General features: G+C 56.7%; 213 protein-coding genes, 5 tRNA genes, 3 rRNA genes and 1 pseudogene (1 of these 222 cut by a window edge). 119 read left to right on the plus strand and 103 right to left on the minus strand.

Features of this window, described 5'->3' with window-relative positions; translation table 11 throughout:
• The first annotated feature begins 28 nt into the window (after nt 1-28).
• The 9 genes from livH to ugpQ all read left to right on the plus strand — a co-directional run bounded on the left by livH (nt 29) and on the right by ugpQ (nt 9,047).
• Complete coding sequence (gene livH, locus ACMGGX_RS11175) at nt 29-955, plus strand: high-affinity branched-chain amino acid ABC transporter permease LivH (RefSeq protein ID WP_008500099.1); 927 nt, start codon at nt 29-31, stop codon at nt 953-955.
• On the plus strand, nt 952-2,229 hold the full coding sequence (locus tag ACMGGX_RS11180) for a high-affinity branched-chain amino acid ABC transporter permease LivM (protein WP_420298368.1): 1,278 nt from the start codon (nt 952-954) through the stop codon (nt 2,227-2,229). Before livH ends, ACMGGX_RS11180 begins: the two co-directional genes overlap by 4 nt.
• Complete coding sequence (gene livG / locus ACMGGX_RS11185; RefSeq protein WP_023310024.1) at nt 2,226-2,993, plus strand: high-affinity branched-chain amino acid ABC transporter ATP-binding protein LivG; 768 nt, start codon at nt 2,226-2,228, stop codon at nt 2,991-2,993. The genes ACMGGX_RS11180 and livG overlap by 4 nt, the downstream gene beginning before the upstream one ends.
• A 1-nt stretch (nt 2,994) precedes the next feature.
• Nucleotides 2,995-3,708 (plus strand): high-affinity branched-chain amino acid ABC transporter ATP-binding protein LivF, encoded by a 714-nt coding sequence (livF, locus tag ACMGGX_RS11190; RefSeq protein WP_008500102.1) that lies wholly within the window; start codon nt 2,995-2,997, stop codon nt 3,706-3,708.
• Between the two features lie 351 nt (nt 3,709-4,059).
• On the plus strand, nt 4,060-5,376 hold the full coding sequence (ugpB, locus tag ACMGGX_RS11195; RefSeq protein WP_023310025.1) for a sn-glycerol-3-phosphate ABC transporter substrate-binding protein UgpB: 1,317 nt from the start codon (nt 4,060-4,062) through the stop codon (nt 5,374-5,376).
• Between the two features lie 126 nt (nt 5,377-5,502).
• Nucleotides 5,503-6,390, plus strand: a complete 888-nt coding sequence (gene ugpA / locus ACMGGX_RS11200; RefSeq protein ID WP_033144396.1) for a sn-glycerol-3-phosphate ABC transporter permease UgpA — start codon at nt 5,503-5,505, stop codon at nt 6,388-6,390.
• A complete protein-coding gene (gene ugpE / locus ACMGGX_RS11205; protein WP_126797429.1) occupies nt 6,387-7,232 on the plus strand; it encodes a sn-glycerol-3-phosphate ABC transporter permease UgpE in 846 nt (281 codons plus the stop codon). The genes ugpA and ugpE overlap by 4 nt, the downstream gene beginning before the upstream one ends.
• Before the next feature lies 1 nt (nt 7,233).
• A complete protein-coding gene (locus ACMGGX_RS11210; protein WP_348562224.1) occupies nt 7,234-8,304 on the plus strand; it encodes a sn-glycerol-3-phosphate import ATP-binding protein UgpC in 1,071 nt (356 codons plus the stop codon).
• Nucleotides 8,301-9,047, plus strand: a complete 747-nt coding sequence (gene ugpQ / locus ACMGGX_RS11215; protein ID WP_029742186.1) for a glycerophosphodiester phosphodiesterase — start codon at nt 8,301-8,303, stop codon at nt 9,045-9,047. The genes ACMGGX_RS11210 and ugpQ overlap by 4 nt, the downstream gene beginning before the upstream one ends.
• On the opposite strand, the gene ACMGGX_RS11220 is transcribed toward ugpQ, so the two are convergent.
• A complete protein-coding gene (locus ACMGGX_RS11220; protein WP_033144399.1) occupies nt 9,031-9,408 on the minus strand; it encodes a DUF2756 family protein in 378 nt (125 codons plus the stop codon). The genes ugpQ and ACMGGX_RS11220 overlap by 17 nt on opposite strands.
• Before the next feature lie 123 nt (nt 9,409-9,531).
• Here ACMGGX_RS11220 and ggt point away from each other — a divergent pair, with 123 nt between their 5' ends.
• Nucleotides 9,532-11,277, plus strand: a complete 1,746-nt coding sequence (gene ggt, locus ACMGGX_RS11225; RefSeq protein WP_073001667.1) for a gamma-glutamyltransferase — start codon at nt 9,532-9,534, stop codon at nt 11,275-11,277.
• An 88-nt stretch (nt 11,278-11,365) separates the two neighbouring features.
• Here ggt and yhhY read toward each other — a convergent pair whose 3' ends face one another.
• The gene (yhhY, locus tag ACMGGX_RS11230) at nt 11,366-11,854 is read right to left on the minus strand and encodes an N-acetyltransferase (RefSeq protein WP_181594199.1); all 489 of its coding nucleotides are present in this window, start codon (nt 11,852-11,854) and stop codon (nt 11,366-11,368) included.
• 256 nt (nt 11,855-12,110) lie between these two features.
• Between yhhY and ACMGGX_RS11235 the strand changes: the two genes are divergently transcribed.
• The 5 genes from ACMGGX_RS11235 (at nt 12,111) to gntU (ending at nt 17,062) form a co-directional block, all read left to right on the plus strand.
• Nucleotides 12,111-13,148 (plus strand): oxidoreductase, encoded by a 1,038-nt coding sequence (locus tag ACMGGX_RS11235; protein WP_348562227.1) that lies wholly within the window; start codon nt 12,111-12,113, stop codon nt 13,146-13,148.
• 123 nt (nt 13,149-13,271) lie between these two features.
• Entirely contained in the window at nt 13,272-13,967 is a 696-nt protein-coding gene (locus ACMGGX_RS11240) for a pirin family protein (protein ID WP_003861565.1), read from the plus strand.
• Nucleotides 13,968-14,068: 101 nt separating this feature from the next.
• Nucleotides 14,069-15,064 (plus strand): gluconate operon transcriptional repressor GntR, encoded by a 996-nt coding sequence (gene gntR / locus ACMGGX_RS11245; RefSeq protein WP_021242747.1) that lies wholly within the window; start codon nt 14,069-14,071, stop codon nt 15,062-15,064.
• A 126-nt stretch (nt 15,065-15,190) separates the two neighbouring features.
• A complete protein-coding gene (gntK, locus tag ACMGGX_RS11250; protein ID WP_008503362.1) occupies nt 15,191-15,718 on the plus strand; it encodes a gluconokinase in 528 nt (175 codons plus the stop codon).
• Nucleotides 15,719-15,721: 3 nt separating this feature from the next.
• Nucleotides 15,722-17,062 carry a gluconate transporter gene (gene gntU / locus ACMGGX_RS11255; protein ID WP_181594201.1) on the plus strand — a complete coding sequence of 447 codons (1,341 nt, stop codon included), beginning with the start codon at nt 15,722-15,724 and terminating at the stop codon, nt 17,060-17,062.
• Between the two features lie 118 nt (nt 17,063-17,180).
• Here the strand turns inward: gntU and plsB are convergent, their stop codons facing one another.
• Nucleotides 17,181-19,601: a glycerol-3-phosphate 1-O-acyltransferase PlsB gene (plsB, locus tag ACMGGX_RS11260; RefSeq protein WP_029741579.1), complete on the minus strand. Its 2,421-nt coding sequence runs from the start codon at nt 19,599-19,601 to the stop codon at nt 17,181-17,183.
• A gap of 154 nt (nt 19,602-19,755) precedes the next feature.
• Between plsB and ACMGGX_RS11265 the strand changes: the two genes are divergently transcribed.
• From ACMGGX_RS11265 to ACMGGX_RS11280, 4 genes are all read left to right on the plus strand, one after another.
• Nucleotides 19,756-20,124 (plus strand): diacylglycerol kinase, encoded by a 369-nt coding sequence (locus ACMGGX_RS11265; RefSeq protein WP_420298369.1) that lies wholly within the window; start codon nt 19,756-19,758, stop codon nt 20,122-20,124.
• A gap of 108 nt (nt 20,125-20,232) precedes the next feature.
• Nucleotides 20,233-20,841 carry a transcriptional repressor LexA gene (gene lexA / locus ACMGGX_RS11270; protein WP_023310039.1) on the plus strand — a complete coding sequence of 203 codons (609 nt, stop codon included), beginning with the start codon at nt 20,233-20,235 and terminating at the stop codon, nt 20,839-20,841.
• Between the two features lie 63 nt (nt 20,842-20,904).
• Nucleotides 20,905-22,242 carry an MATE family efflux transporter DinF gene (gene dinF, locus ACMGGX_RS11275; RefSeq protein WP_420298370.1) on the plus strand — a complete coding sequence of 446 codons (1,338 nt, stop codon included), beginning with the start codon at nt 20,905-20,907 and terminating at the stop codon, nt 22,240-22,242.
• Nucleotides 22,243-22,362: 120 nt separating this feature from the next.
• A complete protein-coding gene (locus ACMGGX_RS11280; RefSeq protein ID WP_014830284.1) occupies nt 22,363-22,572 on the plus strand; it encodes a CsbD family protein in 210 nt (69 codons plus the stop codon).
• A 69-nt stretch (nt 22,573-22,641) separates the two neighbouring features.
• Here the strand turns inward: ACMGGX_RS11280 and zur are convergent, their stop codons facing one another.
• The gene (gene zur, locus ACMGGX_RS11285; protein ID WP_008503369.1) at nt 22,642-23,154 is read right to left on the minus strand and encodes a zinc uptake transcriptional repressor Zur; all 513 of its coding nucleotides are present in this window, start codon (nt 23,152-23,154) and stop codon (nt 22,642-22,644) included.
• A gap of 114 nt (nt 23,155-23,268) precedes the next feature.
• Here zur and ACMGGX_RS11290 point away from each other — a divergent pair, with 114 nt between their 5' ends.
• From ACMGGX_RS11290 to pspG, 4 genes are all read left to right on the plus strand, one after another.
• A complete protein-coding gene (locus tag ACMGGX_RS11290) occupies nt 23,269-23,757 on the plus strand; it encodes a cupin domain-containing protein (RefSeq protein WP_181594203.1) in 489 nt (162 codons plus the stop codon).
• Between the two features lie 172 nt (nt 23,758-23,929).
• Complete coding sequence (locus ACMGGX_RS11295; protein WP_348562233.1) at nt 23,930-25,240, plus strand: conjugal transfer protein TraF; 1,311 nt, start codon at nt 23,930-23,932, stop codon at nt 25,238-25,240.
• Between the two features lie 82 nt (nt 25,241-25,322).
• The gene (gene dusA / locus ACMGGX_RS11300; protein ID WP_063440741.1) at nt 25,323-26,318 is read left to right on the plus strand and encodes a tRNA dihydrouridine(20/20a) synthase DusA; all 996 of its coding nucleotides are present in this window, start codon (nt 25,323-25,325) and stop codon (nt 26,316-26,318) included.
• A gap of 136 nt (nt 26,319-26,454) precedes the next feature.
• Nucleotides 26,455-26,697 carry an envelope stress response protein PspG gene (gene pspG, locus ACMGGX_RS11305; protein WP_023310044.1) on the plus strand — a complete coding sequence of 81 codons (243 nt, stop codon included), beginning with the start codon at nt 26,455-26,457 and terminating at the stop codon, nt 26,695-26,697.
• Nucleotides 26,698-26,880: 183 nt separating this feature from the next.
• Here pspG and ACMGGX_RS11310 read toward each other — a convergent pair whose 3' ends face one another.
• Nucleotides 26,881-27,864 (minus strand): quinone oxidoreductase, encoded by a 984-nt coding sequence (locus ACMGGX_RS11310; protein ID WP_420298371.1) that lies wholly within the window; start codon nt 27,862-27,864, stop codon nt 26,881-26,883.
• Between the two features lie 66 nt (nt 27,865-27,930).
• Here ACMGGX_RS11310 and dnaB point away from each other — a divergent pair, with 66 nt between their 5' ends.
• Both dnaB and alr read left to right on the plus strand, forming a co-directional pair.
• Nucleotides 27,931-29,343, plus strand: a complete 1,413-nt coding sequence (gene dnaB, locus ACMGGX_RS11315; RefSeq protein ID WP_023310046.1) for a replicative DNA helicase — start codon at nt 27,931-27,933, stop codon at nt 29,341-29,343.
• Between the two features lie 16 nt (nt 29,344-29,359).
• Complete coding sequence (alr, locus tag ACMGGX_RS11320; RefSeq protein ID WP_420298372.1) at nt 29,360-30,439, plus strand: alanine racemase; 1,080 nt, start codon at nt 29,360-29,362, stop codon at nt 30,437-30,439.
• A gap of 51 nt (nt 30,440-30,490) precedes the next feature.
• On the opposite strand, the gene ACMGGX_RS11325 is transcribed toward alr, so the two are convergent.
• Nucleotides 30,491-31,621 (minus strand): hypothetical protein, encoded by a 1,131-nt coding sequence (locus ACMGGX_RS11325; protein WP_063440744.1) that lies wholly within the window; start codon nt 31,619-31,621, stop codon nt 30,491-30,493.
• Nucleotides 31,622-31,938: 317 nt separating this feature from the next.
• On the opposite strand from ACMGGX_RS11325, the gene ACMGGX_RS11330 reads away from it, so the two are divergent.
• On the plus strand, nt 31,939-32,532 hold the full coding sequence (locus ACMGGX_RS11330; protein WP_223862650.1) for a response regulator transcription factor: 594 nt from the start codon (nt 31,939-31,941) through the stop codon (nt 32,530-32,532).
• An 84-nt stretch (nt 32,533-32,616) separates the two neighbouring features.
• Here the strand turns inward: ACMGGX_RS11330 and ACMGGX_RS11335 are convergent, their stop codons facing one another.
• The 6 genes from ACMGGX_RS11335 to ACMGGX_RS11360 all read right to left on the minus strand — a co-directional run bounded on the left by ACMGGX_RS11335 (nt 32,617) and on the right by ACMGGX_RS11360 (nt 35,566).
• The gene (locus ACMGGX_RS11335) at nt 32,617-32,907 is read right to left on the minus strand and encodes a hypothetical protein (protein WP_032662594.1); all 291 of its coding nucleotides are present in this window, start codon (nt 32,905-32,907) and stop codon (nt 32,617-32,619) included.
• Entirely contained in the window at nt 32,908-33,315 is a 408-nt protein-coding gene (locus ACMGGX_RS11340) for a hypothetical protein (RefSeq protein ID WP_033144411.1), read from the minus strand.
• A gap of 65 nt (nt 33,316-33,380) precedes the next feature.
• Entirely contained in the window at nt 33,381-33,863 is a 483-nt protein-coding gene (locus ACMGGX_RS11345) for a ribonuclease (protein ID WP_420298373.1), read from the minus strand.
• An 18-nt stretch (nt 33,864-33,881) separates the two neighbouring features.
• Nucleotides 33,882-34,331, minus strand: a complete 450-nt coding sequence (locus ACMGGX_RS11350; RefSeq protein ID WP_047059578.1) for a lysozyme — start codon at nt 34,329-34,331, stop codon at nt 33,882-33,884.
• Nucleotides 34,331-34,933, minus strand: coding sequence for a DUF2589 domain-containing protein (locus ACMGGX_RS11355; RefSeq protein ID WP_126797420.1), 603 nt, complete (start codon nt 34,931-34,933; stop codon nt 34,331-34,333). The genes ACMGGX_RS11350 and ACMGGX_RS11355 overlap by 1 nt, the downstream gene beginning before the upstream one ends.
• Before the next feature lie 75 nt (nt 34,934-35,008).
• Complete coding sequence (locus ACMGGX_RS11360; RefSeq protein WP_029740216.1) at nt 35,009-35,566, minus strand: DUF2589 domain-containing protein; 558 nt, start codon at nt 35,564-35,566, stop codon at nt 35,009-35,011.
• Between the two features lie 206 nt (nt 35,567-35,772).
• Between ACMGGX_RS11360 and tyrB the strand changes: the two genes are divergently transcribed.
• From tyrB to ACMGGX_RS11380, 4 genes are all read left to right on the plus strand, one after another.
• Entirely contained in the window at nt 35,773-36,966 is a 1,194-nt protein-coding gene (tyrB, locus tag ACMGGX_RS11365) for an aromatic amino acid transaminase (protein WP_420298374.1), read from the plus strand.
• Nucleotides 36,967-37,284: 318 nt separating this feature from the next.
• Nucleotides 37,285-37,998: an acid phosphatase AphA gene (aphA, locus tag ACMGGX_RS11370; RefSeq protein ID WP_063440753.1), complete on the plus strand. Its 714-nt coding sequence runs from the start codon at nt 37,285-37,287 to the stop codon at nt 37,996-37,998.
• A gap of 113 nt (nt 37,999-38,111) precedes the next feature.
• The gene (locus ACMGGX_RS11375) at nt 38,112-38,528 is read left to right on the plus strand and encodes a secondary thiamine-phosphate synthase enzyme YjbQ (RefSeq protein WP_024906721.1); all 417 of its coding nucleotides are present in this window, start codon (nt 38,112-38,114) and stop codon (nt 38,526-38,528) included.
• A gap of 2 nt (nt 38,529-38,530) precedes the next feature.
• Entirely contained in the window at nt 38,531-38,884 is a 354-nt protein-coding gene (locus tag ACMGGX_RS11380) for an MmcQ/YjbR family DNA-binding protein (RefSeq protein ID WP_023310053.1), read from the plus strand.
• A gap of 3 nt (nt 38,885-38,887) precedes the next feature.
• Here the strand turns inward: ACMGGX_RS11380 and uvrA are convergent, their stop codons facing one another.
• Nucleotides 38,888-41,710, minus strand: coding sequence for an excinuclease ABC subunit UvrA (gene uvrA / locus ACMGGX_RS11385; protein WP_029740212.1), 2,823 nt, complete (start codon nt 41,708-41,710; stop codon nt 38,888-38,890).
• Between the two features lie 251 nt (nt 41,711-41,961).
• On the opposite strand from uvrA, the gene ssb1 reads away from it, so the two are divergent.
• Entirely contained in the window at nt 41,962-42,492 is a 531-nt protein-coding gene (gene ssb1 / locus ACMGGX_RS11390) for a single-stranded DNA-binding protein SSB1 (RefSeq protein WP_023310055.1), read from the plus strand.
• Between the two features lie 62 nt (nt 42,493-42,554).
• Here ssb1 and ACMGGX_RS11395 read toward each other — a convergent pair whose 3' ends face one another.
• On the minus strand, nt 42,555-42,836 hold the full coding sequence (locus ACMGGX_RS11395) for a YjcB family protein (protein ID WP_008503385.1): 282 nt from the start codon (nt 42,834-42,836) through the stop codon (nt 42,555-42,557).
• A gap of 646 nt (nt 42,837-43,482) precedes the next feature.
• Here ACMGGX_RS11395 and ACMGGX_RS11400 point away from each other — a divergent pair.
• Nucleotides 43,483-45,048: an EAL domain-containing protein gene (locus ACMGGX_RS11400; RefSeq protein WP_032662576.1), complete on the plus strand. Its 1,566-nt coding sequence runs from the start codon at nt 43,483-43,485 to the stop codon at nt 45,046-45,048.
• Nucleotides 45,049-45,054: 6 nt separating this feature from the next.
• Here the strand turns inward: ACMGGX_RS11400 and soxS are convergent, their stop codons facing one another.
• Nucleotides 45,055-45,381: a superoxide response transcriptional regulator SoxS gene (soxS, locus tag ACMGGX_RS11405; protein WP_013095071.1), complete on the minus strand. Its 327-nt coding sequence runs from the start codon at nt 45,379-45,381 to the stop codon at nt 45,055-45,057.
• A 98-nt stretch (nt 45,382-45,479) separates the two neighbouring features.
• Here soxS and soxR point away from each other — a divergent pair, with 98 nt between their 5' ends.
• The 4 genes from soxR (at nt 45,480) to ACMGGX_RS11425 (ending at nt 50,344) form a co-directional block, all read left to right on the plus strand.
• A complete protein-coding gene (gene soxR, locus ACMGGX_RS11410; protein WP_023310057.1) occupies nt 45,480-45,938 on the plus strand; it encodes a redox-sensitive transcriptional activator SoxR in 459 nt (152 codons plus the stop codon).
• Between the two features lie 293 nt (nt 45,939-46,231).
• The gene (locus tag ACMGGX_RS11415) at nt 46,232-46,903 is read left to right on the plus strand and encodes a glutathione S-transferase family protein (protein WP_126797417.1); all 672 of its coding nucleotides are present in this window, start codon (nt 46,232-46,234) and stop codon (nt 46,901-46,903) included.
• Between the two features lie 294 nt (nt 46,904-47,197).
• The gene (gene ghxP / locus ACMGGX_RS11420) at nt 47,198-48,547 is read left to right on the plus strand and encodes a guanine/hypoxanthine transporter GhxP (protein ID WP_029740208.1); all 1,350 of its coding nucleotides are present in this window, start codon (nt 47,198-47,200) and stop codon (nt 48,545-48,547) included.
• A 150-nt stretch (nt 48,548-48,697) separates the two neighbouring features.
• Nucleotides 48,698-50,344 carry a Na+/H+ antiporter gene (locus ACMGGX_RS11425; protein ID WP_023310060.1) on the plus strand — a complete coding sequence of 549 codons (1,647 nt, stop codon included), beginning with the start codon at nt 48,698-48,700 and terminating at the stop codon, nt 50,342-50,344.
• Between the two features lie 82 nt (nt 50,345-50,426).
• On the opposite strand, the gene ACMGGX_RS11430 is transcribed toward ACMGGX_RS11425, so the two are convergent.
• Complete coding sequence (locus ACMGGX_RS11430; protein WP_182382920.1) at nt 50,427-51,314, minus strand: LysR family transcriptional regulator; 888 nt, start codon at nt 51,312-51,314, stop codon at nt 50,427-50,429.
• A 102-nt stretch (nt 51,315-51,416) separates the two neighbouring features.
• Between ACMGGX_RS11430 and ACMGGX_RS11435 the strand changes: the two genes are divergently transcribed.
• Both ACMGGX_RS11435 and ACMGGX_RS11440 read left to right on the plus strand, forming a co-directional pair.
• The gene (locus ACMGGX_RS11435) at nt 51,417-51,827 is read left to right on the plus strand and encodes a CidA/LrgA family protein (protein WP_021242769.1); all 411 of its coding nucleotides are present in this window, start codon (nt 51,417-51,419) and stop codon (nt 51,825-51,827) included.
• Nucleotides 51,820-52,509: an LrgB family protein gene (locus ACMGGX_RS11440; RefSeq protein ID WP_023310063.1), complete on the plus strand. Its 690-nt coding sequence runs from the start codon at nt 51,820-51,822 to the stop codon at nt 52,507-52,509. Before ACMGGX_RS11435 ends, ACMGGX_RS11440 begins: the two co-directional genes overlap by 8 nt.
• A gap of 32 nt (nt 52,510-52,541) precedes the next feature.
• On the opposite strand, the gene actP is transcribed toward ACMGGX_RS11440, so the two are convergent.
• From actP to acs, 3 genes are all read right to left on the minus strand, one after another.
• Complete coding sequence (gene actP, locus ACMGGX_RS11445; protein ID WP_032662568.1) at nt 52,542-54,191, minus strand: cation/acetate symporter ActP; 1,650 nt, start codon at nt 54,189-54,191, stop codon at nt 52,542-52,544.
• The gene (locus ACMGGX_RS11450; protein ID WP_023310065.1) at nt 54,188-54,502 is read right to left on the minus strand and encodes a DUF485 domain-containing protein; all 315 of its coding nucleotides are present in this window, start codon (nt 54,500-54,502) and stop codon (nt 54,188-54,190) included. Before ACMGGX_RS11450 ends, actP begins: the two co-directional genes overlap by 4 nt.
• A gap of 135 nt (nt 54,503-54,637) precedes the next feature.
• Nucleotides 54,638-56,596, minus strand: coding sequence for an acetate--CoA ligase (gene acs / locus ACMGGX_RS11455; protein ID WP_023310066.1), 1,959 nt, complete (start codon nt 56,594-56,596; stop codon nt 54,638-54,640).
• 423 nt (nt 56,597-57,019) lie between these two features.
• Here acs and gltP point away from each other — a divergent pair, with 423 nt between their 5' ends.
• The gene (gltP, locus tag ACMGGX_RS11460; RefSeq protein ID WP_023310067.1) at nt 57,020-58,333 is read left to right on the plus strand and encodes a glutamate/aspartate:proton symporter GltP; all 1,314 of its coding nucleotides are present in this window, start codon (nt 57,020-57,022) and stop codon (nt 58,331-58,333) included.
• Nucleotides 58,334-58,413: 80 nt separating this feature from the next.
• On the opposite strand, the gene ACMGGX_RS11465 is transcribed toward gltP, so the two are convergent.
• From ACMGGX_RS11465 to fdhF, 3 genes are all read right to left on the minus strand, one after another.
• Nucleotides 58,414-59,088 (minus strand): tetratricopeptide repeat protein, encoded by a 675-nt coding sequence (locus ACMGGX_RS11465; RefSeq protein WP_029740746.1) that lies wholly within the window; start codon nt 59,086-59,088, stop codon nt 58,414-58,416.
• 121 nt (nt 59,089-59,209) lie between these two features.
• Nucleotides 59,210-59,362: a Hok/Gef family protein gene (locus tag ACMGGX_RS11470; protein ID WP_032644722.1), complete on the minus strand. Its 153-nt coding sequence runs from the start codon at nt 59,360-59,362 to the stop codon at nt 59,210-59,212.
• A gap of 321 nt (nt 59,363-59,683) precedes the next feature.
• Nucleotides 59,684-61,831: a formate dehydrogenase subunit alpha gene (fdhF, locus tag ACMGGX_RS11475; protein ID WP_420298375.1), complete on the minus strand. Its 2,148-nt coding sequence runs from the start codon at nt 61,829-61,831 to the stop codon at nt 59,684-59,686.
• A 256-nt stretch (nt 61,832-62,087) separates the two neighbouring features.
• Here fdhF and ACMGGX_RS11480 point away from each other — a divergent pair, with 256 nt between their 5' ends.
• Nucleotides 62,088-62,819, plus strand: coding sequence for a response regulator (locus ACMGGX_RS11480; RefSeq protein WP_420298376.1), 732 nt, complete (start codon nt 62,088-62,090; stop codon nt 62,817-62,819).
• Between the two features lie 2 nt (nt 62,820-62,821).
• Here the strand turns inward: ACMGGX_RS11480 and ACMGGX_RS11485 are convergent, their stop codons facing one another.
• The 9 genes from ACMGGX_RS11485 to ACMGGX_RS11525 form a co-directional block, all read right to left on the minus strand.
• Complete coding sequence (locus ACMGGX_RS11485) at nt 62,822-63,349, minus strand: C39 family peptidase (RefSeq protein ID WP_181594218.1); 528 nt, start codon at nt 63,347-63,349, stop codon at nt 62,822-62,824.
• A complete protein-coding gene (locus ACMGGX_RS11490) occupies nt 63,349-64,551 on the minus strand; it encodes a transporter (RefSeq protein WP_420298377.1) in 1,203 nt (400 codons plus the stop codon). Before ACMGGX_RS11490 ends, ACMGGX_RS11485 begins: the two co-directional genes overlap by 1 nt.
• 17 nt (nt 64,552-64,568) lie before the next feature.
• On the minus strand, nt 64,569-65,147 hold the full coding sequence (locus tag ACMGGX_RS11495) for a hypothetical protein (protein ID WP_202772721.1): 579 nt from the start codon (nt 65,145-65,147) through the stop codon (nt 64,569-64,571).
• A 240-nt stretch (nt 65,148-65,387) separates the two neighbouring features.
• On the minus strand, nt 65,388-66,401 hold the full coding sequence (locus ACMGGX_RS11500; protein ID WP_420298378.1) for a carbohydrate kinase family protein: 1,014 nt from the start codon (nt 66,399-66,401) through the stop codon (nt 65,388-65,390).
• A complete protein-coding gene (locus ACMGGX_RS11505; RefSeq protein WP_023310075.1) occupies nt 66,401-67,261 on the minus strand; it encodes a ketose 1,6-bisphosphate aldolase in 861 nt (286 codons plus the stop codon). The genes ACMGGX_RS11500 and ACMGGX_RS11505 overlap by 1 nt, the downstream gene beginning before the upstream one ends.
• 10 nt (nt 67,262-67,271) lie before the next feature.
• Nucleotides 67,272-67,958, minus strand: a complete 687-nt coding sequence (locus ACMGGX_RS11510; protein WP_047653084.1) for a D-lyxose/D-mannose family sugar isomerase — start codon at nt 67,956-67,958, stop codon at nt 67,272-67,274.
• Nucleotides 67,959-68,007: 49 nt separating this feature from the next.
• Nucleotides 68,008-68,949 carry an ABC transporter substrate-binding protein gene (locus ACMGGX_RS11515; RefSeq protein ID WP_045143063.1) on the minus strand — a complete coding sequence of 314 codons (942 nt, stop codon included), beginning with the start codon at nt 68,947-68,949 and terminating at the stop codon, nt 68,008-68,010.
• A gap of 32 nt (nt 68,950-68,981) precedes the next feature.
• On the minus strand, nt 68,982-69,977 hold the full coding sequence (locus tag ACMGGX_RS11520; RefSeq protein ID WP_032662554.1) for an ABC transporter permease subunit: 996 nt from the start codon (nt 69,975-69,977) through the stop codon (nt 68,982-68,984).
• Nucleotides 69,974-71,494 carry a sugar ABC transporter ATP-binding protein gene (locus tag ACMGGX_RS11525; RefSeq protein WP_023310078.1) on the minus strand — a complete coding sequence of 507 codons (1,521 nt, stop codon included), beginning with the start codon at nt 71,492-71,494 and terminating at the stop codon, nt 69,974-69,976. The genes ACMGGX_RS11520 and ACMGGX_RS11525 overlap by 4 nt, the downstream gene beginning before the upstream one ends.
• Nucleotides 71,495-71,725: 231 nt before the next feature.
• On the opposite strand from ACMGGX_RS11525, the gene ACMGGX_RS11530 reads away from it, so the two are divergent.
• Together ACMGGX_RS11530 and yjdP are read left to right on the plus strand one after the other, a co-directional pair.
• Entirely contained in the window at nt 71,726-74,008 is a 2,283-nt protein-coding gene (locus ACMGGX_RS11530) for an ATP-binding protein (RefSeq protein WP_420298379.1), read from the plus strand.
• Between the two features lie 69 nt (nt 74,009-74,077).
• Nucleotides 74,078-74,401: a DDRRRQL repeat protein YjdP gene (gene yjdP, locus ACMGGX_RS11535; protein ID WP_033144428.1), complete on the plus strand. Its 324-nt coding sequence runs from the start codon at nt 74,078-74,080 to the stop codon at nt 74,399-74,401.
• 52 nt (nt 74,402-74,453) lie between these two features.
• On the opposite strand, the gene phnP is transcribed toward yjdP, so the two are convergent.
• From phnP to ACMGGX_RS11615, 16 genes are all read right to left on the minus strand, one after another.
• Nucleotides 74,454-75,212, minus strand: coding sequence for a phosphonate metabolism protein PhnP (gene phnP, locus ACMGGX_RS11540; protein ID WP_420298380.1), 759 nt, complete (start codon nt 75,210-75,212; stop codon nt 74,454-74,456).
• 9 nt (nt 75,213-75,221) lie between these two features.
• Complete coding sequence (phnO, locus tag ACMGGX_RS11545) at nt 75,222-75,656, minus strand: aminoalkylphosphonate N-acetyltransferase (protein ID WP_126797479.1); 435 nt, start codon at nt 75,654-75,656, stop codon at nt 75,222-75,224.
• Nucleotides 75,649-76,200 (minus strand): ribose 1,5-bisphosphokinase, encoded by a 552-nt coding sequence (gene phnN / locus ACMGGX_RS11550; protein ID WP_181595140.1) that lies wholly within the window; start codon nt 76,198-76,200, stop codon nt 75,649-75,651. Before phnN ends, phnO begins: the two co-directional genes overlap by 8 nt.
• Complete coding sequence (gene phnM, locus ACMGGX_RS11555) at nt 76,197-77,333, minus strand: alpha-D-ribose 1-methylphosphonate 5-triphosphate diphosphatase (protein WP_420298381.1); 1,137 nt, start codon at nt 77,331-77,333, stop codon at nt 76,197-76,199. The genes phnN and phnM overlap by 4 nt, the downstream gene beginning before the upstream one ends.
• On the minus strand, nt 77,330-78,010 hold the full coding sequence (phnL, locus tag ACMGGX_RS11560) for a phosphonate C-P lyase system protein PhnL (protein WP_420298382.1): 681 nt from the start codon (nt 78,008-78,010) through the stop codon (nt 77,330-77,332). The genes phnM and phnL overlap by 4 nt, the downstream gene beginning before the upstream one ends.
• A gap of 9 nt (nt 78,011-78,019) precedes the next feature.
• Complete coding sequence (gene phnK, locus ACMGGX_RS11565; RefSeq protein ID WP_420298383.1) at nt 78,020-78,775, minus strand: phosphonate C-P lyase system protein PhnK; 756 nt, start codon at nt 78,773-78,775, stop codon at nt 78,020-78,022.
• Nucleotides 78,772-79,617, minus strand: a complete 846-nt coding sequence (gene phnJ, locus ACMGGX_RS11570) for an alpha-D-ribose 1-methylphosphonate 5-phosphate C-P-lyase PhnJ (protein WP_023310087.1) — start codon at nt 79,615-79,617, stop codon at nt 78,772-78,774. Before phnJ ends, phnK begins: the two co-directional genes overlap by 4 nt.
• Complete coding sequence (locus ACMGGX_RS11575; protein ID WP_420298384.1) at nt 79,610-80,674, minus strand: carbon-phosphorus lyase complex subunit PhnI; 1,065 nt, start codon at nt 80,672-80,674, stop codon at nt 79,610-79,612. Before ACMGGX_RS11575 ends, phnJ begins: the two co-directional genes overlap by 8 nt.
• The gene (phnH, locus tag ACMGGX_RS11580) at nt 80,674-81,258 is read right to left on the minus strand and encodes a phosphonate C-P lyase system protein PhnH (protein ID WP_047653070.1); all 585 of its coding nucleotides are present in this window, start codon (nt 81,256-81,258) and stop codon (nt 80,674-80,676) included. The genes ACMGGX_RS11575 and phnH overlap by 1 nt, the downstream gene beginning before the upstream one ends.
• Nucleotides 81,255-81,707, minus strand: a complete 453-nt coding sequence (gene phnG / locus ACMGGX_RS11585) for a phosphonate C-P lyase system protein PhnG (RefSeq protein WP_348562275.1) — start codon at nt 81,705-81,707, stop codon at nt 81,255-81,257. The genes phnH and phnG overlap by 4 nt, the downstream gene beginning before the upstream one ends.
• The gene (gene phnF / locus ACMGGX_RS11590; protein ID WP_023310091.1) at nt 81,708-82,433 is read right to left on the minus strand and encodes a phosphonate metabolism transcriptional regulator PhnF; all 726 of its coding nucleotides are present in this window, start codon (nt 82,431-82,433) and stop codon (nt 81,708-81,710) included.
• A 20-nt stretch (nt 82,434-82,453) separates the two neighbouring features.
• Nucleotides 82,454-83,233: a phosphonate ABC transporter, permease protein PhnE gene (gene phnE, locus ACMGGX_RS11595; protein WP_023310092.1), complete on the minus strand. Its 780-nt coding sequence runs from the start codon at nt 83,231-83,233 to the stop codon at nt 82,454-82,456.
• 117 nt (nt 83,234-83,350) lie between these two features.
• Nucleotides 83,351-84,367: a phosphonate ABC transporter substrate-binding protein gene (gene phnD, locus ACMGGX_RS11600; RefSeq protein ID WP_420298385.1), complete on the minus strand. Its 1,017-nt coding sequence runs from the start codon at nt 84,365-84,367 to the stop codon at nt 83,351-83,353.
• A gap of 24 nt (nt 84,368-84,391) precedes the next feature.
• Nucleotides 84,392-85,180, minus strand: a complete 789-nt coding sequence (gene phnC, locus ACMGGX_RS11605; RefSeq protein WP_023334215.1) for a phosphonate ABC transporter ATP-binding protein — start codon at nt 85,178-85,180, stop codon at nt 84,392-84,394.
• A 173-nt stretch (nt 85,181-85,353) separates the two neighbouring features.
• Nucleotides 85,354-85,797, minus strand: a complete 444-nt coding sequence (gene yjdN / locus ACMGGX_RS11610) for a VOC family metalloprotein YjdN (protein ID WP_045355279.1) — start codon at nt 85,795-85,797, stop codon at nt 85,354-85,356.
• Between the two features lie 80 nt (nt 85,798-85,877).
• Nucleotides 85,878-86,213 (minus strand): zinc ribbon domain-containing protein YjdM, encoded by a 336-nt coding sequence (locus ACMGGX_RS11615; protein WP_023310096.1) that lies wholly within the window; start codon nt 86,211-86,213, stop codon nt 85,878-85,880.
• A 596-nt stretch (nt 86,214-86,809) separates the two neighbouring features.
• On the opposite strand from ACMGGX_RS11615, the gene crfC reads away from it, so the two are divergent.
• Together crfC and ACMGGX_RS11625 are read left to right on the plus strand one after the other, a co-directional pair.
• On the plus strand, nt 86,810-89,155 hold the full coding sequence (gene crfC / locus ACMGGX_RS11620; protein ID WP_420298386.1) for a clamp-binding protein CrfC: 2,346 nt from the start codon (nt 86,810-86,812) through the stop codon (nt 89,153-89,155).
• On the plus strand, nt 89,152-90,027 hold the full coding sequence (locus ACMGGX_RS11625) for a diguanylate cyclase regulator RdcB family protein (protein ID WP_181594234.1): 876 nt from the start codon (nt 89,152-89,154) through the stop codon (nt 90,025-90,027). Before crfC ends, ACMGGX_RS11625 begins: the two co-directional genes overlap by 4 nt.
• 63 nt (nt 90,028-90,090) lie before the next feature.
• Here the strand turns inward: ACMGGX_RS11625 and kdgT are convergent, their stop codons facing one another.
• On the minus strand, nt 90,091-91,083 hold the full coding sequence (kdgT, locus tag ACMGGX_RS11630) for a 2-keto-3-deoxygluconate transporter (protein WP_420298387.1): 993 nt from the start codon (nt 91,081-91,083) through the stop codon (nt 90,091-90,093).
• A gap of 648 nt (nt 91,084-91,731) precedes the next feature.
• Between kdgT and proP the strand changes: the two genes are divergently transcribed.
• Complete coding sequence (proP, locus tag ACMGGX_RS11635; protein ID WP_047653062.1) at nt 91,732-93,234, plus strand: glycine betaine/L-proline transporter ProP; 1,503 nt, start codon at nt 91,732-91,734, stop codon at nt 93,232-93,234.
• Nucleotides 93,235-93,266: 32 nt separating this feature from the next.
• Here the strand turns inward: proP and ACMGGX_RS11640 are convergent, their stop codons facing one another.
• On the minus strand, nt 93,267-94,220 hold the full coding sequence (locus ACMGGX_RS11640) for a nickel/cobalt transporter (protein WP_181594235.1): 954 nt from the start codon (nt 94,218-94,220) through the stop codon (nt 93,267-93,269).
• 495 nt (nt 94,221-94,715) lie between these two features.
• On the opposite strand from ACMGGX_RS11640, the gene ACMGGX_RS11645 reads away from it, so the two are divergent.
• The 4 genes from ACMGGX_RS11645 to rrf all read left to right on the plus strand — a co-directional run bounded on the left by ACMGGX_RS11645 (nt 94,716) and on the right by rrf (nt 99,704).
• Nucleotides 94,716-96,257: ribosomal RNA gene (locus ACMGGX_RS11645) — 16S ribosomal RNA — on the plus strand.
• An 85-nt stretch (nt 96,258-96,342) separates the two neighbouring features.
• A tRNA-Glu gene (locus ACMGGX_RS11650) sits at nt 96,343-96,418 on the plus strand.
• A gap of 193 nt (nt 96,419-96,611) precedes the next feature.
• Nucleotides 96,612-99,517, plus strand: a 23S ribosomal RNA gene (locus ACMGGX_RS11655).
• Nucleotides 99,518-99,588: 71 nt separating this feature from the next.
• Nucleotides 99,589-99,704 (plus strand): 5S ribosomal RNA (gene rrf / locus ACMGGX_RS11660).
• The 16S, 23S and 5S rRNA genes sit together here with 1 tRNA gene alongside, the layout of an rRNA operon.
• A 225-nt stretch (nt 99,705-99,929) precedes the next feature.
• On the opposite strand, the gene ACMGGX_RS11665 is transcribed toward rrf, so the two are convergent.
• A tRNA-Phe gene (locus tag ACMGGX_RS11665) sits at nt 99,930-100,005 on the minus strand.
• A gap of 169 nt (nt 100,006-100,174) precedes the next feature.
• Between ACMGGX_RS11665 and ACMGGX_RS11670 the strand changes: the two genes are divergently transcribed.
• On the plus strand, nt 100,175-101,020 hold the full coding sequence (locus tag ACMGGX_RS11670) for an AraC family transcriptional regulator (RefSeq protein WP_059445176.1): 846 nt from the start codon (nt 100,175-100,177) through the stop codon (nt 101,018-101,020).
• 36 nt (nt 101,021-101,056) lie between these two features.
• Nucleotides 101,057-101,647, plus strand: coding sequence for a LysE family translocator (locus tag ACMGGX_RS11675; protein ID WP_420298388.1), 591 nt, complete (start codon nt 101,057-101,059; stop codon nt 101,645-101,647).
• Here the strand turns inward: ACMGGX_RS11675 and ACMGGX_RS11680 are convergent.
• From ACMGGX_RS11680 to aspA, 5 genes are all read right to left on the minus strand, one after another.
• Complete coding sequence (locus ACMGGX_RS11680) at nt 101,644-102,219, minus strand: transcriptional regulator (protein ID WP_023310110.1); 576 nt, start codon at nt 102,217-102,219, stop codon at nt 101,644-101,646. The genes ACMGGX_RS11675 and ACMGGX_RS11680 overlap by 4 nt on opposite strands.
• A 49-nt stretch (nt 102,220-102,268) precedes the next feature.
• Complete coding sequence (locus tag ACMGGX_RS11685; RefSeq protein WP_325760274.1) at nt 102,269-103,960, minus strand: protein-disulfide reductase DsbD; 1,692 nt, start codon at nt 103,958-103,960, stop codon at nt 102,269-102,271.
• Entirely contained in the window at nt 103,936-104,259 is a 324-nt protein-coding gene (gene cutA, locus ACMGGX_RS11690) for a divalent cation tolerance protein CutA (RefSeq protein WP_014168278.1), read from the minus strand. Before cutA ends, ACMGGX_RS11685 begins: the two co-directional genes overlap by 25 nt.
• A 113-nt stretch (nt 104,260-104,372) precedes the next feature.
• Nucleotides 104,373-105,674: an anaerobic C4-dicarboxylate transporter gene (locus ACMGGX_RS11695; protein WP_023334226.1), complete on the minus strand. Its 1,302-nt coding sequence runs from the start codon at nt 105,672-105,674 to the stop codon at nt 104,373-104,375.
• A gap of 115 nt (nt 105,675-105,789) precedes the next feature.
• The gene (gene aspA, locus ACMGGX_RS11700) at nt 105,790-107,226 is read right to left on the minus strand and encodes an aspartate ammonia-lyase (protein ID WP_003855923.1); all 1,437 of its coding nucleotides are present in this window, start codon (nt 107,224-107,226) and stop codon (nt 105,790-105,792) included.
• Nucleotides 107,227-107,561: 335 nt separating this feature from the next.
• On the opposite strand from aspA, the gene ACMGGX_RS11705 reads away from it, so the two are divergent.
• Complete coding sequence (locus ACMGGX_RS11705; RefSeq protein ID WP_023616652.1) at nt 107,562-108,026, plus strand: FxsA family protein; 465 nt, start codon at nt 107,562-107,564, stop codon at nt 108,024-108,026.
• A 24-nt stretch (nt 108,027-108,050) separates the two neighbouring features.
• On the opposite strand, the gene yjeH is transcribed toward ACMGGX_RS11705, so the two are convergent.
• Entirely contained in the window at nt 108,051-109,301 is a 1,251-nt protein-coding gene (gene yjeH, locus ACMGGX_RS11710) for an L-methionine/branched-chain amino acid transporter (RefSeq protein WP_420298389.1), read from the minus strand.
• A 178-nt stretch (nt 109,302-109,479) separates the two neighbouring features.
• On the opposite strand from yjeH, the gene ACMGGX_RS11715 reads away from it, so the two are divergent.
• The 3 genes from ACMGGX_RS11715 to ACMGGX_RS11725 all read left to right on the plus strand — a co-directional run bounded on the left by ACMGGX_RS11715 (nt 109,480) and on the right by ACMGGX_RS11725 (nt 111,936).
• Nucleotides 109,480-109,773 carry a co-chaperone GroES gene (locus ACMGGX_RS11715; RefSeq protein WP_003855929.1) on the plus strand — a complete coding sequence of 98 codons (294 nt, stop codon included), beginning with the start codon at nt 109,480-109,482 and terminating at the stop codon, nt 109,771-109,773.
• A gap of 31 nt (nt 109,774-109,804) precedes the next feature.
• Complete coding sequence (gene groL / locus ACMGGX_RS11720; RefSeq protein ID WP_014882201.1) at nt 109,805-111,448, plus strand: chaperonin GroEL; 1,644 nt, start codon at nt 109,805-109,807, stop codon at nt 111,446-111,448.
• A gap of 134 nt (nt 111,449-111,582) precedes the next feature.
• Nucleotides 111,583-111,936 (plus strand): DUF4156 domain-containing protein, encoded by a 354-nt coding sequence (locus ACMGGX_RS11725; protein WP_023310115.1) that lies wholly within the window; start codon nt 111,583-111,585, stop codon nt 111,934-111,936.
• A 47-nt stretch (nt 111,937-111,983) separates the two neighbouring features.
• On the opposite strand, the gene epmB is transcribed toward ACMGGX_RS11725, so the two are convergent.
• Complete coding sequence (gene epmB, locus ACMGGX_RS11730) at nt 111,984-113,012, minus strand: EF-P beta-lysylation protein EpmB (RefSeq protein WP_420298390.1); 1,029 nt, start codon at nt 113,010-113,012, stop codon at nt 111,984-111,986.
• A gap of 40 nt (nt 113,013-113,052) precedes the next feature.
• Here epmB and efp point away from each other — a divergent pair, with 40 nt between their 5' ends.
• The 3 genes from efp (at nt 113,053) to ecnB (ending at nt 114,064) form a co-directional block, all read left to right on the plus strand.
• On the plus strand, nt 113,053-113,619 hold the full coding sequence (gene efp, locus ACMGGX_RS11735) for an elongation factor P (protein WP_010427766.1): 567 nt from the start codon (nt 113,053-113,055) through the stop codon (nt 113,617-113,619).
• A gap of 58 nt (nt 113,620-113,677) precedes the next feature.
• Nucleotides 113,678-113,809 (plus strand): entericidin A/B family lipoprotein, encoded by a 132-nt coding sequence (locus tag ACMGGX_RS11740; RefSeq protein ID WP_024907352.1) that lies wholly within the window; start codon nt 113,678-113,680, stop codon nt 113,807-113,809.
• Nucleotides 113,810-113,917: 108 nt separating this feature from the next.
• On the plus strand, nt 113,918-114,064 hold the full coding sequence (ecnB, locus tag ACMGGX_RS11745; protein ID WP_003025482.1) for a lipoprotein toxin entericidin B: 147 nt from the start codon (nt 113,918-113,920) through the stop codon (nt 114,062-114,064).
• A 36-nt stretch (nt 114,065-114,100) separates the two neighbouring features.
• On the opposite strand, the gene ACMGGX_RS11750 is transcribed toward ecnB, so the two are convergent.
• Nucleotides 114,101-114,700: a helix-turn-helix transcriptional regulator gene (locus ACMGGX_RS11750; protein WP_023310118.1), complete on the minus strand. Its 600-nt coding sequence runs from the start codon at nt 114,698-114,700 to the stop codon at nt 114,101-114,103.
• A 261-nt stretch (nt 114,701-114,961) separates the two neighbouring features.
• Between ACMGGX_RS11750 and sugE the strand changes: the two genes are divergently transcribed.
• Nucleotides 114,962-115,279: a quaternary ammonium compound efflux SMR transporter SugE gene (gene sugE / locus ACMGGX_RS11755; protein ID WP_008502938.1), complete on the plus strand. Its 318-nt coding sequence runs from the start codon at nt 114,962-114,964 to the stop codon at nt 115,277-115,279.
• Here sugE and ACMGGX_RS11760 read toward each other — a convergent pair.
• Both ACMGGX_RS11760 and blaACT read right to left on the minus strand, forming a co-directional pair.
• Nucleotides 115,276-115,806 carry a lipocalin family protein gene (locus ACMGGX_RS11760; protein ID WP_023310119.1) on the minus strand — a complete coding sequence of 177 codons (531 nt, stop codon included), beginning with the start codon at nt 115,804-115,806 and terminating at the stop codon, nt 115,276-115,278. The genes sugE and ACMGGX_RS11760 overlap by 4 nt on opposite strands.
• Before the next feature lie 135 nt (nt 115,807-115,941).
• Nucleotides 115,942-117,087, minus strand: a complete 1,146-nt coding sequence (gene blaACT / locus ACMGGX_RS11765) for an ACT family cephalosporin-hydrolyzing class C beta-lactamase (protein ID WP_420298758.1) — start codon at nt 117,085-117,087, stop codon at nt 115,942-115,944.
• A gap of 132 nt (nt 117,088-117,219) precedes the next feature.
• Here blaACT and ampR point away from each other — a divergent pair, with 132 nt between their 5' ends.
• Complete coding sequence (ampR, locus tag ACMGGX_RS11770) at nt 117,220-118,095, plus strand: LysR family transcriptional regulator AmpR (RefSeq protein WP_252047119.1); 876 nt, start codon at nt 117,220-117,222, stop codon at nt 118,093-118,095.
• Between the two features lie 29 nt (nt 118,096-118,124).
• On the opposite strand, the gene frdD is transcribed toward ampR, so the two are convergent.
• The 4 genes from frdD to frdA are packed head-to-tail and all read right to left on the minus strand — an operon-like array spanning nt 118,125 to nt 121,418.
• Complete coding sequence (frdD, locus tag ACMGGX_RS11775; protein ID WP_000609653.1) at nt 118,125-118,484, minus strand: fumarate reductase subunit FrdD; 360 nt, start codon at nt 118,482-118,484, stop codon at nt 118,125-118,127.
• Between the two features lie 10 nt (nt 118,485-118,494).
• On the minus strand, nt 118,495-118,890 hold the full coding sequence (gene frdC / locus ACMGGX_RS11780; RefSeq protein ID WP_032662400.1) for a fumarate reductase subunit FrdC: 396 nt from the start codon (nt 118,888-118,890) through the stop codon (nt 118,495-118,497).
• Nucleotides 118,891-118,900: 10 nt separating this feature from the next.
• The gene (locus ACMGGX_RS11785; RefSeq protein WP_023310124.1) at nt 118,901-119,635 is read right to left on the minus strand and encodes a succinate dehydrogenase/fumarate reductase iron-sulfur subunit; all 735 of its coding nucleotides are present in this window, start codon (nt 119,633-119,635) and stop codon (nt 118,901-118,903) included.
• Nucleotides 119,628-121,418 carry a fumarate reductase (quinol) flavoprotein subunit gene (gene frdA, locus ACMGGX_RS11790; RefSeq protein WP_420298391.1) on the minus strand — a complete coding sequence of 597 codons (1,791 nt, stop codon included), beginning with the start codon at nt 121,416-121,418 and terminating at the stop codon, nt 119,628-119,630. Before frdA ends, ACMGGX_RS11785 begins: the two co-directional genes overlap by 8 nt.
• A gap of 310 nt (nt 121,419-121,728) precedes the next feature.
• Here frdA and epmA point away from each other — a divergent pair, with 310 nt between their 5' ends.
• Nucleotides 121,729-122,706 carry an elongation factor P--(R)-beta-lysine ligase gene (epmA, locus tag ACMGGX_RS11795; protein ID WP_045404820.1) on the plus strand — a complete coding sequence of 326 codons (978 nt, stop codon included), beginning with the start codon at nt 121,729-121,731 and terminating at the stop codon, nt 122,704-122,706.
• Nucleotides 122,707-122,750: 44 nt separating this feature from the next.
• Here the strand turns inward: epmA and mscM are convergent, their stop codons facing one another.
• From mscM to rsgA, 3 genes are all read right to left on the minus strand, one after another.
• Nucleotides 122,751-126,074, minus strand: a complete 3,324-nt coding sequence (gene mscM / locus ACMGGX_RS11800) for a miniconductance mechanosensitive channel MscM (protein ID WP_039261016.1) — start codon at nt 126,072-126,074, stop codon at nt 122,751-122,753.
• A 19-nt stretch (nt 126,075-126,093) separates the two neighbouring features.
• Entirely contained in the window at nt 126,094-127,062 is a 969-nt protein-coding gene (asd, locus tag ACMGGX_RS11805) for an archaetidylserine decarboxylase (protein WP_033144458.1), read from the minus strand.
• A 97-nt stretch (nt 127,063-127,159) separates the two neighbouring features.
• Nucleotides 127,160-128,212 (minus strand): small ribosomal subunit biogenesis GTPase RsgA, encoded by a 1,053-nt coding sequence (rsgA, locus tag ACMGGX_RS11810; protein WP_023334242.1) that lies wholly within the window; start codon nt 128,210-128,212, stop codon nt 127,160-127,162.
• 107 nt (nt 128,213-128,319) lie between these two features.
• Between rsgA and orn the strand changes: the two genes are divergently transcribed.
• From orn to ACMGGX_RS11830, 4 genes are all read left to right on the plus strand, one after another.
• The gene (orn, locus tag ACMGGX_RS11815) at nt 128,320-128,865 is read left to right on the plus strand and encodes an oligoribonuclease (RefSeq protein WP_023310130.1); all 546 of its coding nucleotides are present in this window, start codon (nt 128,320-128,322) and stop codon (nt 128,863-128,865) included.
• A 196-nt stretch (nt 128,866-129,061) separates the two neighbouring features.
• A tRNA-Gly gene (locus tag ACMGGX_RS11820) sits at nt 129,062-129,137 on the plus strand.
• Nucleotides 129,138-129,173: 36 nt separating this feature from the next.
• A tRNA-Gly gene (locus ACMGGX_RS11825) sits at nt 129,174-129,249 on the plus strand.
• A 36-nt stretch (nt 129,250-129,285) separates the two neighbouring features.
• Nucleotides 129,286-129,361: transfer RNA gene (locus ACMGGX_RS11830), tRNA-Gly, on the plus strand.
• 270 nt (nt 129,362-129,631) lie between these two features.
• On the opposite strand, the gene queG is transcribed toward ACMGGX_RS11830, so the two are convergent.
• On the minus strand, nt 129,632-130,771 hold the full coding sequence (gene queG, locus ACMGGX_RS11835; protein ID WP_121932348.1) for a tRNA epoxyqueuosine(34) reductase QueG: 1,140 nt from the start codon (nt 130,769-130,771) through the stop codon (nt 129,632-129,634).
• On the opposite strand from queG, the gene nnr reads away from it, so the two are divergent.
• From nnr to rlmB, 14 genes are all read left to right on the plus strand, one after another.
• Nucleotides 130,770-132,293, plus strand: a complete 1,524-nt coding sequence (nnr, locus tag ACMGGX_RS11840; RefSeq protein ID WP_420298392.1) for a bifunctional ADP-dependent NAD(P)H-hydrate dehydratase/NAD(P)H-hydrate epimerase — start codon at nt 130,770-130,772, stop codon at nt 132,291-132,293. The two genes, queG and nnr, sit on opposite strands and share 2 nt — an antisense overlap.
• The gene (gene tsaE, locus ACMGGX_RS11845) at nt 132,286-132,747 is read left to right on the plus strand and encodes a tRNA (adenosine(37)-N6)-threonylcarbamoyltransferase complex ATPase subunit type 1 TsaE (RefSeq protein WP_013095283.1); all 462 of its coding nucleotides are present in this window, start codon (nt 132,286-132,288) and stop codon (nt 132,745-132,747) included. Before nnr ends, tsaE begins: the two co-directional genes overlap by 8 nt.
• A 16-nt stretch (nt 132,748-132,763) precedes the next feature.
• Nucleotides 132,764-134,104: an N-acetylmuramoyl-L-alanine amidase AmiB gene (gene amiB, locus ACMGGX_RS11850; RefSeq protein WP_420298393.1), complete on the plus strand. Its 1,341-nt coding sequence runs from the start codon at nt 132,764-132,766 to the stop codon at nt 134,102-134,104.
• A 9-nt stretch (nt 134,105-134,113) separates the two neighbouring features.
• Nucleotides 134,114-135,958, plus strand: coding sequence for a DNA mismatch repair endonuclease MutL (mutL, locus tag ACMGGX_RS11855; protein WP_420298394.1), 1,845 nt, complete (start codon nt 134,114-134,116; stop codon nt 135,956-135,958).
• Nucleotides 135,951-136,901: a tRNA (adenosine(37)-N6)-dimethylallyltransferase MiaA gene (gene miaA, locus ACMGGX_RS11860; protein ID WP_023310135.1), complete on the plus strand. Its 951-nt coding sequence runs from the start codon at nt 135,951-135,953 to the stop codon at nt 136,899-136,901. Before mutL ends, miaA begins: the two co-directional genes overlap by 8 nt.
• Before the next feature lie 85 nt (nt 136,902-136,986).
• Nucleotides 136,987-137,298, plus strand: coding sequence for an RNA chaperone Hfq (gene hfq, locus ACMGGX_RS11865; RefSeq protein ID WP_023334248.1), 312 nt, complete (start codon nt 136,987-136,989; stop codon nt 137,296-137,298).
• Between the two features lie 74 nt (nt 137,299-137,372).
• Nucleotides 137,373-138,653 (plus strand): ribosome rescue GTPase HflX, encoded by a 1,281-nt coding sequence (hflX, locus tag ACMGGX_RS11870; RefSeq protein WP_023310136.1) that lies wholly within the window; start codon nt 137,373-137,375, stop codon nt 138,651-138,653.
• A gap of 56 nt (nt 138,654-138,709) precedes the next feature.
• A complete protein-coding gene (gene hflK, locus ACMGGX_RS11875) occupies nt 138,710-139,969 on the plus strand; it encodes an FtsH protease activity modulator HflK (protein ID WP_023310137.1) in 1,260 nt (419 codons plus the stop codon).
• A gap of 2 nt (nt 139,970-139,971) precedes the next feature.
• Nucleotides 139,972-140,976 carry a protease modulator HflC gene (gene hflC / locus ACMGGX_RS11880; RefSeq protein ID WP_029740370.1) on the plus strand — a complete coding sequence of 335 codons (1,005 nt, stop codon included), beginning with the start codon at nt 139,972-139,974 and terminating at the stop codon, nt 140,974-140,976.
• A gap of 71 nt (nt 140,977-141,047) precedes the next feature.
• Entirely contained in the window at nt 141,048-141,245 is a 198-nt protein-coding gene (locus tag ACMGGX_RS11885; protein WP_003855996.1) for a DUF2065 domain-containing protein, read from the plus strand.
• A 104-nt stretch (nt 141,246-141,349) separates the two neighbouring features.
• Nucleotides 141,350-142,648, plus strand: a complete 1,299-nt coding sequence (locus ACMGGX_RS11890; protein ID WP_024907332.1) for an adenylosuccinate synthase — start codon at nt 141,350-141,352, stop codon at nt 142,646-142,648.
• 192 nt (nt 142,649-142,840) lie between these two features.
• Nucleotides 142,841-143,266, plus strand: a complete 426-nt coding sequence (gene nsrR, locus ACMGGX_RS11895; RefSeq protein ID WP_023310139.1) for a nitric oxide-sensing transcriptional repressor NsrR — start codon at nt 142,841-142,843, stop codon at nt 143,264-143,266.
• Nucleotides 143,267-143,304: 38 nt separating this feature from the next.
• Nucleotides 143,305-145,749 (plus strand): ribonuclease R, encoded by a 2,445-nt coding sequence (rnr, locus tag ACMGGX_RS11900; RefSeq protein WP_087823502.1) that lies wholly within the window; start codon nt 143,305-143,307, stop codon nt 145,747-145,749.
• A gap of 66 nt (nt 145,750-145,815) precedes the next feature.
• Nucleotides 145,816-146,550 carry a 23S rRNA (guanosine(2251)-2'-O)-methyltransferase RlmB gene (rlmB, locus tag ACMGGX_RS11905; RefSeq protein WP_010427468.1) on the plus strand — a complete coding sequence of 245 codons (735 nt, stop codon included), beginning with the start codon at nt 145,816-145,818 and terminating at the stop codon, nt 146,548-146,550.
• 78 nt (nt 146,551-146,628) lie between these two features.
• Here the strand turns inward: rlmB and ACMGGX_RS11910 are convergent, their stop codons facing one another.
• Nucleotides 146,629-147,903 (minus strand): MFS transporter, encoded by a 1,275-nt coding sequence (locus tag ACMGGX_RS11910; RefSeq protein WP_420298395.1) that lies wholly within the window; start codon nt 147,901-147,903, stop codon nt 146,629-146,631.
• Between the two features lie 193 nt (nt 147,904-148,096).
• On the opposite strand from ACMGGX_RS11910, the gene ACMGGX_RS11915 reads away from it, so the two are divergent.
• Nucleotides 148,097-149,719 carry an isovaleryl-CoA dehydrogenase gene (locus ACMGGX_RS11915; RefSeq protein ID WP_348561910.1) on the plus strand — a complete coding sequence of 541 codons (1,623 nt, stop codon included), beginning with the start codon at nt 148,097-148,099 and terminating at the stop codon, nt 149,717-149,719.
• Here the strand turns inward: ACMGGX_RS11915 and ACMGGX_RS11920 are convergent.
• The 3 genes from ACMGGX_RS11920 to bsmA form a co-directional block, all read right to left on the minus strand.
• Nucleotides 149,716-151,647, minus strand: coding sequence for a methyl-accepting chemotaxis protein (locus tag ACMGGX_RS11920; RefSeq protein ID WP_420298396.1), 1,932 nt, complete (start codon nt 151,645-151,647; stop codon nt 149,716-149,718). The genes ACMGGX_RS11915 and ACMGGX_RS11920 overlap by 4 nt on opposite strands.
• A 172-nt stretch (nt 151,648-151,819) precedes the next feature.
• Nucleotides 151,820-152,107, minus strand: coding sequence for a DUF1471 family protease activator YjfN (gene yjfN, locus ACMGGX_RS11925; RefSeq protein ID WP_032665074.1), 288 nt, complete (start codon nt 152,105-152,107; stop codon nt 151,820-151,822).
• Between the two features lie 136 nt (nt 152,108-152,243).
• On the minus strand, nt 152,244-152,573 hold the full coding sequence (gene bsmA / locus ACMGGX_RS11930) for a biofilm peroxide resistance protein BsmA (protein WP_029740376.1): 330 nt from the start codon (nt 152,571-152,573) through the stop codon (nt 152,244-152,246).
• 137 nt (nt 152,574-152,710) lie between these two features.
• On the opposite strand from bsmA, the gene yjfP reads away from it, so the two are divergent.
• Nucleotides 152,711-153,433 carry an esterase gene (yjfP, locus tag ACMGGX_RS11935; RefSeq protein ID WP_420298397.1) on the plus strand — a complete coding sequence of 241 codons (723 nt, stop codon included), beginning with the start codon at nt 152,711-152,713 and terminating at the stop codon, nt 153,431-153,433.
• Between the two features lie 168 nt (nt 153,434-153,601).
• Here yjfP and yjfY read toward each other — a convergent pair whose 3' ends face one another.
• Nucleotides 153,602-153,877: a DUF1471 family protein YjfY gene (yjfY, locus tag ACMGGX_RS11940; RefSeq protein ID WP_420298398.1), complete on the minus strand. Its 276-nt coding sequence runs from the start codon at nt 153,875-153,877 to the stop codon at nt 153,602-153,604.
• 341 nt (nt 153,878-154,218) lie between these two features.
• Here yjfY and rpsF point away from each other — a divergent pair, with 341 nt between their 5' ends.
• From rpsF to rplI, 4 genes are read left to right on the plus strand one after another with little or no spacing between them, the layout of a single operon-like run.
• Nucleotides 154,219-154,614 carry a 30S ribosomal protein S6 gene (gene rpsF / locus ACMGGX_RS11945; RefSeq protein ID WP_014068637.1) on the plus strand — a complete coding sequence of 132 codons (396 nt, stop codon included), beginning with the start codon at nt 154,219-154,221 and terminating at the stop codon, nt 154,612-154,614.
• A 6-nt stretch (nt 154,615-154,620) separates the two neighbouring features.
• Nucleotides 154,621-154,935, plus strand: coding sequence for a primosomal replication protein N (gene priB / locus ACMGGX_RS11950; RefSeq protein ID WP_008502895.1), 315 nt, complete (start codon nt 154,621-154,623; stop codon nt 154,933-154,935).
• A 4-nt stretch (nt 154,936-154,939) separates the two neighbouring features.
• On the plus strand, nt 154,940-155,167 hold the full coding sequence (gene rpsR, locus ACMGGX_RS11955; RefSeq protein ID WP_000135199.1) for a 30S ribosomal protein S18: 228 nt from the start codon (nt 154,940-154,942) through the stop codon (nt 155,165-155,167).
• Between the two features lie 41 nt (nt 155,168-155,208).
• A complete protein-coding gene (rplI, locus tag ACMGGX_RS11960) occupies nt 155,209-155,658 on the plus strand; it encodes a 50S ribosomal protein L9 (RefSeq protein ID WP_023310148.1) in 450 nt (149 codons plus the stop codon).
• Nucleotides 155,659-155,725: 67 nt separating this feature from the next.
• Here the strand turns inward: rplI and ACMGGX_RS11965 are convergent, their stop codons facing one another.
• The gene (locus ACMGGX_RS11965) at nt 155,726-156,370 is read right to left on the minus strand and encodes an OapA family protein (RefSeq protein WP_048977315.1); all 645 of its coding nucleotides are present in this window, start codon (nt 156,368-156,370) and stop codon (nt 155,726-155,728) included.
• Between the two features lie 233 nt (nt 156,371-156,603).
• Between ACMGGX_RS11965 and fklB the strand changes: the two genes are divergently transcribed.
• Nucleotides 156,604-157,224: an FKBP-type peptidyl-prolyl cis-trans isomerase gene (gene fklB, locus ACMGGX_RS11970; RefSeq protein ID WP_008502892.1), complete on the plus strand. Its 621-nt coding sequence runs from the start codon at nt 156,604-156,606 to the stop codon at nt 157,222-157,224.
• A 310-nt stretch (nt 157,225-157,534) separates the two neighbouring features.
• The gene (gene cycA / locus ACMGGX_RS11975; RefSeq protein WP_063440647.1) at nt 157,535-158,944 is read left to right on the plus strand and encodes a D-serine/D-alanine/glycine transporter; all 1,410 of its coding nucleotides are present in this window, start codon (nt 157,535-157,537) and stop codon (nt 158,942-158,944) included.
• A gap of 96 nt (nt 158,945-159,040) precedes the next feature.
• Here the strand turns inward: cycA and ytfE are convergent, their stop codons facing one another.
• A complete protein-coding gene (gene ytfE, locus ACMGGX_RS11980; RefSeq protein ID WP_420298399.1) occupies nt 159,041-159,703 on the minus strand; it encodes an iron-sulfur cluster repair protein YtfE in 663 nt (220 codons plus the stop codon).
• Between the two features lie 243 nt (nt 159,704-159,946).
• Between ytfE and ACMGGX_RS11985 the strand changes: the two genes are divergently transcribed.
• On the plus strand, nt 159,947-161,596 hold the full coding sequence (locus ACMGGX_RS11985; RefSeq protein WP_126797363.1) for a methyl-accepting chemotaxis protein: 1,650 nt from the start codon (nt 159,947-159,949) through the stop codon (nt 161,594-161,596).
• Nucleotides 161,597-161,675: 79 nt separating this feature from the next.
• Here the strand turns inward: ACMGGX_RS11985 and ACMGGX_RS11990 are convergent, their stop codons facing one another.
• The 3 genes from ACMGGX_RS11990 to ACMGGX_RS12000 all read right to left on the minus strand — a co-directional run bounded on the left by ACMGGX_RS11990 (nt 161,676) and on the right by ACMGGX_RS12000 (nt 164,633).
• Nucleotides 161,676-162,641, minus strand: coding sequence for a DMT family transporter (locus ACMGGX_RS11990; RefSeq protein ID WP_420298400.1), 966 nt, complete (start codon nt 162,639-162,641; stop codon nt 161,676-161,678).
• A gap of 75 nt (nt 162,642-162,716) precedes the next feature.
• Entirely contained in the window at nt 162,717-163,541 is an 825-nt protein-coding gene (locus ACMGGX_RS11995; RefSeq protein ID WP_348561916.1) for an AraC family transcriptional regulator, read from the minus strand.
• Between the two features lie 48 nt (nt 163,542-163,589).
• Complete coding sequence (locus tag ACMGGX_RS12000; protein ID WP_420298401.1) at nt 163,590-164,633, minus strand: GlxA family transcriptional regulator; 1,044 nt, start codon at nt 164,631-164,633, stop codon at nt 163,590-163,592.
• 620 nt (nt 164,634-165,253) lie between these two features.
• On the opposite strand from ACMGGX_RS12000, the gene ACMGGX_RS12005 reads away from it, so the two are divergent.
• Nucleotides 165,254-166,708, plus strand: a complete 1,455-nt coding sequence (locus tag ACMGGX_RS12005) for a beta-ketoacyl synthase (protein WP_275943078.1) — start codon at nt 165,254-165,256, stop codon at nt 166,706-166,708.
• Nucleotides 166,709-166,793: 85 nt separating this feature from the next.
• On the opposite strand, the gene ACMGGX_RS12010 is transcribed toward ACMGGX_RS12005, so the two are convergent.
• Complete coding sequence (locus ACMGGX_RS12010) at nt 166,794-167,642, minus strand: SDR family oxidoreductase (protein WP_047743012.1); 849 nt, start codon at nt 167,640-167,642, stop codon at nt 166,794-166,796.
• Nucleotides 167,643-167,726: 84 nt separating this feature from the next.
• On the opposite strand from ACMGGX_RS12010, the gene ACMGGX_RS12015 reads away from it, so the two are divergent.
• On the plus strand, nt 167,727-168,113 hold the full coding sequence (locus ACMGGX_RS12015) for a helix-turn-helix domain-containing protein (RefSeq protein WP_325760287.1): 387 nt from the start codon (nt 167,727-167,729) through the stop codon (nt 168,111-168,113).
• Nucleotides 168,114-168,591: 478 nt separating this feature from the next.
• Here the strand turns inward: ACMGGX_RS12015 and ACMGGX_RS12020 are convergent, their stop codons facing one another.
• The gene (locus tag ACMGGX_RS12020) at nt 168,592-170,535 is read right to left on the minus strand and encodes a bifunctional 2',3'-cyclic-nucleotide 2'-phosphodiesterase/3'-nucleotidase (protein ID WP_420298402.1); all 1,944 of its coding nucleotides are present in this window, start codon (nt 170,533-170,535) and stop codon (nt 168,592-168,594) included.
• Nucleotides 170,536-170,725: 190 nt separating this feature from the next.
• On the opposite strand from ACMGGX_RS12020, the gene cysQ reads away from it, so the two are divergent.
• Nucleotides 170,726-171,466 carry a 3'(2'),5'-bisphosphate nucleotidase CysQ gene (gene cysQ, locus ACMGGX_RS12025; protein WP_202770978.1) on the plus strand — a complete coding sequence of 247 codons (741 nt, stop codon included), beginning with the start codon at nt 170,726-170,728 and terminating at the stop codon, nt 171,464-171,466.
• On the opposite strand, the gene ACMGGX_RS12030 is transcribed toward cysQ, so the two are convergent.
• Nucleotides 171,460-172,017: a YtfJ family protein gene (locus ACMGGX_RS12030; RefSeq protein ID WP_063440659.1), complete on the minus strand. Its 558-nt coding sequence runs from the start codon at nt 172,015-172,017 to the stop codon at nt 171,460-171,462. The genes cysQ and ACMGGX_RS12030 overlap by 7 nt on opposite strands.
• A 323-nt stretch (nt 172,018-172,340) precedes the next feature.
• Between ACMGGX_RS12030 and ACMGGX_RS12035 the strand changes: the two genes are divergently transcribed.
• Nucleotides 172,341-172,547 carry a DUF1107 domain-containing protein gene (locus ACMGGX_RS12035; RefSeq protein ID WP_008501430.1) on the plus strand — a complete coding sequence of 69 codons (207 nt, stop codon included), beginning with the start codon at nt 172,341-172,343 and terminating at the stop codon, nt 172,545-172,547.
• A gap of 71 nt (nt 172,548-172,618) precedes the next feature.
• On the opposite strand, the gene ACMGGX_RS12040 is transcribed toward ACMGGX_RS12035, so the two are convergent.
• Together ACMGGX_RS12040 and msrA are read right to left on the minus strand one after the other, a co-directional pair.
• Nucleotides 172,619-173,956, minus strand: coding sequence for a hemolysin family protein (locus tag ACMGGX_RS12040; protein WP_420298403.1), 1,338 nt, complete (start codon nt 173,954-173,956; stop codon nt 172,619-172,621).
• Between the two features lie 253 nt (nt 173,957-174,209).
• Entirely contained in the window at nt 174,210-174,851 is a 642-nt protein-coding gene (gene msrA, locus ACMGGX_RS12045; RefSeq protein WP_023310171.1) for a peptide-methionine (S)-S-oxide reductase MsrA, read from the minus strand.
• A 223-nt stretch (nt 174,852-175,074) separates the two neighbouring features.
• On the opposite strand from msrA, the gene tamA reads away from it, so the two are divergent.
• From tamA to ACMGGX_RS12060, 3 genes are read left to right on the plus strand one after another with little or no spacing between them, the layout of a single operon-like run.
• Nucleotides 175,075-176,808, plus strand: coding sequence for an autotransporter assembly complex protein TamA (gene tamA / locus ACMGGX_RS12050; protein ID WP_063440661.1), 1,734 nt, complete (start codon nt 175,075-175,077; stop codon nt 176,806-176,808).
• Nucleotides 176,805-180,581 (plus strand): autotransporter assembly complex protein TamB, encoded by a 3,777-nt coding sequence (gene tamB / locus ACMGGX_RS12055; RefSeq protein WP_420298404.1) that lies wholly within the window; start codon nt 176,805-176,807, stop codon nt 180,579-180,581. The genes tamA and tamB overlap by 4 nt, the downstream gene beginning before the upstream one ends.
• A 2-nt stretch (nt 180,582-180,583) precedes the next feature.
• Nucleotides 180,584-180,928 carry a gamma-glutamylcyclotransferase family protein gene (locus tag ACMGGX_RS12060; protein WP_014830431.1) on the plus strand — a complete coding sequence of 115 codons (345 nt, stop codon included), beginning with the start codon at nt 180,584-180,586 and terminating at the stop codon, nt 180,926-180,928.
• A gap of 314 nt (nt 180,929-181,242) precedes the next feature.
• On the opposite strand, the gene ACMGGX_RS12065 is transcribed toward ACMGGX_RS12060, so the two are convergent.
• The 3 genes from ACMGGX_RS12065 to ppa form a co-directional block, all read right to left on the minus strand.
• Complete coding sequence (locus ACMGGX_RS12065; RefSeq protein WP_032662462.1) at nt 181,243-181,713, minus strand: hypothetical protein; 471 nt, start codon at nt 181,711-181,713, stop codon at nt 181,243-181,245.
• Nucleotides 181,710-182,294 (minus strand): hypothetical protein, encoded by a 585-nt coding sequence (locus tag ACMGGX_RS12070; protein WP_023616970.1) that lies wholly within the window; start codon nt 182,292-182,294, stop codon nt 181,710-181,712. Before ACMGGX_RS12070 ends, ACMGGX_RS12065 begins: the two co-directional genes overlap by 4 nt.
• A gap of 221 nt (nt 182,295-182,515) precedes the next feature.
• Nucleotides 182,516-183,046, minus strand: coding sequence for an inorganic diphosphatase (gene ppa / locus ACMGGX_RS12075; RefSeq protein ID WP_010427397.1), 531 nt, complete (start codon nt 183,044-183,046; stop codon nt 182,516-182,518).
• A 309-nt stretch (nt 183,047-183,355) separates the two neighbouring features.
• Here ppa and ytfQ point away from each other — a divergent pair, with 309 nt between their 5' ends.
• The 5 genes from ytfQ (at nt 183,356) to ACMGGX_RS12100 (ending at nt 189,636) form a co-directional block, all read left to right on the plus strand.
• Complete coding sequence (gene ytfQ / locus ACMGGX_RS12080) at nt 183,356-184,312, plus strand: galactofuranose ABC transporter substrate-binding protein YtfQ (protein WP_014882271.1); 957 nt, start codon at nt 183,356-183,358, stop codon at nt 184,310-184,312.
• A 132-nt stretch (nt 184,313-184,444) separates the two neighbouring features.
• Nucleotides 184,445-185,947 carry a galactofuranose ABC transporter, ATP-binding protein YtfR gene (gene ytfR / locus ACMGGX_RS12085; protein ID WP_420298405.1) on the plus strand — a complete coding sequence of 501 codons (1,503 nt, stop codon included), beginning with the start codon at nt 184,445-184,447 and terminating at the stop codon, nt 185,945-185,947.
• Between the two features lie 10 nt (nt 185,948-185,957).
• Nucleotides 185,958-186,983 carry a galactofuranose ABC transporter, ATP-binding protein YtfT gene (gene ytfT / locus ACMGGX_RS12090; RefSeq protein WP_029741734.1) on the plus strand — a complete coding sequence of 342 codons (1,026 nt, stop codon included), beginning with the start codon at nt 185,958-185,960 and terminating at the stop codon, nt 186,981-186,983.
• A complete protein-coding gene (gene yjfF, locus ACMGGX_RS12095) occupies nt 186,970-187,971 on the plus strand; it encodes a galactofuranose ABC transporter, permease protein YjfF (RefSeq protein WP_023293434.1) in 1,002 nt (333 codons plus the stop codon). The genes ytfT and yjfF overlap by 14 nt, the downstream gene beginning before the upstream one ends.
• 93 nt (nt 187,972-188,064) lie before the next feature.
• Nucleotides 188,065-189,636 (plus strand): methyl-accepting chemotaxis protein, encoded by a 1,572-nt coding sequence (locus ACMGGX_RS12100; RefSeq protein WP_033144491.1) that lies wholly within the window; start codon nt 188,065-188,067, stop codon nt 189,634-189,636.
• On the opposite strand, the gene ACMGGX_RS12105 is transcribed toward ACMGGX_RS12100, so the two are convergent.
• Together ACMGGX_RS12105 and fbp are read right to left on the minus strand one after the other, a co-directional pair.
• Nucleotides 189,608-189,964, minus strand: a complete 357-nt coding sequence (locus ACMGGX_RS12105; protein WP_126786239.1) for a helix-turn-helix domain-containing protein — start codon at nt 189,962-189,964, stop codon at nt 189,608-189,610. The genes ACMGGX_RS12100 and ACMGGX_RS12105 overlap by 29 nt on opposite strands.
• A 150-nt stretch (nt 189,965-190,114) precedes the next feature.
• Nucleotides 190,115-191,113, minus strand: a complete 999-nt coding sequence (fbp, locus tag ACMGGX_RS12110) for a class 1 fructose-bisphosphatase (RefSeq protein ID WP_023310178.1) — start codon at nt 191,111-191,113, stop codon at nt 190,115-190,117.
• A 197-nt stretch (nt 191,114-191,310) separates the two neighbouring features.
• On the opposite strand from fbp, the gene mpl reads away from it, so the two are divergent.
• Nucleotides 191,311-192,690, plus strand: a complete 1,380-nt coding sequence (gene mpl / locus ACMGGX_RS12115; protein ID WP_029739256.1) for a UDP-N-acetylmuramate:L-alanyl-gamma-D-glutamyl-meso-diaminopimelate ligase — start codon at nt 191,311-191,313, stop codon at nt 192,688-192,690.
• Nucleotides 192,691-192,767: 77 nt separating this feature from the next.
• On the opposite strand, the gene yjgA is transcribed toward mpl, so the two are convergent.
• Nucleotides 192,768-193,319 (minus strand): ribosome biogenesis factor YjgA, encoded by a 552-nt coding sequence (yjgA, locus tag ACMGGX_RS12120; RefSeq protein WP_029739257.1) that lies wholly within the window; start codon nt 193,317-193,319, stop codon nt 192,768-192,770.
• Nucleotides 193,320-193,414: 95 nt separating this feature from the next.
• On the opposite strand from yjgA, the gene pmbA reads away from it, so the two are divergent.
• The 12 genes from pmbA to ACMGGX_RS12180 all read left to right on the plus strand — a co-directional run bounded on the left by pmbA (nt 193,415) and on the right by ACMGGX_RS12180 (nt 204,143).
• The gene (pmbA, locus tag ACMGGX_RS12125; RefSeq protein ID WP_420298406.1) at nt 193,415-194,767 is read left to right on the plus strand and encodes a metalloprotease PmbA; all 1,353 of its coding nucleotides are present in this window, start codon (nt 193,415-193,417) and stop codon (nt 194,765-194,767) included.
• A gap of 41 nt (nt 194,768-194,808) precedes the next feature.
• Nucleotides 194,809-195,195, plus strand: a complete 387-nt coding sequence (cybC, locus tag ACMGGX_RS12130; protein ID WP_008501412.1) for a cytochrome b562 — start codon at nt 194,809-194,811, stop codon at nt 195,193-195,195.
• A gap of 315 nt (nt 195,196-195,510) precedes the next feature.
• A complete protein-coding gene (locus ACMGGX_RS12135; protein ID WP_025911967.1) occupies nt 195,511-195,849 on the plus strand; it encodes a glycine dehydrogenase in 339 nt (112 codons plus the stop codon).
• A 10-nt stretch (nt 195,850-195,859) separates the two neighbouring features.
• On the plus strand, nt 195,860-196,222 hold the full coding sequence (locus ACMGGX_RS12140; protein ID WP_010427372.1) for an SFCGS family glycine-rich protein: 363 nt from the start codon (nt 195,860-195,862) through the stop codon (nt 196,220-196,222).
• 2 nt (nt 196,223-196,224) lie between these two features.
• Nucleotides 196,225-196,524 (plus strand): DUF4312 family protein, encoded by a 300-nt coding sequence (locus ACMGGX_RS12145; RefSeq protein ID WP_006810338.1) that lies wholly within the window; start codon nt 196,225-196,227, stop codon nt 196,522-196,524.
• A 22-nt stretch (nt 196,525-196,546) separates the two neighbouring features.
• Complete coding sequence (locus ACMGGX_RS12150) at nt 196,547-197,323, plus strand: DUF4311 domain-containing protein (protein ID WP_023310182.1); 777 nt, start codon at nt 196,547-196,549, stop codon at nt 197,321-197,323.
• A 13-nt stretch (nt 197,324-197,336) separates the two neighbouring features.
• Nucleotides 197,337-197,978, plus strand: coding sequence for a DUF4310 family protein (locus tag ACMGGX_RS12155; protein WP_023310183.1), 642 nt, complete (start codon nt 197,337-197,339; stop codon nt 197,976-197,978).
• Nucleotides 197,979-198,020: 42 nt separating this feature from the next.
• Nucleotides 198,021-199,154 carry an amidohydrolase/deacetylase family metallohydrolase gene (locus tag ACMGGX_RS12160; protein WP_348561926.1) on the plus strand — a complete coding sequence of 378 codons (1,134 nt, stop codon included), beginning with the start codon at nt 198,021-198,023 and terminating at the stop codon, nt 199,152-199,154.
• On the plus strand, nt 199,138-200,256 hold the full coding sequence (locus tag ACMGGX_RS12165; protein WP_420298407.1) for a DgaE family pyridoxal phosphate-dependent ammonia lyase: 1,119 nt from the start codon (nt 199,138-199,140) through the stop codon (nt 200,254-200,256). Before ACMGGX_RS12160 ends, ACMGGX_RS12165 begins: the two co-directional genes overlap by 17 nt.
• Complete coding sequence (gene dagF, locus ACMGGX_RS12170) at nt 200,253-200,993, plus strand: 2-dehydro-3-deoxy-phosphogluconate aldolase (protein WP_029739262.1); 741 nt, start codon at nt 200,253-200,255, stop codon at nt 200,991-200,993. Before ACMGGX_RS12165 ends, dagF begins: the two co-directional genes overlap by 4 nt.
• 83 nt (nt 200,994-201,076) lie before the next feature.
• Nucleotides 201,077-202,213, plus strand: a complete 1,137-nt coding sequence (locus ACMGGX_RS12175) for a lactonase family protein (protein ID WP_420298408.1) — start codon at nt 201,077-201,079, stop codon at nt 202,211-202,213.
• A 19-nt stretch (nt 202,214-202,232) separates the two neighbouring features.
• Nucleotides 202,233-204,143, plus strand: coding sequence for a BglG family transcription antiterminator (locus tag ACMGGX_RS12180; RefSeq protein WP_420298409.1), 1,911 nt, complete (start codon nt 202,233-202,235; stop codon nt 204,141-204,143).
• A 32-nt stretch (nt 204,144-204,175) separates the two neighbouring features.
• Here ACMGGX_RS12180 and nrdG read toward each other — a convergent pair whose 3' ends face one another.
• The 5 genes from nrdG to treR all read right to left on the minus strand — a co-directional run bounded on the left by nrdG (nt 204,176) and on the right by treR (nt 211,442).
• Nucleotides 204,176-204,640: an anaerobic ribonucleoside-triphosphate reductase-activating protein gene (gene nrdG, locus ACMGGX_RS12185; RefSeq protein WP_420298410.1), complete on the minus strand. Its 465-nt coding sequence runs from the start codon at nt 204,638-204,640 to the stop codon at nt 204,176-204,178.
• A 97-nt stretch (nt 204,641-204,737) separates the two neighbouring features.
• On the minus strand, nt 204,738-206,876 hold the full coding sequence (nrdD, locus tag ACMGGX_RS12190) for an anaerobic ribonucleoside-triphosphate reductase (RefSeq protein ID WP_023310191.1): 2,139 nt from the start codon (nt 206,874-206,876) through the stop codon (nt 204,738-204,740).
• Nucleotides 206,877-207,252: 376 nt separating this feature from the next.
• Complete coding sequence (gene treC, locus ACMGGX_RS12195) at nt 207,253-208,896, minus strand: alpha,alpha-phosphotrehalase (RefSeq protein WP_420298411.1); 1,644 nt, start codon at nt 208,894-208,896, stop codon at nt 207,253-207,255.
• Between the two features lie 51 nt (nt 208,897-208,947).
• On the minus strand, nt 208,948-210,366 hold the full coding sequence (gene treB / locus ACMGGX_RS12200) for a PTS trehalose transporter subunit IIBC (protein WP_023310193.1): 1,419 nt from the start codon (nt 210,364-210,366) through the stop codon (nt 208,948-208,950).
• A gap of 128 nt (nt 210,367-210,494) precedes the next feature.
• Nucleotides 210,495-211,442: a trehalose operon repressor TreR gene (gene treR / locus ACMGGX_RS12205; RefSeq protein ID WP_348561932.1), complete on the minus strand. Its 948-nt coding sequence runs from the start codon at nt 211,440-211,442 to the stop codon at nt 210,495-210,497.
• A gap of 387 nt (nt 211,443-211,829) precedes the next feature.
• On the opposite strand from treR, the gene mgtA reads away from it, so the two are divergent.
• Together mgtA and ACMGGX_RS12215 are read left to right on the plus strand one after the other, a co-directional pair.
• Nucleotides 211,830-214,538, plus strand: coding sequence for a magnesium-translocating P-type ATPase (gene mgtA, locus ACMGGX_RS12210; RefSeq protein WP_262769169.1), 2,709 nt, complete (start codon nt 211,830-211,832; stop codon nt 214,536-214,538).
• A 210-nt stretch (nt 214,539-214,748) separates the two neighbouring features.
• Nucleotides 214,749-217,133: a beta-N-acetylhexosaminidase gene (locus tag ACMGGX_RS12215; RefSeq protein ID WP_420298412.1), complete on the plus strand. Its 2,385-nt coding sequence runs from the start codon at nt 214,749-214,751 to the stop codon at nt 217,131-217,133.
• Nucleotides 217,134-217,183: 50 nt separating this feature from the next.
• On the opposite strand, the gene ridA is transcribed toward ACMGGX_RS12215, so the two are convergent.
• The 4 genes from ridA to ACMGGX_RS12235 all read right to left on the minus strand — a co-directional run bounded on the left by ridA (nt 217,184) and on the right by ACMGGX_RS12235 (nt 219,189).
• Nucleotides 217,184-217,570 carry a 2-iminobutanoate/2-iminopropanoate deaminase gene (gene ridA / locus ACMGGX_RS12220; RefSeq protein ID WP_008501391.1) on the minus strand — a complete coding sequence of 129 codons (387 nt, stop codon included), beginning with the start codon at nt 217,568-217,570 and terminating at the stop codon, nt 217,184-217,186.
• Between the two features lie 73 nt (nt 217,571-217,643).
• Entirely contained in the window at nt 217,644-218,105 is a 462-nt protein-coding gene (gene pyrI, locus ACMGGX_RS12225; RefSeq protein ID WP_023310197.1) for an aspartate carbamoyltransferase regulatory subunit, read from the minus strand.
• A gap of 12 nt (nt 218,106-218,117) precedes the next feature.
• A complete protein-coding gene (pyrB, locus tag ACMGGX_RS12230; RefSeq protein ID WP_420298413.1) occupies nt 218,118-219,050 on the minus strand; it encodes an aspartate carbamoyltransferase in 933 nt (310 codons plus the stop codon).
• Nucleotides 219,051-219,084: 34 nt separating this feature from the next.
• Entirely contained in the window at nt 219,085-219,189 is a 105-nt protein-coding gene (locus ACMGGX_RS12235; protein ID WP_022646880.1) for a pyrBI operon leader peptide, read from the minus strand.
• Here ACMGGX_RS12235 and ACMGGX_RS12240 point away from each other — a divergent pair.
• Nucleotides 219,169-219,286 (plus strand): annotated as a pseudogene (locus ACMGGX_RS12240) (hypothetical protein). The gene ACMGGX_RS12235 and the pseudogene ACMGGX_RS12240 overlap by 21 nt on opposite strands.
• A gap of 3 nt (nt 219,287-219,289) precedes the next feature.
• Here the strand turns inward: ACMGGX_RS12240 and ACMGGX_RS12245 are convergent.
• The 5 genes from ACMGGX_RS12245 to arcA form a co-directional block, all read right to left on the minus strand.
• Entirely contained in the window at nt 219,290-219,769 is a 480-nt protein-coding gene (locus tag ACMGGX_RS12245) for an arginine repressor (protein WP_029739272.1), read from the minus strand.
• Nucleotides 219,770-219,849: 80 nt separating this feature from the next.
• Nucleotides 219,850-221,253: a YfcC family protein gene (locus ACMGGX_RS12250; protein ID WP_033144505.1), complete on the minus strand. Its 1,404-nt coding sequence runs from the start codon at nt 221,251-221,253 to the stop codon at nt 219,850-219,852.
• A 47-nt stretch (nt 221,254-221,300) separates the two neighbouring features.
• Complete coding sequence (gene argF, locus ACMGGX_RS12255) at nt 221,301-222,305, minus strand: ornithine carbamoyltransferase (RefSeq protein WP_023310201.1); 1,005 nt, start codon at nt 222,303-222,305, stop codon at nt 221,301-221,303.
• A 118-nt stretch (nt 222,306-222,423) separates the two neighbouring features.
• Complete coding sequence (arcC, locus tag ACMGGX_RS12260; RefSeq protein ID WP_047174641.1) at nt 222,424-223,335, minus strand: carbamate kinase; 912 nt, start codon at nt 223,333-223,335, stop codon at nt 222,424-222,426.
• Between the two features lie 10 nt (nt 223,336-223,345).
• A complete protein-coding gene (gene arcA / locus ACMGGX_RS12265) occupies nt 223,346-224,566 on the minus strand; it encodes an arginine deiminase (protein WP_420298414.1) in 1,221 nt (406 codons plus the stop codon).
• Between the two features lie 675 nt (nt 224,567-225,241).
• Between arcA and ACMGGX_RS12270 the strand changes: the two genes are divergently transcribed.
• The 3 genes from ACMGGX_RS12270 to yagF form a co-directional block, all read left to right on the plus strand.
• Nucleotides 225,242-225,694: a YhcH/YjgK/YiaL family protein gene (locus ACMGGX_RS12270; protein WP_420298415.1), complete on the plus strand. Its 453-nt coding sequence runs from the start codon at nt 225,242-225,244 to the stop codon at nt 225,692-225,694.
• Between the two features lie 242 nt (nt 225,695-225,936).
• Entirely contained in the window at nt 225,937-226,845 is a 909-nt protein-coding gene (yagE, locus tag ACMGGX_RS12275; protein WP_420298416.1) for a 2-keto-3-deoxygluconate aldolase, read from the plus strand.
• A gap of 14 nt (nt 226,846-226,859) precedes the next feature.
• A protein-coding gene (gene yagF / locus ACMGGX_RS12280; protein WP_420298417.1) for a xylonate dehydratase YagF crosses the window boundary here: on the plus strand, nt 226,860-227,957 show its 5' portion. Its footprint extends 870 nt past the window's final position; the window shows 1,098 of its 1,968 coding nt (coding positions 1-1,098); its start codon is at nt 226,860-226,862; the stop codon falls past the right edge of the window.

The following is a 227,957-nucleotide window of genomic DNA, read 5'->3' on the forward strand; positions in this document are numbered from 1 at the left end:
TGACGGGCGGGTATAAAAAGGTTTGCATATGTCCGAGCAGTTTCTCTATTTCCTGCAGCAGATGTTTAACGGCGTTACGCTGGGAAGCACCTACGCGCTGATCGCCATCGGCTATACGATGGTTTACGGCATTATCGGCATGATCAACTTCGCCCACGGCGAGGTGTACATGATCGGTAGCTACGTCTCCTTTATGATTATCGCCGCTCTGATGATGATGGGCATCGACAGCAGCTGGCTGCTGGTCGCCGCCGGGTTTGTCGGCGCGATTGTGATTGCCAGCGCCTACGGCTGGAGCATTGAGCGCGTGGCCTACCGGCCGGTGCGCAGCTCCAAGCGTTTGATTGCGCTGATTTCCGCGATCGGGATGTCGATCTTCCTGCAAAACTACGTCAGCCTGACCGAAGGCTCGCGCGACGTGGCGCTGCCAAGCCTGTTTAACGGCCAGTGGATCGTGGGGGCCAGCGAAAACTTCGCGGCCTCTATCACCACCATGCAGCTGGTTATCTGGGTCGTGACCTTTATTGCGATGCTCGCCCTGACGCTGTTCATCCGCTACTCGCGTATGGGACGCGCCTGCCGCGCCTGCGCGGAAGACCTGAAGATGGCGAGCCTGCTCGGCATCAACACCGACCGCGTGATTGCCCTGACCTTCGTGATTGGCGCCGCGATGGCGGCGGTGGCGGGTGTCCTGCTCGGCCAGTTCTACGGCGTGATCAACCCGTACATCGGCTTCATGGCTGGGATGAAAGCCTTCACCGCGGCGGTTCTGGGCGGTATCGGCAGTATTCCGGGCGCGATGATCGGTGGCCTGATCCTGGGCGTGGCGGAAGCGCTCTCCTCGGCGTACCTGAGCACGGAGTATAAAGACGTGGTGTCGTTTGCCCTGCTGATTCTGGTTCTGCTGGTGATGCCTACCGGTATTCTGGGCCGTCCGGAGGTAGAGAAAGTATGAAACCGATGCATTTTGCAATGGCGCTGCTCTCTGCCGCCATGTTCTTCGTGCTGGCCAGCGTCTTTATGGGCGTCCAGCTTGAGCTGAATGGTACCAAACTGGTTGTCGATACCGCAGCTGACATCCGCTGGCAGTGGGTATTTATCGGTACGGCCGTGGTGTTCCTGTTCCAGCTGCTGCGTCCGCTGTTCCAGAAGACGCTGAAAAACGTCTCCGGTCCGAAATTCGTGCTGCCGGCAATCGACGGTTCTACGGTTAAGCAGAAGCTGTTCCTCGTGGCGCTGCTGGTGGCCGCCGTGGCGTGGCCGTTTGTGGTGTCTCGCGGCACCGTGGATATCGCCACGCTGACTATGATCTACGTGATTCTCGGCCTCGGTCTGAACGTGGTCGTGGGGCTCTCGGGCCTGCTGGTGCTGGGCTACGGCGGCTTCTACGCCATCGGCGCCTATACCTTCGCGCTGCTGAACCACTATTACGGCCTCGGCTTCTGGACATGCCTGCCGCTGGCGGGGCTGGTCTCTGCCGCCGCCGGTTTCCTGCTTGGCTTCCCGGTACTGCGCCTGCGCGGTGACTACCTGGCGATTGTGACCTTAGGCTTCGGCGAAATCGTCCGTATCCTGCTGCTTAACAACACCGAAGTGACCGGCGGCCCGAACGGCATCAGCCAGATCCCGAAACCGACCTTCTTCGGCCTGGAGTTCAGCCGTACCGCCCGCGAAGGCGGCTGGGATACCTTCAGCAACTTCTTCGGCGTGAAGTATGACCCGTCCGACCGCGTGATCTGGCTCTATCTGGTGGCGCTGCTGCTGGTGGTGATTACCCTGTTCGTGATCAACCGCCTGCCGCGCATGCCGCTGGGCCGCGCGTGGGAAGCGCTGCGTGAAGATGAGATCGCCTGCCGCTCCCTGGGCCTGAACCCGACCCGCATCAAGCTGACCGCGTTCACCATCAGCGCCGCGTTTGCTGGTTTCGCCGGAACGCTGTTTGCCGCGCGTCAGGGCTTCGTTAGCCCGGAATCGTTCACCTTCGCCGAATCCGCCTTTGTGCTGGCAATTGTGGTGCTCGGCGGGATGGGCTCGCAGTTTGCCGTTATCCTCGCGGCCATCCTGCTGGTGGTCTCGCGCGAGCTGATGCGCGACTTTAACGAATACAGCATGCTGATGCTGGGTGGTTTGATGGTGCTGATGATGATCTGGCGTCCGCAGGGTCTGCTGCCGATGACCCGTCCACAGCTGAAGCTGAAGAACGGGCAAGCGAAAGGAGAGCAGGCATGAGTCAGCCATTATTATCCGTTAACGGCCTGATGATGCGTTTTGGCGGCCTGCTGGCGGTCAACAACGTGAATCTGGATCTGCACAAGAAAGAGATTGTCTCGCTGATTGGTCCGAACGGCGCGGGGAAAACCACGGTCTTTAACTGCCTGACCGGCTTCTACAAGCCAACGGGCGGCACCATCATGCTGCGCGATCAGCACCTGGAAGGGCTGCCGGGCCAGCAGATTGCCCGCATGGGCGTGGTGCGTACCTTCCAGCACGTGCGTCTGTTCCGCGAGATGACGGTGATTGAGAACCTGCTGGTGGCACAGCATCAGCAGCTAAAAACCGGGCTGTTCTCCGGCCTGCTGAAAACCCCGGCCTTCCGCCGCGCGCAGGATGAAGCGCTTGACCGCGCCGCCACCTGGCTCGACCGAATTGGCCTGCTGCAGCACGCCAACCGTCAGGCGAGCAACCTGGCCTACGGTGACCAGCGTCGTCTGGAAATCGTGCGCTGCATGGTGACGCAGCCGGAAATCCTGATGCTCGACGAACCGGCGGCAGGGCTCAACCCGAAAGAGACCAAAGAGCTGGACGAGCTGATTGCCGAGCTGCGCGACAGTCACGACACCACCATCCTGCTGATTGAGCACGACATGAAGCTGGTGATGGGCATTTCGGACCGTATCTACGTGGTAAACCAGGGCACGCCGCTGGCAAACGGCACGCCGGAAGAGATCCGCAACAACCCGGACGTGATCCGCGCATACCTTGGTGAGGCATAAGATGGAAAAAGCGATGTTAACGTTCGACAAGGTCAACGCGCACTACGGCAAGATCCAGGCGCTGCACGACGTCAGCCTGCATATCAATCAGGGGGAAATCGTGACCCTGATTGGCGCCAACGGCGCGGGCAAAACCACGCTGCTCGGCACCCTGTGCGGCGACCCGCGCGCCACCAGCGGGCGGATTGTGTTCGATGGTAAAGACATTACCGACTGGCAGACTGCCAGAATCATGCGCGAGGCGGTGGCGATTGTTCCGGAAGGGCGCCGCGTCTTCTCCCGCATGACGGTGGAAGAGAACCTGGCGATGGGCGGTTTCTTCGCTCACCGCGATGAATACCAGACCCGCATCAAGTGGGTATACGAACTCTTCCCGCGCCTGTGGGAGCGCCGCATCCAGCGTGCCGGCACCATGTCCGGCGGTGAGCAGCAGATGCTGGCGATTGGCCGCGCGCTGATGAGCCAGCCGCGCCTGCTGCTGCTGGACGAACCGTCGCTCGGTCTGGCGCCGATCATCATCCAGCAGATTTTCGACACCATCGAGCAGCTGCGCAAAGAGGGGATGACCATCTTCCTCGTCGAGCAGAACGCCAACCAGGCGCTGAAGCTCGCCGACCGCGGCTACGTGCTGGAGAACGGCCGCGTGGTGCTGGAGGATACCGGCGACGCGCTGCTGGCGAACGAAGCGGTGCGGAGCGCGTATCTGGGCGGCTAGGTAAAAGCAAAAAGGCAACGCAAGTTGCCTTTTTTAATGTTTGCTCCCTCTCCCCGTGGGAGAGGGTCGGGGTGAGGGCACCAGACCGCACGAGGTAAAAGCAAAAAGGCAACGCAAGTTGCCTTTTTTAGTGTTTGCTCCCTCTCCCCGTGGGAGAGGGCTGGGGTGAGGGCACCAGACCGCACCCAAACCACACCCCCATCCCCCTTCACACAACCATCATCCCCCTGACGCCTGGCTGTCACTTATCTGTAAACAAACAGTTATTTTTCTGTAATTCGAGCATGTCATGTTACCTCGCGAGCATAAAACGCGTGATATCGCGCATCCGGCACAATAAGAGAGATGACAATGACATCGTTACGACACACAGCTTTGGGTCTGGCACTGGGTCTGGCTTTTGCGACGAACGCAATGGCTGTGACCACCATTCCGTTCTGGCATTCCATGGAAGGGGAGTTGGGTAAAGAAGTTGACTCCCTGGCGCAGCGTTTCAACGACACCCATCCGGATTACAAAATTGTGCCGGTGTACAAAGGCAACTATGAGCAGAGCCTGAGCGCGGGCATCGCCGCCTTCCGTACGGGTAACGCACCGGCCCTGTTACAGGTTTATGAAGTGGGTACCGCCACCATGATGGCCTCCAAAGCCATCAAACCGGTGTATGAAGTGTTCAAAGAAGCGGGCATCAACTTCGACGAGTCGCAGTTCGTGCCGACCGTAGCGGGTTACTACACCGATTCCAAAACCGGCCATCTGCTGTCTCAGCCGTTTAACAGCTCCACGCCGGTGCTCTACTACAACAAAGACGCCTTCAAAAAAGCAGGTTTAGACCCGGAGCAGCCGCCAAAAACCTGGCAGGACCTGGCGGAGTACACCGCGAAGCTGAAAGCGGCGGGGATGAAGTGCGGCTACGCCAGCGGCTGGCAGGGCTGGATCCAGATTGAAAACTTCAGCGCCTGGCACGGCCTGCCGGTTGCGACCAAAAACAACGGCTTCGACGGCACCGACGCGGTACTGGAGTTCAACAAGCCGGAGCAGGTGAAGCATATCGCGCTGCTTGCCGATCTGAACAAGAAGGGCGACTTCAGCTACTTCGGGCGTAAAGACGAATCCACCGAGAAGTTCTACAACGGCGACTGCGCCATTACCACCGCCTCTTCCGGCTCGCTGGCGGATATCCGCCACTACGCCAAATTCAACTACGGCGTGGGCATGATGCCGTACGACGCTGACGTGAAGGGCGCGCCGCAGAACGCCATCATCGGCGGGGCGAGCCTGTGGGTGATGCAGGGTAAAGACAAAGGCACCTACAAAGGCGTAGCCGAGTTCCTCGATTTCCTGGCGAAGCCTGAAAACGCCGCCGAATGGCATCAGAAGACCGGCTACCTGCCGATCACCAAAGCCGCGTACGACCTGACCCGCGAGCAGGGCTTCTACAGCAAGAACCCGGGCGCGGACATCGCAACGCGTCAGATGCTGAACAAGCCGCCGTTGCCGTTCACCAAGGGCCTGCGTCTGGGCAACATGCCGCAGATCCGCACCATCGTGGATGAAGAGCTGGAAAGCGTGTGGACCGGTAAGAAAACGCCACAGCAGGCGCTGGATTCTGCGGTAGAGCGCGGGAATCAGCTGCTGCGCCGCTTTGAGCAGTCGACCAAATCGTAATTCAAACCTGCCCCTCACCCTAACCCTCTCCCAAAGGGGAGAGGGGACTGCGCGGAGCCGTCTTTTCTCCCTCGCCCCTTTGGGGAGAGGGCCGGGGTGAGGGGTGAATACCTACAGAGCAAACCTATGTCATCATCCCGTCCGGTGTTCCGTTCCCGCTGGCTGCCCTATCTTCTGGTCGCGCCGCAGCTGGTCATCACCGTTATCTTCTTTATCTGGCCTGCGGGCGAAGCGCTGTGGTACTCGGTACAAAGCGTCGACCCGTTCGGGCTTTCCAGCCAGTTTGTCGGCCTGGACAACTTCACCGCGCTGTTCCACGACAGCTACTACCTGGACTCCTTCTGGACGACGATGAAGTTCAGCGCGCTGGTGACCGTCAGCGGTCTGGTTGCCTCGCTGTTTTTCGCCGCGCTGGTGGACTACGTGGTGCGCGGCAGCCGTATTTATCAAACCCTGATGCTGCTGCCTTACGCCGTGGCTCCCGCCGTCGCCGCCGTGCTGTGGATTTTCCTGTTTAACCCCGGTCGCGGGCTGATTACCCACTTCCTGGCAGAGTTCGGCTACGACTGGAACCACGCCCAAAACAGCGGCCAGGCGATGTTCCTGGTGGTGTTCGCCTCGGTGTGGAAGCAGATCAGCTATAACTTCCTGTTCTTCTTTGCCGCGCTGCAGTCCATTCCGCGTTCGCTGGTGGAAGCCGCTGCCATCGACGGGGCTGGGCCCATTCGTCGCTTCTTCAGGCTGTCGCTGCCGCTGATCGCCCCGGTGAGTTTCTTCCTGCTGGTGGTTAACCTCGTGTACGCCTTCTTCGACACCTTCCCGGTGATCGACGCGGCGACCGCAGGCGGCCCGGTGCAGGCGACCACGACGCTTATCTATAAGATCTATCGCGAAGGCTTCGCCGGTCTGGATCTCTCCGCCTCTGCCGCGCAGTCGGTTGTGCTGATGTTCCTCGTCATCATCCTCACGGTGGTGCAGTTCCGCTATGTCGAAAGTAAGGTGCGCTACCAATGATTGAGAACCGTCGCGGGCTGACGATTTTCAGCCATACCATGCTGATTTTAGGGATTATCGTCATCCTCTTCCCGCTGTACGTGGCCTTTGTTGCCGCCACGCTGGACACTAAAGCGGTGTTCGACACGCCGATGACGCTGATCCCCGGCGGGCATCTGTTCGAAAACATGAAGACCATCTGGACCCGGGGCGTGGGCGCCAACAGCGCGCCGTTCTGGCTGATGATGCTCAACAGCTTCATCATGGCGTTTGGCATTACGGTCGGCAAAATTACGGTGTCGATGCTTTCGGCCTTCGCCATCGTCTGGTTCCGCTTTCCGCTGCGTAACCTCTTCTTCTGGATGATTTTTATCACCCTGATGCTGCCGGTAGAGGTGCGTATCTTCCCGACGGTGGAGGTGATCGCCAACCTGAAGATGCTCGACAGCTACGCGGGCTTAACCCTGCCGCTGATGGCCTCGGCGACCGCCACCTTCCTGTTCCGCCAGTTCTTTATGACCCTGCCGGACGAGCTGATTGAAGCGGCGCGCATCGACGGCGCGTCGCCGATGCGCTTCTTCCGCGACATCGTGCTGCCGCTGTCGAAAACCAACCTTGCGGCGCTGTTTGTGATCACCTTTATCTACGGCTGGAACCAGTACCTGTGGCCGCTGCTGATTATTCAGGACGTCAACCTCGGCACCGCCGTGGCGGGCATCAAAGGCATGATCGCCACCGGCGAAGGCACCACCCTCTGGAACCAGGTGATGGCGGCGATGCTGCTCACCCTTATCCCACCCGTAGTCATTGTTTTAGCCATGCAGCGCGCGTTTGTCCGCGGCCTGGTCGATAGCGAGAAATAAGATGGCAGGTTTAAAACTTCAGGCAGTAACCAAAAGCTGGGACGGTAAAACCCAGGTGATCCAGCCGCTGACGCTCGACGTGGCGGACGGAGAATTCATCGTGATGGTCGGCCCGTCCGGCTGTGGCAAATCCACCCTGCTGCGCATGGTGGCTGGGCTGGAGCGCGTGACCTCCGGGGATATCTGGATTGATCGTCAGCGCGTCACCGAAATGGAGCCAAAAGACAGGGGCATCGCGATGGTGTTCCAGAACTACGCCCTCTATCCGCACATGAGCGTGGAAGAGAACATGGCCTGGGGGCTGAAAATCCGCGGCATGGGCAAAGGCCATATCGACGAGCGGGTGAAAGAGGCGGCGCGCATTCTCGAGCTGGACGGCCTGCTGAAGCGCCGCCCGCGCGAGCTCTCCGGCGGCCAGCGCCAGCGCGTGGCAATGGGGCGCGCCATCGTGCGCGATCCGGCGGTATTCCTGTTCGACGAGCCGCTGTCTAACCTCGACGCCAAGCTGCGCGTGCAGATGCGTCTTGAGCTGCAGCAGCTGCACCGTCGTCTGAAAACCACCTCTCTGTACGTCACCCACGATCAGGTCGAAGCCATGACCCTCGCCCAGCGCGTAATGGTGATGAACAAAGGCATCGCCGAGCAGGTTGGCACGCCGGTGGAAGTGTACGAGAAACCGGCCACCCGCTTTGTGGCGAGCTTTATCGGCAGCCCGGCAATGAACCTGCTGGAAGGGCGTATCAGCAACACGGGCACGCATTTTGAGCTGGAAAGCGGGATGGCATTGCCGATCAACTGGTACTATCGTGGCTACGCCGGGCGTAAGATGACGCTCGGTATCCGCCCGGAACATATTGGTTTAACCTCTCAGGCGGACGGCGGCGTGCCGCTGGTGATGGACACGCTGGAGATGTTGGGTGCAGATAACCTGGCGCACGGGCGCTGGGGCGAGCAAAAAATGGTGGTGCGCCTGGCGCATCAGGAGCGTCCGAAAGCAGGCAGCACGCTGTGGCTGCACCTGCCGGAAAACCATCTGCACCTGTTTGACAGTGAAACAGGACAACGAGTATGAGCAACTGGCCTTATCCCCACGTCGTCGCCCACCGGGGCGGCGGTAAGCTGGCGCCGGAAAACACCCTGGCGGCGATTGACGTTGGCGCGCGCTACGGTCACACGATGATCGAGTTCGATGCCAAGCTGTCGAAAGACGGCGAAATTTTCCTGCTGCATGACGATAACCTCGAACGCACCAGCAACGGCTGGGGCGTGGCGGGTGAACTGCCGTGGCGCGATCTGCTGAAGGTGGACGCCGGAAGCTGGTACAGCGGCGAATTCAAAGGCGAACCGCTGCCGCTGCTGGCGGAAGTGGCCGATCGCTGTCGCCAGCACGGCATGATGGCCAATATCGAAATCAAACCGACCACCGGCACCGGGCCGCTGACGGGCAAAGTCATTGCCCTGGCCGCGCGCGAGCTGTGGGAAGGGATGACCGCTCCGCTGCTGTCATCATTTGAAATCGATGCGCTGGAGGCCGCACAGGCGGCCGTGCCGGAGCTGCCGCGCGGGCTGCTGCTTGACGAGTGGCGCGAGGACTGGCGCGAGCTGACGGCACGCTTAGCGTGCGTTTCTATCCATCTCAACCACAGGCTGCTGGATGAGGCGCGGGTGAAGATGCTGAAGGACGCGGGCCTGCATATTCTGGTCTACACGGTTAACAAACCCCAGCGCGCAGCCGAACTGCTGCGCTGGGGCGTGGACAGCATCTGTACCGATGCAATCGACCTGATCGGCCCGGACTTTAGTTCTGCGGATTAAGCATACTGCCATTCGACTGCGGCGGCAGCATGTGCTGCTGTCCGCTGCCTGACGACGTCATTCCTCCTAACATCCCGCCGTTTTTATTCGGCAGCGGCTGCTCGCGCACCTGCCCCTGCTGCACGCGCTGGGTGTTGGCGTTCATCTGATTTTGCAGGCTTTGCTGCTGCATCTGGGTCTGCGTTTTAAGCTGCTGATTAAGCATCCCTTTCTGCTGCTGTTGCTGGCTCATCATCTCCGTCTGCATACGCTGCTGGCTCGGGATGACATAACCCTGCTGGTTTGGGTTGTTCATGGTGTTAAGCGGCTGTGCGAGCGCGGCAAACGGGATCAGCGCCGTAAGGATCCATAAGCGTTTCATTGTCATTTCCTCCTTTTGAGGTCTCTCTTAAGTTTACCCCGATTTCACCATGACGATGATTTTTTAGGAGTTGTGAACCAGGCTTAAGCGGGGAATATGGACCCTATCACCTGGAGAACAATAATGATGAAACCAACGTTTTTGCGCTGGGTCGCCATCGCCGCGCTGATGGCAGGCGGTACATTTAGCGTGGCGGCCAACCCGCCAGCGGCGCCTCCGGTCTCTTACGGCGTGGAGGAAGATGTTTTTCATCCCGTGCGGGCAACCCATGGCATGGTGGCGTCAGTGGATGCCCTGGCAACAAAAGTGGGCGTCGATATTCTCAGGCAGGGCGGTAACGCGGTGGATGCTGCGGTCGCTGTCGGCTATGCGCTGGCGGTGACGCATCCGCAGGCGGGGAACCTGGGCGGCGGCGGTTTTATGATGCTGCGCACCAAAGACGGCAAAACCACCGCCATCGATTTCCGAGAAATGGCGCCTTCTCAGGCGTCCCGCGATATGTTCCTCGACGATCAGGGTAACCCTGACAGCAAAAAATCCCTGACTTCGCACCTCGCCACCGGTACGCCGGGCACCGTTGCGGGCTTCTCGCTGGCGCTGGAAAAATACGGCACGATGCCGCTGAACAAGGTGGTGCAGCCTGCCATCAAGCTGGCGCGCGACGGCTTTGTGGTAAACGATGCGCTGGCGGACGATCTCAAGACCTACGGCAGCGAAGTCATTCCGAATCACGAAAACAGCAAGGCCATCTTCTGGAAAGACGGTGAGCCGCTGAAGAAGGGCGACAGGCTGGTGCAGAAGAACCTCGCCAAAAGCCTGGAGCTGATTGCGGAGCACGGCCCGGACGCCTTCTACAAAGGGGCGATTGCCGACCAGATTGCCGAAGAGATGCAGAAGAACGGCGGGCTCATCACCAAAGCGGATCTGGCGGAATACAAGGCGGTGGAGCGCGAGCCAATTAGCGGCACCTATCGCGGCTACGAGGTCTTCTCCATGCCGCCGCCGTCCTCCGGCGGGATCCACATCGTGCAGATCCTCAATATTCTCGAAAACTTCGATATGCACAAGTTCGGCTTCGGCAGCGCGGACGCCATGCAGGTGATGGCGGAAGCGGAAAAACGCGCCTACGCCGACCGGTCGGAATATCTCGGCGATCCGGACTTCGTGAAGGTGCCATGGCAGGCGCTGACCAACAAGGCGTATGCCAAATCCATTGCCGATCAGATCGACATCAACAAGGCCAAACCGTCGAGCGAGATCCGCCCCGGCAAGCTGGCGCCGTATGAAAGCAACCAGACCACCCACTTCTCGGTGGTGGATAAAGACGGTAACGCGGTGGCGGTGACGTACACGCTCAACACCACCTTCGGCACCGGGATTGTGGCGGGCAACAGCGGCATTCTGCTGAACAACGAGATGGATGACTTCTCTGCCAAACCGGGCGTGCCGAACGTCTACGGGCTGGTGGGCGGCGATGCGAATGCGGTAGGGCCGAAGAAACGTCCGCTGTCGTCTATGTCGCCCACCATTGTCGTGAAAGACGGGAAAACCTGGCTGGTAACCGGCAGCCCTGGCGGCAGCCGTATTATCACCACCGTGCTGCAGATGGTGGTGAACAGCATCGACTTTGGGATGAACGTCGCCGAAGCGACCAACGCCCCGCGTTTCCATCACCAGTGGCTGCCGGACGAGCTGCGCGTGGAGAAGGGCTTTAGCCCGGACACCATCAAGCTGCTTGAACAGCGCGGGCAGAAGGTGGCGGTGAAGGAGGCGATGGGCAGCACCCAGAGCATTATGGTCGGGCCGGACGGGGCGCTGTTTGGCGCGTCGGATCCGCGGTCGGTGGATGATTTGTCGGCGGGGTATTGATGGTTTGCCGGGTGGCGGCTTCGCCTTACCCGGCCTACGTTTTTCATTCCCTCTCCCTGTGGGAGAGGGTTAGGGTGAGGGCAACAAACTACTTCATTCGCGCCATATAATACGCGTCAACATACTCGCCGTTGCGCAGGGCATAGCGTTTGCCGGTGCCTTCAATTTCGAACCCGTGTTTTTTGTACACCGCAATTGCCGGTTCGTTATCGACAAATACCGTCAGCTCAATGCGGTCAACGCGCAGCCAGTTATCGCACATATCAATCATGGTGCGCATCAGAGCGCTGGCAACGCCCCGGTTTTGCCACTGCGCGCCGACACAAATCCCAAAATCAGCCACATGGCTGCGGCGCGGGCGTTGCGCGACGACGATGCACAGATGGCCAGCTACATGACCGTCTATGCAGGCGACGAGCTGCTTGATGCCGGCCTGGTCGGATAGCCGTTCTTGCCACATTTGCTCAGAGGGATGAGGAACCTGTAGCGTGTTGTGGTACACCTCCGGCTGGGCGTGGATCTGACGAATGGCGTCATAATCTTTCGGTTCCGCATGGCGTATCACTATCTCACTCATTCCTTATTCCTCAGTCAGTTAAACGTCCCTTCCAACATCAATGACTTTAAAATTTGAGTCAACCGCTATTTTTTGCAAAAAGTATTGGACAAGTGCGAATGAGAATGATTATTATTGCTCTGCATTCAGGAAGACCGCTACGGGAACCTGAAAGCACGACATTGCTCACATTGCTTCCAGTATTACTTTAGCCAGCTTTTAGCTGGCTTTTTTTTTGTTATGGTTAGACTCAGTAACCTTCCAAAAGGACTGAGCCATGACACTACATTGCGCATTTATTGGATTTGGTAAAAGTACGACCCGCTACCACCTGCCGTATGTTCTCAACCGTAAAGACAGCTGGCACGTGGCCCATATCTACCGCCGCCGCGCGAAGCCGGAAGAGCAATCCCCGCAGTATTCTCATATCCATTTCACCAGCGATCTTGATGAAGTTCTTAACGACCCGCTGGTCAAACTGGTTGTCGTCTGCACCCACGCCGACAGCCATTTTGACTATGCGAAACGCGCGCTGGAAGCGGGCAAAAACGTGCTGGTGGAAAAACCGTTCACCCCGACCATCGCCGAAGCAAAAGAGCTGTTCGCGCTGGCGAAAAGTAAAGGCCTGACCGTTACGCCGTATCAGAACCGTCGCTTTGACAGCTGCTTCCTGACGGCAAAAAAGGCGATTGAAAGCGGCAAGCTGGGCGACATTGTGGAAATCGAAAGCCACTTCGATTACTACCGTCCGGTAGCGGAAACCCAACCCGGCCTGCCGCAGGACGGCTCGTTCTATGGTCTGGGCGTGCATACCATGGACCAGATCATCTCCCTGTTTGGCCGACCGGATCATGTCGCATACGACATCCGCAGCCTGCGTAATAAAGCCAACCCGGACGACACCTTTGAAGCGCAGCTGTTCTACGGCGACCTGAAGGCCATCGTCAAAACCAGCCATCTGGTGAAAATCGACTATCCGAAATTTATCGTTCACGGCACCCGAGGCTCGTTCATCAAGTACGGCATCGACCAGCAGGAGACCAGCCTGAAGGCCAACATCATGCCGGGTGAGCCGGGCTTTGCGGCGGATGATTCCGTGGGCATGCTGGTGTACGTGAACGATGAGGGCGTGACGGTGAGAGAAGAGTTGAAACCGGAAATTGGCGACTATGGCCGCGTCTACGATGCGCTGTATGAAACTCTCACAACCGGCGCGCCGAATTACGTCAAGGAATCTGACGTTCTGACCAACCTGGAAATCCTCGAGCGAGCCTTCGAGCAGGCTTCTCCTGCCACGGTAACCCTCGCGAAATAAGCAAAAACGGCTCCTCTGCGCTTGTTCATAATTTTTGAACAGAGGAGTCAATTTTCACCCTCTATGATCCCAGGCGGTTTGCGTCCACACTTACTCCATCGAAACGAACTGAGGGTGAAAACAATGATCTACTTACGCAAAGCAAACGAACGTGGTCACGCGAATCATGGCTGGCTGGACTCATGGCATTCATTCTCGTTTGCCGACTACTACGACCCGAACTTCATGGGCTTCTCCGCACTGCGCGTGATTAACGACGACGTGATTGATGCAGGCCAGGGCTTCGGTACCCACCCGCACAAAGACATGGAAATCCTGACCTATGTGCTGGAAGGGGCGGTGGAACACCAGGACAGCATGGGTAACAAAGAGCAGGTTCCGGCGGGCGAGTTCCAGATTATGAGCGCGGGTACCGGGGTGCGTCACTCCGAGTACAACCCGAGCAAAACGGAAAAACTGCACCTGTATCAAATCTGGATCATTCCAGAAGAGACCGGCATCACGCCGCGCTACGAGCAGCGCCGCTTCGACGCGAAACAGGGCAAACAGCTGGTGCTGTCCCCGGATGCGCGTGAAGGTTCTCTGAAGGTTCATCAGGATATGGAGCTGTACCGCTGGGCGCTGGCGAAAGACGAACAGTCTGTGCACCAGATTGCCGCCAACCGCCGCGTCTGGATCCAGGTGGTGAAAGGTGAAGTGTCCATCAACGGCACCAAAGCGACAACCGCCGATGGCCTGGCCGTCTGGGATGAGCAGGCGCTCTCCGTGCATGCCGACAGCGAAAGTGAAATTCTGCTGTTTGACCTGCCGCCGGTGTAATAAATCATAAATAAATGCCCATCCTTCCCTTTGACAGGGGAAGGATGGGCTTTGTCCGTGATAAACTGAGCAAATCTCTCACTTCAAGATTTCTCAGGACGATGAAAAAGAAACGCCCCGTACTTCAGGATGTCGCCGATCGCGTCGGTGTGACCAAAATGACGGTCAGCCGTTTTTTACGTAACCCGGAACAGGTTTCCGTGGCGTTACGTGGCAAGATTGCCGCTGCCCTTGATGAACTGGGTTATATCCCCAACCGCGCGCCCGATATTCTCTCCAATGCGACCAGCCGTGCGGTGGGCGTCCTGCTTCCTTCCCTGACCAACCAGGTTTTCGCCGAAGTTTTGCGCGGTATTGAAAGCGTCACCGATGCTTTTGGCTATCAGACCATGCTCGCCCACTACGGGTACAAGCCGGAGCTGGAAGAGGAACGTCTTGAATCGATGCTTTCCTGGAACATCGACGGCCTGATTTTAACGGAACGTACCCACACTGCCCGCACGCTTAAAATGATCGAAGTGGCCGGTATCCCGGTGGTGGAGCTGATGGACAGCCAGTCTCCGTGCCTCGACATCGCCGTGGGGTTCGATAACTTCGAAGCGGCGCGCCAGATGACGGCGGCCATCATCGCCCGTGGGCATCGTCATATCGCCTATCTGGGTGCGCGTCTTGATGAACGTACTATCATCAAACAGAAGGGATACGAGCAGGCGATGCTCGACGCGAACTTAACCCCCTACAGCGTGATGGTGGAGCAGTCCTCTTCCTATACGTCGGGTATTGAGCTGATGCGTCAGGCACGACGCGAGTATCCGCAACTGGACGGTATTTTCTGTACCAACGATGACCTTGCGGTTGGCGCGGCGTTTGAGTGTCAGCGTCTGGGGCTCAAGATCCCTGATGATATGGCAATTGCCGGTTTCCACGGCCACGACATCGGCCAGGTGATGGAGCCGCGGCTGGCGAGCGTCCTGACCCCGCGTGAACGTATGGGCCGCATTGGCGCAGAACGCCTGCTGGCGCGTATTCGTGGCGAGACGGTTACCCCAAAAATGTTAGATTTAGGTTTCACCTTGTCACCGGGTGGATCTATTTGAACTGACAAATTTGAAGTAGCTCACACTTATTCACTTCGCGCACGTTTGGATATTGCTTCTCTTTTGCCCCGGCAGGACAATGTTACCGATAACTGTTACCCGTAACAATTGACTGAGGGACACCCTTTGAGCACGACTAATCACGATCACCACGTCTACGTCCTGATGGGCGTTTCCGGTAGCGGGAAATCAGCCGTAGCCAGCGAAGTGGCGCATCAACTCCAGGCTGCGTTCCTTGATGGCGACTTCCTCCATCCGCGCAGCAACATCATGAAAATGGCGTCCGGCGAGCCGCTGAACGACGACGACCGCAAACCGTGGTTGCAGGCGCTGAATGACGCCGCGTTCGCTATGCAGCGTACCAACAAAGTCTCCCTGATCGTCTGCTCTGCACTGAAAAAAACCTACCGCGATCTGCTGCGCGACGGCAACCCGAACCTCTCTTTCATCTACCTGAAAGGAGATTTCGAGGTGATTGAAAGCCGTCTGAAGGCGCGTAAAGGTCACTTCTTCAAAACCCAGATGCTGGTGACGCAGTTCGAAGCGCTGCAGGAGCCGGGTGAAGACGAGAAAGACGTCTTAGTGGTTGATATCGATCAGTCACTGGAAGGTGTTGTTGCCAGCACCATCGAGGTCATTAATAAAAGGCAGTAAGTTTTGAGTACATTAACGCTAGTTTTGACAGCAGTGGGTTCCGTATTGCTGCTGCTGTTTTTAGTGATGAAGGCGCGTATGCACGCCTTTGTTGCTTTGATGGTGGTTTCTATAGGTGCAGGTCTCTTTTCCGGTATGCCGCTCGACAAGATCGCCGCGACGATGGAAAAAGGGATGGGAGGCACGCTGGGCTTCCTGGCGATTGTGGTCGCCCTTGGCGCGATGTTTGGCAAGATTTTGCACGAGACGGGCGCGGTCGACCAGATTGCCGTCAAGATGCTGAAGTCCTTCGGCCACAGCCGCGCGCACTACGCGATTGGTCTGGCTGGCCTGATTTGCGCGCTGCCGCTGTTCTTCGAAGTGGCCGTTGTGCTGCTGATAAGCGTCGCGTTCTCCATGGCGCGCCATACCGGCACTAACCTCGTTAAGCTGGTTATTCCGCTGTTTGCGGGCGTGGCGGCGGCCGCAGCGTTTCTGCTGCCGGGGCCTGCGCCGATGCTGCTGGCTTCCCAGATGCACGCCGACTTTGGCTGGATGATCCTGATTGGCCTGTGCGCGGCAATCCCGGGAATGATTATTGCCGGTCCGCTGTGGGGCAACTTCATCAGCCGTTACGTTGAGCTGCATATTCCGGACGACATCTCCGAGCCGCACCTGGGCGAGGGCAAAATGCCGTCCTTCGGCTTCAGCCTGTCGCTGATCCTGCTCCCGCTGGTTCTCGTGGGTCTGAAAACCATCGCCGCGCGCTTTGTGCCGGTGGGTTCCAGCGCCTATGAATGGTTTGAGTTCATCGGTCACCCGTTCACGGCGATCCTGGTGGCCTGTCTGGTGGCGATTTACGGCCTGGCGATGCGTCAGGGAATGCCGAAAGACCGGGTGATGGAGATCTGCGGTGCCGCGCTGCAGCCGGCGGGTATTATCCTGCTGGTGATCGGTGCCGGCGGCGTGTTCAAGCAGGTGCTGGTGGATTCCGGCGTGGGTCCGGCTCTCGGCGAAGCGCTGACCGGGATGGGCCTGCCGATTGCGGTAACCTGCTTCGTGCTGGCTGCTGCGGTGCGTATCATCCAGGGTTCCGCAACCGTGGCGTGCTTAACCGCCGTGGGTCTGGTGATGCCGGTGATTGAACAGCTGAACTACTCCGGGGCGCAGATGGCCGCGCTGTCTATCTGTATCGCGGGCGGTTCGATTGTGGTCTCTCACGTTAACGACGCGGGCTTCTGGCTGTTCGGGAAATTTACCGGCGCTACCGAAGCGCAAACCCTGAAAACCTGGACGCTGATGGAAACCATCCTCGGCACGACGGGTGCGATTGTCGGGATGATAGCCTTTACGTTGCTGAGCTGAATGCGGTGATTTAACAAGGCTCAAAAATAAGGCCCGGTAGCGTTAGCGCTTACCGGGCCTTTATATTATGCAGAACGCCAGGCCGGGTCAGGTGAAACCACCACCCGGCTTTTTCACATCACTCGCCCTGCGTCGCGCTCTCGATCGTCAAACGCACATCCGACGTAATGAGTTCGGCCAGCATCTGGTACACCTTCAGCGTCTCTTCCGGCTCGGCATCGCCCGTATCGCTGATGTAGCCTTCATCACGCAGCGTCAGGACCAGAGAGCTGAAGACCGCTTTGTCGAAGAACTCCGGGGCGTTAATGCCGTGCAGAACGGACAGGCGCTGTGCCAGCGTCCGGCTCTCTTTCTCCAGCGTACCGCGGTTGATAGACGGGTTCGCACTCAGCAGCCAGAACGTAATGGCGTAGCGCTGCAGCGTTTCGCGCGCGCCGGCCGCCAGCAGTTGCAGGGTACGGGAACGCGACGGATTGATGTGCAGCTCGTCGTTTGAAACGGCGATCAGCCCCTGACGACGCAGCTCTTCCGTCAGTTTGTCCAGTTCGCCCGCTAGCTCATCCTTGCTCCAGCGCAGGAACAGTTCCGCTTTCAGCATCGGATAGAGCGTCTCAACGTGACGCAATAGCTCCTGACGCGAAATACTGCGGTGCTGGGTGATGATAGCCGCCATGAGCGACGGCAGCATCAGCATATGGGTGATGTTGTTGCGGTAGTAAGTCATCAGCACTGCCTGCTCGCGCGGCAGAATGATGATGTCGCCGATCGTGTCCTTTTCGACTTCAAACTTGTTCATCTGCAACGCGTGATCGATAAGCTCACTGGCGGTAGCAGAAGGCACGGTTGAATCAACGGAATACGGCACGTTGCGCATCATGTCCAGATAGCAATCCAGCTGCTCCGTGAGCTGCTCGCGGGTCAGCGAGCGCTGACGCGAAGCCAGAAGCGCCGTACAGCACAGGTTCATGGCGTTAGCCGCACCGGCGTTGTTAATGCGCACCATCAGCTCGGACGCGATGCCGTTGACCGTTGGCGTCAGCCAGGCCGGACGAATCGCTTCGATAGGATCGATGGACTCGCGCCACTCGGGAACGTGATGGTTCAGGTACGTCATCAGCGGCATCGGTTCGCCGAAGTTCACGTAGCCCTGACCGAGATTGCGTAGCTTGCTCAAGCCGCGCAGCATCTGCGGCAGGCTCTCTTTCTCTTTGGTCGCACCGCGCAGCTCTTTGGCGTACGTGCCCACTTCCATCACGTGCTCATAGCCAATGTAGATTGGCACCAGCGTGATTGGACGGGTTCCTCCGCGCAGCATCGCCTGAATGGTCATCGACAGCGTGCCGGTCTTCGGATCGAGCAGACGTCCGGTACGGGAACGACCGCCCTCCACGAAGTACTCCACGGAATAGCCTCGGCTGAACAGCTCGCCCAGATATTCGCGGAACACGGTGGAGTAGAGCTTGTTGCCCTTGAAGGTGCGACGGATAAAGAACGCGCCCAGGCGGCGGAAAATCGGACCTGCTGGCCAGAAATTCAGGTTGATACCGGCAGCAATGTGCGGCGGTACCAGCCCCTGGTGATAGAGCACGTAGGAAAGAAGCAGGTAGTCCATGTGGCTGCGGTGGCAGGGAACATAGACAATCTCATGGCCATCATGCGCCAGCTGGCGTACGCGCTCGGCGTTATGAACGTTGATGCCCTGGTAGAGACGGTTCCAGGTAAAGCCGAGAATACGATCGGACAGGCGAATCATCTCGTAAGAGAAGTTCGCTGCAATCTCTTCCATCAGCGCAATGGCGTTCTGCTGGGCTTTCTCATGCGATATTTTCTTGCTGCGCGCTTCGTCTTCAACGGCGCGGGCAATCGCTTTGGAGGCCAGCAGCTTGTTGAACAGATCCTGACGCGCCGGGAGACGCGGCCCTACGGCAGCCAGGCGCTGGCGGGCGAAGTGCATACGCGCCACGCGCGCCAGTTTTTGCGCGATGATCTTGTCGGTACCGTGCTCGTCCGCCATTCGACGCAGCGAAACGGAAGGGGAGAAACGCACAAAGCTGTCGCGTCCCAGCCAGGAGACCGCGAAGAACTTCTGGATGCCGTTAAGCATGCGCAGCGGCGGGTTCTCTTCACCTTTTTCACGGCCTGGACGACGACCAAACATCACCGACACCGGCACCATCTGCACATCCAGATCGGGGTTGCTGCGGTGCAGGTCGAGATAGTCGTGGAACAGCTTGATGGACTCTTCTTTTGGCGTGTAGTAGGTAAATACGCGCGGTCCACCGTGAATGAACACGTAGCGCGGCAGCAGCGTACCGTCAACTTCAAGCGGTTCAAGCGGGTCAGGTAAGTCATGCGCCAGACACTGGGCGCGAAGCGTCAGTAAGTCTGCCTTCGAGTTATAAGGCAAAACGTACATAATAGGACGCGAGGTATCGAGCCCCAATTCCAGCGCGGGTTCTGCTGGGATAGACTTGCTTTTTACCAGGATGCTTAATGGTAAATTAAGTAATTTGTAGTAAATTCGTGGCCAGCCGGACATAAACGATGTAAAGCCTCTGGTTAATAATGCAATTGCGGCGCAAGGATAACAGAAAGCGCGCAAAATTTCTGTTGTTACCCGTCATACTTCAGGCTGTAGCGAAACGCGCTACAGTTCCTGTTACTGACGCTTTTTTTCATAAAAGGTTCTTTTAATGGCCAATAATACCACTGGGTTAACGCGTATCATCAAAGCCGCCGGCTATTCATGCAAAGGTTTCCGTGCCGCGTGGATCAACGAAGCTGCCTTTCGCCAAGAGGGTGTCGCCGCAATCATCGCGGTGATCATCGCCTGTTTCCTTGATGTTGATGCTATTACCCGCGTACTTCTTATCGGTTCCGTACTTCTGGTGATGATAGTGGAAATTCTTAATAGCGCTATTGAGGCCGTTGTTGATCGCATAGGTTCAGATTTCCACGAGCTTTCTGGCCGCGCAAAAGACATGGGCTCTGCTGCCGTGCTGCTGGCGATTATCACTGCCGTTATCACCTGGGTCACGCTGCTTTGGTCACATTTCCGATGAGCCTCGAGGAATAATTAAGTCCCTGGTTTTTTGTGCAGTTTTTGGTTCCAAAATCGCCTTTGACTGTATATACTCACAGCATAACTGTATATACACCCAGGGGGCGGAATGAAAGCGTTAACGACCAGGCAGCAAGAGGTGTTTGATCTCATCCGGGATCATATCGGCCAGACGGGTATGCCACCCACGCGTGCGGAAATCGCGCAGCGTCTGGGCTTCCGTTCTCCGAATGCTGCTGAAGAACACCTGAAAGCGCTGGCGCGTAAAGGCGTGATTGAGATTGTTTCAGGCGCGTCACGCGGTATCCGCCTGCTGGTGGAAGAAGAGACGGGCATTCCGCTGATAGGCCGTGTTGCTGCCGGTGAGCCTTTACTGGCACAGCAGCATATTGAAGGCCACTACCAGGTCGATCCTGGCATGTTCAAACCGAGCGCTGATTTCCTGCTGCGCGTCAGCGGTATGTCGATGAAAGATATCGGTATTCTTGACGGCGATCTGCTTGCGGTGCACAAAACGCAGGATGTGCGTAACGGCCAGGTGGTTGTCGCGCGTATTGATGATGAAGTCACCGTCAAACGTCTGAAAAAACAGGGGAACACCGTTCAGCTACTGCCTGAAAACAACGAGTTCTCCCCGATTGTGGTCGATCTCCGCGAACACAACTTCTCTATCGAAGGACTGGCGGTTGGGGTCATTCGCAACGGCGAATGGCTGTAACCTCTTCCTGACAGGCTATGGCACCGCTGTAGCCTGCTTCATTCTCGACTCCCGGTATTTTTCATGTCACTGCTGACGGCATCCGATAAGGCATTGTGGCGTCTTGCTCTGCCGATGATTTTCTCCAATATTACCGTTCCCTTGCTGGGTCTGGTCGATACTGCCGTTATTGGCCACCTTGATTCGCCTGTTTATCTTGGCGGCGTGGCGATTGGCGCGACGGCAACCAGCTTCCTGTTTATGCTGCTGCTCTTTTTGCGCATGAGCACCACCGGGCTCACGGCCCAGGCTTATGGTGCAAAAGATCCGCTGCGTCTGGCGCGCGCGCTGGTCCAGCCGCTGATCCTTGCGCTTGGCGCGGGGGCGTTAATCGTTTTATTTCGTACGCCCCTGATCGACCTTGCACTCCATGTTGTCGGCGGCAGCGAGGCGGTACTGGCTCAGGCGCGACGTTTCCTTGAAATCCGCTGGCTCAGCGCGCCCGCCTCGCTGGCAAACCTGGTTCTGCTGGGGTGGCTATTGGGCGTGCAGTACGCCCGTGCGACAGTGATTTTGCTGGTGGTAGGCAACCTTCTTAACATTGTGCTGGATGTCTGGCTGGTAATGGGCCTGCATATGAACGTGCAGGGCGCGGCGCTGGCGACGGCGATTGCCGAGTACGGAACCTTTATTATTGGCCTGTGGATGGTCTGGCGCGTGCTGGCGATGCGCGGCATCTCTCTGGCGCTGCTCAAAACCGCATGGCGCGGCAATATCCGTAAGCTGCTGGCACTTAATCGTGACATCATGCTGCGCTCGCTGCTGCTTCAGCTCTGCTTCGGTGCGCTGACGGTTTTCGGGGCGCGACTGGGGCCAGAAATCGTTGCGGTCAACGCGGTATTGATGACGCTGCTGACCTTTACCGCCTACGCGCTGGACGGTTTTGCCTATGCGGTAGAAGCGCATTCCGGGCAGGCGTACGGCGCGCGCGAAAGCGGGCAGCTGCGGGACGTCTGGCGGGCAGCCTGCCGCCAGTCTGGGCTGGTGGCGCTGGCGTTCGGCCTGGTTTATGCCTGCCTTGGTGAGCAAATCGTCGCGTTGCTTACGTCTATCCCTGCGCTGCGCGAGCTGGCGAGTCACTATCTCATCTGGCAAGTCATCTTACCGGTGGTCGGCGTCTGGTGTTATCTGCTGGACGGCATGTTTATTGGTGCGACTCGCGGAGCGGAAATGCGCAACAGCATGGCGGTCGCTGCGGCCGGGTTTGGCCTGACGCTGCTGACGCTTCCCTGGCTGGGTAATCACGGTTTGTGGCTGGCCCTGGCCGTTTTCCTCTCGCTGAGAGGGATATCGCTGGCTTTTATCTGGCACCGCCACTGGCAAAACGATACCTGGTTCCCTTCACGTCACGATATATCGTGACGGTTAAAGATTCCGAATATGAAATCAACTGCCGAATCCTTAACTACAATAATTATCACGTCCAGCAGAAAAGAACGTAACGGACGTTACGACCCGACGCTTAACTAAGAGGACACGATGATGAATAAAGACGAAATCGGCGGCAACTGGAAGCAGTTCAAAGGTAAAGCGAAAGAACAGTGGGGTAAGCTGACTGATGACGATATGACCGTCATTGAAGGTAAACGCGATCAGCTTGTCGGTAAAATTCAGGAACGTTACGGCTACGCGAAAGACCAGGCGGAAAAAGAAGTAGGCGACTGGGAAAAACGCAACGACTACCGCTGGTAACCGGGCTATACCCGCAAGTACAAGGAAGTACACCCTGAGGGCGGCCATGAGCCGCCTTTTCTTTTGCCGTTAACGCGGTTTTTTCTTCACAAGAATAGAGTGGTCGTGCTGACACGCGTCCTGATGACGACAGGCTTCCACTTCCACGCAGGCAGAGCACAGTCCGTGCGCTTCAATCACGTTATGACGCAGGGCAAAACCCATTTTCGCTGCCAGCGTATGCATAATATCTTCCACGCCTTCCGCAGCTTCTTCTTTCACCACGCCGCAGCGGTCGCAGATAAACATCGCCGATGTATGGGTGGGCTGATCGAACAGATGGCACAACACGTAGCTGTTTGTGGACTCAACTTTATGCACGAATCCTTGTTCCAGCAGGAAATCCAGGGCGCGATACACGGTCGGAGGTTTCGCCTGCGGCTCGCTTTCGCGGAGCAGGTCCAGCAGATCGTAGGCGCTGATAGCACCCTGCTGCAGGCTCATCAGACGTAAGACTTCAAGGCGCTGCGGAGTCAGGCGCACATTGCGTTGCGCACACAGCTTTTCGGCCTGCGCTAACAGCTCTTTTGTGGACTTATCCATTTAGCACCCCGGATGTTATAGGACGGAAACCCCCACTTTATCATGTTCTGGTAAAAACGCCGAGATCCGCCAGTCTGTGCTATACCTGACCCATTGCAAACCGGGAAATAAACAATGAAAAAACCTGACTGTATTCGGCACTGGCGCGACGTTGAAGGCGCGGATGATTCGACCTACCCAGATAGCGATGAGCGTTTTTCTATCGGCGCCCCGTTGGCTCGCAAGCTTGGGCTCGGGCGCATTGGTATCCATCATGAGCGTTTACCGCCCGGGCGCAGGACGTCCTATCCGCACGCGGAAAGCGATGAAGAAGAGTTCGTTTATGTGCTCGAAGGTCATCCAGAAGCGTGGATTAACGGCTATTTATGGAAACTTGAACCGGGCGACAGCGTGGGGTTTCCTGCCGGAACCGGTATCTGCCACAGCTTTATCAACAACACGGACGAAGAGGTGCGGTTACTGGTCGTTGGCGAAGCTAACAAGAAGCACAACCGCATCTACTATCCGCTCAACCCCGTGTATGCCGCTACCCGTGAGGATCGCTGGGTAGACCACCCGCCCCAGTTTTTTGGACCGCATGATGGAAAACCTGGGAAAAAATAATTTCCTCTTCTATAAATATTGAGGGCCGTCACAAAATATAACAGGCCGTAAGGAAGTTTTACTTAGGGATAGAAATAGCGGGTCTTTTACTACTTATTCACAGCAATAGTTCGTTCCTGTTTGGGTGATAACAGACAGGGGTTATTTCATAACAGACTATAACGGGCATACTGTGAAAAAAAATTTTAAATTTTCGGTGGTTAGTATCGCTGTTTCCTTGTTTATGGCAAATCAGGCGGGAGCAGCAAATACCTGGACAGAATCACGGAGTGACGCAATGGGCGGTACCGGCGTTGCGGCTGGGAGCTATGGTAGCGGGGCGTTAATCAACCCCGCGTTGCTGGCAAAGGCAAAACCGGACGATGATGTGACGGTCATTTTGCCGTCCGTTGGCGTACAGGTGACGGATGAGGACAATCTGCAGGACGAGATTGATACCATCAACGACAAAATCAATCACTATAAGGATGTGGTTGACGACCTCACGCCAGGAGACATTATCACCAATCCTTTAGGTTCCATTAATCAGTTCCAGGGCGCGGCCAAAGATCTGGCCGATGAGCTGGACTATCTCAAGGGCAAAACCGCACGCGCGACGGCAGGTGCAGGGCTTGCCGTGAGTATCCCTAACGATGTGCTTTCCGTGGCCTTTATGGCGAAAGGCTATGCCCATGGCCGGGTGAGCTCGTCTATCGATCAGCAAGATATTGATTATCTGCGCGGTATTCAACGAAGCAAGGTGGTGGCTGCCGGTGTTGCCCTGGACGCTGCGCTGAACGGCACGGATCAGATCACTAAAAATCTCAACTCAACGGCGTCTGGCCGGGCGGCGATTGTGTCCGACTATGGTGTTGCCGTAGCCCGTCAGTTTGACCTTGGCGGCGTCCCGGTTTCCGTAGGCGTGACGCCAAAGCTGCAAAAAACCTGGGTCTATAACTACACCACCTCAATCTACGATTACGACAGTAACAAGTGGAACGACAGCCGCTATCGTACGGACGACACGGGCTTCAACGTCGATGCCGGTATTGCGGCTGATTTCGGCGAACACTGGACGGTCGGCGTGAGCGGTCAAAACCTGATGTCGCGTGATATCGACACCAAAGATATCCGCATCCGCAACGGCCGTACGGGAGAAGTGGTGAGCTATAAAGACACCTATCAGATCCGTCCGCTGGTGACCGCCGGGGCCGCCTGGCACAACGATCTGGTGACGCTGACTGCCGATGGCGACCTGACGGAAACCAAAGGCTTCAAGAGCGAAGATACGTCGCAGTACGTGGGGGTCGGTGCTGAGGTTACGCCGCTCAGCTGGCTGGCGGTGCGTGCGGGTTATCGCGCGGACGTGAAGGGTAACGACAGCAATGTCTTTACCGGCGGTGTCGGTTTCGCGCCGTTCAGTACCGTTCATGTTGACCTGATGGGCCTGTACGGCGAGGACGAAACCTGGGGCGCCGGGGCTCAGCTGAGCATGACGTTCTAAAGTCCACCGGAGGCGCTGCGCCTCCGTCTTTTCTTTGTGCTATAGTAGCGCCCCTTTTCCACCAGATGCTTAAAACTTCGCCATGTCGTCAGAATTACAGACCGCTTTCCCTGCACACCGTTTCTCCATTGCGCCGATGCTCGACTGGACGGACAGACACTGCCGCTATTTCCTGCGCCAGCTCTCCCGCCATACGCTGCTGTACACCGAAATGGTGACCACGGGCGCAATCATTCATGGGAAGGGCGACTATCTGGCCTATAGCGAAGAAGAGCATCCGGTTGCCCTGCAGCTGGGCGGCAGCGATCCGGCCGCGCTGGCGCAGTGCGCGAAGCTGGCAGAAGAACGCGGCTACGACGAGATCAACCTGAACGTTGGCTGCCCGTCCGACCGCGTGCAGAACGGCATGTTTGGCGCCTGTCTGATGGGGAATGCACAGCTGGTAGCGGACTGTATCAAGGCGATGCGCGATGTGGTCTCCATTCCGGTCACGGTCAAAACCCGTATCGGCATTGATGATCAGGACAGCTACGAATTCCTGTGCGACTTCATCAACACGGTATCCGGAAAAGGCGAGTGCGAGATGTTCATCATCCACGCGCGAAAAGCCTGGCTCTCCGGCCTCAGCCCGAAAGAGAACCGTGAGATCCCGCCGCTGGACTATCCGCGCGTGTATCAACTGAAGCGTGACTTCCCGCACCTGACGATGTCCATCAACGGCGGCATCAAGTCGCTGGAAGAGGCCAAAGCGCATCTGGAACATATGGATGGCGTGATGGTCGGCCGCGAGGCGTATCAGAACCCGGGCATTCTGGCGACGGTCGATCGCGAAATCTTTGGTATCGAAGGCGCGGACACCGATCCGGTTGCCGTCGTGCGTGCGATGTACCCTTACATTGAGCGCGAGCTGAGCAATGGCACGTATCTCGGCCATATCACTCGCCATATGCTTGGCCTGTTCCAGGGGATTCCGGGCGCGCGTCAGTGGCGCCGCTACCTGAGCGAGAATGCGCATAAAGCCGGTGCCGATATTGAGGTGCTGGAACATGCGCTGCGACTGGTGGCAGACAAGCGATAACTTTCGCTAAAAGTTCGTCAAATTCACCACGCCCTGCGAACGTTTGCGGGGTGTTTTGCTTTAATAACAACAACTTAATACTGGCATGATTCTTGTAATGCTGACTGCATTACTCGGGAACTCGTGGGAGAGAACCATGCTGGAACTACTTTTTGTGATTGGCTTTTTTGTCATGCTGTTAGCGACAGGCGTTTCGCTGCTCGGCATTCTGGCGGCTATCGTGGTGGCGACGGTGGTCATGTTTATTGGCGGACTGTTTGCGCTGACGATCAAACTGTTGCCGTGGCTACTGCTGGCCATTGCGGTCGTGTGGGTGATTCGGGCGATTAAAGCGCCAAAAGTGCCCAGTTATCAGCGCAATAACCGCTTCCGTTACTAAGGTATTGAGGGGTTCGTCACATACTTGTAACTTTTCCGGCGGCATGGCTTAGAACAGAATAGGATTTAGTTATCGAATCTGTCACTATGACTGCCGTTAAAGAATTCATCGAGCTGTACCCTACATACAGCCGAACTAAAAAAAGAAAGGGCTTCCCACGGGAAGCCCAATTTCTTTTGGGACTCAGGGAATCAACAAGCTCGACCCCTGCGTCGCCCGGCTCTCCAGCACCTCATGCGCGCGCTGCGCATCGGTCAGCGCGAATTTCTGCGCATCTGCCACATCCACTTTGATGACGCCGCTGGCGATCAGCGAGAACAGCTCGTTGCTGGCTTCCTCAAGTTCTTCCCGGTTGGTGATGTATCCTTGCAGGGAAGGGCGCGTCACGTACAGAGAACCTTTCTGGTTCAGTATGCCGAGGTTAACGCCGGTTACCGCGCCTGACGCATTGCCGAAGCTGACCATCAGACCACGGCGCTGCAGACAGTCCAGCGACGCTTCCCACGTGTCTTTCCCCACCGAGTCATACACCACGCGCACTTTTTTGCCGCTGGTAATCTCCTTCAGCCGCTCAACAATGCTCTCTTCACGGTAGTTAATCATCTGCCAGGCGCCCGCCTGGAGCGCGCGCTGCGCTTTTTGTGCATTTCCGACCGTGCCGATCAGCTTCGCGCCCAGTGCTTTTGCCCACTGACAGGCGATGAGCCCGACGCCACCCGCTGCGGCATGGAACAGGAACTGCTCGTCGGGCTTAATTTCATAGGTTTTGCGCAGCAGGTAGTAAACCGTCAGGCCTTTCAGGAACGAGGCCGCCGCCTGCTCAAAGGAAATGGCGTTAGGCAGCAGGGCGGCTTTATCCGCCGGAACGTTGTGGACGGAGCTGTAAGCGCCCAGCGCAGACTGCGCGTACACCACGCGATCGCCCTCTTTAATATGCTTAACCGCGCTGCCCACTTTGACGACGACACCGGCCGCCTCGGTGCCCAGGCCGCTCGGCATTGACGGCGGCGGGTAGAGACCGCCGCGAATATAGGTGTCGATGTAGTTAATGCCGATGGCTTTGTTTTCAACCTGCACTTCGTTTTCGCCAGGCGCGGCAGGTGTGAACTCCACCGCTTTCAGTACGTCTGGCCCACCGTGTTTCTGGAATTCAATGCGCGTTGCCATGCTCCCTCCGTAAGAAAAATATGGTAATCTTTCGACCCACTCTTTATCTCGGTAACTCCATTCACTATGGCAGGAAACAAACCCTTCAACAAACAGACTGAACCTCGCGAGCGTGATTTCCAGGTCGCAGGGTTAAAGGTCCCGCCGCACTCGATTGAAGCGGAACAGTCGGTGTTGGGCGGTTTAATGCTGGATAACGAGCGCTGGGACGACGTCGCCGAGCGCGTCGTGGCGGAAGATTTCTACACCCGCCCGCACCGCCACATCTTTACTGAAATGGCGCGTCTGCAGGAGTCGGGCAGCCCGATCGACCTGATCACGCTCGCGGAATCGCTGGAGCGTCTTGGTCAGCTCGACAGCTGCGGCGGGTTTGCCTATCTGGCGGAACTGTCAAAAAACACGCCTAGTGCGGCGAACATCAGCGCTTATGCCGATATCGTGCGCGAACGTGCCGTCGTCCGCGAGATGATCTCGGTGGCGAATGAGATCGCCGAGGCCGGTTTTGATCCGCAAGGGCGCACCAGCGAAGACCTGCTCGACCTGGCTGAATCCCGCGTCTTTAAAATCGCCGAAAGCCGCGCCAATAAAGACGAAGGCCCAAAAAACATCGCCGATGTCCTCGACGCCACCGTTGCCCGTATCGAACAGCTGTTCCAGCAGCCGCACGACGGTGTAACCGGGGTAAACACCGGCTATGACGATTTGAACAAGAAAACCGCCGGTCTGCAGCCGTCGGATTTGATTATCGTCGCCGCGCGTCCGTCTATGGGTAAAACTACCTTTGCGATGAACCTCGTCGAAAACGCGGCGATGTTGCAGGATAAGCCAGTGCTGATCTTCAGCCTTGAGATGCCCTCCGAGCAGATTATGATGCGTTCTCTGGCGTCGCTGTCGCGCGTAGATCAGACCCGCATTCGTACCGGCCAGCTCGATGATGAAGACTGGGCGCGCATCTCCGGCACCATGGGCATTCTGCTGGAAAAACGTAACATCTATATTGATGACTCGTCCGGCCTGACGCCGACGGAAGTGCGCTCCCGCGCGCGCCGTATCGCCCGTGAACACGGCGGCATCGGCCTCATCATGATCGACTACCTTCAGCTGATGCGCGTCCCGTCGCTTTCCGACAACCGTACGCTTGAAATTGCGGAGATTTCCCGCTCGCTCAAGGCGTTAGCCAAAGAGCTGCACGTACCGGTAGTCGCGCTGTCGCAGCTGAACCGCTCTCTGGAACAACGTGCCGACAAGCGCCCGGTCAACTCTGACCTGCGTGAGTCCGGCTCCATCGAGCAGGATGCCGACTTAATCATGTTCATCTACCGTGATGAGGTTTATCACGAGAACAGCGACCTGAAAGGGATCGCCGAAATTATTATTGGTAAACAACGTAACGGCCCAATCGGGACGGTGCGTCTGACCTTTAACGGACAGTGGTCGCGTTTCGACAACTATGCCGGTCCTCAATATGATGATGAGTAATTTCTAAGGAATTCAAATGCAAGCGGCAACTGTTGTTATTAACCGCCGCGCTCTGCGACACAACCTGCAACGTCTGCGTGAACTGGCGCCTGCCAGCAAGCTCGTTGCAGTCGTGAAAGCGAACGCTTACGGACACGGTCTTCTTGAGACCGCGCGAACGCTCCCCGATGCCGACGCCTTTGGCGTCGCCCGTCTTGAAGAAGCCCTCCGCCTGCGCGCGGGCGGCATTACTCAACCCATACTGCTCCTCGAAGGCTTTTTCGAAGCCAGCGATCTGCCAACCATTGCTGACCAGCATCTGCACACGGCGGTACATAACGAAGAACAGCTAACCGCACTCGAAACCGCCGAACTGGGCGAGCCGGTGACCGTCTGGATGAAGCTCGACACGGGCATGCACCGTCTTGGCGTGCGTCCGGAAAGCGCGGAAGCGTTTTATCAGCGTTTATGCCGGTGCAAAAACGTGCGTCAGCCGGTGAATATCGTCAGCCACTTCGCCCGCGCCGATGAGCCCGAGTGCGGTGCGACCGAGCGCCAGCTGGATATCTTTAACACCTTCTGCGAAGGCAAGCCGGGGATGCGCTCGATTGCGGCATCCGGCGGGATTCTGCTGTGGCCGCAGTCGCATTTCGACTGGGCGCGACCAGGCATTATTCTCTACGGCGTGTCGCCGCTGGAGAACAAACCCTGGGGGCCGGACTTTGGCTTCCAGCCGGTCATGTCGCTGGTCTCTAACCTGATTGCCGTGCGTGACCATAAAGCGGGCGAGCCGGTCGGCTACGGCGGTACCTGGACCAGCGGGCGTGATACCCGTCTCGGCGTGGTGGCGATGGGCTATGGTGACGGCTATCCGCGTGCCGCACCGTCGGGTACGCCGGTTCTGGTCAACGGTCGCGAGGTGAAGATCGTTGGCCGCGTGGCGATGGACATGATTTGTGTCGATCTGGGGCCTGAAGCCCAGGATAAGCCCGGCGACGATGTCGTGATGTGGGGCGAAGGTTTGCCCGTTGAACGCATTGCTGAAATGACGAAAGTGAGTGCTTACGAACTTATCACGCGGCTGACGTCAAGGGTGGCGATGAAGTACATCGACTGAGACTCGCATAGAGTAGTCCAACGGCATAAGCTGCCGTTGGACGCGTAACGCTTATTTCAACACGTTATAGATCGCCTGATTAGTCAAATAATCCGACGCGAGCCCTGACTCCGGACTGAAGCGCGAACCCTGGATGGACGAGAACCGTTTTCCAGTGCTGCCCAGTGAGACATAGCGCTCCCCTCCATCGTTTTCCGAAATGGTGTACACCGTTTTTTGCATCTCGGCGAATAGCGGAGCGTTACGCTGAATGGACTGGTGCAATTCCAGCAGCTGCACTCCATCCAGATTGAGCTTTTTATCCAGCGTGACGCCCCATCTTTGCAGGCAAACTTCTGCAAAATGACGCACGATCGTGCCGGGCTCATGGACCACTTTTTCCCCGCTATTCCCATTGGCCGAAGCATTCCCCACCAGCGTAGCGTGGCGACCAGACATGGGATAAATATGTACTTTTGTCGCGCTATCGGTCTGTGGAATGACGCACGAGAAACCTTTTGACCGCTCATGTCTGGCATAGAAAGCCACATACTCCTTCACGTTGCTGCCCAGAGTGACTTTGTCCGCCTGGAAATTACCCATACCCGGAACCGGATCGACCGCAAAAATATTCACCGGAATCGTCGTTAAAAGGGGATCGGCAAGCATTGCATTGGCAAGCATATGACAGCTAATTCCGCCCCGGCTCCACCCAACAAGGTTCACCTGAGTGGGCAGGATCTGACCCTGGCGGAAGGTTTTGATGATTTGCTGCTGCAGCGCCTGCTGGGTCACTTTACGATCGCCATAGTCATATTTGCGCCACCAAAAGGAACCGGTAACCTCAACGTCCTGAATAGGCACGCCCGCCTTTTTAAGCTGCTCATAGTTTTCTTTTGTGAGCTTCTCACGCTGCCAGTCAACGTGGCCTTTGATAATATTAATCGCATGCTGAACATTCTCGTTCCAGCCGCTGCCCAGAAGCTGGGCACGAAGCTGAGAATATTCTCCGCTTTTGACCCAAAGCTCATCGCTTTGTAGATTGCCGCTCCCCGGGCCATCAAGAATGACCCATTCGGCGAACTCTTTACCCTTGTTATTGGCTGCCAGAGAAGAGATGAGCTCGCCGTTCCAGTAATTAGCATGAGACTCATCAAATTTATTAGATCCAGTACCACAGAAATACACTGTTAGTATTGTCATAAATGACCTCATTGAAATATTAATATGTAGGTGGATGGCACGCGTGCAGTTAAATAATATGTGTCAGCAATTTTTCGGGGAATATGCTATTAAGCCCAGGCTATTTTTGATAATGATAAGGTAGTTCTCAATTAAACATGGCTATGTTTAATGTGTAGTACTGCTTAAGTTTTTGCTTTGGGTATATGACGTTTGCCTTATGCCGAATGCTGTTTTTACAGTTTTGTAATAGCACGCATACTTAATTTCGGAATAAGTTGGTTGAATAACCTAAGAAAATAGATTTCACACGGGGTTATGCTACGATGAATATATTAATGATCGATGAATTACCGATCTTCATTCACGGTATGAAAACAGAGCTGGAACGCGTAATGCCGGAATGCACTGTTTTTGCAGCGAACAATTTTGAAGATGCACACGCAATTTTAACCTCTATGCCGGTCAGCATTATTTTGCTGGATGGTGAAATGAAGTGCCGTGATTTTATCACTAATTTGATGACAAACTGGCCTGAGCTACCGATCGTGGTGATGTTACGAAAAACGACGGATAAGATATTCAACTTCTACATCCGCCAAAGCATTAAGGGCATTTTTACCAAGGATCTCCCTGCCGAGAAAATCAGCCAGATACTTTGCATGGTTTCCTCGGGGGTGGTCTGTTTTCCGGAGCAAGCCGTGGTCCAGCGAGAACAACCCACTGGTGGTTTGCCGATCTACTCCCTGAGTCGTCGGCAGAAGGAAGTTCTTAAGCTGCTGGCGAATGGAGGAACAAATAAGCAGATCAGCCGGCAATTGAATATCAGTGCAGGTACGGTCAAAGTACATCTTGAATCCATCTTTCACCGATTACAGGTCAACAATCGGACACAGGCCGCAATGCTCTATTTTAAATATATGTCTAATTAGCCGCTTTTCAGCAAAGCGAAGGGCTGCAGTCAAAATGCGTTAAAAGAAAAGCGCAACAGACAGACCTCTGTTGCGCTTTGTTTTTTAACGGTACTGAGATTTGAAATAATATATCACCACCACCAGCGTTCCGAAGTCCTGCAATAGCCAGAATGGAAAGCTGTCACTCAGTATATCAGCACCGGTAAGAATAAATTTCATGTTTAAGCTGCTTTCACCAAAAAAACCAAAGGCGAGGGCGGCTAAGCCAATTTTACACATTACCGGCAGGGCATGGACTCTTCGGCTATAGGCGGCAAACAAAATCAGCAGCGATGTTATCAGGTCGACGAAGATAATAAAGGGAAGCACCCAGCCATTCATTATATTAAGCATTTATTCTCCATCGGGTTTGTTGTGGGTTAAATCAGGCGGAGAAAGTGATTCATGTCTGACTTTACTTTTGATGACGCTTGCAACATCAAAAATATCGCGTTGTTCATGCCGGCGAAAAAAGTTTGCCAGCCAGACGATCAGGCCATTACTCATTGCCCCGAGGATATACCCTAAACCAAGCGTGATATCGGCCTGATTAAGGTCTATCTTTAACCAGCGGGCTGCTAATCCACCTAATGCGACGGCCGCGCCCATGCTGATTCCACCAAAAATAATGCCTGCCATAAATCGGCTGTGCTGGTGCAATCGCTGCGGTTGCCAGAAAAACGAGATACTGACGCCGCCAAATAAACCTGAAAAAGCCAGCAAGGCTTCACTGATGAGGGTCGGGAGATAGATGTCAGACATATGTTCATCCTCTGCAAGGATAAATCCCCTCGGAAAAGGGGATTTATTATCGTAACGGGCGCTTATTATTGGCAGGGATCCAGCTCAACAATATGCTGATACTTATCGGTCGTAATAAAGCGCTGCTGCCCTGACAGGCTGTAAATCAGACGCTTGGGAGAGCGATACCCCTTCACGACATCGACATCCGCGCTAAGCCAGGGCTGACTGACAGGAAGAGCGCGATGGCTGTATTTATCGCCACCGATCCATTTTTGATTGGTGGGTTTAAGACCCCAAAGCGATTCGCTTTCACTTCCCGACCAGCCGAGGCGTTTGGCCTCCTCCGAGGTGATATAGCGATCGGGCAGGCGCCCAAAATTTTTTATATGACGAAGCGTTGTCGCCAGATCGGTCACGTTATTGACGGGCACCATACCCTGAGAAGATAAAAAGGCGTTGGCTTCCTTTATTTCCTCTTCGCAGGTTGGCATGGCGGCGGTTGCCTGTAACACGTTGAATAACGAAACAGACAGTACGGCCATTTTCACTACGGATAGTGGTTTCATTGTAATTTTCCTGTTGAATTAACTAAGAAATAGCTTCATTTCCGCCTCGCGGCGTCGGGTAAGCCCGGTCAAAACCTTACCGCCTGCCTTATTCCAGCTTTTGAACTGCAGTGCGGCGCCCTGGATATCGCCTGCGTTGAATTTTTTGAGCAGCGTGGATTTCTTTAAATTGCCCACGCCAAGGTTGAAGGCGAACGAAACCAGCGCGTCGAATTGGTTCTGTGTCGAAGCGTTGTTCAGCAGTTTTTTCACGCCGTCCTCGGTGCGTTTCAGATCTTTGCGCAGCAGATCTTTGGCTTCGCCGGTGGTAATTTTGGTGAGCTTTTCCATCTCCTCTTTGAGGATCAAATGGCCGTAGCCGATGGTCCATAAACCTACGGCATCGCGATAACGCTCCAGCCTCAGCCCTTCAAACTGGCAAATAAGCTGAATGCCCTTGTCACCTGTACGTTCTGGTTGTTTTTGCATTACGGAGTCTCCTCTGCTTTCGGGCGGGGAATCACCTTGTTGGTGTATTCGTCAATCAAACGCATGACGCTTTCCGGTGGCTCAAGTGCGGTAAATTGCATCTCTACATCGACGTGGCGGCTGTCACGCCCGCCTTTGTTATCGCTGGAAGGCGAAAGGCTGACGTGAAAGCGGCCAAATTCGTTTTCACCGGACTGGCGGGAAGGCGCCTGCATGCCTTCCGTGCGGATCGTCAGGTTGACCTTCATCTTTTCCAGCATCAGCCCGCGCGGTGTTGAAAGCGCGACTAAGGGCAGGTCAAAGTAGTGCTTTTCATCCAGCGCCAGCTGTACCGTGCGTGGAATTAACGAACCGTCTTCTGCGGGTTCGAAAAAGGGATCCAGCGCTTTCATATACTGCTGAGCAATCAGTTCGTTGGCCGCAGTGGCCGCGTACTGCATCCCGCGCGTGATATCTTCAAGCGAGATCGGCACGCCGGGAATATCGGCTGGAGGCGCTGGAGGCGTGTTTTCCTGTGCCGGCGGCGTGCCTTCATCCTCTTTGCCCGTCTTGTTTTCCGGCTCCTCATCCTTGCCGCCGCGCAGCCATTTTTTAAAAGACATATTTCGCTCCTGAAAAAAGGGCTACCCGGGTAGCCCCTGCGTTACGGAATCGCACGTATGTCGCGGCGTGGAAGATTATTGCGCGGCGACAGGCTTGGTTTTGGCGTTGGTCAGGTAATCAATCACGCGCTGCAGAGCTTCAGGTGGCTCCTGGCGTTTAATCTGGGTATGAATGGAATATTTCGCGCGTGTATCGGTCGAACGGGTCTGCTCCGATTTATGGGAGACCTTGCCGGTCATTTTCGCTTTGAAAACGCCCCAGCCGATGGACGCTTCCACGGAAGCCTCCGCTTCGGTGCTGCTGGAACTGGCTTCGCTCTGGCTCACTTCCAGCTCAAAGTCGATGGTGCCGTCCTCGATGCAGATGATGGGGTGGGTGACCGCCGCCAGGAGCGGAATACTCATCTTGCGGGTCACGCTGCCTTTATTGACCCCCTGTTCGTCTACCACGGTTTCGTCGTAGTCGAACTCGATCGCGACAGCTTTGCCGTCTTTAATACAGACGGAGAGCAGGAAGTCGGTATAGGCCTTGCTCGCCTGGACCTGTGCTTTGATCATCGCCTGCAGCGGACCGCCGATCATATGTTCCAGCGGCAGGGCGTTAATAACTGAACCAATAAATTGTGAATCCATGATGCGAACTCCTTGAATCAGTGAATGCGCGGTTGCGCAGGAGCCACATTACGGAAAGCGAGAAGGGGAAAATATTGGGTAAATGGCATGGCGAGAGGACGCAAAAAACCTATGCCGATCGCAGGATAATCTTAAGGGGTGGTGTTGAGTGATATTCCGGTTTATTGTTGAAATCCCTGCCTCATCGAATTCCGGAGAACCATCGCGTGTTTCAGAAAGTTGACGCCTATGCCGGCGACCCTATCCTCTCCTTAATGGAGCGTTTCAAAGAAGATCCTCGCAGCGACAAAGTGAACCTCAGCATCGGTCTGTATTACAACGAGGATGGCATCATTCCTCAATTAAAAGCCGTTGCCGAAGCCGAAGCGCGTCTGAACGCTGTTCCACACGGTGCGTCGCTCTATCTGCCGATGGAAGGGTTAAACGCCTACCGCAACACCATCGCTCCGCTGTTATTCGGTGCCGAGCACGCAGTGCTCGCGCAAAAGCGCGTGGCGACCATCCAGACGTTGGGCGGCTCGGGTGCGCTGAAAGTGGGTGCAGACTTCCTGAAAAAATACTTCCCGGATTCAGGCGTGTGGGTCAGTGACCCGACGTGGGAAAACCACGTTGCGATCTTCGAGGGCGCAGGTTTCAAAGTGGCGACCTATCCGTGGTTCGACAGCGAAACGAACGGCGTGCGCGTTGAAGCGCTGCTGGAAAAACTGAACACCCTGCCAGCGCGCAGCATTGTACTGCTGCATCCATGCTGCCATAACCCGACCGGGGCGGATCTCACCAACACCCAGTGGGATGCGGTGATTGAGGTACTGAAGGCCCGCGACCTGATTCCGTTCCTCGACATTGCCTACCAGGGCTTTGGCGCGGGCATGGAAGAAGATGCTTACGCCATCCGCGCCGTGGCCAGCGCAGGTCTGCCAGCTCTGGTCAGCAACTCCTTCTCTAAAATCTTCTCCCTGTACGGTGAACGCGTTGGCGGTCTGTCCGTGGTTTGTGAAGACGCCGAAGCGGCGGGTCGCGTGCTCGGCCAGCTGAAGGCGACGGTGCGCCGTATTTACTCCAGCCCGCCAAACTTTGGTGCGCAGGTGGTGGCGACGGTTCTCGGCGACGAACAGCTGAAAGCGTCCTGGCTTGCCGAAGTGGAAGCGATGCGTAAGCGCATCCTGTCCATGCGTCAGGAGCTGGTTAACGTGCTGAAAGAGACCGTGCCGGGACATAACTTCGACTATCTGCTCAAGCAGCGCGGGATGTTCAGCTATACCGGACTGAGCGCGGCGCAGGTCGATCGCCTGCGCGAAGAGTTCGGCGTTTACCTGATCGCCAGCGGCCGTATGTGCGTGGCGGGACTGAATGCCAGCAACGTTCATCGCGTGGCGCAGGCGTTTACTGCTGTAATGTAAGTACTTACTATTCGCTTCCCCCTCTCCCTGTAGGAGAGGGTCGGGTGAGGGCATCTGGCCGCACAAAACCTTGCCCGGTGGCACTTCGCTTACTGGGCCTACGGGCTGGTTGTTCTCCCTCTCCCTATGGGAGAGGGCTGGGGTGAGGGCATCAGGCCGCACAAAAACCTTGCCCGGCGCTTTGTGATCGTCTTCTTTTTATTCAGCTTCATAAGCAAAAACTCCTTCCCTTCACCTCCCGCTGGGGTTATGGTCGGATAGTTTTTTGACCATTCGCTCAAATTAAAACAATAACAAACTGAATATTCAGGGGAAAATATGCGCAAGATCACACTGGCGCTCAGCGCCGCCTGCTTATTGTTCTCGCTTAATAGCGCCGTCGTCGCGCGAGCTTCTGCCCCGACGCCGCTTTACACCGGCACCACCGCCGCCATTCTTGCCGAGCAGGCGCCCATTCACTGGGTTTCCGTGGCCCAAATCGAAAACAGCCTGATCGGCCGTGCGCCAATGGCCGTGGGCTTTGACATTGACGATACCGTGCTGTTCTCAAGCCCCGGCTTCTGGCGCGGGAAGAAAACGTATTCACCGGACAGCGAAGCGTATCTGAAGAACCCGGAATTCTGGGAAAAAATGAATAACGGCTGGGACGAATTCAGCATCCCGAAAGAGGTTGCCCGTGCGCTTATTGCCATGCACGTGAAGCGCGGTGACAGCATCTACTTTGTCACCGGCCGCAGTCAGACCAAAACCGAAACCGTCTCCAAAACGCTGCAGGATGATTTCCAGATCCCGGCGACCAGCATGAATCCGGTCATTTTTGCCGGTGACAAAGAAGGGCAAAACACCAAAACACAGTGGCTGGAAAAGAAAAATATCAAAGTATTCTACGGCGATTCGGATAACGACATTACCGCCGCACAGGATGTGGGTGCCAGAGGGATCAGGGTGTTACGTGCCTCTAACTCCACGTATCGACCGCTTCCGATGGCCGGAAAGTTTGGCGAAGAGGTGATCGTCAATTCGGAGTATTAAGTACCCGGCAGCGAGTTTGGCTCTTTTTTAATCAAATCTCGCTGCTGCGGGTTTTACCTTTCGTCTTCTTGCTGCACACTTAGAAAGATTCATCTTTCAATACGGAGCAGCACATGTGGTACCAACAGACTCTGACCTTAAGCGCTAAACCACGCGGATTTCACCTGGTGACGGATGAAGTCATCGGGCAACTCCGCGATCTGTCGCGCGTCAGAACGGGTTTGCTGCATCTGCTGCTTCAGCACACGTCCGCCTCTCTCACGCTTAATGAAAATTGCGATCCCACCGTCCGGTCCGACATGGAGCACCATTTCCTGAAGAGCGTCCCGGACAACGCGCCTTACGAGCATGACTATGAGGGGGCGGACGATATGCCTTCGCATATTAAATCCTCCCTGCTGGGCGTATCGTTGATGCTGCCGGTTCACAACGGGCGGCTGCTGTTGGGAACGTGGCAGGGGATCTGGCTGGGAGAGCATCGCATTCACGGTGGTTCGCGTAAAATTATCGCCACGCTACAAGGGGAATAAAGATGACAATTTCGGAGATACTTCAGTACTGCATGAGCAAGCCCGGCGCGGAGCAGAGCGTTCATAGCGACTGGAAAGCCACGCAGATTAAAGTGGGAGATGTCCTGTTTGCGATGGTGAAAGAGGTGGAAGGCCGTCCGGCGGCGTCGCTGAAAACCAGCCCTGAACTGGCGGATTTGCTACGTCAGCAGCATGATGACGTGAGGCCGAGCAAGCACCTCAATAAGGCGCACTGGAGCACCGTCTATCTGGATGGGTCGATTCCAGGCTCGCAGATTTACTACCTGGTGGACGCGTCCTATCAGCAGGCGGTTGAGCTGCTGCCGGAAACCACCCGACAGCAACTCTCCGTGTGACAATTACAGCAACGGTTTAAGGAAGCGCGCGGTGTGCGAGGCTTCGCACTCTGCAACGGTCTCTGGCGTACCGGAGACGAGAATTTCACCGCCGCCGCTGCCGCCTTCCGGGCCGAGATCGACAATCCAGTCCGCAGTTTTAATCACGTCCAGGTTATGCTCGATGACCACGATGGTGTTGCCCTGGTCTCTGAGCTGATGCAGAACCTCGAGCAACTGCTGGATGTCGGCAAAGTGCAGGCCGGTGGTCGGCTCGTCCAGAATGTAGAGCGTCTGACCGGTGCCGCGTTTTGACAGCTCACGCGCCAGCTTCACGCGCTGCGCTTCACCGCCGGACAGCGTGGTGGCGGACTGTCCCAGACGAATGTAGGTCAGGCCCACGTCCATCAGCGTTTGCAGCTTACGCGCCAGCGCAGGGACGGCGTCAAAGAACTCGCGCGCCTCTTCGATGGTCATGTCCAGCACTTCGTGGATGGTCTTGCCTTTGTACTTAATTTCCAGCGTTTCGCGGTTATAGCGCTTGCCTTTGCACTGGTCGCACGGCACGTAGATATCCGGCAGGAAGTGCATCTCAACCTTGATCACGCCGTCGCCCTGGCATGCTTCGCAGCGGCCACCGCGAACGTTAAAGCTGAAACGTCCTGGCGTATAGCCGCGTGAACGCGCTTCCGGCACGCCAGCAAACAGTTCACGTACGGGCGTGAAGACGCCGGTATAGGTTGCCGGGTTAGAGCGCGGAGTACGGCCAATCGGGCTCTGGTCAATGTCGATAACTTTATCGAAATGCTCCAGCCCCTGGATATCGCGGTACGGCGCAGGCTCGGCCAGCGTCGCGCCGTTCAGCGCCGTCTGCGCAATCGGGAACAGCGTATCGTTGATCAGCGTCGATTTACCGGAACCGGACACGCCGGTGATGCAGGTAAACAGGCCAACCGGCAGCGTCAGGGTGACGTCTTTCAGGTTGTTGCCGCGCGCGCCGGTCAGCTTCAGCACTTTTTCCGGATCTGCCGCTACGCGCTGTTTCGGCACTTCAATCTTGCGCTTGCCGCTCATGAACTGACCGGTCAGCGATTCGGGCACCGCCATGATGTCCTTCAGCGTCCCTTCCGCGACCACCTGGCCGCCGTGTACGCCAGCGCCTGGGCCAATGTCGATGACGTGGTCAGCCGCGCGGATCGCATCTTCATCGTGCTCGACCACAATTACCGTGTTGCCGAGGTTGCGCAGGTGAACCAGCGTGCCGAGCAGACGCTCGTTGTCGCGCTGGTGCAGGCCGATGGACGGCTCATCCAGCACGTACATCACGCCGACTAAGCCCGCGCCAATCTGGCTCGCCAGACGAATACGTTGGGCTTCACCACCGGAGAGCGTTTCAGCCGAGCGGGAAAGCGTCAGGTAGTTCAGGCCAACGTTCACCAGGAACTTCAGGCGATCGCCGATCTCTTTCAGCACTTTTTCGGCGATTTTCGCGCGCTGGCCGGAGAGCTTCAGGTTGTTGAAGAAGTCCATCGCATGGCCGATGCTCATGTCTGAGATGGTCGGCAGCGCGGTGTTTTCCACAAACACATGGCGCGCTTCGCGACGCAGACGCGTGCCTTCACAGGTGGCGCAGGAGCGGTTGCTGATGAATTTCGCCAGCTCCTCGCGCACCGCGCTGGATTCGGTCTCTTTGTAGCGGCGCTCCATGTTGTGCAGCACCCCTTCGAACGGGTGGCGGCGCACGGAGGTATCGCCGCGATCGTTCATATACTTGAACTCGATGTTCTCTTTGCCGGAACCGAACAGGATCACTTTGTGCACGTTCGGGCTCAGGCTCGCCCACGGGGCTTCGACGTCGAACTTGTAGTGCTCCGCCAGCGATTTCAGCATCTGGAAGTAGTAGAAGTTACGTTTGTCCCAGCCGCGAATGGCCCCGCCCGCCAGCGACAGCTCCGGGTTCTGGATCACGCGGTCCGGGTCGAAATACTGCTGCACGCCCAGGCCGTCACAGGTCGGGCATGCGCCCGCCGGGTTGTTGAATGAGAACAGGCGCGGTTCCAGCTCGCGCATGCTGTAGCCGCAAATCGGGCAGGCGAAGTTGGCGGAGAAGAGCAGCTCTTCCGCTTTTGGGTCGTCCATGTCGGAGACCACGGCCGTGCCGCCAGAGAGTTCCAGCGCCGTTTCAAATGATTCCGCCAGGCGCGTGGCGAGATCGTCGCGCACCTTAAAGCGGTCAATCACCACTTCGATGGTGTGCTTCTTCTGCAGCTCCAGCTTGGGCGGATCGGACAGGTCGCACACTTCGCCGTCGATACGGGCGCGGATATAGCCCTGGCTTGCCAGGTTTTCCAGCGTTTTGGTGTGCTCGCCCTTACGCTCTTTAATGATCGGTGCCAGCAGCATCAGGCGTTTGCCTTCTGGCTGCGACAGCACGTTATCCACCATCTGGCTCACGGTCTGGGCCGCCAGCGGGACGTCGTGGTCCGGGCAGCGCGGCTCGCCTACGCGGGCATACAGCAGACGCAGGTAGTCATGAATTTCGGTAATAGTACCGACCGTTGAACGCGGGTTATGCGAGGTGGACTTCTGCTCAATAGAGATAGCAGGGGACAACCCTTCAATGTGGTCGACATCCGGTTTTTCCATCAGCGACAGGAACTGACGCGCGTACGCAGAGAGCGATTCAACGTAACGACGCTGTCCTTCGGCATACAAAGTGTCGAAAGCCAGTGAGGATTTGCCAGACCCCGAAAGCCCGGTCACGACAATGAGTTTGTCGCGAGGGATTATGAGGTTGATATTCTTGAGATTGTGGGTGCGGGCGCCCCGAACTTCGATCTTATCCATTCACCTTTCCCGGTTGGAACACGGATTGCCTGATTTGTTTGAAGGACAAACGGCTGTCAGAAACGGCTAATTATGACACAATTTGACCTGTTTGAATATACAGTATTGGAATGCATTTTCTGATTGGCTGTGTAACAATGCCGAGTCCGCGAGAGATTTCTGAACCGACTACGCAACTATGCAAATTGCCGCGTGGAAATGGTACACTCGCGCGTTTACACTATTAAGAAACGTATTCAGGAGACACGAACATGGCCAGCAGAGGCGTAAACAAGGTGATTCTCGTCGGTAATCTGGGCCAGGACCCGGAAGTACGCTACATGCCGAGTGGTGGCGCAGTTGCCAACATTACGCTGGCTACTTCCGAATCCTGGCGTGATAAAGCGACCGGTGAGATGAAAGAGCAGACCGAATGGCACCGCGTTGTGCTGTTTGGCAAACTGGCCGAAGTGGCCGGTGAGTATCTGCGTAAAGGTTCTCAGGTCTATATCGAAGGCCAGCTGCGTACCCGCAAATGGACCGATCAGTCCGGCGCTGAGAAGTACACCACAGAAGTCGTAGTCAATGTGGGCGGCACCATGCAGATGCTGGGTGGCCGTCAGGGCGGTGGCGCACCGGCTGGCGGCGGTCAGAGCCAGCAGCAGGGCGGTTGGGGTCAGCCTCAGCAGCCGCAGGGCGGCAACCAGTTCAGCGGCGGCGCACAGTCTCGTCCGCAGCAGCAGTCTGCTCCGGCGCCGTCTAACGAACCGCCAATGGATTTCGACGACGACATTCCGTTCTGATTTCCGTGTGCTGAAAACAAAAAACCCAGACTATCGTCTGGGTTTTTTTATTCCGTCAGGGATCAGGTAATCACCATCGGCCAGTCTGGCGGCGTGTGGCTCATCGCCTCAACCATCACCACTTTAATATTTTCCCAGACGGCGGCGATATCCAGCAGGGTGATGCCAAGCAGACCCGTTGCAAACCAGCAGGCCGCACCCAGCCCCAGCAGGGTGCTGATGACAGCAAGACCCGCATAGTCAGATTTACGAAACTGAATATTCAGCGTGCTGGCTAAAAACATCAGTACCGCACTCAACAAAGGCCAGCGCAGGAGAACCATGCTGGTAGTAATGGTTGCCATAAAACCCATCCTCTACAAAACAGACGAACTGAATGAAACGGTGTTTCTCGTTACAAAATATGTGTGAACTATATCACGTTTGTTGATTTATTCGCCAGTGTCTGAGCGATCAAAAAAGAGGATTTTATTCTTCAGAAAAGGCGATTGTGCGGGTTGGTTCTGCCTTCGGCGCATGAGGCGGTGGGCACACAGCGCGCCGGAAACGCACATCGGGCAGGTGGTGATACCGCAAATTCGGTTTTTATAAGAGGGGCGTTATTCTCACCCAATCCTGAAAATATTGTGGTGAAGGCTGACTATTTATAAATCAACGAACACAATGCCTCTGAGCAAATAGCATAAAACGACCCGATGAAGTTGTACTTTTTTCATGCTGTCAGACGTTTGGCTTAATCAACGATCGTCTGTTGTGTTATCTTCCCGTCAGCCCTAACGGGCTGGATAATTATTTTCCTTAATTGAAACGGAACGAATACTTACAGTTTAACTTACGGGAAAATATTATCGGCATAACGAAATTTAAGATTTTTAATACTAAAAGTCAGTTGCTAACTTCGCATGATTCATGCAACGTAATCACCTGTTTAACAAAGCATCCGGCCTTCATTACTACAGGCGTACAACATGCAGGGATATAGGGCGGGAAATGAATCGTAGCGCGCGGCGCAAAATGCTCAGGGTGGTAGGGATCATCATGGTAGTTATGCTGCCGGTGATGCTTGCGCTATGGTTTGCCCAGCTACGAGCCGTTTCTGAAACAAGCGCCCAGCTACGCACATTTGCTGAACTGGCTTTAGACAAAACAGAGCTGGTTATTCAACAGGTTGAGCTGGCCAGGGACGAGGCAGTAAAATATCAGGGTGAGCTTTGCACGCCGGGACACCGTCAATATATGCTGAACGTTGTTCGTGGCCGCCTGTTTGTCGCCGATTTAATTTACGCTGAAGGTCAGAATTTTCTTTGTTCGACCGTTTTTACACCGGATCACCCCTACGCCATTCCTGTCGCTAATTACACGCGTAAACCTGACGTCGCTATCTATTATTATCGCGACACCCCATTTTATACTGGCTATAAAATGACATATATGCAGCGCGGAAATTATGTGGTTGTCGTCAACCCGCTTTCATACAGCGAAGTCATGTCCGCGGATCATTCTCTCTCCTGGGGTGTGTACGACACGGTAACCAATGCTTTCTTTTCCGTCAGCCAGAAAGCCAATGTTTCTTTATTAAATTCGATGATTCGGGATAAGGAATCGGTATTTCAAAAAGATAACCGCTTTTATACGATCGTAACATCTCCCAAAAGACCGATTGCGGCCATTGTGTCGACATCGAATAAACGCTTTTATGAAACGCTTTATCACCAGGCGACGTTGACGCTGCCGCTGGGCATGATCTGCAGCATTATTATTTTGCTGGTATGGTCCCGTACCCATCGAGAGCTTAATTCGCCGGGGCGCTTACTGCACCGCGCGCTGAACAAACGACAGCTTTGCGTCCACTATCAGCCGATTATTGATATTAAGAATAACCAGTGTGTGGGTGCGGAGGCGCTGTTACGCTGGCCTGGCTTTAACGGGCAGGTGATGAGCCCGGCTGAGTTTATCCCGCTGGCGGAAAGTGAGGGAATGAGCGAGCGGATTACGGACTATGTCGTTGAGGAGGTGTTCAACGATCTGGGCCATTTCCTGGCCGAGCATCCGCATCTCTATATTTCGATTAACCTGTCGGCCACGGATTTCCACTCCTCGCGGCTGATCGCCATGATTTCCGACAAGGCCCGCCACTACGCCGTCCGTGCGCAGCAAATCAAAATAGAAGTGACGGAACGCGGTTTTATCGATGTGCCAAAAACCACGCCGGTGATTCAGGCTTTCCGTCAGGCGGGTTATGAAGTCGCGATCGATGATTTCGGTACCGGCTACTCGAACCTGCACAATCTCTACTCGCTGAACGTGGATATTCTGAAAATCGATAAATCGTTTATCGATACCTTAACGACCAACAGTACCAGCCACCTGATCGCCGAGCATATTATCGAGATGGCGCAAAGCCTGCGGCTGAAAACCATTGCGGAAGGGGTAGAGACGGCAGAGCAGGTGAGCTGGCTGTTGAAGCGCGGCGTCCAGTTTTGTCAGGGATGGCACTTCGCGAAAGCGATGCCGCCCCAGGAATTTATGACCTGGCAGCAGCAGCCTTTGCACTAAGGGTGATTAATTCAACTGGTGGCGATAGTCGCTCGGCGTGCGGTCAAACTCGCGGCGAAACACGCGGGAAAAGGTTTGTTGCGACACATAGCCAAGGTCCATCGCGATATCAAAAATGGGCCGCTGCGTTGAGCGTAGCGCCTGCGCCGCCAGCAGCAGTCTGCGCTGGCGAATGTACTCGCCCAGCGTTTGATGCATGACCGTGCGGAACATTCTCTGTAAATACCATTTCGAATAGCCCGACTTTTTAGCGACCACATCAATGTTCAACGGTTGGTCGATATGTTCATCAATCCATTCAATAAGCGTCTGAATAATCTGCTGATGCGACATAAGGTTGCCCCTCTGTAGATACAACTATCTCGGTTAATTCGTCGTTTTCTCTGCGGGCGAGTATAATTCCTCAAGTTAACTTGAGGTAAAGAGGTTTTATGGAAAAGAGATTGCCGCGAATTAAAGCGCTGTTAACCCCCGGCGAAGTGGCAAAGCGAAGCGGCGTTGCGGTATCGGCGCTCCACTTCTATGAAAGCAAAGGGTTAATTAAAAGCATCCGCAACGGCGGCAACCAGCGCCGCTATACCCGAGACGTGCTCCGCTACGTGGCGATTATCAAAATTGCGCAACGAATCGGAATTCCCCTGGCCACCATCGGCGAGGCGTTTGGCGTGCTGCCGGAAGGGCATACGCTGAGCCCGAAAGAGTGGAAAGAGCTGTCGTCCCAGTGGCGTGAAGAGCTGGACCGGCGTATTCATACGCTGGTCGTCCTGCGTGATGAGCTGGATGGCTGCATCGGCTGCGGCTGCCTGTCGCGTAGCGATTGTCCGTTGCGTAACCCTGGCGACAGGCTGGGCGAGCAGGGGACGGGGGCGCGGCTGCTGGAAGAGGATTGAGTTTGTGCGGCCGGCAAAAAGCATAATAAAGAACTAAAGCGCCACATAAGGGCGCTTTAGTTTTTCCCGGTCTTTGTCTTTCACTCTATCCCGCTGGTTCACGGGAGGGTTTCCCCCGACGTCAGCACCCCTCAGTGTCGAGCTGGTTGGGGAGGTTCCGGATTGTGCTGACACTTTAATTCTATGCAAGACCCGTTTTTTCGCCAGCCTCACCGACCGTTTTTTAGACGAATTTTTTTCGCGGTGTTGTTCAATTTTCTATAGTTAAAAAGTATGAATAACAGGAGAAAGCCATGCTCACGGTACACCACCTTAACCAGTCGCGCTCGCACCGCGTGATTTGGGCGCTGGAAGAACTCGGCCTGCCTTATGAGATCGTCCACTACCAGCGCGAAAAGAACATGCTGGCGCCGGAGGCTCTCAAAAAGGTGCATCCGTTGGGCAAATCGCCGGTCATCGAAGATAACGGGCTGATCCTTGCGGAGTCTGGCGCCATCCTGGAATACCTGCAGGAAACGTACGATGCCGAGTCGCGGCTTAAGCCTTTGGATCCCGCGCATAAGGTGCAATACCGCTTCTGGCTGCATTACGCCGAAGGATCGCTGATGCCGCTGCTGTTAATGAAGCTGGTCTTCAACAGCCTCGGCAAGCCGCCGGTGCCGTTTGGTATCAGAACCCTGGGCAAAGCGCTGGGGCAGGGGGTGCAGAAAGCGTATCTCAACCGTCAGCTGGAGACCCATGCGCGCTTTATTGAGTCACATCTTGCCGAAAACAGCTGGTTTGCCGGGGATTCGCTCAGCATGGCCGATATCCAGATGAGCTTTCCGATCTTTGCGCTGCTGGCGCGCGGCGGTATCGCTAATCTGCCGCATATTCAGGCATGGAAGACAAAAGTTGAGAACACCCCAGGCTGGCAAAGAACCCTGGAACAGGGTGGCCCATTATCTATCCCGGGCGAGGACTGAAATGTAAACAAATTGCGCATAGACGATAACGTTTGCGCATCCTCTGTTTATTTCTTCAGCGTCATAAGTGAATTTTAGCGAAAAACGAGAAAGTTCAGTTGAAAAGGGCGGGGATTACGCTAGATAATCGTTTGCCTTAATTTGACCACCCGTTTGTAAGCGCGGAGCTAAACGTTTGCTTTTTTTGTGACGCCCTTTCGTCACAAACGCAACACAAGGATTTGACGTTCAGCTGGCAGTGGCGTCTCCACCTCGCTTACGGACTTCCTAAAAAACTCTCAGGGGATGTTTTCTATGTCTACGCCATCTGCGCGTACTGGCGGTTCACTTGACGCCATGTTTAAAATTTCGGCCCGCGGCAGCACCGTGCGCCAGGAAATTGTTGCCGGTTTGACAACGTTTCTGGCGATGGTTTATTCCGTCATCGTTGTGCCGGGCATGCTGGGCAAAGCAGGCTTCCCGCCAGCGGCCGTCTTTGTGGCGACCTGCCTCGTGGCCGGCGTGGGCTCCATCGTGATGGGCCTGTGGGCGAACCTGCCGCTGGCGATTGGTTGCGCCATCTCTCTGACCGCGTTTACCGCGTTCAGCCTGGTGCTGGGTCAGCACATCAGCGTACCGGTTGCGCTGGGGGCCGTGTTCCTGATGGGTGTGCTGTTTACCGTGATTTCGGCGACCGGCATCCGTAGCTGGATTTTGCGCAACCTGCCGCAGGGCGTGGCGCACGGTACCGGCATCGGTATCGGCCTGTTCCTGTTGCTGATCGCCGCCAACGGCGTTGGTCTGGTCATCAAGAACCCGCTGGACGGTCTGCCGGTGGCGCTGGGCCACTTCGCCAGCTTCCCGGTGATCATGTCGCTGATCGGTCTGGCGGTGATTATCGGTCTGGAAAAACTGAAAGTCCCGGGCGGCATTCTGCTAACCATTATCGGCGTTTCTATTGTCGGCCTGATTTTCGATCCGACCGTACACTTCTCCGGTATCTTCGCTATGCCGTCGCTGAGCGATGACAAAGGTAACTCCCTGATTGGCAGCCTGGATATCGTTGGCGCGCTGAACCCGGTGATCCTGCCAAGCGTGCTGGCGCTGGTCATGACCGCCGTGTTTGACGCGACCGGTACCATTCGTGCGGTGGCCGGTCAGGCGAACCTGCTGGATAAAGACGGTCAGATTATTGACGGCGGCAAAGCGCTGACCACTGACTCCCTGAGCAGCGTCTTCTCTGGCCTGGTGGGCGCGGCGCCTGCGGCGGTGTACATCGAGTCCGCAGCGGGTACGGCGGCAGGCGGTAAAACCGGCCTGACGGCGATCACCGTCGGCGTGCTGTTCATGCTGATCCTGTTCCTCTCTCCGCTCTCCTATCTGGTTCCGGCGTATGCGACCGCGCCAGCGCTGATGTACGTTGGCCTGCTGATGCTAAGCAACGTGGCGAAAATCGATTTTGCGGATTTCGTGGACGCTATGTCTGGCCTGATTACCGCGGTCTTCATCGTGCTGACCTGTAACATCGTGACCGGCATTATGATCGGCTTCGCGTCGCTGGTGATTGGTCGTCTGGTCTCCGGTGAGTGGCGCAAGCTGAACGTCGGCACCGTGGTTATCGCTGTTGCGCTGGTAGCGTTCTACGCGGGCGGCTGGGCAATCTAAGTTATCCATTGATGCGAAAACGGGTGGCTCAGGCCGCCCGTTTTTATTTTCAGGACTCATCCTGTTGCCTTTTGCGTTACTCTGGAGAAGATAGAATAAAAGGCACGACGCCTTCCGGAGTACATAAGCAACACAGCAAACAGGGAACGCATGGAAATCTTCTTCACAATACTCATCATGACCCTTGTGGTCTCGCTATCCGGGGTGGTTACACGCGTACTGCCCTTTCAGGTCCCCCTGCCATTAATGCAAATTGCCATCGGCGCGCTGCTGGCGTGGCCGACGTTTGGCCTGCACGTGGAATTTGACCCCGAACTGTTCCTCGTGCTGTTTATCCCGCCGCTGCTGTTTGCCGATGGCTGGAAAACGCCCACGCGCGAATTCCTTGAGCACGGGCGCGAGATCTTCGGCCTGGCGCTGGCGCTGGTGGTGGTTACCGTCGTCGGGATTGGTTTTCTGATCTACTGGGCGGTACCGGGTATTCCATTAATACCGGCTTTCGCGTTGGCCGCCGTGCTGTCGCCAACCGATGCCGTGGCGCTGTCCGGCATTGTGGGTGAAGGCCGAATTCCGAAGAAAATCATGGGGATTTTACAGGGTGAGGCGCTGATGAATGACGCCTCCGGCCTGGTTGCCCTGAAGTTTGCCGTGGCCGTTGCGATGGGCACGATGGTCTTTACCGTCGGCGGCGCGACGCTGGAATTCTTCAAGGTGGCGATTGGCGGTATTCTCGCAGGCTTCGTGGTGAGCTGGCTGTACGGCCGCTCATTGCGCTTCCTCAGCCGCTGGGGCGGCGATGAGCCCGCAACGCAGATCGTACTGCTGTTCCTGCTGCCGTTTGCCTCTTATCTGATTGCCGAACATATCGGCGTGTCGGGCATTCTGGCAGCGGTTGCGGCGGGGATGACCATTACCCGTTCCGGCGTAATGCGCCGCGCGCCGCTGGCCATGCGCCTGCGTGCAAACAGCACCTGGGCCATGCTGGAATTTGTCTTTAACGGCATGGTGTTCCTGCTGTTGGGCCTGCAGCTGCCGGGCATTATGGAATCCTCGCTGGTGGCGGCCGAAGCCGATCCGAACGTTGAGGTCTGGATGCTGTTTACCGACATCGTGCTGATCTACATGGCGCTGATGCTGGTGCGTTTCGGCTGGCTGTGGACGATGAAAAACTTCAGCGTACGTTTCCTGAAGAAAAAGCCGATGGAGTTCGGCTCGTGGACAACGCGTGAGCTGCTGATCGCCTCTTTTGCGGGCGTACGCGGGGCGATCACCCTTGCCGGTGTACTCTCCATTCCGCTGCTGCTGCCCACGGGCGACGTCTTCCCGGCGCGCTACGAGCTGGTCTTCCTGGCGGCGGGCGTGATTCTGTTCTCCCTGTTTGTCGGCGTGATTATGCTGCCGATTTTACTCCAGCATATTGATGCCGGTGATTCGACCCAGCAGCATAAAGAGGAGCGTATTGCGCGGGCGGCCACCGCCGAAGTGGCAATTGTCGCGATTCAGAAGATGGAAGAGCGTCTGGCCGCGGATGCGGAAGAGAACATCGACAATCAGCTGCTGACGGAGGTCAGTTCCCGCGTTATTGGTAACCTGCGCCGCCGCGCGGACGGGCGTAACGATGTGGAAAGCTCGCTGCAGGAGGAAAACCTGGAGCGCCGGTTCCGCCTGGCGGCGCTGCGCTCAGAGCGCGCCGAGCTGTACCATCTGCGCGCCACGCGGCAGATCAGCAACGAAACGCTGCAAAAGCTGCTGCACGATCTGGACCTGCTGGAAGCGCTGTTGATAGAGAATCAGTAGCGCTGTTTTTGCCCGGTGGCGCTGCGCTTACCGGGCCTACCTTCGAACCGTAGGCCGGGTAAGGCGAAGCCGCCACCCGGCACTATTCAGACTGCACCCAAAACCCCTCACAACACTGCAGCCACGCCTGCGCGCTCTGCGATAAATACACCCCTTCACGCCAGATCATCCCCAGCTGCCAGTGCAGGTCGCTCTCCAGCGGGATCCAGCGCAGCGTGTTTTTATCCAGACGCTCGCAAATCGGCTGCGGCAGGATGGCAATCCCCACGCCGGCCTGCACCATCGCCGCCAGGAAATCCCACTGTCCGCTGCGCACCGCTATGCGCGGCTTGACGTTATGCTGGTTAAACAGCGTCATCAGCTGGCGGCTGAGAGCGAAGTCTTCGTTGTAGATCAGCAGAGGGTGCTCGCCGAGCAGTTCAGGTCTCACCGAGTCTAACTTCAGCCAGTCGCCGGAGCGGGGAACCAGCACGCACAGCGGGTGGCTAAAGAGCGGAAGCGTCGCCAGACCGCTCTCTTCCTCAACGGGAAGGGCGGTCATTGCCACGTCGAGCTCGCCGTTGGTAACGGCCTGCTGGACGGTTAACCCACCAAACTCCGAAATCTTCAGCTCAACGCCGGGATAACGCTGGCGAAACAGGCTGATCGGCCCGGCCATCATCATCCCCACCATTGGCGGAATGCCGAGGCGAAGCACACCTTTCTTCAAATGATTGATATCGCCCAGCTCCGCTTCCAGCTGGCGAAATTCCGCCAGAATCGCCAGCCCGCGTTCGAACACCACGCGTCCGGTGTCGGTCAGCAGCAGCTTGCGCCCGTCGCGGATCAGCAGGGTACAGTTCAGTTCATCTTCGAGGTTTTTCAGCATCTTGCTGATGGTGGGCTGGGTAACAAACAACTTCTCCGCTGCGCGGGTAAAACTTTGCTGACGAACCACTTCGACAAAATAGCGCAGCGTTCTTATGTCCATGATTATTCCTCGAAACTATACCTTTGATGATTTTAATTCATTTCAGTCCATACCGTGCGCTCTCTATACTGGCGCCTCGTCTCATTTTTGAGGAAAACCCCCATGGCCGTGGCGTTAAGCCGTGTTACGCCTGCCGTTGTGCAACGACTCCAGGTCCCGGTGCAGGTACTGCTCTACGCGGGACTGTTTGTTTTCGCGGAATATCTTGTCGGCTGGCTGCATCTGCCGCTGCCCGCCAATCTTGTCGGGATGCTGCTGATGCTGACGCTTATTCTGTGCCGCGTGATCCCCCTTAACTGGGTGCGCGCCGGGGCGCGCTGGCTGCTGGCGGAGATGCTGCTGTTCTTTGTTCCGGCGGTGGTGGCGGTGGTGAACTATGCGCAGCTGCTGATGGTGGACGGCTGGCGAATCTTTGCGGTTATCGCGCTGAGTACGCTGATGGTGCTGGGGGCGACCGCCTGGGTGGTGGATAAAGTGTATCGCTTTGAAATCAGCAGGCACAAACATGACTAATTTTCAGATCAGCGTCTTGTGCCTGATTGCGACGCTGGCGATCTACTTTGCCAACAAGCGGCTCTATCGTCGTTTCCATGCCCTGCCGCTGATGCCGCTGGTCTTCACGCCGATCCTGCTGGTGCTGATGCTGGTCTTCGGCCACATCTCCTGGCAGAACTACATTGGCGAATCCCACTGGCTGCTGTGGCTGCTCGGCCCGGCGACCATCGCTTTTGCCGTCCCCGTTTACGACAACCTGGCGATTATCAAACGCCACTGGATGTCGCTCAGCGCGGGCGTCATCACCGCCACGGTGGTCGCGGTGTGTAGCTCCGTCTGGCTGGCGCGGCTGTTTACGCTGCCCGATGAAATTCAGCGCAGCCTGGCCGTGCGTTCGGTAACCACGCCGTTTGCGCTGGCGGCCGCTAAACCGCTCGGCGGGCAACCGGATTTGGTGGCGCTGTTTGTTGTCGTGACGGGTGTGTTCGGTATGGCGGTCGGCGATATGTTGTTCCTGCGCCTGTCGATCCGTGAAGGGATGGCGAAAGGCGCGGGGTTTGGCGCGGCGTCGCACGGGGCGGGCACGGCACGTTCGTATGAGCTGGGGCAGCAGGAGGGCGTTGTCGCGAGCCTGGTGATGATGCTTTCGGGCGTGGTAATGGTGCTGATTGCGCCGCTGGTGGCGTGGGTGATGTTTTAAGCTCCCCGGCCAGAATGACCGGGGAGAAAGGCTTAATGCGCGCGGCCCTGTTCAACGCCCAGGCCGGTTTGAGAACGGATAAACTGGGCGCGGAATTTCTCACGCTCCAGGTTACCCTCCGGCGAATTGTCGGTGGCCGAGAAGAACCAGATGCCGATAAACGCCACGGCGATCGAGAACAGCGCCGGGTATTCATAAGGGAAGATAGCGCTTGCGTGACCGAGGATCTGCACCCAGATGGTCGGGCCCAGAATCATCAGGATCACCGCCGTCAGCAGCCCCAGCCAGCCGCCAATCATCGCGCCACGGGTGGTCAGCTTCGACCAGTACATGGAAAGCAGGATGATCGGGAAGTTACAGCTTGCCGCAATCGAGAAGGCCAGCCCCACCATAAAGGCGATGTTCTGCTTCTCGAACAGAATGCCTAACAGAATCGCCACCACGCCCAGCACCAGCACGGTGATTTTCGAGACCTTCAGCTCGTCGCGCTCGCTCGCGCCTTTGCGGAAGACGTTGGCGTAGAGGTCATGCGACACCGCAGACGCGCCTGCCAGCGTCAGCCCTGCAACCACCGCAAGAATCGTGGCGAAGGCCACGGCGGAGATAAAGCCGAGGAACAGGTTACCGCCCACCGCGTCTGCCAGGTGCACCGCCGCCATGTTGTTACCGCCAATCAGCGCGCCCGCCGCGTCTTTAAACGCCGGGTTCGCCCCCACCAGCATGATCGCGCCAAACCCGATGATAAAGGTCAGGATGTAGAAGTAACCCATGAAACCGGTGGCGTAAAAGACGCTCTTGCGCGCTTCACGCGCATCGCTCACGGTAAAGAAACGCATCAGGATATGCGGCAGGCCCGCGGTACCGAACATCAGGCCGAGACCGAGCGAGAGCGCGGATATCGGGTCTTTCACCAGCCCGCCCGGGCTCATGATCGCTTCCCCTTTCGGGTGGACTGCCATCGCTTCGGTGAACAGGTTATTGAAGCTGAACCCGACGTGCTTCATCACCATAAAGGCCATAAAGCTGGCGCCGAACAGCAGCAATACCGCTTTGATGATCTGCACCCAGGTGGTTGCCAGCATGCCGCCGAACAGGACGTACATCACCATCAGCACGCCAACCAGCACCACCGCGATGTGGTAGTTCAGGCCGAACAGCAGTTCGATCAATTTACCCGCGCCCACCATCTGCGCAATCAGGTACAGCGCCACCACCACCAGCGAACCGCAGGCGGAGAGGGTGCGAATCGGCCCCTGCTTCAGGCGATAGGATGCCACGTCAGCGAAGGTGTAGCGTCCCAGGTTGCGCAAGCGTTCGGCAATCAGGAACAGGATGATCGGCCAGCCGACGAGGAAGCCGAGGGAGTAGATCAGGCCGTCATAGCCGGAGGTGTAGACCAGCGCGGAGATCCCGAGGAAAGAGGCGGCGGACATAAAGTCACCCGCAATTGCCAGCCCGTTCTGGAAGCCGGTAATGTTGCCGCCAGCGGTGTAGTAATCGTTACGGGAGCGCACGCGTTTCGACGCCCAGTAGGTGATGTACAGCGTCAGCAGGACGAAAATCAGGAACATCACAATGGCCTGCCAGTTGGTTGGCTGGCGCTGGACCTCGCCGGTAATGGCATCCGCCGCGTGGGCGGCAAAGGGAAGCGTGGCGGCGAGCGCCGTCAGAACTCTCTTCATGATGCTTTTACCTCTTGCAGTACCGCTTTATTAAGTCGATCGAATTCACCGTTCGCGCGCCAGACGTAGACGCCGGTCAGCAAGAATGAAATCACAATCACGCCAATGCCAATCGGAATACCGCGCGTCACGCTGGTCCCCTCGTGCAGCGGGGTGCCCAGCCAGTGCGGGGCAAAGGCGATCAGCAGAATAAAGCCGACGTAGATAACCAGCATGATGATGGAAAGGATGAAGGCAAACCGTTGCCGCTTATCGACGAGCTCCCTGTAGTGCGCACTATTCTCTATCTGCTGACAAATATCGTTATTCATCACAGAGTCTCCAAAGGTAAGGTAGGTTTGTTTTTAGTCCCCTCTCCCCTTTGGGGAGAGGGTTAGGGTGAGGGGAGGAAGGTGCGGTCTGATGCCCTCACCCCGGCCCTCTCCCACGGGGAGAGGGAGAAAACACTAGGAAGGCATCGCGATGGCCTGCTTCTCTTCGAGCAGTTTTTCCACCACGCCAGGATCCGCGAGCGTTGAGGTATCACCGAGGTTGCTGGTGTCTCCTGCTGCGATTTTGCGCAAGATACGACGCATAATTTTGCCGGAGCGGGTTTTCGGCAGCGAGTCGGTCCAGTGCAGCACGTCCGGCGTCGCCAGCGGGCCAATCTCTTTACGCACCCAGTTGCGCACCTCAGCGTAAAGCTCTGGCGACGGCTCTTCGCCGTGGTTCAGGGTGACATAGGCGTAAATCGCCTGGCCTTTGATGTTGTGCGGAATGCCCACAACCGCCGCTTCGGCAATCTTCGGATGCGAAACCAGCGCCGATTCAATCTCAGCGGTGCCCAGACGGTGGCCGGAGACGTTCAGCACGTCGTCCACGCGCCCGGTTATCCAGTAATAGCCATCTTCGTCACGACGCGCGCCGTCGCCGCTGAAGTACATGTTTTTAAAAGTCGAGAAGTAGGTCTGCTCGAAGCGATCGTGATCGCCGAACAGGGTACGCGCCTGACCCGGCCAGGAGTCAGTGATCACCAGGTTGCCTTCGGTGGCGCCTTCCAGCGGGTTGCCTTCGTTATCCACCAGCGCAGGCTGCACGCCGAAGAACGGACGGGTTGCGGAACCGGCCTTCAGCTGCGTGGCGCCCGGCATCGGGGTGATCATGAAGCCGCCGGTTTCGGTCTGCCACCAGGTGTCCATCACCGGGCATTTCTCGTTGCCGATTTTCTTCCAGTACCACTCCCAGGCTTCCGGGTTGATTGGCTCACCCACGGAACCCAGGATGCGCAATGAAGAGCGGTCAGTGCCTTCGATGGCTTTATCGCCTTCCGCCATTAATGCGCGGATCGCCGTTGGCGCGGTGTAGAGAATGTTGACCTGGTGTTTGTCGACCACCTGACACATACGCGCCGGGGTCGGCCAGTTTGGTACGCCCTCAAACATCAGCGTTGTTGCGCCACAGGCCAGCGGGCCGTACAGCAGATAGCTGTGTCCGGTAACCCAGCCCACGTCGGCGGTACACCAGTAGATGTCGCCCGGATGGTAGTCGAAGACGTATTTGAAGGTGGTGGCCGCATAGACCAGATAGCCGCCGGTGGTGTGCAGCACGCCTTTCGGCTTACCGGTGGAGCCGGAGGTATAAAGAATGAACAGCGGATCTTCTGCGTTCATCTCTTCCGGTTGATGCTGGTCGCTCGCGTTCTCGATCAGGTCGCTCCACCACAGGTCGCGCCCCTCGTTCCAGTCGATTTTGCCGCCGGTACGCTTAAGGACGATGACGTTGCTGACCGTTTTGACGTTCGGGTTTTTCAGCGCTTCGTCGACGTTTTTCTTCAGTGGGATACCGCGCCCTGCGCGCACGCCTTCATCGGCGGTGATCACCAGTTTTGAACTGGAATCGACAATACGGCCCGCAACCGCCTCTGGCGAGAACCCGCCGAAAATCACCGAGTGGATCGCGCCGATACGCGCGCAGGCCAGCATGGCCACCGCCGCTTCAGGCACCATCGGCATATAGATAGCGACCACATCGCCTTTTTTAATGCCCTTTTCCAGCAGGACGTTGGCGAAGCGGCACACGTCGCGGTGCAGCTCTTTGTACGTAATATGCTTGCTTTGCGAGGCGTCATCGCCTTCCCAGATGATGGCCGTCTCATTCCCGCGCTCGGCGAGGTGACGATCGAGGCAGTTCGCCGCCAGGTTCAGGGTGCCATCTTCATACCATTTAATGGAGACATTGCCGGGCGCAAAGGAGGTGTTCTTCACCTTCTGATAAGGTTTGATCCAGTCAAGGATATGGCCCTGCTCACCCCAGAAGGTGTCCGGGGCGGTGATAGATTGCTGATATTTCTCGTGGTACTGCTCCGGGGTGATCAGGCAACGGTCCGCAATATTTGCGGGAATGTCGTGTTTATGTATTTGGCTCATGGCTTTTTTTCTCCTTGTAAGATGTTAATAATATGTCGCAAAAACGTTAATTGTAGGGGCTTTACAAGCTTTGTTTATTATTTGGGCTACAGATCACGCATTGTTTGAAGAGTATGAAAAATGAGCGAATGAAACTTTGAAGGAAAATAATTGATGCTGACGATTATTCACATTTATGTTTAAAAAAGCGTTTTTATAACAAAAGGTTATTTATCAGAATTAGAACAAACTCCCGTCATCGTCGCTTTTGTGAGTGGAACGCGTCGTTCTTTAAGGCTTGCGCAACTGGTCGCGCAAATGATACTCATACGCCGCGTTAAAAAATCCCATAAACCAACGCAACACAATTCATACCCTTTCAGTATGTCTCCCTGTTCATGCAGTTTGAATGAATAAGGCGCTTCATTGAGGAAGTCAGTTTCTATGAAAAACGTTAAAGTCAGCCTTGCCTGGCAGATCTTAATCGCCCTTGTGCTGGGCATCTTGCTGGGCAGTTACCTCCACTATCATAGCGACAGCCGCGAATGGCTGATTGCGAACCTGCTCTCTCCGGCAGGGGATATCTTTATTCATCTGATCAAGATGATTGTGGTGCCGATTGTGATCTCGACGCTGGTGGTCGGTATTGCGGGCGTCGGCGATGCGAAACAGTTAGGCCGTATTGGTGCGAAAACCATTATCTATTTCGAAGTGATCACTACGGTTGCGATTATCCTCGGTATCACGCTGGCGAACGTGTTCCAGCCGGGGTCCGGGATCGATATGTCGCAGCTGGCCACGGTGGATATTTCGAAATACCAAAGTACGACCGCTGACGTGCAGAGCCATGCGCATGGCCTGATGGGCACTATCCTGTCGCTGGTGCCGACCAACATCGTGGCGTCGATGGCGAAGGGCGAGATGCTGCCCATCATCTTCTTCTCGGTGCTGTTTGGTCTGGGGCTCTCTTCTCTGCCGGCGACGCACCGTGAGCCGCTGGTGACCGTGTTCCGCTCTATCTCCGAAACCATGTTCAAAGTGACCCACATGGTGATGCGTTACGCGCCGGTAGGGGTGTTTGCGCTTATCGCGGTGACCGTGGCGAACTTCGGTTTTGCCTCCCTGTGGCCGCTGGCGAAGCTGGTGCTCCTGGTTCACTTCGCCATTCTGTTCTTTGCGCTGGTGGTGCTGGGGATCGTGGCGCGCCTGTGCGGGCTGAGCATCTGGATCCTGATTCGCATCCTGAAAGATGAGCTGATTCTGGCGTACTCCACGGCAAGTTCTGAGAGCGTGCTGCCGCGCATCATTGAGAAGATGGAAGCCTACGGCGCGCCTGCCTCTATTACCAGCTTCGTGGTACCGACCGGCTACTCCTTTAACCTGGACGGTTCGACGCTGTACCAGAGCATCGCCGCTATCTTTATTGCGCAGCTGTACGGCATTGACCTGTCGCTGTGGCAGGAGATCGTGCTGGTGCTGACGCTGATGGTGACGTCCAAAGGTATTGCAGGCGTTCCGGGCGTCTCCTTCGTGGTGCTGCTGGCGACGCTTGGCAGCGTCGGTATTCCGCTGGAAGGTCTGGCGTTTATCGCCGGTGTGGACCGTATCCTCGACATGGCGCGTACGGCGCTGAACGTGGTGGGGAATGCCCTGGCGGTGCTGGTTATCGCCAAGTGGGAACACAAATTCGATCGTAAAAAAGCGCTGGCGTATGAACGCGAGGTGCTGGGTCGTTTTGATAAGACGGCCGACCAGTAACATCCTAAGCCCGGTGGCGCTGCGCTTACCGGGCCTACGGGTTTTGTAGGCCGGGTAAGGCGAAGCCGCCACCCGGCACTTTACTCTCCGCTCAGCGCATCAAACTCTTCGCATCCGGTATCAAACCCTTCAGTACAGCTCAGGTTCAACCAGTACAGCGCTTTCTGTTTATTGGGCGTGATAAAGCCTTTCTCACCCTGCCTGAACAACATCCCTGCCCAGTACTCGGCGTATCCCGTGCGTGAAAGTGCCGAGCTCCGCTTGAACCACGAGGCGGCCTGCACGTCGTCCTGGGCCACTTCAACGCCGTTGGCATAAATCAGCCCCAGCAGCATTTGCGCATCTACCGCAGAGTCGTTGTCGATATCTTCGGCCGCCGTTTGCAGCAGTTTGATGGCCTGAGGATAGTCAGTTTTACCTGCCTGAGTGTTGACCAGCACGCGCGCCAGCATGATCGCGCCGCGTTTGCTGCCCGCGATGGTTGCCTGCTGCGCCAGCGCCTTAGCTTGCGCATAATTTCCCTGGGTAAAGAGGATTTGCGAGAGCAGCCCCATGGCGTCGACATCGCCACCTTTAGCGGCTTTCTCGGCCCACAGCGCAGCCTGCTTGCTGTCACCGGAGCTAAAGTATGTGTCGGCCAAATAATACTGGGCACGGGCGTCACCCGCTTCAGCCTGTTCTTTGTACTGGCTGCCAATCTCGTCGGCACGGACAAGCGATGTAAAAAGTAACAACAACAGAAAAATATGTTTCATGGGTTCTTATCATCGGGGTACACGCCGCGCAGTATAATCGCGGCGACAGAAGAAAAAAATGGGTGCATTAAGACCTCAGCATCCTGCAAGCCGGGCGGAACCTTGGTTCCGCCCGTAGAGGTTAGCCTGCGTTACAGGCTAATTTTGCCGCCACCTCCTGATGTTCACCCTTTATTGAAAACTCGCATAACTTACCTCGAGTAATAAAGGTAAAGATCACTATCGTCAGGCAAATAATAAAGACAATGCCTAACGCAGTTTTTAATGGCGTCATGCCTTTTACTCCTTGTCAAAAAAAGAATAAGAGGCTACTCTCAACTTGTCGGAGTTGAGGGAGTAGCCTCGGGTAAATGAAAATTTCCCGGGGCTTTCTACTTTCTGTCCCTCAACAATGCTCAAGACAGAAAGTCTTAAGCACCCGCCGCACATCTTATCCCTCTGAATTAAAATGCAAAGATGTAATTCTTTTTCGCGAAAATTACATTATTTCTGCGAGCCGCTTTCCAGAATAATAATTGATATATTTGATGAGTTAATCGCAAATAAAAAGGGAGTGAATATCTCACTCCCTTTATTCACTGATGAATTAACGGCTTCAACCCATTGCGCTTTCGCGCAGTCGGGCTTTCAGCTTGTTATATTCGTCGATGACATGCTGTTCTGCAGCGTGCTGATCCGCAATCGGCTCCACGCGTACGGCACAGTATTTATACTCCGGCGTTTTGGTTATCGGGCTTAAGTTCTCCGTGACCAGCTCGTTACAGGCGCCAATCCACCACTGGTAGGTCATATAGACCGCCCCTTTGTTCGGACGATCGCTGACCTGCGCACGGGTAATGATCCGGCCTTTGCGCGAGTTCACCCACACCAGCGCTTCATCCTCAATGCCGAGGCGCGCTGCGTCGGCGGTGTTGATTTGCGCGTAGCCCGGTTCGTCCGCCAGCGCCGCCAGCGCGGCGCAGTTACCCGTCATCGAACGACAGGAGTAGTGGCCCACTTCACGCACGGTGGAGAGCACCATCGGATACTCGTCGGTGAGCTTATCGATCGGCGCGACCCAGTCGCAGGTGAAGAACTGCGCCAGCCCGTTCGGGGTGTCGAACTTCTCTTTAAAGAGGTATGACGTCCCCTGGTCGGCTTCGGACTCATCCCGACACGGCCACTGGATGTATCCCAGCTCACCCATTTTTTCATAGGTTGCCCCATAAAAGTCCGGACACAGACTGCGCAGCTCGTCCCAGATCTCCTGAGTGTTGTTGTAGTGCATCGGGTAGCCCATGCGGGTGGCGATTTCGCTGATGATCTGCCAGTCGGTTTTAAGATCCCACTTCGGCTCGACCGCCTTAAAGAAGCGCTGGAAGCCGCGGTCCGCCGCCGTGTAGACGCCTTCATGCTCGCCCCAGGAGGTCGACGGTAAAATCACATCCGCCGCCGCCGCGGTTTTGGTCATGAAGATATCCTGGACAATCACCAGCTCCAGATCCTCAAACCCTTTGCGCACCGCAGACAGCTCGGCGTCGGTCTGAAGCGGATCTTCACCCATGATGTAGGCCGCACGCACCTCGCCGTGCGCCGCGCGGTGCGGCAGCTCGCTGATGCGATATCCGGTGTGTTCCGGCAGGCTTTCCACGCCCCAGGCCTTCGCGAATTTCTCGCGGTTTTCCGGGAACTTCACGTACTGGTAGCCCGGATAGGTGTCCGGCAGCGCGCCCATATCGCAGGCGCCCTGGACGTTATTCTGCCCACGCACCGGGTTGACGCCGACGTGCGCTTTACCCAGATTGCCGGTCAACATCGCGAGGCTGGTCAGAGAACGCACGGTTTCCACACCCTGATAGAACTGGGTCACGCCCATTCCCCACAGGATGGCGGCGGTTTTCGCCCCGGCATACATCCGTGCCGCCTGGCGGATCTCCTGCGCGCTGACGCCGGTGATTGTTTCCACCGACTCTGGCGTATAGCCTTCGACAATTTTCCGATACTCTTCAAAACCTTCCGTACGGGTCGCGACAAACGCCTGGTCGTACAGATTCTCCTCAATAATGACGTGCCCCATTGCGTTCAACAGCGCGATGTTCGAGCCGTTTTTCAACGCGATGTGCATATCCGCAATGCGCGCGGTTTCAATTTTGCGCGGATCGCAGACGATGATTTTCGCCCCGTTCTGCTTAGCGCGAATAACGTGGTTCGCGACGATAGGGTGAGAATCCGCCGGGTTATAGCCAAAGATGAAGACGAGATCGGTGTTATCTATCTCGTTGATGGCATTACTCATTGCGCCGTTACCGACCGACTGGTGCAGACCTGCAACCGATGGGCCGTGTCAGACGCGAGCGCAGCAGTCGACGTTATTGGTTCCAATAACGGCGCGCGCGAATTTTTGCATCACATAGTTGGTTTCATTCCCCGTCCCGCGTGAGGAGCCGGTGGTCTGAATTGCATCCGGGCCATACTTGGCCTTGATGGCGCTCAGACGCGTGGCGACGTAATCCAGCGCCTCGCTCCAGGAGACGGCTTCCAGCTTGCCGCCGCGCTCGCGGCGGATCATAGGGGTTTTCAGGCGCGGGGTGAGGATTTGGGTATCGTTAATAAAATCCCAGCCGTAGTAACCTTTCAGGCATAGCGTGCCCTGGTTGGTTTTCCCCTGTGCGGCCTCCGCCCGGACGATTTTGCCGTTATCGACCACCAGGTGGATCTTGCAACCTGAGGCACAATAAGGGCAAACCGTGACGACTTTTTTCATCAGTCTGCTCCAGTTAATCGAATCATTCGCACCTACTATGCAGCTTCTATGCCATGTTTTTTGTATGGGTATACTCTGACTTTACGGTCCCTTCGCGGTGAAAACCCTGACAAAAAGCAGCCAATCGTCAAAATTGACGTGTCGACAGGGCAGCGGATGTGACATGGGTTGAATTTCCGTCACTGAAAAAACCATTTGACTGGAGCCGACGGCAGAATGGTTCAGACTTAACATAATCCCCTGACGGAAGCATACGATGAAACCGGCGATCCTGGTGGTTGATGACGATACGGCAGTCTGCGAACTGCTTCAGGACGTGCTGAGCGAGCACGTCTTTAGCGTGCTTGCCTGCCATAACGGCCAGGATGCACTGCGGAAGGTACAGCAGGAGCCGAATATCGCGCTGGTGCTGCTGGATATGATGCTGCCGGATATCAACGGCTTACAGGTTTTGCTGCAGCTGCAAAAGCAGCGCCCGGCGCTACCGGTGATCATGTTAACCGGGCTGGGCAGTGAGTCAGACGTGGTGGTGGGGCTGGAGATGGGGGCCGACGATTATATTGGCAAACCGTTCAACCCGCGCGTGGTGGTCGCCCGCGTTAAAGCGGTATTGCGCCGTACGGGCGTGCTGGCGGCGGAAGTCCCCGCAGCGCCCGTAGCGGGCATTGTTTTTAACGGATGGACGCTTGATACCACCCGCTGTGAGCTGAGCGATCCGCAGCGTAACCCTGTCCCCTTAACCCAGGGCGAGTACGGCTTGCTGCTGGCGCTTACGCAAAATGCCCGTCGGGTGCTGAGCCGTGACAGGCTGCTTGAGCTGACCCACAGCGAAAGCGCGGACGTGTTCGACCGCACGATTGACGTGCTGATCATGCGCCTGCGCCGGAAGATTGAGGCTAACCCGCATCAGCCAGCGCTCATCAAAACCATTCGTGGGCTGGGTTACGTGTTTGCCACCGATGTTTCCCATAGCGAGAAAGCAGCGTAATACTAAGGTTTTATCAGTGCCTCCGTTTTCAATGCGTAACCTTTCCACTCTGATTTTAGACGCCACAATGGTATCGATTTTCGTCCTGTTTCCGGGTCGAGAATTTCTGCAGTGTCATTATGAATGGCGGTGATCACCACAAAATGCGAATACTTTTCCCCTTCCAGGGGGATGATCATGGGTTGGTCAATCGTCAGTGGTTCATTAACGTCATATCGGAGGCCTTTTGCCTGAAAACCCATACGCTGAGCCGCATTTTTTAGATCGAGAAGGGAAAAACCTGTTTGCAGTTTCTCCGCTTCTGTCCCAGGCTCAGCGCGATAGATAATATCTGAGATGATATCTATCTCTCTTATCTCTAGCGAAAAGCGGGTATTGAGCAGGAGCGACAGCGCTGCTGGCCCGCATGAAAAATCGGTCGTCTGGCGAACAATCCCGTCTGTACGCAAGCGCATCCAGCCTTTCATGGTTGCGTTATAGGCCTGCGCATGACAGGCCAGTAATAACAAACATGCCGCTGACCATTTCATCAGAAGTTCCTTGTCATGCTGACGCCGAACGTTGAACCCGTTGTCTCCAGTGGGAAGGAGACTTCAGGCGTAATATTGAAACGCGGTGATAGCAGATAAGAGAAATAAAATGCAAGCGATTCAGACTCCTGGCTGGTGCCTTTCATGGTGCGCCCTTCGTATTTCATATTATCTGACCAGCTATAGGTAAATCTGCTGCCCAACGAACTGACATTATTGAGAGCGAAACCGGTGCCCAGGAATGCCGATGCGGTATCGCCAGCTTTAATTCGCTCCCCACCTTTACTGGTCTCAAACGTTTTTTCGTATGAGATACCGCCAAAAAAGGTTACGGGATCCGTAATCCGCACAAACGTCAGGGATGGCGTCAGGCTCCAGTAGCCTTCGCTGTTATTGAGCGGCTGCTTCCAGGCGTCCAGGTCGGAGACGTATTTTTTGCGCCCGGTCGGCGTATTGACGGCAAGTGAGCCCGTCACGGATGGATGATCATTGTTCTCTTTCAGTAGCAGATACTGGATACCGGCCGATATGTCGCCGATATGGCCCTGAGAGGTATCCCGGGTCCAGGCATTACTCGAAACATCTTCGATTTTTGTGTAGGTCCAGGGTACGTTTAACCAGACGCTAAGCCTGTCGGTAATACCGAATTTTGGCGAAACATAAAAATAAAGCTTTTTAATCGAATAACTGGAAACTTGATAAGGCCCCTGCTGCGGCAATGAGGACATGGATTTCCATGTGCGGTATTTGAAACCGAAATCAACGTCAGTTTCCCCGTGATTAAGCAGAACCGTATAGTCGGAAAGATAACTAATGGGCGCGCTATACTCCTCCTGCTTTTTTTCTATGTTAGCTATTCGAATATTATCTTTTCTGACGACGTCGAAATGGGTCACATCCGGGAAGGAAATGGGATACGCGTTATCCTTTCGCACAATGGATGCTGAATGATTGCTATCTGATTTAAGGAACCCCGTGATTCTGTCACCATTTTTAAACGTCACTGCATACTGCTTATCGGTGTCTATCGTTTTTATTTGATCAGCGCTGATCCGCAGACTTGAACCATAGGGCGTGCTGAACACACACACACCATCTTTAAAGGAGACAATATCTCCAGTGATATTGTCTCCGTTGTTCAGTCTGAGAATGTCAGCATGCGCAATCGTAACAAATATAAATGGCGCAACGACGCCAGCCACTCTCGACATCATTTAAATCACCACTTTGTCATGTTGATGTCGCGGTTCCATTTTGTCCAGCGCAGTGCCTGGTTCGATAAGGTCCCATCGGTGTTCACGACACGATAATACTCTTCAACAACCGATGATTTCGCTGCTTCGAAACGGCCTTCAGTACTGCGCGCGTAGCGCCACACATCACCAACGACCGAGTATTTTTTTCCATCGCCGGTATCGGTAATCGTTGTCGGGCCGTTGACGAAGTCCTGGCTGTGCAATACGTAATTTCGACTATCTTCATCGACGCCGAAGTTATGAATCATATTCATATAGTGCATGCCAACAAAATTTGTTCCGGTGATGGTATCAAACCCTTCAAGAGGTTTTTTTATGCTGCCGGAGTCGGTCAACGTCAGACTTGAGTATTTCGGAAACTTTATCCCAGCCCAAGGGTTGGTTGGGGTTGTTGGTTTAGGTATTGGGAACAATGGGTTAGTAACAAGGCCGTTTCCTTTACCATTAATTTGCGATAGTTGCGTGTCACTTAATTCAGTTACTGCGGCATGTGTTATGCCGGAGAATAACAATGCCGTTAGCAGCATAATTCTATGCTTCATGGTTTTTCCTTATGGTAAATTAATGTTGTTATCCTGGTGTATATTCATCTTAAGGGTAAGTGAACATGACCAATGGATAACGCAAGGAAAAACGGCAGATACGGCTTAAACTTTAAATATGATTAATACGAATGGTTGATAATTGATCAGCTTAAATTTTACGCATATATATTGCAGCAGAGATATAGCGCCGCTTGCAGGGTGATTTACGATAGAGTTATATTTCCCTTTACCCTTAATTCAGGTAGGGGCTGAATTATCCTCAAGATACGTTTTCAGCTCTTCCAGCGTTTTTGCGCCGTCAATCGCGTTGGCGGCCAGCAGGCTGGCCCGCGCGCAGGCGTGCGCCAGATAAATGCTCTCCGTGAGCGGGAGCGATTCGTGGCAACCGTATAAAAACCCCGCGCAAAACGCATCGCCCGCGCCAACGCTGCCGACAATCTCTTTCTGCTCCAGCAACCATGATGGGATCCAGCGGCCTTGCTCACCCGGCGCTTCGCCCCATGCGCCTTCCGGACAGTGGATCACCACCCGCTGACGCACGCCTGCCGCCAGCAGCTGCGTCGCGGCATCGGCGATATGGGAGATATTCAGCGCATCGTCGGCGTCGCGCATCTCCAGGCCGCTAAACTCTCCGGCTTCCAGCTCGTTAATCACCAGATAATCCAGATGGCGCAGGGCAGGGAGCACCAGCGGCTGATAGCGCGGGTCGCCCTTGCGGGACACCAGATCGAGCGACGTTTCATACCCCTGGTCGCGCATCTGCGCCAGCAGGCGCGCGCTGCGGGTGCCAAACTCGTCATCGGGCATATCCAGGCTGTCGAGCAGCAGCAGGTAGCCGAGATGGAAGATCTTCATCGATCCGTCTAAGCGATCGAAGGCGGGAAGATCCAGCAGGCGGTTGGCGCCCGGCGAGTGGAAGAAGGTGCGCTGTCCGCTGGGATCGGTCATGACCTGCGACATGGAGGTCGGGGCAACGGTGGTGCGCTGCACGCGCTGGCGGTTGACGTGGTACTGGTCGAGCATCGCCAGAATGTAGTCCCCGTCGGCATCTTCACCAATCAGCCCCACCGCCTGCAGCGGCAGGCCAACGTGCATTTTTGCCAGCGTCAGCAGCACGTTGAGCGGCGCGCCGCCGGTTGAGCGTTCGCTGTGGGTGATTTCCGCCAGCCAGCCGCGCTCCGGCCACTGCACGATCTGATGCACGTGATCCACCAGCATGTTGCCTGCGGCGATGATGCCTTTGCGTTCCATTATGCCTGCCCCGCGCTGCCGAAGATGCGCATCTGTTCGGCGACCGTATCGGTAATCGCCTCTTCTATCCCCAGCAGCAGTTCGGCAAACTCATCGTAAAGCGGCTGGCGGTTCGCCATGCGCTGCTCAACGGCGGCGAGCGCGGCCTGCGACATGCCGGTATAGAAGTTGATTTTATGGATGCCCAGCTCGATGGCGCGGCGGAAGTCGGCATCGCTAATCCCGGAGCCGCCGTGTAAAACCAGCGGCAGCCCCGTCTGCTGGCGAATGGCGTCCAGGCGTGGGAAATCGAGTTTCGGCTCGCCCTTGTATTTGCCGTGCGCGTTGCCGATGGCAACTGCCAGCGCGTCAATGCCGGTTGAATCGACAAATTCTCGCGCCAGCTGCGGGTCGGTAAAGAACGCTTCATCCGCATGCCCGTACAGCGCGCCGCCTTCATCACCACCGACCGCGCCCAGCTCCGCTTCCACCGACACGCCGACCGCGTGGCACATCTTCACCACCTCCCGCGTCTGGCGAATGTTCTCCTCATAGCTTAGCGTAGAGCCGTCAAACATCACCGAGCTGAACCCTAAGCGCAGGGCGCGCACCACCGCCTCGAAATGCAGGCCGTGGTCGAGGTTGAGCACCACGGGAATATCGTGACGGGCGGCCTCGAACTTCACCGCTTCGACAAGCGAATCCAGAGACACGTACTTAAAATGCACTTCGGCGATGTTGATAATAAACGGCGAGCGTTCCTGCTTCGCGGCGGCGAACAGCGCGCGCAGGAAGTGGGAGTCGAGCACGTTAAACGCGCCCAGCGCGTAGCGATGCGCCCTGGCGTGCTCCAGACCGTCGGCAAGAGAGATCAATGGCATCATTTACTCCTTATATCCGAAACAGGTTGTACTCGTTGCACAGCACCAGCAGCGCCGGTTCGTCTTCTTCGATGTTGTTATAGCGGGCAACGGGCTGCAAAAAGTGGTTGTCGTGCTCGTCGTCGTTTACCGATGACACCTCCCCAACCAGCACGTCGCCGAAGCCGCGTTCGCCCCAGAAGCTGTGGTACAGAGTGGGTGTCAGACAGATGCTTTCCCCTGGCATGAGGCGCAGCTGGCTGCCGGGCGCGTGGGTCTGGCGACAGCCGTCGACGGTGACCGTCACGTCGGTGTTTTCCGTCTCTTCATGCGCCCCGGCATTCCATAACTCAATAATCAGATTCCCGCCGCCCCGGTTGATGATGTCTTCCCGCTTGCGCCAGTGAAAATGCATCGGCGTCACCTGACCGTCGCGCACGTGCATAATTTTTTCGGCATAGCACTTTTCATAAGGCACGCCGTTGGGCGAACCGTTGCGCAGGGTAAACAGCGTCAGGCCCTCAGCGGCAAAGCTGTTGCCGCCGAACGCCGTCACGTCCCAGCCGAGCTTGAGGTCGAACACTTCCTGCCAGGCGGCCTGGTCAAGCTGCTGCCATTTTGTGGGCGGGAAGCTGGCAAACGGCGGGAGATGCACGTCGTGCATGGAAAAGAACTGTCGCGTGTGGCCGAGAATTTCATTGATGTCGGAGCGTTTCATGGGGACTCCTTGAAAACAGTTCCCTCTCCCTGCGGGAGAGGGAAAAGGATCATTTAACCGTCCAGCCCTTATACGTGCCGACGTTCTTTTTATCGATCATCGTCACCGGGATCAGCACCGGCGCTTTTGGCGCAGGTTTGCCCTGTAGAATGTCATAGCCGATCTCCACCGCTTTTGCCGCCATCACCTGCGGATCCTGCGCCGGGGTCGCGACAAACAGGGAGTTTTCCCGCTTCAGCGCTTCCTCACCGTCCGGGGAACCATCCACGCCGACGATAAAGAACTCGTTGCGCTGAGCCTGCTTCGCGGCCAGATCGGCACCAATCGCCGTCGGATCGTTAATCGCAAACACGCCGTCGATCTTCGGATTGGCCGCCAGCAGGGAGGTCATGACTTCCAGACCGCCTTCACGACTGCCCTTGGCGTTTTGGTTATCCGAGAGCACCTTGATATCCGGATGTTTTTTGAATTCCGTCTGACAGCCTTCCACGCGGTTTTGCACCGCAGAGACCGGCGGTCCGTTGATGATCACCACGTTGCCTTTGCCTTTCAGGCGATCGGTAATGTACTTACAGGCCATTTCGCCCGCCTGGGTGTTATCGGAGGTGATGGTCGCATCCGCCCCTTCCGCCGCCACGTCAACCGCAACGACCACGATCCCGGCGTCCTTCGCGCGCTTCACCGCCGGGCCGATCCCTTTGGAATCCGCAGCGTTGAGGATGATCATGTCCACCTTCGCGGCAATGAAGTTATCGATCTGCGCCACCTGCTGGCCCAGATCGTAACCGCTGGAGACCAGCGTCACCTTGACGTTATCGCCTGCCAGCTTGCGCGCTTCCAGCTCGGCACCTTTGGTGATCTGCACGAAGAACGGGTTGGCCAGGTCGCCCACCGTCACGCCGATGGACTTCAGATCTTTTGCCTGCACAAACGGCGTTGCGGCAAGCAGCGCGCCAGCACAGAGCGCGGTCACTAACGGTTTCAAACGCATATGGTTTTCCTCGAAGCTGTAGGGTTTTGTTGTTATGCACTTTGATGGTGTCGGGTACGGTATTTGTCGATCAGCACCGCTATGATGATCACCGCCCCTTTGATCACCAGCTGCCAGAAGTAGGAGACGCCCATCAGCGTCATGCCGTTATTGAGGGTGGCGATGATCAGCGCGCCGACCAGCGTGCCGGTGATCGTGCCGATCCCGCCGACGAAGCTGGTGCCGCCGAGGATCACCGCCGCAATCGCATCCAGTTCGTAGCCCGTGCCGAGGTTGCCGTTGGCGCTGTAGAGGCGTGAGGCGCTCATCACGCCGCCAAGCCCTGAGAGCAGGCCGCTCATACCGTAGACGAACAGCAGCACCAGCCAGACCTTAATGCCCGTTAAGCGAGCCGCCTGCATGTTGCCGCCCACCGCATAGATGTGGACGCCGAGCGTGGTGCGGCGCAGGATGAACCAGCAGATAGCAATGACCGCCAGCGCGATTACCACCAGCCACGGGATCGGGCCGAGGTAGTTATTGCCGATCCACTCGAAGCTGATGTTGGAGTTAATGACCGTCGTGCCGTCCGCCAGCAGATACGCCGCGCCGCGCAGCGCCGTATAGGTGCCGAGCGTCACGATAAAGGGCGGCAGCCCGGCAAAGGCCACCAGCGCGCCGTTGAACAGGCCCAGCACCATGCCGAGCATCAGCGCGGCCGGAATGGAGAGCATGGCAAATTCAGGGATAAGCGAGACCACCATCGCCGCTACCGCCGTGGTGCCCAGAATCGAGCCCACGGAGAGGTCAATCCCGCCGGTTAGGATGATGAAGGTCATTCCCGCCGCCAGCACGATATTGATCGACGCCTGACGGGTAATGTTGAGCAGGTTGCTCTCGGTGAAGAAGTTCGGGGCGATAAAGCCAAATACCGCCACAATCAGGATAAGAATCGGCAGGATGCCGACCGTTTGCATCAGATCGCTCATCAGCATTTTTTTGGCGGAGGCGGATTTCGCCACCTGCTGCGGATGGGTTGGAGTTGTCATGATTGCACCGCCTGATGATGAGTGTCGTTCACGCCGGTTGCCAGCGTCATAATGTTTTCCTGAGAGATGTCGCGCCCGTGGAGTTCACCCGCAATGCTGCCTTCCCGCATCACGTACACCCGGTCGCTCATGCCTACCACTTCCGGCAGCTCGCTGGAGATCATTAAAATCGCCACCCCTTTGCGCGCCATCTGGTTCATGATGCGGTAGATCTCGCTTTTCGCGCCGACGTCCACGCCGCGCGTGGGTTCGTCCAGGATCAGAATGCGCGGGCCGATGGCCACCCAGCGGGAGATCAGCAGCTTTTGCTGGTTGCCGCCGGACAGCCCGCCCGCGCGCACCTGCGAATGGGGCACGCGGATGTTGAGCAATGCAATGGCGTCATCGGAAATCGACTGGGCTTTTTTGCGGTTTAGCATGCCGAAGGTGGCGTCGCGCTCCAGCGTCGCCATGGTGATGTTCTCCTGCGCCGCCAGCTCCAGAAACAGCCCCTGCTCCTTGCGGTTTTCGGTGAGAAAACCGATGCCGTTTTCGATGGCCGCACGCGGGGAGTGGATCACCACCGGCTCGCCGTCGACCTCAATCATGCCGCCGGTGGCTTTACGCACGCCGAAGATAAGCTGCGCCAGCTCGGAGCGTCCGGCCCCGACCAGGCCCGCCAGCCCGACGATTTCACCGGAACGCACCTGCAGGCTGCACGGCTGTACTTTTTTACCGTCGGTGAGGTGGTGGACGTTGAGGCGCGGGCTGCCGAGGGGAATATCACGCTCCTTGTTGAACAGGTCGCTTAACGGGCGGCCCACCATCATGCGCACCAGCTCGGAGGCGTTTAGCTTGTCGCGCGTCAGGCTGCCGACGTACTGCCCGTCGCGCAGAACGCTGACGCGGTCAGAAAGTTCATACACTTCCGCCATGCGGTGGCTGATATAGATGATCGCCATCCCTTCATCGCGCAGGCGCAAAATCAGTTCAAACAGGCGGTGGGTTTCCCGCGAGGAGAGGGCGGCGGTGGGTTCATCCATCACCAGAATGCGGCTGTTGCGGTGCAGCGCGCGCGCGATTTCCACCTGCTGCTGCTCGGCGATGGTCAGCTTCATCACCAGGTCGGTAGCATTGAACTGTGCCCCGAGGCGCTCAATCACCGCCTGCGCCTGGGCGGCCATCTCTTTGCGCTGCACCATCCCGCCGCGCGACAGCTCGCTGCCGAGAAAGATATTTTCGGCAACGGTCAGGTTGGGCGCGAGCTGCATCTCCTGATAAATCAGGGTAATGCCTGCGGCCAGCGCATCTTTCGGCCCTTTAATGTGAAACGGCTGACCGTCGATCAGGATCTCGCCGCTTGTGGCGGTATAGGCTCCCGCGAGGATTTTCATCAGCGTGCTTTTTCCCGCGCCGTTTTCGCCCATCAGCGCGTGGATCTCTCCGGGAAAGACAGTCAAATCCACACCCTTGAGCGCGTGGAAACTGCCAAACGTTTTGGCAATGCTGCGCATCTCTAATACCGGGGTTCTGCTCATGGCGGATCTCCTGCGAATGCCGATATCTGCACTTCATCACAGGTGCGTAAATGCAAAATGTCAGAAGCTGTTCATATTTGTCATAGTTATGAATAGCTAATGTAGATCACAGTTATTGAACTACCCTCACCCCGGCCCTCTCCCTGAAAGGGAGAGGGAGCAAATCATTCCCTCGCCCCTTTGGGGAGAGGGTTAGGGTGAGGGCACCAAACCGCACAGGAGCCCAAGCCCATGCCATCACGCCGCCCGCCCTTTTTCGCCAGCGCCCGAGGCCGCCTGCTGATTTTTAATCTGCTGGTGGTCGCCGTGACGCTGATGGTGAGCGGCGTGGCGGTGCTCGGCTTTCGTCACGCCAGTCAAATTCAGGAGCAGGTTCAGCAGCAAACGCTGGACGATATGACCGGCAGCATGAACCTGGCCCGCGATACCGCCAACGTGGCGACGGCGGCGGTGCGGCTTTCACAGGTCGTCGGGGCGCTGGAGTACAAAGGCGAAGCCGAGCGCCTGAAGCAGACGCAAATGGCGCTGCGCCGCTCGCTGGAACAGCTTGCGGATGCGCCGCTGGCGCAGCAGGAGCCGGCGCTGGTGGCGCGCATTATTCAACGAAGCAATGAGCTACAGCAGAGCGTGACGGAGATGCTTGAGCGCGGACAGCGCCGCCATCTGGAGCGTAACGCGCTGCTGAGCTCGCTGTATCAAAGCCAGAGCTACCTGCGTCATCTGCAGGACATCAACCGCCGTTACGACAGCAACGTGCCGGATGCGCAGCAGCTGATGGAGATGGACCGGCTGATTGCCGCCGCCATCGACACCCCTTCGCCGCGTGCGACCGTTCAGCAGCTGGACGCCGTGGCCGCAGCGCTGCCACGGAGTGCCGTACAGCCGGTCGTGAAAGGGGTTCTGCCTGATTTTAATGCCGAGTTAGGCAAGCTCGCCCCGCTGTCGAAGCAGCTGGAAGAGAGCGACCTGGCGATAAGCTGGTATATGTTCCACATTAAGGCGCTGGTGGCGATCCTCAACAGCGACATTAATCAGTACGTCGGACAGGTGGCGCAGGCCTCCCGGCTTCGCACGTCCCAGAGCCATCACGAGCTGCAGTCCATCAGCGTGTTTATCAGCTTCTTCGCCGTGCTGGCGCTGATCATCACCGGGTGCGCCTGCTGGTATATCTACCGCAATCTGGCCTCTAACCTGACGGCGATTTCCCGGGCGATGTCACGCCTTGCTCACGGCGAACAGGACGTGTCCGTTCCCGCCCTCCAGCGGCGCGATGAGCTGGGCGAGCTGGCGCGCGCGTTTAACGTGTTTGCCCGCAATACCGCCTCGCTTGAGCACACCACGCGCCTGCTGAAAGAGAAAACCACGCAGATGGAGATCGACCGCGTTGAACGTCAGGGGCTGGAAGAGGCGCTGCTGCACAGCCAGAAGATGAAGGCGGTCGGACAGCTGACCGGCGGGCTGGCGCATGATTTTAACAACCTGCTGGCGGTGATCATCGGCAGCCTTGAGCTCACCGACCCCGAATCGAAAGACGCGCCGCGCATTACCCGGGCGCTGAAGGCGGCCGAGCGTGGTGCCTTACTGACGCAGCGCCTGCTGGCATTTTCCCGCAAGCAGTCCCTGACGCCGCATGCGGTAGAGATGCTGCCGTTGCTGGAGAACCTCCGGGAACTGATGCGCCACTCCCTGCCTGCCACACTGACCCTGGAGATTGAAGCGCAAACCCCGGCATGGCCCGCGTGGATTGACGTTAGCCAGCTGGAAAACGCCATCATCAACCTGGTGATGAACGCGCGCGATGCGATGGAAGGGCAAAGCGGGGTGATTAAAATCCGGACCTGGAATCAGCGCGTCACCCGCAGCGACGGGCGCAGGCAGGATATGGTGGCGCTGGAGGTGATTGACCGCGGCAGCGGCATGTCGCAGGAGGTGAAATCCCGGGTCTTTGAACCGTTCTTCACCACCAAGCAGACCGGAAGCGGAAGCGGGTTAGGTCTGTCGATGGTCTACGGCTTTGTCCGCCAGTCCGGCGGGCGCGTGGAGATTGAAAGCGCGCCGGGGCAGGGAACGACCGTTCGGCTTCACCTCCCGCGCTCGGTGCAGCCTGCCGCGGCGGATGATGAAGCGCTGTCAGCCACCGCCTCCGTCGATAGCGAGCGGCTGGTCCTGGTGCTGGAAGATGAGGCGGATGTTCGGCAAACCCTGTGCGAGCAGCTGCATCAGCTCGGCTACCTGACGCTGGAAGCGGACAACGGCGAGCAGGCGCTGAATATGCTGGAGGCTTCACCGGATATTGGCATGTTTATCAGCGACCTGATGCTGCCCGGCAGCCTGAGCGGCGCCGAGGTGATTAACCATGTGCGCAGCCATTACCCGGAGCTTCCGGTGCTGCTGATCAGCGGCCAGGATTTACGGCCCGCGCATAACCCTCAGCTGCCGGACGTCCAGCTACTGCGCAAGCCGTTTACGCTGGTGCAGCTGGCGCAGGCACTGCGCAAGGTCATGGTAATTTGAGATTCCTCCGCTACCTCAGTGCTCCGCCGTTCATTATCGTAAGGCCAGTTCACCTGCGAGTCTGGCTTTATGAAACGTTACTCAACTGCTCTGTTATTCGGTCTGCTGTCACTCACCAGCCAACTGGCTCATGCCGATATTGTTGATGATGCTATTGGCAACATTCAGCAGGCGATCAACGATGCCTATAACCCCAGCAGCAGCCGCAGCAATGACGACGACGATCGTTATGACCGCAGTCGTCAAATCGACAGTCGACAATACGACGATCGTCGTCGGCAGCTTGAAGACAGACGCCGCCGTTTAGATGAACGTCAGCGTCAGCTGGATGACGATCGCCGTCGGTTAGAAGAGGATGAGCGTAGGTTAGAAGACGATTACGATCGAGGCTAAGTGCCGCCTGTTGCCCTCACCCCAACCCTCTCCCACGGGAGAGGGAGAAAACCTAACCCAGCACCAGCACCATCCCGTCATAGCCCGCTTCTATGCCCTGCGGCAGCGGGTTATCCATCATCCACGCGTCAAACTGATGGCTGATGTGCGTCAGGATCACCTGCGGGCAGCCAATCGCTTCGTTTAACGCAATCACGGTATTTAAGTCGCAATGGTTTCGCGGCGTTTCCTCGCGCGGTTCATGGCTGCAGTCGATAATTATTGCCTGCGGCTGGTTGTTGAGCAGGAACTTCACCGTTTTTTCCGGCAATCCGGCGGTATCGGAAAGCCAGGCCACGCGGCTGTGGGCCGACTCCAGCAAATACCCGAAGGTCAGTTTTGAATGGTTGAGCGGCAGCGGCGTGACCCGCAGACCCTGAAGCTCAAACATCACAAACGGTTCCACCGTGTGGCTGAAATCCAGAATGCCGGGGTGTTTAAACAGGTCGTCGCATCCGGCGTCGTCCGGCGGACCGTAAACCGGAATCGTCGCCCCCACGCCCCAGCGCAGGGGGAACAGCCCCTGAACGTGATCCATATGGTAATGGGTGAGCAAAAACTGCTGGAAGCTGCCCGCCGGCCAGTCGTCCATCAGGTGCGGAATGCCCGCGTCCAGCATCGTCACCGCATCGTTGAATTTGACTACTGCGCTGCAGGGACGGCGGCGATAGTTGTCCTGCAGGCGCGCCCGGCGACACGCCGCGCAGTCGCAGCCAAAGACCGGCACCAGCTGGGCGCCACCCGTTCCCGTCAACGTGATGGTCAGACTCATAGCGCACCTCTACAGCGGTTTGGTGAATCGGAAATGGCTCTGCGTGTATCCTTCACGAACGTAAAAACGGTGTGCGTCGGTGCGCTTCACGCTGGTGGAAAGTTCGGTCAACTCCGCGCCGGCCTGTCGCGCCACCTCTTCCGCCCAGGCCAGCAGCTGACTTCCGACCTTTAACCCGCGCGCCTGCGGCATCACCACCAGCTCCTGGATCTCGCCGATCCAGCGCGCGTGATGGAGGTGAAACTGCATGTGCAGACCGATCATGCCGATGACCTGCCCGTCCAATTCGGCAAGCTGATAGCGCATGTTGCGATCCTGCAGATTGGCAAGAAACCCGGCGTGGAACGCCTGATGGTCGAACTCTGCCTGCTTCAGTTCGCAGATCAGGGCATAGACAATCTGCGCATCGTCGGCGGTGGCGGGGCGAAGCTGGCAGTCAGGCATGCTGTTTCTCCTTCTGACGGATAAGCGATAAAAAGGTATCGACTGACTGTAGCAAACTTCCGTCGTTATTGAGGATGTGGCAGTCCGACGGGGCATAGCGGGCCGCGCGCTCAAGCCGCAGATCGATCTCACGGGCTGATTCACGCCCCCGACTCTGCAACCGGCTGCGCAGGACGTCCGGCGAAACCTGCAGACAGACCGGCAGCAGGGCCGCCTCATAGCGGGCGCGCGCTTGTGGCAGATGCGCGCGCGAGCCGTTAACCAGCACGTCAAAACCCGCATGCAGCCAGAGGTCGATCTCAATGCCGACACCGTAATAAAAGCCGTTGGCGTGCCAGCTCAGCGCCAGCAGGTTTTGCCCGGCGCGGATGAAAAACTCCTGCTCGCTCAGGGAGATATGGTTTTCACTCCCGGCATTGGCCGCGCGGGTAATATAGCGGTGCGCGACCAGCAGCTGCGGATGTTCCCGCTGCCGTAAGGCGGACAGCAGGCTGTCTTTACCGGAGCCGGAGGGCCCCATTAACCAGATGAGCCTTCCCATCAGAACACCCTTTTTCCCTGACGCCAGACGTGGTCGATGTGAACGTGCTCGCCCTTGCGGTGGGCGAGTACCAGATCCGCGCGTTTACCCTCGGCGATTTCCCCGCGATCCTGAAGATTAAGCGCCGAGGCCGGGTTTTTCGTCACCAGGCGAATCGCCTGCGGCAGCGTAAAGCTGTTGCTCTCGTCGTCGGCAACCCGGAACGCCGCATCCAGCAGGCTGGCGGGGTAGTAGTCGGATGAGAGCATATCCAGCAGACCAAGGGAGGCAAGCTTGCTTGCCGCAACGTTGCCGGAGTGCGATCCGCCGCGCACGATGTTCGGCGCGCCCATAAGCACGTTTATGCCGTGCCTGCGTGAGGCTTCAGCCGCTTCAAACGTGGTGGGAAATTCGGCGATCACGCTGCCAAGCTGGTGGGATTCGCGCACGTGATCGTGCGTGGCATCGTCATGGCTGGCCAGCGCGATATTGCGGTCCCGACACATCGCGGCAATCCTGAGACGGTTTGGCTGCGACCACTGGGCCGCAAGCGCCAGCTGCTCTTCCTCGTAGCGCGCCATCTCCGCATCGCTGAGAGAATATTTGCCCTGATAGTATTCGCGATACTTTTCAATGTTGGCGAACTGGCGCTGCCCCGGCGAGTGGTCCATCAGGGAGACCAGCGAGACCGGCTCGCGCCCGACCAGCTTTTCAAACAGCGGCAGGGTGGTGTGGTGCGGCAGCTCGCAGCGCAGGTGCAGACGGTGCTCGGCGCGGTTGAGGCCGCGTTTTTGCGTCTCCTCCACGGCGTTGATCATCTTCTCGAGATTCTCCAGGCGATCGCCGCCGTCGCGCACGTCACCAATCGCCACCGCGTCCAGCACGGTGGTGATGCCGCTGGCGACCATCAGCGCGTCGTGGCTGCTCATCGCCGAATGGGCGGGCCAGTCCACCTTCGGGCGCGGGGTGAAGAATTTGTCCAGATTATCGGTATGCAGCTCAATCAGCCCCGGCAGCAGCCAGCCGCCTTCGCCGTCCATCGCTTCAGGGGCACGGCTCTGGGTTTCGGCAAAGGCGCGAATAACGCCTTCATGGACTTCAACCGAGCCATCAACGACTTCATTTTCCAGCACCAGTCTGACGTTATTGATAATCATGCGTTTGTCCCCATCGGGTGCAATCTGTCCGCCACGCGGCTGCGTACGGTTTCGTCGTGGAAGATCCCGACGATCGCCGCCCCGCGAGCTTTGGCCTGTTCGATCAGCTCCACCACGGCGGCGCTGTTTTTATCGTCGAGCGAGGCGGTAGGTTCATCCAGAAGTAAAATCGGGTAGTCGACAATAAACCCGCGGGCGATATTGACGCGCTGCTGCTCGCCGCCGGAAAAGGTCGACGGAGCGAGGTGCCACAGGCGCTCCGGCACGTTGAGGCGCGTCAGCAGGCTGGCGGCTTTGGCGGCGCAGGCTTCGCGCGGCACGCCGAGATCCAGCAGCGGCTGCATCACCACGTCCAGGGCGGAGATCCGCGGGATCACCCGCAGAAACTGGCTCACCCAGCCGATCGTCGTGCGGCGCACTTCCAGCACTTTACGCGCGGGGGCCTGCACCAGATCGACCCACTCACCGTTGTGGCGAATGCGGATGTGGCCTTCATCCGGCAGATAGTTGGCGTACAGGGAGCGCAGCAGGGTGGATTTTCCGCTGCCGGAATGGCCGTGCAGCACCACGCATTCACCGCGGCTGACCTCTAACGAGGCGTTTTGCAGCACCGGCAGGCGCACGCCGTTTTGCTGGTGGAGCACAAAGGTCTTACTTACGTTTTCTACGCGGATCATGTTGGCCTCTTAATTCTGCAATACGGACGACACCAGCAGCTGGGTGTACGGATGGTGCGGATCGTCGAGCACCCGGTCGGTGAGCCCACTTTCCACCACCCGGCCCTGCTTCATCACCAGCAGACGGTCCGCCAGCAGGCGCGCAACGCCCAGATCGTGGGTGACAATCACCACCGCAAGGTTCAGCTCCACCACCAGGCCGCGCAGCAGGTCGAGCAGGCGCGCCTGCACGGAGACGTCCAGCCCGCCGGTGGGTTCATCCATAAACACCAGCTTCGGATGGGTGACCAGGTTGCGCGCAATCTGCAGGCGCTGCTGCATCCCGCCGGAGAAGGTTGTCGGCAGGTCGTCGATGCGCGAGGCGGGGATTTCCACATCGATCAGCCAGTGCTGGGCGGTGGCGCGGATGTTGCCGTAGTGGCGCTCGCCGGTGGCCATCAGGCGTTCACCGATGTTGCCCCCGGCGGAGACCTGACGGCGCAGGCCGTCCATCGGGTGCTGATGCACCACGCCCCACTCGGTGCGCAGCAGGCGGCGGCGCTCGGCCTCGTTCATGCCGTACAGCGAAGCGCCCTCATACAAAATGTCGCCTTTCTGCGGCGTCAGGCGTGCGGAGATGGACTTCAGCAGGGTGGTTTTGCCGGAGCCGGACTCGCCGACGATCCCCAGCACTTCGCCCGGCCACAGCTCGAACGACACGTCGCTAAAGCCTTTGCCCGGCGCATACAGGTGAGTCAGGTTATTAACCGAAAGCAGCGGTTTCATTGGCCATTCGCCTCGCTCTGTTGGCGGCAGTAATCGGTGTCGGAGCAGACAAACATCCGTTTGCCCGTATCGTCCAGCACCACTTCGTCCAGATAGCTGTGTTTGGATCCGCAGATGGCGCACGGCTCGTCCCACTCCTGCACCGTAAACGGGTGATCGTCGAAATCCAGGCTTTCGACACGCGTGTAAGGCGGGACGGCGTAGATGCGTTTTTCGCGCCCGGCGCCGAAAAGCTGCAGGGCGGGCATCATGTCCATCTTCGGGTTATCGAATTTTGGGATTGGCGACGGGTCCATCACGTAGCGCCCGTTCACCTTCACCGGGTAGGCGTAGGTGGTGGCGATATGGCCGAAGCGGGCGATATCCTCATACAGCTTCACCTGCATGACGCCGTACTCTTCCAGCGCGTGCATGGTGCGGGTTTCCGTTTCGCGCGGCTCGATAAAGCGCAGCGGCTCCGGGATCGGCACCTGGAAAATCAAAATCTGATCTTCAGTGAGCGGGGTTTCCGGGATGCGGTGTCGGGTCTGGATCAGCGTGGCGTCTTCGGTTTTTTCGGTGGTATTGACGCCGGTGACGCGCTGGAAGAAGCTGCGGATCGACACGGCGTTGGTAGTGTCGTCGGCGCCCTGATCGATGACCTTCAGCACGTCAGCCTCGCCGATTACGCTGGCGGTGATCTGAATACCGCCCGTGCCCCAGCCGTAGGGCATCGGCATTTCGCGGCCGCCGAACGGCACCTGATAGCCCGGAATGGCCACCGCTTTGAGGATGGCGCGGCGGATCATGCGTTTGGTTTGCTCATCCAGATAGGCAAAGTTGTAGCCGCTTAAGTTAGCCATTTTTGCGCTCCCGTTGCAGGCGTTTCAGCAGTTCCAGTTCGGCCTGGAAATCGACGTAGTGCGGCAGCTTGAGGTGCGAGACAAAACCGGCGGCCTCAACGTTATCCGCGTGGGCCAGCACGAACTCTTCGTCCTGCGCCGGGCCTGCAACGTGCTCGCCGTAGTCCGGTGCCTGCAGGGCGCGGTCGACCAGCGCCATGGCCATGGCCTTGCGCTCACCCATGCCGAATACCAGCCCGTAGCCGCGGGTAAAGTGCGGGTCTTCGTTTTCCGGGGCGACGAAACCGTTGACCATTTCACACTCGGTCATCAGCAGTTCGCCGACGTTCACCGCAAAACCCAGCTCTTCCGGCACGATCTCGACGTCGATGTAGCCGCTGCGAATTTCGGCCGCAAACGGGTGGTTGCGCCCGTAGCCGCGCTGGGTGGAGTAGGCCAGCGCCAGCAGATAGCCTTCGTCGCCGCGCATCAGCTGCTGCAGGCGGGACGAGCGCGAGCACGGGTAAACCGGCGGCGTGCGGGTGATGTCATCCGGCTGCGCGCCAGAATCTTCTTCCGCCTTCGCCAGGCCCTGTTTTGCCAGCAGGCTGAAGACGTGCGGAGACGGTTCTTGTTCAGCGTCGGAGGTGCTGAGCGTCGGCGCTTCGCCGTTCGCCAGCAGGGTAAAATCCAGCAGGCGGTGGGTGTAGTCGTACGTGGGGCCAAGCAGCTGGCCGCCGGGGATGTCTTTATAAACGGCAGAAATGCGGCGTTCGAGGCGCATCTCCGCCGTGTTAACCGGCTCGCTTACCGCCAGTCTGGCAAGCGTGGTGCGGTAGGCGCGCAGCAGGAAGATGGCTTCCACGCTGTCGCCGCTGGCCTGCTTCAGGGCCAGCGCCGCCAGCTCGCGATCGGCGATGCCGCCTTCGGTCATCACGCGGTCGACGGCGAGGTTTAGCTGCTGTTCAATCTGGGCGACGCTCAGCTCGGGAAGCCGTTCATCGCCCCGTCGTCTGTGCGCCTGTAGCGCATGGGCGGCGGCGATCGCCTTCTCGCCCCCTTTGACGGCAACGTACATCAGCACACCTCCACGTGGGTGGTCCGCGGGATTGCCAGCAGGCGCTCGCCGCAGGTCAGGATTAGGTCAATGCCCAGCGGGAACGGGTGCGGGCGCTCGGTCAGTTCGTGAATGATGCACTCCGGCAGCTGGGGCGCGACCATGCGCTCGTCGGCGATGCCTGCCCCCGTGAGGCGCAGCATGCGGCCGCCGCTCAGGCTGGAGACCTGCAAAATCAGGGTGGCGCTGGTCTCCGGGGCGACGGCGCTGCCTTCGCTCAGGGCGTTGAGCTGTTCATGGCTGATTTGCTCGTCAGCCACGGCAAAAACCGCCTGCTGGGGCTGATCGACCAGCGGAGCGCTGGTGTGAAAACGCAGGTTCTGGCTGGCGATATCGTTCGACAGCGCGCCCGAAAGCCACACCGGGGTGTCGTTGTCGGCAAGCGTCAGCAGCACGCTGGTGGTCGCCAGATTCAGCGGCAGCCAGCCCTGGGAGAGCTGGTGCAGCGAGACGATCGCGCCCGGCTCGCTCATCGCCTTCAGCAGGCGACGAAAACTGTGTTGGGCATCCTGGACGGCCAGGGTAAAAGCAGGTTGAAGCGTCATGCGTTGTCTCCGCGAACGAGCGTAAAGAAGTCGACCCGGCTGGTATTCACTTCGGCCTGACGTGCGGCAATGCGCGCGGCGCGGTCGGCTTCCAGCGGGGTAATAAGGGTTTCCATTAACGTCTGGAAATAGGGTTGTTCCTGTAAAAGCGCGTCGATCACTGCGCAGCGCTCGGCGTGCGCCTTATCGCGCCCCAGCACGTAGCTATAGCCCAGCGTGCCGCTGTTCAGGCGGATTGCCGCGCGGGTGAGGGTGGCGTCTCCGGCGAAAAAGCGCTCGCCGGTGCCGCCCATGCGCGCCTGGATCTGAACAAGGCCGATCTCCGGGGCGCGAAGGGTGTCGTAGTCTGGCGTCAGGCTGAGCGCGTTTATGCGGGCAGCCAGCGCGGCAGGCTGGCTGTGGGCCAGCACGCGCATCCAGCGCTGTCGGGTTGCGGTGTCGAAGTGCATTCAGTGCTCCATGGTGAATTCGATCATGTCGGCGCGGGTCAGGCTGACGGAGTATTCCGTCGCGTTGATCTCGCCGTCACGGTGGTTGAGGGTGCGTACGCAGAGCAGCGGGGCCATATTGGGGATTTCGAGCACCTTGCTCTCTTTCGCCTGCGCGCGACGGGCGCTGATGCGCGTCTGGGTGCGCTTGAGCGCAATACCTGTCGCATCCTGAAGAAAGTCATGCAGCGAGCCGCTGGAGAAATGCTGGAGCACGGGCCAGAGGGCGAGGTCCGCGAAGTAGTGGTCTATCTGGCATACCGCCACGCCGTTAACGCGACGCAGGGTACGCAGGTGAATGACGTCGTCGCCTTCCTGAATACCCAGCGCGTCCGCCACGTGGCTGGAGGCCGGACGCAATACCGAGAGCAGCTTTTCGCTGGTCGGGTGGCTGCCCTGATCCAGCAGGTTCTGGCTAAAGCGCGCCTGGGCGTTCAGCGGGTAGTCGAACGGGCGCATCAACACCAGCACGCCCACGCCCTGACGGCGCTGGACCCAGCCGCGCTCGACCAGCTGGTCAATGGCGCGACGCAGGGTGTGGCGGTTCACCTCATAGCGGTCGGCAAGCTGCTGCTCGGCGGGCAGGTAGTCCCCGCAGCGGTAGTGCGTGCGCAGCTCGACTTCGAGCTTTGCCGCAATCTCCTGCCAGCGGGTTGGGTAACTGGTCGGATGTCTGGATAAGTGCATAGAAAACAAAGCCTCGCTTCTCAGATGAAGTGCTTACGCAAACGTTGAGAGAGGAAATCCAGCAGGCTGACGGTGACGATGATGAGCACCATCAGGGCGCAGGTTTGCTGGAACTGAAAACCGCGAATCGCTTCCCACAGGGTGACGCCAATCCCGCCTGCGCCCACCATGCCGACCACGGTGGCGGAGCGGACGTTGGACTCAAAGCGGTACAGGGAGTAGGAAATCAGGAGCGGCATAACCTGCGGCAGGACGCCGTAAAGGATCTCTTCGATTTTGTTGGCGCCCGTTGCGCGGATGCCTTCCACCGGGCCGGGCTCAATGGCTTCGACCGCTTCTGAAAGCAGCTTGGAGAGCACGCCGGTGGTGTGGATGAACAGTGCCATCACGCCGGCAAACGGGCCCAGGCCAACGGCGACCACGAACAGCATCGCAAAGACCATTTCATTGATAGCGCGACAGGCGTCCATCAGGCGACGCATCGGCTGGTATATCCACCACGGCACGATGTTTTCGGCGCTCATCAGGCCAAAGGGAATGGAGAGAACGACGGCAAGGGCGGTGCCCCAGACGGCGATTTGCAGGGTGACCGCCATTTCGCTGAGGTAATCCTGCCACTGGCTGAAGTCCGGCGGAAAGAAGTCGGCGGCGAAGGTCGCCATGTTGCCCGCGTCCTTGAAGAGCAGCAGCGGATCCATTTCCGCGCCCTTCCAGGAGATAACCAGCACCGCCAGCAGGATGGCCCAGCTTATGAGCGAGAACCAGCTGCGCTTCGGCGGCGGGAGGGTGATGGTTTGCATGTTGGCTCCTTTGGGCTTAGTCCCCTCTCCCTTGAGGGAGAGGGTTAGGGTGAGGGGGAAATGTGCGCGCTGATGCCCTCACCCCGGCCCTCTCCCACGGGGAGAGGGAGAAAGGCACTACTGCACTGCTTTATTCACGCTGGTCATTGCACCGAGCGCGGCGGTCAGGCGGTCGAGATCGTCCAGCTGGGCCTGAATTTCAGAGACTTTGCTGGTCTTCTCTTCGTCCTTCAGCCCTTTGTTGTCCTTCACGCCCTGCATCTCTTTAAACAGCGCCAGCTGGCGAATCGGGACCAGCTGCAGGTCGCTTGACGGGCGGAACGGTGCCCAGCCCAGGCGCGCCAGAACCGCTTTCTCTTCCGGCGTTTTGCCATAGGTCATAAAGAAGTCGTACACCTTGTCCTTGGTGCTTTCGGACAGGTTTTTACGCCACACGATCGGGTCGCCCGGGATCAGCGGCGATTTCCAGATGACTTTGATTTCCTTCAGCTTGTCCGGCGCGGAAGTTTTCAGCTTGTCGAGGTTCTCGGTGTTGTTGGTAGCAACATCCACCTGCTTGTTGGCCACGGCCAGAGCGTTGGTTTCGTGGCTGGCGTTCACCGTGCGCTTGAAGTCGCTGGCGGAGGCGTTGTTTTTGGCGAAGACGTAGTAGCCGGGGACAAGGTAGCCGGAGGTCGAGTTCGGGTCGCCGTTGCCGAAGGTCAGCTCTTTGCGCTTGGCGAGCATGTCGTTGAGGTTGTTGATCGGGCTGTCTTTATTCACGATCAGCACGCTCCAGTAGCCCGGGGAGCCATCTGCCGCGACGGTCTGGGCAAACACCTGGCCGTTCGCGCGATCCACCGCTTCCATGGCGGAGAGGTTGCCGTACCAGGCGATGTCCACTTTATTAAAGCGCATCCCCTGGATGATCCCCGCGTAGTCCGGGGCGAAGAAGGCGTTCACTTTGATCCCCAGCTTAGTTTCCATATCTTTCAGGAACGGTTCCCACTGAGGCTTCAGGTTCTGCTGTGATTCCGTCGAAATAATGCCGAAGTTCAGCGCTTTTTCCTGCTCTTGTGCATACGCCGGGCTTAACAGGGTGCTGAGGCTGAACATGCTGGTAAAGGCCAGCGCGGCAACGGCTTTGTAGCTCATGTACTTTCCTCGGATCGGGTTTAATTAAGCAGCCTGCGCGTTCTCTTCGACGCGGTTAATGCTGCGGTAGAGATGGTCAAAACGTTCGTTATCAAACTGATGGCTCGCGCCATCAAAGAACACATGTCCCTGACGCAGGGCGACAATGCGTTCGCAGTAGCGCAGGGCGTAATCCACCTGATGCAGCGTGACCACCACGGTGATGCCGTCGTTCTGGTTAATGTCGCGCAGAGTTTCCATCACGATGCGGGCGGACTCCGGGTCCAGCGAGGCAATGGGTTCGTCTGCGAGAATGATTTGCGCTTTTTGCATCAGGGCGCGGGCAATGGCGACGCGCTGCTGTTGTCCACCGGACAGGGTGGAGACGCGCTGATGGGCGAAATGCGCCATGCCGACGCGGGTCAGCGCCTGTAAGGCTTCCTGCTTCTGGGAAGGGGAGAACCAGCGCAGACAGGTGCGCCAGAACGGGGTGCTGCCGAGCGCGCCAATCAGCACGTTCTCCAGCACCGTCAGGCGGTTCACCAGGTTGAACTGCTGGAAGATGTAGCCCGTCTGGGCGCGGCTCTTGCGGATATCGCTGGCGAGACGCCCCGCGCGCTGCACGGTATTGCCCAGCAGCTCGACGTGGCTTTCCGGCGTTTTATCGCAGGTGATAAGACCGCTTAAATGACGCAAAAGGGTGGATTTACCGGAACCGGATGGCCCCAGCAGCGCCACCATTTCGCCCTGCTGGACGGTCAGATCAACGGCATGCAGAGCCTTATTATGATTGAAGGTCTTGCTCAGTTTCTCGACGCGGATGACGGTTTGCATGTGCTGGGCCTCACGATAAATGTGGCCTCATGCTGGCGCATCAATGTGACATTTGGGTTAAGTCTGGGTTGCGGGAGTTTGAAGAGTTGAGGGGAATTCGATGACAATCACCGTAGGCCCGGTCAGCGCAGCGCCACCGGGCGCTGTTGCCGGCTGCGCTGCGCTTATCCGGCCTAAGGCGTTTGTTGCTGCTTAACGACGTTAATCATCCACGGCACGCCGTATTTATCGGTGACTTTACCGAAACCGTGTGCCCAGAAGGTTTCCTGCCAGGCCATTTCGATATTCCCGCCCGCGGCGAGGTTGTCGAACCAGCGCTTGCCTTCATTAACGTCCTGAGTGTCGAGTACCAGCGTGAAGCCCGCGTACTGCGCGTTGCTGCCCGGCGGCATCCCGTCGCTCATCATGATATCGCTGCCCGCAATGCGGACATTGGAGTGAGCGATAGCCGAATCCGGAAATTGCATACCGGACGGACAGCCTTCTTCGCTGTTATCGCTTTTTGGCATTTCGCCGAAGGTGATTTTATAGAGAAGCTCTGCGCCGACGGCTTGCTGGTAGAAAGAAGTGGCTTCTGCACAGTTGCCGGCGAACGAGATGTAGGGACTTAACGGCATAATCTTTACCTCACGTAAGAAAAGCTCGTTAAGTGTAGTTCCCGAAAACCCGGTAAGCGAAGCGCCACCGGGCGGGTAAATCAGTTCTTTTTCACGAACTCTGATTTCAGCTTCATCGGACCGAAGCCGTCAATTTTGCAGTCGATATTATGATCGCCTTCAACCAGACGGATATTCTTCACTTTGGTGCCGATCTTCAGCATGGAAGAACTGCCTTTCACTTTCAGATCTTTAATCACGGTTACGCTGTCGCCGTCCGCCAGCAGATTGCCGTTCGCATCTTTTACGACAAGTGCATCAGCATCGTGTGATGGTTCGGCATCATTCCATTCGTGAGCGCATTCCGGGCAGATGAACATGCCATTATCTTCATAGGTGTATTCAGAATTGCATTTTGGGCAGTGTGGGAGTGACATATCGGTATCCTCAAAAAAGTGTAAACGCGCTGGAAAGTGCCAGCTAAATGACGGCAGCGTGCCGAAAAAGGCGGCAAGTATAGCGCAAATCCACACGTTTGTCGGTGACATTGTGAATTAAAAAAATGCAAAAAGCGTATCGGGAGTGACACTTCCTGTCAGTCAGTTAAGCGATGCTTACCTCATTAACACGGTGGGAAGAAATGACGCTAAATATATCGAATATTTTATTGCAGCAAATTGCTACGCTCCTTCATTTCGGATAAGGTGAAGCGACACATTGTTATTTATCTCCTGACTTCGCTGCCATCCATATCTTTTGGCAGGGGCGTATTACCTCTCTTTTTAGGTGGGTAAATAATGATGATATATCCTGAAGTTTCTTAAAATTGGGCTACGCTTTTTTCCTTTGGCCGTCAGGCCAGGAGGGGAGCTATACACGCCATGCAAGGATAGCGAATTATTTCTGATTATCATCAATCAGTTATATTTCGGCGAACATGTTTTCCACACGTGATCATATAAGCCTGAACAACATAATTAATACCAGTGGCTTAATAAAAGTAATAAATTTGCGTTAAGGAAAGGCTTTTATCATGCACACACAGACCATTTTTGAATTAAGCCAGGAAGCTGAGCGTTTGTTACAGCTCGCCCTGCAAAACCTTGATACGTTGAAATCAATGCCGACTGCGATGCTGGAGAGCACCGCGGCTGCTATTACGGGTGAAAAGAACAACGTTTTACCTTTGCATTTTAGCGCGCGCGGTGTCGAAGCGCAGCAGGCGATGCTGAATAATGAATTACGAAAAATAACCCGGCTGGAAATGGTGCTGGCTATTGTGGGCACCATGAAAGCGGGGAAATCGACCACCATTAATGCGATTGTGGGGACCGAAGTATTGCCGAACCGCAATCGTCCGATGACGGCGCTTCCTACCCTGATTCGCCACACGCCGGGCCAGAAGGAGCCGGTGCTGCATTTCTCACATGCCTCGCCCATTGATGAATTGATCCAACTGCTACAGAAAAAGCTATGCGATTACGATCGCGGAAAGCTGGCTCAGCATCTGGAAATTGATAAAGACATGAATACGCTGCTGGAGCGCATTGAAAAAGGAGAAGCTTTTGAAAAGCATCACCTGGGCGCGCAGCCGATATTTCATTGTCTGAAAAGCCTCAACGATCTGGTGAGGCTTTCCCAGGCGTTAGGGGTGGAGTTTCCCTTCTCTGAATATGCCGCCATCGAACATATTCCGGTGATTGAAGTGGAGTTCGTGCATCTTGCGGGTCTGGATGCTCACCTCGGACAGCTGACGCTGCTCGATACGCCCGGGCCGAATGAGGCCGGACAGCCGCATCTGCAAAAAATGCTCAGCGAGCAGTTGTCCCGCGCGTCGGCGGTGCTGGCCGTGATGGATTATACCCAGCTTAAATCCATCTCTGATGAAGAAGTCCGCCAGGCCATTTCCGCGGCGGGAAAATCCGTGCCGCTGTATGCCCTGGTCAATAAGTTCGATCAGAAAGATCGCAATAGCGACGATGAAGAGCAGATCCGGGCGATGATCTCCGGCACCTTAATGAAAGGCAATATTTCGCCTGGCCAGATCTACCCCGTTTCGTCCATGTGGGCCTATCTGGCAAACCGCGCTCGCTACGAGATGAGTAACCACGGACAACTGCCGGATCATCAGGAGCAACCCTGGGTGCAGGACTTTGCCGAAGCGGCGCTTGGGCGGCGCTGGCGTACGGCGGACCTGGACGATATCGACCATATTCGTCATGCTGCCGATTTACTCTGGGAAGATTCGCTTTTCGAACAACCGATACGCAAGCTGATCTACGCCGCCTATGCCAACGCCTCGCTATACGCGCTGCGTTCGGCCTCGCACAAGCTGCTCAACTACGCACAAAATGCCCGGGAGTACCTCGACTTCCGCTATCAGGGGCTGACGGTTGCCTTTGAGGCGCTGGAACTGAATATCGCACGTCTGGAAGAGGATATGGCGCTTCTCCAGACGCGTCAGAGCGTGGTGAGCGATGAGGTGAAACATGAAGTTGAGGAGGCGCTGAACGCTACAGCGGACTTTATGGGAGCGCAAAAAACCGCGCTTAACCAGGCGATTGGCGAGGTGTTCAGCGCTCAGCATATTCTTGATTTGGCTGGCATCGATCGGCAGAACCCTCACGGTGACGAGCTGAAGCAGCTGGTTCTGGACGATGAAGGGCAGGCGCAGATCGCGCTAAGTAAAATCCGCTCCTCCTGCGAACGGGTGATGCTGGATGCACAGACGAAAATCTGCCGGGAGCTGGCGTTACGCTTCGACCAGCTTGAATCTACGCTGGCGCGTTCCCTGAACGAAGCCATGCGCCCCATCGAAACGCGTATTAAAGAGCATCTGAGCCATGCGGGTTTTCGGGCGCGAATCAGTTTCCCGGCGTTTCAGGCTCACCAGCTCAACTTCAACACGCGGGCGCTGTTTAACGATGCGATAGCGCAGGATGACAGCCAGGCAGGCCCGTCATCAGGCGGGAGCAGTATGCGAGAAACGGTCTCTCGCTGGCTCAATAATCCGGGCTGGGGCTGGGATGAGTATGTGGAAACGCGCGCGCGATATGTTATCGATATTGCGCAGCTACATGACAAATTTAAGCAACATATTGAGCTGTTTTGTGAACAAATACGTAAAGCTTTGTCCGCGCAGGTCGATGTCTCTGTTACGGCAGGAATGGCGACGTTCTTTGCAGAATTTTCGCTGTGCCTGACCGGGTTACAGGAAAGCTTGCGTGATAGCCTCGCAGTACGTCAACAGAATGAGCATTCAACCCGAGCGCTCTGCCAGCTGTTGAAGCAGAGTATTACGACTGCGACGTGGATACAGGAAGATACCCGACTGTTACGCGATGATATTCAAACTCTATTCGCGGCAGAGCAACCATGACAACACCACTACTGGACGGTCCCGGGCGAACGCTGGAGTGTATTAATCCAAAATTTATGGTCGATCTGGTGCAGGGAGTGGACGCGGCGCGTCATCCTCACCTGGGACCACAACAGCTTCAGTTTCGTGAGCGTTTGACTCAGGAAATCATGACGCATACCCGGCTACGCCCCTGGGCGATGGCGGGTATGCTCAATGAAAATGCAGCGCTGCGCCTGGGGCTGGCGGAAAAACTGGCCGGCATGCTTGACCCGGGTCATCTCGCGCTGACGCTGATGGCAGAGAAAATGATTGCTTTGCGCCAGCAGACTCACCCGCGCGCCCAGCAGTCCCCGGGGCTGATGCAGCAGTACGCTGAACTCGCCTCTCATTTTACCCAACGCGCCGCCTATAAAGAGAAGGCGCTAACCCAGCGCGGGCTGACGGTGCAGGCGGGTGAGCACAGCGAGCAGATTTTTACCCGCTGGCGGGCCGGGCATTATGATGGCTGGTCATTGGCCGGGCGTTGTTTTATCGTCCTGGAAGAGCTGCGCTGGGGGGCATTTGGTGACGCATGCCGCCTCGCGAATGAAGATGTGGCGGCAATGCTTAAGGATAACCTGCGCAGCATGGCGGCTAACTATCTGGCACAGGGCATCAATGCGTCCCCCACGACCCGCCATTTCTATCACCAGTGGCTGACAACGCCGGCCTCTCCGGGTTTAATCGATCATAAAGACATGCTGGGCTGGCTGGGGGACTGGTGTCAGGCGGATCAACATCCGGTGAGCTGGTCAGTGACGCAAAACTGGCAGACCGTCGCGCTGGGTATGCCAAGGCTCTGTTCGGCAAAACGGCTTGTGGACGGGATGGTGGAAGAGATTTTTGGGTAAATCCCTTACCCCTCACCCTAACCCTCTCCCCGTAGGGGAGAGGGGATGGCCTGATGCGGTGTGTTAATGGCGGAGTTCTACCGCTTTTCTTTCGATATCCTGCTCGGGGGCACTTGCGTAGCGTTTCGCGTACAGCGCGGTGATGATGGGCACCAGAATCGCGGTGACAATCACGCTCGCGGCAACCAGCGCCGTCGCTGAAGCGACGACCGGTTCGAAGGCCGGGTTAATTTGGGCGATAATCACCGGGTTTGCAACAGCAGCCCCCGCGGCTGAAGAGGCGGCGACGCCGGCCGTGCCGTTTCCTCCTCCGATTACGCGGTCGGCAATAATCAGCGGAATACCGGTGATGACGATCACGGCGACACCCAGCACAATGCCCAGCAGGCCGGTATCGAGAATGACCTTCAGGTTGATGGTGTTCCCCAGTGCGAAACCGAAGAACGGGATTAGCACCGGCGTGGCTTTGCTGAAGAAATCACGCAGATCGCGGTCGAGATTGCCAAGGGCGAAACCGACCAGGAAGGGCAGGATTGCGCCGACAAAGTGGTGGGGTTCAAACGAGGCCAGGCCAGCAGACCCCAGGATCAGCATCGTCATCAATGGGCCGGACTCCAGAGACATCAACACAAATGCGCCGGACTCTTCTTTCGTTCCGTACTGGTTCATCAGGCTGGCGTACAATCCGCCGTTGGTCATATCCATCGCCGAGACAATCGCCAGGACCGATAAACCCGCAAAGAACCCGGTCTGAATTCCATTCTCCGGAATGAACATCGCGCATATCATTGCCACCGCCCAGGCTACCGCTATTTTGGTTATCACCAGCGTTCCGGATTTCCGTAATACTGTCCCCGTTGCCCGCAAATTAATGGATGCGCCGATACAAAAAAACCAGACGGCAAGAATGGGAACCGTGCCTGTTATCATGCCTTTTGTGAAACCACCGAAATAGGCTCCGGTATCGGGAGCAAGAGTATTCAGGATGGCGCCCAGCACCAGCGGAACCAGCATCATGCCGCCGGGTATACGTTCTATCGTGGCTTTAATCTTCATAGACAAACCTCACATCGGATCCCGCAGGACGGGTGATAGGTGTTATAAATTAGTCAATAAATTCAATCGATTGCTCGTATTGCTTGCGGTGTTTTTTCGAAATCCCTGCAACAAAATTAAATGCGTGCTCTCAATTAACCTTTTTCTGAAACACATAAAACGCTGAATTCAGATTTATGATGCGATCATTGGAATAACGATTCAATGAAAATAAAACATCGTTTTAGTTATCTTTGTCACATATTCAATGTAAAACCTGAGACCGGTTCCTGTTGGTGAAAATTTATGTAAACCTGATGTGAATTAACGTGGTTTGTTTTTCCGTTAAGAAAGAAATAATGACGCCCGGGAGGATGCTCTTTAGGTGGGGTAAGGAAGTACTTATTTGCACTCCTTGACAAAAATTGGACTGAGTTGACGAGACGCGAAAATATGTGTGAAGTTGATCACAAATATAAACGCTGGTAGGGTAAAAAGGTCATTAACTGCCCAGGCAGGCGTCAACAGGTTCGGTTGTATCGACGTAAAACGTCAATGTAAGTAAACCTGCTACGCTTGAATAAGGCGATTCGCATGGAGCGGATCCCATGGTTCACAGAACGCTAACTGGACTGTGAAACAGACAGGGCCGAGTCAACGAGGATAGCTATGCTGAGAAGGAAAAAGATTAAACCCATCACGCTTCGCGACGTCACCATTATTGATGACGCAAAGCTGCGTAAAGCGATTACCGCAGCCTCGCTCGGTAATGCGATGGAATGGTTCGATTTTGGTGTCTACGGCTTTGTGGCCTATGCGTTAGGTAAAGTGTTTTTCCCCGGGGCCGATCCCAGCCTGCAGATGATTGCCGCACTGGGTACGTTCTCCGTTCCCTTCCTGATTCGCCCGCTGGGCGGTCTGTTCTTCGGTATGCTCGGCGATAAATATGGTCGTCAGAAGATCCTGGCCATCACCATCGTCATTATGTCGATCAGTACATTCTGTATCGGCCTTATACCGTCTTACGCCACCATCGGCATTTGGGCACCCATTCTCCTGCTGATTTGTAAGATGGCGCAGGGCTTCTCCGTCGGCGGTGAATATACCGGTGCCTCGATCTTCGTCGCCGAGTATTCCCCGGACCGTAAGCGCGGTTTTATGGGAAGCTGGCTGGACTTCGGCTCGATTGCCGGGTTTGTCATGGGCGCAGGCGTAGTCGTGCTGATTTCAACCGTGGTGGGTGAAGATAACTTCCTCGACTGGGGCTGGCGTATCCCGTTCTTCCTGGCATTGCCGCTGGGGATAATTGGTCTCTACCTGCGTCATGCGCTGGAAGAGACGCCTGCCTTCCAGCAGCACGTCGATAAACTTGAGCAGGGTGACCGCGAAGGGCTGCAGGATGGTCCGAAGGTGTCGTTTAAAGAGATTGCCACTAAGCACTGGCGCAGCCTGCTGACCTGTATTGGTCTGGTGATTTCGACCAACGTGACCTACTACATGCTGTTGACCTACATGCCGAGCTATCTGTCGCATAACCTGCACTACTCGGAAGATCACGGTGTGCTGATTATTATCGCCATCATGGTGGGTATGCTGTTTGTGCAGCCGATTATGGGCCTGTTGAGTGACCGTTTTGGTCGTCGACCGTTCATTATTCTGGGAAGCGTTGCGCTGTTTGCTCTGGCAATTCCGGCATTCATTCTGATTAACAGTGATGTGCTGGGGCTGATTTTTGCCGGTCTGCTGATGCTGGCGGTGATCCTTAACTGCTTTATCGGGGTGATGGCCTCAACGTTGCCCGCGATGTTCCCGACGCATATTCGCTACAGCGCGCTGGCCGCGGCCTTTAACATCTCGGTGCTGATTGCCGGTCTGACCCCGACGCTTGCCGCCTCGCTGGTCGAGAGCACGCAGAACCTGATGATGCCGGCTTATTACCTGATGGTGATTGCGGTGATTGGTTTGATTACCGGTCTTACCATGAAGGAGACGGCGAATCGCCCTCTGAAAGGCGCAACGCCTGCGGCGTCTGACATCCAGGAAGCGAAAGAGATCCTGCGCGAGCACTACGATAACGTAGAGCAGAAGATTGAGGACATTGACGCAGAGATTGAAGAGCTGCAGAAAAAACGCTCCCGACTGGTGGACCAGCATCCACGCATCAACGAGTAATAAAGAAACCCGCCAACGGCGGGTTTCTTTTATTAGCATCCGGCAGCGATGTAGTCGCCATTGGCGCTGACGGGGATCACCGTCAGGAACAGCACCGTCGCAAACAGGATCAGGACTATCCCTCCGGCTATTTTGACTGCTGGCACCAGCCATCTTAATGAAGCGCTTTCTCCGAACCAGGTCACCGTGCGCTCGCGGGCGTAACGTACAGCCAGGGAAAGCCCCACAATAGAAAGTGCGGTGCCCAAAGACATGGTCATGACCGCGGCCACTCCCCAGGTGACAATGCCCAGCGCGTTCGAAAACATCAGAATCATGATCGCCCCGCTGCACGGGCGTGCGCCAATTGCCAGAATCACGCCCAGACGGGTTTTCCAGTCGCCCTGCGTCAGGTCTGTACCTACGCCGTGATGGCCGCAGCCACAGTGTTCATCGTGCTGATGAAGCGGCTTGATGGCGGAGATAGACATCCTGCGCGGGCGCAGGCTCTTCAGCGCCTGATAAATGACAAAAGCACCGAATGCGCCAATAAGCACTGCGCTTATCTTTTCCACGTACCAGCGGCTGGTACTGATATCCCCGGAGGCGAGGTTAAACCCTACCGCCAGAATAAAGACAAACAGAATGGCGCTGACGCCCTGCATCAGGCTACCCAGGAAGGGGACGACCCGGGCGGCCAGCTCGCTTTCCTTATTGGTGGTCAGATAGGTCGTCACGATGAACTTTCCGTGTCCGGGTCCAATGGCGTGAAGGACACCATAAAGGAAAGCCCCCGTTAACAGCCATAATCCGCCTCTGTACTGGTGGTTATTAAGCTGCAGCAGATACATCACCAGATAGCGGTGCAGCGTAATTTGCGTGGCGAGACACCACTGGATAAAGGCGTTCCAGTGCGCATGCAGGGTAAAACCGGCAAAGAGGAGTGCCAGCAGCATCACCCCTGCTGTAGGGAGACGCCAGTCGCGGGCGAGGCGTTGTGTGGTCATGAGGGTGGGCCTGCACTGAGGAGAATATTTGCCGCTAGTATAGTTGATCTTCTCGCTCAATTCGTGGGATCGCATCGCGATCCGCTCATGATTGTGGATAACTTTGTGCATAAAAGGGTATAAGGCGGGGTTTTGCTGTGGAATGCAGCAGTCAGTCATTTTTCTGTCATTTAGCGGTTGCGGCCAGCTGAGAACTCCCTATAATGCGCCTCCATCGACACGGCGGATGTGAATCACTTCACAAACAACCCGGTCGGTTGAAGAGAAAAATTCTGAAATAACGGGTTGACTCTGAAAGAGGAAAGCGTAATATACGCCACCTCGCAACGGTGAGCGAAAGCCGCGTTGCACTGCTCTTTAACAATTTATCAGACAATCTGTGTGGGCACTCAAAGTGACATGGATTCTTAATGTCTCCGGACAATAAATGAATACCAAGTCTCTGAGTGAACATACGTAATTCATTACGAAGTTTAATTCACGAGCATCAAACTTAAATTGAAGAGTTTGATCATGGCTCAGATTGAACGCTGGCGGCAGGCCTAACACATGCAAGTCGAGCGGTAGCACAGGAGAGCTTGCTCTCCGGGTGACGAGCGGCGGACGGGTGAGTAATGTCTGGGAAACTGCCTGATGGAGGGGGATAACTACTGGAAACGGTAGCTAATACCGCATAACGTCGCAAGACCAAAGAGGGGGACCTTCGGGCCTCTTGCCATCAGATGTGCCCAGATGGGATTAGCTAGTAGGTGGGGTAACGGCTCACCTAGGCGACGATCCCTAGCTGGTCTGAGAGGATGACCAGCCACACTGGAACTGAGACACGGTCCAGACTCCTACGGGAGGCAGCAGTGGGGAATATTGCACAATGGGCGCAAGCCTGATGCAGCCATGCCGCGTGTATGAAGAAGGCCTTCGGGTTGTAAAGTACTTTCAGCGGGGAGGAAGGTGTTGAGGTTAATAACCTCAGCAATTGACGTTACCCGCAGAAGAAGCACCGGCTAACTCCGTGCCAGCAGCCGCGGTAATACGGAGGGTGCAAGCGTTAATCGGAATTACTGGGCGTAAAGCGCACGCAGGCGGTCTGTCAAGTCGGATGTGAAATCCCCGGGCTCAACCTGGGAACTGCATTCGAAACTGGCAGGCTAGAGTCTTGTAGAGGGGGGTAGAATTCCAGGTGTAGCGGTGAAATGCGTAGAGATCTGGAGGAATACCGGTGGCGAAGGCGGCCCCCTGGACAAAGACTGACGCTCAGGTGCGAAAGCGTGGGGAGCAAACAGGATTAGATACCCTGGTAGTCCACGCCGTAAACGATGTCGACTTGGAGGTTGTGCCCTTGAGGCGTGGCTTCCGGAGCTAACGCGTTAAGTCGACCGCCTGGGGAGTACGGCCGCAAGGTTAAAACTCAAATGAATTGACGGGGGCCCGCACAAGCGGTGGAGCATGTGGTTTAATTCGATGCAACGCGAAGAACCTTACCTACTCTTGACATCCAGAGAACTTTCCAGAGATGGATTGGTGCCTTCGGGAACTCTGAGACAGGTGCTGCATGGCTGTCGTCAGCTCGTGTTGTGAAATGTTGGGTTAAGTCCCGCAACGAGCGCAACCCTTATCCTTTGTTGCCAGCGGTTAGGCCGGGAACTCAAAGGAGACTGCCAGTGATAAACTGGAGGAAGGTGGGGATGACGTCAAGTCATCATGGCCCTTACGAGTAGGGCTACACACGTGCTACAATGGCGCATACAAAGAGAAGCGACCTCGCGAGAGCAAGCGGACCTCATAAAGTGCGTCGTAGTCCGGATTGGAGTCTGCAACTCGACTCCATGAAGTCGGAATCGCTAGTAATCGTAGATCAGAATGCTACGGTGAATACGTTCCCGGGCCTTGTACACACCGCCCGTCACACCATGGGAGTGGGTTGCAAAAGAAGTAGGTAGCTTAACCTTCGGGAGGGCGCTTACCACTTTGTGATTCATGACTGGGGTGAAGTCGTAACAAGGTAACCGTAGGGGAACCTGCGGTTGGATCACCTCCTTACCTTAAAGAACCTGCCTTTGCAGTGCTCACACAGATTGTCTGATGAAAAGTAAATAGCAAGGCGTCTTGCGATTGAGACTTACACGTCCCCTTCGTCTAGAGGCCCAGGACACCGCCCTTTCACGGCGGTAACAGGGGTTCGAATCCCCTAGGGGACGCCACTTGCTGGTTCGTGAGTGAAAGTCACCTGCCGTCATATCTCAAAACTCATCTTCGGGTGACGTTTGAGATATTTGCTCTTTAAAAATCTGGATCAAGCTGAAAATTGAAACGACACATCTTTAATGGTGTGTTCGAGTCTCTCAAATTTTCGCAAGTCGATGGTGAATCGAAAGAAACATCTTCGGGTTGTGAGGTTAAGCGACTAAGCGTACACGGTGGATGCCCTGGCAGTCAGAGGCGATGAAGGACGTGCTAATCTGCGAAAAGCGCCGGCGAGGTGATATGAACCTTTGACCCGGCGATGTCCGAATGGGGAAACCCAGTGCAATTCGTTGCACTATCGTTAACTGAATACATAGGTTAACGAGGCGAACCGGGGGAACTGAAACATCTAAGTACCCCGAGGAAAAGAAATCAACCGAGATTCCCCCAGTAGCGGCGAGCGAACGGGGAGCAGCCCAGAGTCTGAATCAGCTTGTGTGTTAGTGGAACGGTCTGGAAAGTCCGGCGATACAGGGTGACAGCCCCGTACACGAAAGCACACAGGCTGTGAACTCGAAGAGTAGGGCGGGACACGTGGTATCCTGTCTGAATATGGGGGGACCATCCTCCAAGGCTAAATACTCCTGACTGACCGATAGTGAACCAGTACCGTGAGGGAAAGGCGAAAAGAACCCCGGCGAGGGGAGTGAAAAAGAACCTGAAACCGTGTACGTACAAGCAGTGGGAGCACCCTTGTGGTGTGACTGCGTACCTTTTGTATAATGGGTCAGCGACTTATATTCTGTAGCAAGGTTAACCGTATAGGGGAGCCGAAGGGAAACCGAGTCTTAACTGGGCGTTAAGTTGCAGGGTATAGACCCGAAACCCGGTGATCTAGCCATGGGCAGGTTGAAGGTTGGGTAACACTAACTGGAGGACCGAACCGACTAATGTTGAAAAATTAGCGGATGACTTGTGGCTGGGGGTGAAAGGCCAATCAAACCGGGAGATAGCTGGTTCTCCCCGAAAGCTATTTAGGTAGCGCCTCGTGAACTCATCTTCGGGGGTAGAGCACTGTTTCGGCTAGGGGGCCATCCCGGCTTACCAACCCGATGCAAACTACGAATACCGAAGAATGTTATCACGGGAGACACACGGCGGGTGCTAACGTCCGTCGTGAAGAGGGAAACAACCCAGACCGCCAGCTAAGGTCCCAAAGTCATGGTTAAGTGGGAAACGATGTGGGAAGGCACAGACAGCCAGGATGTTGGCTTAGAAGCAGCCATCATTTAAAGAAAGCGTAATAGCTCACTGGTCGAGTCGGCCTGCGCGGAAGATGTAACGGGGCTAAACCATGCACCGAAGCTGCGGCAGCGACGCTTATGCGTTGTTGGGTAGGGGAGCGTTCTGTAAGCCGTTGAAGGTGTGCTGTGAGGCATGCTGGAGGTATCAGAAGTGCGAATGCTGACATAAGTAACGATAAAGCGGGTGAAAAGCCCGCTCGCCGGAAGACCAAGGGTTCCTGTCCAACGTTAATCGGGGCAGGGTGAGTCGACCCCTAAGGCGAGGCCGAAAGGCGTAGTCGATGGGAAACAGGTTAATATTCCTGTACTTGGTGTTACTGCGAAGGGGGGACGGAGAAGGCTATGTTAGCCGGGCGACGGTTGTCCCGGTTTAAGCATGTAGGCGGAACGATTAGGTAAATCCGGTCGTTTATTAACGCTGAGGTGTGATGACGAGGCACTACGGTGCTGAAGTAACAAATGCCCTGCTTCCAGGAAAAGCCTCTAAGCATCAGGTAACACGAAATCGTACCCCAAACCGACACAGGTGGTCAGGTAGAGAATACCAAGGCGCTTGAGAGAACTCGGGTGAAGGAACTAGGCAAAATGGTGCCGTAACTTCGGGAGAAGGCACGCTGATATGTAGGTGAAGCCCCTGCGGGTGGAGCTGAAATCAGTCGAAGATACCAGCTGGCTGCAACTGTTTATTAAAAACACAGCACTGTGCAAACACGAAAGTGGACGTATACGGTGTGACGCCTGCCCGGTGCCGGAAGGTTAATTGATGGGGTTAGCGGCAACGCGAAGCTCTTGATCGAAGCCCCGGTAAACGGCGGCCGTAACTATAACGGTCCTAAGGTAGCGAAATTCCTTGTCGGGTAAGTTCCGACCTGCACGAATGGCGTAATGATGGCCAGGCTGTCTCCACCCGAGACTCAGTGAAATTGAACTCGCTGTGAAGATGCAGTGTACCCGCGGCAAGACGGAAAGACCCCGTGAACCTTTACTATAGCTTGACACTGAACACTGGTCCTTGATGTGTAGGATAGGTGGGAGGCTTTGAAGCGTGGACGCCAGTCTGCGTGGAGCCATCCTTGAAATACCACCCTTTAATGGCTGGTGTTCTAACGTAGACCCGTAATCCGGGTTGCGGACAGTGTCTGGTGGGTAGTTTGACTGGGGCGGTCTCCTCCCAAAGAGTAACGGAGGAGCACGAAGGTTAGCTAATCCTGGTCGGACATCAGGAGGTTAGTGCAATGGCATAAGCTAGCTTGACTGCGAGAGTGACGGCTCGAGCAGGTGCGAAAGCAGGTCATAGTGATCCGGTGGTTCTGAATGGAAGGGCCATCGCTCAACGGATAAAAGGTACTCCGGGGATAACAGGCTGATACCGCCCAAGAGTTCATATCGACGGCGGTGTTTGGCACCTCGATGTCGGCTCATCACATCCTGGGGCTGAAGTAGGTCCCAAGGGTATGGCTGTTCGCCATTTAAAGTGGTACGCGAGCTGGGTTTAGAACGTCGTGAGACAGTTCGGTCCCTATCTGCCGTGGGCGCTGGAGAATTGAGGGGGGCTGCTCCTAGTACGAGAGGACCGGAGTGGACGCATCACTGGTGTTCGGGTTGTCATGCCAATGGCACTGCCCGGTAGCTAAATGCGGAAGAGATAAGTGCTGAAAGCATCTAAGCACGAAACTTGCCCCGAGATGAGTTCTCCCTGACCCTTTAAGGGTCCTGAAGGAACGTTGAAGACTACGACGTTGATAGGTCGGGTGTGTAAGCGCAGCGATGCGTTGAGCTAACCGATACTAATGAACCGTGAGGCTTAACCTTACAACGCCGAAGCTGTTTCGGCGAAGAGACAGACAATCAAGTTTCAGCCTGATACAGATTAACAGAATTTGCCTGGCGGCTTTAGCGCGGTGGTCCCACCTGACCCCATGCCGAACTCAGAAGTGAAACGCCGTAGCGCCGATGGTAGTGTGGGGTCTCCCCATGTGAGAGTAGGGAACTGCCAGGCATCAATTAGAAAAACCCCGTACCGAAAGGTGCGGGGTTTTTTGCTTTGCGTCCGGAAAATGTCCGGTGGCGCTGCGCTTGCGTTTTAGTAGGCTGGATAAGGCAAAGCCGCCATCCGGCAACGCAGACCGCACGATCCCACGGCAAAGAGAAACAGGAATACAAAGAAGGGATGTATAAACGCAGAAAAGCAAAAACCCAGCCATAGGCTGGGTTCTTTAAATAGTGGTGCCCGGACTCGGAATCGAACCAAGGACACGGGGATTTTCAATCCCCTGCTCTACCGACTGAGCTATCCGGGCAACGGAGCGCATTAAACCGCAATCACGCTCGATCGTCAACATTATTTCGGGAAAAGCTGTTCAACTGCTTAAGTTTGCGGCAATCTGTCCGCTTTCGCCGTGAAAATGCACAAATCTTCCAGACAGAACCAGTGTAATACGGCAATGCTGATAGCAAGAGGAGGGCAGTATGGCAAATGACTGGCTTGAACTGCGTCAGCATGCAGATACGGGTATTGAGACGATTAAAGCGCATTTCGAAGGGCATGCCTTTGATCCGCACTGGCACGATAGCTATCTGGTAGGGATAACCCTCTCTGGCACGCAGCAGTTTCACTGCCGCCGTGAGCGTCATCGTAGCCAGCCGGGCGACGCATTTCTCCTCGAGCCTGGCGAGATCCACGACGGTGATGCGCCTGTAGAGGGCGGCTTTACCTATTTGACCTTCTATCTTGATGAGCGCTGGCTTACCCGTGCGCTACAGGGGCTTTACGAATCTACTCCAGGGAGTTATTCACTCCACTTTGCCCAAACGCTGACAAGGGAGCCGCAGCTGGTGCGCGCTATCGGTGAGACATTCTCCACCCTGCATAATGACGAGATGAAAATCGTTCAGCAGAGCACAATGGATAATCTGCTCTCCCGGATCACCGCCCACTGCCACTGGCGTAAGAAACTGCCGTCGCAGTTACAAAGCGCTGCCGTGGCGCATCGTGCGCGCGACTATCTCTATGCCCATATCGGTGAGAACGTGGGGCTGTCAGATCTTGCGCGCGAGACGGGCACAGATCGCTTTACCCTGACGCGCTGTTTTAAGCGCGAGTTCAACCTGGCGCCACACGCATGGCTTATTCAGCTGCGTCTGGCAAAGGCCAGACAGCTGCTGGCGCGCGGTGACCAGCCCGTTGATGTGGCTGCCGCAGTGGGATTTGCCGATCAAAGCCATCTGGGGCGTTGGTTTCAGCGTGCTTACCGCATCTCTCCTGCACACTACCGACGGTTGTGCACAAACCTTCCAGACGTTTCCAAAAAATAACGGCACATTCATGGCTCTAATAAAAAGGAGCCACTTGTGAGTTTGATACCCTTTCTGTTGTTCGCATTTGTCGCCTCCATTACGCCGGGGCCGACCAATATTCTCGTGCTGACGAACAGCCAGCACTTTGGCGTAAAAAATACCGTACCTGCTATTCTGGGCGGGTGTATCGCAGCCAGTGCGATTGTGCTGGTATCCGGCGCGGGCGCGGGGGAAGTGCTGCGTCAGTACCCTCTGATACGTCAGATAATGAGCTGGGCAGGCGTGCTGTGGCTAAGCTGGATGAGCTGGCAGCTGTTTCGCGCCCCGGCTGCCCGTCTCTCCGCTAAGAATCGTATCCGATTTACCGCTCGGGCGGCGGCGCTGCTGCAGATCGTGAACCCCAAAACCTGGATGATGGCGCTGGCCGTCGTCAGCCTGTTTGCCCCAGCTGGCAACCATGAATTGCGGGATATTGCGCTAATGGCGCTATGGTTTCTGCTGATCTCGATAGCCTGTTTGATGTGCTGGGCGTGGTTGGGTAAAGCGGTGAACCGAATTTTTCGCACCACCGTGGCGATGGTGCGGTTTCAGCGCCTGATGGCGCTGTGTCTGCTCGTCTCCGCCTGGGCGGGCATGCTGGCTTAGGTCAGCGCTCCACCCATTCTGCATTGGGCAAAGCGTAGAATATCTTCCGCCAGGCGGTGCGCCGTATCCACATCTGCCTGGCTACGGTTCACCAGCATGCGGCTGAGGCAACCTTCCAGCACCAGCTCCATCTGTTTAGCCACCATCGCAGGGTCATCGACTTCCAGAGTGGTCAGCAGCTCGTGGGTGAAGTCATGCGCCGCCCGTTTTTGCTGCTCCGCCAACTGGTGGATAGGATGGCCTGGGTCGGGAAAATAAGTGCAGGCGGCGATGAACAGACAACCCGGGTAGCGGTTGTTGCTGACGCATTCCGTCAGCGCGGTATAGCGCGCCAGCAGCTTTTGCTCCGCGGTCAGTTCTTCATTCAGCATCAGTTGCCTGCGCCAGATATCAACCTGCTGGCTGAGATAGCGCAGGGCATCATAGAGTAGCGCCTCTTTATCCGGCCAGAAGCGCTTAAGTTCATCCAGAGGATAATCGATACGGTCGGCTACCATCTCAAGCGTGGTGCTGGCGATCCCTTGAATCTCAAGTAGTTGCAGGGCTTGTCCCAGTACGTCTTCACGTTGCACGGTTATCTCCTCCGCTATTCCCAACGGTTTGTCCCGTTTAAAGTGTTGTTTACGGTTGGCGATTACGCAAATGCGCGCTAAATGCGGCAGCATCCATAAACCCGGTTACACGCTGCCCCGGCTGCTCCTGGCCCTGTTGATTGAAGAACAGAATGGTTGGCAGCCCGAGTACGTTAAGCTGCTTCAGCAGAGCCTTATCCTGCGCATTATTGGCGGTCACGTTAGCCTGGAGCAAAACGGTCTCTTTCAGGGCGCTTTGCACCTGTGGATCGCTAAAAGTATATTTTTCAAACTCTTTGCAGGCGACACACCAGTCGGCATAGAGATCGAGCATCACCGGTTTGCCTTTCGCCTCTGCCAGAGCGCTGTTAAGTTCATCCACGTTTTTAATCTGGGTGAAGTTCAGATGCGCCTGCGTCTGACCCACCGGTGTGCCGAACGCCCAGTCCTGCAGAGGGCGTACGCTCACCAGCGCGGCAGCCAGCAGCAGGATTTGCACCAGGCGCATCCATGGCTTCTTCGCCCCCAGGCTGACAATAAACGCCCAGGCAAAGAATGCTACGCCGAGCATCGCCCACAGGCGCAAACCCCAGGCGTCGCCGATGATACGCTCAAGGAGGAACACCGGCAGCGCGAGGATGACAAAGCCAAATGCGGTTTTCACCGTCTCCATCCACGGGCCGCTCTTCGGCAGAAGTCGATTACCGAAAACCGTGACCAGAATCAGCGGCAGGCCCATGCCCAGGGCATACAGGTACAACGTTCCGCCGCCGAGCCACATGTTACCGCTCTGGGCGATATAGAGCAGGATGGCGCTCAGCGGCGCGGTGGTGCAGGGAGAGCATATCAGCCCGGCAATGGCACCCATCGCGAACACGCCGCCTGCGGAGCCGCCCTGCTGACGGTTGCTCATCAGCGTTAAGCGCGTTTGCAGCGAGGAGGGCAGCTGTAGCGTGAACAGGCCAAACATTGACAGCGCCAACAGGATAAACACCGCTGACAGGCCAATGAGAACATAAGGGTGCTGGAGTGCGGCCTGGAACTGTAACCCGGCAGCGGCAACCACGAGGCCGAGCGCCGTGTAGGTTAGCGCCATTCCCTGCACGTATATAAAAGCCAGCAGCAGCGCGCGGGCGGTAGAAAGACGCTGTTTGCCGCCCAGCACGATGCCAGAGATGAGCGGATACATCGGCAATACGCACGGCGTAAAGGCAATGCCTATACCAATCAGTAACGCCCACAACGCTGAGAACGGAAGGTCAGCGCTGTCGTTGGTTTTCTCAACCGAGGGGACCGGCGTTACAGCAGCAGTCGCTTTCACTTCGCTAAGTGGCACGACTTTCGTTTCCGGCGGATAGCAGAATCCGGCGTCCGCGCACCCCTGGTAGGTCACCGTCAGCGTTGCACCTTTATCGGCCTGATTCACCGTCACGGGCACGCTTAAGCGCTGGCGGTAGATTTCACTCTTGCCGTAGAACTCGTCCTCGTGCCACTCGCCAGCGGGCAACTGTAATGCACCCACGTTTGCCTGGGCAGGAGTAATGCTCACCTGCTTGCGATAGAGGTAATAGCCCTCTTTCACCTGCCAGGTAAGACTGAGATCGTGCTGGTTTTGCTGAAAGTCGAAAACGAACGCCTGGTCGGCAGGAATAAAGTTCGAACGGCCGGGCGCGTCAAACAACCCGGCAAAAGCTGACGTGCTGCACAGCAGCAGGATCAGCGTAAGGAAGCGTTGAGCCATGAGAGATAGTCGTTATCGCCGTGGACCACTGGCAGCACCAGCAGTTCCGGAGTTTGGTAAGGATGATGAGATTTGAGGCAGTCCAGGAGAGCCTGCTGATTCGCCAGATTGGTTTTGAGCAACATCTGGACTTCATACTCTTGCTCCAGCTTGCCTTCCCAGTAATAAAGGGAGGTGGCACCGGGGAGGAGTGTCACGCAGGCTGCCAGTTTTTCGGCCAGCACTTTGGCGGCGAGATCCTGGGCAGAGGCTTCATCAGGGGCGGTACACAGTACGACAACAGCATCAGGCGTGTTCACAAGTCGACCTCCTCATCACGAAAGGCTTCACTATATCACGCAAGGCGGTTGGTCATTAATGAAACGGGCCGAAGAGCGGCCCGATTTTAACTATTTTTACAACCACTCACCGTTTACAGCACCACGCCGCCAATGATAAAGCCGAGGATCACGCAAAGTGAAATGGCGACCACGCCCGGGATCAGGAACGCGTGGTTAAACACATACTTACCGATACGTGTTGAGCCGGTGTCGTCCATCTCCACCGCCGCCAGCAGGGTTGGGTAGGTTGGCAGAACGAACAGGGCGGAAACCGCCGCGAAAGAGGCAATCGCCGTCAGTGGCGTAACGCCCAGCATCAGTGCCGCAGGCATCAACGCTTTGGTGGTCGCCGCCTGGGAGTAAAGCAGAGTAGCGGCAAAGAACAGCACCACCGCCAGCAGCCACGGGTAGTTATGCAGCAGGTCGCCTGCTACGGTCTGAATGTCGCTGATGTGCGCTTTCACGAAGGTATCACCAAGCCAGGCTACGCCGAGGACGCACACGCAGGCGCTCATACCGGATTTGAAGGTGCTGGCGTTCAGCACTTCGCTGGTATCAATTTTACAGGTGATGCTAATCAGCGTCGCGATGGTCAGCATAAACACCACAATCGCTTCGTTACGCGGCAGGACCGGGTTCTGGATCAGGCCCACGGTGTCGCTGATGGCGGTCGCGTAGAACATCACCGCGACAATACCGATCAGGAACAGCAGCACGGAGCGTTTTGCGTGCGGCTTCAGCTCGAAGACCTGGCTGCCGCGCAGTCTCACTTCGCCCTTGGCAAGGCGTTCCTGGTAAACCGGATCGTCTTTCAGTTCGGCGCCGAGGAAGTTACACAGCACGGCAGTGATCATCACCGCGATCAGCGTCACCGGGATACAGATCGCCAGCAGCGTCAGGTAGCTCACGCCCATCGGCTCAAGGATACCGGCGAAGAAGACCACCGCAGCGGAAATCGGCGAGGCGGTAATCGCAATCTGGGACGCGACGACGGCAATAGAGAGCGGACGAGACGGACGGATACCCTGCTCTTTCGCCACTTCGGTAATCACCGGCAGCGTAGAGAAGGCGGTGTGGCCCGTACCGGCGAGAATGGTCATAAACCAGGTCACCAGCGGGGCAAGGAAGGTAATGTATTTTGGATGGCGGCGCAGCATACGCTCCGCCAGGCTTACCAGGTAGTCCATACCGCCTGCCACCTGCATGGCGGCGATAGCGGCAATAACTGCCATGATGATTTCGATAACGTCGAACGGGATTGCGCCGGGTTTAATCTGAAAGATAAGGGTAAGAACGAGCACCCCGAGACCGCCGGCAAAACCGATGCCGATACCCCCGAGTCTTGCTCCCAAATAAATCGCCAACAAGACGATGACGAGTTCTGCTCCAAACATAAGGACCTGCCTTGCTTATTAACAAGTTGATATTGAATTGTTGTATTTAGGTAACGCCTAAAAAGAAAAAAGGCACGTCACAAGTGACGTGCCTTAAGAAGCCTAGCCAGAACGGTTACTGTTCGCTTTCATCGGTATATCGTTTCGCTTTATATGCCGGGTGCATCAGGTTCTGGGCCGAGAAGATATCGTCCAGCTCAGCTTCGGTCAACAGCCCGCGCTCCAGCACCACTTCACGTACGCTCTTACCGGTTTCGGCGCAAATCTTACCGACGATATCACCGTTGTGGTGACCGATGAACGGGTTGAGGTAGGTGACGATCCCGATGGAGTTGTAGACATAACCCTCACAGACTTCTTTATTCGCCGTGATGCCGTTAATGCATTTTTCCAGCAGGTTGTAGCAGGCGTTGGTCAGGATGTGGATGGATTCAAACATCGCCTGGCCAATCACTGGCTCCATCACGTTCAGCTGCAGCTGACCCGCTTCAGAGGCCATGGTCACGGTCGTATCGTTACCGATGACTTTGAAGCAAACCTGGTTCACCACTTCTGGCACCACCGGGTTCACCTTGGCTGGCATGATGGATGAACCGGCCTGCAGCTCTGGCAGGTTGATTTCATTCAGGCCAGCGCGCGGACCGGAAGAGAGCAGGCGCAGGTCGTTACAGATTTTGGACAGTTTCACCGCCAGGCGTTTCAGGGCGCTGTGTACCATAACGTAGGCGCCGCAGTCGGAGGTGGCTTCAATCAGGTCTTCTGCAGGCACAACCGGCAGGTTAGACACTTCCGCCAGCTTCTGTACCGCCAGCTGCTGATAGCCATCCGGGGTGTTCAGACGGGTACCGATGGCGGTGGCGCCCAGGTTCACTTCCAGCAGCAGCTCGGAGGTGCGCAGCAGGTTTTTGGTCTCTTCGTTCAGCAGTACGTTAAACGCGTGGAATTCCTGGCCGAGGGTCATCGGCACCGCGTCCTGCAGCTGGGTACGACCCATTTTCAGGATGTCCTGGAACTCAACCGCTTTACGCTGGAAGCCATCACCCAGCTGGTTGATCGCATCCACCAGTTTCACCACAGAGGCATACACCGCGATACGGAAGCCGGTAGGGTAGGCGTCGTTGGTAGACTGGCATTTGTTTACGTGGTCGTTCGGGTTCAGGTACTGGTATTCACCTTTCTGGTGACCCATCAGCTCCAGGCCAATGTTTGCCAGTACTTCGTTGGTATTCATGTTGACGGAGGTGCCCGCGCCGCCCTGATAGACGTCAACCGGGAACTGGTCCATGCATTTGCCGTTGTTCAGCACTTCATCGCAGGCTGCGATAATCGCATTTGCCGCGCTTTTAGGAATGGTTTGCAGCTCTTTGTTGGCCAGTGCTGCGGCTTTCTTCACCATCACCATGCCACGGACAAACTCAGGGATGTCGCTGATTTTGCTGTTGCTGATGTAGAAGTTTTCAATCGCTCTCAGAGTGTGGACACCGTAGTAGGCATCCGCTGGAACTTCCCTGGTACCCAACAAGTCTTCTTCGATACGAATGTTGTTTAACATGTGAACCTTCTTTTCAAGCTGCCGATGGATTGTACTAAACACACAGTATTTATGTGGTTTTGAATATTTTCTGACCGACGATTATTCCCTCAATCAGCCAGATGCTCGAGATCATATGCTGATGATAGCGAATTGCCGTAAGCTGGATCACTTATTATCGAGCCGATTCCATGATAATTATTAATCTGTGAAATGGGTCACCGCTTTAAAATTTCCAAAAAAAATATCCGTGCAAACTGATTGAATTTTCGCTAACCGTCACCATCTCATACAAACGCGCGTCGCGAACACATTCAGACAGGGGCCCGATGGCCTCTGCCACACAGGAGATGCCAGTGCGCTGGATACCGTTTATTGCTTTCTTTCTCTATGTTTACATTGAGATTTCCATTTTCATCCAGGTTGCCCATGTGCTGGGCGTCTTGCTGACGCTTATTCTGGTGATTTTCACCTCCGTCATCGGCATGTCGCTGGTGCGTAATCAGGGTTTCAAAAATTTCCTGATAATGCAGCAGAAGATGGCCGCAGGGGAAAGCCCGGCGGAAGAGATGATCAAAAGCGTGTCGTTGATTATTGCGGGGCTGCTGCTGATCCTGCCGGGGTTCTTCACTGACTTCCTCGGCCTGCTGCTGCTTCTGCCGCCGGTGCAAAAACACCTGACCATGAAGCTGCTGCCGCATCTGCGCTTTAGCCGTATGCCGGGCGGCGGGTTCAGCACCGGGCCGGGCGATACCTTTGAAGGGGAGTATCAGCGTAAGGATGAACAGCACGACCGTTTAGATCATAAAGACGATCGGTGATTTTGTTGCCCGGTGGCGCTTCGCCTACCGGGCCTCCGGGAGCGCACCGCGCTTCGGCAAAAACATCCACAGCCCTGCCAGCATGATAATCGCGTACAGACTCTTCCATCCCACCATCGCCAGCAACAGCAGGCAAAGCAAACCCCCGACGACCGCCAGAGCTTTAAAGCGACCTTTCAGCAAACGACATCCCGCCAGCATGCACAGCAGGTAGATCATGATGAAAATGCCGTTGGCGTAGACGATCAGCGCGTCCAGATTAATCTTCAGTGCGTAAATACACAGCGTGCTTACCACGCAGCAGCCCAGTACGGCATTCAGAGCATTCAGCGGAAGCTGGCGTTTAGACAGGCGCGCGAGGCGATTCTCAGGTTTGTCGAGCGCCTGCGACCACACCAGCCGGGCAAAGCTCTGGATATAAATATTGAGGCTGGCAAAACAGGCGAGATAGCCGATGACACAGGCGATCCATAGCGCCTTCACGCCGAACAGTTCCACCACGATACCCGGCAGCGAGGCCGCGGCGGCGAGATCCGCTCCGAACGCGTGGAAGTGTAAGACCAGCACGGTACATGCCCAATAGACCGTACCTGCCAGCAGCAGGCCTATCATCAGCGCGCGGGGGAAATCGCGTTCAGGCTGCTTAAATTCAGAGGCCAGATGGGCAAAGGCTTCCAGGCCAACAAAACACCAGAACATGACGGAGAGCGCGGCGAAAAGCTCGGAATGGTCGACGTCGGTCAGCGCCGGGAAGGGAATTTCCTTGATTGTGATATCGCCCGCCCACCAGATTGCGACAACGAGCGCGACAATCAGCACCGCAACCAGCGTCTGCAGGTTGGCGCTGGAGCTGGCGCCGCGAGAGCCCACCCACCAGACGATCGCCAGCGTACCCAGTTCGGCCAACAATAACTGCTCGTGATGCCAGCCAAACAGCGCCTGACCAAAGCCGGTCGCAATATGCAACGCGGCAGGAAGGCCAACCGGAATGACGGAGAGAAACAGCCAGCCGGTGACACGCTGCAGCCGCGGGCCAAAGGCCAGTCCGACAAAGTGCGCCACGCCGCCCGCGCTGGGGAAATGCCGGCCCAGGATGGCAAACACAATGGCTATCGGGAAAACCAATACAATCAGCGCCGGCCACGCCCACAGGCTGTTATTTCCAGCCACCAGCGCCGCCAGTGCGGGTACGGCAAACACGCCTGTACCTAACAAGGAGGTTGAGAGCAGTCCGACGCCCTGCGCCAGCCCCAGCTCCTGCTTGAGTCCACTCATTCACATCGCCCTGCCAGTACCAAAAGAGAGGCGATGGTAACACTTTCGCAAATTTTTTTTCGACTCCCCCTTGAAGGGGGAAAAAGCTATCCCCATCTCTCAGGGCACTAGTCGGAAAACCGCATGCGGGCCGGCGTCATCCATAACTGATAATGACTTTCTCAAAGGAGAGCTATCAATGAGTATTCGTCCGTTACATGATCGTGTGATCGTCAAACGTAAAGAAGTTGAAACCAAGTCTGCTGGCGGCATCGTTCTGACCGGTTCTGCAGCAGCCAAATCAACGCGTGGCGAAATCATCGCTGTCGGTAAGGGCCGCATCCTGGAAAACGGAACTGTGCAGCCACTGGACGTTAAAGTTGGTGACATCGTAATTTTCAACGATGGCTACGGCGTGAAATCCGAGAAGATCGACAATGAAGAAGTGTTGATCATGTCCGAGAGCGACATTCTGGCAATTGTTGAAGCGTAATTTACGCACGAGAATTTGAGGAAATAAGAACATGGCAGCTAAAGACGTAAAATTCGGTAACGACGCTCGTGTAAAAATGCTCCGCGGCGTAAACGTACTGGCAGATGCAGTTAAAGTGACTCTGGGCCCGAAAGGCCGCAACGTAGTGCTGGATAAATCCTTCGGCGCGCCAACCATCACCAAAGATGGTGTTTCTGTAGCACGTGAAATTGAGCTGGAAGACAAGTTCGAAAACATGGGCGCGCAGATGGTGAAAGAAGTTGCCTCTAAAGCGAACGACGCTGCAGGTGACGGTACCACCACCGCGACCGTACTGGCGCAGGCAATCATCACCGAAGGTCTGAAAGCCGTTGCTGCGGGCATGAACCCAATGGATCTGAAACGTGGTATCGACAAAGCTGTCGCCTCCGCTGTTGAAGAGCTGAAAGCGCTGTCCGTACCGTGCTCTGACTCTAAAGCCATTGCTCAGGTTGGTACTATCTCCGCTAACTCCGACGAAACCGTAGGTAAACTGATCGCTGAAGCGATGGACAAAGTCGGTAAAGAAGGCGTGATCACCGTTGAAGACGGTACCGGTCTGGAAGACGAACTGGACGTGGTTGAAGGTATGCAGTTCGACCGCGGTTACCTGTCCCCATATTTCATCAACAAGCCAGAAACGGGTGCTGTTGAGCTGGAAAGCCCGTTCATCCTGCTGGCTGACAAGAAAATCTCCAACATCCGCGAAATGCTGCCAGTACTGGAAGCCGTTGCGAAAGCAGGCAAGCCTCTGGTTATCATCGCTGAAGACGTTGAAGGCGAAGCGCTGGCGACCCTGGTGGTTAACACCATGCGCGGCATCGTGAAAGTGGCTGCGGTTAAAGCACCTGGCTTCGGCGATCGCCGTAAAGCGATGCTGCAGGATATCGCTACCCTGACCGGCGGTACCGTGATCTCTGAAGAGATCGGTATGGAGCTGGAAAAAGCGACCCTGGAAGACCTGGGCCAGGCGAAACGCGTTGTGATCAACAAAGACACCACCACCATCATCGACGGTGTGGGTGAAGAAGCCGCTATTCAGGGCCGCGTGGGTCAGATCCGTAAGCAGATCGAAGAAGCGACTTCCGATTACGACCGTGAAAAACTGCAGGAGCGCGTAGCGAAACTGGCTGGCGGCGTTGCGGTAATCAAAGTCGGTGCAGCTACCGAAGTTGAAATGAAAGAGAAAAAAGCACGCGTTGACGATGCCCTGCACGCGACCCGTGCTGCGGTAGAAGAAGGCGTGGTTGCTGGTGGTGGTGTTGCGCTGGTGCGTGTTGCCGCTAAACTGGCAGGCCTGACCGCACAGAACGAAGATCAGAACGTGGGTATCAAAGTTGCGCTGCGCGCAATGGAAGCCCCTCTGCGTCAGATCGTTTCTAACGCCGGTGAAGAGCCATCTGTGGTTGCGAACAACGTGAAAGCGGGCGAAGGTAACTACGGTTACAACGCAGCAACTGAAGAATACGGCAACATGATTGACTTCGGTATCCTGGATCCAACGAAAGTAACCCGTTCTGCTCTGCAGTACGCGGCATCTGTCGCTGGCCTGATGATCACCACCGAGTGCATGGTCACCGATATGCCTAAAGGCGATGCACCAGACTTAGGTGCTGCTGGCATGGGCGGCATGGGCGGTATGGGCGGCATGATGTAATCGTGCGTTCTACGTCGTAGAATGTGAAAAACCCCCGGGCAGAAATGCTCGGGGGTTTTTCTTTTGGTCATCTTTTAGGTATAAGATTTACACACGGACAACTACTGTCCAGCTTATTGAAAACGAGGAATAACATGCGCGTAAAAGTCTGTGCAGGGATTGTAGGGGCAGCATTGCTGCTGGCGGGTTGTAGCTCCAGCAATGAGCTGTCGGCAGCGGGCCAGGGCGTTCGCTTTGTGGAAGATAAGCCTGGCAGTGAATGCCAGCTGTTAGGCACGGCAACCGGTGAGCAAAGTAACTGGATGTCAGGTCAGCATGGCGAGGAAGGTGGCTCGATGCGCGGTGCGGCGAATGCCTTGCGTAACCAGGCTGCGGCAATGGGCGGTAACGTGATTTACGGCGTGAGCAGCCCAACGCAGAGTATGCTGTCCAGCTTTGTGCCGACCGCCAGCCAGATGAACGGCCAGGTCTACAAGTGCCCGAACTGATGGCCTTTTTCCCTCTCCCTGTGGGAGAGGGTTAGGGTGAGGGGAAACTAGCACTGCCGCAGCTGCAAATCCAGCGGCGTCTTGCTCGGCTCTCCGCCAATCTCGCGTGCCAGCTTCGGCACCATATAGCCTGAAACCAGCGTTAACAGTTCGCGCATAATCTGCCGGGCTTCTTCATCCGTCACCATGAAATGGGCCGCGCCCTGAACGCGATCCAGCACGTGCAGGTAATAGGGCATCACGCCCGCATCAAAAAGGGCATTGCTCAGGTCAGCCAGCACACGGGCGCTGTCGTTCACGTCGCGCAGCAGCACGCTCTGGTTCAGCAGCGTCACGCCCGCTTTACGCAGACGCGCCATCGCCGCGCGAAAGTCATCGTCAATTTCGTTCGCGTGGTTGATATGGTTCACCAGCAGCACCTGCAATCTTGACTGCTCCAGGCGTGACACCAGGCCGTCAGTGACACGTGCCGGAATGACAATCGGTAAACGGCTGTGAATACGCAGGCGCTTAACGTGCGGAATGGCTTCAAGCTGGGTCAGCAGCCAGTCGAGCTCATGATCTTTTGCCATCAGCGGGTCACCGCCGGAAAAAATAATCTCATCCAGCTCAGGATGGGCGGCGATATAGTCCAGCGCGACCTGCCAGTTACGTTTATTGCCCTGGTTTTCGGCATAGGGGAAGTGCCGACGGAAGCAATAACGACAATTTACCGCGCAACCGCCTTTTACCAGCAGCAGGGCGCGGTTGAGATACTTGTGCAGTAAACCCGGCACCACGCTGTTCTGCTCTTCCAGCGGATCGGTGCTGTATCCCGGCGCGGTGACAAACTCATCCTGCGAAGTAAGTGTTTGTTTTAATAGCGGATCGTCGGGGTTGCCTTTCTCCATTCGCGCCACAAACGCACGGGGAACGCGCAGGGCGAAAAGGCGCTTTGCCTCGCGGCCTGCAAGCAACTCTGGGTGCTGATCGAGGTCTAAAAGACGCAGCAATTCATCAGGACTGGTGATTACATCGGCAAGTTGCGATAACCAATCTTCTCTGGACGGGGTGTTTAGGGTTACAATATGCGCCATTTTGTGGCTTAGCTACCAGTTAACAAATTTAGAGGGCCTTATGGCAACGTACTATAGCAACGATTTTCGTGCTGGTCTTAAAATCATGATGGACGGCGAACCGTACGCGGTTGAAGCCAGCGAATTCGTTAAACCAGGTAAAGGCCAGGCATTCGCACGCGTTAAGCTGCGCCGTCTGCTGACCGGTACCCGTGTTGAGAAAACCTTCAAGTCTACTGACTCTGCTGAAGGCGCTGATGTTGTTGATATGAACCTGACCTATCTGTACAACGACGGTGAGTTCTATCATTTCATGAACAACTCCACTTTCGAACAGCTGTCTGCTGATGAGAAAGCGGTAGGTGATAGCGCTAAATGGCTGCTGGATCAGGCTGAGTGCATCGTGACCCTGTGGAACGGCCAGCCTATCGCTGTGACCCCACCAAACTTCGTTGAACTGGAAATCGTTGAAACCGATCCAGGTCTGAAAGGTGATACCGCAGGTACTGGTGGTAAACCAGCCAAACTGTCTACCGGCGCAGTGGTTAAAGTTCCACTGTTCGTACAGACTGGCGAAGTGATCAAAGTGGATACCCGCTCCGGCGAATACGTATCCCGCGTGAAGTAATTTACGTCATGATTGAAGGCGCAGCGCCCGCTGCGCCTGATTTTTGCAGGCAGGGATGATGAAACGTACCGTTAAAATTCTGCTTCTGTTAGCGCTTTCCAGCGCTTTGCTTTCCGGCTGTAACACCACCCGTGGGATGGGGCAAGATATCCAGGATCTCGGTCATATCATTTCTCACGCCGCCAGCTAAGTTCGTCTAATTTTCCTAAAAATGCTTCCTTTTCCGTCAACCGGCGGGATCTTGTCTATTCTTAAGTTGCTATACACAAAACAACTTTGGCTATAAAAGGAAGATATTATGGTTAAGAAAACAATTGCAGCGATCTTTTCAGTCCTGGTACTTTCTTCAGTGTTAACTGCCTGTAATACCACGCGTGGCGTCGGTCAGGACATTTCTGAAGGTGGTAGCGCAATCTCTGGTGCGGCAACCAAAGCTCAGCAGTAATTAACATACGGTACGAGACCAGCGGGTTTCGTACCGTCAGCTTTCTGATTCCTGCAGGGATAAGAACGGAGAAAAACGCGTATCCATATGCAATTTCATGCGGATATTGCGTTTATAGGTATACACCGTTTTTCCGTTGATACTCAGGTGAGCGGCAATTTTTTGATTGCTCGCACCGTCCATCCACAATGTCAGCACTTTCTCTTCCTGTCGGGTCAGCAAGGGGGCCGCCGCCGTTGGCCTGTCAGCGCTGGCGCGTGAGATTAATGCGTCGTTGATCGTCGTTGCCACTTCTTCGAGACTGGCGTTTTTCAACAGCGACGACCACACCGGAAACTGTCCGAGCCAGTCGGTCATGCCGCGGTCCTCTCCCGATTGCAGCAAAATAAACGGTAATCGTTCACTGGCGCTCAGCAACGACGAAAGCTGCTGAAAATGATGAATATCCTGCCTGAAGCCGTAAAGATCGGCGATAACCAGCGTGGGTTTCCATTGCAGAATGTGCTCCCTGGCAAGGAACAGATTATTTAACCCGGTCACAACGTAGTGTCCCGGGAACAAACCGGAATGATTGAGCCATGCTTCAAACCCCGTGCGGGTGAAGTGACAACGGTCAATCAAGAGAATTTTGAACATATTTTATTCGCAGTCGGCTAGTGGTTTGGCTTCCTGCCATCAGAAAGCACATCATCATAGAGAAGTCGGATGAGTGCTAAATGCCGGAACTACGCGCCATACTGCGGCTATTTCTTGCCTTAACGTGTTCAGCAAAAAATGATTGAAAAAAAATAGCACGCTAACCACAATATGGGGCGTAATCTCTGCCTTACGGGACGACCCGTAAGCGTTTCTTTCACCGGGGACGGCCCCAACTTGTATTAAGTTAAGGAGCCTGAAATGTCCTGGATCATTCTTTTTATTGCTGGCCTGCTCGAAGTGGTATGGGCAATTGGTCTCAAGTACACCCACGGATTTACCCGCCTGACGCCCAGCGTCATAACCGTCACCGCGATGATCGTGAGTATTGTCCTGTTATCCTGGGCGATGCGCTCGCTGCCTGTGGGAACGGCTTACGCCGTCTGGACGGGCATTGGTGCGGTGGGGGCCGCCATCACCGGCATTCTGCTGCTGGGAGAGTCAGCGAGTCTGGCGCGTATCGCCAGCCTCGCCTTGATTGTGGCCGGGATCGTTGGGCTGAAGCTCAGTACCCATTAATGGGGTTGTTTTACCCAGATAAGTTTTGATACATCAAACCCTTGCCGGGTCGCGACGTCCAGCATCTGCTGTTTCATTTCTGATGAAATAGTTGGCGTGCGGGAAAGTATCCACAGATAGTCGCGATCCGGCCCGCAGACCAGCGCGTGACGGTACTCTCTGTCGAGCGCGATCACGTTATAGCCGCCATAAAACGGGCCGAAGAAAGAGACTTTGAGCGCGGCCCGTCGCGGGTCGCCCGTGAAGTACGCTTTCCCAATCGACTGCTGCCACATCTCCCGATCGGGATTATAGCCCCGGTTGATCACCTGAATACCGCCATCATCCATCGGGCTGTAATTCGCAGTGACCTTCTCCAGGCCCTGTTCAAACCGATGGTCGAGGCGCGCGATTTCATACCATGTTCCAAGGAAGCGTTGTGCATCAAAAGGCGAGACGACGGTAACGCCTGGAGGCGGGGTAGGGGAACTGCAGGCAACCACTAAAAACGCGGCTGTCACCGCGGCGATAACAGGCAGAATGCGCATAGGAGTTTCCTTACTGTTTTTTGTTAAGTGTAGATGACGGCAAGGAAAATGGGGTTTTTGTGCGGTGTGTTTCGCCGGGTGGCCATCCCGTGGATTTTGTAGGCCGGGTAAGCGTTAGCGCCACCCGGCAATGTTTTACTGCAGTGCGTCGAGGATACGGTATGCCGCCTCAACGCGTGCCGGGTTCGGATAGCTTTTATTCGCCAGCATCACAATGCCGAGCTGCTTTTCGGGAATAAACGCCACGTAGCTGCCAAACCCGCCGGTAGAGCCGGTTTTGTGCACCCATGAGGCTTTTACCGGAGGCGCCGGTGGATTCACTTCTCTCGCAGGCAGCGGTGCCAGCGCCACCTTATTGTCGCTACCTTCAACCACGGTTTTTGCATCGACCGGCCAGTTAAGCATTTCCCAGCCTAACCCCTGATACATGGCCCCCACGCGCCAGTAGCGAGACTGCGCCAGGGAAATGCCTTTCCTGAGTGAATTATCCTGAAGGGATTCCGGCTTCATGTTGACCATCACCCAGCTTGCCATATCCTGCACGTTGGTTTTTACGCCATAGGCTTCAGCGTCCAGCATTCCTGGCGAAACGTGTACCGCTTTACCGTCGCGGTATCCCCAGGCGTAATGCGCTTCTTCCGCTTTCGGAACGTTAATCCAGGTATGGTCCAGCTTGAGCGGCTTAAAGACCCGCGTCGTTATGGCCTGCTCATAGCTCATGCCGGAAGGCTTAACCGCCAGCGCGCCAAAAAGACCGATGCTGGCATTGGCGTAAAGACGCGTGGTACCCGGCTTCCACTGCGGCTGCCAGTTTTGATAAAAGCGCAGCAGAGAGGCGTTATCCGTGACCTCATCCGGTACCTGTAACGGCAAACCTCCTGCGGTATAGGTTGCCAGATCCAGCATGCGGATCCCCTGCCAGTGCTTGCCTGTCAGCTCAGGCCAGTATTTTGTAACCGGATCGCCCAGCGATATTTCACCGCGAGCAATGGCATCGCCACCGAGTACGCCGGTGAAGGTTTTACTTATAGAACCCAGTTCGAACAAGGTTTGTGGAGTGACAGGTTTGTTCGCCGCAAAATCGGCTTTACCAAAGGTAAAGTAGTGCGGCTGACCCTCATAAATCACCGCCACCGCCATACCCGGAATGGCCTGCGCTTTCATCAGCGGCGTAACGGTCCGTTCCACCACCTCAGCCAGCTGTTTTTCTGACATCGGGGTAGCCAATACCGAGCAGGAGGTGCTGAGCAGCAGGGCGCAGCAAAGGGATTTAGTCATCATCATTTATCTTCCGTAATAGCAGTTCAAGGGAGTGTCCGGGCCCGTCAGACCGCTGTAGTCTGTTGGATTTGACTATGGCTGACAAACGGTTAAATTTAGCATTAGCTGTTAATTTTTCTAACGGACGAGACCATGACGCGCAGCTATCTCCCTCTAAATTCCCTGCGGGCGTTTGAAGCAGCCGCCAGGCACCTCAGTTTTACGCATGCCGCTATCGAGCTGAATGTCACCCATTCCGCGATTAGCCAGCACGTCAAGGCGCTGGAACAACACCTTAATTGCCAGCTGTTTGTCCGCGTTTCGCGAGGGCTGATGCTGACCACTGAAGGCGAGAATTTGCTGCCGGTGCTGAATGACTCGTTCGATCGCATCGCCGGCATGCTGGATCGTTTTGCCAGCCAGCGCGCTCAGGAGAAGCTCAAAATAGGTGTGGTAGGGACTTTTGCCACGGGTGTTTTATTCTCGCTGCTCGCGGACTTTCGCCGCTGCTATCCGCATATTGATCTTCAGCTTTCCACCCATAACAATCGCGTCGATCCAGCGGCCGAAGGGCTTGATTACACTATTCGCTACGGTGGCGGCGCGTGGCATGGAACCGATGCTGAATTCCTTTGCCCTGCGCCGCTGTCTGCGCTCTGTACACCCGAGATTGCCTCAGTTCTCAAAAGCCCGGCAGATATCCTGAAGTTTACCCTGCTGCGCTCCTACCGGCGCGACGAGTGGGCTGCGTGGATGCAGGCAGCGGGCGAACACTCTCCCTCGCCGACGCACCGGGTGATGGTGTTTGATTCGTCCGTGACCATGCTGGAAGCCGCGCAGGCAGGCGTAGGGATTGCCATTGCGCCTGTCGACATGTTTACCCATTTACTCAGCAGCGAGCGCATCGTGCAGCCGTTTGCAACGCAGATTGACCTCGGCAGCTACTGGCTGACAAGGCTACAGTCACGGACAGAAACGCCCGCAATGCGCGAATTTGCCCAGTGGCTGGTGGGGAAGATGCAGAAATAAAAGGCCCGCCGGATGGCGGGCCAGAAGCGTCAGATGGTGACCACGGCAATCAGCGTCACCACGGTCAGGATGGTCGCCAGACCGTAGAACACCCATTTCCCGCTCGGTACATGAATTTTCAGGTCATGCATCGCATGGTGAATACGGTGCAGGCCACACCACAGCGGCAGGACGATCATCAGGAAGATGAACACGCGGCCGATAAAGCTGCTCGCGAACGCCAGCACGCGCTCGTAGCTCAGCGCATCGCCCGGGAACAGCCCCAGCGGCAGCATAATGCCGACCAGCAGGATGATGACGGGGGCGATGATGGCACTCCACATGCCGCCTGCGCCAAACAGGCCCCAGAAGACCGGCTCGTCAGAACGTTTTGGATTTGGATTGATCACAGGTGTCTCCTTACCAGAACAATGCGACAAACAGAATGACCACAGTGACCAGAATCGTCACTGCCCAGAGCCCTTTAATCACCGGCTCTGGCCCCATTTTCTCGTCTTTTATGATGATGTTTGCCGCTTTTGGCGCCAGCTCAAACCAGGTTTTGGTGTGAAGCAGCGCGGCCGCGAGCACGATCAGGTTCAGAACAACAATGATCGGGTTTTGCAGGAAACCGACAAAGCTGGCCCAGGCTTCCGGGCCATGCTTGAGGGCAAAAACGCCGTACATCAGCTCAAGGCTGAACCAGACCGCCGGTACCGCCGTGCCTTCACGCAGCATGTAGAAGCGATAAAACGGCAGGTTTTTCCACCAGGTGGACGGCACAGGCCGCACATAGGCTTTGCGTTTAGTCGTCATCATGCACTCCTTAGCGTGGTTTCAGGGTAGCGATAAGAAAGTCTTTCGAGCTTTCCACTTTACCCTGTTGAATTGCGGCGGCCGGGTCGACGTGCTTCGGACAAACTTCGGAGCAATAACCCACAAAGGTACAGCTCCAGACGCCGTTCTGGCTGTTAAGCTGCGCCATACGTTCTTTTTTGCCGTGGTCTCGGCTGTCTTCGTTATAGCGGTGCGCCAGGGTAATGGCGGCCGGGCCGATGAACTCCTTGTTCAGGCCAAACTGTGGACAGGCTGCGTAGCACAGGCCGCAGTTGATGCAGCCGGAGAACTGATGGTATTTCGCCATCTGCGCCGGCGTCTGGGTATTCGGCCCCTGATCCGGCGTGCGCGGATTACCGATGATGTACGGCTTAATGGCTTCCAGGCTTTCGATAAAGTGGGTCATATCGACCACCAGATCGCGTTCAATCGGGAAGTTGCCCAGCGCTTCGACCTTAATGCCTTTGGTGTACTCGCGCAGGAAGGTCTTACAGGCCAGCTTCGGCACCTTGTTGACCATCATGCCGCAGGAGCCGCAGATTGCCATGCGGCAGGACCAGCGGTAGCTCAGGTCTGGCGCCAGGTTGTCTTTGATATAGCCGAGCGCATCCAGCAGGGAGGTTTGCTCGTCATAAGGAACTTCATAGAAAGCGCTGTGCGGTGCGGCGTCCACTTCCGGATTGTAGCGCACCACTTCAACTTTCATTTTTTGCATCTCAGCCATTCGCCTTCTCCTTCTTCTCGGCGGCTTCTGCTTCTGCACCGTACACGCGTTTAGCCGGCGGCAGCGTGGTGATTTTCACGTCGCTGTAGTCCAGACGTGTGGTGCCATCTGCATCGCGCCAGGCGAGAGTGTGTTTCAGGAAATTGACGTCGTCACGTTCGGTACAGCCTTCATCCAGACGCTGGTGGGCCCCACGCGACTCTTTACGCGCCAGCGCAGAGTGCGCCATACATTCCGCGACGTTCAGACCGTGGCCCAGCTCGATGGTGTAGAGCAGGTCGGTGTTGAATACGCTTGAGGTATCGGTGATGCGCACGCGCTTGAAGCGCTCCTGCAGTTCCGCCAGCTTGTCGACGGTTTTTTGCATTAGCTCTGGCGTACGGTAAATACCGCAGCCTTCTTCCATCGACAGGCCCATCTCGTCGCGGATCTTAGACCAGTTCTCGTTACCCTCCTGGTTCACCAGACCTTTCAGGCGTTTTTCAACGTCTGCGACCTGCGCATCCAGCGCGGCACCGTTGGCTTCGCCTGCTGTAGCCGCCCGCTCCATCGCGCGCTCGCCCGCCATGCGGCCAAAGACGACCAGCTCTGCCAGTGAGTTAGACCCGAGACGGTTGGCGCCGTGCAGACCCACGGAGGAACACTCGCCGACGGCGAACAGGCCTTTAATTCGGGTTTCGCACTGCTGGTCGGTTTCGATCCCGCCCATGGTGTAGTGCGCGGTTGGACGCACCGGAATCGGCTCTTTCACCGGGTCGACGCCGACGTAAGCTTTCGCCAGCTCGCAGATGAACGGCAGACGTTCCAGCAGTTTCTTCTCGCCAAGGTGACGCAGGTCGAGATAGACCACATCGCCGCGCGGCGTGGAGATGGTGTTGCCTTTGCGCCACTCGTGCCAGAAAGCCTGAGAGACTTTGTCGCGCGGGCCGAGTTCCATGTATTTGTTCTTCGGTTCGCCGAGCGGGGTTTCCGGGCCCATGCCGTAATCCTGCAGATAGCGGTAGCCGTTTTTATTGACCAGAATACCGCCTTCACCGCGGCAGCCTTCCGTCATCAGAATACCGGAGCCCGGCAGGCCGGTTGGGTGATACTGCACGAACTCCATATCCCGCAGCGGTACGCCGTGGCCGAGCGCCATGCCCATGCCGTCACCGGTGACGATGCCGCCGTTGGTGTTGTAGCGATAAACGCGACCCGCCCCGCCCGTCGCCATCACTACCGCGTTGGCGCGGATCTGGACAAGCGTGCCTTCCATCATGTTCATCGCCACCAGGCCACGCGCCTGTCCGTCATCAACCAGAATGTCGAGGACGAAATGTTCATCGAAGCGCTGAATTTGTGGGAACTGAAGGGAGGTCTGGAAGAGGGTGTGCAGCATGTGGAAGCCAGTTTTATCGGCGGCGAACCAGGTGCGTTCAATCTTCATACCGCCAAAGCGGCGAACGTTGACGCTGCCGTCCGGACGGCGGCTCCACGGACATCCCCACTGTTCAAGCTGGGTCATTTCCGTTGGACAATGATGCACAAAGTAGTCAACGACATCCTGTTCGCAAAGCCAGTCGCCCCCTGCAACCGTGTCGTGGAAATGGTATTCAAAGCTGTCATGATCCTGCGCAACGGCGGCGGACCCTCCTTCTGCTGCCACTGTGTGACTACGCATTGGATAGACTTTTGAAATCAATGCGATTTTAGCGTTGGGATTAGCTTGTGCTGCAGCAATCGCAGCACGTAATCCAGCCCCGCCAGCGCCTATTACGGCAAGATCGGCTTGAAAAGTTTGCACGACATTCCTCCAGATTTTTGTTATTTCGCAACGCGACAAACTAAAGGTAGTTCACCCGTCCAAAAGGACGATTGCGAAAGCGTTTCCACTGCTCCTTTATGGGTAAAACAGTATAACCGTGTAGATGTCAGGGAAATTTGACGTGTTCGATTTTTTTGCTGTTCTGTATGGTGATTTATCATGAAGATTGATGAAATACGTCACGAAAAAGTTCACCTAAATGAAATGCGCTTTTTTACTGCGCAAAATTTGTCTCTGCCCCTGCTAACGAGTAGACTTCGTGCCCTTGTCTGAAATCGGAGAACAACTCATGAGCGAAACGGCCACCTGGCAGCCGAGCGCATCCATCCCTAATCTGTTAAAACGCGCTGCAATTATGGCGGAGATCCGCCGTTTCTTTGCCGACCGCGGAGTCCTGGAGGTGGAAACGCCGTGCATGAGTCAGGCAACGGTAACGGATATTCATCTGGTGCCGTTTGAAACCCGTTTTGTTGGCCCCGGCCACTCTCAGGGCATGAATTTGTATCTGATGACCAGCCCGGAATACCACATGAAACGCCTGCTGGCGGCGGGATGTGGTCCGGTGTATCAGCTGTGCCGCAGCTTCCGTAATGAAGAGATGGGGCGTCACCACAACCCGGAATTCACCATGCTGGAGTGGTACCGCCCGCATTATGATATGTACCGCCTGATGAATGAGGTGGACGATCTGCTGCAGCAGGTCCTGGAATGCTCGGAAGCCGAAACGCTCTCCTATCAGCAGGCTTTCCAGCGCCATCTGGAAATCGATCCGCTGTCGGCGGACAAAACCCAGCTGCGCGAAGTGGCGGCAAAACTGGATCTCAGCAACGTGGCGGATACCGAAGAGGATCGCGACACGCTGCTGCAGCTGCTGTTCACCTTCGGCGTAGAACCACAGATTGGCAAGGATCGTCCGACCTTTGTCTATCACTTCCCGGCAAGCCAGGCGTCGCTGGCGCAGATCAGTACCGAAGATCATCGTGTAGCAGAGCGTTTTGAGGTCTATTACAAAGGCATCGAGCTGGCGAACGGCTTCCACGAACTAACGGATGCCCGCGAGCAGCAGCAGCGCTTCGAGCAGGATAACCGCAAGCGCGCCGCGCGCGGTTTGCCGCAGCAGCCTATTGATGTGAATTTGCTTGAAGCATTAAAAGCAGGTCTGCCGGATTGCTCCGGCGTGGCGCTGGGTGTTGACCGTCTGGTGATGCTGGCCCTGGGCGCAGAACAGCTTGGTGATGTGATTGCGTTTACCGTAGATCGCGCCTGACGGCAGTTAACCCTCTCCCGCGGGAGAGGGTTGCACCGCTTATCTTACAAACTTCCCGCCGGGCGCGTACGCGCCGCTGACGTCAGCGTTCTTCCCGTTTTACGCCCGTCCAGGCTTTCCAGGCGCATCTGGAACGGTGGGAACGGCATATCAATACCGTGCTCGCGGAAGCCCGCCAGAATCAGCTGATGGATCTCATGGCGCAGCGGCATACGGTGTCCCATTTCGGCGGCATAAATACGCAGCTCGAAAATCTGGATCCCCTGCTGTAAATCCACAAGGAATACTTCCGGCGCCGGGTTGTCGATTACCAGCGAGCAGCGCTCAGCGGCAGTGTAGAGGATCTGGGTGACCTCTTCGCTGTTGGCGTCCGACGGCGCCGGTACCGTCAGCACCACGCGGGTAACGGAGTCTGACAGCGACCAGTTGATGAACTGCTCGGTGATAAACGCCTTGTTTGGCACGATGATCTCTTTCCGATCCCAGTCGCTGATCGTCGTCGCACGGGTGTTGATCTTCGTGATGCTGCCGGTCAGATCGCGAATCGTTACGGTATCGCCAATACGGATCGGTTTTTCGAACAGAATGATCAGGCCAGAGATGAAGTTGGCGAAGATCTCCTGTAAGCCAAAACCTAACCCTACACCAAGGGCCGCCACCAGCCACTGCAGCTTCGACCACTCAATACCGATCATCGAGAAGCCAACCAGCCCGCCAAACAGCATGATCAGATATTTGGTAATGGTCGTAATCGCATAGCCTGTACCCGGCGTTAAATCCAGATGCTGCAGCAGCGCCAGCTCCAGCAGCGCCGGGAAGTTGCGCACCAGCTGAGTGGTGATGATCAGCACCAGAATGGCAATCAGCACCGCCCCTAAGGTAATCGGCTCCAGGCTTTCAACGCCCTGCACCGTAGACGTTACGTCCCAGAGAGAGATGTTCTCCAGGAAGCCGAATGCGGAGTGGATCTCTGACCACAGGAAGATGACCGAGAGGAGGGCAATCAGCATCAGTATGGAACGAACCAGGCGCAGAGACTGGGTACTGATGGCATCCAGATCCAGCTCGACTTCGTCCGCTTCCGTTGTGCCTTCCGTACTGTTGACGTGGTTTGGCTCTTCCTCACCCCGCGCGCGCTGGGCGAGGATCTCCGCCCGACGATGCTTGGCTCGATCAAAGGCCAGACGGCGGCGCTGGATCAGCATCCAGCGGCGGATCACGTGGTACACCACCAGCAGCAGGAACCAAATGGCCACCGAGGTTTCCAGCCGCGCCAGCAGCGCCTGCGCGGTTGCCAGATAGCCTACCGCTGCTGCCAGCATCGCAAACAGCGGCGCGCTAAGCAGCAGGTTCCAGAGCAGCCGGTTGAACATGTTTTCGCCGCTGCCGGATTTATCGAGATAGAGCGGAATACCCGCGCGTTTCAGGCTGAGCGTAACGATGGCCAGCGCCCCGCATATCAGCATAAAGCAGAGGCGCCCCAGTGAGCCTGAGAACTCCCGGTCGTTGAGATTATCGAACATGATCAGCGCCATAATCAGCGGCACAATCAGCCCGATGCTCATCAGGTAGTAACGCATGGCGCGCGCAACGCGATTACGCGGCCAGCCAAAGTGGGTGATGAACAGGCCATTGGGGCGCGCGAAGGTGGCGCAAATCATGACCACCCACAGCAGCGGCACCGTGGCGGTGACGCCATCGCCAATTGCGACCGCGAGCGGATAGGGCCAGGCTTCCCGCAGGCCATACCCCAGCGTCATCCACAGCACCGGCAGCGGGGAGGCGACAAGAATCGACCAGAATACGGTGCGCAACGTCAGCCAGAAGTGATCCTGGGTGACTTTCCCGACCCTGGAGCTGGAACGCTCCAGGAAGCGGGTGAAATGCCTGCGCGAGTAAATGCTGAAGCCCACCAGAATCAACGCCCCGAGCAGCGGGAAAATGGTCTCTTTGCTGGTAAACATCATCACGCTGGCCTGTCCCAGCTGGCTGACGGTGTCCAGCGAAATCAGACGGCGCAGGTCCTGAACAATCTCAATCGGCCACGAGAATGTCATCGGACGCACGTCGGACGTCCAGAAGAGATAACGGTGCGTAGCCTCGTTCACCTCTTTCAGCGCATCTTCCAGCTGGCTGTTGGAGACTTTTAGCTTGGTCAGCTCCAGAATCAGCGTATCCCCGCCCTGGAGCAGAGAGTTCAGCAGTTCACGCTGGGTACGCAGCTGGGCTTCCAGAATACGGTTTTGCTCGCTGGTCAGGGGCTGTCCGTCAGCCTGACGGATCTGGCGGATTTGCGGCTGCTTATTAAGAAGATCTTCAAAGTGCAGGCGCTGAACGCGCAGCTGGGCCATCTCGGTATCCAGCTGTTGCGGCTTCGGCATTTCCGGCAGGCGCGCGACCTGGGCGCGTAACGCTTCGCCGAGAAGGTTTGATGACCCGAGCCACTGGGACTGCTCGCGCAGGGTGTTGAGCGCCTGGCGAACCTGAAGGGTTTGATTGGTCGCCTGACGCTGCTGGGATGCAACCAGATCCATGCGCTGCGCCTGCTGATTCAGCGCGGCAGAAAGCTCGCGGTTGACCCTGAATTGTTCGTTGATACCGGCAGGCAGGTTTTCACTGTTTTCAGCCAGCAGTTCGGTGCTTTCCAGCGCGCGCTCCGCTTCGCGCTGACGCTGGCTGTTGAGCTGATTGCGCAGGGCCTGGAGATACGCATCCAGCTGCTCGCTCTGCTTCTGAGCGAGTTCAGAGCGCATCCGCGACAGCTCCTGGCGGTTATTGGCGGAGAGCTGCGCCAGCTCCAGCTCATCGACAAGGGCCTTCAGGCGAGCAGATTCTGCCTGCAGGCCCAGATTTTGGGCCTGAGCCTGTGGCGTATTGCCGCTTTGCGTACCCACGCGACGCTCAACTTCATTAAGCTGGCGGCGGGCGTCGGTTTGCTGTTGCGGAAGCTGGCTGAGGGAGTCGGCAATTTCACGCGCTCGCTCCTGCTCCTGCTGGGCAAGGCGGCTCTTTTCCAGAAGCTGGCTGCTGACCTGCAGGATCTCCTGGTTCAGAGCGTCCGAGGTCATGCCTGCGGGCACATCGCGCGGTTCGTCACGCAGATTATTGAGCTGCGCGCGCAGCGTCTGCGAGAGTTTGGGGAAATTGTCGATAACCTGCTGATACTGCTGAGCGCGCTCAAGAGAGCCTTTCCGCTCCTCAAGCGCGTTCAGGGCAGCCTGGAGCGACTCGACGGTCTCTGGCTGAGCGGGTTTGGCCGCTTTTGCCTGCTCCAGTTCCTGGGTTATCTGTTTGGCGTCGGGGGCTGTCGCTGCGTACGCCCCCATGCTGAGGCACCAGGCCATCAGTAGAACGATAATCGGGCGCACGTCAGCGATCCTTCTGTTGTTAGCCTTCGTCTTTTTTGTCGTCAACCAGCGGGCTGGCGTCGTGCTCGGCGTTGATCTCTTCCTGCGGCAGCGGCGCTGGTTCTGCATCCGGCGTCACGAAGGTTTCGGTAGAGACCGCCAGCGGCTGGCCCAGCTTGGTGACCGACAGGCTTTCGAGCTGTTCCGCCAGCTTCACTTTGCCAGGCGCAAACAGGTTGATTACGGTGGAGCCCAGCTTGAAGCGACCCATCTCCTGACCTTTCAGCAGGGCCACAGAGCCTTCCGCTTCACCGGCAGGCCAGGTCCAGCGTTTGATCACGCCTTCGCGCGGTGGGGTGATGGTGCCGGCCCAGACGGTTTCGATGCTGCCTACGATGGTCGCACCGACCAGAATCTGTGCCATAGGGCCAAATTCAGTATCGAACAGACAGATGACGCGCTCGTTACGGGCAAACAGGTTCGGCACGTTCTGCGCGGTCAGGTGGTTTACGGAGAACAGGTCGCCCGGGACGTAAATCATTTCACGCAGGATACCGTTACACGGCATATGCACGCGATGGTAGTCGCGCGGTGACAGATAGGTGGTGGCAAACGTACCGTTGCGGAACAGATCCGCCATCAGGTAGTTACCCGCCAGCAGCGCTTCCAGACTGTAGTTATGGCCCTTCGCCTGCAGGATTTTGTCGTCTTCGATGTTACCCAACTGGCTGATCACGCCGTCTGCCGGCATCACCAGGACGTTAGGGTCGGTGTTCAGCGGGCGCACTTCGTCACGCAGCGGGCGCACGAAGAACTCGTTGAAGGTGCGGTAGCTGGCGGTATCCGGCTTTTGCGCCTCTTTCATATCGACCTTGTAATATTTTACGAAAAGGTCGATGACCAGTTTGGTCAGCCAGCCCGCGCGTTTGCTTGCGCCCCAGCCCGCCAGGCGAGTGAGCCACAGTTTTGGCAGAATGTATTGAAGCGAAAGTTTAAATGCGTTTAACAAGGTAGCCTCCAGGCCATTGTTTTGTCGTTCCTGATCCGGCGTCAAGCCGCCGGAACCTGAAAAAAGGGGACGATTTTAGCGATGCTTAGCTTAGTTGTCAGTTATCAGAATCAGAAAAGTTTTTACGCGTTTTTACGTCTTCCATGCTCTCAAGAATGCGGTGGTAATTCTCGAAGCGGGTTTCCGCGATCTCGCCTTTCTCAACCGCTTCACGGATAGCGCAGCCAGGGTCGTTATCGTGTTTACAGTCGCGGTATTTACAAGCGCCTAAATAATCATGGAATTCGACAAATCCGTTAAAGATTTGTTCCGGCTCAAGGTGCCACAAACCGAACTCACGCACCCCCGGGGAGTCGATCACGTCGCCGCCGTGCGGGAAATGATACAGACGCGAGGCGGTGGTGGTGTGCTGGCCCAGTCCAGAGACGTTGGACACATCGTTGGTCAGTATCTCTTGCTGGAGGCCAAGCAGGTTGTTCAGCAGGCTCGATTTACCCACGCCGGACTGGCCCGCAAAGATGCTGATGCGGTCGGTCAGCGCCTCTTCCAGCGGTTTAAGACCATCTTTGGTGTGGCTGGAGACCATCAGCACGCGGTAACCAATCTTGCGGTAGATATCCATCTGCTCATTCACGAAGGCCATGCCGTCGTCATCCAGCAGATCGATTTTGTTCAACACGATAATCGGTTCAACCTGCAGCGTTTCGCAGGCGACGAGGTATCGGTCGATAATGTTGAGCGAAAGTTCGGGCAAAATCGCCGATACGATAACAATCTGGTTAATGTTGGCAGCAATGGGTTTGACCCCGTCGTAGAAATCGGGACGGGTTAACACGGACGTGCGCTCATGAACCGCTTCAACGATACCTTTTACCGTAACGCCTTCCGCCGCCTCTTTACCCGGTCGCCAGACCACGCGATCGCCGGTAACCAGTGAACGGATGGTGCGACGGATATTGCAACGGTGGATATCCCCGTCGGCGGATTCGACATCGGCATGCATACCGAAACGGCTGATGACTACGCCTTCTGTCGCTTCACCAAACAGGTTGTCGTCATAATCCGGCTTCTCCGAAGTGGTTTTAAGACGGCGCTGGTGGTTGGCGTTTACGCGGCGCTGCTGCCCTTTGGAGAGTTTATTTTTACTCAATCGCGCTGGCTCCTGGTCGCCCGTAAGGGGCAAAACCTCTATGATACACTCTAATTAATACTAGTTAACCTGCTACTGCCGGTTATGCGAGAAGGGTGGAAAATAACATGAGCGCGGATGAAAACAACCTGATTTGGATCGATCTCGAAATGACCGGGCTGGATCCCGAGCGCGATCGCATCATTGAAATTGCAACGCTGGTGACGGACGCTAACCTGAATATCCTGGCTGAAGGGCCAACGATTGCGGTGCATCAGTCCGACGACCAGCTGGCTTTGATGGATGAATGGAACGTGCGCACCCACACCGGCAGTGGCCTGGTGGAGCGCGTGAAGGCGAGCACGTTCGGCGATCGCGAGGCGGAGCTGGCGACGCTTGAGTTCCTGAAACAGTGGGTTCCGGCAGGCAAATCGCCTATCTGTGGGAATAGTATCGGCCAGGATCGCCGTTTCCTGTTTAAGTACATGCCGGAGCTGGAGTCATATTTCCACTACCGCTATCTGGATGTCAGCACCCTGAAAGAGCTGGCGCGTCGCTGGAAGCCTGAAATCCTCGACGGCTTTAAAAAGCAGGGGACCCACCAGGCGATGGACGATATCCGTGAGTCCGTGGCGGAGCTTTCCTACTACCGCGAAAACTTTATTAAGCTGTGATTTTGCGATCCGGCGCCTTGCGTGGCCGGGTTTTTGTCGTTAAATTGTTCAGCTTGCCGATTAATTAAGCATTTGAACTTAATTTCGAAAAAATCGCTTTAAGGGGGGTTGCAGCTAAAAGGATTTCTCGTATAATGCGCCTCCCGTAACGACAGAGAATTACACGTTACGACAGCAACAAAAGCAGTGCAGATTTGCGGGAATAGCTCAGTTGGTAGAGCACGACCTTGCCAAGGTCGGGGTCGCGAGTTCGAGTCTCGTTTCCCGCTCCAAAATTTGAAAGTGCTTCCAAAGCACGGACCACCCAAGCGGGAATAGCTCAGTTGGTAGAGCACGACCTTGCCAAGGTCGGGGTCGCGAGTTCGAGTCTCGTTTCCCGCTCCAAAATTTGAAAGTGCTTTCAAAGCACGGACCACCCAAGCGGGAATAGCTCAGTTGGTAGAGCACGACCTTGCCAAGGTCGGGGTCGCGAGTTCGAGTCTCGTTTCCCGCTCCAAATTCTTCTTAATCTCTAAAATATCCACAGCGAAAAGAGTCGTTGGGGACGTTTTCTATTGTCTCTGAAATATTCTTGTGAACAGAGTTATCCACAGAAACTGTGCTTAACCGAAACAAGGCTAAAGCTTAGCAGGGTGAATAATATCTTTGTAACGCGCTGTATTTAGTAGATAAATTTTCATTTCAAAATGTTATTGAGATCACTTGACCTCTTCTCCAGCCCAGATGGCGCTTGAGTTTGTAATTTTATTCACAGGCTGTGAATAGTTCAGGCATCCCGCGGAAGCCCTTTTTCAATCACCCGCACCAGACGCTGTTTCTTCGGTAGCTGTACCTCGATCGTGCAGGCATTACGCTTCTCTATTTGCTGCGCAATCGCCCATTCTATGTGCTCATCAAGAAGTGGGTGCTCACCTCTTCGGCTTTCAAGCGCCCGAATAATGGCTTCATCCCACGGGGCATTACCCAGCGCGACGGCAACATTACGCAGCCAGCGCAGATGACCGATACGGCGAATGGCCGAACCTTCCGTCACTTTCAGGAACCAGGCTTCGGTCCAGGCGAATAGCTCAACGAGCTGCGGCGCATGCAGCGCCTTACGCGGGCTGAAATCCTCTTCGTCCGTGAGCTGCGAATAGCGGTTCCACGGGCAGATCAGCTGGCAGTCGTCGCAGCCGTAGATGCGGTTGCCAATAAGCGGTCGAAATTCCTCTGGAATGGCTCCTTCCAGTTCGATAGTGAGGTAGGAGATGCAGCGGCGCGCATCAACGGTGTAAGGCTCGACGATGGCACCCGTCGGGCAGATGGTCATGCAGGCCACGCAGCGGCCGCAGCCTTCCTCTACCGGGCCGTCAACCGGCAGCGGTAAATCAATCAGCAGTTCACCGAGGAAGAAGAACGAACCGGCGTCGCGGCTGAGGATAAGTGAGTGCTTACCTGTCCAGCCAAGCCCGGCTTTTTCGGCGATCGGGCGCTCAAGAATAGGCGCAGAATCGACAAAGGGTCTAAAATTCAGCGAAACACAGTGCTGCTGAATAGTTTCCCCGAGTTTTTTTAAACGGTTACGCAAGAGCTTATGGTAATCACGTCCCAGGGCGTACCGGCTGACGTAACCCAGAGAGGGATTTTTTAGCGTGCGCGCAAAGGCCGCGTTGGCAGGCAGATAGTTCATGCGCACGCTGATGACGCGTAATGTGCCCGGTAGAAGCTCGTGAGGGCGGGCGCGCATCATGCCATGACGCGCCATCCATTCCATTTCGCCGTGGTATTGTTTGTCCAGCCAGGCCTGCAGTTTTGGCTCGCTGGCGGAGAGGTCGGTATCGGTAATGCCCACCTTCTGGAAGCCAAGCTCAGCACCCCACTGTTTTATTTTTTGCGCTAATTCATTGAGATCGAGGGGCTGTGACATGACGGACCATACGGTGAAGAAAAACCCCGCAAGTATACCACATTCCATCTGGCATGCGGATGACCTCCGGCGCGCCGAAAAAGAGGCCGCAGACAGCCTCGGGATTACCCTTTATGAACTGATGCTGCGCGCGGGTGAGGCGGCGTTTAACGTTGCCCGCAGCGCGTACCCGCAGGCCGCCCACTGGCTGATTCTGTGCGGTCACGGCAATAACGGCGGCGACGGCTACGTTGTCGCCCGTTTGGCGGTTGCGGCAGGTATCCGCGTGACGTTGCTGGCCCTGGAGAGTGATAAACCGCTGCCGGAAGAGGCCAGCGCGGCGCGGGAGGCGTGGCTTAACGCAGGCGGTGTGATTCATGCGCCTGATATCGTCTGGCCGGAAGAGGTGGATCTGATTGTTGACGGTCTGTTGGGTACCGGGCTACGCAGTGCGCCTCGCGATAACATTGCCGCCCTTATTGAACATGCTAACAGACATTCCGCGCCGGTAGTTGCCCTGGATATTCCCTCTGGCCTGATTGCACAAACCGGCGCGACGCCGGGAGCGGTCATTGAGGCTGCACATACGGTGACCTTCATCGCCCTCAAGCCGGGGCTACTGACCGGTAAAGCACGAGACGTCGTTGGCGTTTTGCACCACCATGCGCTGGGGCTGGAGAGCTGGCTGGCCGGGCAGGAAACGCACCTCGCGCGTTTTGATGCGTCGCAGCTTGCAGCGTGGCTCCCGCCGCGCCGACCAACGTCCCATAAGGGCGATCACGGCAGGTTGGTGATTATTGGCGGCGACCATGGTACGGCAGGTGCAATTCGCATGACCGGCGAAGCGGCTCTGCGCAGCGGTGCCGGATTAGTGCGAGTACTCACTCGCATCGAGAATATTGCGCCTATCGTTACGGCCCGACCGGAGCTGATGGTGCACGAGCTTACGCCCCATGCGCTTGAAGAGAGCCTTGAATGGGCGGATGTAGTGGTGATTGGCCCGGGCCTTGGGCAGCAGGCATGGGGTAAACAGGCCCTGCAAAAGGTCGAGAATTTTCGTAAACCGATGCTGTGGGATGCCGACGCGCTTAACCTTCTGGCAATAAACCCGGATAAGCGTCACAATCGCATTCTGACGCCACACCCCGGCGAAGCCGCGCGCCTGCTTAACTGCAGCGTGGCAGAAATTGAAAGCGATCGCTTACTTTCTGCTCAGCGTCTGGTAAAACGTTACGGAGGTGTTGCTGTTTTGAAAGGGGCAGGAACCGTTGTCGCCAGTGACGAGACGCAGGGCATTATCGATGCCGGAAATGCGGGCATGGCAAGCGGCGGCATGGGCGATGTGCTTTCCGGCATCATTGGCGCATTGCTTGGACAGAAACTTCCCCTTTATGATGCAGCCTGCGCGGGCTGCGTGGCCCACGGTGTCGCGGCGGATAAACTGGCCGCGCGTTACGGTACACGCGGCATGCTGGCCACCGATCTTTTTTGCACGCTGCGGCGTGTTGTTAACCCGGATGTGATTGACGTAGAAAATGACTAATCGAGCGATTCCTTTACCTGATGAACAAGCCACTTTAGAACTCGGCAAGCGCGTGGCGCAGGCCTGTCAGGGGGCAACCGTCATTTATCTGTATGGTGATTTAGGTGCGGGTAAAACCACCTTCAGCCGGGGTTTTTTGCAGGCGTTAGGGCATAACGGGAATGTGAAAAGCCCAACCTACACGCTGGTCGAACCGTACACCCTTGAAAATCTCATGGTGTACCACTTTGATTTATACCGCCTTGCGGATCCTGAGGAGCTGGAATTTATGGGGATTCGTGATTATTTTGCCAACGACGCCATTTGCCTGGTGGAGTGGCCGCAACAAGGTGCGGGTGTGCTGCCTGACCCGGATGTCGAAATTCACTTAGATTACCAGGCACAAGGGCGTGAGGCACGCATCAGTGCTGTTTCCTCATCAGGCAGTTCCTTACTGGCTCGACTGGCCGGTTAAGCGTAGGGATGACGGGATGATAAATCGCGTTAAAGGTTGGTTGTTGGCTGCCACCGTGCTGCTGTGCGCGCAGGCCGGGGCGGCAAACCTCTCAGATATTCAGGTATCAAACGGCGAAAGCCAGGCCCGGATCACGTTCAGTTTTATGGGCGATCCTGAATATGCGTTTTCACAGCCAGACAGCCACAGCGTGGCGCTGGATATCAAACAAACAGGCGTGATCCAGGGGCTACCGCTGCGGTTCAGCGGTAACAATCTGGTGAAAAGTATCCGTTCGGGAACGCCGCAGGATAGCCAGTCGTTACGCCTGGTGGTCGATCTGACCGAAAAGGGCAAAACGAAGGCGGTGAAGCAGCAAAACGGGGCGAGCTATACGGTGGTGTTTACCATCAATGCCGACGCGCCGCCACCGCCTCCACCGCCGCCGGTCGTAGCGAAGCGCGTGGAAGAACCGGTGTATACGCCGCGTCCTTCTGAACCTGCGCGTAATCCGTTTAAATCGCAGAACGACCGCATTACTGCGGCAACCAGCAGCGATACGGTGACGCGCCCTGCGGCCAGCGCGCGACGCGCGACGGTCAGCGGTGACAAAGTGATTATCGCCATTGATGCGGGCCACGGCGGGGAAGATCCGGGGGCGATTGGCCCTGGCGGCACGCGAGAGAAAAACGTCACTATCGCGATCGCGCGTAAACTGCGTTCGCTACTCAATGACGACCCGATGTTTAAAGGCGTGTTGACCCGCGACGGGGATTACTTTATCTCCGTAATGGGACGCTCGGACGTGGCGCGTAAGCAAAACGCGAACTTCCTGGTCTCTATTCATGCGGACGCCGCACCGAATCGTAGCGCGACCGGCGCCTCGGTTTGGGTGCTGTCGAACCGTCGCGCTAACAGCGAAATGGCCAACTGGCTGGAAGAGCACGAGAAGCAGTCTGAACTGTTAGGCGGCGCGGGCGACGTGCTGGCGAACAGCCAGTCCGATCCGTACCTCAGCCAGGCGGTGCTGGATTTACAGTTCGGTCATTCTCAGCGCGTCGGGTATGATGTCGCCACTAACGTATTGAACCAGCTGCAAAGCGTTGGCGTGCTGCATAAGCGCCGTCCAGAACATGCCAGCCTCGGCGTTCTGCGCTCGCCAGATATCCCGTCCATCCTTGTGGAGACGGGCTTTATCAGTAACAACGGTGAAGAGCGTCTGTTGGGAAGCGACAGTTACCAGCAGCAAATTGCCGAAGCGATTTATAACGGTTTACGCAAATATTTTGAGGCGCATCCTCTGCAGTCTGCGCCGCAGAGCGGCTCTGCCCAGACGGCCAGTGCAGCGCTGCCGGGTGAGATGACCGCGACCAACTAAGGAGAATTCATGCCGATTCAGGTTCTACCGCCGCAGCTCGCGAACCAAATCGCCGCCGGTGAGGTGGTGGAACGCCCTGCGTCGGTGGTGAAGGAGCTGGTGGAAAACAGCCTTGATGCGGGTGCCACCCGCATCGATATTGATATCGAACGCGGTGGCGCGAAGCTTATCCGCATTCGCGACAACGGCTGCGGCATTAAAAAAGAGGAGCTGGCGCTGGCGCTGGCTCGTCACGCCACCAGTAAAATCGCCTCTCTGGACGATCTGGAAGCGATTATTAGCCTCGGTTTTCGCGGCGAAGCGCTGGCCAGTATCAGCTCCGTTTCGCGCTTAACGCTGACCTCCCGTACCGCTGAACAGCAGGAAGCCTGGCAGGCTTACGCTGAAGGGCGCGATATGGATGTGACGATCAAACCCGCTGCGCATCCTGTCGGCACGACGCTGGAAGTCCTGGATCTGTTCTACAACACCCCCGCCCGACGCAAGTTTATGCGTACCGAGAAGACCGAGTTCGGCCATATCGACGAGATCATTCGCCGTATTGCGCTGGCCCGTTTCGATGTCACCATCAACCTCAGCCATAACGGTAAGGTGATGCGCCAGTACCGCGCGGTGGCGGAAGGTGGACAGAAAGAGCGTCGCCTGGGCGCTATCTGCGGGACGCCGTTTCTGGAACAGGCTCTGGCCATTGAGTGGCAGCACGGCGACCTGGCTTTACGCGGCTGGGTTGCCGATCCAAATGCGAGCAGTGCTGCGTTCTCTGAGATTCAGTATTGCTACGTGAACGGCCGCATGATGCGCGACCGCCTCATCAATCACGCGATTCGCCAGGCCTGCGAAGACAAACTCGGGGCCGATCAGCAGCCTGCTTTCGTCCTTTATCTGGAAATCGATCCCCATCAGGTGGATGTAAACGTTCATCCAGCCAAGCATGAGGTGCGTTTCCACCAGTCGCGTCTGGTTCACGACTTCATTTATCAGGGCGTGGCCGCCGTGTTGCAGCAGCAGGCAGCGCCAACGCTGCCGCTGGAGAACGACACTCCTGCGCCGCGTCCGCTGCCTGAAAACCGTGTAGCGGCAGGCCGCAACCATTTTGCGGAGCCTGCCGTCGCGCGTGAGCCGGAAGCTCCGCGTTTCTCCCAGGCCGGGAGCGCACCGCGTCCAACGGGCGCGAACTACCCGAATGCACAGCCTGGCTATCAGAAGCAGCAGGGCGCGTTGTACCGCAAGCTGCTGGAAACGCCAGCCGTGGAGCGTAAAGAGCACATTCCCGCCGCTCAGCCTTCTCTGGATGGCCATAGCCAAAGTTTTGGCCGGGTGCTGACGATTATCGCGCCGGATATGGCACTGCTTGAACGTGACGGCAAATTGATGCTTCTGGCACTGCCGGTCGCCGAACGCTGGCTCAAGCAGGTGCAGCTCACGCCAGGTGAAAATGCAGCCTGCGCGCAGCCGCTCTTAATTCCGGTTCGCCTGAAAATATCCCCTAAAGAAACGAGGGTATTGCAGCGCGCAGAGCCGCAGCTGGCGCAAATGGGTATTGAAACTGTGCTCGAACCACAACATGTGACAATTCGTGCAGTGCCTTTACCCTTACGCCAACAAAATTTACAAAACTTGATTCCTGAACTGATAGGCTACCTGGCGCAGCAAACGTCGTTTGATGCCGCCAACACCGCGCAGTGGATCGCCCGCCATCTGGCAAGCGAACACGCGCCGTGGAGTATGGCGCAGGCCATTAGCGTGCTGGCGGAGGTGGAACGCCTCTGTCCGCATCTGGTGAAAACGCCGCCGGGTGGGTTATTACAACCTGTTGATTTACAAACGGCGATGAATGCCCTGAAACATGATTGACGCAAGTAAGGCGAGCCTGCCTAAGGCAATTTTTTTAATGGGCCCAACGGCCTCCGGCAAAACGGCGCTAGCCATTGAGTTGCGTAAAGTTTTGCCTGTAGAGTTGATTAGCGTCGACTCCGCCCTCATCTACCGAGGGATGGACATCGGCACGGCGAAGCCTGACGCAGAAGAGCTGCGTGCAGCACCGCACCGTTTGCTGGATATTCTCGACCCGGCTCAGGCCTATTCCGCAGCGGATTTCCGTCGGGATGCCTTAGCCGAAATGGCCGAGATAACGGCGGCGGGACGTATACCGCTGTTGGTTGGCGGAACCATGCTCTATTTCAAGGCGTTGCTGGAGGGGTTGTCACCTCTGCCATCCGCGGATCCGGAAATAAGAGCGAAAATTGAGCAGCAGGCGGCAGAGCAGGGTTGGGACGTTTTGCATCAGCAACTGGCGGAGATTGACCCGGTTGCAGCAGCACGGATCCATCCAAATGATCCGCAAAGGCTTTCCCGGGCACTGGAAGTTTTTTTCATTTCGGGTAAAACTTTAACGGAACTGACGCAAACGTCAGGAGACGCTCTGCCGTATCAGGTGCATCAGTTCGCCATCGCCCCGGCGAGCCGTGAACTGCTCCATCAGCGAATTGAGCAGCGTTTTCATCAGATGTTAGCTTCAGATTTTGAAGCAGAAGTGCGGGCGCTATTTGCCCGTGGAGATTTGCATACGGACATGCCTTCCATTCGTTGTGTGGGATACCGCCAGATGTGGTCGTATCTTGAAGGTGAGATTTCATACGATGAAATGGTTTATAGAGGTGTTTGCGCCACGAGACAGTTAGCGAAGCGCCAGATCACCTGGTTACGCGGTTGGGAGGGGGTTCACTGGTTAGACAGTGAAAAACCGCAACAGGCGTTAAACGAAGTGATTGAGGTTGTTGGTGATATCGCTCACTGAATGTGTACAATTGAGACGTATCGTGCGCAATTTTTCAGAATCGCAAGGTTCTAAGTACAAAACAAGCATATAAGGAAAAGATAGAATGGCTAAGGGGCAATCTTTACAAGATCCGTTCCTGAACGCATTGCGTCGGGAACGTGTTCCAGTTTCTATTTATTTGGTGAATGGTATTAAGCTGCAAGGTCAGATTGAGTCTTTCGATCAGTTTGTGATTCTGTTGAAAAACACGGTCAGTCAGATGGTCTACAAGCACGCTATTTCTACTGTTGTTCCGTCCCGTCCGGTATCTCATCACAGCAATAACGCTGGCGGCGGCACTGGTAGTAACTACCATCATGGCAGCAGCGCGCAGGGTTCTTCAACGCCGGCGCAGGACAGCGACGAGACCGAATAAGGTTTCGCACTGTTATCCACACGGGGAGCCAGGGATCCTGCGTTCCCCGCTGATCTTTTTAGAGAGGTTTACGCTTGTTTGACCGTTATGATGCCGGTGAGCAGGCGGTGCTGGTACACATCTATTTTTCGCAAGACAAAGATATGGAAGACCTCCAGGAGTTTGAATCTCTGGTCTCTTCCGCCGGTGTCGAAGCAATGCAGGTGATTACCGGTAGCCGTAAAGCGCCGCACCCAAAGTATTTTGTTGGTGAAGGTAAAGCAGTCGAAATTGCGGATGCCGTAAAAGCAACCGGCGCGTCAGTCGTGTTGTTTGATCATGCGCTGTCTCCAGCCCAGGAGCGCAACCTGGAAGCCCTTTGCGAATGCCGTGTTATCGATCGCACGGGTTTGATTTTAGATATTTTTGCTCAGCGTGCACGTACCCACGAAGGGAAACTGCAGGTTGAGCTGGCGCAGCTGCGCCATCTGGCAACGCGTCTGGTGCGTGGCTGGACACACCTTGAAAGACAAAAAGGCGGGATTGGTTTGCGCGGCCCGGGTGAAACCCAGCTCGAAACCGACCGTCGTTTGCTGCGTGGCCGAATTACCCAGATCCTTTCACGTCTGGAACGTGTAGAGAAACAGCGCGAACAGGGGCGTCGGGCGCGAACCAAAGCCGACATCCCGACGGTGTCGCTGGTGGGCTATACCAACGCCGGTAAATCCACCCTGTTTAACCAGATAACCGAGGCCCAGGTTTATGCCGCAGACCAGCTGTTTGCGACCCTGGACCCTACGCTGCGCCGTATTGACGTCGCAGACGTCGGTGAAACGGTGCTGGCGGATACCGTAGGGTTTATCCGCCACCTGCCGCATGACCTGGTGGCGGCGTTTAAAGCCACCCTGCAGGAGACGCGACAGGCGACTCTGCTGCTGCACGTGATTGATGCGGCAGACGTGCGCGTGCAGGAGAACATCGACGCGGTGAACGTGGTGCTCGAAGAGATTGACGCCCACGAGATCCCAACGCTGTTGGTCATGAACAAGATCGATATGCTGGACGATTTCGAACCGCGTATCGACAGAGATGAAGAAAACAAACCGATTCGGGTCTGGCTTTCTGCCCAGACCGGTATTGGTGTGCCACTGCTTTTCCAGGCTTTGACAGAACGTCTTTCCGGTGAGGTAGCTCAGCACACGCTGCGACTGCCGCCACAGGAAGGCAGGCTGCGCAGCCGGTTTTATCAGCTTCAGGCGATAGAAAAAGAGTGGATGGAGGATGACGGCAGCGTGGGGATGCAGGTGCGTATGCCGATCGTTGACTGGCGTCGCCTCTGTAAACAAGAACCTGCGCTGGTCGACTATATCGTCTGATCAGAAAGGGGATGCCTGAATAATTCGCCCTTGCATAACAAATATGGAGCATATACATGGCGTGGAATCAGCCCGGTAATAACGGACAAGACCGCGACCCGTGGGGAAGCAGCAAACCTGGCGGCAACTCTGAGGGAAATGGCAACAAAGGTGGTCGCGAACAGGGGCCGCCGGATCTGGATGATATCTTCCGCAAACTGAGCAAGAAGCTTGGTGGCCTTGGCGGAGGAAAAGGTTCTGGCTCGGGTGGCAATTCCACTCAGAGCTCGCGCCCGCCAATGGGTGGCCGCGTAGTGGGCATCGTGGCCGCTGCGGTAGTCATCATCTGGGCAGCCAGCGGGTTCTACACCATTAAAGAAGCAGAACGCGGCGTAGTCACCCGTTTCGGTAAGTTCAGCCATCTGGTTGAGCCGGGTCTGAACTGGAAGCCGACCTTCATTGACGATGTGACCGCGGTAAACGTGGAATCCGTCCGTGAACTGGCCGCCTCTGGCGTGATGCTGACCTCTGACGAAAACGTGGTGCGCGTTGAGATGAACGTGCAGTACCGCGTGACCGATCCTGAGCGTTATCTGTTTAGCGTGACCAGCGCCGATGACAGCCTGCGTCAGGCGACCGACAGCGCCCTGCGCGGTGTGATCGGTAAATACACCATGGACCGTATTCTGACCGAAGGTCGTACCGTTATTCGTAGCGATACCCAGCGCGAGCTGGAAGAGACCATTCGTCCATACAACATGGGTATTACCCTGCTGGACGTCAACTTCCAGGCTGCGCGTCCGCCGGAAGAGGTGAAAGCCGCATTTGACGATGCGATTGCTGCCCGTGAAAACGAACAGCAGTACATCCGTGAAGCAGAAGCGTACACCAACGAAGTTCAGCCACGCGCTAACGGTCAGGCGCAGCGTATTCTGGAAGAAGCGCGCGCGTATAAAACGCAGACCATCCTGGAAGCTCAGGGTGAAGTGGCCCGCTTCGCGAAGATCCTGCCGGAATATAAAGCGGCACCGGAAATTACCCGTGAGCGTCTCTATATCGAGACCATGGAAAAAGTGCTGAGCCACACCCGCAAAGTGTTGGTTAACGACAGTAAAGGCGGAAACCTGATGGTTCTGCCGCTGGATCAGATGCTGAAAGGCGGTTCTGCACCAGCAGCGAAAGGCGACACCAGCGGAGCGAATAACCTGCTGCGTTTGCCGCCAGCCTCAACAGGCAGCGCCAGCACGAACACAACGCCTTCTTCGAACGATGGTGACATTATGGACCAACGCCGTGCTAACGCGCAGCGTAACGACTACCAGCGTCAGGGGGAATAAGGATGCGTAAGTCAGTTATTGCGATCATCGTCATCGTACTGGTCGCGCTTTATACCTCGATTTTTGTGGTGAAAGAAGGCGAGCGTGGGATTAAGTTCCAGTTCAGCAGCGTCGTGCGTGATGGCGACAAACGCCCGGTGATTTACGAGCCGGGTCTGCACTTCAAGGTGCCGTTCATTCAGTCCGTGAAAACGCTGGATGCGCGTATCCAGACCATGGATAACCAGGCTGACCGTTTCGTGACCAAAGAGAAGAAAGACCTGATTGTTGATTCCTATATCAAATGGCGCATCAGTGATTTCAGCCGTTACTTCCTGGCAACGGGCGGCGGCGACGTTTCTCAGGCAGAAGTGCTGCTGAAACGTAAGTTCTCTGACCGCCTGCGTTCCGAGATTGGTCGTCTGGATGTGAAAGACATCGTGACCGACTCCCGTGGTCGTCTGACCCTGGAAGTTCGCGATGCGCTGAACTCCGGTACAGCGGGCACTGAAGATGAAGTTTCAACGCCGGCAGCAGATGATGCGATTGCCAAAGCGGCCGAACGCGTTCAGGCGGAGACCAACGGTAAAGTGCCGGTGATCAACCCGAACAGTATGGCTGCGCTTGGTATCGAAGTGGTTGACGTGCGTATCAAGCAGATCAACCTGCCAGCGGAAGTGTCCGAGGCGATTTACAACCGTATGCGCGCCGAGCGTGAAGCGGTAGCCCGTCGTCACCGTTCACAGGGCCAGGAAGAGGCTGAGAAGCTGCGTGCAGCAGCGGACTATGAAGTCACCAAGACGCTGGCGGAATCTGAGCGTCAGGGCCGTATCCTGCGCGGTGAAGGCGATGCCGAAGCGGCGAAGCTGTTTGCTGATGCCTTCAGCCAGGATCCTGACTTCTACGCCTTTATCCGTAGCCTGCGCGCTTACGAGAATAGCTTCCAGAGCAACCAGGATGTCATGGTGCTCAGCCCGGACAGCGATTTCTTCCGTTATATGAAGACGCCGACTAACGCAACGCGATAAACTCAGGCTCGTTTGAGTATTCAAACCACCGCTCTCAACGGAGCGGTGGTTTTCTTTTATAAGGAATAAAAATGAATTCAACGATCTGGCTCGCACTGGCCCTGGTCCTGGTGCTGGAAGGTCTTGGACCGATGCTTTATCCGCGCGCCTGGCGCCGAATGATCGCCACGATGAGCCAACTGCCGGATAATATTTTGCGTCGTTTTGGCGGCGGTCTTGTGGTTGCGGGCATCGTGATCTACTACATGTTGAGGAAAACGATTGGCTGATCAAAAAGTAGACGCAATCGGCGTATTTTGAGGTCAAAAAGTGCTGTATATCTGAAAAAGCGATGGTAGAATCCATTTTTAAGCAAACGGTGATTTTGAAAAAAATGGGTAACAACGTCGTCGTACTGGGCACCCAATGGGGTGACGAAGGTAAAGGGAAGATTGTTGATCTTCTGACTGAACGGGCTAAATATGTTGTACGCTACCAGGGCGGTCACAACGCAGGCCATACTCTCGTAATCAACGGTGAAAAAACCGTCCTCCATCTTATTCCATCAGGCATTCTTCGTGATAACGTCACCAGCATCATCGGTAACGGCGTTGTGCTGTCTCCTGCTGCGCTGATGAAAGAGATGAAAGGTCTGGAAGACCGTGGTATCCCTGTTCGTGAGCGTCTGCTGCTCTCCGAAGCCTGCCCGCTGATCCTGGATTATCACGTGGCGCTGGACGTAGCGCGTGAGAAAGCGCGTGGCGCGAAAGCGATCGGCACCACTGGTCGTGGTATCGGCCCGGCTTACGAAGATAAAGTTGCACGTCGCGGTCTGCGCGTGGGTGACCTCTTCGACAAAGCAACCTTCGCTGAAAAACTGAAAGAAGTGATGGAATATCACAACTTCCAGTTGGTGAACTTCTACAAAGCTGACGCTGTTGACTACCAGAAAGTGCTGGATGACGTCATGGCGATCGCTGACATTCTGACCGGTATGGTTGTTGATGTGTCCGATCTGCTGGACCAGGCGCGCAAGCGTGGCGATTTCGTCATGTTCGAAGGTGCGCAGGGTACGCTGCTGGACATCGACCACGGTACCTATCCGTACGTTACCTCCTCTAACACCACTGCAGGTGGCGTGGCGACCGGCTCTGGCCTGGGTCCACGTTATGTAGATTACGTGCTGGGCATCATCAAAGCGTACTCCACTCGCGTGGGTGCGGGTCCATTCCCGACCGAGCTGTTTGATGAAACCGGCGAGTTCCTGTGCAAGCAGGGTAACGAGTTTGGCGCGACCACCGGTCGTCGTCGTCGTACCGGCTGGCTGGATGCGGTTGCAGTGCGTCGTGCAGTGCAGATCAACTCCCTGTCTGGCTTCTGCCTGACCAAGCTGGACGTACTGGACGGCCTGAAAGAAGTGAAAATCTGCGTAGGCTACCGTATGCCAGATGGCCGCGAAGTGACCACCACTCCGCTGGCTGCTGACGACTGGGAAGGAATTGAGCCAATCTACGAAACTATGCCGGGCTGGTCTGAGACCACTTTCGGTGTGAAAGAGCGTAGCGGCCTGCCGCAGGCGGCGCTGGATTACATCAAGCGTATTGAAGAACTGACCGAAGTGCCGATCGATATTATTTCTACCGGCCCGGATCGTACTGAAACGATGATCCTGCGCGACCCGTTCGACGCATAATCTTCGTGACTGCTGGCCTGCGGGGAGACCCGTAGGCCGGATAAGCGTAGCGCCATCCGGCGACCGCTCCTGGATATCCGCTTTTTCGCCCCGTCTGTCAAATAAATTAGCCGCTCACTATCTGGCTGGTTTATCATCATTAATGAATATCTCTGCGGTTTGACCGCGTTTTCCCTTTTTCCTGAGGTTGATGTGCAGTTAACAAGTTTCACCGATTACGGCTTACGTGCGCTGATTTACATGGCGTCGTTACCCGATGGGAAGATGACCAGTATCTCTGAAGTCACAGAGGTCTACGGCGTATCCCGTAATCATATGGTCAAAATAATCAATCAACTTAGTCGTGCCGGATACGTTGCTGCCGTCCGCGGGAAGAATGGTGGGATCCGTCTCGGTAAACCGGCACAGAGTATTCGTGTTGGCGATGTGGTACGTGAACTGGAGCCGCTGTCTCTGGTGAACTGCAGCAGCGAGTTCTGCCACATCACGCCCGCTTGCCGCCTGAAAAAGGCGCTTTCAAAGGCCGTGCAAAGTTTTCTCATGGAACTGGATAACTACACGCTGGCCGATTTGGTTGAAGAGAATCAACCGCTTTATAAATTATTGCTGGTGGAATGAAGAAAATTTCCACCGGAGCTGACAACGGAGGAACCGACATGTCACATGATCCTTTCCAGGAACGCGAAGCCGAAAAATACGCGAATCCTATTCCCAGCCGCGAGTTCATCATTGAACACTTAACAAAACGCGAAAAACCCGCCAATCGTGAAGAACTTGCCGTTGAATTAAACATTGAAGGTGAAGAGCAAATTGAAGCCCTTCGCCGCCGCCTGCGCGCGATGGAGCGTGACGGGCAACTGGTCTTTACCCGCCGCCAGTGCTACGCGCTGCCAGAACGCCTCGATCTGCTGAAAGGGACCGTCATTGGTCACCGCGATGGCTTCGGCTTCCTGCGCGTGGAAGGCCGTAAAGACGATCTGTACCTCTCATCTGAGCAGATGAAAATGTGCATCCACGGCGACCAGATCCTGGCGCAGCCGCTGGGCGCTGACCGTAAAGGTCGCCGCGAAGCGCGCGTGGTACGCGTTCTGGTGCCAAAAACCAGCCAGATCGTCGGCCGCTATTTTACCGACGCGGGCGTGGGCTTCGTGGTGCCGGACGACAGCCGTCTGAGCTTCGACATTCTCATCCCACCTGAAGAGGTGATGGGTGCCCGCATGGGCTTTGTGGTGGTGGTGGAACTCACCCAGCGCCCAACCCGTCGCACCAAAGCGGTAGGTAAAATCGTCGAAGTACTGGGCGATAACATGGGCACCACGATGGCCGTTGATATGGCATTGCGCACCCATGAAATTCCGTACATCTGGCCGAAAGCGGTTGAAGATCAGATTGAAAGCCTGCGCGAAGAAGTGCCGGAAGAGTCCAAAGTGGGCCGCGTGGATCTGCGCTCCCTGCCGCTGGTCACTATCGACGGTGAAGACGCCCGCGACTTTGATGACGCCGTATACTGCGAGAAAAAACGCGGCGGTGGCTGGCGCCTGTGGGTCGCTATCGCTGACGTAAGCTATTACGTCCGTCCGCACACCCCGCTGGATAACGAAGCCCGCAGCCGCGGTACGTCGGTCTACTTCCCGTCGCAGGTCGTGCCGATGCTGCCGGAAGTGCTGTCTAACGGCCTGTGCTCCCTGAACCCGCAGGTTGACCGCCTCTGTATGGTTTGCGAGATGACCATCTCCACCAAAGGGCGCTTAACCGGCTACAAGTTCTACGAAGCGGTGATGAGCTCGCATGCGCGTCTGACCTATACCAAGGTCTGGCATATGCTGCAGGGCGACCAGGATCTGCGCGAACAATACGCGCCGCTGGTCAAACATATCGAAGAGCTGCATAACCTCTACAAAACGCTGGATCAGGCGCGCGAAGAGCGCGGCGGGATCTCGTTTGAGAGCGAAGAAGCGAAATTCATTTTCAACGCCGAACGCCGCATTGAGCGCATCGAGCAGACCCAGCGTAACGACGCGCACAAGCTGATCGAAGAGTGTATGATCCTGGCGAATATCTCGGCGGCACGTTTCGTCGAGAAAGCCAAAGAGCCAGCGCTGTTCCGTATTCACGATAAGCCGACCACGGAAGCCATTACGTCGTTCCGCTCCGTGCTGGCTGAACTGGGTCTGGAACTGCCCGGAGGCAACAAGCCAGAGCCGCGCGATTACGCCGAGCTGCTGGAATCCATTAGCGATCGTCCGGATGCAGAAATGCTGCAGACGATGCTGCTGCGCTCCATGAAGCAGGCGATTTACGATCCGGAAAACCGCGGACACTTCGGCCTGGCGCTGCAGTCTTACGCCCACTTCACCTCGCCGATCCGTCGTTATCCTGACCTCTCTCTGCACCGTGCGATCAAGTATCTGCTGGCGCAGGAGCAGGGCCATAAAGGGAACACCACCGAAACCGGTGGCTACCACTATTCGATGGAAGAGATGCTGCAGCTGGGTCAGCACTGCTCCATGGCCGAACGTCGTGCCGATGAAGCAACACGCGACGTGGCGGACTGGCTGAAGTGTGACTTTATGCTCGATCAGGTCGGTAACGTCTTTAAAGGCGTGATTGCCAGCGTGACCGGCTTTGGTTTCTTCGTTCGTCTGGACGAGCTGTTCATCGACGGTCTGGTGCACGTCTCCAGCCTGGATAACGACTACTACCGATTCGACCAGGTCGGCCAGCGCCTGATTGGCGAATCTGGCGGCCAGACCTATCGTCTGGGCGACCGTGTGGAAGTGAAGGTCGAAGCCGTGAATATGGACGACCGTAAGATCGACTTCAGCCTGATCTCCAGCGAGCGCGCGCCGCGTAACGTCGGTAAAACCGAGCGTGAAAGGGCGAAAAAAACCGGTAACGGTAAACCGGGCGGCGGTAAACGTCGTCAGGCGGGCAAGAAGGTAAACTTCGAGCCGGACAGCGCGTTCCGAGGCGAGAAGAAACAGAAGCCGAAGGCGGCGAAGAAAGAAGCCCGCTCAGCGAAAAAACCTTCCGCGAAAACGCAGAAAATCGCTGCCGCCACCAAAGCGAAGCGCGCGGCCAAGAAAAAGCAGGCGGAGTAAATTCTCCCCTCAACCTGACCCTCTCCCCAGCGGGGGGAGGGGAAATACTTATTACGAGAACCATCAATGAGTGAAATGATTTACGGCATCCACGCGGTGCAGGCCCTTCTCGAGCGCGCACCGGAGCGTTTTCAGGAAGTGTTTATTCTGAAAGGGCGTGAAGATAAGCGTCTGATGCCGCTGATCCACGCGCTGGAAGCGCAGGGCGTGGTGATTCAGCTGGCGAACCGCCAGTTCCTGGATGAGAAAAGCGAAGGTGCGGTGCACCAGGGGATCATTGCCCGCGTGAAGCCGGGTCGTCAGTATCAGGAAAACGATCTGCCGGATCTGATCGCCGAGCTGGATAACCCGTTCTTCCTGATCCTCGACGGCGTTACCGATCCGCACAACCTCGGCGCGTGCCTGCGCAGCGCCGATGCGGCTGGCGTACACGCGGTGATCGTGCCGAAAGATCGCTCCGCGCAGCTGAACGCGACGGCGAAGAAGGTGGCCTGCGGCGCAGCGGAAAACGTTCCGCTGATCCGCGTGACCAACCTGGCGCGCACCATGCGTCTGCTGCAGGAAGAGAATATCTGGATCGTCGGTACCGCCGGTGAAGCGGATCATACTCTGTACCAGAGCAAAATGACCGGCCGTCTGGCGCTGGTGATGGGTGCGGAAGGCGAAGGCATGCGTCGTCTAACCCGCGAGCACTGCGACGAGCTGATCAGCATACCGATGGCGGGCAGCGTGTCGTCCCTGAACGTTTCCGTTGCGACGGGCATCTGCCTGTTTGAAGCGGTGCGTCAGCGCGGAGAATAAACAGCAAGGCCGTCCACAGGACGGCCTTTTGTGTTTTCTCCCTCTTCCCGTGGGAGAGGGCACCAGACGTTGACAACCTCACTCCTCCAGTGACCGCAAATGGTCGTCCTTCCTCAGCGTCATCAGCGCGAAAATACTCACTACCGCCGTCGCCATAACGTAATACGCCGGAATATCCAGGTTGCCCGTCTGCTTAATCAACCCGGTAATGATTAACCCTGCGCATCCCGAGAAAATCGCGTTCGATAAAGAGTAGGCCAGCCCCAGCCCCGTATAGCGCACGCGCGTCGGGAACATCTCAGACAGCATCGCCGGGCCCGGACCCGCCAGCATGCCCACCAGACCGCCCGCAATCAGTACCACACCAGCCTTCACCGCCAGCGTACTCGACTCCGCCTGCAGGATTTTCAGCAGCGGCAGGGCGAGGATCAGCAGCAGCGCGGTGGCGAGAATCATCACCGTGCGGCGGCCGATCCGGTCGCTCAGGATCCCCGACGGAATAATGGTGAGCGCAAACCCAATATTCGAAATCACCGCTATCAGCAGCGCCTGGTTAAACCCGGTGTGCAGCGCCGACTGAAGATAGGTCGGCATAATCACCAGGTAGGTGTACCCCGCCGCAGACCAGACCATTACGCGCCCAATCCCCATCACGATGGCCCGGAGCGTAGCGGCAGTATCCGCCTGAGCGACAGCCGGTTTATCCTGCTGCTGCATAAAGCTTGGCGTCTCTTCCATGCTGACGCGAAGCCAGAGCGCCACAACGCCCATAGGCAGCGCCAGGAAGAACGGAATGCGCCAGCCCCAGTCGTGCAATGCCTCTGGCGTGAGAAGGGCGGAGAGCAGCGCCACGATGCCTGCGCCCGCTAACAGTCCCAGCGCCACCGTAAAGGACTGCCACGCGCCATAGAGCCCACGCTTGCCGCGCGGGGCGAACTCCGTCATTAGCGAGACCGCACCGCCGTACTCGCCGCCCGCGAACAGCCCCTGCAGGATGCGCAGCAGCGTAATAATCAGCGGCGCGGCAATCCCGATGCTGGCGTAGACCGGCACAATGCCGATGGCGGCGGTAGCGAGCGTCATTAGCACCAGCACAATGATTAGCGTCGGCTTACGGCCAATCCGGTCGCCGATCCGGCCAAACACCACCGCACCCAGCGGGCGGAAGAAGAAGGCGATGGCAAACGAGGCGTAGGTGAGGATCAGGCTGGTCAGCCCCGCCTCTCCTTCAAGCTGGAAGAAGTTTTTCGCAATGACGGTCGCCAGAAAACCGTAGACCGCAAACTCATACCACTCGATAAAGTTACCAATGGAGCCTGCAATTAATGCTCGCTTGTGCGCGTCCGGTTGCATAACGGTCCTCACTGAAAAGGGTAAGAATAAATTATTCAACAAAAGCGGAGTCATGAAATAGTTTATTCTTATGTTCTGTGAGCTATTTCACGAATGATATCAGCGGGATCGTGAACGTGTGACTCCCCTCCCATGCAGCGCGTGCGCGGTCTGTCCATACTTATCGTCATTGCCACTGAAGGAGGGAGACAGCATGCACTGGCAGACCCATACCGTTTTCAATCAACCTGCACCGCTTTCCAACAGCAACCTTTTCCTCTCGGACTGCGCCCTGCGCGATGCAGTTACGCGTGAAGGCGCCGAGTGGGATATCGAACTCCTCGCCAGCATTGGCCAGCAGCTGGGTACGGCGGAATCACTGGAGCTGGGCAGGCTGGCAAACGTTAATCCGCCCGAGCTGTTACGCTATGACGCCACGGGCGAGCGGCTGGACGACGTGCGTTTTCATCCGGCCTGGCATCTGCTGATGCAGGGGCTTTGCGCCAACCGCGTGCATAACCTGGCGTGGGAAGAGGAGGCGCGTAAAGGGGCGTTTGTTGCTCGGGCCGCGCGCTTTGTGCTTCATGCTCAGGTAGAGGCAGGCACGCTTTGCCCGGTCACCATGACGTTCGCCGCCACGCCGCTGCTGCTGCAGGCGCTCCCCAAACTATTTCACGACTGGCTGACGCCGCTGCTCAGCGATCGCTACGATCCGCATCTGGCCCCCGGCGCGCAAAAGCGCGGCCTGCTGATCGGCATGGGGATGACGGAAAAGCAGGGCGGCTCGGACGTGCTCAGCAACACCACCAAAGCGGAAAAATGCAGCGACGGCAGCTACAGGCTGGTGGGGCATAAATGGTTTTTCTCCGTCCCGCAAAGCGATGCGCATCTGGTGCTGGCCCAGGCGAAGGGCGGGCTGTCCTGCTTTTTTGTGCCGCGCTTTTTGCCTGACGGACAGCGCAACGCCGTGCGTCTTGAGCGCCTCAAGGACAAGCTCGGGAACCGCTCCAACGCCAGCAGCGAGGTGGAGTTTCTTGATGCCTCCGGCTGGCTGCTGGGGGAAGAGGGCGAAGGGGTACGGCAGATCCTCAAAATGGGCGGTCTGACGCGCTTTGACTGCGCGCTGGGCAGCCACGGACTGATGCGTCGGGCGCTTTCGGTGGCGCTGTACCATGCCCATCAGCGTCAAACCTTCGGCAAAAATCTCATCGATCAGCCGTTAATGCGCGAGGTATTAAGCCGGATGGCGCTGGTGCTGGAGGGGCACACGGCGCTGCTGTTCCGCCTGGCCCGCGCGTGGGACAAGCGTGCCGACCCGCAAGAGGCCGCCTGGGCGCGGCTGTTTACCCCGGCGGCGAAATTTAGCGTCTGTAAAGCGGGCATCCCGTTTGTCGCTGAGGCGATGGAGGTGCTGGGCGGGATCGGATATTGCGAAGAGAGCGAACTTCCCCGCCTGTACCGCGAGATGCCGGTGAACAGCATCTGGGAAGGGTCAGGTAATATCATGTGTCTGGACGTGCTGCGCGTGCTGGCGAAGCAGCCGGGTATTCATGACCTGCTTGCCGACGAGTTTGCGCAGGTGAAAGGGCAGGACAGACACTTCGATCGCAGCTGGCGACAGCTTCAGCAAAAACTGCGTAAACCGCAGGAGGCGCAGGCGCGGGAGATCGCGCAGCAGCTTTTCTTGCTGGGTGCCGGAAGCCAGATGCTGCGGCACGCATCGCCCCCGGTAGCGCAGGCGTGGTGCCGCATGATGCTTGACACCCGTGGCGGCACGCTGATGAGCGAGCAGGTACAAAGCGACCTGCTGCTGCGTGCGACGGGCAGAGTCGGTTAGCCTTTTAGCTGGAACAGGCTCACCAGCTGAGTCAGGTGCGAACCCTTCTCGCGCAGCGTTTGGGCCGTTTGTTCGCTGCGTGAGATGCGATCGGCATTGATATGCGACGCTTCGCCAATATGGGTCATGGCGAGGTTCACCTGGCCGATCCCGGCGGACTGCTCGCGTGAGGCATGGTTAATCTCGGTGACCAGCTGGCTGATGTTATCGATATGAATGATGATGTCGTCCATCGCCAGGCGCGTCTGTTCAGACAGCGCATGACCCTCACCCACTTTTCTGAGCGTATCGCCAATCAGCTGTTCAATCTCCTTCACCGCGTTAGCGCTGCGTCCCGCCAGCGCGCGAACTTCCTGCGCGACTACCGCAAATCCTTTTCCGTGCTCGCCCGCGCGGGCCGCTTCCACTGCCGCATTCAGCGCCAGAATGTTGGTCTGGAAAGCGATGGATTCGATCACGCGCGTGATGTCTTCGATGCGTTTTGACGCTTCGCGAATGTCGTCCATGGTCGACACCGCGTGGGTGACCGTCTCACCGCCCTGATGAACCGCGAGCGAGGTTTCACCCACCAGCTGCTGCGTTTGCTCCATGTTGGCGGCATTTTGCTGAACGGTGGCGGCCAGCTGCTCCATGCTGGCGGACGTCTCTTCCACGCTGCTGGCCTGCTTGTTGATCTGCTCTGAAATCTCGCCAGTGTCGGCGGCCAGCGCGTTGGTGCCCAAATGGATCTCGCCTGCGGCCTCACGAACCTGCAGCACAATTTTTTGCAGGCCGCCGCCGATGCCGTTTATAGCATCGATCAGCTGGCCGACTTCGTCCTGACGCGTCACGGGCAGGCTGGAACGGAGATCCCCTGCGGCATATTGTCTGGCAAGATGGATCACGTTGCGCAGCGGACGGGTCAGCACGCGGCGGATAATGACCACGAACAGGCCAGCAAAAAGGATGGACAAGACCATGCCGGCCAGCAGGAAGCGATCGCGCATGGCGGTAACGCTTGAGAGCAGCACCGATTTATCCACTTCGCCCACGATAGTCCAGTTCCAGCCCGGCAGCGGGGTATAGGCCATTTTCAGCGTCCGGCCGTCGTCGCTTGTACGCTCCAGCGTGCCGGGTTTGTCACTCAGAAGCTGTTGCTGCGTCGCGCCGTCCCACTTGGGCAGTTTTCCCTCTTCGCCGGCATGGAACAGGTATTGCCCGCGCGTTTTGCCGTTGCTGCGATCCAGCACGAAGAAGTGACCGCTCTCGCCCAGGCGGCGGTTTAGGATTTTCTCGCGCATGACGTTCCAGGAGTGGGTGATGTCCACCCCGACAAAGACGATCGCAATGACCTGCCCTTCGGCGTTTTTAACGGGCTGGTACTGGGTGATGTAGCGTTTGCCAAACAGCAGCGCCAGGCCGCGGTAGACTTCACCTTTGTTGACGGCAGCAAAGGCCGGGCTGGCGTTATCCAGAACGGTACCCATTGCCCGATCGCCGTTCTCTTTGCGCAGGGAAGTGGCTACGCGAACAAAGTCGTTACCGCTGCGTACAAACAGCGTCGAAATGGCTCCCGTACGGTTCAGGAACTCGTCCGAAAGGGTATTATTTTCATGCAGCCCGGTGTCTCCGCCTTTCAGAAGCGGAACGCTAAGTCCGTTAATCGTCTGGGGTTGGGAAGTATCAATGTTCAGGGGCTGCGGTAAAAAGGTGGTAAACAGACGAGTATAGCTCTCAACCTCTTCACTCAGGCTGGTATTAAACATCTGCACCATGTCGACCATGCCGGTGGACTGATTATGCAGATCTTCGACCGCAAGGGCTTCAAGCTGCTGGCTGGCTTTTTGGCTGAGCAGAAAAGTGAATAGCAGAAACAGCGTGGCGACACTGACGCCAGTCAGCAGCGAGAGTTTCGACCCCAGGCCCGCACGGCGGAAAAAGTTGATCATAAATTGCTCATCATTGAAAAGTTATGGTTCTTCAACGGCAGAGCGGGGATTACGTTTACTGTTTTAATGTAACAAAATGTTATTTAATTGTTCTTTATTGGTTTTATATAAGATAAAAAATTTGCAAAAACGAAAAGCCACTAAAAGTAAGTGGCTTTTATCAGGAGGAAGTTTACACGTAGAGAATGGCCTGTACCCGCCAGCGATCGATATGGTTATCTTCCTGCATCTGGATGATGCGATACCATGAAGCACCCTGCTCATCGGCCTTTAATGCCACGACACGTTCAACGTCTTGCGGGCTCCCCGAGATATTATTCACGGAGATCTGGCCAATTTCATTCAGGCCAGTTACACAATCAGCACTGGCGAATTCTGCTGACTGCGCGGTGGTGCTCAGCAGGCCTGCTGAGAGCAACAGTGAGGTCAAAGCAAGAGTTCGTTTCATCGTCAGCTCCATTTCACATATATCCGGTATCCGCCGGGCAATCCTTCGCTAATAAACTCCCTTCCATTGATGCGGGCGTGGAGTTTATTGTGGACAGGAAAATGTCTATGGACGCAAAGCAGTGTAAATCTCGTTCAAAGGAAAACCATTATTTACGGTACAAAATGGCCTGTGAATACCACTGTCCCGTTATGATGGTTTCGTCGATCATAATGATGACGTAATAATCTGCTTTGGCGGCGACGGCCTGTGCTTTTATTGCCGATTCTGCGTCATCCGGAGAGCCGCGAACCAGCGCGGAGATGGTGCCCATTCGTTGTAATCCTTCCGTCTGATTACGACGAATCTCCTGTGGATGATCGGCGACCGGTGGAGCGGGTTGCGGCGTTCCCTGCAGCGCGCTACAGCCACTCAGCAGAAACACCAGCAATAAAGCAGCAAACCTGCGCATAACCATATCTCGTTTCCTGATAGCCATAGTGTAGTTGTCTGTGAATTTAGTTTTGGGGGAATGTTCCCGAAGTGTTATCTGGGACGTATATTTCGAATGAAAATGACGCGAAAGCGTAACCCAGTTCTCAACATTATGAATCATAGATTCGCACAGGGTCGACAATGATTGAAATTGAAATACGCCACCTCGGCGACCATGAAATTTTACACGCGATACCAGCGGGTAAACGTGATAAACCGCTGCCTGTTGTGGTTTTTTATCATGGGTTTACCTCATCGAAGCTGGTTTACAGTTATTTTGCGGTAGCGCTGGCGCAGGCGGGTTTTCGCGTGGTGATGCCAGATGCACCCGACCACGGCGCACGCTTTACGGGTAATGAACAGGCGCGGCTGGGGCAGTTCTGGCACATTCTGCACGGGAGTCTGACCGAGTTTTCCGGGCTGCGCGATGCGCTTTATGAGGCAGGGCTGGTGGCCGACAATCGTCTGGCGGTAGCCGGGGCATCGATGGGCGGTATGACGGCGCTGGGGATTATGACGCATCATCCTGAAGTGAAGTCTGTCGCCTGTCTGATGGGCTCGGGCTACTTTACTTCGCTGGCGAAGACCCTCTTTCCCCCTCAGGATTTAACGGAAATGACCGCGACGCTGGCAGAGTGGGAAGTAACCCGGGCATTGCCGCGCGTGGCCGATCGCCCGCTGCTGCTGTGGCACGGTGACGCGGATGATGTGGTCCCGCCTGAGGGAACCTTCCGCCTGCAGCAGGCGTTAATGAATGAAGGGCTGGACGGTAATCTGACCTGTCTGTGGGAACCGGGCGTCCGCCACCGCATTACGCCAACGGCGCTGGACGCTACGGTGGCGTTTTTCCGCCAGCACCTTTAAACGCCAGGACTTTGATGTCCATATCTTCCCGCTTATGGAGGATCTCTGAGGGGCTATTTTACCGGTAGTATTCCGGAGCCATTCACAAAAAAAAGCCCCCGGGCAGGGGGCAACGTCATCTATGGCTATGTTCTCGTTGTTGGCTTTCCTGGTGCTAGCGTTAAAGCGTTATCGGTAAATATCTGCACTGGCGTGCATGTTGCCGTTGCTGCCGGACTCACGGGTTAACATCACGTGGTAATAGGTTGCGCCCTGCGCATCGGTTTCTGCGTTTAATGCCTGATCTGCTTCACTTTCCGTGGCGAAATTATGATTGATGTAAATTACGCCCAAGCTTTGCACATCATCCATGTTTCTGGCCTGTCGGCTGTCTATCTTGATGGCTGCCATCGCGTTTGCACTGAGCAAAAGCGCCGCCATTATGGCTAATGCGATTTTTTTCATGATATGCGCTCCACGACTACGTGCTGCGAGAGGGGGGATGCTCCTTCTTTAATTCAAATGACCTCTGATTAAAGTGTAATCACTCATCCGGCGGGGATGCGTGACCATTTCTGATGCAGTTGTTCAAAAAAACAACGCTTCCGGGTGTGACCAATTTTAAATCACCCACTTAGACCCGCTTCGCGCTTTGTGCGAATTATTTGTGCAATCAGCTTGAGTTTCCTGGGGCGCGCAAGTATTATGACGCGTCAATTTTTCAGCCGACCTTTAACACGTTCCTTGCCTCCCCGGGCCTCGGCTGACCCAGACAGGAGGCTGAATAATCCGTAAGGAGCAATTCGATGCGTCATTACGAAATCGTTTTTATGGTCCATCCTGACCAGAGCGAACAGGTTCCGGGTATGATCGAGCGTTACTCTGCTGCCATCACTGGTGCAGAAGGTACGATCCACCGTCTGGAAGACTGGGGCCGCCGTCAGCTGGCTTACCCGATCAACAAACTGCACAAAGCACACTACGTTCTGATGAACGTTGAAGCGCCGCAGGAAGTGATCGATGAGCTGGAAACTACCTTCCGCTTCAACGATGCCGTTATCCGCAGCATGGTTATGCGTACCAAAAACGCAGTTACCGAAGCATCTCCGATGGTTAAAGCGAAAGACGAGCGCCGTGAGCGTCGCGATGATTTCGCAAACGAAACCGCAGATGATTCTGATGCTGGGGATTCTGAAGAGTAATTTCTGATGACCAACCGTCTGGCGTTGTCCGGCATCGTATGCAGGGCTCCCCTTCGAAAGGTCAGTCCATCAGGAATTCCGCATTGCCAGTTCGTGCTTGAGCATCGTTCTGTGCAAGAGGAAGCCGGGTTTCACCGGCAGGCGTGGTGCCAAATGCCCGTTATTATTAGCGGACACGAAAACCAGGCCATTACTCACAGTTTAACGGTCGGTAGCGCAGTAATCGTTCAGGGGTTCATCTCTTGCCACAAGGCAAAGAACGGTCTGAGCAAAATGGTTCTGCATGCCGAGCAGATTGATTTGATAGATTCTGGAGACTAGCCATATGGCACGTTATTTCCGTCGTCGCAAGTTCTGCCGTTTCACCGCGGAAGGCGTTCAAGAGATCGACTATAAAGATATCGCAACGCTGAAAAACTACATCACCGAAAGCGGTAAGATTGTCCCAAGCCGTATCACCGGTACTCGTGCAAAATACCAGCGTCAGCTGGCTCGCGCTATCAAACGCGCTCGCTACCTGTCCCTGCTGCCGTACACTGATCGTCATCAGTAATCGGGCACGGTCCATTAATACGACTTTAAGAGGATAAGGTAATGCAAGTTATTCTGCTTGATAAAGTAGCAAACCTGGGCAGCCTGGGTGATCAGGTTAACGTTAAAGCGGGTTACGCACGTAACTTCCTGGTTCCACAGGGTAAAGCTGTTCCAGCTACCAAGAAAAACGTAGAGTTTTTCGAAGCACGTCGCGCTGAACTGGAAGCCAAACTGGCTGACGTTCTGGCGGCTGCTAACGCTCGCGCTGAAGCAATCAACGCACTGGGCACCGTTACCATCGCGTCTAAATCAGGCGACGAAGGTAAACTGTTCGGTTCCATCGGTACCCGCGATATCGCTGATGCAGTTTCTGCAGCAGGCGTTAAAGTGGCTAAGAGCGAAGTTCGTCTGCCGAACGGCGTTCTGCGTACCACTGGTGAGCACGAAGTTGACTTCCAGGTTCACAGCGAAGTGTTCGCTAAACTGGTTGTTAACGTTGTAGCTGAGTAATTTTTTACTCTGCTCACGTTGAAACGCCGGCCTTGTGCCGGCGTTTTGCTTTTAACAGATCCGGGTCTTAACGCGCCCTGATGAAACTGCCGTCTGGCTGGCGGGTAAACAGTACCTGTTGCCCACTTCCCGTATCAATCGTTAACCCTGTCACCACCCCGCTGGCATTCTGGCGAATCTGTACCATCTGACCATTCTGCAGGTTACTGAGCGGTTTACCTGCACCTTCCACCTTCGCCATGGCATACACGTCGGTTGGCGGCAGGTTGTGGTCGCGGAACAGCTGTGCCAGCGTTTTGCCCGGCTCTACGCGATAGGAACGCCACTGTTGCTCAATGCCGGTAGGCTGTTGCGTCTGAGGCTGAGACGGGGCGGCGGCTTGATCCTGCGGCTGTTCATCCTGAATGGGTTCTGGCTCAACCGGCGCGACCTGACCCGGATCGTTAGACGGGGTTACAAGCTGCGTTTGCATCGGCTGTGCGTCAGGCTGCGGCCGCGTCTGCGACTGAATGTCCAGCTGAGCATTGCGGGTGACGGGGGCGGTGTCGACATCATCGCCCCCGGAAGGAAGCAGGAAGCCCACGATCACCATCAGCGCGCCAATGATGATCCCTCTGCGATGCAGAGGAGGCAGCGGGTCCATGATGCGAAAATTGTCCGGCGCCTGCCAGATTTTCGCCAGGGTAGGTTTCAGTTCAAATCGCCCGGGCATGGCACTCCTCCTGCTCCGCGTATTTTTTATCCTGTGCCCCGAAGTATAGTTTGCTAACTGCCTGAACGGCGTAGTAAACCCGACATCCGTGACATCAGTTCGGGATTAATCCTGGTTATCTCTATTGTTTCTGTTTCGTCGCGGTTTGTCACCTTAACTTCAGACAAAGTTTTACCCATAAGGGCATGGCTGATATGCTGCCCGCTACTTTAAATGTGATGGAAGGAAAACCCATGACCACCCCGACTTTTGACACTATCGAAGCGCAGGCAAGTTACGGTATCGGCTTGCAGGTAGGACAGCAGCTGAGCGAATCCGGCCTGGAAGGTCTGTTACCAGAAGCGCTGGTGGCGGGTATCGCTGACGCGCTGGAAGGCAAACAGCCTGCCGTTCCGGTAGACGTTGTGCACCGTGCGCTGCGTGAAATCCACGAACGTGCTGACGCCGTGCGTCGCGCGCGCTTCGAAGAGATGGCGGCCGAAGGTGTGAAATATCTGGAAGAGAACCGCGAGCGTGAAGGCGTGAACAGCACCGAATCCGGTCTGCAGTTCCGCGTGATCAATCAGGGTGACGGCGCAATTCCGGCGCGTACCGACCACGTTCGCGTGCATTACACCGGTAAACTGATCGACGGTACCGTGTTCGACAGCTCCGTGGCGCGCGGCGAACCGGCTGAATTCCCGGTTAACGGTGTGATCGCTGGCTGGATTGAAGCTCTGACCCTGATGCCGGTCGGTTCCAAATGGGAGCTGACTATCCCGCATAACCTGGCCTACGGCGAGCGCGGCGCTGGCGCGTCCATCCCGCCATTCAGCACCCTGGTCTTTGAAGTAGAGCTGCTGGAAATTCTGTAATCGAATTTTCTTATTTCCTCTCCCCGGTTGGGGAGAGGAAAATAGTGCAAAAACCTATAGTTATGGCTCTATCAACATTTTATCTTGCAAACGAAACTGTTGCGTGTATTTTTGTGAGCTGTTTCGCGCTGTATGAGTGATATGACACTCACTTTCAACATATTATTAACATAATATCTAAATCATAGTATTCATCCCGCCGATTCTTACCTAATATCGATAAACCCTTACAAAGGGACGTCATTTTTTTGACGTTTTTAAAGGCCAGAAGAGCCTTAACAACACAGACAGGCATAAACAGGAAAATTACATGGTAGATCAGGTCAAAGTCGCCGCTACAGAAGAGGCGACGTCTGAACAGTCGCTACGGCGCAATCTCACAAACCGTCATATTCAGCTCATTGCGATTGGGGGTGCCATCGGTACCGGGCTGTTTATGGGGTCAGGCAAAACCATCAGTCTCGCCGGGCCGTCGATCATCTTCGTTTATATGATCATCGGTTTTATGCTCTTCTTCGTGATGCGCGCAATGGGTGAACTGCTGCTCTCGAACCTCGAATACAAATCCTTTAGCGACTTCGCTTCTGACCTGCTCGGGCCGTGGGCGGGCTATTTCACCGGCTGGACCTACTGGTTCTGCTGGGTCGTCACCGGTATGGCGGACGTCGTGGCGATTACCGCCTACGCACAGTTCTGGTTCCCGGGGCTGTCGGACTGGGTCGCCTCGCTGGCGGTCATTGTTCTGCTGCTGAGCCTTAACCTCGCCACCGTTAAAATGTTCGGTGAGATGGAGTTCTGGTTCGCGATGATCAAAATCGTGGCGATTGTCGGGCTTATCGTCGTGGGTCTGGTGATGGTGCTCACCCACTTCCAGTCGCCAACGGGCGTTCAGGCGTCGTTTACCCATCTGTGGAATGACGGCGGCTGGTTCCCGAAAGGTATTAGCGGCTTCTTTGCCGGCTTCCAGATCGCGGTATTTGCGTTCGTGGGCATCGAGCTGGTGGGCACGACGGCAGCGGAGACCAAAGATCCCGAGAAGTCTCTCCCGCGCGCGATTAACTCTATTCCGCTGCGTATCATCATGTTCTACGTCTTCGCGCTGATCGTCATTATGTCCGTGACGCCGTGGAGCTCCGTGGTGCCAACTAAGAGCCCGTTCGTTGAGCTGTTCGTGCTGGTAGGCCTGCCTGCCGCCGCGAGCCTGATTAACTTCGTGGTGCTGACCTCTGCGGCATCTTCCGCGAACAGCGGCGTGTTCTCCACCAGCCGTATGCTGTTTGGCCTGGCGCAGGAAGGCGTGGCACCGAGCGCGTTCGCCAAGCTGTCGAAGCGCGCGGTACCGGCAAAAGGGTTGACCTTCTCCTGCATGTGCCTGCTGGGCGGCGTGGTGATGCTCTACGTGAACCCAAGCGTGATTGGCGCGTTCACCATGATTACCACGGTCTCTGCGATCCTGTTTATGTTCGTCTGGACCATCATCCTCTGTTCATACCTGGTGTACCGCAAGAAGCGCCCGCACCTGCATGAAAAATCGATCTACAAGATGCCGCTGGGCAAGCTGATGTGCTGGGTATGCATGGCGTTCTTCGTCTTCGTGCTGGTTCTGCTGACGCTGGAAGATGATACCCGTCAGGCACTCATCGTCACGCCGCTGTGGTTTATCGCGCTGGGGCTGGGCTGGGTGTTTATCGGTAAGAAACGTATGGCAGGCGTAAGGTAAAAGCAAAACGGCAACTTCGGTTGCCGTTTTTAGTTTCTGCACCCTCTCCCCGTGGGAGAGGGCCGGGGTGAGGGCATCAGGCCGCAGCGGCCTTTTTTATTCCCCAGCTAATGCCCGCGGGAACAGAACGTTGTTCTCAAGACTGATGTGTTCCATCAGGTCGTCAATCAACTCGTTAATGCCGTTGTACATCGCTTTCCACGTTGTGCACGCTTCTGGCGGCGGCGTGACATTGTGGGTGGTGTGTTTGATCACTTCCAGCAGTTCACCCGCATCATCATGCTCGCTTTCCATCACGCTGATAGGCCCCATCGCACGGCTTCCCATTCCCTGCTTAATCATCGGGAAAAGGATCTGCTCTTCTTTCATCATATGGCTGGAAAGCTCTTCGTGCAGCAGGGTCAGATACTTTGCCAGGCCGCGCGGTACGGACGGTTTGTCGGCATGGACGCGCTCAACTTTGGTCGCCTGCAGGATCAGTTCCGGCAGCTGTTCACGGTGACGGTCATGGTAACGCACGATGATATGGTCGATGATTTCAGCGAGCGGGGCGGCTCGCCAGTCTTTGTCGACGGTCTGCTCGGCCAGCAGCGCCAGCTCTGATTCAATCACCTCAACGTCCAGCTCCTTGCGTGAGGCCGCACGCGCCAGGGTTTGCTTACCGCCGCAGCAGTAATCCATATCGTATTTACGGAACAGCGCAGAAGCGCGAGGAATGGAGAGCGCCAGCTCGCCAAGGGGTTGGTCGCGAAAGGCCATAGCAGTTACCTCGTCATCAACAATATAAGGTGCATATTAAATGCATCTTTAAGCCAGCGCTATAACCCTTTAGAGGGAAGGGGGAAAGTGAGAAGCAGATCACAAAAAATACCCCGTTTAACTCTCTGAATGGACTTAGGAAAGTGGTTTAGAAACTTTTTAAAGGTGTAGAAACAGTAAACAACCCGCCGCGCCTGCCGATATATCCACGTCAGACAAACCTGCATATAACAAAGGCAACGCATGTTTAAACGTATAAAAGTCATTACCCTTCTGATTTCGGTGCTGCTTGTGCTCGGCATCATGCAAGTGATTTCCGCGGGTATCTTTATCAACGCGCTGAATAACGATAAAGACAATTTCACCGTGTCGCAGCTCTCCAGCAAGAACGTGGCGGAGTTTACCGATGCGTGGATCAGCCTGAACCAGGCGCGCGTGACGCTGAACCGCGGGATGCTGCGTCTGCAAAGCAGCATGGCCTCTCAGATTAACGGTGGGCAGCTTAATGAGCTGGTCAACACGGCGAAAAATCTGCTCGCCGATGCGCAGGTCCATTACGATAAATACTATGCCCTGCCAAATACGCCGGGCCTGGACGAGAACCTGGCTAACCGGCTCGAAGAGCAGTACCGCATTTACTCTGCAACGCTGACGCAAATGAACGTTCTGCTGAGCCAGGGCAATCTGGAAGACATGTTCAAGCAGAATGCGGAGCAAAAGCAGACCGCGATGCAGGCGGTTTACCGTGAATGGCGCGAAGCGCAGGCAACGCTTACCGATAAAGGCATCCAGGACAATGAGAGCGACTACAAGCGCATCCTTTGGATCCTCTCTGCGGTTATGCTGCTGGTGATTGTGGTGATTATCTCCAGCTGGGTAGCCATGCGCCGCGTGCTGCTGCTGCCTCTGGAAGAGGTGATTAACCATATTCGCGCCATTGCGGCAGGGGATTTAACCCAGCCGATTCAGGCTGAAGGTAAGAACGAAATGGCTATCCTGGCGCGTAACGTTCAGGAGATGCAGACCTCGCTGGCGAACACCGTGGGCGTGGTGCGTGAAGGCGCAGATACGATTTACACTGGTGCAGGCGAAATCTCTGCGGGCAGTAACGACCTCTCTTCCCGCACCGAGCAGCAGGCCGCGTCTCTGGAAGAGACGGCAGCCAGCATGGAACAGCTGACGGCAACCGTGAAGCAGAACGCCGATAACGCGCGTCAGGCTTCCCGTCTGGCGCTGGACGCCTCCTCTACGGCGAAGAAGGGCGGGAACGTGGTTGAAGGCGTGGTGCGTACGATGGACGAAATCGCCACCAGCTCCAGTAAAATCGCGCAAATTACTAACGTGATCGACGGTATTGCCTTCCAGACTAACATCCTGGCGCTAAACGCGGCGGTGGAAGCGGCGCGCGCGGGCGAGCAGGGCCGTGGTTTTGCGGTCGTGGCTGGGGAAGTGCGTACTCTCGCTCAGCGCAGCGCCCAGGCGGCGAAAGAGATCAAAGCGCTGATCGATGATTCCGGCGAGCGCGTGAACGCGGGCTCCCAGCTGGTTAACGAAGCCGGGGAGACGATGGCGGAGATCGTCAATGCGGTCACCCGCGTCACCGACATCATGGGCGAAATTGCCTCGGCCTCTGACGAGCAGAGCCGCGGTATTGACCAGGTGGGCCAGGCGGTAGCCGAGATGGACCGCGTGACCCAGCAGAACGCCTCGCTGGTAGAGGAGTCTGCGGCCGCGGCGGCGGCGCTGGAAGATCAGGCTGCACGCCTGAACGAAGCGGTGGCGGTATTCAAAATCACCCGCAATCAGGCGGTCAAAGCGGCGCCGGTGAAAACCTACGTGCCAAAAGCGCAGCCCGCAGCGGCGGCGTCTGAAGGGAACTGGGAAACGTTTTAAGGGCTTGCCCGGTGGCGGTTACGCCTTACCGGGCCTACGGTTTAGTAGGCCCTGCAAGCGCAGCGCCGCCGGGCAATGCTCACATCTCCGACGCCGGAACGACACTCGGTTTTTCCGGCTTCGCTCTTACCGCCATCACCACTCCCACCACCAGCAGCGCGATCCCGCAGGCCGTAAATAGCGGCGGCACGCTCTGGCGCATCAGGAAGGTATAAAGCAGTCCGGCCAGGGTTTCGAAGACAATCAGCGGCCCTAAAATCACCGTTGGCAGCTTCTGGCTGGCAATGTTCCAGCACAGCGCGCCCACCCATGAGCAAAGCACCGCAATCGCCACCATCAGGCCGATAAACACCCAGGGTCTTGGCCCGAAGGGTTGGGCGAAGTCTGGCTGTTGATGGCCTAACCAGATGCACGCGCCGGCATAGCCCACCAGCGAGACGGGCAGCGTAACCAGCGCCTGCGCCGTCGCCCACATCATCGGATGCTTGTCAGGGTTCTCCCGCAGCCAGCGCGCGTTGCGCAGGGCATACCATGCCCAGCACGCCACGGAAATGAACGCCAGCACAATGCCAGAACCGTAACGCCACAGGTCAACATCCGCCTGCCCGTGACGCAGTTCGGCAATATTGACGCATACCAGCCCCACGGCGGTGCATACCAGCGCCGGCGCCATTTTTGACCACGCCAGTTTGCCATCGCGGTGGCTGTAGAGCAGGTTAGCAAAGACGGGGATAACGACCGGCAGCGTGCCGATAATCATGGTAGATACCGGCGCACCGGTACGCTGAATGGCACTCGCAAGGCAAACGTAGTAGATAAGATTGCCCATCATGGTCAGCGCCAGCGCGGTGCCCCAGTCCTGACGGCTGAGCTGACGCAAGCGCGCGCGTCCCAGCCACGCCAGGGGCAGGGCAATCAGCCCCAGCGCCAGATAACGCCCGGTCGACTGCAGTATTGCCGGATACTCGGGCACGATCAGCGGGCCGACAAAAATCAGCCCCCACATCAACCCGGCCAGCAGGGCATACAACACTCCACTAATCATTTTTCCATCCACAGGTATTTACGCTGCATGCAGTGTAAGAGGGGAAAATGCGCGCGTATTGTATGAGGTTGCGCATTAGCGCCGGGTGACCTGCTTCTGGTAGCGCACGGGGGTAATGCCGTAGCGGTGGGTAAACGCGCGGGTTAAATGAGACTGGTCCGTCAGCCCGGTCGCGGCTGCCACTTCGGCGGCGGGCATGCCGTGGGTGAGGAACGCTTTGGCGCGCCAGAGGCGAATGGCCATCAGCATCTGGTGCGGCGTAACGTGAAAATGGGCTTTGAACTGGCGCTGGAAATGGTACGGGCTGAGCGAAACGACGCTGGCCAGCTCGTCCAGCGTCAGGGCGCGCATATAGTTGTCGTGCAGATACTCGCGCACGCGTTCGAAGCGGTGTGCGCCTTCCTGAATCACAGGCGCGTGATGGGCCAGCGGCCGGAAGGTCTCAATCAGGTCCAGCAGTAATCCTTTTTGCGCAAGCGGATCGTCCGTGTGCCACAGGCCGTAAATCAGCCTGCCGATTTGCTGCGAGCGAAGCGGGTCATGGCGCGTGACATCGCTAAACCACCAGTGCCGGAGGCCGGTCACCTCTTCCAGCAGATCGGGTTCGATATAGACCATCCGGTAGCGCCAGCCGCCTTCGGTGGCGGATTCACCGGTATGGATCTCGTCCGGGTTCATGGTGACGACGGATTTTTCCGCCGCGAGATGCTGGATACCGCGATAGCGAAAGCGTTCGGCGCCGGTTTCAATCGTGCCGATCCCGAAGGCTTCATGGGTGTGAGGCTCAAAGGCGTAGTCAGAAATATGCGCGTGATAAAGCTCCAGGCCCGGCAGCTGCGCCAGATGGCGAAAGCGCGCGCTGTCTCTTTCATCATTAAACTGTTCCGGTACGCCTTGCACGTTGAGCCTCCTCGTGGTCATCTTTTCATTATCAGAGATGACCGCAGTTTATGCACTAAACATCTTTGCCCGGACGGTCTTACGGTAATCCCCCGGTGAAACCGTGGTTTTATGCTTAAACTGGCGATTAAAGTGCGCAATATCCTGATATCCAACCGCATTTGCAATCTCCTGAATACACAGGTTGGTGGATTGCAGCATTGTCATGGCGGATTCAATTCTGGTGGTTAATAAATACTGCAGAGGGGACATGTCGGTGGCATTTTTAAAGCGGCGATTAAAGTTGCGCAAACTCATGCCAGCCATATCTGCAAGATTCTGCATGGATATATCCGAGGCGCAGTTGGCTTTTATCCAGATTTGAATTTGAATAATATCTTCATCCGGATGGGGCTTGTTTTCTTCACTGTAACATTGGCGTTCAAACTGGCTACGAATTTCATGGAAAAATGTCCGTTGAGTATGTGTGGCTACACGTTTCCCGTATATTGTTTCTATAAAATGGATCGTCAGATCTGACAGAGCCTTAACGCTTGCGGCGCAGAAAATATTATCGGCCTGAGTGAGAAAATGCTTTGTCTGTAATTTTACGCTGGGGTAGTCGCGCGAGAATTGTTTGAAGTAGTGCCAGTGGGTGGTGGCGGGCTTTCCGTTGAGCAGTCCCGACTCCGCCAGAAAACAGCAGCCCGTTCCGACGGCGGCGATGCGGGTTCCTCGCGCGGCCTGCTCGGTCAGCCATTCCAGAAGTTCAGGCTGTTGTCTGACCACTGCGCGAGGATTGCGCCACAGGGCAGGAAGATAGATAACGTCATAGTGTTTGTCTTCGACAAGGGTGGTATCGGCGGTAATGCTAAAGCCACTGTGCGTCAAGATGGGCTCGCTGTTTATGCCAATGGTATTCACCTTCAGAATATTCTCCGGGCGACAGAGCCTGAAGGGTGACTTCTCCGGTTTGTGCGTGCCTGCGTGGGATGTTGTTTTTTGCTCAGCTAAATAGCTACTGGCTGCCGCTTTCCACATTTCAATCGGAAGACTGAGACCGGAACTTAGCATGCGTTCACATAACACAAATCCTATTTGTGTATTTGTCATTTTTGATTAATACCTGTTTTGACTATTATTTTTGGTAGCTCATCGTTGCCGTGGCCAAAAAAGTCAGCGTTTTGGCTGGATTTTCATATTAGCTTTTGTCGGTGATTTGTAAACTAATATCTGAAATTATCGCACTTACTTAATAAAATAAATCCACGACCACGAGAGAATAAATTATGGTGAAATTACCCGTAATAACGGCTTTTGGTGGCTATGGTCCAGCTGGTCGTAGTTCTTCACATCATGCATTTCGTCGAATGATTATTGAGTCATTATCGGAAGAGGAAAGGCAGGAAACATTATTATCGTTAGCCATTCTGATGGGCGTCCTTAAATATGATAAAGGTGGGTATTGCGATATTTACGGTAAAAGATTCACACCTGCTCAGGCCGCCGCGAGGATAAAAGACGAGGTGCTTGAGGGAACCCTTATCAGAAAAATTACGCGCGACTATTTTGATGTCGATGCTATTGCCAGCCATGCAAAATTGAATATGGTTTCAGGCGAAGAGGGATTCAGTTTTAATATATCTGCCAGGCAATTACCTCAACCCTTACCGGCGGGATGGCACGTTGAAGAATTAGCGGATCGGCGTGTCCGTATTACCGTTCAGGGAGAGATGGATTGCAAAATTGAGGCGTTGCTGCGCACGGAGGTTCAGGCAGCAGGGCTGTTGCCGCAGGGATTCCGCCCGGGCGACCATTACAATTCACAGTTCCATCCGCGGGCGTTGCAGATGGCGATTGTCGGGGCGTCAGACGCCATCAACGCCCTGGGGATCCCGTGGCGAGAGATACAGGCCAAAATCACGCCGGATCAGCTCGGCGTCTATTCGGGCAATATCATGGGGCAGCTCGACGATTATGGCTTTGGCGGAATGCTGCAGTCGCGCCTGAAAGGCCATCGCGTTAGCGCCAAACAGTGCCCGCTGGGCCTGAACAGCATGTGCGCCGATTTCCTCAATGCCTATGTGCTGGGTAGCGTCGGTCATACCAGCGCCACGCTGGGGGCGTGCGCCACGTTTCTGTATAACCTGAATGCGGCAGTCGAAGATATCAAAGCGGGGCGCATTCGCGTAGCCGTCGTTGGCAGCGCCGAAGCGCCGGTTACCTCAGAAGTGATTGAAGGCTTCGATGCCATGGGCGCCCTGGCAACACAGAGCAAGCTTAAGCACATTGATGAAACGGAAACGGCCGACTGGCGCAACAGCAGCCGCCCGTTTGGCAACAGCTGCGGTTTTGTTATCGCAGAATCCAGCCAGTATGTCGTGCTAATGGACGACGAGCTGGCGCTGCAGCTTGGCGCAGAGATCCACGGTTCGGTGGGGAATGTCTTCATCAACGCTGACGGCTTTAAACGTTCTATTGCGTCGCCGGGGCCGGGGAACTACATCACCATGGCGAAAGCCGTAGCCTCTGCGGTATCGATGGCCGGGATGGAGACGGTGCAGAAGGGATCGTTTATTCAGGCGCACGGATCAAGCACGCCGAAGAATTGCGTCTCCGAGGCGGATATTTTTGACCGCGTTGCGCAAGCCTTTTCGATTCGCGACTGGCCGGTGACGGCGGTGAAATCGTATCTCGGCCACTCTCTGGGGCCCGCCAGCGGCGACCAGCTGATCGGCTGCCTCGGCGTATTCCGCTATGGTATTTTGCCGGGAACGAAAAGCGTGTCCCACATCGCGCCGCAGGTGAACAATGCGCGCTTAACCATTCCTCTTCAGGACTGTAAATTAGAGGAAGGCCAGGGACAAATCGCTTTTATTAATTCAAAAGGCTTTGGCGGTAATAATGCCACGGGGGTGGTTTACTCGCCAAAGCTTACCCATCAATGGTTGCGCAAACGCTATGGGGACGCGGTGTTTGCGGATTATCAGCAGCGTAATCGGCAGGTGCGACGTCAGGCTAACGCGTACGACCAGGCGGCGTCGCAGGGTGAACTCAATGTCATTTATCTTTTCGGCCAGCAGGGGATAAATGAGGAAGATATTAAGATTGATATGAATGGCATCACCATTCCTGGATTTGAAAAACCGATAACGTACGCGACGGATAAAGAATACCCGGACTTTTAATCGTTATATCTGTTTTTATTATTAATAAATATGAGCGGGCCGGGTAAGGGAAATCACCCGGCCGCAGGAAAGAACGGTGATACCGTTACAGAATGGCTTTAATGCTCTGCGCCAGCGGCGTCGTTGCGCGCCCGATCAGTTTGCTCAACGTATGGCTATCGTCAAAGAGTCCCCCTTTGGACGCACCCACATCGGAGTCCGCCAGCATATCTGCCAGCCCGGCAGGCAGACCGACGCTTTTCAGCGCGGCGGCAAAATCCGCTTCACTGAGATTCTGATAGGCTACCGGCTTCCCGCTCTGTTTGCTGAGTTCAGCCGCCAGTTCGCTCAGCGTCCAGCCGTGGTCGCCCGCCAGTTCATAGACCTTGCCCGCGTGGCCCTCTTCAGCGATCACTTTCGCTGCCGCCGCGGCATAGTCTGCACGGGTGGCAGAGGCAATTTTGCCTTCGCCTGCCGCACCAATAAACACGCCGTGTTCCAGCGCAGGCGGCGCGCTCGCCAGGTAGTTTTCGGTATACCAGCCATTGCGCAGCAGGGCATAAGGAATGCCGGATGCCGCCAGCGCTTTTTCAGTGGCAACGTGTTCAACGTGCAGGCCCAGCGGGGAGTTGTCCGCATGCAGCAGGCTGGTGTAGGCGATAAATTTCACGCCAGCCGTTTTGGCGGCGTTAATTACGTTCTGGTGCTGGGTCGCGCGCTGGCCGACTTCGCTGGAAGAGATCAGCAGCAGCTTATCCACGCCGCTCAGCGCGGCGGTGAATGCGGCTTCATCCGTGTAGTCCGCCTGACGAACCACAATTCCCTGCTGGCTTAAGGCCTGCGCTTTCGCCGGGTTACGTACGATGGCCACAATCTGGCTGGCCGGTACGGTTTTCAGCAGCTGTTCGATAACGAGATGGCCAAGCTGGCCAGTAGCGCCGGTAATCGCGATCATGATGAATCTCCTTCGTGTTTGTCTGGTGTTGTGGCACACTAGCACCATAGCTAACTTTTAGTAAGTACGTACAAAAAGGTAAGTATGAAAACAACGATACCGACGCTCAGCGAACAAATGCGCGATGGCAATCTTTTCGCCGAACAGTGTCCTTCACGCGAGGTGCTCAAACACGTGACTAGCCGCTGGGGCGTCCTGATTCTGCTGGCCCTGCGCCAGGGTACGCATCGCTTTAGCGATCTGCGCCGTAAAATGGGCGGGGTGAGCGAAAAGATGCTGTCGCAGTCACTCCAGGCGCTGGAGCTGGACGGGTTTGTCGATCGCGTGTCGTATCCGGTGGTGCCGCCGCACGTTGAGTATAGTCTGACGCAGATGGGAATTGAGGTCAGCGAGAAGGTCGCCGCGCTGGCGGACTGGATTGAGGTGAATACGCCGAAGGTGATGGCGAATCGGGACGATCGTGCGGCCTGATGTCTTCACCCTGACCTAAGGCCAGCGTGGGCGACCCCCTCTCCCTTGAGGGAGAGGGTTGGGGTGAGGGGGAACATACGGCTGTGGAGGTCATTCCGTTCACTTTATGTTCCTTGCTACTCTGTAACGACATGACCGGTGAACGTGCCAGGGTGGCTCAATCGCCACCACCCTGGCGACCCGGGCTCCCGGTGGTAAATCGCCGCTTCGCGGTGCCCTCAGCTTATTCCTTCAGGCTATCGGGTCGGGCATGAGCCTGCATCCCTGCAGGCCACACCCTCTCGGCGCATCCCTGCGCCTCGCCCCGGCCTTGCGGAAACGCTTCGGCGATTTACAGCCGGACCAGGGTGTCGCTGCAATTCATTAATTTTTCTGAAGACAAACTCATCGCTTCGAGTTGGAAAATTACTGAGGATCCCTCTCCCACAGGGAGAGGGAACGAACACCAAAAACGGCAACGCATGTTGCCGTTTTGTTTTTACTTACTCAAATCCACCTGATAAATCGCGAACCCGATATCATCCGTCGCGACCTTCTTCATCGGATACTGGGCTTTATCCTTGATAAACGCGGCTGCCTTATCGGACGGCGATGTTTCGAAGCGGATATCCAGTTTCGTATCGCTGTGGATCGGCGCGAGACGCCAGTTGTTGTCCACTGCCGGATGAATTTCGCCCGCCTTCTTCGACTCCGCGCTGATCCACGCCGCCAGCACCGAGCGGTTCTCGTCCGGCGAGGCAAAGGCGATGTGGCTATCTCCCGTACCGGCAAACTTACCGCCATAGGCGCGGTAGTTATTGGTCACGACCAGGAAGGTGGCATTCGTGTCGATCGCCTTGCCGTTGAAGGTCAGGTTTTTGATGCGCTCCGCCTGCGGGTTGATCGCCCGACACTCGCCGTCATATTTCGCCGGCTGGGTGACGTCAATCTGGTAGTTTACGCCGTCGATCACGTCGAAGTTATAGGTACGGAAGCCGTCCCAGTTAATCAGCGACTGCGGCTTACTGCTGTGCGGGTCAATCTGGTTAAACTGTCCGGCAGAGCACTCCAGCCACTCTTTCACCTCCTGGCCCGTCGCTTTTACCACCACCAGCGTGTTCGGGTAGAGGTAGAGATCGGCGGCGTTACGGAAGGTCAGCTGGCCCTTTTCGACTTCAACATAGCTTGCCGGGTCGTTCTTACGCCCGCCCACCTTGAATGGCGCAGCCGCTGACAGAACCGGCAGTTTTGCCAGATCCGGATCGCCCTGCACAAAGTGTTCGGCATAGGCTTTCTGCGCCATGTTGACGACCTGAACGGTCGGGTCGTCCTGCACCAGCGCCAGGAAGCTGTACATGTTGTCGGCGGATTTGCCGATCGGCTTGCTGACAAATTCGCGCGTGGCGTCGTGATCGTGCTTCAGCACGTCGACCAGTTTTTTATCTTCCGCCGCCAGAGATTTTTTAGCCGCAGCGTCGTAAATCGGGCGCGCTTCGGCTTTTGACTGCGTCACCTTCCAGCTGCCGTCGTCGTTGTTCAGCACCAGATCCACCACGCCAAGATGGTCGCCCCACATGCCCGGCATCACCGACGGCACGCCGTTGAGCGTCCCTTTCTCAATGTCTGCCCCTTTGATGCTGGCGAAATCTTTTCCCGGGAAGACCGCGTGGGCGTGGCCGAACAGGATCGCGTCGATGCCCGGAACTTCACTCAGATAGTAAACGGAGTTTTCTGCCATGGCCTGATACGGATCGGCGGAGAGACCCGAGTGGGCGACAACGACCACCAGATCGGCGCCTTTTTCGCGCATTTCCGGCACGTATTTCCGCGCGGTTTCGGTGATGTCTTTAACGGTCACTTTGCCGTCGAGGTTGGCTTTATCCCACGTCATGATCTGCGGCGGCACAAAGCCGATATAGCCGATTTTCAGCGTCTGTTTTTTACCGTCCTGGTCGACGAGGTTGGTCTCTTTAATCAGGTAAGGGGTAAAGAGCGGCTTTTGCGTCTTAACGTCGATGATATTGGCGTTAACGTACGGGAATTTCGCACCGGCGAGCGCATCGTGCAGGTATGTCAGACCGTAGTTGAATTCGTGGTTACCGAGGTTGCCGACGGTGTAATCCAGGGTGTTCATCGCTTTATAAACAGGATGGATCTCGCCTTTTTTCAGCCCCCTGGTCGCCATGTAATCCCCGAGCGGACTGCCCTGAATCAGATCGCCATTGTCGACCAGCACGCTGTTTTTCACTTCGCCACGTGCCGCATCGATCAGGCTTGCCGTGCGTACCAGGCCGAATTTTTCCGTCGGGGTATCTTTGTAGTAATCGAAGTCCATCATGTTGCTGTGCAGATCGGTCGTTTCCAGAATACGCAGATCTACCGTCGCCGCCTGCGCGCTCGCTGCAATCAGCGTCGCCAGAAGCGTTGCACTAAACTTAATCATCAGAGGAGTCCTTTTTTCGATGCGGAGCACAAAAGAGTATGTATCTATAGCTTGTTGCTTACAGAAATGTGAATCCTGACAGAAAAAAGTAACCTGAAACCGGAATTGCTTCACAGATAGCGGAATTGTTCACATTACGATATAACTAAAACAAAGAGTTAACCTCACTGCGTTAACAAAGAGGTGGAAAATGCTAGATAAAATTTGTCAGCTCGCACGGGATGCGGGAGATGCCATCATGCAGGTATATGACGGCAGTAAACCTATGGAGGTGGTCAGCAAAGCCGACGACTCTCCGGTCACGGCGGCGGATATCGCGGCGCATAAGGTGATCCTGAAAGGGTTACAGACCTTAACGCCGGACATCCCCGTTCTGTCAGAAGAAGCGCCGCAAAGCTGGGACGAGCGCCAGCACTGGCAGCGTTACTGGCTGGTCGATCCGCTGGACGGGACAAAAGAGTTCATCAAGCGCAACGGTGAATTCACCGTCAATATCGCCCTGATTGAGAAGGGCAAAGCGGTGCTGGGCGTGGTCTACGCGCCGGTAATGAAGGTGATGTACAGCGCTGCAGAAGGGAAGGCGTGGAAGGAAGAGTGCGGCGTGCGCAAGCAGATCCAGGTGCGCGATGCGCGTCCACCGCTGGTGGTGATTAGCCGCTCGCACAGCGACAGCGAACTGCAGGAGTACCTGCAGCAGCTGGGTGAACACCAAACCACCTCGATTGGCTCATCGCTGAAATTCTGCCTGGTGGCGGAAGGCCACGCGCAGCTCTACCCTCGCTTTGGGCCAACCAACGTCTGGGATACCGCGGCAGGTCATGCCGTTGCCGCGGCCGCCGGGGCGCATGTTCATGACTGGCAGGGCAAGCCGCTGGACTATACCCCGCGTGAATCCTTCCTCAACCCCGGCTTCCGCGTCTCTATCTACTGAGCCAGCAGCTTATGCAGCAGGTCGACAACCTGCTGCACCTCTTCCTGGGTTAACGCGCCGTCTTTCGCCCACTGTACGCGGCCCTCTTTATCCAGCACGATAATCGCGGAGCTCTCTTCCTCCAGCTGCCAGGCCTTACGGGTTACGCCGTTGCTGTCGACGATAAACTGCGACCACGGGTAGAGCTTTTTATTGCTCTCAAGGCTTGAGCGCACAAACATTCCGGAGCCCGGAATGGCGTCGTCGGTGTTAACAATGGTGGTCGTCTGGTAGCGGTCGTGAGGGAATTTTGCGGTCTTGATCGCTTCCACCAGGTTGGCATTTTTCTCTTTTGCGGATGTACGACCGGCAATATGTTGTACAACTCTCACTTTGCCCGCGAGCTGCGCGCTATTCCAGGGTTTGTAGCTAAACTTATCATTGTCGAGAATCAATTCTCCCCGGTCAGCAATGCCGACTGGCGGTACACGTTGTCCTTTTTCAATGTTGTGAGCGGAAGCCCACAGAGGCAGCAGCAGGCAGGCTGCTGCAAGGATATTACGTAGGGTCATGGCGTTTCCTTATTGTTTGCAGGTGATCCGACCACTTGGTCTTGCGCTTTAATCATAAGTGCGATCAATGTGGTTTTCCCGCAATCCCGATGCCAGTTTGCGGGCGAACGCACATATCCATGAAAAAACGACGGCTTATACTGCGCCTGGTCACGCTTTGCAAAGATTATTCTGAATAATTGTAATCAAACGGTAAATAAACTTATGCACACTGGGTAACACCGTAGTTCTGGTCTATAGTCATTGGGCATTAAAATTTGCGCTCAGGACAGTCGGGCCGATTGTGGCACCGCAAGAGCGTATGATTCGCAGGAGATACAAGAATGAAAATTTTCCAACGCTACAACCCGCTTCAGGTGGCGAAGTACGTGAAGATCCTGTTCCGTGGACGGTTGTATATCAAGGATGTTGGCGCTTTTGAGTTTGATAAGGGCAAGATCCTTGTCCCAAAAGTGAAGGACAAACAGCACCTGTCTGTGATGTCCGAAGTCAACCGTCAGGTTATGCGTCTGCAGACTGAGATGGCTTAACCAACGTGCTATGCAGTAGTTAAAAAAACGGCTCCCAATGGGAGCCGTTGATGTTTGTAGGGGCTAGTACTTTACGCCGACACCTTCTCTTCCGCGTCCGGCAGCTTCGGTACCAGTACGGTCGGTTTATTATCGATGCGCGTCACCAGCAGCTGGTCGATGCGGTAGTTATCAATATCCACTACTTCAAACTTGTAGCCGGAGAACTTCACCGAGTCGGTACGTTTCGGGATCTTACGCAGCATAAACATCATAAAGCCGCCAATGGTCTCGTAGTTACCGGACTGCGGGAACTCGTCGATATCCAGCACGCGCATTACGTCTTCAATCGGCGTGCCGCCATCAATCAGCCATGAATTATCGTCACGCTGAACAATCTGCTCTTCCAGCCCCTGGCCAACCAGGTCGCCCATCAGCGTGGTCATCACGTCGTTCAGGGTGATAATACCCACCACCAGCGCGTATTCGTTCATGATAACCGCAAAGTCTTCCCCGGCGGTTTTGAAACTTTCCAGCGCTTCTGAGAGCGTCAGAGTGTCCGGCACAATCAGGGTGTTGCGGATCTGCACGCCGCTGTTAAGCGCCAGGCTCTGGTTTGCCAGCACGCGGTTCAGCAGGTCTTTGGAGTCGACGTAACCGATGATGTGGTCAATATCTTCATTACAGACCAGGAACTTAGAGTGCGGATGCTGCGCCACTTTGTTCTTCAGGCTCTGCTCGTCTTCATGTAAATCGAACCAGATAATGCTTTCACGGCCCGTCATGGAAGACGGTACGGTACGGGATTCCAGTTCGAACACGTTCTCAATCAGCTCGTGCTCTTGCTTGCGCAGCACCCCGGCCAGCGCGCCGGCTTCTACTACCGCATAGATGTCGTCAGAGGTGATGTCGTCTTTACGCACCATAGGCAGCTTAAAGATGCGGAAAATCACGTTCGCCAGGCCGTTGAAGAACCACACCAGCGGACGAAACACGTACAGACAGAAGCGCATCGGGTTGATGATACGCAAAGCCACAGCTTCTGGCGCAATCATACCGATGCGTTTCGGGGTCAGGTCTGCAAAGAGGATGAACAGGCCGGTTACCAGCGAGAAGGAGAGGATAAAGCTGAGCTGTTCGGCCAGTTCAATGGACATGTACTTAACAAACAGACTATAAAACGCCGGGGAAAACGCCGCATCACCCACGATACCGCCGAGAATGGCGACCGCGTTGAGGCCAATCTGCACCACGGTGAAGAACATCCCGGGGTTTTCCTGCATTTTCAGGATGCGGGTGGCATTGATGTTGCCTTCATCGGCAAGCAGCTTCAGTTTGATTTTACGGGACGCGGCCAGCGAGATCTCAGATATCGAGAAAAACGCGCTGACGGCAATCAGACAAAGTATTACTAAAATACTGTTTAACATAGTTTATCCGGCTTTTCGCCAGATCCTCAGAAGGGGAGTTGATACCATTTGTGTGAAAACACATTGAAAATCAGCTCGTAGCGTTGAGCCGATTATTTCAGCGGGTAGTATAGCGTAAAGAGATGTAAATCTGCCAGAGGTCACAATTTGGCGAAGATGGCCGGCGGGGGCGGCTGGTGGATGGATGTTAAGCTATGAGACAACGCTGTCACTTCTTTGAGCGCCACGCGGCTCGCGTGGCGCTGGGTAGGTATCAGGCCAGCTGTGGCGGCAGGCAGACGCCAATGCCCCCGATACCGCAGTAGCCGTACGGGTTTTTATGCAGATACTGCTGGTGATCGTCCTCGGCATAGTAGAACGGTTTCGCGGTGGTGATTTCCGTCGTCACCTCGCGCGTATCGCCCGCTTCACGCATGGCCTGCTGGAAACGCTCAAGGCTGGCGCGCGCGGCGGCATCCTGCTCCGGAGTGAGCGGATAAATAGCCGAACGGTACTGTGTGCCGTGGTCGTTGCCCTGACGCATGCCCTGCGCCGGGTCGTGGTTCTCCCAGAAGACCTGCAGCAGCTGTTCGTAGCTGATTACCGCAGGGTCATAGACCACGCGCACCGCTTCCGCATGCCCGGTTTCGCCGGAGCAGACTTCGCGATAGGTAGGGTTCGGCGTGTAGCCGCCCGTGTAGCCAGCCGCCGTGCTGTAAACGCCGGGCAGCTGCCAGAAGAGGCGCTCAACGCCCCAGAAACAGCCCATGGCGAACAGGGCGATTTCCATTCCCTCCGGCACGTTGGTCATGGAATGGTTATTGACGGCGTGTAAGGTCGCCACGGGCATAGGGGTGTTGCGTCCCGGTAATGCATCAGCTTGTGAAACCAGATGCTTTTTGTCGAATAAACTCACGATGGGGCCTCCCGGGGTGCGATGTTTCAGTTAAGGTTGTCACGAAGCGTTTAATTGAACACAATAAATGCGCTGAATCAGTCTAGATTTAATCATAAGAAATATTTGGGTGTTACACCCATTTTCAACCCGCGATTCGGGTTTTTGGCTACAGGCCGTATTTTGCCGCGGAGCGGTACTTCATTTGCTTCCAGGGTGGAAACAGGGATATTCAGGAGAAAACGTGACAAAAATCCGCCAGTTATGTTTAGTCAGTGTGTTGCTGACAAGCGGGATTGCCAGCGCGGCGAATGTCCGTTTGCAGGTTGAGGGGTTATCCGGGGCGCTACAAAAAAACGTGCGTGCGCAGTTGTCGACCATCCAGAGTGATGAGGTGACGCCGGACCGGCGTTTTCGCGCGCGCGTGGATGACGCCATCCGTGAAGGGCTGAAAGCGCTGGGGTATTACGAACCCACCATTGATTTTGACCTCCGTCCGCCGCCAAAGAAGGGGCGCCAGGTCCTTATTGCCCGCGTTTCGCCGGGCGAGCCGGTACTGATTGGTGGTACGAACGTCATCCTGCGCGGCGGAGCGCGTACCGACCGGGATTACCTGGACCTGCTCAGCACGCGGCCGAAAATCGGTACCGTGCTTAACCACGGTGACTACGACCATTTCAAAAAAGAGCTGACGAACGTTTCCCTGCGTAAGGGCTACTTCGACAGCCAGTTCAATAAAAGCCAGCTGGGGATTGCGCTGGATCGGCGTCAGGCCTTCTGGGATATCGACTACGACAGCGGAGAACGCTACCGCTTTGGCGACGTCACGTTTGAAGGTTCGCAAATTCGTGAAGAGTACCTGCAAAACCTCGTGCCGTTCAAAAAAGGGGATTACTACCAGTCGAGGGACCTGGCGGAACTGAACCGTCGTCTTTCCGCTACCGGCTGGTTTAACTCCGTGGTTGTCGCACCGGAATTTGATAAGTCTCGCAAAACGAAGGTGTTGCCGCTGCATGGCGTTGTTTCGCCGCGCACCGAGAACACCATTGAGACCGGTGTTGGCTACTCGACGGATGTTGGACCACGCGTGAGAACCTCGTGGAAAAAGCCGTGGATGAACTCGTACGGTCACAGCCTGACCACCAGCCTGAGCCTCTCTGCGCCCGAGCAGCAGCTGGATTTCAGCTACAAAATGCCGCTGCTGAAAAATCCGCTTGAGCAATATTACCTTGTGCAGGGCGGTTTTAAGCGCACCGACTTGAACGACACCAAGCAGGACTCTACGACGCTTGCGGTCTCCCGCTTCTGGGATCTCTCCAGCGGCTGGCAGCGCGCCATCAACCTGCGCTGGAGCCTGGACCACTTTACCCAGGCCAATGTTACCAATACCACCATGCTGCTTTATCCGGGCGTGATGATCAGCCGTACCCGCTCGCGCGGGGGGCTGATGCCTACCTGGGGCGACTCGCAGCGCTACTCCATTGATTATTCCAACTCCGCCTGGGGCTCCGACGTGGACTTCTCCGTCCTGCAGGCGCAAAACGTCTGGATCCGCACGCTGTATGACAAACACCGCTTTGTGATGCGCGGCAATCTCGGCTGGATTGAAACGGGAGACTTCGAGCGCGTTCCGCCGGATCTGCGCTTCTTTGCCGGGGGCGACCGCAGCATTCGTGGGTATAAGTACAAATCGATCTCACCTGAGAACGAAAAGGGCCAGCTGACCGGTGCGTCAAAACTGGCGACCGGATCGCTGGAGTATCAGTACAACGTCAGCGGAAAGTGGTGGGGCGCCATGTTTGTTGACGGCGGGGAAGCGGTGAACGATATCCGCCGCAGCGACTTTAAAACCGGCGCGGGCGTGGGCGTACGCTGGCAGTCACCCGTCGGGCCCATCAAGCTCGACTTCGCCGTGCCTGTCGGCGACAAAGAAGAACACGGATTACAGTTTTACATCGGTCTGGGGCCTGAATTATGAGTTTATGGAAGAAAATAAGCCTCGGGGTGCTGATTTTTATCGTGCTGCTGCTCGGTACGGTGGCGTTTCTGGTGGGAACGACGACCGGGCTGCATCTGCTTTTTAACGCTGCGAACCGCTGGGTGCCGGGGCTGGAGATTGGCCAGGTAACGGGCGGCTGGCGCGATCTGCGTCTGAAGAACATCCGCTACGAGCAGCCGGGCGTGGCGGTGAACGCCGGGGAGTTCCACCTGGCGGTGAAGCTGGGCTGCCTGCGTGACAGCAAGCTCTGCGTCAACGATCTGTCGCTTAAAGACGTCAACGTGGCGATAGATTCAAAAAAAATGCCGAAGTCTGCTCCGGTCGAAGAGGAGGACAGCGGCCCGCTGAATCTCTCCACGCCGTACCCGATCGCGCTCTATCGGGTCGCGCTCGATAACGTCAATATCAAAATCGACGACACCACCGTGTCCGTGATGGATTTCACCTCCGGCCTGCGCTGGCAGGAGAAAAACCTCACCCTGACGCCGACGTCCCTGCAGGGCTTGCTGATCGCGCTGCCGAAGGTGGCCGACGTGGCGCAGGAAGAGATCGTCGAGCCGAAGATCCAGAACCCGCAGCCGGAAGAAAAGCCGCTGGGCGAAACGCTGAAAGATCTCTTCTCGAAGCCTGTCCTGCCGGAAATGACCGACGTTCATCTGCCGCTGAACCTTAATATCGAGGAGTTCAAAGGCGAGCAGCTGCGCCTGACCGGCGATACCGATCTGACGGTCTACACCATGCTGCTGAAAGTCAGCAGCATTGACGGCAATATGAAGCTCGACGCGCTGGATATCGACACCAATCAGGGCTCGGTGAATGCGTCGGGGAATGCCCTGCTGCGCGACAACTGGCCGGTGGACATTACGCTTAACAGTGCCCTCAACATCGATCCGCTAAAAGGCGAAAAGGTGAAGGTCAAAGTGGGCGGGGCGCTGCGCGATAAGCTGGACGTCGGGGTGAATCTCTCCGGCCCGGTGGACATGGTCCTGCGCGCGCAAACGCAGCTGGCGGAAGCCGGGCTGCCGCTCAATCTTGAGGTTGTCAGCAAGCAGCTTTCCTGGCCGTTCACCGGCGAAAAGCAGTTCCAGGCCGATGACCTGAAGCTGAAGCTGAGCGGCAAGATGACCGACTACACGCTCTCGTTCCGCACCGCGGTGAAGGGGCAGGGCGTGCCGCCCGCTAACATCGCGCTGGATGCGAAGGGCAACGAACAGCAGGTCAACCTCGACAAGCTGACCGTCGCTGCGCTGGAAGGTAAAACCGAGCTGACCGCGCTGCTCGACTGGCAGCAGGCGATCAGCTGGCGCGGCGAGCTGAAGCTGACGGGCATTAACACCGCCAAAGAGGTGCCGGACTGGCCGTCGAAGCTGGATGGCCTGATTAAAACCCGCGGCAGCCTGTACGGCGGTACGTGGCAGATGGACGTACCGGAAATTAAGCTCACCGGGAACGTGAAGCAGAACAAGGTTAACGTTGAAGGCTCGGTGAAAGGCAACAGCTATCTGCAGTGGGTTATCCCGGGGCTGCACGTGGCGCTGGGCCGCAACACGGCGGATATCAAAGGCGAGCTGGGGGTGAAGGATCTCAATCTGGACGCCACCATCGATGCGCCGAATCTCGACAACGCCCTGCCGGGTCTGGGCGGCACGGCGAAAGGTCTCGTGAAAGTGCGCGGTACGGTGGAGGCGCCGCAGCTGCTGGCGGACATTACCGCCAATAACCTGCGCTGGCAGGAGCTGAGCGTTGCCCGCGTCCGCGTGGAAGGGGATGTGAAATCTACCGATCAGATAGGCGGTAGCCTGAACCTGCGCGTGGAGCGTATTTCTCAGCCGGACGTGAACATTAACCTGGTCACCCTGGACGCCAAAGGGAACGAGAAGCAGCACGACCTCCAGCTGCGCGTGCAGGGCGAGCCGGTCTCCGGCCAGCTTCACCTCACCGGCAGCTTCGACCGCAAGGAAGAACGCTGGAAAGGGACGCTGGACAACACCCGCTTCAATACGCCGGTCGGGCCGCTGGCGCTCTCGCGATCCATTGCCCTCGACTACCGCAACGCCGAGCAGAAGATCAGCATTGGGCCACACTGCTGGACCAACCCGAATGCGGAGCTGTGCGTGCCGCAGACCATCGATGCGGGTGCGGAAGGGCGCGCGCAGATCAACCTCAACCGTTTCGATCTGGCGATGCTGAAGCCGTTTATGCCGGACACAACCCAGGCCAGCGGCGTCTTCAGCGGGAAGGCCGATGTGGCCTGGGACACCACCAAAGAGGGGCTGCCGCAGGGCAGCGTCACGCTGTCCGGGCGTAACGTGAAGGTGACGCAGGAGGTCAACGACGCGCCGCTGCCGGTGGCGTTCGACACCCTGAACCTGAGTGCTGACCTGCATAACAATCGCGCACAGCTGGGGTGGACGATCCGCCTGACCAACAACGGTCAGCTGGACGGGCAGGTCCAGATTACCGATCCGCAGGGACGGCGTAATCTGGGCGGCAACGTCAACATCCGTAACTTCAACCTGGCGATGGTGAACCCGATTTTCGCGCGCGGGGAAAAAGCGGAGGGCATGCTGAACGCTAACCTGCGCCTGGCCGGTAACGTGCAAAGCCCGCAGCTGTTCGGTCAGCTGCGCCTCAGCGGCGTGGATATCGACGGTAACTTCATGCCGTTCGATATGCAGCCCAGCCAGATTGCGATGAACTTCAACGGCATGAGCTCGACGCTGAGCGGCTCGGTATTGACGCAGCAAGGGCAAATCAACCTGAGCGGCGACGCTGACTGGAGCCAGATCGATAACTGGCGCGCTCGTATTGCCGCGAAGGGGAGCAAGGTGCGCATCACCGTACCGCCGATGGTGCGCCTGGACGTTTCGCCTGATGTGGTCTTTGAAGCCACGCCAAGCCTCTTCACGCTTGACGGGCGCGTCGACGTGCCGTGGGCGCGCATCGTGGTTCACGACGTGCCGGAAAGCGCGGTCGGCGTCTCAAGTGATGAAGTTATGCTCAATGAAAATCTGAAACCTGTCGAACAGAAGAGCGCTGGCATACCGATTAATAGTAACCTTATCGTGCAAGTGGGGAATAACGTGCGGTTGGATGCGTTTGGGCTGAAGGCGAGGCTCACGGGCGACCTGAAAGTGGCGCAGGATAAACAAGGGCTTGGCCTGAACGGGCAGATCACTATTCCTGAAGGGCGTTTCCACGCCTATGGTCAGGATCTGATTGTGCGCAAAGGCGAGCTGCTGTTCTCCGGTCCACCGGATCAGCCCCTGTTGAACATCGAAGCGATTCGTAACCCGGAAGCGACGGAAAACGACGTCATTGCTGGCGTTCGCGTCACCGGTTCTGCCGACGAGCCGAAGGCGGAGATCTTCTCTGACCCGGCGATGTCGCAGCAGGAAGCTCTTTCTTATCTGCTGCGTGGACAAGGTCTGGACAGCGGACAAAGCGACAGTGCGGCGATGACCTCGATGTTAGTGGGTCTGGGGGTTGCACAAAGTGGGCAGGTTGTGGGTAAAATCGGCGAGACGTTCGGCGTAAGCAATCTGGCGCTGGACACCCAGGGCGTGGGTGACTCCTCGCAGGTGGTGGTCAGCGGCTATGTACTGCCGGGTCTGCAGGTAAAATATGGTGTGGGGATCTTTGACTCACTGGCAACTCTCACGTTACGCTATCGCCTGATGCCCAAGCTATATCTGGAAGCAGTGTCCGGCGTAGACCAGGCACTTGATCTGCTCTATCAGTTTGAGTTTTAGCAATGCGAATATTTGTCTACGGCAGTTTACGAACCAAGCAAGGCAACAGTCACTGGATGACCAATGCCCTGCTGCTGGGGAATTACAATATCGAGAACTACCAGTTGTACAGCCTGGGCCACTATCCAGGCGCGGTTCCGGGCGAAGGAACAGTACAGGGTGAAGTCTATCGTATTGATAACGCGACGCTTGCCGAACTTGATGCCTTGCGCACCAGGGGCGGTGAATACGCACGCCAGTTGATCCAGACGCCGTACGGAAGTGCGTGGATGTATGTCTACCAGCGTCCGGTCGAAGGGTTAACGCGGATTGTAAGCGGTAACTGGTTAGACAGAGACCAGTACTGAAAAAAACAACGCCACCGTGAGGTGGCGTTGTTTTTTTATTCCTTCAACTCTCTTCTGTATCCCGGCGTCGGGTTAAAAACAGAGGAACGAACAGCATGATGTACGGGGCAATAAGCCATAAAAAACACAAGGCGCGTGAACGGCCATAGTAGTTTATGCACCGCGTATTGCTTGAAATGATGGGCAGGAAAAACAGTAAAAACAGTGGAATCACATAATCGCTTCGATAAGGGATCCATAAGTAAAACAAAAACCAGGCAAGCTGGAATGTCATGATGCAGAGATACTGCCATTTACTGTCTTTACCGTAACAGTCAAACGCCTTTATGTAGCCCATCTTTATGCTTTGAAGAAAGAAACTTAGCATGTATAACGCTCACGATCGCGACGGTCAGGAGTGTGCTCATCAGCAACGCCCCTAAAAAATAGCTGTGGGTGATATCAGTAGCACCCGAGCCTAAAGTATGCAATTTACTATAACCTCTATCTACTGCAACAAAAAGCGTATATAGCCCTATGTTAATAAAGAATTGCAGAAGACAAGAAAAGAAGATATTTCTGGGAATTGTTTTTAATAGAGTGAGTAACGCATAAATAATGCTTGATGATAGCGCGAAGTAAAGTCCGTTAAGTAAACCTGATAGTAATGCGCTATTTATTTGACTGAATATTAAATGATCGCTTCCATAGTACCATGACAGATATTCAACATAAGTACTTCTGCCAAAGACAAAGGAGGCAATAATAAGGACGAATAGGCTTATGACATGGCTTTTCTTACTCATAATTTTGCTCCCTTAGATAGCAGCTCCTTCATCGTTTTACTGGCTTCTAGCTGATCTTTGATTATGGCAAGGTCACGAGTATTGTGGTTATATTTTGCAATAGCGGTTGGTGTACCCTTACCACCATTATCCATAAAGAAGACTATATCCTTACGACCATAAAGAAGGACTTGTGGGATGGGATCACGCCCATAACTCACCGCCTGTGGAAGGGAGTGGATAGACTCTGTCGTGAGGAAGCGAGGAATATTTTCATGCTCAATATTACCTAAAGGCGTGGTGGCAACAAGGGAGCCGATAAAATCGGTCGTATACACTAACGCATCTGTATCCTTGGTCGTTACTTTTGAACCCGTAATATATTTTATCTGTTGCCAAAGGGTAATATCTTTAGGGGTAACCTTAACACCATCCATAAACATATCCTGCTTGCGTTTTAGCTGAATGACAGTACGGTGCACCTGTGTCAAAGAGGGGCTGATTTCCCCAATAGAAGGCATAAAACCATCGCGGGAATACAACCGTTCAATGATAAAATAAATTCCAGTTGGGCGGGCAACATCAATGTTAATGGATGACATATGAATCCTGTAATGAATGGGGATTAATGATCATCATGACAGTATGTTGTGAACAGCCAGTCTATTCAACCACTCCCACTATAAATGATAGGGGTCTTTTTTGTTTTTAATATTCAAAACAAAAGGAATGGGATTATTCTTAAAAATTAAGTTTGTACTACTCTCAACCAGGGAAATAAAAAAGCCCCGACTCGCGGGGCCTTCATTAACAGCAGTAAGAATTACTTCTTAGCAGCGCGTTCGAAAGAGGCGATGATCTCTGCTTTCGCTGCTTCTGCGTTGTCCCAGCCGTCAACTTTAACCCACTTGCCTTTTTCGAGGTCTTTGTAGTGCTCGAAGAAGTGAGTGATCTGCGCTTTCAGCAGCTCTGGCAGGTCGTTCACATCTTTGATGTGATCGTATTCTTTGCTCAGCTTGGTGTGCGGTACCGCAACCAGCTTCGCATCTTCACCGGATTCGTCGGTCATTTTCAGCACGCCAACTGGACGGCAGCGAATGACGGAGCCTGGCTCCAGTGGGTATGGCGTTGGGACCAGCACGTCAACCGGGTCACCGTCCAGAGACAGGGTGTGGTTGATGTAACCGTAGTTGCACGGATAGAACATCGCGGTAGACATGAAACGGTCTACGAACAGGGCGCCGCTCTCTTTGTCCACTTCGTATTTGATCGGATCTGCGTTAGCCGGGATTTCGATAACTACGTAGATGTCTTCTGGCAGTTCTTTACCCGCTGGGACGTTGAGTAAGCTCATGTCGGTGTCCTTTAAAATGGATGGTAAACAAGTGGCAGGTATTATAGCCAACTCGCGCTGAATGTCTCCGCCTGTTTTCGCTTTCTCTCCCCGCTTTCTCCACTTTTCAGACCCTTTTCATGACAGAAAAATCCATAAACTCAGCCGCATTTTTCATGGTGAAATGAAAGCGATTACAAACTTGTGATTAACGTTTTATTCACTTTTCTGAAGTGTGATGTAACGCAATTCGTTACATATTTCATGGGCTATAGTCATTTCGCAGAACATCTTTTAACCAACAATAAACACCCCTACGAGGACGCTCATATGTGGAAGCGCTTACTTCTTGTCACAGCAGTTTCGGCAGCCATGTCGTCTATGGCGATGGCCGCTCCCTTAACCGTAGGTTTTTCGCAGGTCGGCTCTGAATCTGGCTGGCGAGCGGCAGAAACCAACGTTGCCAAAAGCGAGGCTCAGAAACGCGGCATTACCCTGAAAATCGCCGATGGTCAGCAAAAACAAGAGAATCAGATTAAAGCCGTGCGCTCCTTTATCGCCCAGGGCGTGGATGCCATCTTTATTGCACCCGTCGTGGCGACCGGCTGGGAACCCGTCCTGAAGGAAGCGAAAGACGCTGAGATCCCGGTCTTCCTGCTCGACCGTTCCATCGACGTCAAAGACAAATCCCTCTATATGACCACCGTGACCGCCAACAACGTGCTGGAAGGGCAATTGATTGGCGACTGGCTGGTGAAACAGGTCGACGGCAAGCCGTGTAACGTCGTTGAGCTGCAGGGCACCGTCGGCGCGAGCGTGGCCATCGACCGTAAAAAAGGCTTTGCTGAGGCCATCGCTAAAGCGCCAAACATCAAGATTATCCGCTCTCAGTCCGGCGACTTTACGCGCAGTAAAGGTAAAGAGGTCATGGAGAGCTTCATCAAGGCTGAAAACAACGGAAAGAACATCTGCATGGTTTACGCCCACAACGATGACATGGTGATCGGTGCGATTCAGGCGATTAAAGAAGCGGGCCTGAAGCCGGGCAAAGATATCCTCACCGGCTCTATCGACGGCGTGCCGGACATCTACAAAGCGATGATCGACGGCGAAGCCAACGCCAGCGTGGAGCTGACGCCAAACATGGCGGGTCCGGCATTCGACGCGCTGGAGAAATTCAAGAAAGACGGCACGATGCCTGAGAAGGTGACGGTCACCAAGTCCACGCTCTACCTGCCTGACACGGCGAAAGAAGAGTTAGAGAAGAAGAAAAATATGGGCTACTAAGACCCGCGCCCCTCACCCCAGCCCTCTCCCCGGAGGGGAGAGGGAGAAAGGCAGGGCGGAGCTGGATATTAACAATTGGCACGAATAGTCCCCTCTCCCCTCCGGGGAGAGGGTCAGGGTGAGGGGGAAACCATGACCACTGAACAACACCAGGAAATCCTCCGCACAGAGGGCTTAAGCAAATTCTTCCCCGGCGTAAAGGCGCTGGATAACGTTGATTTCAGCCTGCGGCGCGGTGAGATCATGGCGCTGCTGGGCGAGAACGGCGCGGGAAAATCGACGCTGATTAAATCCCTCACCGGGGTTTATCACGCCGATCGCGGCACCATCTGGCTGGAAGGCAACGCCATTTCGCCGAAAAATACCGCCCATGCCCAGCAGCTGGGGATCGGGACGGTGTACCAGGAAGTGAACCTGCTGCCGAATATGTCGGTGGCGGATAATCTGTTTATTGGCCGTGAGCCGCGACGTTTTGGCCTGCTGCGCCGCAAAGAGATGGAGGCGCGGGCGACAAAGCTGATGGAATCGTACGGCTTCTCCCTCGACGTCCGCGAGCCGCTGAACCGCTTTTCCGTGGCGATGCAGCAGATCGTCGCCATCTGTCGCGCGATCGATCTCTCTGCAAAAGTGCTGATCCTCGACGAACCCACCGCCAGCCTAGACACCCAGGAAGTGGAGATGCTCTTTACCCTGATGCGCCAGCTGCGCGATCAGGGCGTCAGCCTGATCTTCGTTACCCACTTCCTCGATCAGGTATATGAGGTAAGCGATCGCATCACGGTGCTGCGCAACGGCAGCTTTGTCGGCTGCCGCGAAACCCGCGAGCTGCCGCAGATCGAACTGGTGAAAATGATGCTGGGCCGCGAGCTGGAAACCAACGCCCTTCAGCGCGCCGGGCGTACGTTGCTGAGCGAGAAACCGGTCGCCGCGTTCAGCGATTACGGCAAGAAAGGGGTGATATCGCCGTTTAATCTGGAAGTCCGCCCGGGCGAAATTGTCGGGCTGGCGGGCCTGCTGGGATCCGGCCGGACCGAAACTGCCGAGGTGATATTCGGGATCAAACCTGCCGACAGCGGCACGGCGCTGATCAAGGGCAAACCGCAATCCTTACGATCGCCGCATCAGGCCTCCTGCCTGGGCGTCGGCTTCTGCCCGGAAGATCGGAAAACGGACGGTATTATTGCCGCGGCCTCGGTGAGGGAAAATATCATCCTGGCGCTGCAGGCCCAGCGCGGCTGGCTGCGTCCGATCCCCCGTAAAGAGCAAAACGCCATCGCCGAGCGCTTTATCCGTCAGTTGGGTATTCGTACCCCGAGCGCGGAACAGCCTATTGAGTTCCTCTCCGGCGGTAACCAGCAGAAGGTTCTCCTCTCCCGCTGGCTGCTGACCAAACCCCAGTTCCTGATCCTCGATGAACCAACCCGCGGCATTGACGTGGGGGCGCACGCCGAAATTATCCGGCTTATCGAAACCCTGTGCGCGGACGGTCTGGCGCTGCTGGTTATTTCGTCCGAGCTGGAGGAGCTGGTGGGATATGCCGATCGCGTCATCATCATGCGCGATCGCAAACAGGTGGCAGAGATCCCGCTGGATAAGCTGTCCGTTCCGGCGATCATGAATGCCATCGCGGCATAAGGAGTAAATCGTGATGCCCCGTTCGCTTTCGCAAACCGGTGAGTCAAAGCGCCGATTCAGCTGGCCAACCGGCACGCCGCAAATCGCAGCGCTGCTGGTGGTTCTGCTGGTTGATAGCCTGGTCGCGCCGCATTTCTTCCAGATTATCGTGCAGGATGGTCGCCTGTTTGGCAGCCCGATAGACATTCTAAACCGTGCCGCGCCGGTGGCGCTGCTGGCTATCGGGATGACGCTGGTCATCGCTACCGGCGGGATTGACCTCTCCGTCGGCGCGGTGATGGCCATCGCCGGGGCCACGGCAGCTTCCATGACCGTGTCCGGACACAGCCTGCCGGTGGTACTGCTGGCGGCCTTAGGCACCGGCGTGCTGGCCGGATTATGGAACGGCATTCTGGTGGCGGTGCTGAAAATTCAGCCCTTTGTCGCCACCCTTATCTTAATGGTGGCCGGGCGCGGCGTGGCGCAGCTGATTACCTCCGGGCAGATAGTCACCTTTAACTCCCCGAGCCTGGCGTGGATCGGGAGCGGCAACCTTCTGTTCTTCCCGACGCCGGTGATCGTTGCCCTGGTCACGCTCATTGTCTTCTGGCTTTTCACCCGAAAAACGGCGCTGGGCATGTTCATTGAAGCCGTCGGGATCAACATCCGCGCCGCGCGCAACGCCGGGGTCAACACCCGCCTGATGGTGATGCTGACCTACGTGCTGAGCGGCGTCTGCGCCGCCATCGCCGGGGTCATCGTCGCGGCGGATATTCGCGGGGCCGATGCCAACAACGCGGGACTCTGGCTGGAGCTGGACGCGATCCTCGCGGTGGTGATCGGCGGCGGGTCGCTGATGGGCGGGCGCTTTAACCTGCTGCTCTCGGTGATTGGTGCGCTGATTATTCAGGGAATGAACACCGGGATCCTGCTTTCGGGGTTTCAGCCGGAACTCAACCAGGTGGTGAAAGCGGTGGTCGTGCTTTGCGTGCTGATCGTCCAGTCGCCGCGCTTTGTCAGCATCATTAAGGGGATCCGTGGCCATGATAAAACGTAATTTACCGTTGATGATCACGCTGGGCGTGTTTGTGCTGGGGTATCTCTACTGCCTCACCCAATTCCCCGGTTTTGCCTCGACGCGCGTGATCTGCAATATCCTGACCGATAACGCCTTTTTAGGTATCATCGCTGTCGGGATGACCTTTGTGATCCTCTCCGGCGGGATCGATCTCTCCGTCGGGTCGGTGATCGCGTTCACGGGCGTGTTCCTCGCGAAGGCGATCGGCTTCTGGGGGATCTCTCCGCTGGTGGCGTTTCCGCTGGTGCTGGCGATGGGCTGCGCGTTCGGCGCCTTTATGGGGCTGCTGATCGACGCGTTAAAAATCCCGGCGTTTATCATTACCCTCGCGGGAATGTTCTTCCTGCGCGGGGTGAGCTATCTGGTCTCGGAAGAGTCGATTCCGATCAACCATCCGGTGTACGACACGCTCTCCAGCCTGGCGTGGAAAATTCCCGGCGGCGGCCGCCTGAGCGCGATGGGGCTGCTGATGCTGGGCGTGGTGGTGATTGGCATCTTCCTCGCCCACCGTACCCGGTTTGGCAATCAGGTTTACGCCATCGGCGGTAACGCCACGTCGGCAAACCTGATGGGGATCTCCACCCGCAGCACCACCATCCGCATCTATATGCTCTCGACCGGCCTGGCGACGCTGGCGGGTATCGTCTTCTCGGTGTATACCCAGGCGGGCTATGCCCTTGCAGGCGTGGGCGTTGAGCTGGATGCGATTGCTTCTGTGGTTATCGGCGGCACGCTGCTGAGCGGTGGGGTCGGTACGGTGCTGGGAACGCTGTTCGGCGTGGCTATCCAGGGGCTGATACAAACCTATATCAACTTTGACGGCACGCTCAGCTCCTGGTGGACGAAGATCGCCATCGGCATATTGCTGTTTATCTTTATTGCCCTGCAGCGCGGTCTTACGGTGCTCTGGGAGAACCGCCAAAGCTCACCTGTTACCCGCGTAAACACATCGGTAACAGAGCGATAACACGCTGAATTTGCTTAAAGTCTAAACATTTTCCGGTAGCGGCCGATACTCTTTTTTTATGCCCAGAAATATCTCGCTACCGGAAATAATATCATGCTTAAAACGCTATCGATTCGTACCGGCTTGCTCTCTTTACTGGCCGTTATGACCCTTCTGCTGCTGATTGTCAGCGGCATTGGCATTTATGCCCTCACACAGAGTTCTTCTTCACTGCAGCGTATTAATCACCTTCAGGGTGAGCAGATGGTGCAGCTTAATTCAGGCTATACGCTGATCCTGCGCGCGCGCAATGAGGCGGGCCAGGCCGTCCGCATGATGGAAATCGGCATGCTGGACGATGCGGCCAAAGCGGTAAAAAACATCAATCAGGAAGTTGCCCTGGCCCAGAAAACGCTGAAAGGCGTGATCGACGGCGGCGTGGCTGACGAGCAGGGGCAACAGCTGCTCGATAAAGTGGCGGCCAGCCTGGCGACGTATAGCCAGCAGGGGATCAACCCGATGCTGAAAACCCTGAATGACCAGAGCGCGGACGGGTACTACGATCTTCTGGAGAAGACGCTGATACCGGTGGCGAAGCAGTTTGATAACGATATGCAGGCGTTTCAGAAATGGAGCGAAGCGCGTGGTCAGGCGGAAGTGAGTGCCGTGCAGGCGAGTAAAACCCGCGTACTGATCCTGATTATCGTCGCAGCGCTGCTGACGGCGGGTATTATCGTGCTCGCGTGGCTGGTGCTGCGCCATATGCTGCTCAAGCCGCTTTCGGCATCGATCGCTCAGCTGGAGAACGTGGCGGCGGGGGATTTAACCCATACGCTGAATGCCCCCGCGAGCCAGGAGTTTAACCGCCTCAACGCGGTGATAGAGGAGATGCGCCAGTCGCTGATGAACTCGGTTATGCGGGTACGCGATGCCAGCTCGCAAATTGACACCGGTAGCCGCGAGCTGACGTTGGGAAACCGCGATCTTGCCGAGCGTACGGAATCCACCGCCACGTCGCTGGAGCAGACGGCGGCCAGCATGGAACAGATCACCGCCACGGTGAAGCTCAACGCCGATAACGCCGAGCAGGCGCACCAGCTGGCGAAGTCGGTGTCCGACACGGCCGATCACGGCAGCGAAATGGTCTGCTACGTAATTGAAAAAATGCGCGATATCTCGGGCAGCTCGGCGCGCATCGCCGACATCCTGAGCGTGATCGACGGTATTGCCTTCCAGACCAATATCCTGGCGCTTAACGCCTCCGTGGAAGCGGCGCGCGCGGGCGAGCAGGGGCGCGGGTTTGCCGTCGTCGCGGGCGAAGTGCGAAACCTTGCCAGCCGCAGCGCCGACGCGGCGAAAGAGATCCGATCGCTTATCAGCGATTCGCAGACCCACGTTAACGAGGGCAGCGAGCTGGCCCAGCAGGCCGGCGAAACGATGGACGAGATCGCAACAGAAGTGCTGCGCATGACCAAACTGATGCGTGAGATTGCGACCGCGTCTCAGGAGCAGAGCCGCGGTATTGAGCAGGTGAATATTGCGGTGAATCAGATGGACGAAACCGCGCAGCAGAATGCGGCGCTGGTGCAGCAATCCTCCGCCGCGACCCGCTCTCTTGAAGAGCAGTCGCGTCAGCTGATGGAAGCCATGTCATCATTCAAAGTGACGACTCAGACCGCTGCATAATATTACCCAGCCCCGGTACGTTCTGTGCCGGGGTTTTATTTTTCCCGGAATTAACTGCCGCAATATTATCGTGAATTTCACCCATTAATATTTCCAGAGAACTGGTTAAGGCTAATGCTTTTTCCGTCGGTTCAAGATATAAACCTTTGCGGAAAAATAACGGTTCATCAAAGAGTTGATTAAAACGCTTTAAGGCCAGGCTCACCGCCGGACGTGACATCTCCAGACGCAAAGAGGCTTTTGCCATGCTGCCGCAGCGGACGATTTCAATAAATACAGGGATAAGATTTAAATCAATGCCGGTATTAGCACGGGAATAATTTTTCATTGCGATTCTGCTCCACGAAATATCTGTCAAACTGTTATGGAAATAATGCAGGAGCAGTGGTGAATATTAAAGCATGTTTTTTATAAACACTTATACGGTAAAATATATAAATGACCAGGGGAGCCAGAACGGCTCCCCTGTAGAGAGGCATTACGCGTCCGGGTACTCACGGATAAAACGTTCAACGTCTTCAACCATGTGGTTGTTGCCGACGAAGAATGAACGGCGCTGGTGAAGGCTTTCCGGCACGATATCCAGAATACGCTCTTTACCGTCGCTCGCCTTGCCGCCCGCCTGTTCGGCGAGGAACGCCATCGGGTTGCACTCGTACAGCAGACGCAGCTTCCCGTCCGGATGGCTGGCGGTGCTTGGGTAGAGGTAGATACCGCCTTTCAGCAGGTTACGGTGGAAATCCGCGACCAGAGAGCCAATATAGCGGGACGTGTACGGGCGCTGGGTTGCTTTATCTTCTTCCTGGCAGAATTTAATGTACTTCTTCACGCCGTTCGGGAATCGGATGTAGTTGCCTTCGTTGATGGAGTAGGTGTTGCCCTTCTCCGGGAAGCGCATGCGTTCCTGGCTCAGGCAGAAAACGCCGAGTGAAGGATCGTACGTAAAGGCGTGAACTCCGCAACCGGTGGTGTACACCAGCATGGTGGAGGAGCCATAAACGACGTAACCGGCAGCAACCTGGTTAATGCCCGGCTGCAGGAAATCTTCTTCGGTCACCGGCGTGCCAACAGGCGTGACGCGGCGGTAGATGGAGAAAATGGTACCGACAGAAACGTTAACGTCGATGTTTGAGGAACCGTCGAGCGGATCCATCAGAACAACGTATTTAGCGTGTTCACACCCTTCGAAAACAACAATTTCATCTTCTTCTTCAGAGGCGATACCCGCAACGATGTCGCGCGCGCGCAGTGCAGCTTTCAATTTTTCATTTGCGAACAGATCGAGCTTCTGTTGAACCTCGCCCTGAACGTTCTCGGCACCGCTGGCACCCAGGATATCGACCAGACCTGCCTTGTTGATATCGCGGTGGATGATCTTAGCGCCCAGCTTTATTGCCGACAGCAAAGCAGTGAGTTCACCGGTAGCATGAGAGAACTCGTGCTGCTTTTCGACAATAAATTCACCTAACGTTTTCATAACACTTTCCCTGCATCTTTGTGAGTAGAGCGATTGTATGTTCACTAAAACGACTAAAGCCCAACAATCTTAACAAACATTCAAATATTAGCGCAGAGGTGAATCGCGCCAGCAACATACGGATTTACCTGAAATGCGTTTCACAGCCGCTAACATGTGAGTAAAATGTGCGCCACATTGAAGAAGGATAGTGACGTATGCGCATTCATATATTGGGGATTTGTGGCACTTTCATGGGCGGACTGGCAATGCTGGCGCGCTCGCTGGGCCATGAAGTGACAGGTTCGGACGCCAATGTGTATCCGCCAATGAGCACACTTCTGGAGAAACAGGGCATCTCGTTAATTCAGGGCTACGATGCCAGCCAGCTGGATCCCGAGCCGGACCTGGTGATCATCGGCAACGCCATGACCCGCGGCAATCCGTGCGTCGAGGCGGTTCTGGAACGCAATATTCCGTTCATGTCCGGCCCGCAGTGGCTGCATGACTTCGTCCTGCGCGACCGCTGGGTGGTTGCCGTTGCCGGTACCCATGGCAAAACCACGACCGCGGGCATGGCGACCTGGATCCTCGAAGCCTGCGGCTACAAGCCGGGCTTCGTGATTGGCGGCGTACCGGGTAATTTCGACGTTTCTGCGCGTCTGGGTGACAGCCCGTTCTTCGTGATCGAAGCCGACGAATACGACTGCGCGTTCTTCGACAAGCGTTCTAAGTTCGTGCATTACTGCCCGCGCACGCTGATCCTCAACAACCTTGAGTTCGACCACGCGGATATTTTTGACGATCTGAAAGCGATTCAGAAACAGTTCCACCACCTGGTGCGCATTGTTCCGGGCCAGGGGCGCATCATCCTGCCGGAAAACGACATCAACCTGAAGCAAACCATGGCCATGGGCTGCTGGAGCGAGCAGGAGCTGGTGGGCGAGCAGGGCCACTGGCAGGCGAAGAAGCTCAACGCCGATGCCTCCGAGTGGGAAGTGCTGCTCGACGGTGAAAAAGTGGGTGAGGTGAAGTGGGGCCTGGTGGGCGAGCACAATATGCACAACGGCCTGATGGCCATTGCTGCGGCGCGTCACGTGGGCGTTTTGCCTGCGGATGCGGCCAATGCGCTGGGCTCGTTCATTAACGCCCGTCGCCGTCTGGAACTGCGCGGTGAAGCCCACGGCGTTACCGTGTATGACGATTTCGCGCACCACCCAACCGCCATTCTGGCAACGCTTGCCGCCCTGCGCGGCAAGGTCGGCGGGACAGCCCGCATTCTGGCGGTGCTGGAACCGCGCTCGAACACCATGAAGATGGGCATCTGCAAAGATGATCTCGCGCCGTCGTTAGGTCGTGCCGATGAGGTCTTCCTGCTGCAGCCGCAGCATATTCCGTGGCAGGTGGCCGAAGTGGCCGACGCCTGCATTCAGCCTGCGCACTGGAGCGCGGATGTGGATGCGCTCGCGGATATGGTGGTGAAAGCCGCTCAGCCTGGCGACCACATTCTGGTGATGAGCAACGGCGGTTTTGGTGGGATCCATCAGAAGCTGCTGGACGGTCTGGCGAAGAAAGCGGAAGCGGCAGCCGCAGAGTAAAAAAAAGCCCGGTGGCGCTTGCGCTTACCGGGCCTACTTTCTTTTCTCCCTCGCCCCTACGGGGTGAGGGAAACAGATTACTCTTCGTTCTCAGACAGCTCGCGCAGATACTGGAAAATCAGGCGCGCAGACTTCGGCGGCTTATTCCCTTCTTTCTCTTTCTGCGCGTTGCGGATCAAGGAACGCAGCTGCTGGCGGTCGGCATCCGGCCACAGGTTCAGCACTTCCGGTACGGCATCATCACCCTGTTCAATCAGGCGATCGCGGATCTGCTCAAGCTTATGGAAAAACGCAACCTGCTGGTTGTGGCGGTTTTTCAGCTTGTCCAGCGCCTGGCGGATCGGATCGACGTCGCGCTGACGCAGCATTTTCCCGATAAGCTGAAGCTGGCGACGACGGCCTTCTTTCTTGATTTTCTGTGCCAGTTCAATGGCATCACGCAGATCCTGGTCGAGCGGGATCTTGTCCAGCGCGTTTTTACCCAGTTCTACCATTTCCGCGCCAAGCTGTTTTAACTCTTCGGCGTCACGTTTAATTTCACTTTTACTGACCCAGATGATCTCATCATCTTCGTCTTCGATGTCATCACCGGGAACGTCGTCGAGCCAGTCTTCGGGCTGCTTAGTCATGTCAGGCTCCTTAAAAAAAGAGGCTAATGTTACCAGTTAAGACGCGCACTGAAAAACGGTTCTCTGTTAGACTTCAGATAACTCTCTCTTACAGTATGGCATTTGCGATGAAAGTAACCTCACAAGTTGAAGCGCAGCGTAAGATTCTTGAAGAAGCCGTCTCCACCGCGCTGATGCTTGCTTCAGAAAAATCAGATGGCGCCGAAGTGGCGGTCAGCAAAACCACCGGCATCAGCGTAAGTACCCGCTATGGTGAAGTGGAGAACGTCGAATTCAACAGCGATGGCGCGCTTGGGATCACGGTGTATCACCAGAATCGCAAAGGCAGCGCGTCATCCACCGATCTCAGCCCGGATGCCATTGCCCGCACGGTGCAGGCTGCGCTGGATATCGCCCGTTATACCTCCCCGGATCCTTACGCAGGCGTGGCGGATAAAGACCTGCTGGCGTTTGACGCGCCGGATCTCGATCTTTTCCACCCGGCGGAAGTGACCCCGGACGAAGCGATCGAACTGGCCGCGCGCGCCGAGCAGGCTTCCCTGCAGGCGGATAAGCGCATCACCAATACCGAAGGCGGCAGCTTCAACAGCCATTACGGCATCAAAGTCTTCGGCAACAGCCACGGCATGCTGCAGGGCTACTGCTCCACCCGCCATTCGCTCTCCAGCTGCGTCATCGCCGAAGAAAATGGTGACATGGAGCGCGACTACGCCTACACGATTGGCCGCGCGCTGGGCGACTTGCAGTCCCCTGAGTGGGTGGGTAAAGAGTGTGCAGAACGCACGCTGTCTCGCCTGTCGCCGCGTAAACTCTCCACCATGAAGGCCCCGGTCATTTTTGCCAACGAAGTGGCGACCGGTCTGTTTGGCCATCTGGTGGGCGCTATCGCGGGCGGCTCGGTTTACCGTAAGTCGACCTTCCTGCTCGACTCGCTGGGCAAGCAGATCCTGCCGGAATGGCTCACCATTGAAGAACATCCGCACCTGCTGAAAGGGCTGGCCTCCACGCCGTTCGACAGCGAAGGCGTGCGCACCGAACGTCGCGATATCATCAAAGACGGTATTCTGACCCAGTGGCTGCTGACCAGCTACTCCGCGCGCAAGCTGGGGCTGAAAAGCACCGGACACGCTGGCGGCATCCACAACTGGCGCATTGCCGGACAGGGCCTGAACTTTGAGCAGATGCTGAAAGAGATGGGCACCGGGCTGGTGGTGACCGAGCTAATGGGCCAGGGCGTAAGCGGCATTACCGGAGACTACTCGCGCGGCGCGGCGGGCTTCTGGGTGGAAAACGGCGAAATCCAGTATCCGGTGAGCGAAATTACTATCGCCGGCAACCTGAAGGACATGTGGCGCAATATCGTTACGGTCGGTAACGATATTGAAACACGTAGCAATATACAGTGTGGTTCTGTACTTCTGCCGGAAATGAAAATCGCCGGTCAGTAATATCCGTAAAGGCGTTTTAATAATAAAAAAGGAAGTGAGCAATGCGTAAACATCTGTTAGCGATCGTCGCGGCTTCAACGCTGGTTCTTGGCTCTTCTGCGTTTGCTGCCGATCTTGAAGACGACATGGGCATCCTCGGTCAAAACCTGAAGGTGGTGCAGAAAACCGACAATGCGGCTGAAATGAAAGACGCGCTGACCAAAATGCGTGAAGCGGCGCTGGACGCACAAAAAGCGACGCCTCCGAAGCTGGAAAGCAAAGCGGCAGACAGCGCAGAGATGAAAGACTACCGCCACGGCTTTGACGTGTTGGTCGGCCAGATCGACGGCGCGCTGAAGCTGGCTAATGAAGGCAAAGTGAAGGAAGCCCAGGCGGCGGCCGAGCAGTTTGTGACGACCCGCAACACGTATCACAAGAAATACCGTTAACCGATCGCGCATCTGACAAACAACCAGCGGGGGCCAGTGGCTCCCGTTTTTTTTACGCGGTAATAAGTAAACCCTATCGCCATCACATTTTTGCGTCACCGCGCCTGAACGTTTCGTTTCCCCGGCGCGCGTTTTGCCGCTGGAATACGTGATATTCATCACGCAAATACCGGGATTAATTCAGATTCACCGCATTTATGTGGCACAGATCACTGCTGCGGCTCGCCTTTCCACTTCGAAGTGGAAAACAACTCGCTACAAACAATTCCCCCCCAACGTTAGTTTTATTCCAGAGCCATTAACGGGGTAAGACCAGTGATTAACGGAGCGGTAATGAACGACGTTGGGGAACAGGCGGAGCAAACAGAACAGCTCGCGAACACCATGCTGCAGCAGGTTTATGCCCTGCTGGCCCGGAACAACATCATCCCCAATGCGGTACAGGAGCAGATGCTCACCTCCCACGTGCGCGCAATGGCGCACCGGTCCGTGACCGGCGAGCCGCTGCCGGAGGTTGAAGCAGAGCTGTTTGACGAAATTTCACCGGATTCAATGCGGCTCGCCCGTGAAGTGGTCGCGCAGTTTGGCAATCTTCCTGATGAAGAAGCCTGGCTGCTCTCCGTTCACTTTGAAGTCGCGAAAGACAACCTTTAAGGAGCAACACATGGAACAGATTACAGTCGTGATTGGCGATCGCCTGGGTAAAGGTCAGAAAGTGGCTGCCGGTGTGGAAAAAGCAGGTGGACGCGCGGTGGTTGTGCCGGGCATGGCGGCGGACATGAAGCTGGGTGACATGATGAAGGCGGAAAACGCCACCTTCGGCATCTCCTTCTGCGGCAGCGGCGGCGCGGGTGCCATCACTGCCCAAACCAAATATGGCTACAAGGCCAAATACGGCATGCGTTCCGTGGAAGAGGGTGTGACCGCCATCAACGAAGGCTGCAACGTGCTGGGCTTTGGCTTTATGGATAAAGAAGAGCTGGGCGAGCGTCTGGTGCAGGCGTGGCAGAAGAAATACGGCGCATAAGCATGAAAGAACAGTTCACAACCACGGTGAGAGTGAAGGGCAAAGGCGACGCCAAAGCGCGCGCCTTTGCCGACGCGCTCAACCACGTTCAGGCCGCGGTGATGAAAGCCTCACCGCATATCTTACTGCGTATTGAGCCACAGGATGTGCAGGTCGTTCAGGCGCAAGAAGCGGTGCGTAAAGAAGCCTTTCTGTTCTTCTTTCTGCGCCGGGAAAGACGCACCTACAGCGTGGAGCTGGATGTGACCGTCAACGTGACCGCTATCAATCTTGACCAGGTGGATTTCGTCACGCAACGCTGATTATTCATAAAAGGGCAGACTGATGTTCTTAATTATATTAATAAAATCGCTCATCATTGGCGGCCTGGTTGGCGTCGGTGTCGGAGCCGGGGCTGCACGCATGTTTCATGCGCCTACCACTCAGGGTATGGGCGCGTTTCGTACGTTGGGGGAACTGAACTCCTGCGAAGGGGATCCGGCGTCCCACTTCTCCTTTGGGTTAGGTTTCTTCTTTAACGCCTGGGCCTCTTCCGTGGCCGCAGGTGCCTTCACACAGGACGTTGACCACCGCATCATCCCGAACTGGGGTGCTGCTGCACTGATGATCAAAAACCGTAACGTCGGCGAAACGCTGCACGACCCGCGCAAAATGGCAATTGCCTGCGGCGTGATTGGCATGCTCGTCGTCACCTTCCTGAACCTGACCGCCTCCTCCGTTCCGGCAGCGCTTCAGGTCACCGCCGTGAAGGTGCTGGTACCGGCGGCAAACCTGCTGGTGAACACCGTGATGCCGGTGATCTTCTGGCTGGCGGCCATCGACGCGGGTAAAAAATCGGGCTTCTGGGCCACCATCTTTGGCGGCGCGGCGCAGCTGATCATGGGCAACGCCGTACCGGGCCTGGTGCTGGGGATCCTGATCGGGAAAGGCGTGGAAGAGAGCGGCTGGAACCACGTCACCAAAGTGATGATGGCGGCGATCGTCCTGCTCTTCGTGCTGAGCGGCTTCTTCCGCGGCTTCGACATGAAGATGATCGAATCCTTCCATCTGACCGTGCCGAACTGGCTCGACATGATCCACAACTCGCTCAGCGGTAAATAACAGGAGCCTCTAAATGGAACAGAATAAAGGTTTTTGGTATGCCGACTGGTCGTTCCCGATCTTCGTTGGCCTGCTCTCCTCCGGCGTTTTCGCCGGGACGCACATGTACTACCTCTACGGCATCGGCGCGTTTAACGAAGTGGCCTTCGTGGCGATGCTGAAAGCGGGGATCGATACCGGGGTTTACGGCGCGGTGGCGGCGTTCGGCGCGAGCTTCCTGTTCGCCCGTATTATCGAAGGGTCGCTGGTCGGTATTCTCGACATCGGCGGCGCCATCCAGACCGGCGTGGGACTCGGCGTTCCGGCGCTGCTGCTGGGCGCGGGCATCATGTTCCCGGTGACCAACTTCATTGCCGCGCTGATTACCGGCCTGGTGATTGGTCTGGCGATTGGTTACGTCATCATCCTGGCGCGTAAGTTCACCATCAACCAGAGCAACTCCACCTACGGTGCAGACGTGATGATGGGCGCGGGTAACGCCTCCGGCCGCTTCCTCGGGCCGTTGATTATCCTCAGCGCCATGACCGCCTCCATTCCTATCGGCGTCGGTTCCCTGCTGGGTGCGCTGGTGTTCTACATCTGGCAGAAGCCGATCACCGGTGGCGCCATTCTCGGCGCAATGCTGTTGGGCTGGCTGTTCCCGGTCGCCCTTTAATAGCCGCGGGCGCTCAGGCGCCCGCCTTATCAGGAGATCCTCATGTTTGATTTACTCCTGCGCCGTGCGCGCCTTGCCGACGATACCCTGACCGATATCGCCATTCATGACGGGAAGATCGCGGCGCTGGGCGAGATTGACGCTCCCGCGCATAAAACGGTTGAGCTGAACGGCGACGTGTTCGTCAGCGCAGGCTGGATTGACTCTCATGTTCACTGCTACCCGAACTCCCCGATTTACCACGACGAGCCGGACAGCGTGGGCATTGCCACCGGCGTCACCTCCGTGGTGGACGCGGGCAGTACCGGTGCCGACGATGTGGACGATTTCTACGAAATCACCCGTAAAGCCTCTACCGAGGTATTTGCCCTGCTGAACATCTCCCGCGTGGGGCTGATTGCCCAGAACGAGCTGGCCAACATGGCGAATATTGACGCCGACGCGGTGAAGCAGGCGGTGAAGCGCCACCCTGATTTTATCGTCGGCCTGAAGGCGCGTATGAGCAGCAGCGTGGTCGGTGAAAATGGCATCACGCCGCTGGAGCGCGCGAAAGCCATTCAGAAAGAGAACGGCGACCTGCCGCTGATGGTGCACATTGGCAACAACCCGCCGAACCTCGACGAAATTGCCGAGCTGCTGAGCTCCGGCGACATCATCACCCACTGCTATAACGGCAAACCCAACCGCATTCTGACGCCCTCCGGCGAGCTGCGCGCCTCCATCACCTCCGCCCTGAAGCGCGGCGTGCGTCTGGACGTCGGCCACGGCACGGCGAGCTTCAGCTTTGAGGTGGCGAAACGCGCCATCGCGATGGGCATTCTGCCGCATACCATCAGCTCGGATATCTACTGCCGCAACCGCATCAACGGTCCGGTCGGCTCGCTGGCGAGCGTGATGTCGAAGTTTCTCGCTATCGGCATGTCGCTGCCGCAGGTGATTGACTGCGTGACTGCGAACGCCGCCGACGGCCTGCGCCTGGCGCGCAAGGGCCGCATCCAGCCGGGTCTCGACGCCGACCTGACTCTGTTCACGCTCAAACGCCAGCCGACGGTGCTGACGGATGCCGAAAACGACAGCCTGCAGGCTGAACACATTCTGGTGCCGCTTGCCGCGATCCGCGCGGGCAAGGGCTACATGACCGAACAAGGGAGCACGGAACATGCCTTCGATTTATGAGAAGTACAACTTAAAGCAGGTGATCAATACCTCCGGCCGCATGACGGCGCTGGGCGTCTCCACGCCGCGCCCGGAAGTGGTGCAGGCGGCAATGGACGGCATGAATCACTATTTCGAGATGAAGGATCTGGTCAATAAAACCGGGGAATACATCGCGAAGCTGCTGGATGTGGAAGGCGCGACGGTGGTTTCCTGCGCGTCGGCGGGTATAGCCCAGTCGGTGGCGGCGGTGCTGGTCAAAGACAGCGACTGGCTGTTGGAAAACCTGCATGTGACCCCGATTGAGAACAACGAAATCGTCCTGCCGAAAGGCCACAACGTAAACTTTGGCGCGCCGGTGGGCACCATGGTGGCGCTGGGCGGCGGCAAGCTGGTGGAGGCGGGCTACGCCAACGAATGCTCCGCCGATCAGCTGGCGGCGGCGATCACCCCGCGCACGGCGGCGATCCTCTACATCAAATCGCACCACTGCGTGCAGAAAAGCATGCTCAGCGTCGAGCAGGCGGCGGTTGTGGCGCGCAAGCACGATCTCCCGCTGATCGTCGATGCGGCGGCGGAAGAAGATCTGCACGCGTACTACCGATCCGGCGCCGATCTGGTGATCTACAGCGGCGCGAAGGCGATCGAAGGCCCAACCAGCGGTCTGGTGATCGGCAAAACCCAGTACGTTGAGTGGGTGAAGCGCCAGACCGCGGGCATTGGCCGCGCGATGAAGGTGGGTAAAGAGGGCATTCTTGGCCTGACCTGCGCCATCGAGCACTACCTGACGGCGACCAAAGAGAGCGGGGCCGAGATGGTGGCGAAGATGACGCCGTTTATCGAGGCGCTCAACACCCTGAACGGCGTGACCGCGCGCGTGGTCTGGGACAGTGCCGGTCGCGATATCGCCCGCACCGAGATCAAGTTCGACGAAGCCGCAACGGGCGTCGGCACGGGCGATCTGGTGGCGAAGCTGAAACAGGGTGAATACGCCATTTACTTCCGCGGCTACAAGGCCAACGAAGGGATTATCGAGGCGGACGTGCGCAGCGTGAACGCTGACCAGCTGAACATCGTCTACCGCCGCATTAGCGAAGTATTAGGACAGGAGAATAAAGCATGAAACTGACCCCCAACTTTTACCGTGACCGCGTCTGCCTGAACGTGCTGGCAGGATCGAAAGCCAACGCCAGCGCCATTTACGAGGCGGCGGAAGGTCACGTGCTGGTGGGCGTGCTCTCCAAAAATTACCCGGACGTGGCGAGCGCCGTTGCCGATATGCGTGAATACGCTGCGCTGATTGATAATGCGCTCTCCGTTGGGCTGGGCGCGGGCGATCCGAACCAGTCTGCTATGGTGAGCGAGATCTCCCGTCAGGTGCAGCCGCAGCACGTTAACCAGGTCTTTACCGGCGTGGCCACCAGCCGCGCGCTGCTGGGGCAGAATGAGTCGGTGGTCAACGGTCTGGTCTCTCCAACCGGCACCGTCGGGATGGTCAAAATCTCCACCGGACCGCTGAGCAGCAACGCTCCGGACGGCATTGTGCCGGTTGAAACCGCGATTGCCCTGCTGAAGGATTTCGGCGGCAGCTCCATCAAATACTTCCCGATGGGCGGCCTGAAGTGCCGTGACGAGTACAAAGCGGTGGCGGAAGCCTGCGCCCGTCACGACTTCTGGCTGGAGCCGACCGGAGGTATCGATCTGGAAAACTATGAGGAGATCCTGCAGATCGCCCTCGACGCGGGCGTGAGCAAAATCATCCCGCATATCTACAGCTCGATTATCGACAAAGCCAGCGGCGACACGCGCCCGGAAGACGTGCGTACGCTGCTTGCGATGACGAAGAAGCTGGTGAAGTAGTATCTGCCCTCACCCTAACCCTCTCCCTTTGGGAGAGGGCAGGGGTGAGGGAAAACAAACCGCACAAACCTGAAGGAGCCACCATGCATACCCGTACCCTGCTTGTTGCTTCACTCTCAATGTTCGCCACCGCCGCTATCGCCCAGCCGCAGTACGCCTGGGTGGGCACCTACAACCCCAACGGTGAAGGGCTGTACCGCTTTACCGTTGACCCGCAAAGCGGCGCGCTGGCGAATAAAACGCTGGTGAGCAAGCTGCCGAACGCCGCGCAACTGGCCGTCTCGCACGACGGCAAAACGCTGTATCTGGCAAGCGAAGTGGAGCAGGGCGTGGTGCAGGCGCTGCGGGTGGGGGATAACGGCCAGCTGAGCGAGCTGAATCAGGTGGCCTCCGGCGGCGCGGGGCCGGTTTACCTGTCGCTGACGCCGAACGGTCGTCATCTTCTGGTGGCGAACTACGTCAGCGGATCTATCGCAGTGCTGCCCGTTAAAGCAGACGGCAGCCTGGGTGAGGCGACGGATAAGCATCAGGATCAGGGCGAGCCGGGCGCGGCGAAGCCGGAAGCGGCAGCGGAGGGCAGCTTTGCCATCAGCGATCATAACGGCCCCCACGCGCACATGATCGCCGCCGATCCGAGCGGGAAATACGTCTTTTCCACCGATCTTGGGCTGGATCGCCTCTACCAGTACCGTTTTGACGATCGAACAGGGAAGCTGACGCCGAACGATCCGCCGTTTATCAGCGCTTCCTCAAAAGGCGCCGGGCCGCGCCACTTTGTCTTTACGCCAAAAGGCGATGCCCTGTGGCTGATTAACGAAGAGGCGTCTACGCTCACCCATTACACCGTGAACGCCAACGGCACCCTGAAAGAGGGCAAAACGCTCTCAGCCCTGCCGGAAGGTTACAAAGGCACCAGCTTTGCTGCCGGGCTGGCATTAAGCGCCGACGGTAAACAGCTATATGTGGCTAACCGTTTGCATAACAGCATCGGGCACTTTACCGTAACAGCGGAGGGTACGCTGACGCATCAGGACGACGTGTGGACGCGCGGCGACTACCCGCGCACCCTGACGCTCGATAAGCAGGGGCGCTGGCTGTACGTCATGAACCAGCGCAGCGACAACATTACCCGTTTCCGCGTGGCGCAGGACGGCAAATTGAGCTTCGAGCCGGACTATACCCCGGTCGGCAGCCCATCCCAGATGGTCATTTCACCTTAAGCCGTAAGAGGACAAACCCGTGCGATTTCCGAACCAACGTTTAGCGCAACTGTTCGATCTGTTGCAAAACGAGACGCTGCCGCAGGACGAGCTGGCGCAGCGGCTGTCGGTCTCCACGCGAACCGTCCGTGCCGATATCACCGCCCTGAACGCGCTGCTGGCAGGCCACGGCGCGCAGTTTATATTGAGCCGTGGCAGCGGCTATCAGCTCAAAATTGATGATGCCCAGCGCTACCAGCAGCTGCAGGCATCCCACCCGCGCGCGCTGCGTATTCCCCGGACCGGGCCGGAGCGCGTGCACTATCTGGTGGTGCGTTTTCTGACTTCGGCATTTTCTCTTAAGCTTGAGGATCTGGCGGACGAGTGGTTCGTCAGCCGCGCCACGCTGCAAAGCGACATGGCCGAAGTGCGCGAGTGGTTTCACCGCTATAACCTGACGCTGGAAACGCGTCCGCGCCACGGCATGAAGCTGTTTGGCAGCGAGATGTCGACCCGCGCCTGCCTGACCGATCTGCTCTGGGAGCTTGCGCAGCAGGACAGCCTGAACCCGCTGGTGACCGACGTGGCGCTGAATGCAGGCGTGGCGGAGCAGATGGTGCCCGTGCTGCACGAGGCGCTGACGCGTCATCACATCCGTCTGACCGACGAAGGCGAGCTGTTCCTGCGCCTGTACTGCGCGGTGTCGGTGCGGCGCATCAGCGAGGGCTATCCGCTGCCGGAATTCCACGCCGAAGACGTGGAAGAGAACGTGCGCGAGGCGGCGAAAGATATCGCCGTCACTATCCAGCAGCTGGCGGGCAAAGCGCTTTCACCTTCGGAGGAGAGCTGGCTGTGCGTGCACATTGCGGCGCGGCAGATTCAGGAGATTGCCCCGAGCGCAATTAACGCGGACGACGACGAAGCGCTGGTCAACTACATCCTGCGCTATATCAACACCCACTATAACTACAATCTGCTCAGCGACGCGCAGCTGCACGCTGACCTGCTCACGCACATCAAAACCATGATCACCCGCGTGCGGTATCAAATCATGATCCCCAATCCTCTGCTGGATAACATCAAGCAGCACTACCCGATGGCGTGGGATATGACCCTCGCGGCGGTGTCGAGCTGGGGAAAATACACGCCTTATGTGATCAGCGAAAACGAAATCGGCTTCCTGGTGCTGCATATCGGCGTCGGGCTGGAGCGCCACTACAACATCGGCTACCAGCGCCAGCCGCGCGTGCTGCTGGTGTGCGACGCAGGTAATGCCATGGTCCGCATGATTGAAGCGGTGCTGCAGCGCAAGTACCCGCAAATTGAGGTGGCCCGCACGCTCACCCTGCGCGAGTACGAGCTGGCGGAAATGATTAGCGAAGACTTTGTGATCGCCACCGCCCGCGTCAGCGAAAAGTCCAAACCGGTGGTGACGATCGCCCCGTTCCCGACCGACTATCAGTTAGAGCAGATCGGCAAGCTGGTGCTGGTGGACCGCACCCGCCCGTGGATGCTGGATAAATACTTCGACGCGGCCCATTTCCGCATTATCGACAAGCCCGTTGACCAGCAAACGCTGTTTCGCGAGCTGTGCGCGCAGCTTGAAGGCGAGGGGTTTGTCGGCGCGGAGTTCCTGGATTCGGTCGTTGAGCGTGAAGCCATCGTCAGCACCATGCTCGGCGACGGCATCGCGCTCCCGCACTCCCTCGGCCTTTTAGCGCAGAAAACCGTGGTCTATACCGTGCTCGCCCCGCACGGCGTACAGTGGGGCGACGAAACCGCGCACGTCATCTTCCTGCTCGCCATCAGCAAAAGCGAATACGAAGAGGCGATGGCGATTTACGATATCTTCGTCACCTTCCTGCGTGAACGGGCGATGTCGCGGCTCTGTAGCTGCAGTGACTTTGCCGAATTTAAGGCGGTGGCAATGGAGAGTTTGAGTCGGTTTTGAGGTAAGGGCGGACGGACAACATCCGCCTTTGTTCAACGCAGATGATGCACAACCTGGTTGCTGCTGCCGCGCCAAATCAGCGCCGGGTCTTTTAAATCCTGCACGAACTTGCCGTCGACCAGGACGTTAATCTGATCCACCACTTCCATTTGCTGCGCGTTCAGCTCATCCAGCCTGTAGCCTGTCCAGACCCAGATATCTTTTCCCGTACACTCAGCCCGAATGCGTTTTACCAGCTTCAGGATATCCGGCACGTTTTGCGGGTGCAGCGGATCGCCGCCGGAGAGGGAAATCCCCTGGCGTTTGATGCGCGTGTCGTTCAGGTCGTTGACGATCCGGTCTTCCATTTCGGCGGTGAACAGTATGCCGGAATTTAAGCGCCAGGTGCTTTTGTTATAGCAGCCGGGGCATTCGTGGACGCAGCCTGAGACGAACAGGGTGCAGCGGGTGCCGGAGCCGTTGACGATGTCGACGGGGTAGTATTGATGATATCGCATAGAAAATGTCCAGAGAATTTGTGCGCGCTGATGCTCTCACCCCGACCCTCTCCCACAGGGAGAGGGGTAGGGTGAGGGGGAGAACCCTGCGCAGAACTTACCCGATCTGCCCATTCCCCAAATGCTTCACGCGGCGCTTCACCTCTTCCTGCTTGCCGGCGTTAAACGGACGCGCGTCCGGGCTGCCGAGATAGCCGCACACGCGACGGGTCACCGAGACGCGAGCCGCGTCGTGGTTGCCGCATTTCGGGCAGGTGAAGCCTTTGCTCGTACACTCGAACTCACCGGTAAAGCCGCACTCGTAGCACTCGTCGATTGGCGTGTTGGTCCCGTAATACGGCACGTGCTGATAGCTGTAATCCCACACGTCTTCCAGCGCCTTCAGGTTGTGCTGAATGTTCGGGTACTCGCCGTAGCAGATGAAGCCGCCGCTGGCGATCGGTGGGTACGCCGCTTCGAAGTCGATCTTGTCGTACGGATTCACCTTTTTCTCCACGTCGAGGTGGAAGCTGTTGGTGTAATACCCTTTGTCGGTCACGCCTTCCACAATCCCGAACTCGGCGGTGTCCAGACGGCAGAAGCGGTCGCACAGGTTCTCGCTCGGCGTGCTGTAGAGACTAAACCCGTAGCCGGTTTCCTCTTTCCACTGGTCAACCGCGTCGCGCAGGCGCTGAACAATCGCAATGCCTTTCTCACGCAGGGCCTCGCTGTCGTACATATGCGTATCGCCCGCCAGGGCGTTGATGGTCTCGTGAATACCGATGTAGCCCAGCGAAATAGACGCGCGACCGTTTTTGAAGATCTCAGACACGTCATCGTCCGCTTTCAGACGTACGCCGCAGGCCCCTTCCATATAGAGGATTGGCGCCACGCGGGCTTTGACCCCTTCAAGGCGCGCGATGCGGGTCATCAGCGCCTTACGCGCCAGCTGCAGACGCTCGTCCAGCAGCGTCCAGAATTCCGCTTCATTGCCTTTGGCTTCTAGCGCGATGCGCGGCAGGTTCAGGCTGATGACGCCCAGGTTGTTGCGCCCGTCGTGGATCTGCTCGCCGTTTTCATCTTCGTACACGCCGAGGAAGCTGCGGCAGCCCATTGGCGTTTTAAACGAACCGGTCACTTTGACGACCTGATCGTAGTTCAGGATGTCCGGGTACATGCGCTTGCTCGCGCACTCCAGCGCCAGCTGTTTGATGTCGTAGTTCGGATCGCCAAACTTGTGGTTCAGACCGTCGCGGATAGCGAATACCAGTTTCGGGAACACCGCCGTTTTGCGGTTCTTGCCGAGGCCGGAAATGCGGTTGCGCAGGATGGACTGCTGGATCAGGCGTGATTCCCAGCTGGTGCCCAGACCAAACCCGAAGGTCACAAACGGCGTCTGGCCGTTGGCGGTGTGCAGCGTGTTCACTTCATATTCCAGCGACTGGAAGGCATCGTAGCACTCTTTCTCAGTGCGGGAGTGCGCGTAGCCGTCGGCGTCCGGGATCTGCCACTCTTCCGCCGTTTTACGATGCTTGTTGAAGCTTGCCGTCACGAACGGGGCCAGCACTTCATCAATGCGGTTAATCGTGGTGCCGCCGTAAATATGGCTGGCGACCTGGGCGATAATCTGCGCGGTGACGGCGGTGGCCGTGGAGATTGATTTTGGCGGTTCAATCTCGGCGTTACCCATTTTAAAACCGTGGGTCAGCATGCCTTTCAGGTCGATCAGCATGCAGTTGAACATCGGGAAGAACGGCGAATAGTCGAGATCGTGGTAGTGAATTTCACCGCGCTCGTGCGCCGAGACCACATCGCGCGGCAGCAGGTGCTGACGGGCATAGTGTTTGGCGACGATACCGGCCAGCAGGTCGCGCTGGGTCGGGATCACTTTGCTGTCTTTGTTGGCGTTTTCATTGAGCAGGGCGGAGTTGGTCTGCTCCACCAGGCCACGGATCTCCTGGTTCAGACGACCGCGCTTCTCACGCTGCACGTCACGATCGTGACGGTACTCAATGTAGGCACGCGCCAGCTGTTTGTAAGGCCCCGCCATCAGCTGGTTCTCAACCGCGGTCTGGATCTCGTTGATATCGACCTGGCTGCGTTCGTTCATCTGGCTGCTAACGACTTCTGCGACGGTGGCGCAGTAATCTGCGTCATCGACTCCCGCTGCTTTAGCTGCACGCAGAATGGCTTCCTGGATGCGCTCTGATTTAAACGGCACTTTACAGCCATCACGTTTCATCACATGCGGTGTCATGATCACTCCATTTTTTGAAAACAGGTTATCCACAGAGGTGGAGAAGTAATAACCGGGCGTATTCCCCGCCGGGCCAAAGACTTCCCGCGTTCCCAGCTCGTGTTATCCACAATTCCGGCCAGCGTAAGCGCCGTCTTGTTGTTGGAATAGTAGACGATAAATACAAGATGTTGGGTCGGCGTGCATTTTAAGTGCTACATATAGTGATTTGCATCAAACATGTTTGCGATTTATTTGATGCAGAACAAAGTAAAAAGACGAGAGTACAAACGACGGGCGCTTCAGCGATTGTAAAGGCGCGCGAGAAAAATCTGATTAATTATTCAACAAAAACAGTAAAGTAAGCCGGGTGCTGAGCCGCACCCGGCAGAGAAAGTTACTGCTGCAACCACCAGACGGCTTCAAACGGACGGAGCGACGTCGTTTGCGGTGCCGGATAGTTACTCATCAGCACCTGCGACTTATCGCTGAGAGCCTCTGTCTGCCATTCCTGAGGCGTAGGGCTCAGGTTTGCCGCCACCATCAGCGTCTGCCCCTGCCACTGACGGCGGTAGCACCAGAGGTAAGGATGCTCCGGCAGGAGATCCTCATAATCTCCCCACGTCAGCACCGGCAGGGTTTTGCGCAGGCTAATCAGCGACTGGTAGGTGTAGAACACCGAATCCGGGTCGTCGAGCGCCGCGCGGGCGTTCACCGTCTCGTAGTTATCGCAGACGCCAATCCACGGCTCGCCCTCGGTAAAGCCCGCATGGTGCGAAGCGTCCCATTGCATTGGGGTTCGCCCGTTATCGCGGGACTTACTCGCCAGAATCGCCAGCAATTCCTCCGGCTCGCGGCCGTTGGCGCGCAGTTCGGCGAACATGTTCAGGCTCTCCACGTCGCGATAGTCGGTGATGCGGCTGAAGTGCGGGTTGGTCATCCCCAGCTCTTCGCCCTGGTAGATATACGGCGTGCCCTGCATGCCGTGCAGCACCATGCCGAGCATCTTCGCGGCAGCCAAGCGGTGTTCCCCTTCATCACCAAAGCGCGACACGATGCGCGGCTGATCGTGGTTACACCAGAACAGCGCGTTCCAGGCCCTGTTGTGCATCCCCTGCTGCCAGTGGCGGAAGAGGGTTTTCAGCGCCACGAAGTCCGGCTTCGCCTGCGTCCATTTTTCGCCGCCGGGGTAGTCCACCTTCAGATGATGGAAGTTAAAGGTCATCGACAGCTCGCTGCCGTCGAGCGACGCGTACTGCTGGCAGTTCTCCAGCGAGGTCGAGGACATCTCGCCCACCGTCATCAGGTTGCGTGGGGTGAAGACGTCGCGGCTCATCTCCTGCAGATATTCGTGAACGCGCGGCCCGTCGGTGTAGAAGCGGCGGCCGTCTCCGGTGTTGTCGTCCGGGAAATCCTGGTCTTTTGAAATCAGGTTAATCACGTCCAGACGCAAGCCGTCCACGCCGCGATCGGCCCAGAACTCGCACACCTTTTTCAGCTCGGCGCGCACGGCCGGGTTTTCCCAGTTGAGGTCCGCCTGCTCCGGGGCGAACAGGTGCAGGTAATACTGCTCGCTCTCGGCGTGCCAGCGCCAGGCATTGCCGCCAAACTTGGAGCGCCAGTTGTTGGGAAGCTGCTCCGGCGTGCCGTCGCGCCAGATGTAGAACTGGCGGTACGGGCTCGCTTTGTTCAGCGACTCGCGGAACCAGGCGTGCTGCGTGGAGGTGTGGTTAAACACCATGTCCAGGACAATACGGATGCCGCGCTCGTGCGCCCGGGCAACCAGCTCGTCGAAATCATCCAGCGTGCCGTAGGCCGGGTCGATGGCGGTGTAATTCGCCACGTCGTAGCCGTTATCCACCTGCGGGGAGATATAAAACGGCGTCAGCCAGATGGCGTCGATGCCGAGGGTTTTCAGGTAGTCCAGACGCTGCGTCACGCCGCGCAGATCGCCGGTGCCGCTGCCGGTGGTGTCCTGGAAACTCTTTGGGTAAATCTGATAGATGACGCCGTTCTGCCACCAGTGAGGAAGGGTATTCATAGTGCGTTCCTGCAAATGCGAAGGGGCGCAACTGCGCCCCGAAAGAAGAAGTTAAACAATCTGCAGCGAGCCCTGACGGAACTTACGCTGGTAAACCACGGTGGTGAGCGCCATTGGGACGATAATCGCGATGGCCATCGCCAGGGCAAACACCTGCCAGTAAGCGGGCTGGATGGAGAGAATGCCCGGCAGGCCGCCGACGCCAATCCCGTTCGCCATCACGCCGTTCAGACCGCACACCAGGCCAGCCAGACCGGAACCGATCATCGCGCAGAGCATCGGGAAGCGGTACTTCAGGTTGATACCGTACATCGCCGGTTCGGTGACGCCGAGGTAAGCAGAGATGGCTGCCGGAACGGAGATCTCACGCTCGTTGTGCTTGCGGCTGACGATGATGATGCCGGTAACCGCCGACGCCTGTGCAATGTTAGACAGGGCGATAATCGGCCAGACCGGCGTGCCGCCGAGGCTCTGGATCATCTGCATATCAATGGCCAGCGTGGTCTGGTGCACGCCGGTGATCACCAGCGGGGCGTACAGGAAGCCAAACAGCGCGGCTCCAATCGGCGCGAAGCTGCCGGTCATCAGGTGACGCACCGCGAAGGCCACGCCGTCGCCGATCATGCGGCCAAACGGACCGATAAAGGCGTGCGCCAGGAACACCGCCAGGATCAACGAGCAGACCGGCACCACCACCAGATAGAGGTAATCCGGCACGATGCGCTTCAGGCGCGTTTCAATAAAGCCCAGCGCCAGACCCGCCAGCAGGGCCGGAATGACCTGCGCCTGATAGCCCACTTTGGCGATAGTAAACAGGCCGAAGTTCCACACCTCAGGCACCTGCTGACCAAGTAAGTAAGCGTTCATTAACTGTGGAGAGACCAGCGTGACGCCCAGCACGATACCGAGAATCGGCGTGCCGCCCATCTTGCGCACCGCGGACCAGCAAATCCCGACCGGCAGATAGAAGAAGATCGCCTCGCCAATCAGCCACAGAAAATCGTAAACGGTTTTCAGCGCCGGATACATCTGCGCCAGGGTTTTGCCGTCGCTCATCGGCACATCGCCGATGACGTTACGGAAGCCTAAGATTAAGCCCCCGCTGATCAGCGCGGGCAGCAGCGGGAAGAAAATTTCCGCGAAGTGGGAAATCAGCTGCTCGTGCCACTTCATATTCTGGCGCGCGGCCTTCTTCGCCTGCTCTTTATCGGCGGAGGAGTGCCCGGTTGTCGCCAGCAGAGCCTGATAGTAATCGCCCACTTCGGTACCAATAACGACCTGGAACTGCCCGGCGTTGGTGAAGCAGCCTTTGACCATGGAAAGTTCTTCAATGGCCTTCGGGTTGGCTTTGGCCGGATCGTTCAGCACGAAGCGCAGGCGGGTAATGCAATGGCTGACGGTAGCGATGTTTTCGCGGCCGCCGACCAGGACGATCAACTGATCGATATCTGCTTGTTTGACTTTACTCATCATGAAACCTCATGACAGATGGTGAGGGGGGTAATGACCTGAGCGCAAGCCTACTCCTTCAGCGTGACGGCGAAAATGGGAACGTTCCCGAAATCGGGCGAAGATCACAATAAACCGTTGAGCGGGGGTTAAGAAAGGTGGGCAGGAATAACGATCTGACGCGGCTCAGCGCGCCCGTTGATCTGCTCGATCAGCTGCGCGGCGGCCTGTCTGCCGGACTCGGCGTAGCCCGGATCGACGGTAATAATTTCCGGATGCAAAAACTTCATCAGCGGCGTGCTGCCGACGCTCGCCACCTGCAGGTTATCGATGCGCTGCTCCTGCAGATATTTGCTGGCACCCAGCGCCAGGGTATCCGTGGCGCACACCAGCGCGGTAGTCTGCGGCGTCAGAACGCTGGCGGCCTGCTCGTAGCCCTGCTTCATGCCCAGCCCCGGCAGGGAGGCCACGGCGGAGAGATTGTGCTTTTTGCAAAAAGCCAGGTAGGCCTCATGACGGCGCTTGCCGGTGGTGACGTCCGCGTGCGGGACGCCGAGGAAGCTGATGTGGCGATGGCCTTCGTCAAACAGGCGCTGCATCAGGGTGATAATCGCGCCCTCGTCGTCATAGCAGACGGAGGCAAACCCGTGGGCATCGCGCGCCAGCAGCACCAGCGAAGGCTGCCAGGGTTTCAGCATCTCGTCCTTAATGCCGGTAAAACCAAACAGCACCACGCCGTCAATGTTGCGCCGCTGGAGCATGCCCAGATGCTCTTCAACCAGCTGCACAGAGAACTGGCTCTCCATCATGATCGGATCATACCCCTGCTCGTAGAAGGCGGGCAGCATGGTCTGCACGGCGAGGTTTTCAGACAGAGAGTCCAGACGCGAGACAATGATGGCGACGACTTTGTCACTCTGCCCGCGCATGGCGCGCGCGGAGCGGGAAGGGGAAAAACCGTGCTGATTCATGACCGCCTCAACGCGCTCGCGGGTGCGTTCGCTGACGCCGCTTTCGTTGTTCAGCACGCGTGAGACGGTCGATTTCCCCACGCCGCTTAAACGCGCGATGTCTTTAATCGTAAGGCGGTTCTGCATGCTGTATTCCCTGTAACAACGACGATGTAGTGAATTGAGCCTAATGCTATAGCGCGATTTCGCTATGGGCAAAGTCTGGTTTACGTTCGGTTTATTTGCAGGGGGGTATAATACCGCCCGAATCGTCATAAAGGGTATGCCTAAATCCCTGTACTGCGCGGCGACACCCTACTTTTTACTTACCGGAGGCTTCATGGATCCCGATCCCACACCTCTCCTGAACGGGAGAATACGTTCTTTCCGGTAAGCCAGCTTTTGCTGTCTCACCGGCGTGAGGCAGCAACGTCCTAAACGTTCCTGCTTGAAAAATTGAGTGCCTCTCAGGTACGGCTTTGCCACGCCTGAAGGAATTGCTGCGTCCGCATTCGCGGATGCGGAGGAATGACTATGTTTAAAAATATCACCCGGCAGCTGCAGGCCCTGCTGAGCCGCCACCTGCCACACCGTCTTGTTCAGCGCGACCCGCTGCCAAACGCCAAAAACATGGCGGGGGCGGCGATCCCCGCGTCCCTGACCGAACGCTGCCTGAATGTGGCGGCGATGGATGAAAACGAAGTATGGCGCGCGTTCGGCGGACACCCAGAAGGGCTAAACGCGGCCGAAGTGGAAAAAATCCGCGCCGTGCACGGCGATAACCAGATCCCGGCGCAGAAGCCGTCTCCGTGGTGGGTGCACCTGTGGCTTTGCTACCGCAACCCGTTCAACCTGCTGCTGACCGTGCTCGGCCTTATCTCTTACGCGACGGAAGATCTGTTTGCCGCAGGCGTCATTGCCCTGATGGTCGGTATCTCCACGCTGCTGAACTTCATTCAGGAAGCCCGCTCCACCAAAGCGGCGGACGCCCTGAAGGCGATGGTCAGCAACACCGCGACCGTCTCGCGCGTGATTAACGATCTCGGCGAAAACGCCTGGGTGGAGCTGCCTATCGACCAGCTGGTGCCGGGCGATCTGGTGAAGCTGGCCGCGGGGGACATGATCCCGGCGGATTTACGCATCATCCAGGCGCGCGATCTTTTCGTCGCGCAGGCCTCGCTGACCGGGGAATCCCTGCCGGTTGAAAAGGTTGCGCGCAGCCGCGACCCGCAGCAGATGAACCCGCTCGAGTGCGACACCCTGTGCTTTATGGGCACCACGGTGGTCAGCGGCACCGCGCAGGCGATTGTCACCGCCACCGGGGGCGACACCTGGTTTGGTCAGCTTGCCGGGCGCGTCAGCGAGCAGGAGAGCGAGCCGAACGCCTTCCAGAAAGGGATTGGCCGCGTCAGCATGCTGCTGATCCGCTTTATGATGGTGATGACGCCGATCGTGCTGCTGATCAACGGCTACACCAAAGGCGACTGGTGGGAAGCGGCCCTGTTCGCGCTTTCCGTGGCCGTTGGCTTAACGCCTGAAATGCTGCCGATGATTGTCACCTCCACGCTGGCGCGCGGGGCGGTGAAGCTCTCTAAACAGAAAGTGATCGTCAAACATCTCGACGCCATCCAGAACTTTGGCGCGATGGACATCCTCTGCACCGATAAAACCGGCACCCTGACGCAGGACAAAATCGTGCTGGAGAACCACACTGATATCTCCGGCAAAACCAGCGAGCGCGTCCTGCACAGCGCGTGGCTGAACAGCCATTACCAGACCGGGCTGAAAAACCTGCTCGACGTCGCGGTGCTGGAAGGGGTGGACGAGGAGTCCGCCCGCACGCTCTCCGGCCGCTGGCAGAAGGTGGATGAGATCCCGTTCGACTTCGAGCGCCGCCGCATGTCGGTGGTGGTGAGCGAGCAGACGGACGTGCACCAGCTGATCTGCAAAGGGGCGCTGCAGGAGATCCTCAACGTGTCGACGCAGGTTCGCTATAACGGCGACATCGTGCCGCTGGACGACACCATGCTGCGCCGCATCAGGCGCGTCACCGATAACCTGAACCGTCAGGGGCTGCGCGTCGTGGCGGTCGCGAGCAAGTTCCTGCCCGCGCGCGAGGGTGACTATCAGCGTATCGACGAATCCGATCTGATCCTCGAGGGTTACATCGCATTCCTCGATCCGCCGAAAGAGACCACCGCGCCGGCGCTGAAGGCGCTGAAGGCGAGCGGTATTACCGTCAAAATTCTAACCGGCGACAGCGAGCTGGTGGCGGCCAAAGTGTGCCATGAAGTGGGGCTGGACGCGGGCGACGTTGTGGTGGGGAGCGATATTGAGCACCTGTCCGACGATGAGCTGGCGAAGCTTGCCCAGCGTACCACGCTGTTTGCCCGCCTGACGCCGATGCACAAAGAGCGCATCGTCACCCTGCTTAAGCGTGAAGGGCACGTGGTGGGCTTTATGGGCGACGGCATCAACGACGCGCCCGCGCTGCGTGCGGCGGACATCGGTATCTCCGTCGACGGTGCGGTGGATATTGCCCGTGAAGCGGCGGATATCATTCTGCTGGAAAAAAGCCTGATGGTGCTGGAGGAGGGCGTGATCGAAGGGCGCCGCACCTTTGCCAACATGCTCAAGTACATCAAAATGACCGCCAGCTCCAACTTCGGTAACGTCTTCAGCGTGCTGGTGGCGAGCGCGTTTCTGCCGTTCCTGCCGATGCTGCCGCTGCACCTGCTGATCCAGAACCTGATGTACGACGTGTCTCAGGTAGCGATCCCGTTTGATAACGTGGACGACGAGCAGATCCAGAAGCCGCAGCACTGGAACCCGGCGGATCTCGGGCGCTTTATGCTGTTCTTTGGGCCTATCAGCTCCATCTTCGACATCCTGACCTTCTGCCTGATGTGGTTTGTGTTCCACGCCAACACCCCGGAACACCAGACGCTGTTCCAGTCCGGCTGGTTCGTGGTGGGCCTGCTGTCGCAGACGCTGATTGTGCATATGATCCGTACCCGCCGCATTCCGTTCATCCAGAGCCGTGCCGCATGGCCGCTGATTGTGATGACGGGCATTGTGATGGCGCTCGGTATCGCGCTGCCGTTCTCGCCGCTGGCAGGCTACCTACAGCTTCAGGCGCTGCCGCTGAGCTACTTCCCGTGGCTGGTGGCGATCCTCGCGGGCTATATGGTGCTGACGCAGATGGTGAAAGGATTCTATGCGCGTCGGTATGGATGGCAGTAAAAACATACCCTCACCCTAACCCTCTCCCTGGAAGGGAGAGGGGACCGCTCGGTGCGGCCTTTCACCCTCGCCCCTTTGGGGAGAGGGGACTGGCTTTCCTCCCAAATTCAACAACCTGTGATCTCCGTCGGCGCATTCGCTTGACGACAAATTGAGCGCATGTTAACAGAATGTTTTGCCTTTATTTGGCCCGTCAGATAAGGAACATTCATGTTACGGTACAGTCTCTTAACCGCCGGGCTGATGCTCGGCGCCTCTGCGTTTGCCGCCCCGGCAGGGGATCTCCCCTTAATGCCCTGGCCTGCCAAGGTTGAACGCCCGACGACCCAGGGCGCGCTGGTGCTCAGCAACAACGTATCCATTAGCGTCAGCGGGGACGATCTCGGTGACGCCGTCAGCCGCCTGCGCCAGCGCATGGCCCTGCAAACCGGCTGGACGCTACAGCCTCAGACTGAAAAACCAGATAAACCGACCATCCGCATCGCGGTTGCCAAAAAGGTCAAGCCGCAGCCGCTGCCGGACAGCGATGAAAGCTACAGGCTCACGGTGGACGCCAGCGGCGTCGATATCTCCGCCAACACCCGCTTTGGCGCGCTGCGCGCCATGGAAACGCTGCTCCAGCTGATGCAGAACGGGGCGGAAAACACCTCGCTGCCGTGGGTCACCATTGAAGATTCGCCGCGCTTCCCGTGGCGCGGGCTGCTGCTCGACTCGGCGCGTCATTTTATTCCGCTGCCGGATATCAAGCGCCAGATCGACGGCATGGCCGCGGCGAAGCTCAACGTCCTGCACTGGCACTTAACCGACGATCAGGGCTGGCGCTTCAGCTCGAAGCGCTACCCTAAGCTGACGCAGCTTGCCAGCGACGGACTGTTCTACACGCCTGAACAGATGCGCGAGGTGGTGCGTTACGCCGCCGAGCGCGGTATCCGCGTGGTGCCGGAGATCGACATGCCGGGCCACGCCTCGGCGATTGCCGTGGCCTACCCGGAGCTGATGAGCGCCCCGGGGCCTTATGAAATGGAGCGCCACTGGGGCGTGCTGAAGCCGGTGCTGGATCCGACAAAAGACGCAACTTACGCTTTTGCCGACGCGATGGTCAGCGAACTGGCGGCGATCTTCCCCGATCCGTATCTGCATATCGGCGGTGACGAGGTCGACGACAGCCAGTGGAAAGCGAACGCCGCGATCCAGAATTTCATGCGCGACAACAGGCTGGCGGACAGCCACGCGCTGCAGGCGTATTTCAACCGCAAGCTGGAAACGATCCTCGAGAAACACCACCGGCAGATGGTCGGCTGGGACGAGATCTACCATCCTGACCTGCCGAAAAGCATTCTGATCCAGTCCTGGCAGGGGCAGGACGCGCTGGGGCAGGTGGCGCAGAACGGCTACAAGGGCATTCTCTCCACCGGTTTCTATCTCGACCAGCCCCAGTCCACCGCCTATCACTACCGCAACGAAATTGTCCCGCAGGGGCTGAACGGCGTGGATGTGATTACAGACACCGACAGCGTCCAGAGCTGGGCCTTTTCCATGCCGCGCCTGAAGGGCAAGCCGGTGGAGGGGAGCTTCACGCTGGTGAAAGGGGACGCAGGCTGGCGCGGGTTTATTGATTTTGCCGGGAAATCCCGCCGCGCGGTGCAGGATATTGAATGGCGTGACGACAGCCAGGTGACCTTCACCGTCGATACGTGGATGGGCGAGACGCGCCCGGTGGTCTCCGTCGATAACGACAAGCTCACCGGCTATTTCCTGGTGGGGAATACGCGTTACCCAATCAGCGGCACGCGTCTGGACGCGGTGCCGAAAGGCATTCCGCCCGTCGTGCCGGATGTGGCGAATCAGGCCAGCCTGCTCGGCGGGGAAGCCGCGCTGTGGGCGGAAAACGTGGTGGCGCCGGTTCTGGATATCCGCCTGTGGCCGCGCACCTTCGCGGTGGCGGAGCGCCTTTGGTCCGCGCAGGACGTCAACGACGTCGATAACATGTACACTCGCCTGCAGGCGATGGACAGCTGGTCGACGGTGTCGGTCGGGCTGCAGCAGCATACCCAGCAGCAGGTGCAGTTCACGCGCCTTGCCGGTAATGCCGACACGCTGCCGCTGCAGATCCTCGCTCAGGCGGTAGAGCCCGCGCAGTATTACACCCGCCAGCACCTGAAGTTCCAGGCGGGAAATTATCATCAGTTCGAACCGCTCAACCGCTTCGCCGATGCGCTGAACGCCGAAAGCGCCACCGTGCGCCAGATGAACAAATGGGCGGACCGCCTGGTGAGCGATGCGGAAGACGCGGAAAGCGCGGACTCGCTGCGCCACGTCTTTAACCGCTGGCAGAGCAACACCAGCGACGCGCTTGCGTTAAGCGAAAACAGCTATCAGCTGAAGGCGATGAAGCCGGTGATCCAGGAGGTGGATAAGCTGGCCTCCATTGGCCTGAGGCTGACGGATCTGGTGGCGCGCCAGGGCACGCTGGATGATAAAGAGATAGCCTCGATTCAGAGCGAGCTGGATAACGCGGCGAAGGTTCAGGACGAGGTGGTGATTGCGGCGGTCTATCCGCTGGAGACGCTGCTCAGGGCGACGAGGAATCAGTAGCAAGCAACAAAAAAGGCAGCCCGGGCTGCCTTTTTTATCACCAAAGCGAATTAGCGACGTACCGCAATCGCTTCGATTTCAATTTTCACGTCTTTTGGCAGACGGGCCACTTCCACGCAGGAGCGCGCCGGGAAGGTGGCGTTGTGCTCGGTGAAGAACGCTTCGTAAGTGGCGTTAACGGTCGCGAAATCGTTCAGATCTTTCACGAAAACGGTGGTTTTCACGATATCGCCTACTTTCAGTCCGGCAGATTCAACGATAGCCTGCACGTTTTCCAGCGACTGACGCGCCTGTGCCGCGACGTCTTCCGGCACCGCGCCGGTTTTTGGGTTCACCGGGATCTGCCCGGAAGTGATGATCATGCTACCCAGATCAACGCCCTGAACGTAAGGGCCGATAGCCGCTGGTGCATTTTCCGTCGCGAGTACTTTGCTCATGTTTTCTCCAGAATTACAGCGTTAAGAATGTTCCCGGCCATTATAACAGCCGGGATTTCATTACCAACCTCAATTAGTTGGCCAGCACCACATAATGAGAAAACTCTTTTTCGCAGTATTTGCATTTGAGCGCGATGTCATCGGCGCGTTTTTTCACTGCAAAGCTGGAAGAAACCGGCTCAGCGTGACTGATGCAGTTGCTGTTCGGGCAGACCAACACGCTTTCGATACGATCCGGCAGGCTCGGGCGGGATTTGCCGACCACTTCATACTCGTCGATGCGGTTGACGGTGGCGTCCGGCGCGTACAGCGACAGCTGGTTGACCTGCTCGTCGGTCAGGAAGGTGTTCTCGATTTTAATCAGGTCCTTGCGGCCCATCTCGCCCGACGGCAGGTTCAGGCCGATGGTGATGCGCTGGTCGGTTTCGGTCAGTTTGAACAGCGTCAGCAGCTTAAAGCCCACCTGCGCAGGGATGTGGTCAATCACGGTGCCGCGCTTGATGGCTTCAACCTGGAGTTTGTTATCGTGTGTCATGGTCGTTTCCCCTTACAGTGCCAATTCGCGATTCAGAACCAGTGCCAGTAACGCCTGGCGGGCGAAGATGCCGTTTCCGGCCTGCTGGAAGTACCAGGCGTGCGGCGTCTTATCCACGTCTGTGGTGATCTCATCGATGCGCGGCAGCGGATGCAGCACCTTCATATTGTCGCGCGCGCCCTCAAGGTCGCTGGCGCGCAGCACGAACTGTGCCTTCACGTTGGCGTATTCGGACGGGTCCAGACGCTCTTTCTGCACGCGGGTCATGTAGAGAATATCCACGTGGCTCATCACCTCTTCGATGCTGGCGTGCAGGCTCCACTGAATGCCTTTCTCATCCAGCATGTCGAGAATGTACTGCGGCATCGCCAGCGCGTCAGGCGCGATGAAGAAGAAGCGGTTGCCGTTAAATTTCGCCAGCGCCTGGGTCAGGGAGTGGACGGTGCGGCCATACTTCAGGTCGCCGACCATGGCGATATTCAGGTTCTCGAGCTTGCCCTGCGTCTCCTGAATGGTGAACAGATCCAGCAGGGTCTGCGTCGGGTGCTGGTTGGCACCGTCACCGGCGTTCAGTACCGGAATGCCGCCGGAAAATTCGGTCGCCAGACGCGCCGCGCCCTCCTGCGGGTGACGCATCACAATCGCGTCGACGTAGGTGCTGATCACTGAAATGGTATCCGCCAGGGTTTCGCCTTTTTTACCCAGCGACGTGTTGCTGCTGTCCGAGAAGCCCACCACGCTTGCGCCCAGGCGGTGCATGGAGGTTTCAAAGGAGAGGCGGGTGCGGGTCGAGGCTTCGAAGAAGCAGCTCGCAATCACCTTGTGCTTCAGCAGCTCCGGTTGCGGATCGGCCTTCAGTTTTGCCGCGGTTTCCAGAACCAGTTCCAGCTCTTCGCGGCTGAGGTCGTTTATGGAAATGATGTGTTTTTGATAAAGCGGATTCATGTTTATCTCCTGACGCCGGGCAAAAAAAAGCCCCTCAAATGAGGGGCTCTGGGAATAGGTTTAGCAACGGGAAGAAAAACGGCAGGCCAGCGTCTGATTTCAGACGCGGTAAGACGTTATGTCGTACACGCTTGACCATGCTTCCTCCCGGCAAATTGTCGGGCATTATACGCAGCTCGCTTTTCGGATCAAGCGATTTAATGCACGCTTTACTCAATGCAAACGGTTCTTTATGAATATTAATGCGTTCTGAGTAAATAATTAATTTGCTTATGCACCAGTGCGGTGCGCTTCACGACGCGGGGAGCGACCCAGACGATACTGCTGCCGGCCACCACGCCTAAAATTTCCGGCAGCTGGTGATAATCCAGAATACGCGCCACCGCGCGGCCATATCCGGCGACGGTATGAACAAGGATAAACTCGCTATTGTGCTCGACGCTGACCACCATTTCGGACACGGTACGCGCGGCGTCGGGGGCAGGGCGCAGCTGGGGATTCAGCGAATAAATCTTTAGCCCTTTGGCATTTCGAATTTTTATGACACCGAGCAATTTAAGCAGACGTGAAACGGTGGACTGGCTGATGGTTTCAAAACCACGCTCCTGCAAATCCCGGCGGATCTCCTCCTGAGAGAGATAGCTCTTTTCTGCGATCAGGCGCTGGCAGACCGTCAGCTGTAGTTGCTCTTTGGGAGAGTACTCTTCGTAATCCATCATAGTTCCCATATCAGTTCCTGAAATAACCGGTGGCACCGCACCGATCCGTAGGCCGGATAAGCGCAGCGCCATCCGGCAAATCACAACAAGGCACCCAGACTTAACGCCACCATAATCACCACCGTTAAAATGCCCAGCAGCGGCGCCACCCATTTCAGATAGCGCACGTAGGGCACGCGGGCGATAGCCAGCCCGCCCATCACGACGGCAGAAGTAGGCGTGACTAGGTTAACGATGCCGGAGGCCGACTGGTAAGCCGTCACCACCAGGTCGCGGTTGACGTTAGCGAAATCGGCAAGCGGCGCCATGATCGGCATCGTCAGAACGGCCAGGCCGGATGAAGAAGGCACAAGAAACGACAGCACGACCTCCAGCCAGTACATCACGTTGATAAACGCTACCGTGGACAACCCGCTGACCAGCCCTTCCGCGCTGTGCAAAATGGTGTGGGTAATCATGCCCTTATCCATGATGACTACGATACCGCGCGCGATGCCGATAATCAGCGCGACGCCCAGCAAATCTCGCGCGCCGTTGATAAACGTCGACGTCAGCTCCTCTTCGCTCATGCGGGCAATCAGGCCGACGATAATCGCGCTGGCGAGAAACACCGCTGAGATCTCTGCCATCCACCAGCCCAGCACCGCCACGCCGTAGATCATCACCGCGAAGGCGAGGGCGAAAATCACCAGGATGATTTTGCGCACCGGGGTGAATTCCAGCGACTGTTCGCCCTTGTCGCCGAGGAAATGGGCGCGGTTCTCTTCCTGCTTATCCGCCACGATCGACAGCGACGGATCCTGGCGCACCTTACGGGCATAGCGCATCACCCACGCCACGCAGATGACCCAGCCGATGACCAGCAGCGCCACGCGCAGGGCGATGCCGTTAGTGAAGGGGATCCCGGCGGCGTTGGCGGCGATCACCGTGGCGAACGGGTTGATGGTGGAGCCGAGCGTGCCGATCCCCGCCCCGAGCAGCACGGTAGAGGCGGCGACAACCGGATCGAACCGGGCGGCCAGCATCACCGGCACCAGCAGGGTGTAGAACGGCAGCGACTCTTCGGCCATGCCGTAAATCGTGCCGCCCGCGGCAAACAGCGCCATCAGGATCGGGATCATCCACTCCTCGCGCCCGCGCAGTCGCGTAGTGACGCGTTCGATCCCGGCGTCAATCGCCCCGGTTTTGGTGACGATCCCGAGAAAACCGCCGATGATCAGGATAAACAGCGCGACGTCGATCGCCCCGGCCTGGCCGGAGACCGGATCGTACAGCCCGGCGATGGGCGCCATCAGGACGGAAACCAGCCCCTGCGGATGTGCCGCCACGTGCGCGTACGTTCCGGCAATCGGGACTTCTTTACCGAGGGTTTCGTTCATCGCCATCTGGTACTGACCGGCGGGGACGACCCAGCTCAGCGCCGCCACAACGGCAATCAGAAAAAAGAGAATGGTGTAAGCGGAGGGAAACTTAAACTTGCCCATGATGTGCTCCTTAAACCCGGCGCACCCCGCGGCGCGCCGGGCGGTGATTAGTCGCCGAGTGTCGCCACCATGACCGCTTTAATGGTGTGCATGCGGTTCTCTGCTTCGTCGAAGACGATGGAGTTCGGTGATTCGAAGACCTCTTCCGTCACTTCCAGCCCCTTCAGGCCGTACGCCATCTCGATCTCGCGGCCCACTTTGGTGTGTTCGTTGTGGAACGCCGGCAGGCAGTGCATAAACTTGACGTTCGGGTTGCCTGTGGCCTTCATCACGTCCGCATTAATTTGATACGGCTTCATCAGGCTGACGCGCTCGGCCCAGGCTTCCTTCGGCTCGCCCATGGAGACCCACACGTCGGTGTAGAGGAAATCGGTCCCCCGCACGCCTTCTTCCACGTCGTCGGTGAGGGTGATGCGCGCGCCCGTCTCTTTCGCGATGGCGCGGCACTGCTCAACCAGCCCGGCTTCCGGCCAGAAGGATTTCGGCGCGACGAGGCGGATATCCATCCCCATCTTGGCCGCGCCGACCATCAGCGAGTTGCCCATGTTGTTGCGCGCGTCGCCGAGATAGGCAAAGCTCAGCTCCGGCAGGGTTTTGCCCGGCGCATGCTCCAGCATGGTCATCAGGTCGGCGAGGATCTGCGTTGGGTGGAACTCGTCGGTCAGGCCGTTCCACACCGGCACGCCCGCGTACTCGCCCAGCTCCTCAACGATGGCCTGGCCATAGCCGCGATATTCGATACCGTCATACATGCGGCCCAGCACGCGGGCGGTGTCCTTCATCGACTCTTTATGGCCGATCTGCGAGCCGCTTGGGCCGAGGTAGGTGACCTGCGCGCCCTGGTCGAACGCGCCCACTTCAAAGGCGCAGCGGGTGCGGGTGGAGGTTTTTTCAAAAATCAGGGCGATGTTTTTCCCGACCAGGGTTTGCTTTTCGCGCCCGGCTTTTTTGGCGGCCTTCAGCTCGATGGCGAGGTCGATCAGGTACTGGATCTCCGCCGGGGTGTAGTCCAGCAGTTTCAGGAAGTTGCGGTTTTTCAGGTTGATGGTCATGGGTAAATCCTTTTTAAAATTTGCTGTTTGATGCCCTCACCCCGGCCCTCTCCCACGGGGAGAGGGTGTAATCGTCCCCTCTCCCTTAGGGAGAGGGTTAGGGTGAGGGGAAAACGACTCAGTTGCGAATCAACGTGCCTTTCTCGCCCGCCAGGATCTCCGCGCCGTCGGCCAGCGCGCCGATCCCGGCAATGCCGTTGCAGGCCTCAACAAACTCGCGGCAGGCGGCCACTTTCGGGCCCATCGATCCGGCGTCGAACTGCATGCCTCTGAGCAGCTCCGGCGTCACCTGCGCCAGCGGGCGCTGGGTCGGCTTGCCCCAGTCGAGGTACACCGCGTCGGCATCGGTCAGGATCAGCAGGGCGTCGGCCTCGATCTGACGCGCCAGCAGGGCGGCGGAGAGGTCTTTGTCGATCACCGCCTCAATGCCGCGATAGCCGTTGGCGTTCTCCACCACCGGCACGCCGCCACCGCCGTTGCAGATCACCAGATGGTCACGCTGGATCAGCGCCGTGATGGCGTCGCTCTCGACGATGCGTTTCGGCTGCGGTGACGGCACCACGCGGCGGACGTAGCTGCCGTCGGCCTTGAACACCCAGCCTTTTTCCGCGGCCAGCGTTTTTGCCTGGGCTTCGCTGTACACCGGGCCGATGTATTTGGTCGGGTTGCTGAAGGCCGGGTCGGCAGCGTCCACTTCCACCTGCGTGAGCAGGACGCTCACCTCGCGCTGCGGCAGATTGTTTTTCAGCGCCTGCTGGAGCATGTAGCCGATCATTCCCTGGCTTTCGGCGCCGAGAACGTCCAGCGGGTAGGGCGTCACTTTGTCGTAGGCGCTGTTCTGCAGCGCCAGCAGCCCGACCTGCGGCCCGTTGCCGTGCACCAGCACCACGCGCCACTGTTCCGTCAGCCCGGCGATGGTGCGGGCGGCCTGCTCGATGTTCTGGCGCTGGATTTCAGCTTCCAGCGGCTCGCCGCGCTTGAGCAGCGCGTTGCCGCCCAGGGCCACAACCAGAGTGGGTTTTCGTTCCATGATGGCTCCTTTAAATTCCGTCGCGTTCCAGCGGGCAGCTCATGCAGCGCGCGCCGCCGCGGCCGCGTCCGAGCTCGTCGCCCGGGATAGGCAGCACGGTGATGCCCGCTTTGTCGTACTTCTCGTTGGTCCAGACGTTGCGCTCGTAGCCGATCACCACGCCCGGGCGGATAGTCAGCACGTTGTTGGCGTCGTTCCACTGCTCGCGTTCGGCTTCAAAGGCGTCGCCGCCGGTAGTGATTAGGCGCACCTGGTTAATGCCGAGCGCATTCTCGATGGCGTGCAGCAGGTCGGTTTCCTGGGTGCGCAGCAGGCCGCCGCGTCCGTCCGGGGTGAGCGTCCAGCACTGGGCGTCCTTGCGCACCACTTCCGGATAGACGGAGAAGGTGTCCACGTCGATGTGGGTCATGACGGTATCGAGGTGCATGCAGGAGCGGTGTTTTGGCAGCTCAACGGCGATCACGCGCTCGGCCTGACGGTGTTTGAACAGGCTGTTGGCGAGAAACTCCACGCCCTGCGGCGTCGTGCGTTCGGACATGCCGATCAGTACCGCCCCTCGGCCAATCACTAATACGTCGCCGCCCTCTAAGGTGGCGTGGTCGTAATTAATATTCTCGTCGCCGAAATACTTAATAAAATCACCGTCGGCAAACGCCGGGTGCCAGCGATATATTGCCCGCAGGTTATTGGTTTCGCGCTGACGGGCCGGTTTCGCCATGGGGTTAATAGACACGCCGTTATAAATCCAGCACGAGGTGTCGCGGGTAAATAAATGGTTCGGCAGCGGCTTCATAATAAAATCATTCGCCGTGTGGGTATCGACCACCATATTTTTAATGGCCGCCGGAATTTCGCCGTAGGTTAATCCGCCGCTCAGCCTGCGCGCCAGTTCGCGGTGCGGCATATCCGCCAGCCAGCCGCGCACGTCGCCGGCAAAGGTCGGTCCGAGGCGATAGTCGGAGATTTGCGTATCCAGCAGCCAGGCTTTCGCTTCTGCAATATCAAGGGTTTGTGTCAGAAGGTCGGTCAACAGCAGGACTTCCACACCCTGCTCGCGCAGCGTGTTTGCAAAGATGTCATGCTCCTCACCCGCCCGCTCAACCGAGAGTACGTCATCAAAAAGCAGCTCCTGACAGTTTGATGGCGTTAAACGTTTCAGACTTAAATTTGGGCGGTGCAGCATAACGCTACGCAATTGACCAATTTCAGAACCGACGTAATGCTTTTCCATAATTATTCCTTTAACTGTTTTTCAGAATAAAAAGGGCATGCGCCATGTGATGTATTTAATTGCATGGCGGCTAAGCTCAATTGATTTCGTGATTCATACTAGGCCGTTAAATAATCCGTATTGTGATATTGCTCACGCGAAATCGGATATTAAGGGGTTTGTTTTCATTTGCATGATTCGCATCAGATAATGATTAATTTAATATTATTGAAGGGTGAATAGCTAAGCAGGATCCGGTGGCATTATTTGAGGTTGTTATTATTTTGTAGATTTTAATCATTTGAAATAAATTGTTATGTGATTGATTTTAAATGATAAAAATAATACGCAAGAATGTCTATGCAATTAACGTAATTAACTATTTTTGACTTAAGAAAAATCAATAAATAATTATGGGTTTTTAGAGCAAATTATCAAAACAGTAAAGTGTGAGGCGGCAACGGGTTTTGTTAATTAGAGAGCATAATCAAGATGTTAGAACAGCCGTGCGTTAAGCGCGGATCGAGGTTATGCATAACCCCTGCATAAATGCCCGGGCAGGGTTAACAGCAAATTAACACCATTCCCGATAAACATGCGCTCGCGCAAACCTCGTCCAAAAAGGGCTGGAATGGCAGCCGGGATTCTCGTATAAAAGATTAAAATGAAACATCGTTTTATATTGAGGGTTGAAACATGATTATCGGCAACATCCACTATCTGCAGTCCTGGCTGCCTGACGATCTGCGCCAGGCGATTGAGCACGTTAAAGCCCACGTCACCGACGCCACGCCGCTCGGGAAACACGACATCAACGGCAACAGCCTGTTTTATCTGGTCTCTGAAGACATGACCCAGCCGTTCGCCGAGCGCCGCGCCGAGTATCACGCGCGCTATCTGGACATCCAGATAATCATGAAGGGCCAGGAGGGGATGACCTTCAGCACCCTGCCGCACGGTACGCCCGACACCGACTGGCTGGCGGACAAAGACATCGCCTTCCTGCCGGAAGGCGAGCAGGAGAAAACCGTGGTGCTGAGCGAAGGGGATTTTGTGGTGTTCTGGCCGGGCGAAGTGCATAAGCCGCTGTGCGCGGTGGGCGCGCCTGCGAAGGTCAGGAAAGTGGTTGTTAAAATGTTGGTTGAGTAACCCTTCCCCCTCACCCTAACCCTCTCCCACGGGGAGAGGGAACTTTTACACCCTCTCCCCGTGGGAGAGGGCCGGGGTGAGGGCACCAGACCGCACCCACGCAATATGTGATCCAGCTTAAATTTCCCGCACTCCCTCTTCCCTTCCCATTTACCTGCGCTTTTTCTGCGTCATAGTATGATCGTTAAAATAATGAACACTGTTCTATAATGTAGAACAAAATGATTCAGCAAGGAGATCTCATGCCGCAGTCCGCGTTGTTCACGGGAATCATTCCCCCTGTCTCCACCATCTTTACCGCCGACGGCCAGTTCGATAAGACGGGCACCGCCGCGCTGATCGACGATCTCATCAAAGCAGGCGTTGACGGCCTGTTCTTCCTGGGCAGCGGCGGCGAGTTCTCCCAGCTCGGCGCCGAAGAGCGTAAAGCAATTGCCCGCTTTGCTATCGATCACGTCGATCGTCGCGTGCCGGTGCTGATCGGCACCGGCGGCACCAACGCCCGGGAAACAATTGAACTGAGCCAGCACGCGCAGCAGGCGGGCGCGGACGGCATCGTAGTGATCAACCCCTACTACTGGAAAGTGTCGGAAGCGAACCTGATCCACTATTTCGAACAGGTGGCCGACAGCGTCACGCTGCCGGTGATGCTTTATAACTTCCCGGCGCTGACCGGGCAGGATCTGACCCCGGTGCTGGTGAAAACCCTGGCCGACTCGCGCAGCAACATCGTCGGCATCAAAGACACCATCGACTCCGTCGCCCACCTGCGCAGCATGATCCATACCGTCAAAGCCGCTCACCCGCACTTCACCGTGCTCTGCGGCTACGATGATCATCTGTTTAATACCCTGCTGCTCGGCGGCGATGGGGCGATCTCGGCGAGCGGTAACTTTGCCCCGCAGGTGTCGGTGAATCTTCTGAAAGCCTGGCGCGACGGGGACGTGGCGAAAGCGGCTGAGTATCATCAAACCTTACTGCAAATTCCGCAGATTTATCAGCTGGATACGCCGTTTGTGAACGTGATTAAAGAGGCGATCGTGCTCTGCGGTCGCCCTGTCTCCACGCACGTGCTGCCGCCCGCCTCCCCGCTGGACGAGCCGCGTAAGGCGCAGCTGAAAACCCTGCTGCAACAGCTCAAGCTTTGCTGAGCCGGACGATAACGATGACCATTGAGAAAATTTTCACCCCACAGGACGACGCGTTTTATGCGGTGATCACCCACGCGGCGGGGCCGCAGGGCGCGCTGCCGCTGACCCCGCAGATGCTGATGGAATCTCCCAGCGGCAACCTGTTCGGCATGACGCAGAACGCCGGGATGGGCTGGGACGCCAACAGGCTGACCGGGAAAGAGGTGCTGATCATCGGCACCCAGGGCGGCATCCGCGCCGGGGACGGACGCCCGGTCGCGCTGGGCTACCACACCGGGCACTGGGAGATCGGCATGCAGATGCAGGCGGCGGCGAAGGAGATCACCCGCAATGGCGGGATCCCGTTCGCGGCCTTCGTCAGCGATCCGTGCGACGGGCGCTCGCAGGGCACGCACGGCATGTTCGATTCCCTTCCGTACCGCAACGATGCGGCGATCGTGTTTCGCCGCCTGATTCGCTCCCTGCCGACGCGCCGGGCGGTGATCGGCGTGGCAACCTGCGATAAAGGGCTGCCCGCCACCATGATTGCGCTGGCCTCAATGCACAATCTGCCGACCATTCTGGTGCCGGGCGGGGCGACGCTGCCGCCGACCGTCGGGGAAGATGCGGGTAAGGTGCAGACCATCGGCGCGCGCTTCGCCAATCACGAACTCTCCCTGCAGGAGGCCGCCGAGCTGGGCTGCCGTGCCTGCGCCTCGCCGGGCGGCGGGTGTCAGTTCCTCGGCACGGCGGGCACCTCGCAGGTGGTCGCGGAGGCGCTGGGCCTGGCGCTGCCGCATTCCGCGCTGGCGCCGTCCGGGCAGGCGGTGTGGCTGGAGATCGCCCGCCAGTCGGCGCGCGCGGTCAGCGAGCTGGATAACCGCGGCATCACCACGCGCGATATCCTCACCGATAAAGCCATCGAAAACGCCATGGTGATCCACGCGGCGTTCGGCGGCTCCACCAATTTACTGCTGCACATTCCGGCCATCGCCCACGCGGCGGGCTGCACGATCCCGGACGTTGAGCACTGGACGCGCGTCAATCGCAGGGTGCCGCGCCTGGTGAGCGTGCTGCCCAACGGCCCGGACTACCACCCGACCGTGCGCGCGTTCCTCGCGGGCGGCGTGCCG

Source organism: Enterobacter sp. BNK-29 (assembly GCF_048684785.1).
GTDB lineage: Bacteria > Pseudomonadota > Gammaproteobacteria > Enterobacterales > Enterobacteriaceae > Enterobacter > Enterobacter cloacae_M.

Coding starts and splice junctions, on each gene's coding strand:
- livH (WP_008500099.1), top strand. CDS start 29: ATGTCCGAGCAGTTTCTCTATTTCCTGCAGCAGATGTTTAACGGCGTT.
- ACMGGX_RS11180 (WP_420298368.1), top strand. CDS start 952: ATGAAACCGATGCATTTTGCAATGGCGCTGCTCTCTGCCGCCATGTTC.
- livG (WP_023310024.1), top strand. CDS start 2,226: ATGAGTCAGCCATTATTATCCGTTAACGGCCTGATGATGCGTTTTGGC.
- livF (WP_008500102.1), top strand. CDS start 2,995: ATGGAAAAAGCGATGTTAACGTTCGACAAGGTCAACGCGCACTACGGC.
- ugpB (WP_023310025.1), top strand. CDS start 4,060: ATGACATCGTTACGACACACAGCTTTGGGTCTGGCACTGGGTCTGGCT.
- ugpA (WP_033144396.1), top strand. CDS start 5,503: ATGTCATCATCCCGTCCGGTGTTCCGTTCCCGCTGGCTGCCCTATCTT.
- ugpE (WP_126797429.1), top strand. CDS start 6,387: ATGATTGAGAACCGTCGCGGGCTGACGATTTTCAGCCATACCATGCTG.
- ACMGGX_RS11210 (WP_348562224.1), top strand. CDS start 7,234: ATGGCAGGTTTAAAACTTCAGGCAGTAACCAAAAGCTGGGACGGTAAA.
- ugpQ (WP_029742186.1), top strand. CDS start 8,301: ATGAGCAACTGGCCTTATCCCCACGTCGTCGCCCACCGGGGCGGCGGT.
- ACMGGX_RS11220 (WP_033144399.1), bottom strand. CDS start 9,408: ATGAAACGCTTATGGATCCTTACGGCGCTGATCCCGTTTGCCGCGCTC.
- ggt (WP_073001667.1), top strand. CDS start 9,532: ATGATGAAACCAACGTTTTTGCGCTGGGTCGCCATCGCCGCGCTGATG.
- yhhY (WP_181594199.1), bottom strand. CDS start 11,854: ATGAGTGAGATAGTGATACGCCATGCGGAACCGAAAGATTATGACGCC.
- ACMGGX_RS11235 (WP_348562227.1), top strand. CDS start 12,111: ATGACACTACATTGCGCATTTATTGGATTTGGTAAAAGTACGACCCGC.
- ACMGGX_RS11240 (WP_003861565.1), top strand. CDS start 13,272: ATGATCTACTTACGCAAAGCAAACGAACGTGGTCACGCGAATCATGGC.
- gntR (WP_021242747.1), top strand. CDS start 14,069: ATGAAAAAGAAACGCCCCGTACTTCAGGATGTCGCCGATCGCGTCGGT.
- plsB (WP_029741579.1), bottom strand. CDS start 19,601: ATGTCCGGCTGGCCACGAATTTACTACAAATTACTTAATTTACCATTA.
- ACMGGX_RS11265 (WP_420298369.1), top strand. CDS start 19,756: ATGGCCAATAATACCACTGGGTTAACGCGTATCATCAAAGCCGCCGGC.
- lexA (WP_023310039.1), top strand. CDS start 20,233: ATGAAAGCGTTAACGACCAGGCAGCAAGAGGTGTTTGATCTCATCCGG.
- dinF (WP_420298370.1), top strand. CDS start 20,905: ATGTCACTGCTGACGGCATCCGATAAGGCATTGTGGCGTCTTGCTCTG.
- ACMGGX_RS11280 (WP_014830284.1), top strand. CDS start 22,363: ATGAATAAAGACGAAATCGGCGGCAACTGGAAGCAGTTCAAAGGTAAA.
- zur (WP_008503369.1), bottom strand. CDS start 23,154: ATGGATAAGTCCACAAAAGAGCTGTTAGCGCAGGCCGAAAAGCTGTGT.
- ACMGGX_RS11290 (WP_181594203.1), top strand. CDS start 23,269: ATGAAAAAACCTGACTGTATTCGGCACTGGCGCGACGTTGAAGGCGCG.
- dusA (WP_063440741.1), top strand. CDS start 25,323: ATGTCGTCAGAATTACAGACCGCTTTCCCTGCACACCGTTTCTCCATT.
- pspG (WP_023310044.1), top strand. CDS start 26,455: ATGCTGGAACTACTTTTTGTGATTGGCTTTTTTGTCATGCTGTTAGCG.
- ACMGGX_RS11310 (WP_420298371.1), bottom strand. CDS start 27,864: ATGGCAACGCGCATTGAATTCCAGAAACACGGTGGGCCAGACGTACTG.
- dnaB (WP_023310046.1), top strand. CDS start 27,931: ATGGCAGGAAACAAACCCTTCAACAAACAGACTGAACCTCGCGAGCGT.
- alr (WP_420298372.1), top strand. CDS start 29,360: ATGCAAGCGGCAACTGTTGTTATTAACCGCCGCGCTCTGCGACACAAC.
- ACMGGX_RS11325 (WP_063440744.1), bottom strand. CDS start 31,621: ATGACAATACTAACAGTGTATTTCTGTGGTACTGGATCTAATAAATTT.
- ACMGGX_RS11330 (WP_223862650.1), top strand. CDS start 31,939: ATGATCGATGAATTACCGATCTTCATTCACGGTATGAAAACAGAGCTG.
- ACMGGX_RS11335 (WP_032662594.1), bottom strand. CDS start 32,907: ATGCTTAATATAATGAATGGCTGGGTGCTTCCCTTTATTATCTTCGTC.
- ACMGGX_RS11340 (WP_033144411.1), bottom strand. CDS start 33,315: ATGTCTGACATCTATCTCCCGACCCTCATCAGTGAAGCCTTGCTGGCT.
- ACMGGX_RS11345 (WP_420298373.1), bottom strand. CDS start 33,863: ATGAAACCACTATCCGTAGTGAAAATGGCCGTACTGTCTGTTTCGTTA.
- ACMGGX_RS11350 (WP_047059578.1), bottom strand. CDS start 34,331: ATGCAAAAACAACCAGAACGTACAGGTGACAAGGGCATTCAGCTTATT.
- ACMGGX_RS11355 (WP_126797420.1), bottom strand. CDS start 34,933: ATGTCTTTTAAAAAATGGCTGCGCGGCGGCAAGGATGAGGAGCCGGAA.
- ACMGGX_RS11360 (WP_029740216.1), bottom strand. CDS start 35,566: ATGGATTCACAATTTATTGGTTCAGTTATTAACGCCCTGCCGCTGGAA.
- aphA (WP_063440753.1), top strand. CDS start 37,285: ATGCGCAAGATCACACTGGCGCTCAGCGCCGCCTGCTTATTGTTCTCG.
- ACMGGX_RS11375 (WP_024906721.1), top strand. CDS start 38,112: ATGTGGTACCAACAGACTCTGACCTTAAGCGCTAAACCACGCGGATTT.
- ACMGGX_RS11380 (WP_023310053.1), top strand. CDS start 38,531: ATGACAATTTCGGAGATACTTCAGTACTGCATGAGCAAGCCCGGCGCG.
- uvrA (WP_029740212.1), bottom strand. CDS start 41,710: ATGGATAAGATCGAAGTTCGGGGCGCCCGCACCCACAATCTCAAGAAT.
- ssb1 (WP_023310055.1), top strand. CDS start 41,962: ATGGCCAGCAGAGGCGTAAACAAGGTGATTCTCGTCGGTAATCTGGGC.
- ACMGGX_RS11395 (WP_008503385.1), bottom strand. CDS start 42,836: ATGGCAACCATTACTACCAGCATGGTTCTCCTGCGCTGGCCTTTGTTG.
- ACMGGX_RS11400 (WP_032662576.1), top strand. CDS start 43,483: ATGAATCGTAGCGCGCGGCGCAAAATGCTCAGGGTGGTAGGGATCATC.
- soxS (WP_013095071.1), bottom strand. CDS start 45,381: ATGTCGCATCAGCAGATTATTCAGACGCTTATTGAATGGATTGATGAA.
- soxR (WP_023310057.1), top strand. CDS start 45,480: ATGGAAAAGAGATTGCCGCGAATTAAAGCGCTGTTAACCCCCGGCGAA.
- ACMGGX_RS11415 (WP_126797417.1), top strand. CDS start 46,232: ATGCTCACGGTACACCACCTTAACCAGTCGCGCTCGCACCGCGTGATT.
- ghxP (WP_029740208.1), top strand. CDS start 47,198: ATGTCTACGCCATCTGCGCGTACTGGCGGTTCACTTGACGCCATGTTT.
- ACMGGX_RS11425 (WP_023310060.1), top strand. CDS start 48,698: ATGGAAATCTTCTTCACAATACTCATCATGACCCTTGTGGTCTCGCTA.
- ACMGGX_RS11430 (WP_182382920.1), bottom strand. CDS start 51,314: ATGGACATAAGAACGCTGCGCTATTTTGTCGAAGTGGTTCGTCAGCAA.
- ACMGGX_RS11435 (WP_021242769.1), top strand. CDS start 51,417: ATGGCCGTGGCGTTAAGCCGTGTTACGCCTGCCGTTGTGCAACGACTC.
- ACMGGX_RS11440 (WP_023310063.1), top strand. CDS start 51,820: ATGACTAATTTTCAGATCAGCGTCTTGTGCCTGATTGCGACGCTGGCG.
- actP (WP_032662568.1), bottom strand. CDS start 54,191: ATGAAGAGAGTTCTGACGGCGCTCGCCGCCACGCTTCCCTTTGCCGCC.
- ACMGGX_RS11450 (WP_023310065.1), bottom strand. CDS start 54,502: ATGAATAACGATATTTGTCAGCAGATAGAGAATAGTGCGCACTACAGG.
- acs (WP_023310066.1), bottom strand. CDS start 56,596: ATGAGCCAAATACATAAACACGACATTCCCGCAAATATTGCGGACCGT.
- gltP (WP_023310067.1), top strand. CDS start 57,020: ATGAAAAACGTTAAAGTCAGCCTTGCCTGGCAGATCTTAATCGCCCTT.
- ACMGGX_RS11465 (WP_029740746.1), bottom strand. CDS start 59,088: ATGAAACATATTTTTCTGTTGTTGTTACTTTTTACATCGCTTGTCCGT.
- ACMGGX_RS11470 (WP_032644722.1), bottom strand. CDS start 59,362: ATGACGCCATTAAAAACTGCGTTAGGCATTGTCTTTATTATTTGCCTG.
- ACMGGX_RS11480 (WP_420298376.1), top strand. CDS start 62,088: ATGAAACCGGCGATCCTGGTGGTTGATGACGATACGGCAGTCTGCGAA.
- ACMGGX_RS11485 (WP_181594218.1), bottom strand. CDS start 63,349: ATGAAATGGTCAGCGGCATGTTTGTTATTACTGGCCTGTCATGCGCAG.
- ACMGGX_RS11495 (WP_202772721.1), bottom strand. CDS start 65,147: ATGAAGCATAGAATTATGCTGCTAACGGCATTGTTATTCTCCGGCATA.
- ACMGGX_RS11500 (WP_420298378.1), bottom strand. CDS start 66,401: ATGGAACGCAAAGGCATCATCGCCGCAGGCAACATGCTGGTGGATCAC.
- ACMGGX_RS11505 (WP_023310075.1), bottom strand. CDS start 67,261: ATGCCATTGATCTCTCTTGCCGACGGTCTGGAGCACGCCAGGGCGCAT.
- ACMGGX_RS11510 (WP_047653084.1), bottom strand. CDS start 67,958: ATGAAACGCTCCGACATCAATGAAATTCTCGGCCACACGCGACAGTTC.
- ACMGGX_RS11515 (WP_045143063.1), bottom strand. CDS start 68,949: ATGCGTTTGAAACCGTTAGTGACCGCGCTCTGTGCTGGCGCGCTGCTT.
- ACMGGX_RS11520 (WP_032662554.1), bottom strand. CDS start 69,977: ATGACAACTCCAACCCATCCGCAGCAGGTGGCGAAATCCGCCTCCGCC.
- ACMGGX_RS11525 (WP_023310078.1), bottom strand. CDS start 71,494: ATGAGCAGAACCCCGGTATTAGAGATGCGCAGCATTGCCAAAACGTTT.
- ACMGGX_RS11530 (WP_420298379.1), top strand. CDS start 71,726: ATGCCATCACGCCGCCCGCCCTTTTTCGCCAGCGCCCGAGGCCGCCTG.
- yjdP (WP_033144428.1), top strand. CDS start 74,078: ATGAAACGTTACTCAACTGCTCTGTTATTCGGTCTGCTGTCACTCACC.
- phnP (WP_420298380.1), bottom strand. CDS start 75,212: ATGAGTCTGACCATCACGTTGACGGGAACGGGTGGCGCCCAGCTGGTG.
- phnO (WP_126797479.1), bottom strand. CDS start 75,656: ATGCCTGACTGCCAGCTTCGCCCCGCCACCGCCGACGATGCGCAGATT.
- phnM (WP_420298381.1), bottom strand. CDS start 77,333: ATGATTATCAATAACGTCAGACTGGTGCTGGAAAATGAAGTCGTTGAT.
- phnL (WP_420298382.1), bottom strand. CDS start 78,010: ATGATCCGCGTAGAAAACGTAAGTAAGACCTTTGTGCTCCACCAGCAA.
- phnK (WP_420298383.1), bottom strand. CDS start 78,775: ATGAAACCGCTGCTTTCGGTTAATAACCTGACTCACCTGTATGCGCCG.
- phnJ (WP_023310087.1), bottom strand. CDS start 79,617: ATGGCTAACTTAAGCGGCTACAACTTTGCCTATCTGGATGAGCAAACC.
- ACMGGX_RS11575 (WP_420298384.1), bottom strand. CDS start 80,674: ATGTACGTTGCCGTCAAAGGGGGCGAGAAGGCGATCGCCGCCGCCCAT.
- phnH (WP_047653070.1), bottom strand. CDS start 81,258: ATGACGCTTCAACCTGCTTTTACCCTGGCCGTCCAGGATGCCCAACAC.
- phnG (WP_348562275.1), bottom strand. CDS start 81,707: ATGCACTTCGACACCGCAACCCGACAGCGCTGGATGCGCGTGCTGGCC.
- phnF (WP_023310091.1), bottom strand. CDS start 82,433: ATGCACTTATCCAGACATCCGACCAGTTACCCAACCCGCTGGCAGGAG.
- phnE (WP_023310092.1), bottom strand. CDS start 83,233: ATGCAAACCATCACCCTCCCGCCGCCGAAGCGCAGCTGGTTCTCGCTC.
- phnD (WP_420298385.1), bottom strand. CDS start 84,367: ATGAGCTACAAAGCCGTTGCCGCGCTGGCCTTTACCAGCATGTTCAGC.
- phnC (WP_023334215.1), bottom strand. CDS start 85,180: ATGCAAACCGTCATCCGCGTCGAGAAACTGAGCAAGACCTTCAATCAT.
- yjdN (WP_045355279.1), bottom strand. CDS start 85,797: ATGCCGTTAAGTCCCTACATCTCGTTCGCCGGCAACTGTGCAGAAGCC.
- ACMGGX_RS11615 (WP_023310096.1), bottom strand. CDS start 86,213: ATGTCACTCCCACACTGCCCAAAATGCAATTCTGAATACACCTATGAA.
- crfC (WP_420298386.1), top strand. CDS start 86,810: ATGCACACACAGACCATTTTTGAATTAAGCCAGGAAGCTGAGCGTTTG.
- ACMGGX_RS11625 (WP_181594234.1), top strand. CDS start 89,152: ATGACAACACCACTACTGGACGGTCCCGGGCGAACGCTGGAGTGTATT.
- kdgT (WP_420298387.1), bottom strand. CDS start 91,083: ATGAAGATTAAAGCCACGATAGAACGTATACCCGGCGGCATGATGCTG.
- proP (WP_047653062.1), top strand. CDS start 91,732: ATGCTGAGAAGGAAAAAGATTAAACCCATCACGCTTCGCGACGTCACC.
- ACMGGX_RS11640 (WP_181594235.1), bottom strand. CDS start 94,220: ATGACCACACAACGCCTCGCCCGCGACTGGCGTCTCCCTACAGCAGGG.
- ACMGGX_RS11670 (WP_059445176.1), top strand. CDS start 100,175: ATGGCAAATGACTGGCTTGAACTGCGTCAGCATGCAGATACGGGTATT.
- ACMGGX_RS11685 (WP_325760274.1), bottom strand. CDS start 103,960: ATGGCTCAACGCTTCCTTACGCTGATCCTGCTGCTGTGCAGCACGTCA.
- ACMGGX_RS11695 (WP_023334226.1), bottom strand. CDS start 105,674: ATGTTTGGAGCAGAACTCGTCATCGTCTTGTTGGCGATTTATTTGGGA.
- aspA (WP_003855923.1), bottom strand. CDS start 107,226: ATGTTAAACAACATTCGTATCGAAGAAGACTTGTTGGGTACCAGGGAA.
- yjeH (WP_420298389.1), bottom strand. CDS start 109,301: ATGAGTGGACTCAAGCAGGAGCTGGGGCTGGCGCAGGGCGTCGGACTG.
- ACMGGX_RS11715 (WP_003855929.1), top strand. CDS start 109,480: ATGAGTATTCGTCCGTTACATGATCGTGTGATCGTCAAACGTAAAGAA.
- groL (WP_014882201.1), top strand. CDS start 109,805: ATGGCAGCTAAAGACGTAAAATTCGGTAACGACGCTCGTGTAAAAATG.
- ACMGGX_RS11725 (WP_023310115.1), top strand. CDS start 111,583: ATGCGCGTAAAAGTCTGTGCAGGGATTGTAGGGGCAGCATTGCTGCTG.
- epmB (WP_420298390.1), bottom strand. CDS start 113,012: ATGGCGCATATTGTAACCCTAAACACCCCGTCCAGAGAAGATTGGTTA.
- efp (WP_010427766.1), top strand. CDS start 113,053: ATGGCAACGTACTATAGCAACGATTTTCGTGCTGGTCTTAAAATCATG.
- ACMGGX_RS11740 (WP_024907352.1), top strand. CDS start 113,678: ATGAAACGTACCGTTAAAATTCTGCTTCTGTTAGCGCTTTCCAGCGCT.
- ecnB (WP_003025482.1), top strand. CDS start 113,918: ATGGTTAAGAAAACAATTGCAGCGATCTTTTCAGTCCTGGTACTTTCT.
- ACMGGX_RS11750 (WP_023310118.1), bottom strand. CDS start 114,700: ATGTTCAAAATTCTCTTGATTGACCGTTGTCACTTCACCCGCACGGGG.
- sugE (WP_008502938.1), top strand. CDS start 114,962: ATGTCCTGGATCATTCTTTTTATTGCTGGCCTGCTCGAAGTGGTATGG.
- ACMGGX_RS11760 (WP_023310119.1), bottom strand. CDS start 115,806: ATGCGCATTCTGCCTGTTATCGCCGCGGTGACAGCCGCGTTTTTAGTG.
- blaACT (WP_420298758.1), bottom strand. CDS start 117,087: ATGATGACTAAATCCCTTTGCTGCGCCCTGCTGCTCAGCACCTCCTGC.
- ampR (WP_252047119.1), top strand. CDS start 117,220: ATGACGCGCAGCTATCTCCCTCTAAATTCCCTGCGGGCGTTTGAAGCA.
- frdC (WP_032662400.1), bottom strand. CDS start 118,890: ATGACGACTAAACGCAAAGCCTATGTGCGGCCTGTGCCGTCCACCTGG.
- ACMGGX_RS11785 (WP_023310124.1), bottom strand. CDS start 119,635: ATGGCTGAGATGCAAAAAATGAAAGTTGAAGTGGTGCGCTACAATCCG.
- epmA (WP_045404820.1), top strand. CDS start 121,729: ATGAGCGAAACGGCCACCTGGCAGCCGAGCGCATCCATCCCTAATCTG.
- orn (WP_023310130.1), top strand. CDS start 128,320: ATGAGCGCGGATGAAAACAACCTGATTTGGATCGATCTCGAAATGACC.
- nnr (WP_420298392.1), top strand. CDS start 130,770: ATGACGGACCATACGGTGAAGAAAAACCCCGCAAGTATACCACATTCC.
- queG (WP_121932348.1), bottom strand. CDS start 130,771: ATGTCACAGCCCCTCGATCTCAATGAATTAGCGCAAAAAATAAAACAG.
- tsaE (WP_013095283.1), top strand. CDS start 132,286: ATGACTAATCGAGCGATTCCTTTACCTGATGAACAAGCCACTTTAGAA.
- amiB (WP_420298393.1), top strand. CDS start 132,764: ATGATAAATCGCGTTAAAGGTTGGTTGTTGGCTGCCACCGTGCTGCTG.
- mutL (WP_420298394.1), top strand. CDS start 134,114: ATGCCGATTCAGGTTCTACCGCCGCAGCTCGCGAACCAAATCGCCGCC.
- miaA (WP_023310135.1), top strand. CDS start 135,951: ATGATTGACGCAAGTAAGGCGAGCCTGCCTAAGGCAATTTTTTTAATG.
- hfq (WP_023334248.1), top strand. CDS start 136,987: ATGGCTAAGGGGCAATCTTTACAAGATCCGTTCCTGAACGCATTGCGT.
- hflK (WP_023310137.1), top strand. CDS start 138,710: ATGGCGTGGAATCAGCCCGGTAATAACGGACAAGACCGCGACCCGTGG.
- hflC (WP_029740370.1), top strand. CDS start 139,972: ATGCGTAAGTCAGTTATTGCGATCATCGTCATCGTACTGGTCGCGCTT.
- ACMGGX_RS11885 (WP_003855996.1), top strand. CDS start 141,048: ATGAATTCAACGATCTGGCTCGCACTGGCCCTGGTCCTGGTGCTGGAA.
- ACMGGX_RS11890 (WP_024907332.1), top strand. CDS start 141,350: ATGGGTAACAACGTCGTCGTACTGGGCACCCAATGGGGTGACGAAGGT.
- rnr (WP_087823502.1), top strand. CDS start 143,305: ATGTCACATGATCCTTTCCAGGAACGCGAAGCCGAAAAATACGCGAAT.
- rlmB (WP_010427468.1), top strand. CDS start 145,816: ATGAGTGAAATGATTTACGGCATCCACGCGGTGCAGGCCCTTCTCGAG.
- ACMGGX_RS11910 (WP_420298395.1), bottom strand. CDS start 147,903: ATGCAACCGGACGCGCACAAGCGAGCATTAATTGCAGGCTCCATTGGT.
- ACMGGX_RS11915 (WP_348561910.1), top strand. CDS start 148,097: ATGCACTGGCAGACCCATACCGTTTTCAATCAACCTGCACCGCTTTCC.
- ACMGGX_RS11920 (WP_420298396.1), bottom strand. CDS start 151,647: ATGATCAACTTTTTCCGCCGTGCGGGCCTGGGGTCGAAACTCTCGCTG.
- yjfN (WP_032665074.1), bottom strand. CDS start 152,107: ATGGAGCTGACGATGAAACGAACTCTTGCTTTGACCTCACTGTTGCTC.
- bsmA (WP_029740376.1), bottom strand. CDS start 152,573: ATGGCTATCAGGAAACGAGATATGGTTATGCGCAGGTTTGCTGCTTTA.
- yjfP (WP_420298397.1), top strand. CDS start 152,711: ATGATTGAAATTGAAATACGCCACCTCGGCGACCATGAAATTTTACAC.
- yjfY (WP_420298398.1), bottom strand. CDS start 153,877: ATGAAAAAAATCGCATTAGCCATAATGGCGGCGCTTTTGCTCAGTGCA.
- rpsF (WP_014068637.1), top strand. CDS start 154,219: ATGCGTCATTACGAAATCGTTTTTATGGTCCATCCTGACCAGAGCGAA.
- priB (WP_008502895.1), top strand. CDS start 154,621: ATGACCAACCGTCTGGCGTTGTCCGGCATCGTATGCAGGGCTCCCCTT.
- rpsR (WP_000135199.1), top strand. CDS start 154,940: ATGGCACGTTATTTCCGTCGTCGCAAGTTCTGCCGTTTCACCGCGGAA.
- rplI (WP_023310148.1), top strand. CDS start 155,209: ATGCAAGTTATTCTGCTTGATAAAGTAGCAAACCTGGGCAGCCTGGGT.
- ACMGGX_RS11965 (WP_048977315.1), bottom strand. CDS start 156,370: ATGCCCGGGCGATTTGAACTGAAACCTACCCTGGCGAAAATCTGGCAG.
- fklB (WP_008502892.1), top strand. CDS start 156,604: ATGACCACCCCGACTTTTGACACTATCGAAGCGCAGGCAAGTTACGGT.
- cycA (WP_063440647.1), top strand. CDS start 157,535: ATGGTAGATCAGGTCAAAGTCGCCGCTACAGAAGAGGCGACGTCTGAA.
- ytfE (WP_420298399.1), bottom strand. CDS start 159,703: ATGGCCTTTCGCGACCAACCCCTTGGCGAGCTGGCGCTCTCCATTCCT.
- ACMGGX_RS11985 (WP_126797363.1), top strand. CDS start 159,947: ATGTTTAAACGTATAAAAGTCATTACCCTTCTGATTTCGGTGCTGCTT.
- ACMGGX_RS11990 (WP_420298400.1), bottom strand. CDS start 162,641: ATGATTAGTGGAGTGTTGTATGCCCTGCTGGCCGGGTTGATGTGGGGG.
- ACMGGX_RS12000 (WP_420298401.1), bottom strand. CDS start 164,633: ATGACAAATACACAAATAGGATTTGTGTTATGTGAACGCATGCTAAGT.
- ACMGGX_RS12005 (WP_275943078.1), top strand. CDS start 165,254: ATGGATTGCAAAATTGAGGCGTTGCTGCGCACGGAGGTTCAGGCAGCA.
- ACMGGX_RS12010 (WP_047743012.1), bottom strand. CDS start 167,642: ATGATCGCGATTACCGGCGCTACTGGCCAGCTTGGCCATCTCGTTATC.
- ACMGGX_RS12015 (WP_325760287.1), top strand. CDS start 167,727: ATGAAAACAACGATACCGACGCTCAGCGAACAAATGCGCGATGGCAAT.
- ACMGGX_RS12020 (WP_420298402.1), bottom strand. CDS start 170,535: ATGATTAAGTTTAGTGCAACGCTTCTGGCGACGCTGATTGCAGCGAGC.
- cysQ (WP_202770978.1), top strand. CDS start 170,726: ATGCTAGATAAAATTTGTCAGCTCGCACGGGATGCGGGAGATGCCATC.
- ACMGGX_RS12030 (WP_063440659.1), bottom strand. CDS start 172,017: ATGACCCTACGTAATATCCTTGCAGCAGCCTGCCTGCTGCTGCCTCTG.
- ACMGGX_RS12035 (WP_008501430.1), top strand. CDS start 172,341: ATGAAAATTTTCCAACGCTACAACCCGCTTCAGGTGGCGAAGTACGTG.
- ACMGGX_RS12040 (WP_420298403.1), bottom strand. CDS start 173,956: ATGTTAAACAGTATTTTAGTAATACTTTGTCTGATTGCCGTCAGCGCG.
- tamB (WP_420298404.1), top strand. CDS start 176,805: ATGAGTTTATGGAAGAAAATAAGCCTCGGGGTGCTGATTTTTATCGTG.
- ACMGGX_RS12060 (WP_014830431.1), top strand. CDS start 180,584: ATGCGAATATTTGTCTACGGCAGTTTACGAACCAAGCAAGGCAACAGT.
- ACMGGX_RS12065 (WP_032662462.1), bottom strand. CDS start 181,713: ATGAGTAAGAAAAGCCATGTCATAAGCCTATTCGTCCTTATTATTGCC.
- ACMGGX_RS12070 (WP_023616970.1), bottom strand. CDS start 182,294: ATGTCATCCATTAACATTGATGTTGCCCGCCCAACTGGAATTTATTTT.
- ppa (WP_010427397.1), bottom strand. CDS start 183,046: ATGAGCTTACTCAACGTCCCAGCGGGTAAAGAACTGCCAGAAGACATC.
- ytfQ (WP_014882271.1), top strand. CDS start 183,356: ATGTGGAAGCGCTTACTTCTTGTCACAGCAGTTTCGGCAGCCATGTCG.
- ytfR (WP_420298405.1), top strand. CDS start 184,445: ATGACCACTGAACAACACCAGGAAATCCTCCGCACAGAGGGCTTAAGC.
- yjfF (WP_023293434.1), top strand. CDS start 186,970: ATGATAAAACGTAATTTACCGTTGATGATCACGCTGGGCGTGTTTGTG.
- ACMGGX_RS12100 (WP_033144491.1), top strand. CDS start 188,065: ATGCTTAAAACGCTATCGATTCGTACCGGCTTGCTCTCTTTACTGGCC.
- ACMGGX_RS12105 (WP_126786239.1), bottom strand. CDS start 189,964: ATGAAAAATTATTCCCGTGCTAATACCGGCATTGATTTAAATCTTATC.
- fbp (WP_023310178.1), bottom strand. CDS start 191,113: ATGAAAACGTTAGGTGAATTTATTGTCGAAAAGCAGCACGAGTTCTCT.
- mpl (WP_029739256.1), top strand. CDS start 191,311: ATGCGCATTCATATATTGGGGATTTGTGGCACTTTCATGGGCGGACTG.
- yjgA (WP_029739257.1), bottom strand. CDS start 193,319: ATGACTAAGCAGCCCGAAGACTGGCTCGACGACGTTCCCGGTGATGAC.
- pmbA (WP_420298406.1), top strand. CDS start 193,415: ATGGCATTTGCGATGAAAGTAACCTCACAAGTTGAAGCGCAGCGTAAG.
- cybC (WP_008501412.1), top strand. CDS start 194,809: ATGCGTAAACATCTGTTAGCGATCGTCGCGGCTTCAACGCTGGTTCTT.
- ACMGGX_RS12140 (WP_010427372.1), top strand. CDS start 195,860: ATGGAACAGATTACAGTCGTGATTGGCGATCGCCTGGGTAAAGGTCAG.
- ACMGGX_RS12145 (WP_006810338.1), top strand. CDS start 196,225: ATGAAAGAACAGTTCACAACCACGGTGAGAGTGAAGGGCAAAGGCGAC.
- ACMGGX_RS12150 (WP_023310182.1), top strand. CDS start 196,547: ATGTTCTTAATTATATTAATAAAATCGCTCATCATTGGCGGCCTGGTT.
- ACMGGX_RS12155 (WP_023310183.1), top strand. CDS start 197,337: ATGGAACAGAATAAAGGTTTTTGGTATGCCGACTGGTCGTTCCCGATC.
- ACMGGX_RS12160 (WP_348561926.1), top strand. CDS start 198,021: ATGTTTGATTTACTCCTGCGCCGTGCGCGCCTTGCCGACGATACCCTG.
- ACMGGX_RS12165 (WP_420298407.1), top strand. CDS start 199,138: ATGCCTTCGATTTATGAGAAGTACAACTTAAAGCAGGTGATCAATACC.
- dagF (WP_029739262.1), top strand. CDS start 200,253: ATGAAACTGACCCCCAACTTTTACCGTGACCGCGTCTGCCTGAACGTG.
- ACMGGX_RS12175 (WP_420298408.1), top strand. CDS start 201,077: ATGCATACCCGTACCCTGCTTGTTGCTTCACTCTCAATGTTCGCCACC.
- nrdG (WP_420298410.1), bottom strand. CDS start 204,640: ATGCGATATCATCAATACTACCCCGTCGACATCGTCAACGGCTCCGGC.
- nrdD (WP_023310191.1), bottom strand. CDS start 206,876: ATGACACCGCATGTGATGAAACGTGATGGCTGTAAAGTGCCGTTTAAA.
- treC (WP_420298411.1), bottom strand. CDS start 208,896: ATGAATACCCTTCCTCACTGGTGGCAGAACGGCGTCATCTATCAGATT.
- treB (WP_023310193.1), bottom strand. CDS start 210,366: ATGAGTAAAGTCAAACAAGCAGATATCGATCAGTTGATCGTCCTGGTC.
- treR (WP_348561932.1), bottom strand. CDS start 211,442: ATGCAGAACCGCCTTACGATTAAAGACATCGCGCGTTTAAGCGGCGTG.
- mgtA (WP_262769169.1), top strand. CDS start 211,830: ATGTTTAAAAATATCACCCGGCAGCTGCAGGCCCTGCTGAGCCGCCAC.
- ACMGGX_RS12215 (WP_420298412.1), top strand. CDS start 214,749: ATGTTACGGTACAGTCTCTTAACCGCCGGGCTGATGCTCGGCGCCTCT.
- ridA (WP_008501391.1), bottom strand. CDS start 217,570: ATGAGCAAAGTACTCGCGACGGAAAATGCACCAGCGGCTATCGGCCCT.
- pyrI (WP_023310197.1), bottom strand. CDS start 218,105: ATGACACACGATAACAAACTCCAGGTTGAAGCCATCAAGCGCGGCACC.
- pyrB (WP_420298413.1), bottom strand. CDS start 219,050: ATGAATCCGCTTTATCAAAAACACATCATTTCCATAAACGACCTCAGC.
- ACMGGX_RS12235 (WP_022646880.1), bottom strand. CDS start 219,189: ATGGTCAAGCGTGTACGACATAACGTCTTACCGCGTCTGAAATCAGAC.
- ACMGGX_RS12245 (WP_029739272.1), bottom strand. CDS start 219,769: ATGATGGATTACGAAGAGTACTCTCCCAAAGAGCAACTACAGCTGACG.
- ACMGGX_RS12250 (WP_033144505.1), bottom strand. CDS start 221,253: ATGGGCAAGTTTAAGTTTCCCTCCGCTTACACCATTCTCTTTTTTCTG.
- argF (WP_023310201.1), bottom strand. CDS start 222,305: ATGACCATCAACCTGAAAAACCGCAACTTCCTGAAACTGCTGGACTAC.
- arcC (WP_047174641.1), bottom strand. CDS start 223,335: ATGGAACGAAAACCCACTCTGGTTGTGGCCCTGGGCGGCAACGCGCTG.
- arcA (WP_420298414.1), bottom strand. CDS start 224,566: ATGGAAAAGCATTACGTCGGTTCTGAAATTGGTCAATTGCGTAGCGTT.
- ACMGGX_RS12270 (WP_420298415.1), top strand. CDS start 225,242: ATGATTATCGGCAACATCCACTATCTGCAGTCCTGGCTGCCTGACGAT.
- yagE (WP_420298416.1), top strand. CDS start 225,937: ATGCCGCAGTCCGCGTTGTTCACGGGAATCATTCCCCCTGTCTCCACC.